Source organism: Thermomicrobium sp. 4228-Ro, from assembly GCF_026241205.1.
Classification (GTDB): Bacteria; Chloroflexota; Chloroflexia; order Thermomicrobiales; family Thermomicrobiaceae; genus Thermomicrobium.
The window spans coordinates 460,382-691,067 of the sequence record NZ_JAPFQM010000006.1 but is presented as its reverse complement, the minus strand read 5'-3'; the positions used below and the strand labels follow the sequence as shown (position 1 = coordinate 691,067).

The 230,686-nt window shown below is 66.9% G+C and carries 183 protein-coding genes and 2 pseudogenes (1 of these 185 only partly in view); 91 read left to right on the top strand and 94 right to left on the bottom strand.

All coding sequences use genetic code 11. The annotated features are described in order from the left end of the window. Positions 1-142: 142 nt before the first annotated feature. From OO015_RS12590 to OO015_RS12580, 3 genes are all read left to right on the top strand, one after another. On the top strand, positions 143-1,075 hold the full coding sequence (locus OO015_RS12590) for an ABC transporter permease (RefSeq protein WP_265941647.1): 933 nt from the start codon (positions 143-145) through the stop codon (positions 1,073-1,075). A gap of 23 nt (positions 1,076-1,098) precedes the next feature. Next, positions 1,099-2,025, top strand: coding sequence for an ABC transporter permease (locus OO015_RS12585; protein ID WP_265941645.1), 927 nt, complete (start codon positions 1,099-1,101; stop codon positions 2,023-2,025). Positions 2,026-2,112: 87 nt separating this feature from the next. Beyond that, positions 2,113-3,957, top strand: a complete 1,845-nt coding sequence (locus OO015_RS12580) for a peptide ABC transporter substrate-binding protein (protein WP_265941643.1) — start codon at positions 2,113-2,115, stop codon at positions 3,955-3,957. A gap of 74 nt (positions 3,958-4,031) precedes the next feature. Here OO015_RS12580 and OO015_RS12575 read toward each other — a convergent pair whose 3' ends face one another. Together OO015_RS12575 and OO015_RS12570 are read right to left on the bottom strand one after the other, a co-directional pair. Continuing rightward, positions 4,032-4,763, bottom strand: coding sequence for an anti-sigma factor domain-containing protein (locus OO015_RS12575; RefSeq protein WP_265941641.1), 732 nt, complete (start codon positions 4,761-4,763; stop codon positions 4,032-4,034). Continuing rightward, positions 4,760-5,344: an RNA polymerase sigma factor gene (locus OO015_RS12570; RefSeq protein WP_265941639.1), complete on the bottom strand. Its 585-nt coding sequence runs from the start codon at positions 5,342-5,344 to the stop codon at positions 4,760-4,762. Before OO015_RS12570 ends, OO015_RS12575 begins: the two co-directional genes overlap by 4 nt. A 114-nt stretch (positions 5,345-5,458) precedes the next feature. Here OO015_RS12570 and OO015_RS12565 point away from each other — a divergent pair, with 114 nt between their 5' ends. From OO015_RS12565 to OO015_RS12545, 5 genes are all read left to right on the top strand, one after another. Continuing rightward, positions 5,459-6,613 carry a S1C family serine protease gene (locus tag OO015_RS12565; protein ID WP_265941637.1) on the top strand — a complete coding sequence of 385 codons (1,155 nt, stop codon included), beginning with the start codon at positions 5,459-5,461 and terminating at the stop codon, positions 6,611-6,613. A 12-nt stretch (positions 6,614-6,625) separates the two neighbouring features. Beyond that, the gene (locus tag OO015_RS12560; RefSeq protein WP_265941635.1) at positions 6,626-7,417 is read left to right on the top strand and encodes a class I SAM-dependent methyltransferase; all 792 of its coding nucleotides are present in this window, start codon (positions 6,626-6,628) and stop codon (positions 7,415-7,417) included. Then, positions 7,414-8,262, top strand: a complete 849-nt coding sequence (locus OO015_RS12555) for an oxygenase MpaB family protein (RefSeq protein WP_265941633.1) — start codon at positions 7,414-7,416, stop codon at positions 8,260-8,262. Before OO015_RS12560 ends, OO015_RS12555 begins: the two co-directional genes overlap by 4 nt. Positions 8,263-8,264: 2 nt before the next feature. Beyond that, entirely contained in the window at positions 8,265-9,236 is a 972-nt protein-coding gene (locus OO015_RS12550; RefSeq protein ID WP_265941631.1) for a D-alanyl-D-alanine carboxypeptidase family protein, read from the top strand. Between the two features lie 351 nt (positions 9,237-9,587). Further along, a complete protein-coding gene (locus OO015_RS12545; protein WP_265941629.1) occupies positions 9,588-10,856 on the top strand; it encodes an MFS transporter in 1,269 nt (422 codons plus the stop codon). Here the strand turns inward: OO015_RS12545 and OO015_RS12540 are convergent. Continuing rightward, positions 10,853-11,893 (bottom strand): S1C family serine protease, encoded by a 1,041-nt coding sequence (locus OO015_RS12540; RefSeq protein ID WP_265941627.1) that lies wholly within the window; start codon positions 11,891-11,893, stop codon positions 10,853-10,855. The genes OO015_RS12545 and OO015_RS12540 overlap by 4 nt on opposite strands. Positions 11,894-11,957: 64 nt before the next feature. Further along, positions 11,958-12,482 carry a hypothetical protein gene (locus OO015_RS12535; RefSeq protein ID WP_265941625.1) on the bottom strand — a complete coding sequence of 175 codons (525 nt, stop codon included), beginning with the start codon at positions 12,480-12,482 and terminating at the stop codon, positions 11,958-11,960. Positions 12,483-12,667: 185 nt separating this feature from the next. Here OO015_RS12535 and OO015_RS12530 point away from each other — a divergent pair, with 185 nt between their 5' ends. Together OO015_RS12530 and OO015_RS12525 are read left to right on the top strand one after the other, a co-directional pair. Further along, on the top strand, positions 12,668-14,038 hold the full coding sequence (locus tag OO015_RS12530; RefSeq protein ID WP_265941623.1) for a universal stress protein: 1,371 nt from the start codon (positions 12,668-12,670) through the stop codon (positions 14,036-14,038). A 15-nt stretch (positions 14,039-14,053) separates the two neighbouring features. Beyond that, positions 14,054-16,834: a cation-translocating P-type ATPase gene (locus OO015_RS12525; RefSeq protein ID WP_265941621.1), complete on the top strand. Its 2,781-nt coding sequence runs from the start codon at positions 14,054-14,056 to the stop codon at positions 16,832-16,834. Here the strand turns inward: OO015_RS12525 and OO015_RS12520 are convergent. The 8 genes and pseudogenes from OO015_RS12520 to menB form a co-directional block, all read right to left on the bottom strand. After that, a complete protein-coding gene (locus tag OO015_RS12520) occupies positions 16,827-17,813 on the bottom strand; it encodes a sodium:calcium antiporter (RefSeq protein WP_265941619.1) in 987 nt (328 codons plus the stop codon). The two genes, OO015_RS12525 and OO015_RS12520, sit on opposite strands and share 8 nt — an antisense overlap. 60 nt (positions 17,814-17,873) lie before the next feature. Beyond that, positions 17,874-19,163, bottom strand: coding sequence for an NAD(P)-dependent malic enzyme (locus OO015_RS14265; protein ID WP_265942082.1), 1,290 nt, complete (start codon positions 19,161-19,163; stop codon positions 17,874-17,876). Positions 19,164-19,241: 78 nt separating this feature from the next. Further along, positions 19,242-20,387: pseudogene (locus OO015_RS14260) on the bottom strand (NAD(P)-dependent malic enzyme); the annotation flags it as partial. Positions 20,388-20,485: 98 nt separating this feature from the next. Continuing rightward, positions 20,486-21,991: an o-succinylbenzoate--CoA ligase gene (locus OO015_RS12505; protein ID WP_265941617.1), complete on the bottom strand. Its 1,506-nt coding sequence runs from the start codon at positions 21,989-21,991 to the stop codon at positions 20,486-20,488. 11 nt (positions 21,992-22,002) lie between these two features. Beyond that, positions 22,003-22,401 carry a hypothetical protein gene (locus OO015_RS12500; protein ID WP_265941616.1) on the bottom strand — a complete coding sequence of 133 codons (399 nt, stop codon included), beginning with the start codon at positions 22,399-22,401 and terminating at the stop codon, positions 22,003-22,005. Then, complete coding sequence (locus tag OO015_RS12495) at positions 22,398-23,471, bottom strand: mandelate racemase/muconate lactonizing enzyme family protein (RefSeq protein WP_265941614.1); 1,074 nt, start codon at positions 23,469-23,471, stop codon at positions 22,398-22,400. The genes OO015_RS12500 and OO015_RS12495 overlap by 4 nt, the downstream gene beginning before the upstream one ends. Beyond that, a complete protein-coding gene (locus tag OO015_RS12490; protein WP_265941611.1) occupies positions 23,468-24,391 on the bottom strand; it encodes a 1,4-dihydroxy-2-naphthoate polyprenyltransferase in 924 nt (307 codons plus the stop codon). The genes OO015_RS12495 and OO015_RS12490 overlap by 4 nt, the downstream gene beginning before the upstream one ends. A 14-nt stretch (positions 24,392-24,405) precedes the next feature. Then, on the bottom strand, positions 24,406-25,233 hold the full coding sequence (gene menB / locus OO015_RS12485) for a 1,4-dihydroxy-2-naphthoyl-CoA synthase (protein WP_265941609.1): 828 nt from the start codon (positions 25,231-25,233) through the stop codon (positions 24,406-24,408). A gap of 527 nt (positions 25,234-25,760) precedes the next feature. Between menB and OO015_RS12480 the strand changes: the two genes are divergently transcribed. The 3 genes from OO015_RS12480 to OO015_RS12470 all read left to right on the top strand — a co-directional run bounded on the left by OO015_RS12480 (position 25,761) and on the right by OO015_RS12470 (position 27,241). After that, positions 25,761-26,666, top strand: coding sequence for a cation diffusion facilitator family transporter (locus OO015_RS12480; RefSeq protein ID WP_265941607.1), 906 nt, complete (start codon positions 25,761-25,763; stop codon positions 26,664-26,666). 158 nt (positions 26,667-26,824) lie between these two features. Beyond that, on the top strand, positions 26,825-26,998 hold the full coding sequence (locus tag OO015_RS12475; protein ID WP_265941605.1) for a hypothetical protein: 174 nt from the start codon (positions 26,825-26,827) through the stop codon (positions 26,996-26,998). Between the two features lie 21 nt (positions 26,999-27,019). Next, positions 27,020-27,241, top strand: coding sequence for a hypothetical protein (locus OO015_RS12470; RefSeq protein ID WP_265941603.1), 222 nt, complete (start codon positions 27,020-27,022; stop codon positions 27,239-27,241). A gap of 4 nt (positions 27,242-27,245) precedes the next feature. Here the strand turns inward: OO015_RS12470 and OO015_RS12465 are convergent, their stop codons facing one another. Together OO015_RS12465 and OO015_RS12460 are read right to left on the bottom strand one after the other, a co-directional pair. Continuing rightward, positions 27,246-28,697, bottom strand: coding sequence for an NCS2 family permease (locus OO015_RS12465; protein WP_265941601.1), 1,452 nt, complete (start codon positions 28,695-28,697; stop codon positions 27,246-27,248). Between the two features lie 223 nt (positions 28,698-28,920). Next, on the bottom strand, positions 28,921-29,637 hold the full coding sequence (locus OO015_RS12460) for a GntR family transcriptional regulator (protein ID WP_265941599.1): 717 nt from the start codon (positions 29,635-29,637) through the stop codon (positions 28,921-28,923). A gap of 202 nt (positions 29,638-29,839) precedes the next feature. Here OO015_RS12460 and OO015_RS12455 point away from each other — a divergent pair, with 202 nt between their 5' ends. The 7 genes from OO015_RS12455 to OO015_RS12425 all read left to right on the top strand — a co-directional run bounded on the left by OO015_RS12455 (position 29,840) and on the right by OO015_RS12425 (position 37,389). Further along, positions 29,840-31,168 carry an amino acid ABC transporter substrate-binding protein gene (locus tag OO015_RS12455; protein WP_265941597.1) on the top strand — a complete coding sequence of 443 codons (1,329 nt, stop codon included), beginning with the start codon at positions 29,840-29,842 and terminating at the stop codon, positions 31,166-31,168. Positions 31,169-31,403: 235 nt separating this feature from the next. Further along, the gene (locus OO015_RS12450) at positions 31,404-32,411 is read left to right on the top strand and encodes a VOC family protein (RefSeq protein WP_265941595.1); all 1,008 of its coding nucleotides are present in this window, start codon (positions 31,404-31,406) and stop codon (positions 32,409-32,411) included. 27 nt (positions 32,412-32,438) lie between these two features. Next, positions 32,439-33,200: a cyclase family protein gene (locus OO015_RS12445; protein WP_265941593.1), complete on the top strand. Its 762-nt coding sequence runs from the start codon at positions 32,439-32,441 to the stop codon at positions 33,198-33,200. A gap of 3 nt (positions 33,201-33,203) precedes the next feature. Continuing rightward, positions 33,204-34,136 carry an amidohydrolase family protein gene (locus tag OO015_RS12440; RefSeq protein WP_265941591.1) on the top strand — a complete coding sequence of 311 codons (933 nt, stop codon included), beginning with the start codon at positions 33,204-33,206 and terminating at the stop codon, positions 34,134-34,136. After that, positions 34,133-35,143: a fumarylacetoacetate hydrolase family protein gene (locus OO015_RS12435; protein ID WP_265941590.1), complete on the top strand. Its 1,011-nt coding sequence runs from the start codon at positions 34,133-34,135 to the stop codon at positions 35,141-35,143. The genes OO015_RS12440 and OO015_RS12435 overlap by 4 nt, the downstream gene beginning before the upstream one ends. 22 nt (positions 35,144-35,165) lie before the next feature. Then, positions 35,166-36,242, top strand: a complete 1,077-nt coding sequence (locus tag OO015_RS12430; RefSeq protein ID WP_265941589.1) for a fumarylacetoacetate hydrolase family protein — start codon at positions 35,166-35,168, stop codon at positions 36,240-36,242. Between the two features lie 4 nt (positions 36,243-36,246). Next, positions 36,247-37,389, top strand: coding sequence for an FAD-dependent monooxygenase (locus OO015_RS12425; RefSeq protein WP_265941588.1), 1,143 nt, complete (start codon positions 36,247-36,249; stop codon positions 37,387-37,389). A 58-nt stretch (positions 37,390-37,447) separates the two neighbouring features. On the opposite strand, the gene OO015_RS12420 is transcribed toward OO015_RS12425, so the two are convergent. Both OO015_RS12420 and OO015_RS12415 read right to left on the bottom strand, forming a co-directional pair. Beyond that, a complete protein-coding gene (locus OO015_RS12420; RefSeq protein ID WP_265941587.1) occupies positions 37,448-38,875 on the bottom strand; it encodes a methyl-accepting chemotaxis protein in 1,428 nt (475 codons plus the stop codon). 87 nt (positions 38,876-38,962) lie between these two features. After that, the gene (locus OO015_RS12415) at positions 38,963-40,687 is read right to left on the bottom strand and encodes a methyl-accepting chemotaxis protein (protein ID WP_265941586.1); all 1,725 of its coding nucleotides are present in this window, start codon (positions 40,685-40,687) and stop codon (positions 38,963-38,965) included. A gap of 249 nt (positions 40,688-40,936) precedes the next feature. On the opposite strand from OO015_RS12415, the gene OO015_RS12410 reads away from it, so the two are divergent. From OO015_RS12410 to OO015_RS12375, 8 genes are all read left to right on the top strand, one after another. Then, positions 40,937-42,577 carry a S1C family serine protease gene (locus tag OO015_RS12410; protein WP_265941585.1) on the top strand — a complete coding sequence of 547 codons (1,641 nt, stop codon included), beginning with the start codon at positions 40,937-40,939 and terminating at the stop codon, positions 42,575-42,577. A 98-nt stretch (positions 42,578-42,675) separates the two neighbouring features. Next, positions 42,676-43,497: a YihY/virulence factor BrkB family protein gene (locus OO015_RS12405; RefSeq protein ID WP_265941584.1), complete on the top strand. Its 822-nt coding sequence runs from the start codon at positions 42,676-42,678 to the stop codon at positions 43,495-43,497. Between the two features lie 156 nt (positions 43,498-43,653). Next, complete coding sequence (locus OO015_RS12400) at positions 43,654-44,229, top strand: Uma2 family endonuclease (protein ID WP_265941583.1); 576 nt, start codon at positions 43,654-43,656, stop codon at positions 44,227-44,229. Positions 44,230-44,277: 48 nt separating this feature from the next. Beyond that, the gene (locus OO015_RS12395; RefSeq protein ID WP_265941582.1) at positions 44,278-44,853 is read left to right on the top strand and encodes a Uma2 family endonuclease; all 576 of its coding nucleotides are present in this window, start codon (positions 44,278-44,280) and stop codon (positions 44,851-44,853) included. A 102-nt stretch (positions 44,854-44,955) separates the two neighbouring features. Further along, on the top strand, positions 44,956-45,087 hold the full coding sequence (locus tag OO015_RS12390; RefSeq protein WP_265941581.1) for a hypothetical protein: 132 nt from the start codon (positions 44,956-44,958) through the stop codon (positions 45,085-45,087). 45 nt (positions 45,088-45,132) lie between these two features. Then, positions 45,133-45,465 carry a hypothetical protein gene (locus tag OO015_RS12385; protein WP_265941580.1) on the top strand — a complete coding sequence of 111 codons (333 nt, stop codon included), beginning with the start codon at positions 45,133-45,135 and terminating at the stop codon, positions 45,463-45,465. 24 nt (positions 45,466-45,489) lie between these two features. Continuing rightward, positions 45,490-46,368, top strand: a complete 879-nt coding sequence (locus tag OO015_RS12380) for a hypothetical protein (protein WP_265941579.1) — start codon at positions 45,490-45,492, stop codon at positions 46,366-46,368. 2 nt (positions 46,369-46,370) lie between these two features. Then, positions 46,371-46,808 (top strand): hypothetical protein, encoded by a 438-nt coding sequence (locus OO015_RS12375; RefSeq protein WP_265941578.1) that lies wholly within the window; start codon positions 46,371-46,373, stop codon positions 46,806-46,808. 389 nt (positions 46,809-47,197) lie between these two features. Here OO015_RS12375 and OO015_RS12370 read toward each other — a convergent pair whose 3' ends face one another. The 10 genes from OO015_RS12370 to OO015_RS12325 form a co-directional block, all read right to left on the bottom strand. Continuing rightward, positions 47,198-47,665 carry a helicase-related protein gene (locus OO015_RS12370; RefSeq protein ID WP_265941577.1) on the bottom strand — a complete coding sequence of 156 codons (468 nt, stop codon included), beginning with the start codon at positions 47,663-47,665 and terminating at the stop codon, positions 47,198-47,200. Beyond that, positions 47,562-49,925, bottom strand: a complete 2,364-nt coding sequence (locus OO015_RS12365) for an SNF2-related protein (protein ID WP_265941576.1) — start codon at positions 49,923-49,925, stop codon at positions 47,562-47,564. Before OO015_RS12365 ends, OO015_RS12370 begins: the two co-directional genes overlap by 104 nt. A gap of 12 nt (positions 49,926-49,937) precedes the next feature. Continuing rightward, positions 49,938-50,855 carry a hypothetical protein gene (locus tag OO015_RS12360; RefSeq protein ID WP_265941575.1) on the bottom strand — a complete coding sequence of 306 codons (918 nt, stop codon included), beginning with the start codon at positions 50,853-50,855 and terminating at the stop codon, positions 49,938-49,940. Then, positions 50,786-52,876, bottom strand: coding sequence for a DUF1156 domain-containing protein (locus OO015_RS12355; protein ID WP_265941574.1), 2,091 nt, complete (start codon positions 52,874-52,876; stop codon positions 50,786-50,788). Before OO015_RS12355 ends, OO015_RS12360 begins: the two co-directional genes overlap by 70 nt. A gap of 18 nt (positions 52,877-52,894) precedes the next feature. Next, positions 52,895-53,518, bottom strand: coding sequence for a DUF3780 domain-containing protein (locus tag OO015_RS12350; RefSeq protein ID WP_265941573.1), 624 nt, complete (start codon positions 53,516-53,518; stop codon positions 52,895-52,897). Then, complete coding sequence (locus tag OO015_RS12345; protein ID WP_265941572.1) at positions 53,515-53,754, bottom strand: hypothetical protein; 240 nt, start codon at positions 53,752-53,754, stop codon at positions 53,515-53,517. Before OO015_RS12345 ends, OO015_RS12350 begins: the two co-directional genes overlap by 4 nt. Next, complete coding sequence (locus OO015_RS12340; protein WP_265941571.1) at positions 53,703-54,116, bottom strand: FN3 associated domain-containing protein; 414 nt, start codon at positions 54,114-54,116, stop codon at positions 53,703-53,705. The genes OO015_RS12345 and OO015_RS12340 overlap by 52 nt, the downstream gene beginning before the upstream one ends. A 120-nt stretch (positions 54,117-54,236) precedes the next feature. After that, positions 54,237-55,559: a hypothetical protein gene (locus OO015_RS12335; RefSeq protein WP_265941570.1), complete on the bottom strand. Its 1,323-nt coding sequence runs from the start codon at positions 55,557-55,559 to the stop codon at positions 54,237-54,239. Between the two features lie 8 nt (positions 55,560-55,567). Further along, positions 55,568-56,158: a DUF499 domain-containing protein gene (locus OO015_RS12330; protein WP_265941569.1), complete on the bottom strand. Its 591-nt coding sequence runs from the start codon at positions 56,156-56,158 to the stop codon at positions 55,568-55,570. Positions 56,159-56,172: 14 nt separating this feature from the next. Continuing rightward, on the bottom strand, positions 56,173-56,583 hold the full coding sequence (locus OO015_RS12325) for a hypothetical protein (protein WP_265941568.1): 411 nt from the start codon (positions 56,581-56,583) through the stop codon (positions 56,173-56,175). A 452-nt stretch (positions 56,584-57,035) separates the two neighbouring features. On the opposite strand from OO015_RS12325, the gene OO015_RS12320 reads away from it, so the two are divergent. Beyond that, complete coding sequence (locus OO015_RS12320) at positions 57,036-57,458, top strand: hypothetical protein (protein ID WP_265941567.1); 423 nt, start codon at positions 57,036-57,038, stop codon at positions 57,456-57,458. 24 nt (positions 57,459-57,482) lie between these two features. Continuing rightward, positions 57,483-58,406: a hypothetical protein gene (locus OO015_RS12315; RefSeq protein WP_265941566.1), complete on the top strand. Its 924-nt coding sequence runs from the start codon at positions 57,483-57,485 to the stop codon at positions 58,404-58,406. 123 nt (positions 58,407-58,529) lie between these two features. On the opposite strand, the gene OO015_RS12310 is transcribed toward OO015_RS12315, so the two are convergent. Then, positions 58,530-60,203: an FAD-dependent thymidylate synthase gene (locus OO015_RS12310; protein ID WP_265941565.1), complete on the bottom strand. Its 1,674-nt coding sequence runs from the start codon at positions 60,201-60,203 to the stop codon at positions 58,530-58,532. A 1,045-nt stretch (positions 60,204-61,248) separates the two neighbouring features. On the opposite strand from OO015_RS12310, the gene OO015_RS12305 reads away from it, so the two are divergent. The 4 genes from OO015_RS12305 (at position 61,249) to OO015_RS12290 (ending at position 63,625) form a co-directional block, all read left to right on the top strand. Next, positions 61,249-62,148: a KaiC domain-containing protein gene (locus tag OO015_RS12305; RefSeq protein ID WP_265941564.1), complete on the top strand. Its 900-nt coding sequence runs from the start codon at positions 61,249-61,251 to the stop codon at positions 62,146-62,148. Then, the gene (locus tag OO015_RS12300) at positions 62,145-62,528 is read left to right on the top strand and encodes a regulator (protein WP_265941563.1); all 384 of its coding nucleotides are present in this window, start codon (positions 62,145-62,147) and stop codon (positions 62,526-62,528) included. Before OO015_RS12305 ends, OO015_RS12300 begins: the two co-directional genes overlap by 4 nt. 182 nt (positions 62,529-62,710) lie before the next feature. Continuing rightward, on the top strand, positions 62,711-63,106 hold the full coding sequence (locus OO015_RS12295; RefSeq protein ID WP_265941562.1) for a hypothetical protein: 396 nt from the start codon (positions 62,711-62,713) through the stop codon (positions 63,104-63,106). Positions 63,107-63,109: 3 nt separating this feature from the next. Continuing rightward, positions 63,110-63,625, top strand: a complete 516-nt coding sequence (locus tag OO015_RS12290) for an NUDIX domain-containing protein (RefSeq protein ID WP_265941561.1) — start codon at positions 63,110-63,112, stop codon at positions 63,623-63,625. A 276-nt stretch (positions 63,626-63,901) separates the two neighbouring features. On the opposite strand, the gene OO015_RS12285 is transcribed toward OO015_RS12290, so the two are convergent. From OO015_RS12285 to OO015_RS12275, 3 genes are read right to left on the bottom strand one after another with little or no spacing between them, the layout of a single operon-like run. Further along, positions 63,902-65,317: an extracellular solute-binding protein gene (locus tag OO015_RS12285; protein WP_265941560.1), complete on the bottom strand. Its 1,416-nt coding sequence runs from the start codon at positions 65,315-65,317 to the stop codon at positions 63,902-63,904. A gap of 42 nt (positions 65,318-65,359) precedes the next feature. After that, on the bottom strand, positions 65,360-66,202 hold the full coding sequence (locus tag OO015_RS12280; RefSeq protein ID WP_265941559.1) for a carbohydrate ABC transporter permease: 843 nt from the start codon (positions 66,200-66,202) through the stop codon (positions 65,360-65,362). Further along, positions 66,195-67,157, bottom strand: coding sequence for a carbohydrate ABC transporter permease (locus tag OO015_RS12275; RefSeq protein WP_265941558.1), 963 nt, complete (start codon positions 67,155-67,157; stop codon positions 66,195-66,197). Before OO015_RS12275 ends, OO015_RS12280 begins: the two co-directional genes overlap by 8 nt. A gap of 202 nt (positions 67,158-67,359) precedes the next feature. On the opposite strand from OO015_RS12275, the gene OO015_RS12270 reads away from it, so the two are divergent. From OO015_RS12270 to menH, 5 genes are all read left to right on the top strand, one after another. After that, positions 67,360-68,226, top strand: a complete 867-nt coding sequence (locus OO015_RS12270) for a glycerophosphodiester phosphodiesterase (protein ID WP_265941557.1) — start codon at positions 67,360-67,362, stop codon at positions 68,224-68,226. 175 nt (positions 68,227-68,401) lie between these two features. Beyond that, entirely contained in the window at positions 68,402-69,055 is a 654-nt protein-coding gene (locus OO015_RS12265) for a TetR/AcrR family transcriptional regulator (RefSeq protein WP_265941556.1), read from the top strand. Further along, on the top strand, positions 69,052-70,425 hold the full coding sequence (locus OO015_RS12260; RefSeq protein WP_265941555.1) for an isochorismate synthase: 1,374 nt from the start codon (positions 69,052-69,054) through the stop codon (positions 70,423-70,425). The genes OO015_RS12265 and OO015_RS12260 overlap by 4 nt, the downstream gene beginning before the upstream one ends. A gap of 4 nt (positions 70,426-70,429) precedes the next feature. Further along, on the top strand, positions 70,430-72,175 hold the full coding sequence (gene menD, locus OO015_RS12255) for a 2-succinyl-5-enolpyruvyl-6-hydroxy-3-cyclohexene-1-carboxylic-acid synthase (protein ID WP_265941554.1): 1,746 nt from the start codon (positions 70,430-70,432) through the stop codon (positions 72,173-72,175). 2 nt (positions 72,176-72,177) lie between these two features. Then, positions 72,178-73,011, top strand: coding sequence for a 2-succinyl-6-hydroxy-2,4-cyclohexadiene-1-carboxylate synthase (menH, locus tag OO015_RS12250; protein WP_265941553.1), 834 nt, complete (start codon positions 72,178-72,180; stop codon positions 73,009-73,011). Between the two features lie 404 nt (positions 73,012-73,415). Here the strand turns inward: menH and OO015_RS12245 are convergent, their stop codons facing one another. The 4 genes and pseudogenes from OO015_RS12245 to OO015_RS12230 form a co-directional block, all read right to left on the bottom strand. Further along, on the bottom strand, positions 73,416-74,261 hold the full coding sequence (locus tag OO015_RS12245) for an alpha/beta fold hydrolase (RefSeq protein WP_265941552.1): 846 nt from the start codon (positions 74,259-74,261) through the stop codon (positions 73,416-73,418). An 18-nt stretch (positions 74,262-74,279) separates the two neighbouring features. Further along, complete coding sequence (locus OO015_RS12240) at positions 74,280-75,206, bottom strand: GerMN domain-containing protein (protein WP_265941551.1); 927 nt, start codon at positions 75,204-75,206, stop codon at positions 74,280-74,282. A gap of 355 nt (positions 75,207-75,561) precedes the next feature. Next, positions 75,562-76,404: pseudogene (locus tag OO015_RS12235) on the bottom strand (LCP family protein); the annotation flags it as partial. 55 nt (positions 76,405-76,459) lie between these two features. Continuing rightward, on the bottom strand, positions 76,460-77,815 hold the full coding sequence (locus OO015_RS12230; protein WP_265941550.1) for a bifunctional folylpolyglutamate synthase/dihydrofolate synthase: 1,356 nt from the start codon (positions 77,813-77,815) through the stop codon (positions 76,460-76,462). A 192-nt stretch (positions 77,816-78,007) separates the two neighbouring features. On the opposite strand from OO015_RS12230, the gene OO015_RS12225 reads away from it, so the two are divergent. From OO015_RS12225 to OO015_RS12180, 10 genes are all read left to right on the top strand, one after another. Then, positions 78,008-78,646 (top strand): orotate phosphoribosyltransferase, encoded by a 639-nt coding sequence (locus OO015_RS12225; protein ID WP_265941549.1) that lies wholly within the window; start codon positions 78,008-78,010, stop codon positions 78,644-78,646. Between the two features lie 15 nt (positions 78,647-78,661). Further along, on the top strand, positions 78,662-79,477 hold the full coding sequence (locus OO015_RS12220; protein ID WP_265941548.1) for a cyclase family protein: 816 nt from the start codon (positions 78,662-78,664) through the stop codon (positions 79,475-79,477). Between the two features lie 1,084 nt (positions 79,478-80,561). Continuing rightward, positions 80,562-80,690: a hypothetical protein gene (locus OO015_RS12215; protein WP_265941547.1), complete on the top strand. Its 129-nt coding sequence runs from the start codon at positions 80,562-80,564 to the stop codon at positions 80,688-80,690. Between the two features lie 280 nt (positions 80,691-80,970). Next, complete coding sequence (locus OO015_RS12210; protein WP_265941546.1) at positions 80,971-83,277, top strand: glycosyltransferase; 2,307 nt, start codon at positions 80,971-80,973, stop codon at positions 83,275-83,277. Positions 83,278-83,426: 149 nt separating this feature from the next. Then, positions 83,427-84,935, top strand: coding sequence for an ArnT family glycosyltransferase (locus tag OO015_RS12205; protein WP_265941545.1), 1,509 nt, complete (start codon positions 83,427-83,429; stop codon positions 84,933-84,935). Beyond that, on the top strand, positions 84,932-86,311 hold the full coding sequence (locus tag OO015_RS12200) for an alkaline phosphatase family protein (protein WP_265941544.1): 1,380 nt from the start codon (positions 84,932-84,934) through the stop codon (positions 86,309-86,311). Before OO015_RS12205 ends, OO015_RS12200 begins: the two co-directional genes overlap by 4 nt. Next, positions 86,311-88,389 carry a hypothetical protein gene (locus OO015_RS12195; protein WP_265941543.1) on the top strand — a complete coding sequence of 693 codons (2,079 nt, stop codon included), beginning with the start codon at positions 86,311-86,313 and terminating at the stop codon, positions 88,387-88,389. Before OO015_RS12200 ends, OO015_RS12195 begins: the two co-directional genes overlap by 1 nt. Then, on the top strand, positions 88,386-89,522 hold the full coding sequence (locus OO015_RS12190) for an endo-1,3-alpha-glucanase family glycosylhydrolase (protein ID WP_265941542.1): 1,137 nt from the start codon (positions 88,386-88,388) through the stop codon (positions 89,520-89,522). The genes OO015_RS12195 and OO015_RS12190 overlap by 4 nt, the downstream gene beginning before the upstream one ends. Continuing rightward, positions 89,519-92,401 carry a fibronectin type III domain-containing protein gene (locus OO015_RS12185; RefSeq protein ID WP_265941541.1) on the top strand — a complete coding sequence of 961 codons (2,883 nt, stop codon included), beginning with the start codon at positions 89,519-89,521 and terminating at the stop codon, positions 92,399-92,401. The genes OO015_RS12190 and OO015_RS12185 overlap by 4 nt, the downstream gene beginning before the upstream one ends. After that, positions 92,388-93,347: a hypothetical protein gene (locus tag OO015_RS12180; RefSeq protein WP_265941540.1), complete on the top strand. Its 960-nt coding sequence runs from the start codon at positions 92,388-92,390 to the stop codon at positions 93,345-93,347. Before OO015_RS12185 ends, OO015_RS12180 begins: the two co-directional genes overlap by 14 nt. A 7-nt stretch (positions 93,348-93,354) precedes the next feature. On the opposite strand, the gene OO015_RS12175 is transcribed toward OO015_RS12180, so the two are convergent. From OO015_RS12175 to OO015_RS12155, 6 genes are read right to left on the bottom strand one after another with little or no spacing between them, the layout of a single operon-like run. Further along, positions 93,355-94,170 (bottom strand): ABC transporter permease, encoded by an 816-nt coding sequence (locus OO015_RS12175; RefSeq protein WP_265941539.1) that lies wholly within the window; start codon positions 94,168-94,170, stop codon positions 93,355-93,357. Further along, complete coding sequence (locus OO015_RS12170; protein WP_265941538.1) at positions 94,167-95,411, bottom strand: ABC transporter substrate-binding protein; 1,245 nt, start codon at positions 95,409-95,411, stop codon at positions 94,167-94,169. Before OO015_RS12170 ends, OO015_RS12175 begins: the two co-directional genes overlap by 4 nt. A gap of 3 nt (positions 95,412-95,414) precedes the next feature. Further along, complete coding sequence (locus OO015_RS12165; protein ID WP_265941537.1) at positions 95,415-96,182, bottom strand: ABC transporter ATP-binding protein; 768 nt, start codon at positions 96,180-96,182, stop codon at positions 95,415-95,417. After that, positions 96,149-97,249 carry an acyl-CoA dehydrogenase gene (locus OO015_RS12160; protein WP_265941536.1) on the bottom strand — a complete coding sequence of 367 codons (1,101 nt, stop codon included), beginning with the start codon at positions 97,247-97,249 and terminating at the stop codon, positions 96,149-96,151. Before OO015_RS12160 ends, OO015_RS12165 begins: the two co-directional genes overlap by 34 nt. Positions 97,250-97,259: 10 nt before the next feature. Continuing rightward, a complete protein-coding gene (locus tag OO015_RS14255; protein WP_416236598.1) occupies positions 97,260-97,367 on the bottom strand; it encodes a nickel-binding protein in 108 nt (35 codons plus the stop codon). 4 nt (positions 97,368-97,371) lie between these two features. Further along, entirely contained in the window at positions 97,372-97,770 is a 399-nt protein-coding gene (locus OO015_RS12155; RefSeq protein WP_265941535.1) for a hypothetical protein, read from the bottom strand. 1,479 nt (positions 97,771-99,249) lie between these two features. Between OO015_RS12155 and OO015_RS12150 the strand changes: the two genes are divergently transcribed. Next, positions 99,250-99,678: a TIGR03668 family PPOX class F420-dependent oxidoreductase gene (locus OO015_RS12150; protein WP_265941534.1), complete on the top strand. Its 429-nt coding sequence runs from the start codon at positions 99,250-99,252 to the stop codon at positions 99,676-99,678. Between the two features lie 7 nt (positions 99,679-99,685). On the opposite strand, the gene OO015_RS12145 is transcribed toward OO015_RS12150, so the two are convergent. Both OO015_RS12145 and OO015_RS12140 read right to left on the bottom strand, forming a co-directional pair. Further along, positions 99,686-99,973, bottom strand: a complete 288-nt coding sequence (locus OO015_RS12145; RefSeq protein WP_265941533.1) for a hypothetical protein — start codon at positions 99,971-99,973, stop codon at positions 99,686-99,688. A 59-nt stretch (positions 99,974-100,032) separates the two neighbouring features. Further along, the gene (locus OO015_RS12140; RefSeq protein ID WP_265941532.1) at positions 100,033-102,084 is read right to left on the bottom strand and encodes an ATP-binding protein; all 2,052 of its coding nucleotides are present in this window, start codon (positions 102,082-102,084) and stop codon (positions 100,033-100,035) included. A gap of 711 nt (positions 102,085-102,795) precedes the next feature. On the opposite strand from OO015_RS12140, the gene OO015_RS12135 reads away from it, so the two are divergent. Further along, positions 102,796-105,243, top strand: a complete 2,448-nt coding sequence (locus OO015_RS12135; protein ID WP_265941531.1) for a DNRLRE domain-containing protein — start codon at positions 102,796-102,798, stop codon at positions 105,241-105,243. Here the strand turns inward: OO015_RS12135 and OO015_RS12130 are convergent. Continuing rightward, positions 105,229-105,672: a nucleotidyltransferase domain-containing protein gene (locus tag OO015_RS12130; RefSeq protein WP_265941530.1), complete on the bottom strand. Its 444-nt coding sequence runs from the start codon at positions 105,670-105,672 to the stop codon at positions 105,229-105,231. The genes OO015_RS12135 and OO015_RS12130 overlap by 15 nt on opposite strands. Continuing rightward, complete coding sequence (locus OO015_RS12125; RefSeq protein ID WP_265941529.1) at positions 105,587-106,012, bottom strand: HEPN domain-containing protein; 426 nt, start codon at positions 106,010-106,012, stop codon at positions 105,587-105,589. Before OO015_RS12125 ends, OO015_RS12130 begins: the two co-directional genes overlap by 86 nt. Positions 106,013-106,166: 154 nt before the next feature. Here OO015_RS12125 and OO015_RS12120 point away from each other — a divergent pair, with 154 nt between their 5' ends. After that, on the top strand, positions 106,167-107,453 hold the full coding sequence (locus OO015_RS12120) for an Nramp family divalent metal transporter (RefSeq protein WP_265941528.1): 1,287 nt from the start codon (positions 106,167-106,169) through the stop codon (positions 107,451-107,453). Then, positions 107,450-108,382 carry a universal stress protein gene (locus tag OO015_RS12115; RefSeq protein ID WP_265941527.1) on the top strand — a complete coding sequence of 311 codons (933 nt, stop codon included), beginning with the start codon at positions 107,450-107,452 and terminating at the stop codon, positions 108,380-108,382. The genes OO015_RS12120 and OO015_RS12115 overlap by 4 nt, the downstream gene beginning before the upstream one ends. 86 nt (positions 108,383-108,468) lie before the next feature. Here the strand turns inward: OO015_RS12115 and OO015_RS12110 are convergent, their stop codons facing one another. Beyond that, on the bottom strand, positions 108,469-109,059 hold the full coding sequence (locus tag OO015_RS12110) for a Uma2 family endonuclease (RefSeq protein ID WP_265941526.1): 591 nt from the start codon (positions 109,057-109,059) through the stop codon (positions 108,469-108,471). 52 nt (positions 109,060-109,111) lie between these two features. Between OO015_RS12110 and OO015_RS12105 the strand changes: the two genes are divergently transcribed. Next, positions 109,112-109,723 (top strand): hypothetical protein, encoded by a 612-nt coding sequence (locus tag OO015_RS12105; RefSeq protein ID WP_265941525.1) that lies wholly within the window; start codon positions 109,112-109,114, stop codon positions 109,721-109,723. An 81-nt stretch (positions 109,724-109,804) separates the two neighbouring features. After that, positions 109,805-111,349, top strand: coding sequence for a multicopper oxidase family protein (locus tag OO015_RS12100; protein WP_265941524.1), 1,545 nt, complete (start codon positions 109,805-109,807; stop codon positions 111,347-111,349). A gap of 71 nt (positions 111,350-111,420) precedes the next feature. Here OO015_RS12100 and OO015_RS12095 read toward each other — a convergent pair whose 3' ends face one another. The 7 genes from OO015_RS12095 to OO015_RS12065 form a co-directional block, all read right to left on the bottom strand. Further along, positions 111,421-112,239: an SDR family NAD(P)-dependent oxidoreductase gene (locus OO015_RS12095; protein ID WP_265941523.1), complete on the bottom strand. Its 819-nt coding sequence runs from the start codon at positions 112,237-112,239 to the stop codon at positions 111,421-111,423. Between the two features lie 53 nt (positions 112,240-112,292). Further along, the gene (locus OO015_RS12090; protein WP_265941522.1) at positions 112,293-113,108 is read right to left on the bottom strand and encodes an SDR family NAD(P)-dependent oxidoreductase; all 816 of its coding nucleotides are present in this window, start codon (positions 113,106-113,108) and stop codon (positions 112,293-112,295) included. Between the two features lie 603 nt (positions 113,109-113,711). Then, a complete protein-coding gene (locus OO015_RS12085; RefSeq protein ID WP_265941521.1) occupies positions 113,712-114,440 on the bottom strand; it encodes a CPBP family intramembrane glutamic endopeptidase in 729 nt (242 codons plus the stop codon). 129 nt (positions 114,441-114,569) lie between these two features. After that, complete coding sequence (locus OO015_RS12080) at positions 114,570-115,385, bottom strand: hypothetical protein (protein ID WP_265941520.1); 816 nt, start codon at positions 115,383-115,385, stop codon at positions 114,570-114,572. Next, complete coding sequence (locus OO015_RS12075) at positions 115,385-116,245, bottom strand: ABC transporter permease (protein ID WP_265941519.1); 861 nt, start codon at positions 116,243-116,245, stop codon at positions 115,385-115,387. Before OO015_RS12075 ends, OO015_RS12080 begins: the two co-directional genes overlap by 1 nt. Continuing rightward, entirely contained in the window at positions 116,236-117,147 is a 912-nt protein-coding gene (gene modA, locus OO015_RS12070) for a molybdate ABC transporter substrate-binding protein (protein ID WP_265941518.1), read from the bottom strand. Before modA ends, OO015_RS12075 begins: the two co-directional genes overlap by 10 nt. A gap of 45 nt (positions 117,148-117,192) precedes the next feature. Next, the gene (locus tag OO015_RS12065) at positions 117,193-118,308 is read right to left on the bottom strand and encodes a substrate-binding domain-containing protein (RefSeq protein ID WP_265941517.1); all 1,116 of its coding nucleotides are present in this window, start codon (positions 118,306-118,308) and stop codon (positions 117,193-117,195) included. A gap of 406 nt (positions 118,309-118,714) precedes the next feature. Here OO015_RS12065 and OO015_RS12060 point away from each other — a divergent pair, with 406 nt between their 5' ends. Together OO015_RS12060 and OO015_RS12055 are read left to right on the top strand one after the other, a co-directional pair. After that, entirely contained in the window at positions 118,715-119,545 is an 831-nt protein-coding gene (locus OO015_RS12060) for a hypothetical protein (RefSeq protein ID WP_265941516.1), read from the top strand. Positions 119,546-119,562: 17 nt separating this feature from the next. Beyond that, the gene (locus OO015_RS12055; protein WP_265941515.1) at positions 119,563-120,348 is read left to right on the top strand and encodes a hypothetical protein; all 786 of its coding nucleotides are present in this window, start codon (positions 119,563-119,565) and stop codon (positions 120,346-120,348) included. A 69-nt stretch (positions 120,349-120,417) separates the two neighbouring features. Here OO015_RS12055 and OO015_RS12050 read toward each other — a convergent pair whose 3' ends face one another. From OO015_RS12050 to OO015_RS14105, 14 genes are all read right to left on the bottom strand, one after another. Beyond that, positions 120,418-121,092, bottom strand: coding sequence for a sortase (locus tag OO015_RS12050; RefSeq protein ID WP_265941514.1), 675 nt, complete (start codon positions 121,090-121,092; stop codon positions 120,418-120,420). 3 nt (positions 121,093-121,095) lie between these two features. After that, positions 121,096-121,461: a flagellar protein FliT gene (gene fliT / locus OO015_RS12045; protein WP_265941513.1), complete on the bottom strand. Its 366-nt coding sequence runs from the start codon at positions 121,459-121,461 to the stop codon at positions 121,096-121,098. 11 nt (positions 121,462-121,472) lie between these two features. After that, complete coding sequence (fliS, locus tag OO015_RS12040) at positions 121,473-121,877, bottom strand: flagellar export chaperone FliS (RefSeq protein WP_265942080.1); 405 nt, start codon at positions 121,875-121,877, stop codon at positions 121,473-121,475. A gap of 26 nt (positions 121,878-121,903) precedes the next feature. Beyond that, entirely contained in the window at positions 121,904-123,880 is a 1,977-nt protein-coding gene (gene fliD, locus OO015_RS12035; RefSeq protein WP_265941512.1) for a flagellar filament capping protein FliD, read from the bottom strand. 46 nt (positions 123,881-123,926) lie between these two features. Next, complete coding sequence (locus OO015_RS12030; protein ID WP_265941511.1) at positions 123,927-124,298, bottom strand: flagellar protein FlaG; 372 nt, start codon at positions 124,296-124,298, stop codon at positions 123,927-123,929. 816 nt (positions 124,299-125,114) lie between these two features. Continuing rightward, positions 125,115-127,214, bottom strand: coding sequence for a methyl-accepting chemotaxis protein (locus OO015_RS12025; protein WP_265941510.1), 2,100 nt, complete (start codon positions 127,212-127,214; stop codon positions 125,115-125,117). A gap of 386 nt (positions 127,215-127,600) precedes the next feature. Further along, positions 127,601-130,639, bottom strand: a complete 3,039-nt coding sequence (locus OO015_RS12020) for a chemotaxis protein CheW (protein WP_265941509.1) — start codon at positions 130,637-130,639, stop codon at positions 127,601-127,603. A 38-nt stretch (positions 130,640-130,677) separates the two neighbouring features. Then, entirely contained in the window at positions 130,678-132,783 is a 2,106-nt protein-coding gene (locus OO015_RS12015; protein ID WP_265941508.1) for a methyl-accepting chemotaxis protein, read from the bottom strand. Between the two features lie 1,247 nt (positions 132,784-134,030). Further along, positions 134,031-134,780, bottom strand: coding sequence for a hypothetical protein (locus OO015_RS12010; protein WP_265941507.1), 750 nt, complete (start codon positions 134,778-134,780; stop codon positions 134,031-134,033). A 19-nt stretch (positions 134,781-134,799) separates the two neighbouring features. Next, positions 134,800-135,312 carry a chemotaxis protein CheX gene (locus OO015_RS12005; RefSeq protein WP_265941506.1) on the bottom strand — a complete coding sequence of 171 codons (513 nt, stop codon included), beginning with the start codon at positions 135,310-135,312 and terminating at the stop codon, positions 134,800-134,802. Positions 135,313-135,344: 32 nt separating this feature from the next. Next, entirely contained in the window at positions 135,345-135,725 is a 381-nt protein-coding gene (locus OO015_RS12000) for a response regulator (RefSeq protein WP_265941505.1), read from the bottom strand. Between the two features lie 34 nt (positions 135,726-135,759). Next, positions 135,760-137,658, bottom strand: a complete 1,899-nt coding sequence (locus OO015_RS11995; RefSeq protein ID WP_265941504.1) for a chemotaxis protein CheB — start codon at positions 137,656-137,658, stop codon at positions 135,760-135,762. A 1,248-nt stretch (positions 137,659-138,906) separates the two neighbouring features. After that, complete coding sequence (locus tag OO015_RS11990) at positions 138,907-139,536, bottom strand: hypothetical protein (protein ID WP_265941503.1); 630 nt, start codon at positions 139,534-139,536, stop codon at positions 138,907-138,909. A 115-nt stretch (positions 139,537-139,651) separates the two neighbouring features. Then, a complete protein-coding gene (locus tag OO015_RS14105; RefSeq protein WP_323053867.1) occupies positions 139,652-141,202 on the bottom strand; it encodes a flagellin in 1,551 nt (516 codons plus the stop codon). A 1,308-nt stretch (positions 141,203-142,510) separates the two neighbouring features. Here OO015_RS14105 and OO015_RS11975 point away from each other — a divergent pair. Further along, complete coding sequence (locus OO015_RS11975) at positions 142,511-143,032, top strand: VIT1/CCC1 transporter family protein (RefSeq protein ID WP_265941502.1); 522 nt, start codon at positions 142,511-142,513, stop codon at positions 143,030-143,032. 115 nt (positions 143,033-143,147) lie between these two features. Further along, on the top strand, positions 143,148-143,840 hold the full coding sequence (locus OO015_RS11970; RefSeq protein ID WP_265941501.1) for a flagellar brake protein: 693 nt from the start codon (positions 143,148-143,150) through the stop codon (positions 143,838-143,840). 725 nt (positions 143,841-144,565) lie between these two features. Here OO015_RS11970 and OO015_RS11965 read toward each other — a convergent pair. Both OO015_RS11965 and OO015_RS11960 read right to left on the bottom strand, forming a co-directional pair. Continuing rightward, positions 144,566-145,282 (bottom strand): hypothetical protein, encoded by a 717-nt coding sequence (locus OO015_RS11965; protein WP_265941500.1) that lies wholly within the window; start codon positions 145,280-145,282, stop codon positions 144,566-144,568. A 70-nt stretch (positions 145,283-145,352) separates the two neighbouring features. Continuing rightward, positions 145,353-147,020, bottom strand: a complete 1,668-nt coding sequence (locus OO015_RS11960; RefSeq protein ID WP_265941499.1) for a PucR family transcriptional regulator — start codon at positions 147,018-147,020, stop codon at positions 145,353-145,355. An 861-nt stretch (positions 147,021-147,881) separates the two neighbouring features. Here OO015_RS11960 and OO015_RS11955 point away from each other — a divergent pair. The 5 genes from OO015_RS11955 to OO015_RS11935 all read left to right on the top strand — a co-directional run bounded on the left by OO015_RS11955 (position 147,882) and on the right by OO015_RS11935 (position 153,474). Next, entirely contained in the window at positions 147,882-150,137 is a 2,256-nt protein-coding gene (locus OO015_RS11955; protein WP_265941498.1) for an LUD domain-containing protein, read from the top strand. Next, positions 150,124-151,113: a cation diffusion facilitator family transporter gene (locus tag OO015_RS11950; RefSeq protein WP_265941497.1), complete on the top strand. Its 990-nt coding sequence runs from the start codon at positions 150,124-150,126 to the stop codon at positions 151,111-151,113. The genes OO015_RS11955 and OO015_RS11950 overlap by 14 nt, the downstream gene beginning before the upstream one ends. Before the next feature lie 280 nt (positions 151,114-151,393). Next, the gene (locus tag OO015_RS11945) at positions 151,394-152,761 is read left to right on the top strand and encodes a TrpB-like pyridoxal phosphate-dependent enzyme (RefSeq protein WP_265941496.1); all 1,368 of its coding nucleotides are present in this window, start codon (positions 151,394-151,396) and stop codon (positions 152,759-152,761) included. Between the two features lie 171 nt (positions 152,762-152,932). Next, entirely contained in the window at positions 152,933-153,340 is a 408-nt protein-coding gene (locus tag OO015_RS11940) for a hypothetical protein (protein ID WP_265941495.1), read from the top strand. Then, entirely contained in the window at positions 153,337-153,474 is a 138-nt protein-coding gene (locus OO015_RS11935; protein WP_265941494.1) for a hypothetical protein, read from the top strand. The genes OO015_RS11940 and OO015_RS11935 overlap by 4 nt, the downstream gene beginning before the upstream one ends. Here the strand turns inward: OO015_RS11935 and OO015_RS11930 are convergent. Continuing rightward, positions 153,462-154,205 carry a uracil-DNA glycosylase gene (locus OO015_RS11930; RefSeq protein WP_265941493.1) on the bottom strand — a complete coding sequence of 248 codons (744 nt, stop codon included), beginning with the start codon at positions 154,203-154,205 and terminating at the stop codon, positions 153,462-153,464. The genes OO015_RS11935 and OO015_RS11930 overlap by 13 nt on opposite strands. Positions 154,206-154,408: 203 nt before the next feature. Between OO015_RS11930 and nosZ the strand changes: the two genes are divergently transcribed. The 6 genes from nosZ to OO015_RS11900 all read left to right on the top strand — a co-directional run bounded on the left by nosZ (position 154,409) and on the right by OO015_RS11900 (position 161,487). Continuing rightward, entirely contained in the window at positions 154,409-156,430 is a 2,022-nt protein-coding gene (gene nosZ / locus OO015_RS11925) for a Sec-dependent nitrous-oxide reductase (protein ID WP_265941492.1), read from the top strand. Between the two features lie 90 nt (positions 156,431-156,520). Then, complete coding sequence (locus OO015_RS11920; RefSeq protein WP_265941491.1) at positions 156,521-157,156, top strand: cytochrome C; 636 nt, start codon at positions 156,521-156,523, stop codon at positions 157,154-157,156. A gap of 4 nt (positions 157,157-157,160) precedes the next feature. Then, the gene (gene nosD / locus OO015_RS11915) at positions 157,161-159,530 is read left to right on the top strand and encodes a nitrous oxide reductase family maturation protein NosD (RefSeq protein ID WP_265941490.1); all 2,370 of its coding nucleotides are present in this window, start codon (positions 157,161-157,163) and stop codon (positions 159,528-159,530) included. Further along, positions 159,520-160,347, top strand: a complete 828-nt coding sequence (locus tag OO015_RS11910) for an ABC transporter permease (protein WP_265941489.1) — start codon at positions 159,520-159,522, stop codon at positions 160,345-160,347. Before nosD ends, OO015_RS11910 begins: the two co-directional genes overlap by 11 nt. After that, the gene (locus OO015_RS11905) at positions 160,344-160,796 is read left to right on the top strand and encodes a nitrous oxide reductase accessory protein NosL (RefSeq protein ID WP_265941488.1); all 453 of its coding nucleotides are present in this window, start codon (positions 160,344-160,346) and stop codon (positions 160,794-160,796) included. The genes OO015_RS11910 and OO015_RS11905 overlap by 4 nt, the downstream gene beginning before the upstream one ends. Positions 160,797-161,091: 295 nt before the next feature. After that, on the top strand, positions 161,092-161,487 hold the full coding sequence (locus tag OO015_RS11900) for a DUF6069 family protein (protein ID WP_265941487.1): 396 nt from the start codon (positions 161,092-161,094) through the stop codon (positions 161,485-161,487). Between the two features lie 62 nt (positions 161,488-161,549). On the opposite strand, the gene OO015_RS11895 is transcribed toward OO015_RS11900, so the two are convergent. The 5 genes from OO015_RS11895 to OO015_RS11875 all read right to left on the bottom strand — a co-directional run bounded on the left by OO015_RS11895 (position 161,550) and on the right by OO015_RS11875 (position 165,370). After that, the gene (locus OO015_RS11895) at positions 161,550-161,954 is read right to left on the bottom strand and encodes a SaoD/DsrE family protein (RefSeq protein ID WP_265941486.1); all 405 of its coding nucleotides are present in this window, start codon (positions 161,952-161,954) and stop codon (positions 161,550-161,552) included. A 204-nt stretch (positions 161,955-162,158) separates the two neighbouring features. Further along, the gene (locus OO015_RS11890; protein WP_265941485.1) at positions 162,159-163,016 is read right to left on the bottom strand and encodes a metal ABC transporter permease; all 858 of its coding nucleotides are present in this window, start codon (positions 163,014-163,016) and stop codon (positions 162,159-162,161) included. Continuing rightward, a complete protein-coding gene (locus tag OO015_RS11885) occupies positions 163,000-163,821 on the bottom strand; it encodes a metal ABC transporter ATP-binding protein (protein ID WP_416236605.1) in 822 nt (273 codons plus the stop codon). The genes OO015_RS11890 and OO015_RS11885 overlap by 17 nt, the downstream gene beginning before the upstream one ends. Beyond that, complete coding sequence (locus OO015_RS11880) at positions 163,821-164,792, bottom strand: metal ABC transporter substrate-binding protein (protein ID WP_265941483.1); 972 nt, start codon at positions 164,790-164,792, stop codon at positions 163,821-163,823. The genes OO015_RS11885 and OO015_RS11880 overlap by 1 nt, the downstream gene beginning before the upstream one ends. A gap of 137 nt (positions 164,793-164,929) precedes the next feature. Further along, positions 164,930-165,370, bottom strand: coding sequence for a Fur family transcriptional regulator (locus tag OO015_RS11875; RefSeq protein ID WP_265941482.1), 441 nt, complete (start codon positions 165,368-165,370; stop codon positions 164,930-164,932). A gap of 133 nt (positions 165,371-165,503) precedes the next feature. Here OO015_RS11875 and OO015_RS11870 point away from each other — a divergent pair, with 133 nt between their 5' ends. Next, complete coding sequence (locus OO015_RS11870) at positions 165,504-166,199, top strand: PRC-barrel domain-containing protein (protein WP_265941481.1); 696 nt, start codon at positions 165,504-165,506, stop codon at positions 166,197-166,199. A gap of 556 nt (positions 166,200-166,755) precedes the next feature. On the opposite strand, the gene OO015_RS11865 is transcribed toward OO015_RS11870, so the two are convergent. The 6 genes from OO015_RS11865 to OO015_RS11840 all read right to left on the bottom strand — a co-directional run bounded on the left by OO015_RS11865 (position 166,756) and on the right by OO015_RS11840 (position 179,344). Continuing rightward, complete coding sequence (locus tag OO015_RS11865; protein WP_265941480.1) at positions 166,756-171,282, bottom strand: DEAD/DEAH box helicase; 4,527 nt, start codon at positions 171,280-171,282, stop codon at positions 166,756-166,758. A gap of 19 nt (positions 171,283-171,301) precedes the next feature. Further along, complete coding sequence (locus OO015_RS11860; protein WP_265941479.1) at positions 171,302-173,026, bottom strand: hypothetical protein; 1,725 nt, start codon at positions 173,024-173,026, stop codon at positions 171,302-171,304. Between the two features lie 1,226 nt (positions 173,027-174,252). Then, the gene (gene prpB, locus OO015_RS11855; protein WP_265941478.1) at positions 174,253-175,164 is read right to left on the bottom strand and encodes a methylisocitrate lyase; all 912 of its coding nucleotides are present in this window, start codon (positions 175,162-175,164) and stop codon (positions 174,253-174,255) included. Between the two features lie 3 nt (positions 175,165-175,167). Further along, positions 175,168-176,613, bottom strand: a complete 1,446-nt coding sequence (locus OO015_RS11850; RefSeq protein ID WP_265941477.1) for a bifunctional 2-methylcitrate dehydratase/aconitate hydratase — start codon at positions 176,611-176,613, stop codon at positions 175,168-175,170. A 30-nt stretch (positions 176,614-176,643) separates the two neighbouring features. Next, positions 176,644-177,765 (bottom strand): citrate synthase, encoded by a 1,122-nt coding sequence (mmgD, locus tag OO015_RS11845; protein ID WP_265941476.1) that lies wholly within the window; start codon positions 177,763-177,765, stop codon positions 176,644-176,646. Between the two features lie 463 nt (positions 177,766-178,228). Beyond that, positions 178,229-179,344, bottom strand: coding sequence for a hypothetical protein (locus tag OO015_RS11840; RefSeq protein ID WP_265941475.1), 1,116 nt, complete (start codon positions 179,342-179,344; stop codon positions 178,229-178,231). Positions 179,345-179,596: 252 nt separating this feature from the next. On the opposite strand from OO015_RS11840, the gene OO015_RS11835 reads away from it, so the two are divergent. From OO015_RS11835 to OO015_RS11815, 5 genes are all read left to right on the top strand, one after another. After that, complete coding sequence (locus OO015_RS11835; protein ID WP_265941474.1) at positions 179,597-180,163, top strand: hypothetical protein; 567 nt, start codon at positions 179,597-179,599, stop codon at positions 180,161-180,163. Then, the gene (locus tag OO015_RS11830; RefSeq protein WP_265941473.1) at positions 180,150-180,506 is read left to right on the top strand and encodes a winged helix-turn-helix domain-containing protein; all 357 of its coding nucleotides are present in this window, start codon (positions 180,150-180,152) and stop codon (positions 180,504-180,506) included. Before OO015_RS11835 ends, OO015_RS11830 begins: the two co-directional genes overlap by 14 nt. Beyond that, a complete protein-coding gene (locus tag OO015_RS11825; protein ID WP_265941472.1) occupies positions 180,503-181,423 on the top strand; it encodes an ABC transporter ATP-binding protein in 921 nt (306 codons plus the stop codon). The genes OO015_RS11830 and OO015_RS11825 overlap by 4 nt, the downstream gene beginning before the upstream one ends. Positions 181,424-181,426: 3 nt before the next feature. Then, complete coding sequence (locus OO015_RS11820) at positions 181,427-182,173, top strand: ABC transporter permease (RefSeq protein WP_265941471.1); 747 nt, start codon at positions 181,427-181,429, stop codon at positions 182,171-182,173. Positions 182,174-182,304: 131 nt separating this feature from the next. After that, positions 182,305-184,674, top strand: coding sequence for a hypothetical protein (locus OO015_RS11815; RefSeq protein WP_265941470.1), 2,370 nt, complete (start codon positions 182,305-182,307; stop codon positions 184,672-184,674). A 635-nt stretch (positions 184,675-185,309) separates the two neighbouring features. Here the strand turns inward: OO015_RS11815 and OO015_RS11810 are convergent. Then, a complete protein-coding gene (locus tag OO015_RS11810) occupies positions 185,310-186,131 on the bottom strand; it encodes a hypothetical protein (protein ID WP_265941469.1) in 822 nt (273 codons plus the stop codon). A gap of 296 nt (positions 186,132-186,427) precedes the next feature. Between OO015_RS11810 and OO015_RS11805 the strand changes: the two genes are divergently transcribed. The 4 genes from OO015_RS11805 to OO015_RS11790 all read left to right on the top strand — a co-directional run bounded on the left by OO015_RS11805 (position 186,428) and on the right by OO015_RS11790 (position 194,912). Further along, positions 186,428-189,325: a helicase-related protein gene (locus OO015_RS11805; protein ID WP_265941468.1), complete on the top strand. Its 2,898-nt coding sequence runs from the start codon at positions 186,428-186,430 to the stop codon at positions 189,323-189,325. Between the two features lie 689 nt (positions 189,326-190,014). After that, positions 190,015-194,076, top strand: coding sequence for an Eco57I restriction-modification methylase domain-containing protein (locus OO015_RS11800; protein ID WP_265941467.1), 4,062 nt, complete (start codon positions 190,015-190,017; stop codon positions 194,074-194,076). A gap of 111 nt (positions 194,077-194,187) precedes the next feature. After that, a complete protein-coding gene (locus OO015_RS11795; RefSeq protein ID WP_265941466.1) occupies positions 194,188-194,517 on the top strand; it encodes a beta-N-acetylhexosaminidase in 330 nt (109 codons plus the stop codon). Next, on the top strand, positions 194,508-194,912 hold the full coding sequence (locus OO015_RS11790) for a hypothetical protein (RefSeq protein ID WP_265941465.1): 405 nt from the start codon (positions 194,508-194,510) through the stop codon (positions 194,910-194,912). Before OO015_RS11795 ends, OO015_RS11790 begins: the two co-directional genes overlap by 10 nt. Before the next feature lie 100 nt (positions 194,913-195,012). On the opposite strand, the gene OO015_RS11785 is transcribed toward OO015_RS11790, so the two are convergent. Together OO015_RS11785 and OO015_RS11780 are read right to left on the bottom strand one after the other, a co-directional pair. After that, complete coding sequence (locus OO015_RS11785; RefSeq protein ID WP_265941464.1) at positions 195,013-195,366, bottom strand: hypothetical protein; 354 nt, start codon at positions 195,364-195,366, stop codon at positions 195,013-195,015. A 652-nt stretch (positions 195,367-196,018) separates the two neighbouring features. After that, entirely contained in the window at positions 196,019-196,309 is a 291-nt protein-coding gene (locus OO015_RS11780) for a hypothetical protein (protein ID WP_265941463.1), read from the bottom strand. Here OO015_RS11780 and OO015_RS11775 point away from each other — a divergent pair. Then, positions 196,308-196,616, top strand: coding sequence for a hypothetical protein (locus OO015_RS11775; RefSeq protein ID WP_265941462.1), 309 nt, complete (start codon positions 196,308-196,310; stop codon positions 196,614-196,616). The genes OO015_RS11780 and OO015_RS11775 overlap by 2 nt on opposite strands. A gap of 270 nt (positions 196,617-196,886) precedes the next feature. Beyond that, on the top strand, positions 196,887-198,068 hold the full coding sequence (locus OO015_RS11770) for an MBL fold metallo-hydrolase (protein WP_265941461.1): 1,182 nt from the start codon (positions 196,887-196,889) through the stop codon (positions 198,066-198,068). Positions 198,069-199,048: 980 nt separating this feature from the next. Here the strand turns inward: OO015_RS11770 and OO015_RS11765 are convergent. After that, the gene (locus OO015_RS11765; protein ID WP_265941460.1) at positions 199,049-199,396 is read right to left on the bottom strand and encodes a DUF5615 family PIN-like protein; all 348 of its coding nucleotides are present in this window, start codon (positions 199,394-199,396) and stop codon (positions 199,049-199,051) included. Further along, positions 199,393-199,641: a DUF433 domain-containing protein gene (locus OO015_RS11760; protein WP_265941459.1), complete on the bottom strand. Its 249-nt coding sequence runs from the start codon at positions 199,639-199,641 to the stop codon at positions 199,393-199,395. The genes OO015_RS11765 and OO015_RS11760 overlap by 4 nt, the downstream gene beginning before the upstream one ends. A gap of 1,305 nt (positions 199,642-200,946) precedes the next feature. On the opposite strand from OO015_RS11760, the gene OO015_RS11755 reads away from it, so the two are divergent. After that, positions 200,947-206,031 (top strand): DEAD/DEAH box helicase, encoded by a 5,085-nt coding sequence (locus tag OO015_RS11755; protein WP_265941458.1) that lies wholly within the window; start codon positions 200,947-200,949, stop codon positions 206,029-206,031. Positions 206,032-206,195: 164 nt separating this feature from the next. Here OO015_RS11755 and OO015_RS11750 read toward each other — a convergent pair whose 3' ends face one another. From OO015_RS11750 to OO015_RS11730, 5 genes are all read right to left on the bottom strand, one after another. After that, complete coding sequence (locus tag OO015_RS11750; protein ID WP_265941457.1) at positions 206,196-206,636, bottom strand: hypothetical protein; 441 nt, start codon at positions 206,634-206,636, stop codon at positions 206,196-206,198. 206 nt (positions 206,637-206,842) lie between these two features. Beyond that, the gene (gene lysX / locus OO015_RS11745) at positions 206,843-207,727 is read right to left on the bottom strand and encodes a lysine biosynthesis protein LysX (RefSeq protein ID WP_265941456.1); all 885 of its coding nucleotides are present in this window, start codon (positions 207,725-207,727) and stop codon (positions 206,843-206,845) included. Between the two features lie 70 nt (positions 207,728-207,797). Continuing rightward, complete coding sequence (locus tag OO015_RS11740) at positions 207,798-208,025, bottom strand: hypothetical protein (RefSeq protein WP_265941455.1); 228 nt, start codon at positions 208,023-208,025, stop codon at positions 207,798-207,800. A 572-nt stretch (positions 208,026-208,597) separates the two neighbouring features. Beyond that, complete coding sequence (locus tag OO015_RS11735) at positions 208,598-210,214, bottom strand: thiamine pyrophosphate-binding protein (RefSeq protein WP_265941454.1); 1,617 nt, start codon at positions 210,212-210,214, stop codon at positions 208,598-208,600. A gap of 103 nt (positions 210,215-210,317) precedes the next feature. Beyond that, positions 210,318-212,336, bottom strand: a complete 2,019-nt coding sequence (locus tag OO015_RS11730) for a chloride channel protein (RefSeq protein ID WP_265941453.1) — start codon at positions 212,334-212,336, stop codon at positions 210,318-210,320. 227 nt (positions 212,337-212,563) lie between these two features. Here OO015_RS11730 and OO015_RS11725 point away from each other — a divergent pair, with 227 nt between their 5' ends. Beyond that, positions 212,564-217,984, top strand: coding sequence for a DUF4011 domain-containing protein (locus tag OO015_RS11725; protein WP_265941452.1), 5,421 nt, complete (start codon positions 212,564-212,566; stop codon positions 217,982-217,984). 57 nt (positions 217,985-218,041) lie between these two features. Here OO015_RS11725 and OO015_RS11720 read toward each other — a convergent pair whose 3' ends face one another. Next, positions 218,042-218,479, bottom strand: a complete 438-nt coding sequence (locus OO015_RS11720) for a DUF6917 domain-containing protein (protein WP_265941451.1) — start codon at positions 218,477-218,479, stop codon at positions 218,042-218,044. A gap of 121 nt (positions 218,480-218,600) precedes the next feature. Between OO015_RS11720 and OO015_RS11715 the strand changes: the two genes are divergently transcribed. The 4 genes from OO015_RS11715 to OO015_RS11700 all read left to right on the top strand — a co-directional run bounded on the left by OO015_RS11715 (position 218,601) and on the right by OO015_RS11700 (position 224,527). Beyond that, positions 218,601-219,641, top strand: coding sequence for a proline racemase family protein (locus OO015_RS11715; RefSeq protein WP_265941450.1), 1,041 nt, complete (start codon positions 218,601-218,603; stop codon positions 219,639-219,641). A 163-nt stretch (positions 219,642-219,804) separates the two neighbouring features. Next, a complete protein-coding gene (gene alr / locus OO015_RS11710) occupies positions 219,805-221,076 on the top strand; it encodes an alanine racemase (RefSeq protein WP_265941449.1) in 1,272 nt (423 codons plus the stop codon). 88 nt (positions 221,077-221,164) lie between these two features. After that, positions 221,165-223,510 (top strand): response regulator, encoded by a 2,346-nt coding sequence (locus OO015_RS11705; RefSeq protein WP_265941448.1) that lies wholly within the window; start codon positions 221,165-221,167, stop codon positions 223,508-223,510. Positions 223,511-223,747: 237 nt separating this feature from the next. Further along, complete coding sequence (locus tag OO015_RS11700) at positions 223,748-224,527, top strand: FadR/GntR family transcriptional regulator (RefSeq protein WP_265941447.1); 780 nt, start codon at positions 223,748-223,750, stop codon at positions 224,525-224,527. A gap of 217 nt (positions 224,528-224,744) precedes the next feature. Here OO015_RS11700 and OO015_RS11695 read toward each other — a convergent pair whose 3' ends face one another. From OO015_RS11695 to OO015_RS11685, 3 genes are read right to left on the bottom strand one after another with little or no spacing between them, the layout of a single operon-like run. Beyond that, positions 224,745-225,224: a DinB family protein gene (locus OO015_RS11695; RefSeq protein ID WP_265941446.1), complete on the bottom strand. Its 480-nt coding sequence runs from the start codon at positions 225,222-225,224 to the stop codon at positions 224,745-224,747. Continuing rightward, positions 225,221-226,213: a ribosome small subunit-dependent GTPase A gene (gene rsgA, locus OO015_RS11690; RefSeq protein WP_265941445.1), complete on the bottom strand. Its 993-nt coding sequence runs from the start codon at positions 226,211-226,213 to the stop codon at positions 225,221-225,223. The genes OO015_RS11695 and rsgA overlap by 4 nt, the downstream gene beginning before the upstream one ends. Positions 226,214-226,240: 27 nt before the next feature. Beyond that, positions 226,241-227,218, bottom strand: coding sequence for a COX15/CtaA family protein (locus tag OO015_RS11685; protein WP_265941444.1), 978 nt, complete (start codon positions 227,216-227,218; stop codon positions 226,241-226,243). Between the two features lie 265 nt (positions 227,219-227,483). Here OO015_RS11685 and merA point away from each other — a divergent pair, with 265 nt between their 5' ends. From merA to OO015_RS11670, 3 genes are all read left to right on the top strand, one after another. Next, entirely contained in the window at positions 227,484-229,160 is a 1,677-nt protein-coding gene (merA, locus tag OO015_RS11680; protein WP_265941443.1) for a mercury(II) reductase, read from the top strand. 133 nt (positions 229,161-229,293) lie between these two features. After that, positions 229,294-229,497: a hypothetical protein gene (locus OO015_RS11675; RefSeq protein ID WP_265941442.1), complete on the top strand. Its 204-nt coding sequence runs from the start codon at positions 229,294-229,296 to the stop codon at positions 229,495-229,497. 719 nt (positions 229,498-230,216) lie between these two features. Further along, positions 230,217-230,686, top strand: partial view of a hypothetical protein gene (locus OO015_RS11670; RefSeq protein WP_265941441.1) — the start only. The gene runs 3,322 nt beyond the window's last position; only the first 470 of its 3,792 coding nucleotides appear in the window; its start codon is at positions 230,217-230,219; its stop codon lies off the right edge, out of view.

Here is a 230,686-nt window from a genome sequence, read left to right as displayed (position 1 = left end):
ACGCACAGAACGGACTTTACCCGCCGCTTCCGACATCATGATTGACACGGGTTTCGTCCGTGTGCTAGTGTGCATGTAGCGATCCTGCCCGATGACCACGTAGTGGCGAAAGCGAAGTCGATCGAAGCGGGGAGTCGCCTCGATGGCAGCGTATATCGCTCGGCGCTTACTGATGATCATTCCGACGCTCATTGCAATTTCTCTGATTACCTTCATCATCATGCATGCGACACCAGGGAGTCCCTTGCAACCGCGTGCTCCCAATGCCAACCCTCTTCCCCCAGCAGCACAGGAAGCGCTCGCCAAGAAGTACGGCCTGGACAAGCCGCTGTGGCAGCAGTACCTCAACTACCTCCGCCACATCTTTACGCTCGACTTCGGTTATTCGTATCAATATCAGACGCGTGAGGTGCGGGAGATCATGGCGAGCACGCTGCCCATTTCCTTGCACCTGGGTATCATGGCCATGGCACTCGCCATCCTGATCGGTATCCCGCTCGGGGTCATCGCGGCGATCAACCAGAACGGTCCGGTCGACTACCTCTGTAGTTTGATCGCGACATTGGGTGTAGCGGTGCCGAACTTCATCCTCGCCCTGTTCCTCATCGTGCTCTTAGTCCTCCTCATTCCGGTCGTACCACGTACCGGCGGATGGGACTCACCGATCGATTGGGTCCTGCCGACCATCGCACTCGCACTCGGCCCGATCGGAATCATCGCGCGCTACACCCGGGCGAGTATGGTCGAGGTACTCCGGCAAGACTTCGTCCGCACCGCGTACGCGAAGGGCCTCAATGACCGGCAGGTCATCGTGCGGCACGTGCTCAAGAACGGCCTCATCCCACCCATCACGATTCTCGGGCCGATGTTCGCTGCCATCGGAACCGGGTCGCCGTTCGTCGAAAAGATCTTTCGGGTTCCTGGTATGGGTCGTTTCTTCGTCGATAGCTTGATCGCCCGGGATTACCCGATGATCATGGCCGTCATCCTGATCTACGGTGCATTCTTGGCCGTCATGAACATCGTCGTCGACATTCTCTACGGTATCGTCGACCCGCGCATTCGGCTGGCCTGAGCCCGTAGAAGGGAGTCCCGTGCATGGCGACGACTGGCGCTGGAATGACAGGACGAGCGGAGCGGCTGGACGCACTGGTCTGGGCCGCGCGCCCGCACCGGACGCTCTGGCGCGACGCGCTCAGCCGCTTGCTGGCCAACCGCCTGGCCCTGTTCGGTCTCATCATGGTCAGCCTCTTTACCATCATGGCGATCTTCGCGCCGATCCTCGCACCGTACCCGTACGACAAGGCGGACTTCTCGGCTGTTTCGCAGTTCCCCACCTGGACCGGGAAGTACCCGCTCGGTACCGACCTCGTCGGCCGCGATATGCTCAGCCGCCTGATTTGGGGCGCACAGGTCTCGATGCTGGTCGGACTCGGCGCGCAGGTGATCGTTTTCTTGATCGGTGTGCCGATCGGCGCACTCGCCGGTTACCTCGGCGGGCGCGTTGACGCGATCCTCATGCGTTTCGTCGACGTGATGTACGCGTTTCCGCAACTGCTCTTCGTGATTCTGATCATGGCGGCGCTCGGACGTGGAATGCAGAACATCTTCATCGCGATCGGCGTCACGGGTTGGGTCACGCTGGCGCGGCTCACCCGCGCCGAGTTCCTGGCACTCCGCGAGCGCGATTTCGTGATCGCTGCACGGGCGGCCGGCGCGTCGCCCTGGCGGATCATCACGCGCCATATGCTCCCCAACGCGCTGTCGCCGATCATCGTCGCACTCACGTTCGGTATCCCGCAAGCGATCTTCACCGAGGCGGCGCTGAGCTTCATCGGCATCGGCATCCCGGAGCCACGACCGAGTTGGGGCAAGATGGCCGGCGAGACGCAGCAGTACATCACCTCCTACTGGTACATGCCGATCTTCCCGACTATCCTCATCGCGCTCCTGATGCTGAGCTTTACCTTCCTCGGTGATGGGCTTCGCGACGCGCTCGACCCGCGCACGCGCAAACGCGACTGAACGGAAGGAGGTGCACGGCCCGCTGGACGCGCGGTTCGTTGACTACCGTTCGGCTCACCGCATCGTCTGCTGAGAGGAGGAGGTTCGATGAGCGACAAACTCCGCTGGTGGGAAGACCCAGAACAAGTCGCACTACTCTGGAAACGCTTCCAGGCGATCGGCCTCGACCGGCGTGAGTTCATTCGCATCGTGGGAGCTGCCGGTGGTGCGACTGGTGCCGCACTCGCCGCTGCCGCTTGCCAGCGTGGTGAGGGAACCACACCGAGCCCGGCTGCTGGCGTGACCCCGCCACCCGTTCCGACTCCGACGCCACCACGAGCCGTCGGTCCCACGCCGACCGCAGCCCCCAGCCCGACCGCTGCAGCGGCTGAACTGGCCGCGGATCAGGTCTTCCGAACGAACTTCGAGCAGGATCCGCAAAGCTTCGACTTCAACCGCGACCTCTACTGTGGCGGCGATGAAGCATGCTTCGCCATGCTGGGCATGTTCACTCCAGACCTCGAGGTCGTGCCCGATATCGCCGAACGTTGGGAACCGAACCAGGATGCCTCCGTCTGGACCTTCTATCTCCGCAAAGATAGCTACTGGAGCAACGGCGATCCGGTCACCGCACATGACTACGAATGGTCCTGGAAGCGCCAGCTCGATCCCGCCACTGCCGCTCCCTACGCTGGTTTCCTCTACGACATCAAGAACGCGGAGGCCTTCAACACGCAGAAGCCGGGTGTCACGCGCGACGATGTCGGCGTCAAGGCGCTCGACGACTACACGCTCCAGGTCACGCTGGAAGGACCGCGCGGTTACTTCCCGATTCTCGCCGCCTATATCGCAGCCGCTCCGGCTCATCGCCCCTCGGTCGAGAAGTACGGCGACAAGTGGACCGAAGCCGAGAATATCGTCTGCAATGGCCCCTTCAAGCTCGTCCGGTGGGAGCACGACAAGATCGTGGTGCTCGAGAAGAACGAGAAGTACTGGAACGCCAAGAACATCACGCTCCAGCGGGTCGAACGGCCGATCATCCCGAGCGACGCCGCCTTACAGGCGTACGAGAATAACGAGATCGATTGGATGTACCGCGGCCCGCTCGGTCAGCTCGAGCGTGTCCGATCCGATCCGAAACTCAGCAAGGAATACCAGCAGTTCAACCTCTTCGGCACGTGGTATCTGGTCCCCGACCCGAACTTCGAGCCTTACAATCTCAAGGAAGTCCGCCGCGCGATGGCCCACGCCATCGACCGCGAGACGATCGTGAAGCAAGTACTGAAGGGTCTGGCGACCGTCGCCTATACCTTCACGCCGCCCGGCATGCCCTACTACATCGAGCCGGACGACAAGATCCGTGAACTCACCGAGTACAACCCGGACAAGGCACGCCAGTGGCTCAAGGGAACGCCCTATGAGGGCGGCAAGAACTGGCCGAAGGGCCTCACGCTCACCCACCGCGAAGAAGGCGACGCACCGAAGGCCGCCGCAGCGGCGATCATCCAGATGCTCAAAGAAGTGCTCGGTATGGAGATCGAGCACATTGTCGGCGAGCCTCGCGAGACCTACGAGCGCATGTGGAAGCACGAAATCCCGCTCATGTGGGTGCGCTGGTACGTCGACTATCCGGATCCGGCCAATACGCTGTTCCAGGTCTGGTACTCGAAGGCGCCCACTGGTCACCGCCACTCCTGGACGAACGATGAGTTCGACCGACTCGTCCTCCAGGCGAACGGCGAGCAGGATCCAAAGAAGCGCTACGAGTTGTACTACAAGGCGCAGCTCATCCAGCTAGAGGATGCAGCCGCGATCTATGTGTATAATCCGTGGAACTATGGACTCATGAAGCCCTGGGTCACGAACTTACCACGCAACCGCAACGGCGACTTTACGCCAGCATGGAATATCTTCCTCCGGCACTACGATTATTACAAGATCCTGAAGCACTGAGCGTTCCGACGAACGCAGACACACGACCGGTGGCACCCTCTCCAGCGGGTGCCACCGGTCTTCTGGCTCCTGCCTCAGCCCGAACGCCACGCTTCCCACTTCCAGCTGCAACCGGCCACGCGGCGCCCAGTCGGCTGTGGACTTCCTTCCGGCGCTGGCTCCATCGTGATGCCCATCCCCTGATAGGCGCTCCAGCTCGCCTGCGCTTCGACGACGAGCAAGACACGCCCAGCCGCATCAGGCACGAACACGCCCCCGTTCTCGCGTTGCCCATCGGATCGCACGAGCCAGAGTTGATAGACCGTTCCCCGCTCCGGCGGCGGCATCTTCTCCAGCGCGACGACAGCACGCTCTCCTTCGCGATCGAGATAGACACGCCCGACCACCGATGGGAGGCCAGGCGCTTCACCTCGCATCGCCGTCGACCAGTCCGCCTCAGCCAGCACCGCCGCGACGACCGCCTGCCGGCTCGCCAGTTCGTCGACCCGCCGATCCGCTCGGGTAACAGCGAGCACGAGCGCGATTACGAGGAGTCCCGCTGCCGCGGCCAGAAGGCCACGCGCCCATGCCGAGCGCCACCGGCGCCGATCGTCCCCGGCCGCTGCCGCCAGCACCCGCGCTCGCAGCCCCGCTGGTGGCTCGGTCTGCGGTACCACCGTTCCCAGCCAGCCGAGCGACGCCTCGATGTTCCGCAACGTCGTGCGGCATTCCGGACACGCTTCCAGATGCCTGGCGACCCGAGCTGCTTCGGCTGGACTCAGCTCGCCCAACGCATACCCAACGAGTTCCGGTTCGTGCTCGCTCACCGCGTCTCGCCCCATGGCTCCCGTTCTCCCGCCAGTGCATCGGCTAGTCGCTGCAATGCAGTGCGGATGCGCGTCTTCACCGTACCGAGCGGGATCCCCAGGTATTCGGCGATCTCCCGTTGCGTCAGGCCGCCGAAATACGCCAGTTCGATGACCTGCCGTTGCTCGTTCTCCAGATCAGCGAACGCTTGGCGGATCCGGGTTGCTTCGTCTCCCAATACTGTCAGCTCATCCGGGTCGTCCTGAACCTTCCGCCACTCGATCCCGCGGAGCCGCTCGTACAGGTACCGATCGCGCTGGCGACGCCGGAGGGCGTCGATCGCCCGATTCCGGGCCATGCGCAGGAACCACGGCGCGAAGGCTCCGCGTCCCGCATCGTAGAGTTCCGGGTATTGCCAGAGCTGCACGAACAGTTCCTGCACGATGTCCTCAGCAACGCTGCGGTCGTGCACGATGCTGAGCACCAGCGAATAGACCGTTCGCGCGTACCGATCGTAGAGCGCCGCGAGCGCCGACCGGTCGCGCTGTCGAATGCGCCCCACCAGCTCACTGTCGCTGACTCCGTGCAGGTCACCGTCCATACGCGCTCCGGCGGGCACACACCAGCTCCGATAGCTCCTATCATACGTCTCGTGCTGCCAGACGTAGGATTGAGCGCCGGGACAAGGTGCTCCGTCAGAGGGAGGAGCGCACGCATGCGACATCAGATACTCGGACTTACTGCCCTCATCGCCTTTTTCGTCGGCTGGATCGCCGGAAGCGGTTGTTTCAACGTCAGCGTCGCGCCGAGTTCACCGAGCCCGACTGGCGCGCTCACCCCAGTCCAGACGGCTGCAGCGCTTTCCCCCCTGGCACAGGCTGACCGCACGCCGGCCGGCACGACCGTCACTGCTCCTGCTCCCGCAGCCGAGACGAACTTCGCGACCGCGATCGAGACGGTGGCGCAGCAGGTGACGCCAGCTGTCGTCTACGTAGCCGTCCGCTCGATCGTGCCCAGTCTCTTCGGGTTCGGACAGATCCAGCAAGGCGTCGGTTCCGGTGTCATCTTCGATGCACGCGGCTATATCCTCACCAACGACCATGTCATCGCTGGCGCACAGGAAATCCAGGTCGTTCTCGGCGACGGACGCCAGTTCACCGGCCGGGTGGTCGGCCGCTCGCCAGCCAACGACATCGCTGTCGTCAAAATCGATGGAGAAAACCTTCCGGTCGCAACGCTCGGAGACAGCGACCAGCTCCGAGTCGGCCAGTGGGTCGTCGCCATCGGCAACGCGCTCGGGCTCGAGGGTGGGCCGACCGTGACCGCCGGTGTCGTCAGTGCATTGAACCGTACCATCACGCCCTCACCGGGCGAAGCAGCGTTCGGCCCGCTGATCCAGACCGATGCCGCGATCAATCCTGGCAATTCCGGTGGTCCTCTGGTGAACCTCCAGGGTGAAGTCGTCGGTATCAACACCGCGAAGATCCAAACGGCCGAAGGGATCGGCTTCGCGATACCGATCAACAAGGCCAAAGAGATCGTCCAACAACTCCTAGAAGCCCGGCCGCGTCCGTACCTGGGCATCACGTCCGTGTCGGTCACGCCCGCACTCGCGGCCGCCTACGGTCTGCCGGTGAGCCGCGGTGTTCTCGTCGTCGACGTGGAGTCCGGTGGACCGGCCGATCAGGCCGGAATCCAGCCGGGTGATATCATCGTCCGCTTGGACGATCGGGAGATCGCCAATGGAGACGACTTACAAGCCGCACTCGGTATCCATCAACCCGGAGACGAGGTGACACTCGTGGTGAACCGGAACGGACGGGAGATCAGTCTGCGCGTCACCCTAGGCACGGCACCAGTCATCCAGTGAAGGAAACCCACCATGGCGACGCAGAGCGAGCTCATCGTCCAGCAACTCGTACGCGAGTTCGGGCGACCAGCGCCGGCCGACCCAGCACGCCGCTACTTGCTCGACACGCTCGCTCAGCGCGGCCTTTTGCGAACCGGCAGCGATGTGCTGACGCTTCTGGCACCGGCTGAACTCGTCGCCGAACTCGCGGCGCGTGGTGCGCACGTGACGGCTGCCGAACCGCTTGAGGCACTCGTCGAACAGGCGCGACAGCGCATCGGCACGGGTTCGGCTGCGATCCACTGGGTACGCCGCGATCCGCACCGGCTCCCGTTCCGCCGTGCCTTCGATCTCGTTCTCGCTCCCGGTCTCGTCCTGGGAGCGACCGGCCAGGAACATGACGACGAGGAGTTCCTGCGCATCGCGGCGACCACACTCCGGCCGGGTGGCACCCTGGTGCTGGACCTGCCCAATCGGGAACTTTTGGCACGCGATTTCGTCGAGCGGCTCTGGGGCGAACTCAATGGGCTCCTCGTGCTCGTGCACGAGCGCTGGGACCTCCCCAGTGGGATACTCCGGGTCGAGTGGCAGCTCGTCTGGCCGAACGGTACACGAGACAGGCACGAGCGCGCGTTGCGCCTCTATACCGCGAGCGAGGTCACTCGGCTCTGCCGACAGCTCGGCTACGTTGCGACCGAGTGTTGGGGCGACGACGATGGAACACCGTACAACCTGTGGTCACCGCGGCTACTCGTGATCGCGCGGACCGAAAGCGGACCGGCTGAACCGCTCGTTGTGGGCGAAACGCGGAGCGAGAGGACATGACGGAACGAGTGAGCGAGCGACCGCTCGTGCAAGTCATCAACGCGGAACGGATCGTCGTGCTGGGCTGGGGGCGAGCGATCCTGGCGCAACTCGCCCACCCGCTCGTCGCTGCTGGCGTCGCCGATCATTCGCGTTTCGCCACCGACTGGCGCTCGGCCCTCTGCCGGTTCCGCGCGACCGTCGACGCTATGCGTGCGCTCACGTTCGGCCCACCAGCACGAGCGATCGCTGTTGCCGAACGGATCGCACGTACCCACGACCGTGTCCACGGTATCCTTCCGGAGCCCCTCGGTCCCTACCCAGCTGGAACACGCTATTCAGCACATGACCCGGAACTCCTCACCTGGGTTCACGTGACGACGATCGAAGCGACGCTCGTCGCGTACGAGCGGTTCGTCGCGCCGCTCGATGTCCGAGCCCGCGACCAGTACTGCGCAGAAGCGACTGCGATGGAGCGCTGGCTCGGTGCCCCACCGGGCACGTTCCCGCGCAGCTGGGCCGAGCTGGAGGACACGATCGCGCGAGTCCAGCGCTCCGGAGCCATCGTCGTCACGCCCCTGGCACGACGCCTGGCCGCAGCGGTCCTGAACCCGCCCCAGCCCTGGTGGCTCGGTCCGGCGGCCCGTGCCTGGCGCTGGCTGACGCTGGGACTCCTCCCTGCTTGGCTCCGCGAGGCCTATGCCCTCAGCTGGACGGAGCGCGACCAGCAACGCTTCGACCGCTGGTGCCGCATCTTTTGCACGGTGTGGCGGGCACTCCCGACGCGGGTGCGCCATTGGCCCGAAGCGCGAGCTGGTCTTCCGCTCCCGGTTCCCCCTGACCGAATCGTTCGCGTCGGAGCGTAACGGTGAGCGGACCGAGGAAACTGGGTCGGGAGTTCGGTCTTGCGCTCCTGCTCCTGGTGTCGAGTATCGCGATCGCCGGTATCACGCTCGCGCGCTTCGCTGCGTCCTCCGCTCCGACGCCGTCGGCCACACTGACGATGGAACCTCCTGCAACACCAACACCGACCCCTACCCCGCTACCGACACCGACGCCACCACCGCTCGGCGCACGGGCTATCCTCGTTGTCGACCTCTCCGAAGACCACGTCCTGCTCGAACGAGAGAGCCGAACACCACTGCCACCGGCGAGTACGCTGAAACTGCTGACCGCCCTGACCGTGAAGGACATCCTCTCCTCGGAGGAGATCGTGACAGTGGCCCGCGAGGATGTCGTCGATCCGGCTGTCGAATCGTCCATGGGGTTGGCAGCAGGAGATACGATCACGGTCCATGACCTTCTGATCGGTCTTTTACTGCCCTCCGGCAACGACGCGGCCCGGACTCTGGCCCGGGTCGCTGGCGAACGACTCGCCGAGCCAGCTGATCGGTCACCACAGGAACGTTTCCTCTCAGCCATGCAGGAAAAAGCTCGTGCGCTCGGGCTCGAGCAGACGGTCGTGCGGACACCGGACGGCGACGACGTACCAGAGCAGACGACCAGCGCAGCCGATCTCGTGCGTTTGGCACGGGCTGTCCTGGCTGATCCTGAGCTGTCAGCGATCGTCGCGCTGCGCCAGGCCTCAGTCCGCGTCGGCGGACCCAATGCCCGTGTCCTGGAACTCGAGAACACGAACGAACTGCTGGGCCAGCTGGGCATCATCGGTGTGAAGACGGGAACCACGCCAGCTGCGGGCCAGTGTCTCGTCGCCGCCTGGCGCACGGTCGACGAACGCCTCTTCGTCGCCGTGCTGCTCGGCAGCCAGGACCGCTACAGCGACCTGCGTACCGTCATCCAGTGGGTCGCTGCCGCAACTGGAAGCCAGCCGATTCCGTAGTGGACGAGCCTCCTCGGTCCCTCCACCTCGGAACGAGTCGAACCGCGAGCCGGTCGAGAACGGCACGGCACGCCTCGCGCTCTCCGCCCAAATCGGCTCCCGTCGCTGTCCACCACGCCATCGTCTCCCAACGGCTACGCGCCCCGCTCCAGTCTTCGGTCTCCAAGAGCGGTACGCCACGTAGCGGCATCGACGAACGACCGGCACGGGATGCCCGGCACGCCCCGACCGAACTCGCCGAACCGCTCCCCCGATGCTGGACTGCTGTTATGATTGCCGGCTGGCACGCGAGTCCGACTCTTTTCCAGCCTCGCTGTGACTCGCTCGCGGGCGGGAACCGGGAGACCGACTATGGCACGGCGACAGCCGGCTGTATCCGCTCAAGCCTCGTCCCTCTCAGCTCGCCTCCGCCTGGCGTTCGAGCGCAGCGCCTTGGCTGTCCCAGCCTACCGGCGCTTCTGGGCAAGCATGCTCGTCTCGAACGTCGGCAGCTGGCTGCAACTCGTCGCCCAGGGTTGGCTCATCCTGGCGCTCACTGACTCACCGGCCTATCTCGGGCTCTACGGCCTCTTGCGTTCGGTACCGACGCTGACCATCACACTGGTGGGTGGTGCTGTCGCTGACCGAGTCGACCGAAGACGCATTCTGCTCGTCACCCAGTCGGCAGCCGCTGTCCTCGCCATGCTTCTCGGCGTGCTCGACCTCACCGGGCTTGTCCGCCCGTGGCACATCCTTCTCATCGCGTTCGCCACCGCCACGGTCATGGCGTTCGACAATCCGGCTCGCCAGGCGATGGTCCCGGGACTCGTCGGGAGCGAGCGCGTCGCCTCGGCTGTCGGGCTCAACTCTGCCGCCTGGAACGCAGCCGCAGTCGTCGGCCCTTCCCTGGCCGGACTGCTGGTGGCCGCCGCCGGAACTGGCTGGGCCTTCGTCCTGAACGGGTTGAGTTATCTACCCGTGCTCTGGGCTGTCTGGACGCTCGAGCCTGCTCCGCCGAGGCACGACCGCGGTCAGGTTCCGATCGTGGCGCAGGTGCGGCTGGGCCTGCAGGCGGTGCGGCAGGATCGGCGACTCCTCGGCCTCCTGACGCTCCTCGCCGTTCCCACCTTTCTCGGCCGGCCCTATCTCCAGCTCATGCCGGTCTTCGCCCGTGATGTCCTGCACACCGGTGCCGCTGGCTATGGGTTGCTCATGGGGATCAACGGCGCCGGAGCGCTCAGCGGCGCCCTCCTCGTCGGCACGCTGAGCGAACGAGGACGACGGGGCAAGCTCCTGTTTTTCGTCAATATCGTCTTCGCGAGCACGCTCGTCGCCTTCGCGCTGTCGCAATGGGTTACGCTCTCGGCCGCCTTGCTCTTCCTCATCGGTGCGAGCCAGACCCTGCTCATGGCATTCACGAACACGCTCCTGCAGTTGATCGTGACGGACGAGTTCCGCGGTCGCGTCATGGCGCTCTACACCGTGATCCCGATGGGGTTCATGCCGCTCGGCACCATGGCCCTCGGTGGGATCGGTGACCTGGTCGGTGTGCCGCTCACCGTCGCAGTCGCCGCTGCGATCGCGCTCGGCTTCACGCTCGTCGGTCGCCGGCTGTTCCCCGAGGTCTATCGCCTGACTTAGCGGTTCGTGGCTGGCTCCGCTGCGAGTTCGGCTTCGAGCGTAAGTAACTTGCCCTGCCGCACCACTCCGAGCGTGACGGTACTCCCGACTGGGGTACGGCTCAGCACTCGCTGGAGGTCAGTTGGCGAGCGAAGCGGCACGCCGTCCAAGCTCACGATGATGTCACCCGCCCGCAATCCGGCGCGCGCCGCCGGGCTTCCCTCGACCACCTGAAGGACAGCCACGCCGGCGGCACGTGGCTCGCCGCGCTCAGGCACGTAGCGACCGGGCACCGAACGGAGCTCACCGACGATACCGAGCCAGGCCCGGCGGACACGCCCCTCCCGGAGCAGTTGCCCGACCACCCACTGGGCGGTGTTCGCTGGAACGGCGAAACTCAGCCCCTGTGCGCCGGCGACGATCGCGGTATTGACACCGATCACCTTGCCACGCGTGTCGACAAGTGGCCCGCCGGAATTCCCTGGGTTAAGCGGCGCATCGGTCTGGATCACGTTCTCGATCAGCCGCCCATCCGGACCACGCAAGGAGCGGCCGAGCGCCGAAACCACGCCGGTGACCACGCTGGCCTGGAGACCGAGCGGATTGCCGATCGCGATCACCAGCTGCCCGACCTGCAAGCGATCCGAGTCACCCAGCTCGGCAACCGGCAACCCGGAGGCCTGAACCCGCACGACCGCCAGATCGGTCGCCGGGTCCTCGCCGACCAGCTGGGCCGGCAACTCGGTCCCGTCGGCGAGCGACACGACGATACGGCGAGCCCGATGGACGACATGACTGTTCGTCAAAACATAGCCGTCCGGTGCGATGAGGAACCCAGAGCCAGCACCCGGCACCTCGGCCACCCGCTGGGGCAGGCCGAGCGAGCGCACGACTTGCAGGCCGACGACGGCCGGTGCCACTCGCTGAACGACCCGGACGACGGCCTGCGAGAACGCATCGAGCAGCGTCTCGGGCTCGACCGGAGTTACGGTGTCCTCAGTCCCGAATCGATCACCCTCATGCACGACCGGCTGAACGTCGTACAGCTTGCGCACCATCGAATCGTTCCCTCCCTCACTTGCCGTTTCTCGGAGCCTGGCCGGAGGATTCTGACCGTCCAGCTCAATCGACGTCCGGCCCGGCCTGCCGGAGTTCCTGCACCCGGACGAGCGCCTGCCGGAGCTCCTCGAGCCACTCCGCTTGATGACGACCGACCAGGCGCACGCACCAGGCGAGCGCCTCGCTCCGACTCCGCGCGATTCCCGCTTCCACGAGCGTGTCGAGCACTTGCCGTTCCGGAAGCCGCAGTCGCGTCATCACCGGCACGCTCAGGACGGTGAAGAGCTGGCGGACCGGACCACAGACTGCACCCCACGACACTTTTCGCCCGAACCGGTACTCGGCCTCGCTCGCGATCCGCATGCGCTGCCCGCGTGTTTCCTCGCGGAAGCGCTGGATCCGAGCCGTGCAGGCAGCCTGCTTCTGCTCCTCGGTTACCCCCTCCGGAAGCGCCGGTTCGGGCAACCGACCGACGACGAGAATCTCGTCCCGGTCGTAGCGCACCTCCGGCGGCTCGACGAACCAGCCTTCCGGCAACCGGCCGGTGAACCAGGCCTGGATCTCCGCCGCGAACGGATCCCGCTCCATGTCCCCCTCCTTCCGTCAATTGCGATGATTACAGTATTACAGAAAAACACGCGTGCGGCAAGCGGGACCGTGCGGAAGCCGTCGCCTACCGGCTGCACGGCGTCTTGCATCCCCTGCGACGGCTGGGCCGAAACGTGCTAGGCTACAGCGCAGAAGAGTCGACTGGGCAGGGGAGGGGCAAACTGATGGCTGGGCCTGTCGTCGTTCCGGTACTGCCGACTTATCTCGATCCCGAGCGCGTGACGCACTGCGCGATCCCCTACGGCCGGGCGATCGCCCAACGCCTCGGCACCGGCATCGTGTTGTTCTCCGTCGTGGAGATCACGGAATCCTTGCAGAGCTATCTCGAAGCGGAGGGCGAACAAGTCGACCAACTCGTCCAGCGTTGGCTGAGCCAGCGGCGGGAAGCGATCGAAAAACTGGCACAGACCATAACGGATGTTCCTTACCACGTCGAAGTACGGATCGGCGAGCCAGCGAAGGAAATCGTCGCATTCGCCGACGAACGCCAGGCCACCGCGCTGGTGATGAGCAGCCATGGTCGTACCGGCATTGCCAGGTTGCTCGTCGGGAGCATCACGTTCTCCGTCGCACAGCGGGCTCGCCAGCCACTCGTTGTCGTCCGCGGGCGCGTTCCGGTGCCAGCGCCGAACACGGTCGTGCAGCTGTCGCCGGTGCTGGTCCCGCTCGACGGTTCTTCGCTCGCCGAGGAAGCGATCGACACCGCCCTTCAGCTCCTCGGAGCCGGGACCGAACCGCTGGAGCTACACCTCTTGCACGTCCTCAGCGACGACGAGGAACCCGCGGAATGGGAGCGCTACTTAGAAAGCGTTGCCCAACGTGTCCGTTCTCGCGGTCTTCGCGTCGACTGGAGCCTCACCCGCGGCCCGGTAGCCGAGACGATCGCAGCCGAAGCGGTGCGCCGGCACGCCGGCCTCACCGCGATGGGCACGCACGGCCGGAGCGGGGTACGCCGCGTGCTCCTCGGATCCACAGCCGAGCATGTCCTCCACGCGAGCGCTGTGCCGTTGCTCCTGCACCGACCGCTGGCAGCCCGTCGGGTCGTAGAGGAAACGACAGAGACTCCTGGACCCTTGCGCGTTCGCGATATCATGACGCCCGACCCCGTCACGGTCGGTCCCGACGCGACGCTCGAACAGGTCGCCGGCCTCATGCTCGAGCACCAGATCGGCGCGATCCCCGTCGTTACCCCCGACGGCACGCTCCTCGGGCTGATTCGCGAGGAAGATTTCCTGATGGAGGAACGCCCGATCCCGTTTTCCGCCTTCCAGGCACCGCACCTGTTCGGGCGTTGGATCGACCCGGAGCGGCTCGAGCAGCTCTATGCTGAAGCGCGCACCCTGAAGGCTGGTGACATTGCTCGTGAACCGGTGATCACGGCCACGGAAGACACGCCGCTGAGCGAGCTCGCCGAACGGATGGTCGAGCATGACGTCCGGCACGTCCCGGTTGTCCGCGACGGTCGGCTGGTCGGTATCGTCACCAGGCATGACATATTGAAAGCAGTCGCCCGCTTCCGATCGTCACATGGCTGAGTGCACGGGAGTGCGATGAGACCGGTGAGCGCGCGCAGCAGCGATCACTCGGCAGCAGAGCTCCAGCTCGATCGCCCCTGGCACGCGCTCTCCGTCGATGCAGTCCTGCGTGCGCTCGCGACGACGCTGGACGGCCTTTCGGCAGCGGAGGCACGCCGCCGTCTGGCGCACTTCGGTCCCAATCGCCTGGCGGAGATTCCGCCTCCCAACCCGCTCCGGATCCTCGTGCACCAGTTCGCGAGCCCGCTCATCGTCGCGCTGGGGCTCGCCGCCGTCGTCGCAGCTCTCCTCGGCGAATGGATCGACGCCGGAGTCATTCTCGCCGCACTCGCCATCAATGCCCTCTTCGGCTTCGTCCAGGAATGGCGAGCCGAATCCGCGATCCGCTCGCTCCTGCGGTATCTCTCGCCCAAGGCCCGAGTGCTGCGAGATGGTGTCGAGCAGATCGTCGAAAGTGAGGAACTGGTTCCCGGCGACATCGTGCTCCTCGAATCGGGCATGCGGGTACCTGCCGACCTGCGCTTACTCACGACGATCGCCCTCATGGTCGACGAGTCGGTCCTCACCGGCGAGTCCGTGCCGGTCGCCAAGCGCACCGATCCAGTCCCCGTGGAGACGCCCCTCGCTGACCGGACGTGCATGGCGTATCTCGGCACCGTGGTGACGAGCGGGCGTGGCCGCGGTGTCGTGGTCGCCACTGGTGCACGCACCGAAGTAGGTCGTATCGCCACAGTCGCTCAGCGAGAAAGCGCACCCGTTACACCGCTCCAGCAACAGCTCGCACGCTTCGCGCGCACAGTCGCCCTCTTCGTTCTCACCGGCATCGTCGCGATCAGTGCAATCGGTCTCCTCCGCGGAGACGACCTCTCTCTGCTCCTCACGTTCGCAGTCGGTGCGGCGGTCGCCATCGTTCCGGAAGACCTCCCGGTCATTTTGACGATCGTGCTCGCGGTGAGCGTCCAGCGGATGGCACGCCGTAACGCGATCGTCCGCCACCTCCCGGCCGTCGAGACATTGGGGAGCACGACGGTCATCGGGTCGGACAAGACGGGTACGCTCACCGAAAACCGGATGACGGCCCGCCTCGTCTGGGCAGCGGGGCACGAACACGAACTCCCCGCTGTCTCGACCACCGCAGATCCCGTCGACAGTGCGGTAAAGATTCCGAAACGGGCTTCGCTCGCGACGCTCCTGGAGCAGCTGGCACCGCACGAACTCGTACTCCTGGGAGGCACGCTCGCCAACGAGGCGCAACTGGCCAGCGAGGGAACCGACCAGCCGGCCGGTATCGGCGATCCGACCGATGTCGCGCTCCTGGTCGCAGCGCAACAGGCGCTGGCTGACGTGGCAGCCCTGCGGCGCCGCTTCCCGATCCTGGCCATGCTGCCCTTCGAGCCCGAACGGCGCTTCGCGGCAGCACTCTGTGCGAGCGACGAGCGACCGATCCTGTTCGTCAAGGGGGCACCCGAACGGGTCCTGGAAATGTGCTCTCACTGGCTGAGCGAGCACGGCCTCGCACCGATCGACCGCCAGGTGATCGCGGACGCTGCGGCTGCTCTGGCCCAGCGAGGCTTCCGCGTACTCGGTGTCGCCGCCGGCGAGACTGAGCAGCAGGACGAGAGTGCGTTCGCGAATCTCGGGGGACTCGTCTTCCTCGGCCTCGTCGCGCTCTGGGACCCACCGCGTGCCGGGGTGAAGGAAGCGATCGCCCGCTGCCACGCCGCCGGGATCCGCGTCCTCATGATCACCGGCGACCATGCGGGGACGGCAGTGGCCATTGCAGCGGACCTCGGCATCGCGTCTCCGGACAGCCCGGTCCTGACCGGCCGCGATCTCGCTCGTCTCGACGACCAGACACTCCGTGAGCGTGTCCGCACAGTCAATGTCTATGCACGTGTCGAACCGGAGCAGAAGCTCCGCATCGTCCGAGCACTTCAGTCGCTCGGTGAGACAGTCGCCGTTACTGGTGACGGCGTGAACGATGCTCCCGCGCTTCGCGCCGCCGATGTCGGCGTCGCCATGGGACGGAGCGGCACTGACGTTGCCCGCGAGGCAGCGGATATCGTCCTCGCTGACGACAACTTCGTCACGATCGCGGCAGCGGTCGAAGAGGGACGGGCGGCAGCCGACAACCTGCGCAAGGCGACGTTCTTTCTCCTCTCGACCGGTGCGGCAACCGCTCTCATCCTTCCGACCGCGCTCTTCCTCGGGCTCCCGCTCCCCTTCTATCCGGCACAGCTCCTCTGGGTCAATCTCGTCACGAACGGCACCCAGGACATCGCGCTCGCGGTCGAGCCAAAGGAACGGGATCTCATGCAGCGCCGACCCCGTCCGCGTCGCGAGGGGATCCTCTCGACACTGTTGTGGGAGCGCATCGCGCTGAGTGGCATCGTTCTGGCGATCGGCACACTGTGGATCTTCGAACACACGCTCGCGGCGTTCGGCTCGCTCGACCTCGCCCGGACCGTCGCGCTCACGACGATGGTGCTCTATCAGACGTTCCAAGTCGGCAACGCCCGCTCGAGTACCCAGTCGCTCTTCCGGATCCCGCCACTCTCGAATCGCTTCCTCTTCCTCGCGACAGCCGCAGCGCTCGCCCTGCACATCGTGGCGTTGCACGTGCCCTTCTTTCAGTTCGTCCTCCGTGTTCAGCCGATCCCGTGGGAGCTCTGGCCACGGATGATCCTCGTCGCCACGACCATCGTCTTGGCAGTAGAACTGCATAAGGCCGTTCGCCGGCGTTGGCCGTATCCCTCATGGGAGCTTTCCAGCCAGGCACCACAGACGACTACATGAAGCGAAAGCTGAGGAGCAGGCCGAGTCCATACGCGAAGACGACAGGAATACCCCCCGGATCGAGAAACCGAAAACGTGGTTCCGCTTGCGTCAGCATCCCCAGAACGACCAATCCGGTCAGGACGATCGCGAAGAGATTGCCGACCAGAACACCAGGCTCAGCGAGCGCCAGGAGCGGGCCACCCCTGTCCGCCAGGTCGAGAACCAGCAGGATCACCATATTGAAAGCGTTGCTGCCGAGCAAATTGCCGACCACGAGATCGTAAGAACCGGCGCGGATACCGGCCAGCGAAACGACGATCTCGGGCAGCGACGTGACGATGGCGAGAACAGCCATACCGAAGAAGCCCTTCGTCACCCCCAACGATCCAACCAGCTGCTCAGCCGAGCTGATCAGGAACCAGGCCGCACCGACCAGGCCGAGCGTGGCCACTCCAAAACGTGCGACGCTCGGCACGAGACCAGCGAGCGGACGAGTCGGTGATTCGACCGGAACCGGCCATAGACGAGCCTGCCGCGTGACGTGCAGGAGCCAAGCACCCCACACATAGACAATCCCGATGAGGAGCGTCGCCCACCCGACTCCGCCGAATGCAAGGGAGGAACCGGTCACCACAACGAGCGCCGCGAGTGTCAACACAATGATCGCCAGGACACCGGCCAGCGCCTGGTCGATGACGACGCGTGTCAGGATTCGTACCTGTAGCGTCAGGATATCGGCGACCGCCAGGACGAGCATGTTGACCATGCACGAACCGAATAGGTCGCCGATCGCGAAGTTCGCATTATTCGTCCGGACAGCGACGAGATCGACCGAGAGTTCCGGAAGAGAGGTCGCTCCAGCGAGGACGATGGCACCGATCCAGGCATGTCCGAGCCCGGTACGTTCCGCCAGGTCTTCGGCTCGCCGTGTCAGCTCCCAGCCAGCCAGAACCACCAGGCTGGCGCTGAGCACGAACACAACGAGCGTCCCCCACATCGCACTCTCCCCTCTCGTTACCGGGTACAGACAAACAACTGGTGGTCGGCACGGGAGGCGCTAGCGCCGGGCACCTTCGTACAGCAGTTCCTGCGTCCGCGCAGCGACCTCTTCCGGATCGAGCTGCACGCGCGCCACACCCGTCTCGATCGCAGCTCGGGCGACTGCAGCCGCTACCGCTGGCGGCACCTTCAGATCGAGGCTGTCGGGGATGATGTACTGCGGTGAGAGCTGGCGGGCTGGCACCAGATCGGCGATCGCCTGGGCAGCAGCGAGCTTCATCGCATCGTTGATGTCGCGCGCCCGCACGTCGAGGGCGCCACGGAACACACCAGGAAACGCCAGCGAGTTGTTCACCTGGTTCGGGAAGTCGGAGCGCCCGGTCGCCACCACCAGTGCGCCCGCCTCCAGTGCCAGATCGGGGTGGATTTCCGGGTCGGGATTGGCCAATGCGAAGATGATCGGATCGGGTGCCATCGTCCGGATCATCTCCGGTGTCAGGATATTCGGGCTCGAGAGGCCGATGAACACATCAGCACCCACGAGCGCCTCGGCGAGCCCGCCGCGCACGCCAGCCTTGTTGGTCAGGCGCGCGATCTCCATCTTGTACCGGTTCATCCCTGCTTCACGTTCACGGTAGATCGCGCCGTGTCGATCGCAGAGGATAATGTCGCCCACACCGTACACCAGCAGCAGCTTGGCAGTCGCAATCCCTGCAGCCCCCGCCCCATTGATGACGATCCGCGCCTCGCTCAACGGCGTGCCCCGCAGCTTGAACGCGTTGATGAGCCCAGCCAGCACGACGATCGCCGTACCGTGCTGGTCGTCGTGGAAGACCGGCATATCGACCCGTTCCTTGAGCGCCGACTCGATCTCGAAGCAGCGGGGTGCCGAGATGTCCTCGAGGTTGATCCCCCCGAACGAGGGCGCGATCGCTGCGACGATGTCGACGATGCGTTCCGGGTCACGCTCGGCGATACAGATCGGGAAGGCCTCCACACCGCCGAGCGACTGGAACAGGACTGCCTTCCCCTCCATGACCGGTAATGCGGCCTGCGGGCCGATATCGCCTAACCCGAGCACCGCGCTCCCATCGGTCACGATCGCGACCAGGTTTCCCTTGACTGTCAGGTCGTAGACCGCTTCGCGGCGCTGTCGCACTTCCTCGACCGGTACCAGTGCTGCGGGCGGCAAGTAGAGGAGGTTCAGGATGTGGTGATCGCGTACCGGCAACTTGCTTCGGATCTCCAACACACCGCGATAGCGCCGCCGCAAGTCCAGCGCCTGCTCCGCCAGCGAACGCGGCCGGCGGTTGGTCGGTCGCGGTGGCTCGAAGGCCCCCTCGTAGATGTAACGACGGGTATTTTCGGCAACTTGCTGCGGATCGACCGGTCGTGTGGCTTCGCCCGTCTCGAGCGCCGCCTGCACCACCGCCGCTGCGATCGCTGGTGCGACGCGGAAGTCGAAGATCTGCGGAACGATGTGGTCAGGCCCGCGCTGCTCCGGCGGCACGAGGCTCGCCAACGCCTCCGCGGCGTAGATCAAAGTACGCAGGCGGATGTTCCGCGCGCCCGAATCCAACAGGCCGCGGAAGACCCCGGGGAAGACGAGCGAGACGTCCATCATGTTCGGGTAGTCGGAGCGCCCAGTCGCGACGACTGCAGCTCCAGCCTGACGCGCCAGAACCGGATCGATCTCCGGCGTCGGCAATGCGAGCGCAAAGACGATCGGATCGGGTGCCATCCTGGACACCATCTCCGGTGTCAGGATGTTGCCGCGGGCCAGTCCGATGAAAACGTCGGCTCCCTCCAGCACCTCGGCGAGCGAGCCTTGTCGTCGTTCCGGGTTCGTCTCCTTGGCCAGATAGGCCTTCGCCCAGTTCATGCGATAAGGCCGACCGAGATAGATGGCACCGGCGCGGTCGCAGACGATGAGATCCTTCACCCCGACGCGGGTCAACAGGCGAGCCACACCGATACCAGCCAGCCCCGCCCCCGCGATGACGACACGCACCTGATCCAGGCGCTTGCCGACCACTTCCAGCGCGTTCTTGAGGGCACCGAAAACCAGGATAGCCGTCCCGTGATGCTGGTTGGAAAACACCGGAATCGGCGCTGCCTTCTCGAGGTGGTCCTGGATCGTGAAACTGTGCGGCGCGCGGATATGGTCGAGGCAGATGGCACCGAAGGTCGGAATCAACGAGCGGGCCACTTCGACGATCGCGAGCGGATCGGCGAGATCGACGCCGATCGGCACGGCGTCGACGCCAGCGAACGTCTTGAACAGCACCGCCTTGGCTTCGAGGAGCGGCAAGGCTGCCTCGACCGGCGCCCTCGTCGGACCGAAAAGATCCGATGCATCGGTCAGGATGGCGACCGTGTTCCCCCGGCCAGTGAGATCGAACGAAGCGACCTCGTCCTGGCTGATCACCCGGCAGGCCTCAGCGACACCCGGCGTGTAGACGAGGCTGAGCATCGCTCGGTCACGCAACGGCACTTTGCTGGCGATGCCGATCAGCCCGCGATACTGTCGCCGGTACGCTAACGCCGCATCTGGCTGATCGAGCAGATACATGCCCCACCCCGTTCAGCATGCACGGACGCCACTGCCGTCTTCGCGCATTGTACACGGTCTCCGACGCCGCCGGGATACTCCGCCGTGACCGATCGGCCTCACGTCGTGCTGGGCTCCGTGGCCAGACCTTCGCCCGCTCGTTGCATCGCCGCCCACTGCTCACGCACCTGCCAGCGCTGGAGTTTGCCGCTCACCGTGCGGGGAAGCGTGCGAGCGAACCGAACTGCCCGCGGCACCTTGAACCCGGCCAGGCGCTGTCGGCACCAGTCGACGAGTTCCGCTTCGGTGACCGATCGTCCCGGCCGGAGCACGACCACCGCGGCGACCCGCTGTCCCCACTCGATGTCCGGTACACCGATCACCGCGGCTTCAGCGACTGCCGGATGAGCGAGGAGCACCGCTTCGACCTCGGCCGGGTACACGTTTTCTCCACCGGTGACGATCAGGTCATCGCGCCGGTCGAGCACGTAGAGGTACCCCTCGTCGTCCAGGTAACCGACATCACCGGTGCGGAACCAGCCGTCATGGAACGCCCGAGCGGTGCGCTCCGGCTGGCGCCAGTATCCCGGTGTCACGACCGGTCCCTGCACCTCTATCTCGCCGGGCTCACCGGGCGCAGCCAGCGCCCCATCCGACCGCACGATGCGCAACCGGTTCGGATAGAGCGGCTTGCCCGCTGAGCCGAGTCGCCGCAGCACGTCCTCGGGGGCGAGCGTCGCCAGCTGCGAGGCCGTTTCGGTTAGGCCATAGGTCTGCAGCACCGGCAGGCCGAGCGCGACGGCTCGCTCGAGCAACGGACGGGGGGCCGGCCCGCCCCCGAGCAGCACCGCACGGAGATGCACTGGATACGGCCGGTCTCCCCACTCGTCGAGCATCCGCCAGAGCATCGTCCCGACGACAGACACCAGCGTCACCCCTGCCTCGATCGCCCGATTCGCCGCGCCAGGGTCGAACCGCTCGTGCAGCTCGACGGCGAACCCACCGATCACGCTCCGGAACACGATAGACAGACCACCCACATGGAACAATGGAAGACAGAACAGCCAGCGATCGGTCGGCGCGACGCCGATGTTGAGCTGCGAGCCGAGCGCGCTCCACCAGTGGTTCCCGTAGGTGAGCACGACCCCCTTGGGCCGGTCGGTCGTCCCCGACGTGTAGACGAGCGTGTGGACATCGTCCAGGGTAACCTCCCGCCGGAGCGTGACCGGTGGTTCAGGGAGTCCCGAGAATTCCTCGTCGATATCGACGATCAACCCCGGCCATCCGGCGATCCGCTCCCGCGTCGGACGCTCGACCAGCACGAGACGCGGCTCCGCGTCAGTCAGCTGCCCAGCGAGTTCCTGGCTGGTCAAGCGCACGTTGAGCGGGACGAGCACCGCCCCGAGCCGGCTCACGGCATGGACGAGAACCACCAGCTCCGGCCGGTTCGTCAGACAGGCAGCTACTCGGTCGCCGGTGCGGACACCGAGCCCAGCGAGACGCCGCGCAACACCGTCCGCTTCAGCAGCGAGTTCGGCGAACGTCCACTGCCGGTCGTGCCACACCAGCGCGATGCGTTCCGGCGTCACCGCTGCCCGCCAGGCGAGCCATTCGGGTAACCGCATGGCCCTTCCCCCTACAGGCCTCCGAGGCCGAACCATCCGGCAGCGTAGGCGAGCGCATAGGGCCAGAGCAGCACCGAGTAGACGACGAAGCGCGCGAGATCGATGCGCCCGTAGTCCACGGCCCAGGGATCGAGCAGGACAAAGACTGCCGTCCAGATCGCACCGGCGACGCAATACGCGAGAAGGCCCAGGAGCGCACCCCGCCAGCGACGACCGACACCGACCAACCCCACCCCGGCGAGCGCCCATCCGGCAGCGACTATCGCCATACCAGCGACCACAGCGAGATTCGCCGCGACACGCGACAGCGGAGCGAGCCACGGGACCGTCATCGTGCCGAGCACGAACCCAACCAGTACGGTGGCGACGCCCGCAGCGAACACCCGTGGCGCACCGCGTCGTGTGCTCATGCTACCCCCTCACCACCTGCCAGCTGCACGGTCACCCCGAGTCCCTGCCCAGCCGGTACGGAAAGCGCGCCCTCGACCGGTTCCAGCGACTCGACGATCCCGAGCGATGCGAGGAGCTGTCCCGTGGCCAGACCGTGCGCCCGCGCCGCACCGAGCGCCGCGGCCGTGTGCACGGCTGCCGCCAGGCCGACTCCCGATTCCAGCATACTGGTCACCACGACGTCCACGCCCCGCTTACCGGCTCGCTCGGCTGCCGCGAGGACCGCGCGGGGACCACCCAGCAGCGGCAACTTCAGCACCAGGACATCGGCCGCCTCCAGCGCCAGCGCCCGCTCGACCGCATCCGCCCCCGTGAGCGCTTCGTCCGCTGCGACCGGAATCGGTGAGCACCGCCGCAGCACGGCCAGTTCCTCCAAGGTTGCAACTGGCTGCTCCAGATACTCGATGTCGAACCGGGCGACCACGCGCGCGAAAGCGAGCGCGCTTTCGGGATCGCCCCTCCCGTTCGCATCCAGACGGAGCGCGATTTCACGCCCGACCGTCGCCCGCACGGCAGCAACGAGTTCCGCATCAGCTGGCGAGAGCGTCACCTTGAGCTTGAGGGTACGAAAGCCCGCCGCCACCGCGGCCCGTGCCTGAGCGACCATCGCCTCCCACCCGGCGCGGCCGAGCAACGCATTGACCGGAAGGCGATCGGTCGCATCGGACCGCAACCAGCGGGCGAGCGGTACACCAGCCTGCCGTGCCTGCCAGTCGAGGAGCGCTGTCTCCAGGCCGGTCCGCGCAGCCAGCGCAGCTGGGGTGCGTGCGGTGAAGTTGGCGAGCACGCTTGCCGGGTGAGCGGCGATACGCAGCGCTGTCGCTGCCTGCTCCAGCCAAACGACTGCCTCTGGCAATCCAGTCTCCTCCGTACCTGGCCAGAAGGCAACATCACCGGAGCCGACGCAGCCATCCGCGCTCTCCAGAGCGACGAGCAGTCCGTGGCGCACGCGCACTGTTCCACCCGCTGTCTCGAGCGGCTCGCGCAGCAGGAGCTCGTACGGCCTCCACTGCAACCGCCACGCGCTCACCAGAGCAGCCCCACGGCGAACAGCGCTGCGAAGAGCAGCTGGAGCTGGCCAGTCCGCTTGAGCACCGGATTGAGCGCTGCCCCCTGCACGCCGCTCAGCACGACGCGAACGAGCCGCACCGCGAGCGGCAGCGTCAGCCAAGCCAGCAGCGGCGTCGGACCGGTCCAACCGGAGATCCATAACAGCAGCGGAACGAGATAGGCACCGAGCACCAGCACGGTATATTGCCAGCGCGTCGCTCGCTCGCCGATCCGCACTGCCAGCGTGCGCTTGCCGGCAGCGCGATCCGTTGGGATGTCCCGCAAGTTGTTCACGACCAGGATGGCCGTGATGAGCGCACCCACCGGTACGGCTGCAGCGAGCGCCAGCACCGACAACGATCCTGTCTGCAGGTACGCGCTCCCACCGACCGCGACGAGACCGAAGAAGACGAAGACGAACAAGTCGCCGAGGCCGATGTAGCCGAGCGGCCATGGACCGGCAGTGTACAGGATCCCAGCCGCGATCGAGGCCAGTCCGATCGCGAGGATCGGCCAGCCACCGACCCAAACGAGGTAGAGCCCGAGCAGGGCGGCGGCGCCGAAGGTCAGTCCCACTGCCCAGCGCATCTGACCGGCCGTGACCAGGCCGCGCGCTGTGATGCGGGCTGGCCCGACACGCTCCGGCCGATCCGCTCCCTTCAGGTAGTCGAAAAGGTCGTTGGCATAGTTCGTCCCGACCTGGATGAGGATCGCTGCCGCGAGTGCGGCCAGAAACGGGAGCCAGCGGACTGCGCCGGCCTCGCGCACCCCGACGGCGGTACCGACCAGCACCGGACCGACCGCAGCGACGAGTGTCGCCGGGCGTGTGCCCAGCCACCAGACACGCCAACCTGGATGCAGCACACCCTGACCAGTCGCACTGCGCGCTGCCTTCGCCATCGCCAGCTCCTCGATCACGGGAAGCGTGGAAACTTCGAGAAGTCCGGCTTCCGCTTCTCGAGAAACGCCCGGTGCCCCTCCTTCGCCTCGTCGGTCAGGTAGTAGAGGAGTGTCGCGTCACCCGCCAGCTGCTGCAGGCCAGCCAGGCCGTCGGTGTCGGCATTGAAAGCCGCCTTGAGGAAGCGGATCGCGGTCGGACTCTTCTCGAGGATTTCCCGCGCCCACTCCACTGCTGTCTCTTCCAGCTTCTCGTAGGGAACGACCGCGTTGACCAGCCCCATCTCGAGCGCTTCCTGCGCCGTGTACTGTCGGCAGAGGAACCAGATTTCCTTCGCCTTCTTGTGACCGACGATACGACCGAGCAAGGTCGCGCCGTACCCCGCGTCGAAGCTACCGACGCGCGGGCCGACCTGGCCGAACTTAGCGTGCTCGGCTGCGATCGTCAGGTCACAGACCACGTGGAGGACATGCCCGCCGCCGATGGCATAGCCGTTGACGACCGCGATGACCGGCTTGGGAAGATAGCGAATTTGCTTCTGCAGATCGAGTACGTTGAGGCGCGGAATTCCCTGGTCATCGACGTAGCCTCCGTGACCGCGCACCCGCTGGTCACCGCCCGAGCAGAACGCCTTGTCACCAGCGCCGGTCAGCAGGACGACTCCGATCGAGCCATCGTCACGCGCGTGCGCGAACGCGTCCATCATCTCCATCACCGTCAGCGGCCGGAAGGCGTTGCGCACCTCGGGCCGGTTGATCGTGATCTTCGCGATTCCTTCGCCCTCCAACCGCTCGTAGAGGATGTCCGTATACTGCTTGATCGGGATCCAGTTGAACTGGCTCATCGTGCCTCCTTCGGTTCCGGTCGCCTGCGCTCACGCAACTCACACGCTCGACAATCATAGCGAGCAGAGCGAGCGCGCACGTGGGGGCTTCCCCGTGACTCGAACGAGAAAGGCCCGCCCGCGTCCCGCGACCTCGCAGGTGCGACCTCGCGCCTCAGCTCGAACCAGCCCGATCCGAACCATATCCGGTACGCTCGATGGACGAACTCGTGTCACTCGTCACATCCGCGCGGGAGCGCGCTCAGCGAGCCGAGAAGAGCTGAAGAGGACGGCCGGACTCGCGGCGACTGTTCGCGCCACACTGCGTGCCGTCGAACGCCGAGGTACCCCACACCCCGCCGCTGGATCACACGTCCCTCCCCTCCGCCCGCTGCACCGCTCCGCGATGCCGGGCGGCCCTACTGTCACGATTCTGCTCTTCGCATTTTTGCTGCTGTGAACTCGTTTCTTGTCCTTCTCCGCACGGGCTCACGCAGCGTAGAGTTGGCTCGGGCACGGTCGCTCGTGCCAGGAGACATAGGGCGAACATGTCGTCACGCAGCCGCGCGATCCGGAACACGCTGCTGGTGGTACTGGCGCTCAACCTCACGGTTGCGGTCGCCAAGCTCGTCGTCGGCCTGCTCTCCGGCAGCCTGGCGATCCTCTCCGACGGGCTGAACTCGCTCCTCGACGCCTCAGCCAATGTCGTCGGTCTGATCGGCATGGCGGTCGCTACCCGGCCACCCGATCCGGAGCATCCCTACGGGCACCGGCGCTTCGAAGCGTTGACAGCGCTCGTCATCGCCGGCGCGATGGGACTGCTGGTCGTGCAGATCCTCCAGGAAGCCTGGCAGCGCCTGCAGCATGCAGTGCGACCAGAGGCAAGCGGCCTCTCGTTCGCCGTCATGACCGCAACCCTTCTGATCAACATCGGTGTGAGCGCCTGGGAACGGCGTCGCGGTCGCCAGCTGCGCAGCCCGATCTTGAGCGCCGACGCCAAGCACACCGCTGCCGACGCACTCGTCTCCATCGCGGTCATCGCCGGCCTGGTCGCTGTCCGCCTCGGGTACCCGCTCGTCGACCCGCTCCTGGCGATCGGCATCGCGGGGGTGATCGGGTGGGGTGCCTGGACGATCATCCGCGACGCCGCGCTCACATTGTCCGATACGGCCGCCGTTCCCGTCGAAGTGATCGAGCGTGCCGTGCTGGGGGTCACCGGTGTGCAGGGTGTCCATAACGTCCGCACGCGTGGCGGAGACGGGCTCGTCTGGGTCGACCTCCATATCCAGGTCGATCCTGACCTCAGTGTCCGAGCTGCGCACGACATCGCCAGCACCGTCGCGCGCGTCGTCGAAGAGGCGATCGGTCAGCCGGCCGACGTGACGGTCCATGTCGAGCCCGCGCTACCCGAACACCTGCGCGCGACGCGTGGTTACCGCGTCTGGATGGAATGACCCGCCACTGTCCTCACGAGAGCGTCAGAGGCACATGAGCCAGCCGGTGCCAGCCCACGGGCATGCGGCCATGCATGGTATGCTGGAGGTAGATCCCGAAAAAGCGGAGCAGCGGGACGGGCGGTCTCGTCGTCCGTCGCTGCGGAAGGAGTCCAGCCATGCCACGGCTGCAAGTCCTGATCTGGTTCCTCCTGCCGCTGTTCGCGCTGCTGGCGCTGCTCACCTTCGCTGGCTGGGTCAGCGGCGCGATCGCAGCGATCCTGTTCGTCGCGCTCGCCGCACTCGTCGTCATCGTGGCAGCGGTCGCGGCACGCCAGCGCGCGCAGAGCTAGCGAGGATCCAGGAGCATCGCGATGAGCGAGACACTGACGGTGCTCCTGGCGCTCACGGCTATCGTGCTCGTCCCACACTGGTTACAGCGCTGCCTGGGACTGGCCGAGCAGCACGAGGCCGCCGGCGACCCGCTCATGGCACTCGCCTGGACGCTCGCAGCGCTCCTGAGCGCCTACGCCGTCGGACTTGCCTTGCTCGCCCTCCTCATCGCGGTCACCCGGCCGACGCTGGCTGCCAGCTGAGCGCCTAGACGACCAGGCCGAGCGCATGCCGCAGGAAGTACACGATGAACGCCGCGCTGACCACGTAGAGTACCGGGTGCACCTCGCGGAACTTCCCGCGGAAGACCTTGATCAGCGTGTAGGTGATGAACCCCGCACCGATCCCGTCGGTGATGCTGTAGGTGAACGGCATCATCAGCATCGTCATCGTCACCGGAAGGCCGACCTCGATATTGGCGAAGTCGATTCCCCCGACGCGGATCCGTGACGGCCTGGCCTCCGCTTCCGCCTCCGCCTCACTGAGCACGCCCATCATCATCCACCCGACGATGATGAGTGCTGGCGCTGTCGCCTGCGCGGGAACGATCCCGACGACCGGCCAGAAGGGCATCGACAGGAGGAACAGGATACCGGTCACGACGGAGACCAGCCCGCTCCGGCCCCCCACGCTGATTCCAGCCGCCGACTCGATGTAGGTCGTCGCCGACGAGGCGCTGCAGACGCCACCCATCACGGCACCGAGCGAATCGACGAGGAGCGCACGCTGGGCCTGGGGGAACTCACCGCGCTCGTTGAGGTAGCCGGCCTGGCGACCGACTCCGATCAACGTCCCCATCGTGTCGAAAAAGTCGGCGAGCATGATCGAGAAGACGACCAGAAGAGCGGTCAACACACCGAGCTTGGTGATGAAGCCGAAACTGAAGTCGCCGATCCGGCTGAAGTCGGGTACTGCGATCCACTGGGTCGGGAGCTGCGCCACACCCGGTGGGAACGCCTCCGTCCCGGTGACCGCACGTGCGATGATGGCCACGACCGTCGTCAGCAAGATGCCCAAAAGCAACGCGCCGCGCACACCGCGTGCCAGGAGAAAGAGGGTGATCAGGAGCCCCACCCCGGTCACGAAGACGGGGACGCCGCGCAAGTCACCGAGCCGGACGAGCGTCGCCGGATCGGCTACCACGATCCCGCCGTTGACCAACCCGATGAAGAGAATGAAGAGACCGATACCGACCGAAATCGCCTGCTTGAGCTCGAGCGGGATCGCCTCCATCACGTAGCGACGGATGCCGAGCAGCACGAGGACCGTGATCACGATCCCCTCGGCGACGATCACCCCCATCGCTTCGGCGGCCGTCAGGCCCAGTGCGCCCATGAGCTGAAAGGCGACCACCGCGTTGAGCCCCATTCCAGGCGCCATCGCGTAGGCCCGGTTGGTGGCCAGGCCCATCGCGATGGTCATCACTCCAGCGACGAGTGCGGTCGCCGTCGTGACAGCCGAGATCGGGAGCTTGTCCGGGACATCGGGGGTGCTGAGAATCTGCGGGTTGACGAAGATGATGTACGCCATCACGATGAAGGTCGTGAAACCGGCGAGCACCTCCGTACGCACATTGGTACCCAGTTCGCGCAGGTGGAAGAACCGCTCGAGCCAGCTCTCACCGACCTGTGTCCCCGCGCCGACCGCCCGCTCGCTCACGCCCAACCTCCTTCCCCTTTTCCGAGCCGTACGCGGCGAACTGTACCGAGAGACCGAAATCCGCGCAAGCACGCTCCGGATGGTTGGCAAATGCGGGGAGTACAGCGCGTCGAGTGCCAGGAGTCGATGGCCTCGCAGCTCTGGCCACACACCTCACTCGCCCGACCCTCCACGCGCCCCGATGCCAGGGTAGCCGGTGAGAACCAGCACGCCCACGAGCCCTTCACTGGGCGATCCGCGCCTGGGGAGCCACCATGTCGAGGACAGCCGCCAGACGCGCCGAACGATACCCTGGCTGCAGTGAGGACAGCACGACGGTCGCCGTGTGCGCATAGTGCCGAGCCATACAGGTGACCGTGCGCTCGACGTCGCCAGCCAGCGCTGCATCGAGCATGGCGCGGTGCTCGGCCTGACGCGGCGCACCGCCATCTGGAGAGATCCGCACGAAACGGAGGCGATAGCGCTCTGCGTGATCGAACAGCTGACCGATCAAGTCCACCCAACGCTGTCCAGCGCCACGAACGAAACCGAGGTGGAAAGCTCGGTGCGGGGCGTTCAGCCGCTCGACGTCGTTGAGCCGGGTAAAATAGTCCATTTGCGCATACAGCCCCTCCAGCTCAGCGAAGTCTTCCGCGGTTAGGTTGGGGATCGTGAGTCGGATCGCGACCGCCTCGAGCGTGATCCGCATCGTGTAGATTTCCTCGGCATCAGCAACGGACAGTTGGGCGATCCGCACTCTCCGGTTGGGCTCGAGCGTCACCAGTCCCTCGCGCTGCAGCAACCGGAGCGCCTCGCGGAGCGGTGTGCGACCGACACCGAGCTCGCGGGCCAGCTGCAGCTGGCTCACGACCCGACCCGGTTCCAGCGCACCGCGCAGGATCGCTGACCGGATCGCGTCGTGTACGCTGAGAACGCTCGTCCCGTGATCGTTCGTCTCCATCGTCCACCCCGCACCCAATCCTAACTGCTTGACGCAGACACAGCAAGTGTATACAATATGACCATCAGTCGACGGACGTCGCTATCGCACACAAAAACGTGTCGTAGCAGCGCCAGAGACGCGGTCTGAGTGCGCGACAGGCGATCGGGACTCGGCAGGATAGCGCACTGTCGCTCGGCGACGAGACGAAAGGGGTCGAGTGATGGCTCTCCGGTTCAGCCGGCGCCGTTTTCTCGCGTTAACGGGAACGGGCTTCGTTTCCAGCCTCCTCGCTGCCTGCAGTACCAACCAACCGACACCGACCGTGCGCCCGACACCCACGACCGCGGGGCAAGCAGCGACCCCGACCGGTATGCGGGAAACGGGAACGCCGGCTACTGTCGTGACGAAACCCCACAAGACGCTGCGCGTCGGCTTCGCGATCTCGAAGACCGGCCCCTATGCCGCGGCCGCATCGATCATCGTCTACCCTAACTACCTGCTGTGGGCCAAGGACGTGAACGACGCCGGTGGGTTGGAACTCATCGACGGGATCTATACGATCGAGTTCGTCGAATACGACGACCAGAGCAACCCGGAAGAGGCGATCAAGGCCATCCAGCGTCTCGTCAACGAGGACAAGGTCGACCTCCTCCTCGCTCCGTACGGCACTGCGATCAACCTCGCGACTGCGCCGTTGTTCCACCAGTTCGGTTTCCCCCAGCTGGCGGTGACCGACGTGAGCGACAAGTCACCCGACCTGGCCAAGCAGTGGCCCGGCTATTTTACGTTCGGTACATCCAGCTGGGCCGCCGAGAACCTCACCAGCCTCTTGGATGGCCTCGCGAGCCAAGGATCGATCGACCGCCGTGTCGCCCTGATCGCGGTCGACGACGCCTTCGGTCTGGAGCTGTCGGCTGCCTTACGCCGCACTCTGGCCAAAAGCAACTTCGAGCTCGTTTACGACGAGAGCTATCCCGCCGGCACGACCGACTTTCAGCCGATCATCACGACGATCCAGCAGCGACAGCCCGCTATCTTCCTCGCCTGCAGCTACCCGAACGATGCCTTCGCCTTGGCCCAGGTCGCAATCCTGCTCGATTTCAATCCTCCCGTCTACATCAGCGCACTCGGCCCCGCGCTTCCTGTCTTCCGCGATCAGTTCGCTACCAACATCGAAGGAATCATCGGAATCGGCGGTGTCGACCCGCGTCAACCTGGCCTGGTGGACTACTACCGCCGCCATCAGGAACAGACCGGGCGGGAGCCGGATCGATCAGCCAGTCCGATCTGCTACGCCTCCCTGCAGGTCCTCCAGCAAGCCCTGCAACGGGTCGGCCGGATCGACCGACAAGCCCTGATCCGCGAGATCGCTTCCGGATCGTTCGATACGATCATCGGCACGGTCCGGTTCCAGGAGAACATCTTCTTCCACCGCTGGCAAGTCGGCCAATGGCAGCGGTACCGCGATGCGTTCGAATTCCTCGTCGTCTGGCCACCCGAGGTCGCTGCCGCCTCACCCCTCGTGCCCAAGCCGCACTGGAGCCGGTGATGATGTCACATGACCGTGGCTGGCCCTCGATGCGAGCGAGAGGAGCGATGAACGGCCGACCAGCCCAGGAACGCATAGTGCGCTGGCTCGGAATGATGCGCGATGAGGTCGGTACGGTAGGCGCCAGCCAGTCACCCCGATCAGTCGACCGTGCTCCGCCGGTGCGAGGGCCGATCGGTTCGACCGACGGAAGGGTTCGCAACAGAGCGCTATTTTCGATCGAAAGGAGCCGAACATGCCGCGCCCGCTGCTCGCACAACTGGTCCACGTCGAACTCCTGACGCCCGATTACCACGCCTCGCGGCGCTTCTTCACCGAGATCGTCGGGTTGTCGGTCGTCCACGAGACGAACGGCCGAGCCTACCTGCGCTGCTGGGGTGATCACTACACCTACAGCATCGTTCTCACTGCCGCCGACTACCCCGGCCTCGGGCACGCTGCCTGGCGAGCCTGGAGTCCAGAGGACCTCGAGCAGGCCGTCCGGAATATCGAGGCCAGCGGGATTCAGGGCGCATGGATCGACGGAGATTTCGGCCATGGCCGCGCCTACCGGTTTCGCGCTCCCGGTGGCCATACGATCGAGATCCTCTGGGAGATCGAGCGCTATACTGCTCCCCCCGAGCTGGCCTCGACCTTCCCAGAGCGACCCCAAAAATTCCGCGGTGGAGGACTCGAGCCGCGTCATCTCGACCATGTCACGGTCGCCACGAGCGACGTCCTGCGTGATGCCCACTGGTTCCGCGATACTCTCGGTTTCCGGTTCATGTGCTACAACGGTCTGGAGGAAGACCCCGACTTCATCGTCTTCGCCATGGTCACCACCAACGAGAAGGACCATGACCTGGCCTTCGTCAAGGACACGTCACCCATCCCCGGCCGGCTCAACCATGTGTCGTTCTACGTCGACACCCGCGAGGCACTCTTTCGCGCCGCGGACCTTCTCCTGGAGGCAGGCTACGCCATCGAGTTCGGTCCCGGTGTCCACGGGATGGGCGAGCAGAGTTACCTCTACTTCCGCGAGCCGAGCGGGCTCCGGTTAGAGCTCAACAGTGGTGGGACCCGGAATTACGTTCCCGACTGGGAGCCTGTTCGCTGGCGCCCATCGCAAGGTTCCAACATCTTCTTCCGGAACACGCCGATGCCCGACTCGATGCTCGAGTGTTTCCCACCCGCCACGCATCCCGCCTTCGCAGCCGACCTCGGCCTCGTCGCCGATACGCAGCAACCGAACCCGTATCGCTAACCCCGGCTCAGCCGAGAGGAGGAGGCGATGCCCCGCTTCGTCGATCTATCGGCACCGATCGTGAACACACCGCCGGACGTGCCACCCTTCCAACGGGTGACGATCACGTTCTCGGGTCACGAGGCCGGTGCACGCGAATTCGAGCAGCTTTTCGGCATCGATCGCAATCTACTCCGCAACGGCGAGGGGCCGGCTGGGGAGACGATCACCTTCATGGGCACCCACAGTACGACGCACGTGGACGCGCCATGGCACTACAACTCGGTCATCGCTGGCGAGCCGGCACCGACGATCGACCAGCTGCCGCTCGAGTGGTTCTTCGCTCCTGGAGTCAAGCTCGACTTCCACCGCAAGGCAGACGGGGATGCCATCACTGTCGAGGACATCGCGGCCGAACTCTCCCGCATCGGCCACACGCTCGCCCCTGGGGAGATCGTCCTGGTCGAGACAGGTCGGGATGCTTTCTACGGTCAACCCGACTACTGGCTCCGCGGCCCCGGAGTGACGCCCGAGGCGACACGCTGGCTCTACGAGCGCGGTATCCGCGTCATGGGAATCGACGCGTGGGGCTGGGATCGCCCCCTCCATCTCCAGGCACGCGAGGCGCTCGAGAAGCGACAGCCTGGCATCCTCTGGGCAGCGCACCAGGTCGATCTCCCGTATGCCCAGATCGAGCGACTGTGCAACCTCGCGGCACTGCCGTCGCGCGGCTTCACGGTTGCCTGCTTCCCGCTGCGCATCGTGGGCGGCAGCGCCGCACCAGCCCGTGTCGTCGCGATCCTGGAGTAGGGTATGGTGCGTATCGATCTTCACGGGCACATCGCACCGCCGCCCTACTGGGCAGCACTCGAGCGTGCCGGTATGCCGACGCCGGTACCACCATGGTCGGTCGAGCAACTGCTCGCTGTCATGGACCAGTACGGTATCACGGCCACAGTCGTCTCTCTTCCGCCACCCGGGGTGTTTTTCGGCGACGGAGCGCAAGCGCGCGCACTCGCACGGGTAGTGAACGAGTTCGCGGCTGAACTCGTGCAGCGCTACCCGGCACGCTTCGCCGCACTCGCGACGCTGCCCCTTCCCGATATCGAGGCTGCGCTCGTCGAGCTGGACTACGCGCTCGACCACTTGCAGCTCGATGGCGTCACACTCCTGACCAACACCGGCACCATGTACCTCGGTGATCCCCGACTCGAACCGCTCTTCGCTGTCCTCGACTCCCGGGGCTGCTACGTCTTCGTGCACCCGACGATGCCGGTCTATCCTGGCCCCCTACCAGGCGTCCCACCCTGGGTGCTCGAGTTTCCCTTCGAGACGACCCGTGCCATCGTTTCGCTGCTCTTCTCCGGTATCTTCGAGCGCTATGGCGCGATCCGCTGGCAGTTCGCCCACCTCGGCGGAACGGTACCCTTCCTCGCCTATCGCATCGCTTCGGTGCGGCAGCGCGAACCGTCCCTGGCCGGGCACCTTCGACGCGATCCTGTCGAAACGTTGCGGTCGCTCTTCTACGACACAGCACTGTCCAACTACACGGCCGTGCTCGAAGCCACGTTCCGGCTTTTACCCGCGGAACGCATTGTCTTCGGCACCGATTGGCCTTACGCGGCCCTTCCCGATGGCCCGGATCCTGCACCGGAACTCGATCGCTGGCCACATGCACGCCCCGCGATCGAGGGAGAAAACGCGCGCGTCCTCGTACCGCGGTTGTTCGAGAGGTTGGGACGATGAAGGTCGCTCGCTTCCGCTACGAGACCCCCGATGGCCCAGAAGTCCGCATCGCCGTGGCCTCGACGCTCGTACCCGAACGCTGGATCGACGTGCGCCGGTTCGCGCGCCTGCAGGCCGAGCGGCGCGGTGCCACCCGGGACGCCGCCCAGCGTCTCGCCAGGCTCCTCGTCCCGGAGAGCCTCAGCCAGGCATTCGAGTACGGCGAGGCGTTCCTCGACATCTTGCGCGAAGCCAGCCGGGACACGAGCGGCGACGCGCTGCTTCCACCGGGAGGACAGCTGGTGGCGCCACTCGATCCGACAATGTACCGGGACTTCGTCTCCTTCGAGCGGCACTTCGTGAATATGGCACGGGTGACCGGCAAGCCGGTCGCACCAGTGCTCTACGAGCTCCCCGTGCACTACATCGGTAACCACCATACCGTCGTGGGACCTGACGCGGAAGTCCCCTGGCCACCGTATGCGCACTCCGGGATGGATTACGAACTCGAGCTCGGCCTGGTCATCGGGAAGACCGGGCGTGATGTCGATCCAGAGCATGCACTCGACCTCGTGTTCGGCCTCACGATTCTCAACGACTTCACTGCCCGCGACATCCAGGCACGCGAGATGGAATCCCGGCTCGGCCCACCGAAGGCGAAGAGTTTCTGTACGGCCATCGGGCCAGTCATCGTCACCCTCGACGAGTTACCCTCGCTCGACCTCCGGATGATCGCGCGCGTCAACGGCGTGGTCTGGTCGGAAGGACAGAGCGGCACCATGCTGTGGAGCATCGCCGAACTCGTTGCCTGGGCCTCGACGGGCGAACTCCTCCCTGCCGGTGCCTTGCTCGGGTCGGGAACCGTCGGCTTCGGCAGTGGTGCCGAACTCGGGCGTGAACTCCAGCCGGGCGATACGGTCGAGTTGGAGGTCGAGGGTATCGGCACTCTGCGCAACCGGATCGGTCACCCAACCCGTGCAGGATGGCTTCCTACGCCCAAGAAGCGTCGCGACCACGACATGGAATGACCGATCGAGGGAGTTGAGAGGTATGACGGAACCGTCTTTTCGACTCGGAACCTTTCGGGCCGCTGGTAGCCCGCCGTTCGCTGGGCTGGTTCTGGACGACAAGGTGATCGCGGTCACTGCACTCGAGCCATTGTGTGCGTCGCTCGGTCAGCCCCTGCGGGAACCGCACAGTGTACTGGGGCTGCTCGATCACTGGCCGCAAAATCTGGAAGCGCTCCTCGCAGCCGTCGAGGTCATCCGAGCGGGGAAAGACGCTGACCTTCCGTTCTTACCGGTCTCAGCGCTCCAGGTCTTACCGCCCGTGTATCTTCCACGTCAGATCTTCTGCTCCGGTGCGAACTACAAGCGACACGTCGTCGAGCTGGTCGTCGCGCAGTCCGGACCACACGTCGCGCACCTGAAACCGGAAGAGCGGTACGAATGGGCCTGGCGGATGATGGACGAGCGTGCAGAGCATGGAAAGCCGTTCGTCTTCCTGAAAGCACCCTCCACCGTCATCGGCCCCTACGAAACGCTGTTCCTGCCGCCCGAATCGACGCAAGTGGACTGGGAACTCGAACTGGGTGTGATCATCGGCCGACCGGCCCGGCGTGTCCCGCGCGAACGTGCCCTCGAGTACGTTGCGGGATACGTCATCGTGAACGACATCACGGCACGCGATCTCGTGTACCGTCCAGATATCCCGGAAATGGGTATGGACTGGCTCGCTGCCAAGTGCGCACCTGGTTTCCTCCCGATGGGCCCTTACCTGACGCCAGCACCGTTCGTCCCTGACCCCCAGAAGCTCACGCTCACCCTCACCCTCAACGGTGAGGTCATGCAACACGAATCGACCAGCGACATGATCTTCGACGTCGCACGCCTCATCGAATACATCTCGCGTCATGTCCAGCTCCTCCCGGGCGACCTGATCTGCACCGGCTCACCAGCTGGCAATGGTGCGCACTACAACCGGTACCTCCGTCCGGGCGACGTCCTCGAAGGGACGGTCACCGGGCTCGGCACGCAGCGGATCACGTGCGCTGCCGAACGAGACCTCGATCCGGTCGATCTCGATCGCTCGGCCAACCGTCCAGCCGTGCAACGCGGAAAGGAGTGAAGTCATGCGACTCGGGCGCGTGTTGATCGTCGGTGGTGGTATCGCTGGTATGTGTACGGCACTGGCGCTCCGCGAGCGCGGCATCGCGATGGAAATCGACATCGCCGAGATCAATCCGAAGTGGGATGTCTATGGGGCTGGCATCCTCCTCGCTGCCAACGCGCTCCGCGCCCTGGACACTATCGGACTCGCCGACCGGGTGATTGCGGGAGGGTACCCATCACCGTCCACGATTCTCTTCGCCCCCAACGGTGCACGGATCGGTGAACTCGTTACCCCGCCGATCGCCGGAACCTCTTATCCCTCGATCCTCGGTATCGCGCGCCCAGTCCTCCACCGGATCTTGCAAGCCGCGATCCGCGAAGCTGCTGTCAGCGTCACCCTCGGTATCACGGTCGATAGGATCGAGCAGGCGGGTGACCACGTCGTCGTGCAGTTCAGCGACGGCCGCCAGGCGACGTACGATCTCGTCGTCGGGGCCGACGGTCTCCGCTCGCGGGTGAGACACCTCGCTTTCCCCGAAGTACCACCACCGCGCTACGAAGACCAGATGGTCTGGCGGTACGCGTTTCCCTTCCGAGCCGAGGGACTCGATGCGAGCTGGATCTACTTGGGCGACCCGAAGGTCGGTGTCGCACCGATGGCGCAGGACGCCATGTACATATTCATCACCGAAGGGGCGCCCGGCAAACCACTCCGCTATCCGGAGGAGCAGCTGGCCGAGGAGATGCGGAAGCGTCTCGACGGGTATCGCCATGTCCCAGCACTGGCCGCGCTCGCTGAAGCGATGACGGATCCAGCCAGAGTGGTCTTGCGACCCTTCGAGACGATCCTCGTTCCCAAGCCGTGGCACCGTGGCCAGATCGTCCTCGTCGGCGATGCAGCGCATACACTCACCGCACACACCGCACAGGGCGGTGCCATGGCGATCGAGGATGCTGTCGTACTGGCTGAGGAACTCGACCGCCACAGCGACCTGGAGGCGGCTCTCACGGCCTACGTCGAGCGCCGTTTCGATCGGGTACGGCGAATGTGGGAATACTCGCTCGAACTCTGCCTGCTCGAGCGGACGCACGACCCACGAGCCCCGATCGAGTCGCCGAAGCTCATGGCAGCAGCGACCGAACTCGCGGCACAGCCAACCTGACCGGGTATTTCGTCCTTCGGCACCGTACGAGCGAGCGATGCGCTCGCGGATCACTCCCTCAAGCCGTGCGCAACGCCTCCAGGAGCGAGACTATGTCCTTCGAGATGCGCCGGACCTCTTCGACCAACTCGCGGGCCCGCTCCCGATCACCGCGATTCCAGGCCCGCACGGCTTCAGCAGCCGTCTGGTGCAAGCGCTGGTGCGGTTGCTCGAGTTGCCGGTACACGCTGGAGTGTCCGTAGCGCTCGCGCCCGCGTCCGTAGTACCAGCGCCCCAAGCGGCACGCCGTCCAATCGGCCACCTGCTCGGGCTGGAGCTGTTCCTTGCCGTGCAGCATCGCCAGCAACCGCTGTACCCAGAGGAGATGGTCCGCTTTGGCGACCTGGACCAGCTGCGCATCGGAAAGCGTCAGCGTTGTCTGCGCGATCAGCTCGCGCATCGCACGGAGCCGCTGCATCTGCTCGATGACCCCGACTGTCAGCTCGTCCGCTCGCTTCCCGACCGACTCAGCGAGTTCCGCCACCGATTCGACGTTCCGGGCAAGCTGACTGACCGACTGGGCCTGCTCTTCTGCCGCCGAGGCGATATCGTGCAGCGGGGCAACGATTGCATCGATACTCTTCCGAATGGACGCGAGCGCTTCCTGACCGCCGGCTGCGACGAGCGCGCCGTTCTCGACCTGTTCGGCAACGACGCCCATCGCCTCGCCGACACGCTGCATCCCCTCGGACAAGGCCTGTACTTGTTCCCGGATACCTGCCACTGCCTCTTGCGTCGAGACCGCGAGCCGCCGCACCTCCTCGGCAACGACGGCGAAACCCCGTCCGTGTTCACCGGCTCGCGCCGCCTCGATCGCAGCGTTCAACGCCAGGAGGTTCGTCTGCTTGGCGATGGTCGCGATCGTTCCCAGGACCTGCGTGATCGGGTTAACTGCCTTGGAGAGTTCCTCGATCCGGTTCTGCAATTCACTGACCGAGCGTGCGACGTCCGCGAGCGCGCGCAACGCCTCGTCCACTCGCCCGATACCTGCTTCGGCGCGCTCCGCCGCCCCACGCGCCGCGTCGGAGACCTGACCGACGCTTCCGAACACGAGCTCGACCGCCCGGGCGAGTTCCCGCGCCACGCTCGCAGCCTGGCTCAGTTGCTCCTTCTGCTCGCGGAACGCCCGCGAGAACTCGTCGGCGGCCCGCACTGGACGCAGCCCTTCCGCCACGGCGCCGGACGCGGCGACCAGGAGTTCGGCGATCCGATCCCGCCAGGCCGCCACCACACCGCTCCACTGCGTCTGCATCGCTGGTGGCAGGTGCATCACCGCCTGTTCCGCTGCAAGGAGGTCGCCACGGGCGAGCGCCACCGCGAGTTCATCGAGAGCCGCCACCCAGTTCGCCTCGTCCACTCCGTTCCCGTCGAGCATGCCCACCCGCTCTCGCGTACGCATCGAGTGCATGGTTCCCAAATTCCCGTTCCCGATCGATCCCGCACTCATCGGCCACGCTCCCACCGATCGATACCGCTCAGCGCGCACTCGATCTCTTTCTTCGGCAAGAGAGTGCGCGTCCTTGAGCACAGGATCTCAGTCCTCTTCCTTCCATCCGACCAGTGCGGCACCCCAGCGTTGCCCTTTGACGAAAATCGGCACCGTGATCACGGTCATCACCTCGCCAGTATCGCGGGCATAGGTCTGCACGAGGAACGCTTCCCGCTGCTGCGGCGATTCACGCAGATCGCACCCGGCGCGCAGGAAGTCGGCGCGTGTCGCCATGTTCGGCAAGCGTTCCGCTGCCTCGCCCAGGCCGACCCGTGCACCGCGCACCAGCACACGTTGATCCCAGAAGAAGCGCTTCACCCGGTTACCCGCAAGGTCTCGTTCCGGAATCCCGGTCCAGTCCTTGCAGAAGGCCCGGTTGTGCATCGGCGCATAGGTGTTGAGATCGATCGGCAGCGCGAAGACCAGTTTCGGTTCCCGGCGGATGATGTCTTCCATCTCCTCGGACAGCTCGAGGTCGACGACAGCATCGTAGGCCGTGCTGTACTTCGGTGGCTGGAACCCCTCCGGTGGGACACGACTCACGTCGAAGAGGCGCGCCAGCGAACGGATCGCTGGACCCTTGATCTCGCTGTACCGGAGTTCCAGCACGTCCTCGAGGCGGACCCGCCGCTCGTCGATCGCCCGCTCGAAGACCCGTTGACACCGTTCGGCGAGTTCGCGGCAGGCAACGAGTGCCCGGTGGAACGTGGTGCCGGTATCGACCTTGGCCAGCTGGCCATAGGCATCCGAGGCCAGCTGCGCGAGTGCGAACGTCTCCTGCGCGACCTTCTGGGCCTGCTGTTCGACCGCGCCGATACTCGCGACGATGTCCCCGAGCGAACTCGTCGCTCGTTCCAGTGCCGCGGTCTGTTGCTGCACCGCTGTCGCGATCGCCTCAGCAGCCTCGGCAGCGGTCGCGGCCAGCTGACTGGTCGCCTGCCAGACCTGCTGGAGGTCCGCTGTGGCAGTCGCCGCGGCTTCCGCGGACGCGACGCTCTCCAGCAACGCCTCGCGGGCCGGTGCTAGCTGGGCAGCAACGGCATCGGTCAGCGCGCGGATCTCCCGCGTCTGGGTCGCTGCGTGTTCGGCCAGCTTGCGCACCTCCTCGGCGACCACGGCAAAGCCACGGCCATGCTCACCTGCTCGCGCTGCCTCGATCGCCGCGTTCAGCGCCAGCAGATTGGTCTGTTTCGCGATCCCGGCGATGAGCTCGCTCACCCGGGTGATCGCCGCCACATCGCCGAGCAAAGCGTGCAGGCGCTCGGCGACCTCCTGCACCTGCGCCCGGAGGGCAGCGACCTCGCTCGCGGCTCGCGCGCTCGTCTCGCGGCCTCGAGCAGCGTGCTCGTCGACTGCCCGTGCCGCCGCTGCAGCACTCGCTGTCGCCTGGGCCACTTCCTCCACGCCGGCCTGCACCTCGCGCAAGGCCCGCGTCACGGCCTCGGCCCGCTGGCGCGTCCGATCGATCTCCGTCGTTACCGCCTGGATGCGCAGCGCGCTCCGCGCGACTCCGATTGCCGAGCGCCGCACCGCTGTCTCGAGCGCCCGCATCGTCGCCAAGAGGTCATCTCGGAAGCGCTCGAGCGCGCGAGCCAGAGCTCGGGCCGCCGACTCATCGCACTCTAACCTGATCGGTCGGCTGAACCAGGACACGCCCTGCCCGAATCCATCGCGCAAGAACTCCCAAAGCGAGCGCGCGGTCAGGCCCCGAGACTCGGGCGGCAGATCGATCCCCGTCATTCGCTGGCCGGCACTTTCCTCGCGCACCATCACAGCACCTCGCCTTCGTCGCTGGGAACACGTTCACTCAGTCCTCCTCCGAGATATCGGCAAGGTGTCTGCTGCTCCATAGGAGCACGAGGTCACATTGTGACCATCTCGGTGCGGGTAGCCGACCAAAGAGCCCCCGGAGTGCGCGTCTTGCGCATTTTCTGTGGCTGCACTACACTGGGCTGCGAAACGGAACCGGCTGAGACGATGGTGCGAACCCCAGACCAGACGAGTCGCAGACGGTGGTTGGTGGCGTCGCTCCCTACGCTCGTGCTCGCGCTCGTCTTCCTGTCTGCAGCATGCCGGGGCATGCCCTTCCGCAACCAGCCGACTCCGACGCCGACTGTGCCGCAGGCGAGCGATCAGCCGCTCGCCTGGCCCGAGGTGGAGGAGCGCTTGCGGCCAGCGACCGTCCTCGTCCAGTACCTGATGGGGGACGGCGAGCCGTTCGCGACGACCGGCGTCGCCTACGCTCCGGGCCTCATCCTGACCAGCGCCCCGCCGATCGACGAGCGCCCCCCGAGCGGCGTGCAGGTTCGCCTGCCCGAGGGCAGCGATCCGCAACCAGCGGAACTCCTCGGTGCCAGTCTCTGCGACGGTGTCGCCGTCGTCCGCGTCACACCCCCCGAGCGACTCGCGTTGGCCCCGCTGGCGGTCGACAAGGTTCCCGATATCGGCGAGGATGTCATCGTCTATGGCTTTTCGGCAGCCGCACCGGAGAAACCACCCGTCAGCCTACCGGCGGCTGCGACCGGAGCCGTACCGGACCGCAGCCGCGAGCGGGACGTCGTGAGCGTCAACGTCGCGGTCGGCGACCTCGCCCCGGGTGCCCTCATGGCCGATCGTTTCGGGGCGGTCATCGGGATCTTGCTCCCCACTGGCAGCTTTCTCCCAGCGGGGGCGGCTTTGGAGATCGCCCAGTCGCTCGCTGAAGGACGTGGGCTCCTCTGGCTCGGCCTCGGATTGAGCGAGCACCGGAATCCCGCCCGCTTCGGCACTCCCTCCGGCCTAGTCGTCATCGAAGCAACCTCGAGTGGGCCAGCAGCGACCGCCGGGATTCGCCCAGGGATGCTGCTCACCCGGCTGGACGAGCAGGAGGTCTCCCGTTTCGCGCAAGTCTGTGCGCTTCTCCGGCAACACCGGCAAGGAGACGATCTCACGGCCGAACTCCGCGATCCTCGGCCGGAGGGGACCGTCGTCCTGCGCACGCAGGTGCGGGTCGGCGAGCCGAGTCAGAGTCAGCCCACGGTTCTCCGCGTCGAGCCGCGTCCTGCCCGCCCCGTCCCCACACCGCAGCACGAGCGGTGGACATTCGACGACGCAGCGAGCGCCGACTGGCCGACCGGCGCTGACGAACGGGCCAGCCGGGCGATTTCCGAAGGCTCCTACCAGTACACGTTGAACCGACCCCAGGGCTGGGAGATCGTCTGGCCGTCTTCCGTTCCCCCTGGGACGGACCAGCGGATCCGCGCCCTGGTGCGCCTGCCGGAGGAGTCGGAAGCCGGACTGGTCGTCCGCTTCAGCCAGGAGGACGACGGGACGGCGAGCTTCTATCTCTGCTCGGTCGTCCGCACCGGAGGGCAACTGCTCGCGCGCTGCGCACTCGCACTGGCTGGCGAAGGCATCGACCTCGTGCCTGCAACACCGCTCTCGGCCGGTGTCTCGGCCTCCGATCCGCTCGAACTCGACCTGACCGTTCAGGACACGCATCTCACCTTCCGCGTTGCCGGGCAGACGGTTGCCGACCTGGAAGACCCGCTCATCGGCGAGGGAAGGGTCGGGCTGCTGGCGCACCGGCTCGACACGACACCCGTGACGATCCGCTTCGACGAGGTGGAGGTCGAGATCGTACCGGCCAGCGGGGAGACCGGTGCGCAGGCAACCGGTTGAACGTCCCGCCTTCTCAGGGCCGACGCCTACCTGGCAGGCGACCGCGAACGCGCCTGCGACCTGCGGGGCGGAGCCAGGCGTCCGATCGGAGAGGGACGATGTCAGGCCGCTGGTTCCTGCGTGCAGCCTACCGATCTGTCCGACAGACGGTTTTCTGGCGTGCCTTCCTGCGTTTCCGTTCGCACGACGGGGCTCTCCACGCGGCAGCCATCGCCTACAACGCGATGCTCGCACTCGGACCGCTCCTGCTCCTCCTCGCCACCGTGACGAGCACGCTCTTGCGCAGGACGATCCCGCCCGACCTCGTTCTCCGGTTCCTCCTGACCGAGGTGCCGCAAGCCGCACCACTGGAGCCGGAACTCCGCGGTATCCTCACCAGACACGCAGACACCGCGAGCGGGCCGCTGGCACTGGTGAGCATACTGCTCTGCCTTTGGTCAGCGAGTGCACTCGGTGCAGCGCTGCGACGCGGGCTCCGTGCCGTAGCGGCGCCGGAACGACCAGCCTCGTTCGTCCGCGAGCGCCTCTACGGCATCGGTGCGACTGTCGGAGCGGTCGGGCTGGCGCTCATCTGGTTCACGGCTGGTGGCATCGTGAGTGGCCTCGTCCTGGCCTTACCGGCTGCGCTCCGCTTCGGGAGCGGTCTGCTCACCTCCTTCGTACTGTTCGCGCTCCTCTACCGTTTTCTCCTGCCTGCGCCGTCACCCTCTTGGCGTCTCGTCAGCAGCAGCGCTCTCGCCACCGCACTCGCTTGGGAAGCCACGAAGTTCGCGATCATCGCAGCAGTCCAGTGGCTCGGCAACGGGAGCGCGGTGTACGGCCTACTCGGCGCGGTCACCGGAATACTCGTCGCCGCGAACCTCGCCGCCGTACTGACGCTCTACGGCGCAGCGCTCATCGCGACCATGACGGAACGGTGATGCGCCCCAGTCGCTGAGTAGGCTGGAGCCGTGCAGGGCATCTCGGGGCGAGCGGCGTGCGCCCCGCAGGAGAGCCCACCTGTCCCGCCGAGCGACGATCGCGCTGGCATGCTACGCTTGCCACGACCAGACGACGCCAGCGGGGAGGGCGGTACCATGCAGCAGACAGTCCCACAGGTACCGACGCGGCACCGCTTCACGGTCGACGACCTCGAGCGCATGGTGCGCTCCGGCATCCTGCGCGAAGACGCGCGGGTCGAACTCATCGAAGGAGAACTCTACGACATGAACCCGATCGGCTGGGCGCACCAGGCCTGTGTCGACTGGCTCACGGCGTTCTTCGTGCGGCAACTCGGCGACCGCGCGATCGTCCGGGCCCAGGGTCCCATCCGCGTGGGTGACCGCTCGCTTCCACAGCCCGATCTGACGCTGCTCAGACCGCGACCGGACTACTACCGGCACGAGGGGCCGGCAGCCAGCGACGTGCTCTTGCTCGTCGAGGTCGCCGACACCTCCCTCGCCTACGACCGGGACATCAAAGTCCCCCTGTACGCCCGGGCAGGGATTCCGGAAGTCTGGCTCGTCGACCTCGCGGGCGGACAGGTGCTCGTGTTCCGAGCGCCGGATGCAGGCAAATACCGCGCGAGCGTAGTGGTGCGCCCCGGCGAGCTGGTGAGCCCGCTCGCATTTCCGGATCTCTTGATCGACGTCGCGGCTTTGCTGGGCACGTGATCGACGCATCTCCGACCGCGCCGCACGGCGTACTCGCTAGGACGAGCGATGGCACAGGCAACCGGCCGGCTCCCCACTACCCACCGCTTCACCGTCGACGACCTGGAACGAATGGTCCGGGCGGGCATCCTGCGCGAAGACGCGCGAGTCGAGCTCATCGAAGGAGAACTCTACGACATGAACCCGATCGGCTGGGCGCACCAGGCCTGCGTGAACCGGCTGACGGAGCTGTTCGTCCGTGCCCTGCACGGTCGAGCGATCGTCCAGCCACAGGGACCGGTCCGGCTGAGCGACCGCTCGCTACCGCAGCCCGACCTCGCCCTCTTGCGCCCTCGCGCCGACTTCTACGCCCGCTCCGGACCAGGCCCTGCCGACGTCCTGCTCCTCGTCGAAGTGAGCGACACGACACTCGCCTACGACCGGGACATCAAAGTCCCCCTGTACGCCCGGGCTGGGATCCCGGAAGTCTGGCTCGTCGACCTCGCGGGCGAGCAAGTGCTCGCGTTCCGCTTACCGGATGCGGGCGGATACCGGTACTCATCAGTCCATCGCCCCGGTGAGCTGGTCAGCCCCCAGGCGTTCCCGGACATGTCGCTGGCGGTCGACGATCTCGTCGGGGCGTAACGCCGTTGCCCGTACCGTACGATCTTCGGCTTTAAGGTAACCGCAACTTCTACCTGAGCAACGGCTACGCGACGATCGTCGTCCTACCCTGAGGGGGTGCTCATGCCGACGGAACGCACCGGTGCCGTGCCTGGCTTGCCAACGTGCCACCCCATCCCCGAGTCCCTGCGCAAGGGTGTCGCACTCGGGCTCGCGCTCCTGGGAGCACTGTTCTACGGAGCGACGCTCTTTTAGCTCTGGCGCTCCTTCCGCGAAGACTACCCGGAACTGCGGTTCGACTTGCGCGTCCTGGCCATCCTGCTCTTCGGTTACGGCTCGCTCTTCGCGGTCTCGGCGTGGGCGCTCTCGCGCGGCCGTGTCCGGCTCTGGCTCCCGCTGGTATCATGCGTCGGGTTCCTGCTGCCTTCCCTCTACTTCATACTCCAGTCCCTGTTTAATTGGGTACACACCGGGGAATCCCATCCGGAGAGTCTCTTCCGCGATCTCCGATTGTTCTACGGTCCGCCCTTCTTCGTCCACCACGCGGTGCTCTACGGCTGTCTCGTCCTGGCACTCTTCACCTTCTGGGTGTACCGCAGCCAGCGCCAGGTTCCAGGCAGCGAGGACCGTTGAGTGATGACCGGCGGGAGGAGCACCGTGGCAGACCGGTTGACGACCGTGTTCCTCCCCCTCCTGCTCGCCGCGCTGCTCGTGCCCCTCGTCTCCTTCACCCGGTTCGGTCCGGCGGCAGCGGTGGGGTTCCGCTCCTTCGCCGACTACGGACTGCGGACGGTCCAGCTGAGCGACCCGTTGCCGAGCCAGCTCGAGCTCTTCCCGCTCGACTTGCCGCCGACGCCCGGTCCGGTCGTCACGCTCTTCCTCCACCTCCGCGTCGAACTCGATCCAGCTGGCCCACCCGGCACGCTCTCGGTGTGGGACCAGCGCGCCGGCGGCAGCGCGCTCTTGTTGCGGGTCCGCTGGTCACCCGAGCCGACCGGCGGCATCCTCGAGTGGGACACGCTCGACCTCTTCGCTGGCCCACGACAGGGTTTCGTCCTCGGTCCTGCGGTCGAACTCGTCCTGGCCAACATCGTCCCGGACGGTTGGCGCCAACCCGGGACTGCTCCTTTGACGCTGCACTTCGAGCGTGAAGGACCGGTCCGCGTCCGCAGCGTGCTCGTCTACCCCGACTCGGGCATCGAGATCGCCCGGCGCGGTCTCCCCTCCCTCTGGGTGTCGGTCGCCGCACCACGGGACCCGCCTCCGGTCGGCGCGCCGTTCGAGCTGCGCGTGCACCTGGCACCGCGCGGGCGCACACCACCGCGCCGGGCCCGGCTCGAACTCCTCCCGTCACCGTGCGTGCGGAGCGCCAGCGGTGCGTCGTCGCTCGCCTGGTCGGATCTCACCCAGGCGACCACCGTGCGGCTGCAGCTCGAGCGGCTCACGGCGGAACCCTGCTCGTTCCAACTCGGCTGGGGCACGGAAAGCAGTAGCGGGACCATCACCGTCCAACTCGGCCGTGCCGAGGAGTCCTGACGATGCGGAAGGTGTCCGCTGCGTCGCTCCGCTTCCTCGTCCTGTATCTCCTCGTCCTGCTGCTCCTCCTCTGGGCGGCCAGCCAGCTGGTCTGGTTCGGCTACCTGCTGGCCGACCCACCCATGGCCTATCTCCCCGACACACCGCTCGGGCGCCTGGAATGCGCGACGTGGCTGCTCGCGAGTGCCCTGGCGACGCTCGCGGTCGCCATCCTCCTCGCGACCGCCACCTCCGTCCCCTGGCATCTCGTGAGCCTGATCGCCGTCGCGGCGTGGCTGGCGCTCCCGCTCCGCTCGGCCTGGGGCGCCTGGCCGGCGATCGGCACGTTCACCTTCGAGCCGTTCACCGACCCGCTCGCCCTCCCCATACCGGTCGTGCGCGGCTGGTTCGCCCTCGCGCTGCTCGCACTCGGGGCGGGACTGGTCGGACGCGGTCGGTAGGAGACGCCGAGGGGCTGGGCGATCGGCAGGCTTCCCGCCCCGCCCGCTGCCTCGGCAGCGCCCGTCGCCTGGCGTCGTTCGCGAGGACAGCGAGGCGACCGCGCCTCTTTGGCTACAGCACCCGCCGCTCCCGGAGCGTAGCGGGGCTCTTCATCGAGCAGCGTGGTCGCCGCCGCACCAGCATCGCCCCACCCGTCGCTCCCCAGGGGTGCGCTGCCTGAGACGAGCGTCTGCGGCATGGTACGAAGGGAGGTTTGGATCCGCGACGCTGACGCCACTCTGCTGTAGCGCTTGCGTTTGCGGCGCGATACGGGGCGGGAGTTCTCCGTGGTGGCGCCCCTGCGCTCCACCCCACAGTGCAGGGAGATACCTCGAACGATGCAGAAGCCTCAGCGCGTCGCTTGTTCGACGCGCTCTTCACTGCCAGCCCTGACGCAGCAACTCCAGCTGGCTCTCTCGCTCCAGCACGGCTGCACAAGTCTCCCACGAAACGGGCGTGATCTGATGGTAGCGAAGCGCGAAGGGATGCTTCCGGGGTACGGCATCGATGAGGTGCCGAGCCTTCTCTTCCTCGTGCAGGGCGACCGCGATCCATACATCTTCCAGTGTCTCGGGAGCTGACCGAACATATCGTGAATCGCACGGAACCGGTCCGAGAGAAGCTGGTGCACCCGATCCTCCACCGATCCCCGATAGCGCAGGTTGGCGAGAAAAACGACCGCCCGAGGCTGACCGATCCGCTGGATTCGCCCCTTACGCTGCTCGAGACGGGTCGGATTCCACGGCAGATCCACATTGATGAGTGTCCCGAGTCGCTGCAGATTGAGCCCTTCCGAGGCAGCGTCCGTCCCGACCAAAATGCGCAATTCCCCCGCTGCACACGCTCCTTGAGTACATCCCGGCCAACGCGCGTCGCAGTTCCCCTTGGAAGAGCTGCGACTTGCCCGAGCCAGCATACAGGCCGATCTCCTCCTCGGGAAGCTGCTCGGAGAGGCGTCGCGCTAGCCACTGCGCCGAGTCATAATATTGACTGAAGACGATACAGCCGAGAGACCGCCACGGTCCGGTATCGTCGACACCGTGGCAGAGCAAATCGGTGACCGCTTGCAACTTTGGGTCTTCCTCCCTCGCCGCTTCCAGCAACCGGAGAAAGCGCTCGAGCAAGTCCCGCTCCCGTTCGGTGAGGGGATAGAGGAGCGAGGGGCGTTCCTCCTCCTCATCTTCATCGGCCTGCTCACCTCCTTCGAGGAGTCGCAGTGCGGTCAACCTCCCCGCCTCGATCGTGCTCCCCACCCGGCGCAGGAGGAGCGTCTTGAGAAAACCCGAATTGAGCCCAGGGCGCGATGCCACTTCCTGACAAAATTCTTCAGCAGTCTTGTAGGCATCCTTGAGAATCGGCGGCAACAAGAGCGCATCGTGCTCGCCTTCACCGAACAGGCGGACCCGTACCGGCGTGAGATAGGGCTCACCCGTCTCGGGGTCGATGGTCTGCTCCAAGAACTCGCGCGTTCGCCGGACAATATGTCGAACGAAGGGATTGTGGTTCCGGAAGAACTCGCGGCCGAGACGCTCGAGCTGGTGCTGCGCTGGTGGAGCGAGACGATCGAACGCTTCCGGCGGTGCCCAGCTTTCCGTCTCGTTCATCCCGAGTGACCGGCGGAGGATAGCGAAGACTGGTCCCTCGCTCGCCGGCGGCAACGGATCGCGGACCCACTCCCAGACTTCCCGCACGTCGTCCGGCGGACTCGCCCGGTCGAGCACGTAGTCCAGCCCCTCACGCGGGCGAGTGAGCCATCGACTGTACCGGCTTCCGAGGACGGTCTCGTTACCGCGATTGAGTGCTTCCAGCAAATCCCAGGCCTCGATCGGGTCGAGTTGCACGGGTGTCGCCGTCGCGAGGAGCAGGCTCCGCGTCCGCTCGGCCACACGCTGCAGGAAGCGGAGCAAGTTATTCGGATCGGCCTTCTCGTTGCGATGCGATGGACCGAGGTTTCGGCGTCGCGCCCGGTGTGCCTCGTCGAGGATCACACACTCGTAGCGGAGGCTAGCCAGGATCTCGGCAGCCTCATCGGACTGCGTGATGAGCCCAGCCGAGACGATTCCCACCTTTCGTGGGCAGCGGCGCAGTCCCTCTAGCCCATTCGCCGGATAGTCCACGCCGTTCTCGTCGGTCCAACCCCGGCCTGTCCACACCGCCGAGGGCACCGCGAGCAAGTCCCACAGTTCGTCTTGCCACTGCCAGAGGAGGGGCTTGGGGACGAGCACCAGGACATTCCCACCACCCCAGAGGGCCATCAATTTGGCCGCGAGCCCGAGCTGGACCGTCTTGCCGAGCCCAACCTCGTCCGCCAGGAGGAGCCGGGCCCCACGCTGGCGATGCAGGTCGAACGCGAGCTTGACGAAGTACTTCTGGTGCGCCCACAAGCCGGTTCCCTGGCGAGCGACCGGCAGCTCCACCACTGCAGCAGCCGGCTCCGCTCGGTACTGCTCACGCCACTCGGCGATACTCGGTACCACGATCCGGCGCGTCAGGCGCTCGATATCCCGAACCACGGCATCAGCCAGATCGACGGCACCAGCGTGGTGCCAGAGCGCCTCGAACTCCTCTATCGTCCAGGAGACACCGGCTTCCGAGTCGTCAGCCCAGAGGAGTTCGTAGTTGACCTCCCACGCTTCCCGTGACTCGTTGACGCTTCCCAGAAACGCGATCCGCGAGCCATCGGCTCGCGTGATCACGCCGGCCTTCCCGTGGATGAGACCGAAATAGGCATCGGGCAAGACGCGCACCTGGAGTTGACCGCTCGCCAGAAACGTGTAGAGGCGACGGAGCCGCTCCTTCAACCGGGGTGGGAGGTACTCCGGAAGCGACCGGCACCACTCGGCGTACATCGCGGCCTTCGCCGCCCGTGCCGTCGCGACGTCCAGCGGCTGCAACGCGGAGTTGGCGACGACACGCACCCGCGCACCGGGTGCCATCCGCTCCAGCGGCTCTCCAGCGACCTCGAGGATCGAGGAACTGAAGAAACCAGCGATCCGATCGTATGCCAGTGCACCGTCCAGGGCCTCGGTGAGAAAGGCACGGAGCGGTGCGCGTCGGGAGGAATAGCGCAACAGCACCGGCAGCCTCCGTTAGAGGGTATCCGCTTCCACGACAGCCCGTAGCCGTCGCGCCGCCTGCACGTCGGGCTGCCAGTGCGCCAGGCCCATCGGTTTGGTACCGAGATACTGCAGGAGCGCGACGATCGTCTGCCGCGCCTGCCAGTAGTCGGGCACCTCCTGCCGGAGGTACTGGCGCGCTGGACGCGGGTCCTGTTCGGGGTCGCTCGCCGTCCGGTAGATCGCGAACAGCACATGGCGGAGGAGCGTCCCACCGAACCCGCTCTGCCCGATCGGGCGCAGCTCACGGTTGGCGAACTCCGACGGTGTCTTGAGACGCGCGCGGTTGGCAGACCGGCTCGCGAGCAGCGAACGGAACTCCCGCGCGCCGTAGGTCCGGGCGAACTCCTGGTAGACCCCTTCGCGTGCCTCGCCGTGGGCTTCGATCTCGATCCCCTTGAGGTACAGCCTCTCCTCCGGGCCGAGTTGCCGCCAGACGGTCCGCTCGAGTCCATCGGGCACCAGGTAGTCGGTCGCGATCCGTACGGCCTGCTCGATGATCCGGCCGATCGGTGTGACCTCGCCCGGGCTCCGGGGACGCCGCAACTCGCGCTCGACGTCGATATCAGCGATCGCGCTGTAGCTCGTCAGGACGCGCAGGGCAGCCGCGTAGGCGGCGAGCTGGTAGTCGGCGTCGCCGAAGTTCGGGTCCTCCTTCGGGTCGAGCGCGAGCATCGTCTCCAGCTGGCGCTCGACCTCGGCTCGAATCTCCGGGTACAGGTCGACCAGTTCCCCACGGCGGTCGCCCTGACGCTTCCGCAGGACGAGGAGCACCGTCCCCTGGACGTAGTTGCCGGAGCGGATCCCGCTCGTGGTCTCGGTCAGCACCGTCCAGGCGGCAGTGACCTGGAGGCCCGCTGCCCACAGCACGAGGGTGAGGTCGACCCACATCTCCGGATCCTGGTGGACGAACAGGACCACCTGGTAGCCGTCGTCCGGCATGCGGCGCGCCAGGTTCCGGTAGCACTCCGCGAGCGCCAGGCGGAACGTCTCCCCTCGCCCTTCACCGCGAGCGCTCGCTTGCTCTCGGCGTACCAGCCGGGGAAGAGCTGGGGAAGCCGCTTCTCGTACCAGGCCAGGAAGAACTCGGAGAGTTCGTGGTAGTTTACGTTGTCGCCATACCCGGGATCGGTGATCCAGAGATCGGCCTCCCAGTCCACGGCGCGCGCATCGATAGGCTCAACTTTCCAGCTTCCTTGCACCGTTGATGCATTGATGTTTATACAGAATGTTGTAGATAATGATGACAGTGCCCGTGTCCCATAATTGACGGGAACATTTAGAGCTTGATTATAAAAGGTATTTTTGACGCCCTCTTGACTTGGTTCCCATAGAGATAAACGACTATTCCAGTCTGCTACCCTTCCGAGCATCAAGAGGAGCGCTGCCGCCTCCAGCCCGGCTTCCTGGGCCGCGCGCTCGGCCAAGAGGCCGTGCAGCAAGAGCTGCCGGGGGTTGAACAGGTGGTGCCAGTGCGTCCAGCCACGCGTCCGGATCGGTTCCTCGGTCTTGTCTCCTGGTTCGATTCGGGCGCTCGGCAGGTAGCCCTTGTCCTGCCACTCGGCGAAGCGCGCGCGCAAGAGTTCCAGCACCCGCTGCTCCCGGGCCAGGTCGGCCGCGGTCGGCGCCCGGTAGAACCGTTCGCCCGTCTCGGGATCGATCCAGCGGATGCAGTAGAGTCGCTCCTGGAAGACGTCGTCCGGACGCGGTACCAGGTCGTCGTTCTCCCACGGCCGCAGGCCGGTCCGGCCGCGGAGTTGCTCGGCGCTCGTCACCTGCCGCTGGGCCGGCGGCAGCCAGTTCCCGTCACGGTCGACCGGACAGCGCACGCCGCTGGCCCAGGTTCCGTCCTCCTCGGCCCGGCGGAGTTCGGCCTCGCTCACTCCTTCGTGGATCTCGATGGCGAACCGCTTGGTTGCCGGATCGGGCACCAGTTTCGCCACCACCCGCCGCTTCTTCGAGATCACCCAGGTCGGCGCCAGCGGTACCCACCAGCCGGTCAGCGGGTCGCGCACCTCATGGCAGTACAGGTAGGCATCGGCGACCCAGCCCTCCTCGTTCCGCTCGATCCCCCAGGCCTCGACCTGCCGCCGCACGTCCTCGAAGACGCGGCGCTGGGCCGCCGTGACGCGCTCGACGACCTCCGGCCCGCCGCCGGTGAGCGCCAGCGCGCCCCAGGTGAGCAGCACCGCGACCGGGTTCAAGTCCGAGGCGTAGGCCTCGCAGCCGAGCCGGGCCGCCTCGAACGGGATGCTGCCGCCACCGCAGAAGGCATCACCGACCCGCGGCACGTGCCCGAAGCGTCGTGCACCCAGCTGGCGGACGAGGTCGGGCAGGCTCCGCGCGGTCGTGCCCAGGTGCCGGTTGATCCGCTCCCAGGCTGCCTCGCTCGGCCCATCGATCTCCTCCGGCCGGAGACAGAAGCGCAGGCGGTCGTCGTAGCCCATGCGGAGGAAGGCCCGCCGCTTGAGGTGCTGGCGGTCGGCCGCCGAGAGCCCGGGCCGCCAGCTCAGCTTCCCGTTCTCGCTCACGAAGTACTCGGCGCGCTCGCGCGGGGTACAGAACGGAGCGAGGTCGGCAGGGCTCGCTTGACCGGTGAACCGGCGGAGCATCCCGTCGTCGTCCATCGTCAGTGCGGCGAGGAAGGCCTCGCGGTCAGCGGCTGGATCGTCCGTGGCCGGCATCAGCAGTCCGAGCAGGATGGCCCGCACCAGGACGAGCGGCTTGCGCCCCCACCACTTGCCGAGTGCCGTAAGCGTCTGGCCAACAACAGCCTTGCGCTCCTTGTAACACTCCTTGGAGAGCTTGCTGACCGGAAACTGCACTTCGATGAACGCAGGCGCATCGCCCTGGGCTCGCACCGTCTCGGTTGCCGGGTGTGGAGCAGCGTTCGGTCCTTCCCTTGCTTGCATCCGTCCCCTCCTCAGCCGTCACGATTCACCGAGCGGCAGGCGCGGCTGTTCGGGGCGCCGCCGCTCCCGGCGACTCCGGCGCTCCTGCGCCTCGAGCAGCGGTGCCAGCTCGCGCAGCGCCGAGGACGGCGTCCCCTCGGTCGGGTTTTCGGCGAGTGCGATCCGGATCGCCTTGCGCCAGCCGCGGTCTTTCCCGTGCTCCGGGTGCCCGGCCGTCGCGTTGATCGTCGTGTAGAGCCACCAGCGCTCCTCCGGGGCGAAGCCCCGCCAGTTCACGATGACATTGGGGATGAGCGACGGGTCGACGTCCTCGACCGCCCACATCAACAGGGCCAGCTCTTTCCCGAAGTGCGGTGCGAGCAGCGTCCGCGCCTTCCAGGTAGCCGGGCGCAGTCCAGCTCGCCGGAGACGAGCATTGAACTCATCGGCCACCGCAGCCGCGATCCGCGACCAGCGATAGCGGTCCAGATGCACCTTCGGTTCCGGAGCAGGGAGCAACTTCTCGTCGTCCCCCGGTTCCGTGCCGTTCCAGGCAAACCATTCGACGAGGGTCACGAACTGGCCATCGTCGCTCAGCTCGAAGTGATGACCGCCCTGGCTCGGATCGAAGCCGAAATCGTAGATCTGTCGTCGGCGCGTCACTGCTGGACCTCCTCCGGCCGGAGCTCGGTCCGTAAGTCGGCGACGAGATCGAGCAGCTGTTGTCCCGTCTCGGTCCAGACCTGCTCGGCATCCAGCGTGACCAGCCCGCTCGGGACATACTGGCGCAACGCTTCCAACATCTCCCGTATCTGGGACGCGGTGAACTCGGTCTGCGGGTCAGCGCTCAGCTGGACCCAGCGCTGTTCCCGGGCAACGATCGCAGTGATACCGCGCAAGCGCGCCCCGTGCCGCTCGATCGACTCGAGGAAGCGATAGGTGTCCCCGTGTCGTCCAGCTTGTGACGACGCCGCCAGAGCGCTGGCTTGCGCGGATCGACGGTCGGTCCAATCGGGTCGATCGGCACATCGATCTGGAGGACAGGAGACCGCAGCCCGTCGGCGACGGCTTGCGCCAGGATCGTCCGTGTCTTCGACGGGACCGGAAACGGCCCCTCATAGCGGATCCCACTGCGTTCAGGGCTGGAACCGTCGAGCGTGTACCGGATCTCCCCTTCGGGGATAGCGCGGAGTTCGCACATCCGCTGCTCACCCTGCTGGTAGAAGCGATACTTGACCTCCAGGTCGTTCGTCCAGCACACCGGCTCGCCGGTCTCGTGCTCCCTCGCGAGTCGACGGCGAGGAACCAGATGCGCAACGCTCGGGTCGTGAGCTGGTTACCCTCGAGCTTCGCCGATTGCGTGGTGGGAGGGCCGTCGAAACTATAGTAGATCGTGTCTCCGTGCAAGGGTTGGATGCGGAGGTTGGCTTCGCCGGTGTTGTGGTCGCGGAAGAGACGTTGGACCTGTACCGACGTTTTCGGCTTCGGGAATGGCCCGCGCTGGATGTACCCCCGCCGATATCGCGCCAGATGTCTCGCTGGACGAGCGCGTCCTTGAGGTGGTCGAGCGCCCGCGGGTGATGGAGCACCCAGCCGGCGTCAGTTGCCGCTCGCCGCTTGATTTCCGACCAGAGCACTTCCTTTGCCCCTCCGGCCACAGGCGGCTCTCGAGGAGCTGCCGGAACCCCACCGAGTCCGGGCCAGTGTCCTCACGGAACTTTCCGACCGCCTTGAGGGCTTCCACGATTTGCTGTTCTCCCTCGTAACGGTTCGCGACGTACCGCGGGTCGAGCTCGACCTGAACGAGCCCGGTCCGGTACGGGTAGTAGAGGATCTGAAAGGTTTCGCGGCAAGCCAGGTAGAACGCGCTCTCCTCGCGCTCGGCGATCTTGCGCGCCTCGATGAACTGCGGATCGGTCTCCGGAAGGTTCTGCTGCTTGAACTCCTGCAGGATCTGCCGGATGGCGCGGAGATAAGCCGCGCGCTCGATCACGCGCTCGTAACCGGAGGGCGTTCCCGTGAGGAAGAGGACGCGGTTCTTGTATTGCTGGTTTTCCCACCAGCGTCGTACCTCGTCCAGAGCTGTCGGCAGTGGTCGGAAGACGATCAACGTCACCCGTTCCGGGCTCAGCTGAATCTGATCGAGCGCTGGCAACGGTTCCACGACCTGATAACAGTTGCCGACCTTCGGCGCGAACATCTCGCGGAGGCGGTCCCGGAGCTCGAGTTCGCGTTCGTCGCGTAGCCCGCTCGCGTAACTTTCGAGTTTCGCGTTCAGGTTCTCGACGTTCTTGAAGAGCAGCTTCCCAGCTGCCGTCGGGTGGAGATACCAGGCACGCTGCTGGAGACGATCCAGAGCCTCTCGCACCTGCGTAAGGTCACGGCCCGGTTCGGCCAGATAGCCGAAGATCTCCGACCGATCTAACCCGAGGACTGGATTGACCGCCAGCGACAACGAGGAGAGGAAGATCAACGTTGCCGCATCGCGAGCACTGCTCCCACCGAGTTCAGCGTCGATCTGTTGGGCAACCGCGCCACCCCGCTCATCGACAATGTCGTGGGCGATCGCGTTCTCGAGTGCGGCATTGATCTGCCGGATCTCACTGATCATGTCCGAGCGGCTGAGGTCGACGTCATGAGCCCCGATCAGAAACTTGTACCGCGCGGCGCCCGCCGACCACAACTGCGCGACGACAATCCGCATGATGCGAATCAGCGCGCGTGTTTGCTGAAAGCCCGGGTTCTCGCGAAAGCGGGCGAAAGGTCGCGGATCCCCGGATGGAAGGGGTACGAAGACAGGATCTCGCTCCGCACGGCGTGTGGCGGGAACGCCGTCAAGTCGAGCACGCGCGCCTGCTCCAGTGCCTGGGCGTAGGCGTCTGCCACCTCGCTGATCTCCGCATCCGCGGGAAGTGCCTTGAAGAGTCGTTGCCTCAGGATCGCGTACAACTCGGCCGTGTTCAAGCGAACGGGATCGATCCGCGTTGCGGTGCGGTTCGCTTCCAGCTCCAGATTGCGGAGCGCCTCCGAGATTGCCGTGCTCCCCGCCTCGTAGGCCTGGGCACGCAGGTCGGTCAGGACGACACAGACGTTCGGGAGTTTCCCGCTCGCGACGGCGACCAGGAGATTGGCGAGAGCGACGGTAGTCAGGTGGTCGAGCGTCGTTTGCCCGACTTGAATCGCTCGCGCAGCCTGGAAATAGGGCGGCAACTCGTCGAGGAGCAGGAGAACCGGATCACCCCGCAAGAGTTCGACCCAGTTTTCCACACCCGGTGCCCGGAGCGGGCTGTAGAAGTCGCGCAACACCTCCCGCCGGTTCAGTCGTTCAGCGATCTCGCCCCAGATACCGTAGGGGTATTCGTCTTCCGTCCGCTGAAGGCAACCACCCGGACCGACCCCAGCGGTCCTGGTCGATAGAAGGAGCCCATGACCGGCTCGCGCCACTTGGGATACTTGGCGAGGAGCCCGAGTGCCAGCAGGTTATGCGTCTTGCCACCACCCATGGACTGCGAGAGCAGGAAGATACCGGAGGCGTTCTCGGTCCGCCCCTCCAGACGCTTGAAGGCCTCGCTGAGCAGTTGCCGCATCCCCTCAGTCACATAGTTCTCAGCGAAGAAGCGCTCCGGGTCGAGTTGGTCCAGCTCGTCGATGTCATGGACCGTGTCACGAACGCTCGGATCGAACACCCATTCACGCGGGATACACAGTTCAGCGAGCGTCTTGGCCATCGTCCGCCCTACCCCACCATCGCTGCAGCCTTGTAGGACACCACAGAACAGGACCTATCGGTAGTAGAGATAGGATAAACCGGATCCGGCACGGGCGCGAGGTCGGAAGGAACCCTGTCCACGCAGCGGGTTTCTGCCGTTCCAGCAGCGCACGTGACTGATCGTTGGCCATTCGGAGCACTACATCCGCACGCAATGTGCCGCCTCAGCTCGTTTCCGATCGAAGCTAGCCCTTCCGTACTAGACACAACAGTGAAGCGGGTTCCCGCTACACAGCTTGCTCGAGCGCGGGGTAGGCGCGCGTGTGGAGCACACGGCAGCAGATCAGCAGCGCACATGTTGGGCGTCTTGTTGACAGTGGCACAGATTATCCGGTAGACTCGGGGAGGGAGTGTACGTACACATTGCAAGGCAACCGGCCATCGCAGACGGTCTCAACGAGGAGGTACCGCATGAACGTTTTCGAATTGGTCGCTGCGTTCATGACTGCCGCCGCGACAACGATCACGGCATTGCGCTACCGGCACGAACGCGCCCTGCAGCGACGGGCATTCGTGCAGGCGAAGCTCGTCGAGTATCCGGAAGTTTCCGGGTTGTCCCGGCGAGGCGACCCCTATCGCATCGAGCTGCACAACGCTGGCAAGGCGAAGGCCGAGAACCTGCGCCTACTCCTGGACGGTCAGGATGTCAAGCCCCTGCAGGTTGTCGGGTCAATGATGATAACTTCGCGTATTCCTGGCGAGCTGGAACCGGGGGCGGAAACGCTCTTGCGATTTTACCTCTTCATGGGAGCCGAGCCACCACGCAGACTTACTGTCCTGTGGGACGACCTTGCAGGCCGAGATCATTCCTTCGACTTGGACCTGCCATTCTGATGATGGGGCGAGGGGCATCCCTTCATGCATTCATCGCTGACGAGCACTACGCACCTAGCCTTCGCCGATAAGGCGCATTGCAATACCGGCCGTTACCGGGCAATCGGGCTCGTCACACTGGGAGCGCAGCACCAGCCAAATATAGAGCGAATGATCCAGAACATTCTCACGAAACACGGGGTTACTAGTGAACTGAAGTCGTCACAAATCGATCGTGGCCAGGATCGCGATGAAGCTCGCGACCTCCTCCGCACGGCTCTCCGCCTGATCGCTCAGGACCAGCTTCGTGTCGATGTGCTGATCTGGGATATCGAGGATTCCCGCCACAAAGTGCCACGACGCGACGATCTCAACAACCTGCAGCGACTGCTGTACCATATCTGCAAGGTCGTCCTGACCCAACGCTGGCCGGCCGAAGCGTGCTGGGCGATCTATCCGGACCAGCAGGACGGGATCGACTGGCAAGCCCTTCACCGCATGCTTCGCCTCGGTATCGCTGGCTGGCATCGGCAGCGGCCAGGGCAACTGCTCGAGCCAGTAACCCTCCTGCGTATCGCCGAGCTCAGACCTGTCTCGTCGGCTGACACGCCGATCTCGATGCTCGCCGACCTCCTCGCTGGACTGGCAACGTTCGCGTACGAGCAGTGGTCGACCTTTCGAGACTGGCGGCAGGAACAGCGGGGGCAGATCAGGCTGCCCTTGGCAACCGAGAGCGATCCAGCCTCACAGATATCGAAGCGAACACTCCTGCGCTTCGCCATTCTGGATGCCGTGCTCGCGGCATGTTCCAGGCACGGCCTGGACGCCGCGCTGGATACCAGCCGAGGACTGCGCACGAAGGATCCGGCATGTCGACTGAACTTCTGGCGCTACACACCCCAAGGTGCCTACGACAGAGCACCGGTGAAACCGAAGCGACAGACAGGAGACGGATCGCATCTGCCCTGAGCTGGACAGCGAACTCCCGTTACTCCACCCCTCACCGATCGCGAGCCAACCGAACCGGAACAGCCGTTGCACACGCGGACACACGATCCGCAACCGTTGGTGTCGGTTTCCCCTCTCGGTTCGCTACAGCACCCGCCGCTCCCGGAGCGTCGCCGGGTCGTAACCGCGCCAGACCGGCACGCCGCAGTAGCGTTCCCCTTCCGGACAGGGCGGGTGCAGTCCAGCCTGGTCGCGCAGGACGCAAGGCGGTTGCGCCACGTAGCGGCCGATCCGCGGCAACACCGCTCGCACCTGCTCGGTCTCCTGCCGGGCCGTCTCCCAGATCTCCCGCTGCGCGTCGAAGCAGAGTCGCTTGACCCACTTCCAGAAGTAGGTGAGGAGCGTGCCCGACTCGTAGAACCGGACGTGGTGCGCATTCGGGAGGAGATAGAGCGCAGACTCCGGCGCCACACCTGCGTCGAGCAACCGGTTCTTCGTCTCCCACAGCACCCGGATCGTCGCCCAGTACTCGTCCAGCGCTGCCGGGACGCGCGCGATGTCCTCCGGCACGATCACGTCCGGCTCCTCGCGCAAGTGGGCCAGGAGGACCGGCCCGGAACTCAACGTGCCGCGATGCCGCTGGTTCTGCGCATCCTCCGCCCCGCTGATCCGCTTCTGGAACGTGAAGGAGACGTGGTTGAGCGTCTGCATCAGCTTGGAGTGCATCGCCAGGTACAGCGGGTGCCCCAGGTAGTGGTTGCGTGCCGGGTCGAGCACCAGCGCGATCGCCGTGTCGTCGTCGAGCTCGCTGCGCGCGCGCCCGAGCACGGTGCGCACCGCGTCAGCCAGCACCCGCTCGGCATCGGGCGTGTAGGCTACGAGTCGCGAATGGTAGGGCCCGAGCGCCGCGTCGAACTCGCGGAAGAACGCCTCGCTGGCCGCGCGCTCCACCGCCTCGCTGAATGCCCGCAACGCCCGGTACTCGAGCGTGTCCTCGAGCGCCAGCACCTGCGGGTCGAGCGGATGCCCCGGCGCACCGAGAAAGTTGGGATCGACCGCCAGCACCTCTTCGACCATCCGGTTGACGACGTAGCGCACCTCGCGCGGGACGTCGAGCTGGTTGGCGAGCGCGTAATAGCGGAGCAGCGTGAGCGCGTTGACGGTGTGGTAGAGGTGCGCTGGGGTGGCCAGCGGCAGGACGTAGCGAGCCACCTCCTGGGCCCGGCGCTGGACCGCCGTCTGGACGCGTTGCTGCACGTCGGGCCGCTGGCTCCGCGCCCGCCCGGGGAAGACGGCCGCGTACCGCGCGGCGATATCGGGGGTCAGGAGTTCCACCAACCGGCGATAGCCGGCCAATGCCCGCTCCACCGCTGCCCGGTACAGTGCAGCCAGCGGTTCGGGAAGGTCCGGCGTCACCATCGTCGCACCGGTCACCTCACGGTAGCGCTGGGAGACTTGTTCCGAGTTGTAGAACGGGTGATGGTGGAAGAACGACCAGATCGCTAGGCGCGAGACGCCGTCGAGCACGAAGACGAAGTGCGCGTGCTGGAAGGTCGTGTGATGCCCGGCCGCGAAGAGGTCCGGGTAGAGCGCTGCCGCCCGCTCTCGGCGGGCAGCACGAGCGGCGTCGCCGTTGCCAGCGAACAGGTCCAGCACCCGCTCGACCGAGGCGGGCCGAGCCCCGTAACACGACCAGGCAGCGGCGATGGTGAGCGCGAAGGGATGTTCCGCCGATTCGCTCCGCACCAGTCGCACCGTCGGTGGCGGTGACCGGAACGGAAACTCGACTGCCAGCGACTCCGCCCACCGCGTCGCCATCGCCGCCCTCCTCCCGCGCTGCTGCTCCGAGTGTACGTCCAGGCTCAGCGTAGCACAGTGTACGTACACCTGCAAGGCGAACGAACGGGACGGACGAGCCGGGCGGTGGCTGGGGAGACACGCCTGGACCTCCACTGTCGAACGGACACCCACGACGACCCAGTGGACGGGGCCGGTTCGGCCGCTGCAGGTGCACGACCGCTGGAGGGGTCGCGCGTGCGTGACCTGGCGGGGCTGAGCGGCACGGGCATCGCTACCGTTCCCCGCGCCTCCGGCGCGGTCGGGCGACGCACGCCTCGCCCCTACCAGGAAACCGCGGTCGAGGCACGCCTCGCCCCTACGAAACCGGGGCGCGTGGCCGTCGGTCGCCCACCGGCCCGCATCGCCCACCGCCACCCCTGTAGGGGTCACGCGTGCGTGACCCAGCCGTTCCACTAGCCTCGGGAAACCGCACCCGTTCCCACACAATCCTGCGTAGACGGACGCGGCACGCGTGTGACTCCTCACCCCCGTCCCCCTCTCCCGCTCGGTTCGGGAGAGGGGGTGCCGCATCAGCGGCGGGGGTGAGGGGTGTCCCACGGGCGACGCACGCCTCGCCCCTACAGGGGAGACGCCGACAGATTGCCGAGCGCCAGCGAGGCGGGGGTGAGGGGTACCCCACGGGCGCGGCACGCTGCGCCCCGACAGGGCCATGCGCGGGCCCTCCACACCACGGCCTCACGACCATCACGCGTGACGGTCTGTCAACGGCCGACCGTACGCCACCCACCCGACACCGCCTGACAGGCGTCGTCCCTGTAGGGGTCAGGCGTGCCTGACCCGCCGGCCCGGAGGGCCGGCAACCGCCCCCGTTCCCGCGCCGTTCGGCGCGGACGGGCGCAGCAGGCCTCGTCCCTGCAGGGAAACGCGGGCAACGCACGCGTCGCCCTTCTCCTCGATTCCCGTCCTCGTCGCTGGCGTTTGCCTGCCCGTGCCGGCCGGATACAATGAGCGCTACTGAGGGAAAACCCGCTACCTGGCAGCGGTACCGGTACAGGGAGGAGCCATGCGCGAGCACGAGCCGCTCGTCGAGGCCGTCGCACCGCTCGCCGAACTCGCCGAGAAGACACCGAAGCTGGAAGGCGTTCCGACCGGTGTACCGGGGCTCGACGAGCTCTTCTTCGTGACCGAGTGGCGGGACGGCAAGCCCGTTCGCCGCTCGCTCGGGGGTATCCCGCGCTACGCCGTCCTGCAGGTCACCGGCGTCTCCGACACCGGCAAGAGCCTCATGGTCGAACAGTTCGCCGTCGAGCGCGCCCGCCACGGCGAACCGTGCGTCTTCGTCACGACCGAAGCACCGGGCCCCTTCGTCGCGCTCAGCCTGCAGCTGCGCGCTCGGGCGATGGGGGTGCCGCTGGATGCCGTCGATCGCGCGGTTATCTTGGTCGACGCAGCCACCCACACCACCCTCGCCCACGACCTGGGAACGCTGCTCAGCACGCTCGCCTACGCCATCCGCACCTACCGGGCACGCGCGGTCGTCATCGACTCGCTGACCGGCTTCTACGAGGCGCGCGAGATGCAGGCACGCGAGATCGTCCGCCCGCTCTATTCGTTCCTCAAGAAGTGGCACCAGACGGCACTCGCCGTCTCCCAGAAGCGGTCCGGGCACGAACTCCTGACCGCGGAGGCGGCCGGCGGCTTCGCGGTCGGGCACATCCTGGACGGCTCGCTCGTCCTGGCCAAGCAACCGGTGCTCACAGCCCAGCAGGCCCGCCTCTACCGGATACCGATCGGCGAGACGGTGCGACTGTTCCGGATCGACGGCTGCCGGATGAGCGGGCACGATACCGCGACCCACCTGCTCGACATCACTCCCGAAGGGCTGGTGCGGATCGGGCCGCGACTCAGCGACCTCGCACGCGGGAAATCATCGACAACGGCCGGAGAGGAGGAAGCGGAATGACACCGATCGAGGTGACACCGCAGCCACCCGATATCGACCAGCGAGCGCTCCGCGTCTTCCTCAAGGCGATCGAGCTCGTGGGAGGTCCCCGCCAGCTCGTCGAGCTGAAGCGCCTCACTTGGCTTCCCAGTCTCATGGAAGCGTCCTACGCTGTCGTCCTCTCGGAGGAGCACCACTGGTCGGCCGACGAGATCGCGCGCTTTCTCGGCGTGTCGACCGCTGCCGTCCGGCACCTGCTCCGCGCGCCGGAGGCTGCGGTGCTCGAGCGCCTGCGCGGTGAGGAGCCGAGCGAGCACAACGTCCATATCGCTGGCGGGCTCGCCAAGCTGGCGCTCGACGCGCTCCGGCGCGAGGAAGAGCGCACCCAACCGGAAGGGTGACGGGAGTCCGCTCGCCGGTACCGTCCTGACCAGCCGGGCGATCGCGGCTCCTGGCCAGCCCAGTGGTGCTGCCCAGGATTCCTATCCGATGAGTACGACTTTCCCCCTTCCCGAGCACCGGTCTGGGTGATATGCTCCGGGCACGAGGCGTGAGCAGCCCGTCGGGTGTCTGGACGGGGAGTATGGCTGGAGAGATCGAGACTTGGGACGGGACCCCGGAGCACGAGGATCTGGCATGGCTCACCGAGCCACCGCTGTACTGGATCGTCACCCATAGCGAGCCCTTGCCACCGATCCCTGGCCTAGCCTATCTCGCGACGAACTCGTACGCGGACTCGGCGTGCGACGAGACGCTCGTTGCCACACCGGACGAACCAGGGCTGATCGACTTGCTGCGACTGGCTCCGGGTGTCCGGGCGGTCGTGCCAGGCTATCTCCGGTACTTCTTCCAGGACGATGCCGTGATCGCGGTCGTGAACGGCACGGCGATCACCTGGTTCGATTCGGTCGACGAGGCGCTGCGCTGGGATCCCTTCGCCGAGCCGGATACGACCCTGCCGCCCGGACCGACTTCCTAGGCGATGTCCGCCCCGTATGCACTGGCAGCTTTCACGGTGACCTTTCTCTTCGCCGGCGACTCCTGCCTCCTGCTCGAGCGGAGTCGCGACCGGACCCGGTTTCCCGGGCAGTGGACCGGTATCGGCGGCCGGGTCGAGCCGCACGAGCTGGCTGGCCTGGCCGCTGCGGCTCGTCGCGAAGCCGGCGAGGAAACAGGTCTCCCGGACGATGCCTTGCCACCGCTCGTCCTCCGCCGAGTCGTCCTCCAGCACCGTCCGGGAAGCTCGGAGCTCACGCTGCTCCTCTACTTCACCGGGGAACTCCCGCAGCCAGTGGTGCCACCGCCGGGTCGCGAAGGCACCTTCCACTGGGTCACGACCGCCGAGCTGTCCCGGCTCCCCTTGATCGACAACGCTCGGATCGTCCTGCCACTGCTCGTGGCCGACCGGAGGCATGACCCAGCCGGACACGGACCGGTCCGGCTCGGTGTGGCTCGCTGCGCCCCCGACGGGACGGTCGTCGAGATCGTCTGGAGCTGAGTTCCGAGAGCGGCAGGCTGCGCCCACCCGGTGCCTGCCAGGCTCGTCGGGCCTGGCCAGACAGGCGAGCGAGACGACGACCGCTGTGCCACCCGACCGCGCTGCGCGGCGATCGACGTCCCGCCGAGCGGTGCGCTCGTTCGGGGCATCGATCAGCGCGCGGGCCACCTCGCTACACCGCTGTCGTGCTGGTGCGGAACGAAGCAGCCAGCCCCTGCAGCGGAGCAGGAGCCGGCGCTCCATTCGGGCGGTCTCCGGCACGGTTCGGGGCGCCGCTCAGCCCTCGCGGCGCTCGAGCTGCTCGACGACCGGCCGCGCTTCGCGCTCGAGTGTTCGCGCAACCTCGGCGAAGACGGCCGCCGGGTCTTCCTGCTGAACCGTCACCCGTTCCAGCCCCTTGCCGATGATCTGGTCGCCGTTCGGGATCCAGACGCGCGCGGCGTCCTGCTGCCGCGTCTTCGGCAGCTGATCGACCGCGGTCTTGAAGTTGGGATTCTGCTGGTAGAACTGCTGCATCTCCTGGCTGGCGATCGCCGACTTGCGGACCGGCATGTAGCCGGTGTTCTGCGACCACCACATCGTGTTCTCGGGTGACGTCGCGAACGCCAGGTACCTGAAGGCCGCTTCCTGGACTTCCTTCGGCTTGTTCTTGAGAATGGCGAGCCCTGCGCCCCCGGTGCAGCAGCCGAAGCCGTTCGGGCCTTCGGGCAGGAACGCTGTTCCCACTGGGAAACTCGCTGAGTTGGTGATGCCACGGAGCGACGCGGTCGACGCCATCATCGCCGCTGCAGCCCCATTGACGAAGTCCGCGACGATATCCTTCGAACTGACCGCCCAGCCGTCACGCACCGACGACAGGTAGAACCGTCCAGCCTCGACCGCTGGTTCCTCATGAATCCGGATCGTGAAGTCCGGATCCGAGTACCGTCCACCCCACTGCCAGACGACGGGTTGGAAGAGCCAGGCGATGTACGAGGCCGCACCCGGGTGGGCAAAGCTATAGCGCGTCGTGTTGCCACTCTCTTTCTTGACGAGCTTGGCAGTCCACTCGACGAACTCGTCCCACGTCGCCGGGCCGCGGTCCGGGAGTCCAGCCTCTTGCCAGACCTGCTTGTTGTAGTAGAAGAGCGGTGTCGACCGGGCGAACGGCACCCAGTAGATGACCCCCTTGCGGGTCCCTTCTTCGATCAGCGGATCGACGTAGTCACTCGTGTCGATCTGGTGCGTGGCGAAGAGCTCGTTCAAGGGAAGCAAGACGTCGTTGAGGTAGAACTTGAACCACCAGACGTCCGAGAGCAGCACGATGTCCGGTGTCGTGCCTGCGGCGAGAGCCTGAGTCAGTTTCTGTGCTGTCTCCTCGTAGTTTCCTTGGTACTGGTACTCGACTTCGACGTCGTTCTGGGACTCGTTGAACCGCTTGACCATCCCTTGTTCAGCCTCGCCCAGATTCCCGCTGAACGAACCCCAGTAGACCACTTTGACCTTGGAGCCGGGGTTCTGGACGACTGCTGGGGCCGTCGGGCTCGCGGTCGACCCGCTCACCGGCGCAGCAGTCGGGCTGGCCGCCGAACTCCCGGTCGCTGGGGCTGCCGTCGGCGTCGGCTCGCTCTGCCCACAGGCCGCGAGGAGCGCCATGCCCGAGAGTCCACCGAGCGCGAGGACCAGTTGCCGCCGTGTCAGACTGCGTGTCATCCGATCCCTCCTCCATGCACCGACCAGCCTCGATACCGTCGTTCATCCCTTCAGCGCGCCACCTCCGATCCCCTTGACGATCCACCGCTGGGCGACCACGTAGACGAGCAACATGGGAGCGAGCGCCATCACCGTGCCCGCCAGGATCGGGCCCCAGTTCTGGACACCTTCGACCTGGTAGAGGTAGGCCACGCCGATGGGGACAGTGCGCCACTCCAACCGGTTGGTGGCCACGAGGGGCCAGAGAAAGTCGTTCCAGTGCGAGACGAGGTAGATCACCAGGAAGGTCACGATCACCGGTCGCGACAGCGGCACGACCACATGGCGTAAGAGCCCGAGGTGCCCGCACCCGTCGAGCCGTGCCGCGTCGAGGAGGTCACGCGGGAGCGTCAGGAAGTGCTGCCGGAACAGGAAGACGCCGAACGCCACTGCCGCCACGGGGACGATCAGTCCCTGGTAGGTATCGATCCAGCCCAGGCGGGCGATCGTGAGATAGTTCGGCAACAGCGTCACCGTTTGCGGAACGAGCAGCGCTGCCACCGTGACTGCGAAGACGATGCCCTTCCCGCGCGCCTTCACGAACACCAGCGCGTAGGCCGAGAAGAGCGCGAAGACGAGTTCGATCGTGACGGCACCGAGCGTCGTGACGATACTGTTCAGGAAAAAGCGCCCGAACGGCACTGCCTCCCACGCTGCCACGAAGTTGCTCCACTGCGGATCGCGTGGGATCCAGACCGGCGGGAAGGTGTAGATCTCCCGGTTCGTCTTGAGGGCGCCGGTCGCCACCCAGTACAGCGGCAGTGCCATGACGACCACCACGAGCCACACCAGCGCTGCCAGCCCGAGCCGCGCCAGCGCCCGGCGCCAACCGCGTCGCCTAGTCATAGGAGACCCTCCGTTCCCCGAGACGCACCTGGAGGAGGCTGATGACAGCGAGGAGCGCGAAGAGCAGCACCGAGGCCGCCGCTGCGCGCCCCGCATCGAAGGCCACGAACCCCTGCTCCCAGATGGAGAAGAGCAGCGTCGTGGTCGCGTTCACTGGGCCACCGTCGGTCAGTACTTTGATGAGGTCGAAAGCCTGGAAAGAGGCGATCGTCGAGACCACGACGAGAAAGAGCGTGATCGGCCCGAGCTGCGGCAGCGTCACCGCCCGGAACCGGGCGAGCGCGCCAGCGCCGTCGACCGTCGCCGCTTCGTAGAGTTCCTGCGGGATCCGCTGCAGTCCGGCCAGGTAGACGATCGTCGCGAAACCGACGTTCTTCCAGATGGAGACGAGGATCACCGCCACCATCGCCAGCTGCGGATGGTTCAGCCAGTCCGGTGAGACGGTCCCGAGCCAGCTCGCGACCTGCCCGACGACACCGAAGCGCGGGTTGAGCATGTTGACCCAGAAGACCGCGACCGCCGCACCGCTCAGCACGTAGGGCACGAAGACGAAGCCACGCGCCACCGCGATACCGCGCAGCGGCTGGTCAAGGAGCAGCGCGAACACCAGCCCGAGCGCCATCGTGCCGCCGACGGTACCGACCGTGAACACGACGGTATTGCGCAGGACTTCGTGGAACTCGCGATCGGTCAGGAGAAATCGATAGTTCTCGAGTCCGACGAAGACCTTCACCGGACTGATCAGGTCCCACTGCATGAAGCTCAGGTAGCCGCTGTAGACGAGCGGCCAGTAGGTGAAGACGGCGAGCAAGAGCAAGTTGGGTGCGACGAACAGGACGAAGAGCGGCCAGTCGCCGAACGCTCGCCGGAGGAACGCGACACGCGCCAGGGTACCTAGCCGGGCGCGCGTACTCGCCCGCCGCTCGCTCTCGAGAACGTCGACCGTCCGCACCATCGTCCTCTCCCTCACGGCACCTCGACCACCGTCCGCTTCCGTCATACCCGCCTGCACCGAGCGACGTGTTGCGAGGCTGTTGCATTCGACACGACCACACCCCAGCCGCAACCGCGCTGTAACGGATCGGCAACGAACGACCAGCTTCTGCGAACGAAACTCATGGAGAGGAACGCGCCGCACGCAGGAAGGGAGCCGATCGATGAACAGAGTTGTCCACCACCCGTTCTTCCGCCGCTGGCCGCGCAGACCGTGGATCATCGCCCACCGCGGTGCTTCCGGGCTGGTACCGGAGAACACGCTGACCGCCTTCGTCCTCGCCGCCGAACAGGGCGCCGATTTCGTCGAGCTCGATCTCCGGATCACCCGCGACGGACACCTGGTCGTCTGCCACGACGCGACGCTCGAGCGGACGACCGATGGCCGCGGCTTCGTCCACGAGCACACGCTCGCCGAGCTCCAGCGACTGGACGCTGGCTACGCCTTCACCCTCGACCGTGGTGTCACCTATCCGTTCCGCGGCTTGGGACTGCGCATCCCGTCTTTCGAGGAAGTCATCGCCGCCCTACCCAGTCACATCGGCATCGACGCTGAGGTGAAGTCGGCCCCCTGGGATCCAGCCGACCGGCGACGTGGGCAAGCTATCGCGGAGCGACTGGTCGCGCTCGTCCGCGCACGCCCCGAACTCCGCGAGCGTCTCCTGATCTCCTCGTTCGACACCGCCGTCCTGGATACGGTCCGGGCACGTGACCCGGAACTTCCCGTCGGGCTGTGCACGATCCCGCTCGCACCCCTGCCCGAACAGCTCCGGTCGACGATCGAGTGCGGCTATGACGCCTTCCACCCGATGGACGTGGGATTCGACGAGCACGGCGCGGCGGTCGTCGCTTCGGCCTATCTGGCTGGGCTGGTCGTCAACGTGTGGACCGTCGATGCACCGGATCGGGCCGTGGAACTGGCTGCACTCGGCGTCGACGGTATCATCACCGACTACCCGGAAGCGACGCGCCAGGCGATCGAGCGCGCGCTCAATAGACAGCGCCCGACCGGCCTCGCAACGACGCGGTGAAGCGACCGCACAACCCGTCCGCCAGGAACTCGCCGCGTGGCTCACCGCGTCCGAGCCCAGCGGTAGCGCCCAGGCCTCACCAGCCGGTAGCTTCCCAGTCAGCCGCCTCCACGCGCGGTCAGTTCGTGCTACACTGCAATCCGACTGACGCGTCGGTCGGATTCGGGAGGGCCAGATGCCCGAGGCGACCAACCGAGTGGCAGAGGAGCCGGTCCTGCAGGCACGCGCTCGCGAGCGTCGCGAGCGGATCCTCGACGCAGCGCTCGAGGTCTTCACCCGGCGCGGCTATCGCGAGGCGACGATGGACGAGGTCGCTGAAGCGGCAGCCACCTCTAAAGGCGGCGTCTACTTCCACTTCCCCGGCAAGGAGCAGCTCTTCCTGGCGCTCCTCGAGCGGAGCGCCGACCTCTTGCTCCAACGCACCGCCGACGCGCTCGCCCAGGCAGCCGATCCTGCTGCCAAGCTGGATACCGCGCTCGCGGTCGTGCTCAGGCTCTTCAGTACACACCGGGCCCTCGCGCGGCTCTTCCTGGTCGAGGCGCTCGCCGCGGGCCCCGCTATCCAGCGTGCGCTCGTCGATATCCGCCGTCGCTTCGCCGCGCTCATCGCGCGCGAGCTCGCCGCGGCGCGCGACGCAGGCGTCATCGGACCGCACGATCCCGACCTGGCAGCGACCGCCTGCTTCGGTGCGCTCTACGAGGTGGTCACCCAGTGGGTGCTGAGTGGACACCCATCGGACCTCGAACAGGCAGCGCCGGAACTTCGCCGGCTCCTCCGGCGCATGCTCGATCTGCCGGTTCCCGAGCGAGAGGGCGACACACCGCGATGAGCCGTCACGTCCTCCGTACCGCGTTCGCAGACCTCTGGGCCGTCGCCGAACGTCGCGCCGCAGCAGCTGGCCAGCCGATCCTGCTGAGCTGGTCGGAGCCGCGCGAGCTGCTCGACCCGATCGCGCTGTTCGCCCGGTCCGACGAGACGATCCGCCTGCTCTGCTACGTCCCGCAGGACGACACGGCGATCGTGGGGCTCGGCGGTTGCCGTTTGCCGATCGCGGTCGACTCCGCAGCCGGAACGATGCCGGAGCGGCTTGCCCGCGTCTGGCGTACCGCGGCAGCGGAAGCCCTCCAGGAAGGACCGCTGGCCCCGCTCGTCTTCGCTGGTTGGGCTTTCGACCCCCACCAACACGATGACGCTGCCGACTGGGCATCGTTCGGTGCCGCCCAGCTCCTCGTGCCACGCTTCGTGTACCGGCAACAGGGGACGCTCGCCTTCCAAGCGATGCAGGCGGTCGTCCGTCCGGGCGAGACAGCGCCACCGTCTCTGCCAGCCTGTCCCCCGCTCGAACCGCCGGTTTCGCGGGCCGAGCGACCCCGCCGTGTCACGCGGCGTGACCTCGTTACCCCGGACGACTGGCAACGGATGCTCCGATCGGCACTCCGCGCGATCGACCACGGCACGCTCCAGAAAGTCGTCCTGGCGCGCGCGGTCGAACTCGTTGCCGACCGCCCCTTCGACCCAGAGGGCGCTCTCCGGTCACTCGCCGAGCGCTACCCGACCTGTACGCTGTTCGCAGTCGCTGTGGGGCCGTCTATCTTCCTCGGGGCGACTCCGGAACGGCTGGCGCGCGTGACCGCTGGCACAGTGACGACGGTCGCCCTGGCCGGATCCATCCCACGCGGAGTGGATGCGGCGAGCGATCGGGCGACAGTCGCTGCCCTGCGCGCGAGCGCGAAGGACCGGTCGGAGCACGAGCTCGTCGTGCAGGCGATCGAGCAGGCACTCGCACCGCTCTGCACCCGCCTCTCCGTGCCCGAGACGCCGACAGTGCTTTCCATGGCGAACGTCCATCATCTGGCCACGCCGATCGTCGGGGTGCTCCGTGACGGGCTCGGTGTCCTCGACGTCGCAGCGCGCCTGCATCCGACCCCGGCCGTCGGCGGGACACCTCGGGAAGCAGCGCTCGCCTTCATCCGTGGGCACGAACCGGTACCGCGCGGCTGGTACGCCGGAGCACTCGGCTGGGTCGCGGCATCGGGCGACGGTGAACTGGTCGTGGCACTCCGCTCCGGACTGCTCCGTGGGACGACCGCTCGGCTCTACGCCGGCTGTGGGATCGTGGCTGGATCCGACCCGCTCACCGAATGGGCCGAAGCCGAGGCAAAGCTCCGGCCGATGCTCGAGGCACTCACGGGAAGCTGAGACCATGGAGTACCACGAAGCACTCGGCGTCGCTGTGACCGCCTTCGTGCAGGCGCTGGCCAGTGCCGGGATCCGCCACGCGTGCTTCGCTCCTGGATCGCGCTCGACCCCGATCGTTCTGGCCCTCGCTCGCGAGCCACGTATTCGACTCTGGGATCATCTCGACGAGCGCGCGATGGGTTACTTCGCCCTGGGGCTCGCCCGCGCACTCAACGAGCCGGTCGCGGTGGTAACGACGTCGGGCACCGCGGCAGCCAACCTGCTGCCAGCGGTCGTCGAGGCCAATCTCAGCCAGGTACCGCTCGTCGTCCTCACGGCCGACCGGCCGCCGGAACTCCGCGACGTCGGCGCACCGCAGACGATCGACCAGCTGCGGCTCTACGGCACGCACGTCAAGTGGTTCAGCGACGTCCCCCTGCCCGATGGGACACCGCTCGTCCAGCGTGCTGCCAGGACATCGGCCCTCCGGGCTGTCGCGCTCGCCCGCGCCTTCCCGCCTGGGCCGGTGCACCTCAACCTACCTTATCGGGAGCCGCTCGTCCCGCGCTTTTCGGACGACCCGGTCGATGCCGCGGGCATGGTCGTGCTCGGCACGGTCGAGCCCGACGAGCGGGACCTCCGCCCGCTGGCAGCGCTCCTGGCCAGCCATCGGCGCGGGGTCATCGTCGCCGGGCCACAGTCCGATCCCAAGCTGGGTGCACCGCTCGTCGATCTGGCCACCCACCTCGGTTACCCGACCCTGGCTGACCCGCTCTCGCAGGTGCGAGCTGGCCCGCACCGGCGCGAACTCGTCCTCGATGCCTACGACGCTGTCCTGCGCGAGCCAGCAGCTGTCGCTGCGCTGCGGCCGGAACTCGTCCTGCGCGTCGGTGCGCTCCCGACCTCGAAGTCGCTCCAGCTCGCTCTCGAAGCCTGGGCCGATGCCGTCCACGTCCTCCTGGCACCGGGCAACTGGCCGGATCCGAGCCACCAGGCTCGCTGGATCGTGCAGGGGCAGACCGTACCGATCGTCCAGCGACTCCTCTCGCTCATCAGGACCGAGCCGGTGCAGCCTGAGCCGGAATGGGCTGCCTACTGGCGGCAGCTCGACCGCATCGCCCGCACGTCGCTCGCTGCCGCTCTCGCGCAGCTCACCGAACCGTTCGAAGGGCGTGTCTTCGCCGAACTGGCCGATCTGCTTCCCGACGGGACGGCGCTCATCGCCGGTAACAGCATGCCGGTCCGTGACTTGGACAGCTTCTTCCCCAGTACCGATCGCCGGATCCGGTTCTTCGCCAACCGCGGTGCCAACGGGATCGACGGCGTGACCTCGACCGCTTTCGGCATCGCAGCCGGACACGCTGGCCCGACCGTGCTCGTCACTGGTGACCTTTCCTTTTATCACGACCTGACTGGCTTGCTGGCAGCACGCCGCCACCGGCTCCGCGCCACGATCGTGCTCGTGAACAACGATGGCGGTGGGATCTTCTCGTTCCTACCCCAGGCACGGGAGGTACCGGAGCTGTTCGAGTTCCTCTTTGGCACCCCGCACGGACTCGACTTCCGGCACGCCAGCGCCCTCTTCGGTCTCACCCATACGCAACCGGCCGATTGGCCGGCTTTCCGCTCGACGCTCGCGGCGGCACTCGCAGCACACGGCGTGACCGTCATCGAACTCCGCACGGATAGGCAGCACAATGCCGAGCTGCACCAGCGTCTCTGGGAAGAAGCCCGCGCTGCCGTGCGGGCCGCCCTCCGGGAGGGACGCTGACGGTGCGTGGTACCTGGACGAAGCAGCGACTGCCCGACGTCCGCGGCGTCCGGTATCGGGTGCGGCTGGCCGGGCAGGGTCGACCCCTCCTGCTCCTGCACGGCTTCGCCGGTTCCAGCCTCCTCTGGACGCCGCTCGTCCCCGCGCTGCTCGCGCGCGGCTGGCAAGTCATCGCACCGGACCTCCTGGGACACGGCGGGAGCGAAGCGCCGGCCGACCCTGCCCGCTACACCGCGAGCGAACAGGTCGCCGATCTCGCTACGCTGCTCGATGCGCTGGACGTGACGACCTGCACCGTCGCTGGCTACTCGATGGGCGGTCGACTCGCTCTCCAGTTCGCCGTCCGGCATCCCGCACGCGTCACCGCGCTCGTCCTCGAGAGCGCATCGCCTGGCCTGCTCGATCTCGCCGAACGAACGGCCCGTCGGCAGGCTGACGAGACACTCGCTCAGGCGATCGAGCAGCGTGGAATCGACTGGTTCGCCGACTACTGGGACAACCTGCCGCTCTTCGCCAGCCGCCGCGCGCTCCCGGACGACCGTCTGGCTCTCCTGCGTTCACAGTGGCTCGCCCAGCGCCCCCACGGGCTCGCTGCCGCGCTCCGCGGTTTCGGGACCGGCACCATGCCACCGCTCTGGGATCAGCTTCACGAGCTTGACCAGCCGACACTCGTCATCGTGGGAGCGCTCGATGCCAAGTACGTGGCGATCGGTCGCGCGATGACGGAGCGGATACCGCGAAGCCGCCTTGTCGTCGTGCCGGACACCGGGCACACCGTGCACCTCGAACGTCCGGACGCCTGGCTCGCAGCCCTCGATACGCTCCCGGTCCTTTGACCGCTCACTGGCTACCAACAGCGAATGACCTCACCCTGCATCGGCAGGATTACCAGCCCCGCACCCTGCCACCCAATAGGTCACGAGACACGAGCGCGAACGCGCGCTGGCGCCCGAGAGGGGCGGCGTCCAGTGACCCGGTCGCCCAATTCGCTGGGCTCGCCTGGACGAAGACTGTCTCGCCCGCTCCTGCCAGGCACGATACGGAAGGCCGCACCTGCCGGGAGCACTGCGATGCGACAGCCGTACCAGCAGGGGACGGCCCGACCCTCCGACGGACCGTTCGCGATCGGCAAGCAGATCCGTGCTGCGGGCTCCCAGGTCCTCGCCCTGTGCCGGACTACGCCGATGCGACTGGACGGTTCTTCGAGGGAACGATCGCCACGCTGCGTCTCGTCCTCCGCTCAGCCGCCTGGCTGTTCCAGTCCGAGATTCTCGCCAGCGACCGGGCGCTCGAGCCGATTGAGGAAATCGAGCACGACTGCGACGAACGCTTCGGGGCAATCCCGGTGGATCGCATGGCCGCAACCGGGAAATCGGACACGAAAACCCTGCTGGAGCTGGGCGAGTGCCCGCTCCGCTGTCTCGTCGTCCAGCACCCCACCGGCAGCGAGGTCGGCCTGTACGATGAGCGTCGGCTGGGTGATACGTGCGAGGAGTTCGAGCGGCTCCGGTTGTCGGCCCTCGTCGAGCAGCGCCAGAATCGGCCCGTCCGCAGTGCTGCACAGCCAGAGCGCGCTCCGTTGCCACTCCTCGGGCGACCCATCCGGATCGAGTTCGCGCGCGAGCTCGTAGGCCGCTTCGATCCCAGCCCGCTTGGCCACGAGCAGCGCCTCCAGCCAGAGGCGCGTTCCTTCGTTCGGCGGCGCGAGCGGCGGGTCTTCCAGGACCAGCGCGCGGACGAGTTCTGGTCGCTCGGCAGCCAGCACCACGGCAACCAGCGCTCCCAGGGAAAAACCGATCGCGACGACCGGTTCGGTCAGTCGCAGGCGCGCGAGCAAACGCACCGCATCGTCGGCATAGTCGCGCAGGGCATAACTACCGGCTGGCTGCGAACTTCGTCCGTGCCCACGCAGATCGAAGGCGATCACTCGGAAACGCTCGGCGAGCGCGGGAACGACCGGTTGCCAGGTTTCCCAGCGATCGTAGAGACCGTGGATCAACAGCACGGGCGGCGCCTCTGCTGGCCCTGCCTCGGCGACCCAGAGCCAGAGGTCACCCAGCGCTTCCACGTGCTCGCGGATCTCCATGCCCGTCGTTCCTCCCCCTCATGGCTCGAGCCGCAACGGAATCTCGACCACGTTGATCTCGGAGCCGTCCCGCGCCGAGTACTCCCACAGGCGGAGCGTCCCGTCGACCGGCTCGGCCACGTCGAATGCGATCGTCAGATCGAACGTCCCGCGCGTCCCACTGCCGGACGTCGCCATCGCTGGTTGCTCGTACAAGACCCTACCGCCCGCCGTGCTCAGCCGAACCATGAACATCGCCTCGAAGGTGTTGGCGCTCCCGGTCACGCGGAGCGGGCTTCGCACTGTTTCACCCGGCCCCGGTGCTTCCACCAAGATGAGCGGGAGTAAGTCTTCGAACGCAGCGCGCCCCGGCGGCGGGTCGACGACGACCCCTTCGCCCCCGATCGCCTCGACCGGCTGCCCATCGATCAGGAAGCGCACCGCCTCGACCGAGGAAAACTGCGTCAGCGTGAAGACGACTTGCGCGACCCGGGCCCGCATCGAGAAGGCTCCACCCCCGCTGGTGAAGTCCGAGGAGAGATCGACCGTGGCGACGCCGTCAGCGATCGCGAGATCGCGAAGCTGCGTACCGGCTGGAATCTCGGTCACGAAACCCCACCCCGCTTCTTGTGAGGTCGGGCCCGCCAGGAGCGCTTCGAGCGCCGCCCTCCCGACCCGCGGCGTCCGGGCGATCGGGCGACGCACGACAGCGAGACGCCCGTCCCGCAGAAAGTACAGCGAGACGAGCAGCTCCGGAACCGGCGGGACAGTCGCTGTCGACGCCACCGTTGGCTCGACCAGTGTTTCCGTCGGCACGACCGTCGGTGTCGGGGACACGGCCGGTTGGGTGGCTGGCACGGCCGGCGTCTGCCCCGCGCCGGGTGTCGGTGTCACCTCGCCCCGGCAGGCGAGAATGACGCTCCCTGCACCAGCCGCGAGCCAGACCAGACATGCGCGACGTCGCATCTCGGCGCCTCCTCCCGGGCCACCGGGCCGCTCCGGCGGGGAGCTGCTCCGGTCCCCCCAAGCCTACCGCACCGGGCTCGCTCTCGGGTGAGCCGGTGGTACCGAACAGCCGAGCGACCTCGCTCCGAATCGCCGGCCAGTTCCCGACAAGCACCGCCGCGCCGCTCGGGAGCGTCGCATCGGAGACGAAACCAGCGAGCGAGGCCGATTCGATCGCGTCCGGCGAGAGCTCGAGTCCCAACCGGGCCAGCGCCAGTGCCTGCCGGGGTGCGAGGTCGGTTCGGATCGCATTGCCCAGGGCGGTGAGCAGTTCCGGCGCACGGCGCAGCGCATCGACCCGGATCGCCTGAGCACGAAGCGCCCGCAGCACCTGCTGCTGTCGCAAGCCACGCGCGAGATCGTTGTCGTCATGCCGCGTCCGCACATAGGCCAGCGCCCGTTCCCCGTCGAGCCGTTGCAGTCCCGGGCTGAAATAGACCCGCTGGTAGGTGAAGGCCGGGCCGGGGAACTCGTCGTCCTTGATCGGTGCCGGTATGTCGATCACCACACCACCGAGGAGATCGATGACCCGAACGAAGCCAGCGAAGTCGACCTGCGCGAACGCGTCGACGTGCACCCCGAAATTCTGCTCGATCGTCGCCATGAGCAGGGCCGGCCCGCTCGTACCGTTCGCCTCACCGTAGGCATAGGCAGCGTTGATGCGATCCCACCCCACCCCGGGAATCTCGACGAGGAGGTCGCGCGGGATCGACAGCAAGACCGCCTTCTGCACAACCGGATCGGCCCGCGCCAGGACGATCGCATCGGCCAATGGCAGCGCACCCTCGCCAGCTCGCTCCGGCGTCGTATCGACACCGATCAAGAGCACCGTCAGCGGCTCGTTCCCCTCCCAGCGCGGGAGCTCCGTCGGCGTCGGCGAGGGCGTGGCGAGGCGGATCGTCGTCGGCGCCACGCTCGGCCGTACCGTGACGGTCGCGCCGACAGCTGGTCGTGGAGCCGGGGTGACGAAGATCTCGTGCAGTGCCTCGTTCGCCGCACGCCCGATCCGGACGAGATACCAGCCGACCCACCCACCGATCACGAGGACGCACGCGAGCACCAGAAGCAACGCGATCCGTCGAGCCCGCCACCTCCGCTGCACTGTACCGGGCGTCAGCGAGTCCGGTGCTCGTTCTTCCTCCGCAGGTCGCTCGGTCATCGTGCCACCTCAGGCTGGATCGGCCCGAGTCTACCAGATCTCCATCCTGGTTCGATCAACCGAGCAGGATCTCGTGTTCGCGCGGATCGCTGACTGCGAGCCCGAATGCTTCGCGCGCCCCAGCAGCCATCGCGAGCGAACCGGTCACCAGGACGAGGTCGTCCGGCCCCGCCTGGGCAAGCGCCGCTTCGAGCGCGGCCGCGACGGACTGAAACGCCCACACTGGCTTGCCGGGAGCGATCGCTTCCCAGGCTGCGCGCAGGCGCTCGACCGGTGCTGCGCGCGGCGCGAAACGCTCGACCACGAAGAGCCCATCGGCGAACGGCGCGAGCGCTGCGACGATCCGCTCGATCTCCTTGTCGCGCATGACGCCGAGCACTAGCCACAAGCGAACCCATCGGAAGCAGGCAGGTATCGCTTCGGCGAGGCGTTCGGCCGACTCCCGGTTGTGCGCTCCGTCCGCCACGACGAGCGGACGCTCGCGGAGCACCTCCAGGCGCCCGGGCCAGTGGGCCGTCGCGAGTCCCTGGCGGATCGCTGATTCGGGCACGGGAACACCTCGCTCGGCTAACCACGGTAGCGTCGCCAGCGCGACCCCAGCATTCTCCACTTGATGGTTGCCGCGGAGGCTCGTGCGCAAGCCAGCCAGTTCCGAGCCTGGCGCGCGGAACGCGAAACGCTCCCAGTTCCCCTCGACCTGCCAGTCGCGTCCACCGAGCCACAGGGGCGCACCATGCTCACGGGCCACCGCTTCGATGACCACAGCAGCTTCCGGTTCCTGCGGTGCCGAGACGACCGGACGCCCCGGCTTGATGATCCCGGCCTTCTCGCGAGCGATCGCAGCGAGCGTCGAGCCCAAGATCGCCATGTGGTCGTAGCCGATGCGCGTGATCGCAGCAACATCGGGTAGGATGACATTCGTCGCATCGAGCCGTCCACCGAGCCCCACCTCGATCACGCCGACATCGACACCGGCACGTGCGAAGGCGACAAAGGCGAGAACCGTGACGAGTTCGAACGCCGTCGCTGCGCCCCACTCCGGATGCGTACGCTGAAGCAACGCATCGACCTCGGCAAGCTCGGCCATGAGCTCCCCGAACGTCTCCGGTGCGATCGGCTGGCCATCGATCTGCACGCGCTCGCGGAGCGTGTGCAGGTGCGGCGACGTGTAGAGGCCGACCCGATAGCCGGCAGCGCGGAGCATCGCGGTGAGGAACGCTGCCGTCGATCCCTTGCCCTTGGTCCCGGCGATATGCACGCTCCGATACTGTTGCTGCGGATCACCCAGAGCAGCGCACAGCCACGCCGTGCGCGCCAGACCGATACCTTCGTCAGCGAACGGGTTAGCGACGAAACCGCGGTCGTAGCCTGCCCGATCACGAAGAAACCGGAGCGCTGCCAAGTAGTCCACCCATCGACCCTTTCCGGCTCGGCTATACTACGAACCACGTATCAGGTGTGTCGGGTGAGCCAGTGCAGATGCACCCGCTTGCGACCAGAATGAGCTGCCCATCGTGACCGGTGACTGGTCGCACGCATCCGGCTGTGTTCCGCACACCCAAAAAATGGCTGACACACCCGACTCGACGGAGGTGGGAGAACCGTGCTGTTCGGTGCAGAAACCAATCTCGACATCGCTCGTGCGCTTTTCGAGCTCGGTGGCGTTCTCTTCGGTGAGTTCGACCTCGGCCCGACCGCTGGGCGTTCTCCGGTGTACATCAACCCCCGCGTCCTCATCAGCGAACCAGCGCTTCTGCGACGGATCGCGAACTTGATTCACCATGAAATTCAAGCTGACCAGGCACGTCGCCGTCCACGGCTCGCCTCGTTCGCTGCTGTCGCTGGCGTGCCGATGGGTGGACTGCACCTGGCGACGGCGTACGCGCTGGTGAGCGATACACCGCTCATCTACGTGCGTCCCGATGCCCAGGAGCCAGCGATCGAGGGACGCATCGTCCCCGGCCAGACTGTCCTCGTCATCGACGATCTCATGACGGGCGGTACCAGCCTGCTCCGCACCGCTCGGATCCTCGAAGAAGCTGGACTGACCGTCCGCGATTTCATCGTCCTGATCGACCGCGAGCAAGGTGGAGCCGAGCGCCTCCAGGCCCACGGCTACCACGTCCTGCCGATTCTCCGACTCCGCACCATGCTCACCTACTACTACGAGAGCGGGATGATCGACAGCCAGCGCTACCGCACCGCGATGGAGTACCTCGAGCGGACCAACCGGCGAGGGTGAGGAAGCGGAGGCGCCATGCCGCAACGCGGTTCGTTCGCTGGACAACCGGTACTCGTCTTCGACCTGGAACAGCCACGGACACCGGAGATGCCGGTCTATCCAGCCCATCGCCCTGGCTACTACTACGCGCTCCATCGTCGGCACAGCGACCCACCGCATGCCGCCACCGCAGGGAACCGCTCGTCCGCGTCCGGAATGCTCGTGCTGATGGAGCATACCGGTACCCATATCGACGCTCCCTGTCACCAGGCGCTCCACGGCAAGCTGTACGGGGACGTGGATGCGATCGCCACTGCGACGCCGCGTGGATTCACGCAGCTCGGTGCCGAAACGCTCGTGCCGCTCGTCGTGTCTGGCGTGCTCTTCGATATCCCCGCGCTCCGCGGCACGGATGCCCTACGACCCGGTGACCTGGTGACGGCCGCTGACCTCGAGGCGTGGTGCGCACGTCAGGAGTTGACGCTCCAACCCGGGATGGCGCTCCTGGTCCGTACCGGGAACGGCCGTTTTTGGCACGATCCGGAACGCTACCTCGATGCCCCAGGCATCGGTCCCGACGCCTCACGCTGGCTCGCCGCCCGCCAGCCGAGCGTCGTCGGCTGCGATACCATGACCTGGGACCTCCCTGGCCTCGTCGACGATGAACTCGGCTGCGATCTCCCTGGACACGTCGTCTTTCTGGTCCAGCACGGTATCCCGATCATCGAAAATCTCCAGCTCGAGGAGCTCGCCGCGTACGGTACGTACCAGTTCACGTTCATCTGCACCCCGCTCCAACTCACCGGGGCGACCGGTTCGCCCGTGCGCCCACTCGCCATCGTCCCAGCCTGAAAGCGCGTTCACGTCGTATCCGGAAACCACCCCCGGTCCCGCGCCATCCGGCGCGGACGGGCGACGCACGCGTCGCCCCGACGCGGGTGCTGTGGGTTGCCGACGGTCGCCTGCCCATCGACCACCGGTACCCTGCCCCGACCACCGCCGCCCTCTGTAGGCGTCACGCGTGCGTGACCCGTCCGGCCCGAGAGGGCCGGCAACCGAACCACGCCCCTGCAGTGCGCACACCCGGGCGAGGTTCACAGCCGAGCCCCCTCACTCCCTGGCCCCCTCTCCCACGATCGCGTGGGAGAGGGGGCGGCGAGCACGAGCGAGCCGGGGGTGAGGGGTGTCCAGCCTGGCGTCGTGGCACCGCGGTTCGCTTGCCGCGGCTTGCGGCGCGGGCGACGCACGCGTCGCCCCTACACGGGAAACGCGCATGCCCAGTTGGCCACGGTCGCCTCTCGATCGCCCACCGCCGCCCCGTTGGCTACCATCGTCCCTATAGGGGTCAGGCGTGCCTGACCCGCCCGGCCCGAGAGGGCCGGAACCGTACCCCGCGGTGCATGCCCGTGCCTCCCGGCGCGGACGGGCGACGCACGCGTCGCCACTACAGGGGGAAACGACGGCACCCTTTGCCGACGGTCGGCTGCCTATCGCCCACCGGGGCCGCACAGACGACCGCCATCCCGGTAGGGGTCAGGCGTGCCTGACCCGGCCGGCCCGCAAGGGCCGGGAAATGACATCCTTCCCACGCCATCCGGCGCGGCACGCCGCGCCCCTACACGGGAATGCGGGCGACGCACGCGTCGCCCCTACCAGGGAAAACGGAGAACGTCCTGACACCGTGCTCGGCAGCGTGCGGCTCGCGCACCAGTCAGCGACCCGAGGGCGCGTTGCTGAACACCGCGCAGTGATCGTCTCATGTCATGCGAGACGCGGCCGTTCAACCGACGATGCGGAGCATCCCGACCGTCTGCAACCAACTGTTCGGGCACGATTCACACGACGCTCTGCTCGCTCACCGGTCACGCACGCTTTCGATACGGAACCCGTGCTAGGATCAGACGAACGTGCGGTCGACTGCGAACGGAACGACCCGATGCGAACCGGTGACGACTTCGATCGAGCGGTACTCCTGGCAGTGGCCCTCCTTCTCGGCTTCCTGATCCTCGCCTGCGCGGGTATCGCTGTGCTTCTCTGGCTCACGTTCCGCCCCTCAGCGAGCTGATCCCAAGTCACCGCTGAGTAACAGGTGAGCACCCAACGAGCACGTCCCGAGAAACCAATGAGCTGGTAGTTCGCCACCGTTTCCGTCATCCTCAGTTGTGTCGATCGTGTGAACGAGCCGACACGGAGAAGGGAAGGGCTGCGGCCCAACGCGTCCACTGCACGATCATCCCCGTTCCGGATGCTCCGCGACACGCAGCTCCACCGTACAGCAGAGAACGGTCGATCCGTGCCCGGCTCCGACGGTCTGACCAACACCTACCCAGAGGGAGGGTTTGTCCATGATGAAGACACACCAGCAGGGCTCGGCGACCGCCACCGAACCAGCAGCAGTCCTCGAGGCCCCGCCCGCAGCACTTCCCCCAGTCAGCGTGATCGTTCCCACGCGGAACGAGGCTGACAACATCGAGCCGCTGTTGGCGCGCCTGTTGCCCCAGCTTCCACCCGGCTCGGAGGTCATCTTCGTCGACGACAGCGACGACGACACGCCGCAACACGTCACCGCACAGGCTGCCCGCGACGGACGGATCCGGCTCATCCATCGCCCACCTGGCACCCGCGACGGGGGTCTGGGCGGTGCTGTCCTGGCCGGGCTCCGCACCGCGCAGTGCGAGTGGGTCGGCGTGATGGATGCCGACCTGCAGCATCCGCCGGAGCTTGTCCCACGTTTCCTGGCTGCCGCGCAGCTCTACGGGGTCGATCTCGTCGTCGGCTCACGTTACCGCGACGACGGTCAAGCACGAGGGCTGCACGTGTTCCGTCTGGCTCTCTCGCGTGCCTCCACGACCATCGCTCGCTTGACTTTCCCCCTCCGACTGCGGAGCGTCACCGATCCGATGAGTGGCTTCTTCGTCGTCCGCCGCGAACGGCTTCAGATCGAGACGTTACGTCCACGCGGGTTCAAGATCTTGCTCGAGATCCTCGTGCGCCATCCTCAGCTGCGCGTGAGCGAGGTGAGCTACATCTTCGGTCACCGTCATGCCGGACAGAGCAAGGCGAACCTCCGTGAAGGCTTTCGCTATCTCGGACATCTAGCGACTCTGCGACTCGGCGAGGAACGCGCTCGCTTCGCTGGTTTCGCGGCTGTCGGCGCGACGGGTCTCGTCGTGAACACCTTGGCACTCCTGGGTTTGGTCGAACTCGGCCAGCTCCACTATCTGATCGGTGCAGCCGGTGCTACCCTCGTCTCGAGCTTCTGGAACTACGCGCTCACCGACCGGTTCGTCTTTCCCGACCGGCGCTCCGGACGACGCTGGGCGACACGGCTCTCGCTCTTCACGGCAGCCAACATCGTTGGACTCCTCGTGCGCGGGCCACTGCTCGTCCTCCTCACTTCGTACGTCGGTATCTACTACCTCTTGTCGAACATCATCTCGCTCGGCGCGCTCGCGATCCTGCGCTTCGGTATGGCAACAGCCTGGATCTGGCCGACGCAACGGCGCACGTACGCGTACGATCTGCACAGCCTTCTCCGCGTCCAGTCCCCCGTCCGGCTACCGGAACTCGAGCGCTTCCGCGTCGAGACCGTGGAGCAGCCGGACATCACGATCGAGGTCGGTGGTCGCCGTTCGCCTGGGCCGATCGGTCGCTTCGGTTGGGTCGATGTTGCGCCGAGTACTGAGCAGCCACGGAGGATTCGGTACGACGATGGGCTCGGTCCCTTCGGCTTCTGGTTCGAAGCCGATCTCGCCGAGCCGATCCGCATCACCGTCTCGCCTGCCTTGCGGCACTCTCCGCACGTGCTCTACACGAACGTGCTCGAGCCGATCTTGCGCTGGACGTCCGCCCGGCATGGTTATGCTCTGGTCCACGCTGCCTGCATCAGCAAGGGTGACCGCGCCACACTGGTAACGGCCCGAACCGACACCGGTAAAACGACGACGATCCTGCGCTTGCTCCAGCGGCAGCGCCGGTCGAGCGATCAAGGCGCGTTCCTCGCCGACGACCTCACGCTCGTGCGCGCTGACGGGCTGGTACTCTCCTATCCGAAGCCGCTCACGATCAGCCGACACACGGTGGCTGCAGTACGGACTGCTCAGCTGACACTCGGACAGCGGCTGGCGCTCTTCGTCCAGAGCCGCATCCACTCCCGCTCCGGTCGTCGCTTCGCCATGCTCCTAGCCTCGACGCGCCTTCCAGTCGCGACGATCAATCTGTACATGCAGTGGCTCGTTCCGCCACCCAAGTACCATATCGAACAACTGATCCCGCACGTGCAGCGACGAGCCAGTGCACGTCTTGCCCACGTCATCGTCATCGAGCGAGGGCCGGATGAAGCAGCCCGTCCGCTCGACCTGGACGAGGCGCTGGAGATCCTCCTGGCGAATGGGGACGATGCCTACGGCTTCCCGCCGTATCCAGCTCTCCGAGACTATCTCTCGCGACCACTCGGGAAAGATCTCAGCAGTGTCGAACGCCAGACGCTCGCCAGCGCGCTGCAGGGGACGACCTGCCAGCTCTTCCGACGCCCACAGCTCGATTGGTGGCGAACGATCGCATCTTGGGTCGGATTCGAAGCGTTCCGAACCGAGCCCGAGGTACTGATCCCATTCACTGTCTCGCCGACCGAGCAGCGGATTGCCCGATGAACATCCTCCGCACACTGACCATGACCAACGTCCAGCGCGAGACTGGGTCAGCCCGTCTGCACTCACGCGCGAAGAGTCCTCGCTCGGCACTCCGATCTCACGCTCCCCGGACATCTCGTTCGCTGTTCGACCGTCTGGGTCCTGCCGCCTTGTTCGCTGTAGCGCTCATCGTCGGCGCGCTCCTCCGCCTCTGGCAGCTGAATCTCCACGGGGTCAACAGCGACGAAGCGGTCTATCTCGGACAAGCAGCGGCATTGGCGGACGAACCGATGCTCAGTCGCTTCTTCCCGCTTTTCCGGGCCCACCCGCTGCTCTTTCCGTTCGTCACGTCGCTCACTATCCCGTTCGTCGGCTACCAGGGCCTCGACCTCGTGGGTCGCCTGCTGGTCGTCGCGTTCGGGCTCGCCACCGTCGCCGTGACGTTCGGCACTGGACGCGTGCTCTTCGGTCGCTGGGTCGGCGCTACTGCGGCCCTCTTCCTCGCCCTGATGCCGTATCACGTCGTCGTGACGCGGCAGGCACTCCTCGACGGCCCGCTGGCCTTTTTCGTCACGCTCAGCCTGTTCGCGCTCGTTCACTACGGTGCCACACGCCGGTCGAGCTGGCTGCTCGCCAGTGGCGTCGCACTCGGCCTCGCGGTGCTGACCAAGGAAACCGCAGTCATCTTCTTGGGTGCGATGATCGTGACGCTCGCACTGCACGCCGAACTGTCCAGCCACTCCCGTCACCTGGTGGGAGCGCTCGCTGCGTTCGCCTGCGTCGTCGTTCTGCACCCGCTCACGGCTCTCCTTGCCGGTGGCAGCGGTACAGAGCGAACCACTCAGTATCTCGTCTGGCAGCTCTTCCGCCGGCCGAACCACGAATGGTGGTTCTACCTGTGGACGATTCCACCGGCCCTCGGTTTGGCGATCGTCGGCCTGGCAGTCATCGGTCTGTTCGCGGTACGACGCGTCTGGAGCTGGCGCGAGACGCTGCTCGTGACCTGGATCGTCGTACCCTTCGCCTTCTTCCAGGTCTGGCCCACGAAGGGCTTCCCGTATCTGGTCGCCACCGCGCCCGCTGTCGCGATCCTCGCTGCCCGCACGCTCGGCCGCCTTTTCGCACTGGGCTCGACGCAACCCGGGGCGACACTGCACAGCCGACCCCGCTGGCGCCGGGTGGCTGGGGTTGCCACCACGCTGCTCGTCGCTGCCTCGCTCGCTTTCACGACGACAACACAACTCCGGGCAGCGACGAACGGGACCTTCCTGGCGGGCTCGGGGGGAGTCCCGGGCGGTCGTGAGGCCGGAGCATGGGTCGGCACACACACGCCTGAGGGAGCGCAGTTGCTCACCATCGGCCCGTCGATGGCGAACATCCTCCAGTTTTACGGGCATCGTAAAGCGTACGGGCTTTCGGTGAGTCCAAACCCGCTGCATCGAAATCCGACCTATGAACCCGTCGTCAATCCTGATCTCCGACTGCGCAATGGAGAGATCCAATACATCGTTTGGGATGCCTATTCGGCCAACCGTTCGACGTTCTTCTCCGAGAAACTCCTCACCTATGCCCGACGGTATCACGGCCGTGTCGTCCATACCGAAAGCATCCGGACAGTCGATGCGGAGGGCCAGCCGATCGACTTACCCGTTATGGTGATCTACGAGGTGCGCCCATGACTGGACTCCGCATCGCGCTCCTGCTCGCAGCGCTGTGCTCGATTACACTCGCATCGGCATCAGCTTCCGCTGCGCGACGTGAACCCAATACACCGATCCGCCACTTCATCGTGCTCATGCAGGAAAACCACACGTTCGATAATTACTTCGGGACGTATCCCGGCGCCGACGGGCTTCCGCCCGAGACCTGCATGCCGCTCGATCCGACGGATCCTGCAAGCGAGTGCGTCGAACCCTTCCATATCGGTAGTCTCCCGATCGAGGATCTCGACCACAGCAGCATCACGTTCCGTCGCCAGCACAACGGTGGGCGCATGGATGGCTTCATCTGGGCGCTCCGCCTACGCAATCAGGACGGGCGCATCGCGATGGGGTACTACGACGGACGCGATCTCCCGTACTACTGGAACCTCGCCAGCGAATACGTCCTCTTCGATCGCTTCTTCAGTTCAGCCCACGGCGGGAGTGTTTGGAACCACATGTATTGGATCGCCGGCGTTCCGGGCAGCGACAAAAACAGCATCCCGGCCGATGGCTTTCCGAACGACATCGTGACGATCTTCGATCGTCTCGAGGAAGCCGGGATCACCTGGAAGTTCTACATCCAGAACTACGATCCTTCGATCACCTACCGGACACGCACCGAAATCGCCGGCCCACGCGCTGCCCAGGTCGTCTGGTGTCCACTGCTCGCGATGCCACGCTATCTGGACGATCCCGACCTCTTCCGTCATATCGTGCCCCTGGACGAGTATTTCACCGACCTCCAGAACGGGACGCTCCCCGAAGTCGCCTATATCGTCCCCTCCGGTGCGAGCGAGCACCCACCGGGCAGCATCCAGGCCGGGCAGCGCTTCGTTCGATCGCTCATCCAGGCCCTCATGCGCAGCCCCTCTTGGCACCAGTCGGCCTTCATGGTGACGTACGACGACTGGGGCGGCTGGTACGATCACGTGCCGCCTCCCCAGGTGGATGACTACGGCTACGGCTTCCGTGTCCCTGCCTTCCTCGTGAGTCCCTACGCGAAGCGCGGCTTCATCGACTCGACGACCTATGACTTCACGTCGATCCTCAAGTTCATCGAGGAGAACTGGAACCTCGAGCCGCTCGCCGCACGCGATGCTGCGGCGACGAGTCTCGCGAACGCCTTCGATTTCGAGAGCCCGCCCCGAGCGCCGGTGTTCATCCCGTGGGATTGGCCAACCCCACCGCCGGCCCCAGAACCGCGCCGGAGCGCTGTGTACGGGGTCTACAGTCTCGTCACAGGTATCGGTATCGTCGCGTTCCTCGTCCCGACCGGACGGCTCCGTTTTGTGAGCAACTGGCTCCCGAGGCGGTTCCGCTCATCGCGATACGACACGAAAGGACCTCGTTGATGACTCGGGCTTCGCTGCTGCTCGCCTGTACGCTCGCGCTGTTCACGGCACTCTGGCCAGTCTCGCTGCGGGCCGAAGAAGCAGTCCGTCCCACGGCGATCCTGATCGACGCTCCAGCCAGCGTACCGGTCGGCGAGCAGTTTCGAGTGATCGCGCGCCTCACCGGGCCGAACGGTGAACTCTATGGTGCGGTCGCGAACGATGTCCTCCAGCTCCTCGTCGACGGCGTGCATACCCGCCGGGCGCGAACCAACTTCGCTGGCGCCGTGCAATTTCTCCTGACCGACACCCTACCGGTGGGTCGCCACACGCTGACCGTGGTCTATTCCGGCTCGCGTTCGCTGGCGCCGGCAGCTGCCTCGACCACGATCACGATCGCGCCCGCTGTGCTCGAGATCCAGACGGTACCGGCACTACCTGGAGTTCTCGTCGAGGCTTCTGGCGAGCAGTATTACACCGGAGCCAACGGCACTGTGACCATCCCGTTCGATGAGCCAGGAAGTTACCAGATCACGGTCAGCCGCTCGGTCGTCACCCCGAGTCTCCACGCGGCCTTCGCACGCTGGAACGATGACTCATTCGCAGCAACCCGCACCATCCTCGTCCCCAAGCATCGGATCCTCCAAGCCGGCTACGACACCGAGACAACGATCCACTACCGGTTCGTCGACCTCGACGGTCGACCAGTCGATCCAGGCCGTATCGAGCGGATCGTCCTCAAGAGTAGTATCGGTGAAGTCCGCGAGCTGCCCGTCGCTGGAAACACGGACACGTCTCAGCTGGTCCAAGCCAGCCGAGCGATTCCGACACATGCTGGACTCGCGGTCAGCCCGGTGCAGTGGTCGATCGAAGCAGTCACCATGCACGGTATGAACGTCGTCAATCGGAGGCAACAACGTTTCTACCCTTTGGAAGCACAGGACTGGACGATCACGCTGCTCCTCTACAGCGCCGAATTCACCGTTCGGGATACGTTTCTCGGCCGTCCAGTCGGCCGGGCTGTCCGCTTGATCTATCCGGACGGGACCAGCGAAGTTGTCCCGCTCACTGCGGGACGCGGGATTGCCAAATCACTGCCGCGCGGCGATTACCGGATCGAGGCCATCGGCATATTCGGTTGGAGCCCACGAGCGCCGCTCGCGCTCTCACGCAATCAGTCAGTTGACCTCACGGTCATCAGCGGAGTCGACATCCTGCTCGTGCTCGTGCTCGTCCTGAGTTCAGTGGTCGCACTAGTCTTGGCTGGACGACCCCAGCTTGGGTACCTGCGTCACCGGCTCGCGCCCGCACGGCAAAGTAGCGACGCTACTCCTGCCCGAGAACACCGCGTCCGGCGCATCGCATTGCTCGTGGCACTCACCTTGACCCTGTCGGGGACGATCCTCCTCACGCAGGGACTCACCCGGAGCGAGCGGCCACGACCGGCTGCACCCACCGCATCGCAGCCGGTTCTCACGACGCCCCCACCACCAGCCAGCGTACCCGCCGCGACGGTCCGTCCTGAGACCACACCGTCCCCGACGCCGATCATGCTCGATCCCGCTCCGGAATTTGCTGATTTCTGGGAACGCAACGGTGGCCTGGCGACCTTCGGCGCGCCGATCGGCCCTGCCAGGTGGGCACACGCGGAAGACGGCACCACCGTCCTCGTACAGGACTTCGCTCTCGCTCGGCTGGAATATCGGCCCGATGCTACCCCAGGTCCATTCGTGATCCAACTCGCCCGCCTCGGCGCCTACGAGGCCCACGCACTCGGGCTCGACACCACGCCCCCCTTCCAGCCTCGCTCCGCTGACGCCCCGCCAGCCGCTGACTGCACCTACTTCACACAGACCGGCCACTGGCTCTGCGGCAAGTTCCGCGCTTTCTGGCGTTCCGTCGGTCTCGATCTCGGCGATCCGGACATCTCGGTCCGCGAATCGCTCGCCCTCCTCGGCTATCCGATCAGTGAAGCGTTCGTCGATGACTCGGGTCGCACTGTCCAGTATTTCGAGCGGGCCAAGCTCGTCTCCTATCCAGAGTTCCACGGAACGCCGAACGAAGTGATCCGCGACCCGTTCGTCCGGAGGCCCTCATGAAGTCCATCCTCCTGCACGCGGTGCGCCTTCTCTGCGTCTCGAGCTGGCTTCTGACCCTGGTTTTGCCGCACGTGGCCCGGGCAGCGCCACCGGTACCCGTCTTCGCCTATTACTACATCTGGTTCGACCCGACTTCCTGGAATCGCGCCAAGAGCGACTACCCTGTGCTGGGCCGCTACTCCAGTGACGACCGGGCAGTCATGCAACAACACATCCGCTGGGCGAAAGAAGTCGGAATCACTGGGTTCATCGTGAGCTGGAAGAGCACACCAACGTTGAACCGGCGGCTCGAACAACTCGCCGATCTCGCGGCGACCGAAGGGTTCCACCTCGCTGTCATCTATCAGGGGCTCGACTTCCAGCGCGACCCACTTCCTGCCGAACGAGTTGCCAGTGATCTGGTCGGGTTCTGCCAGCGCTGGAGTGGCCGGAACGTGTTCAACGACCTGTATGGGAAACCCCTGGTGATCCTCTCGGGCAGCTGGGAATTCACGACCGACGAGATCGCGCTCATCCGCCGGGCGGTCGGATCGTGTCTCTTGCTGCTGGCTTCCGAGCGCAATGTGGACGGTTACGAGCGGCTCGCTCACCACGTCGACGGCAACGCGTATTACTGGTCATCGGTCGACCCGGACAGCTATCCGAGCTACGAGGAGAAGCTGCAGGCGCTCAGCACAGCCGTCCATACCCACCACGGGCTGTGGATCGCCCCAGCAGCTCCCGGATTCGATGCCCGGCTGATCGGCGGCACTCGGGTCGTCGAGCGCAAGGGTGGCGAGACGCTTCGCCGTCAGCTGGCCGCCGCATTCGCCTCGGCACCCGACATCGTCGGGCTCATCAGCTGGAACGAGTTCAGCGAGAATACCCACATCGAGCCGAGCATCAACTACGGTAACCAGTCGCTTCGCGTGCTCGCTCGCGTCTTCGCCACCCGTGCACCGGAGGTGCAGCTCGGCTCGGAGGCCAGTCCACCGACCGGTCCGTCGTACGGGCTGCCGGTGCTCGGCCTGGCCGGCACGCTGTTCCTCGCATCGTCGACTTTCCTGATCGTCCGATCGCGGAAACGGGGGCCGCGAGAGAGCACGGCGAGCGCGCAGGCACAACGCGAACAGGAAATCCTCGGTGAACCGTGAAGCGGTGCGCACTCACCTTGGCCCTGCTGCTCATCCTCCTCACGATGGTGCCCCAACCACTGGCGATGCCACGCCGCGCTGCTGCCGAGGCTGATGCGAACCTGTCGCATCGTCGGCTCAAGATCGAGACCCATGTCCACTCCGCGTTCAGCGCTGACGCCGTCGCCGACGTCGGCGTACTCGCGGCGGCCGCTCGTCGGCTCGGTTACGATGCGGTCTTCCTCACCGATCACAACGAGGGCAGCGCGTACCAGATCGACGGCCACACCGCGAACCGTCGTACCCTCGACGAGGACGATCGTGGCTGGAAAGTCTTCCGACGCGGTGTGGTATCGACCTCCGCCGCAACCATGGAAAACGACACGGCCTACCAGGGTGTTCGCGCTTTTCGTCTCGCACTCTCCTCACCATCGGCCGGGACCATCGGGCTGTGGGCACGGCGCGGCCCGCTCGTGACCGCAGGGCCGGTCATCCTTTCCTTCGCTGTTCTCGTCCGCCATTTCGACCCCGAAACCGGGTTCGCTGCCACGGTGTCGCTCGGCGGTGACCCGGAAATCGGATCGACGATCGGCTATACGACAGCGTCGGGTGAGGTGCTGCTCGATCGGGGCGTGACCTTCGCTTGGACCCTCGGAAACCCCGTTCTCCCCGCATCGGAACCAGCGCAGCGCGTGATCGTCTTCCCGCTACCGGAACCACGAGCGAACGAGTGGACAGTGTACACCATCGACGTCACCGCGGCGCTCGCCCAGCTCCCAGCGAACGAGCGACCACACCCGTTCGCTGCTTTCCTCTATCCGACGCTGCGACTCTCGGCCCACGCCGGTTCGGCTGACCTCTCGGTCGATGCCGTTGTCCTCGAGGCACAGCGACCGCTCCCCCCAGCGGATGAATTCGTCGCTCGCAGCCAGCTCTGCCACACCTTCAGCAGCGACTCGTTCCGCGTGTTCTGCGCACAGGAGATGGGCCAGCAACGACACACGATCCGCTTCGACTTCGCCATCGAGCACCCAGAGGAATTCACCAGCTTTCGCTTCGGCACGGACGGCATCCCGCTCGTCCACAACGCGGGCTACCCTGCTCAGCTCAATCACCCGGGCTCGACGGTCCGTCTCTCCGAGATTCGCGAAGAACGCGCGTATGGCGCGGACTTTATCGAAGTGCGGAAGCCAGAATGGGCAGCCCTCTGGGACGAACTCCTCCTCCGTGAAGTACCGCTCCTCGGGTCCTGGGGCACGGACAGCCACGAACTGATCGATCCAGGGAACCCGGCGACGTTCGTCTTCGCGAGGACGAACAGCTTGGACGCGATCGTCAGCGCGCTGTACGAGGGGCGGAGCTTCCTCGCTCGCAATACGTTCACCGGCACGATCTTGCTCAGCCCATTCGCCGCACCACAGGCCCCATATCCGGCACGTTACCCGATCTTCGTCTCAGACCAGCGTGCAACGACGGCGATCTTCCTCCGCATCACTGACCGGATCCCCTCAGCCGCTCGGCTTCGCTGGATTCGGAACGGCACCCTTTGGCGAGAGGAGACACTGAGCGGCCACGGCGCCGATCTGGCCATCGACCTTCCGCTCGACGGCCCGTTAACCGTGCTCCGCGCCGAACTCCTCGACAGGAGCGGGACGATCGTCGCCATGACACAGCCGCTCGTCTTCCGCGACGTTCCTGGACTGCCCTCGTCCTACCGACTCCATACCGAGAGCATCGAGATTCCCGGTGGGCATGGCTTCACAGTCGCGACAACACGTGGGATCGTCGCCGCCGAGTGGGACCCGCTCGTCGAGGCCCTGCTCGTAACCCTCTCGGCGCCAGCAGCCGCACGGGTATCCCTCGCATTCGAGACCGATCGACCCGCCGAACTCGACTTCGCTGGCGTTCGACTTCCACCACCCCTACACGACCCACCGTACGCCCTCGCTCTCGTGCAGCCGGCCTCGACTGCCGATCTCGTGCTCGTGTTCGCCCCCCGACCGGTATCCCTGGTACGACCGACGCCTCACCCGCCCGCCGCACTCGCCGTCACCGCAGTCGAGCGCACCGCTGTGACGCTCAGCTGGCAAGCACCGACCGCGCGCGATCGCCCCCTCCGCTACGTGGTCGAGCGGAACGGGAAACCACTCGCTTTCGTCGGTGCAGCAACGAGCTACAGCGACCGCTCCATGCGACCTGGGAGCCGGTACGCGTACACGGTCCGCGCGATCGACCTCGCGGGCGCTCGTTCGCCCGCGAGTACACCGGTCACTGTCTCCGTCCCACCGGCGATCCAGCTCGCCGATGATTTCGAGACGGGCACGCTGGTCAACTGGGACACGGTGGGGGGTGTCTCGATCCAGTCCCACAGCGGCGCGATCAGCAACCGTGTACTCCGCTTGGAACTGCGGAACGCTGCTGCGGCTGTCCTGCGCTCCCTCCCGACCCCCCGAAGTGACTTCACCGTCCGCTTCCGGTTCCAACTGCTCGATCAGGGGCCAGCACCGGTGCGACTCCTCGCACTCGCCACTGCTTCCGGTGACACGCCTATCGCGCTCGGCCTCACCTCCTCTGGCCGGCTCGCGTTTCGGGCTGGCTCCGTCGTCGTGTCGAGTCAGCAGATCATCGCAATCGGCACGTGGTATGACTGTCTCCTCGACATCCGCCCGAACCAGGTCTGGGCGGTCACCTGTCACGACGAAGCAACGCTCGACGAGGGAATCGAGCTTCTCACGATCCCACTTACAGAGACGGACTACGTGACCATCGTCATCGGCCAGACCGACGGCACACCTCGTGCGGTGGTGCTCGTCGATGATCTGATCGTCCGTTCAGCCGAGAGCGGTACTGACACAGGAAACCGCACCTGGGCTTGGGGGATTTCACGTGGACGCTCGTAGAACATTCGCGCTCGTGATCTTCGTCACGAGTACAGCATTCCTCGTGGCCTGCAGCTCGGCTCGACCGGCTGGGACCGGTCCGGCATACGCGAGCGAGGCGGGCCTGCTCGCCCGCGACACCTGCTTCGGCATCGAGCATCTGCCGCCCCACTTCGAAGTTCTCGCCAGGCAGATCATCGACAACCGGTCGGCAAGCCAACATCCCGCACCATCGATCGCGCTGGAGGACAGCCAGGCCTGGCAGCGGCTGAACGGCGCCTGGCTGCAGTACGCGTACGAGCCACCCAGCATGCCAGCAGAGGATGCCGACGGCTTTCTCACCCAGGACGAACTCGAGCAGGCGCTGGCTCGGGCGCACGCCGAACGGCAACAGGCACCCTTCAGTGCAGCCAGCTGCCGACTCGATCTCTTCGCGAGCCAGGCCGGCGCGCACGCCGCCTTCCAGGCTCTCACGAGCGCGTCGCCAGGCCAGCGCCTTCCCCATCGTGGACGTGGGGACGAGAGCGTACTTCTGCTCGCTCCGGCAGTGATTCCCAGCTTCGCTCGCCTGACCCTCTGGTTCCGACGCGATACCGTCGTCGCTGCCGTCTCCATCACCGCTGCCTGCGATCCGACCGATCCAGCCAGTTGCGCTGGCGCTCGCGAACGGACCGAGTCGCTCGCGGCACTCCTGCTCCGCCGTATCGACGCGCGCGTGCCTGCTCTCGCACCCCCTCCACCGACTGCAGCCGACACCCGCAGCACCATCGAAGCACACTGCCCGGAACGCGACTATACGAGCTGCGTGGCCGAAGCGCTGGCGGTTCTCGCTACAGGAGAGCCAACCACGCTCTGCATCTCACCGTACGGGGAATGGCGCTTCGTTCCCCCGAAACCGGACGCGCGAGCGGGATCCTGCCCTGAGGAGTGGGACGCTGTAGCATCGTTCCCGCTCGCTTCCCGCTGAACCACCGTCAACTTCGCTGTTCGACCACCGCCATCTCCGGTATGGGCCGCAGCACACGCCGCGCTCGCGGGCGCGCTTCACGGAAGAGGAAACGTGCCACCCCATCGAGCACGATCCCGCACATCGCGATGACGAGGAGCATCGCCATCAACTCTCCGTAATCCAGGCGGTCACGTGCGTCGAGGATAGCGTACCCGAGCCCCGAGTCGACACCGAGCATCTCAGCCGGTACCAACACGATCCAGGCGACTCCGACGGCCAGGCGGAGTCCGGCGAGCACGCGCGGTCGCACCCCCGGCCAGACGACATGCCGCACGAGTTCCCAGCGCGAGGCACCCAAACTCCGCCCGACTTGCGACCAGCGTGGATCGAGCCGCGCCACACCGTCGACCGTACTGAGCAAGATCGGCCAGGTCGCCGCCATGACCAGGAGGAAGACGACCGAGCGCGTCCCCGTACCGAAAACGAGCAAGGCGAGCGGCATCCAAGCGAGCGGCGACACCATCCGGAGCACCTGGATCACCGGACCGAGCATCCGGCCGACCCAGCGGATACTGCCGATCGCGACTCCCAACGGAATACCGAGCGCCGCCGACACGAGCAAGCCCAGAGCGACACGCTCTGCGCTGGCGAGGACGTGCGGCCACAGCGCCCCGCTGGTCACGAGTTCGCCGAGCGCCCGAAAGGCTGGACCAGGCGCGAACCGGCTCGTGAACGAACCGGGAGCAGCAGCGACATCGGTCAGGAACCACCAGAGAACTCCGACGACGGTGAGTCCGACGAACGGGAGCATCGCATCACGAAGAAGCCGTACCTGCTTCATGGCTCGATCCGTTCGCTCCGCGTCAACGTTTCCGGGAGATCGAAGACGGCTGGCCCTCCTTCAGCCTCGAGCGCCTGACGGACGAACCGGTCGTCGACGAGTTCAGCATGCGCCGAGGCCGGATCGAGCGTCGCCAGGAACCCTGCATTCCCCTCGACGCGCGTCCGCCGCAGATGCTCGATGAGCGCCTCTGTGTAGGACTGGAACGGGTAGGGGCGGAAATCGATGCGCTGCGCACCCCACTCCGGGTGGCGGATCACGCCTTCTTGGACGTACCGGTCGTGCTCGTGATCCGAGAGCACCCGCTCGATCGCCTCCAGCGGCTGCGGCAGGTAGCCTCGATCGCCCTCCTTCACCAAGAGTCGAGCAGCCTCCGCTCGGTTCTCGCGCGCGAACCGTTGCGCCCGCACGATAGCGGTGACCACCGCCTGCGCCCATTCCGGCCGTGTCGCCACGTCCTCTTCGTGCATCACGACGACACAGCATGCATGGTCGAGCCAGACATCGCCGCTGAAGCGGAGGATTTTCCCCGCTCCCTGAACCTCGGCGAGGGCATTGAACGGCTCCGCGACGATATACCCGGCGATCGATCCATTGGCCAGAGCTGGTGCCATATCGGGCGGGGGCATCACGACGAGCTTCACCGTCCGCTCGTCGGCTGAAGGATCGCCGCGCAGGATCGGCTGCAGGCCGGCACGCTCGAGGAGCATCTGGATGAGGACGTTGTGAATCGAATACCAGAACGGTACGGCAAGCGTCTTCCCAGCCAGATCCTCGACCCGCTCGATCTGCTCGGCGACGGTCAGGGCCGAGCCGTTCACGTGATCCCAGGCCACGAGCTTCACCGGTACCTGCTGGCCGAACCGCATCCAGATACTGATCGGCATGAGCAGATGGACGACGTCCACCTGGCGCGCCTGCAATGCTTCCGAAATCTGCGACCAGCTCCGGAACATCGTCGGCTGATCGGCCTCCAACCCCTGCTGCTGGTAATACCCCTTGGCGTGCGCGAGAAGCAGCGGTGCAGCATCGGTGATCGGCAAGTAGCCGATCCGCACCCGACCGCTCGCAGCCGCCGGCGTGGAGCGGGATACCGTCGCGATCACGGTGGGGCCGGGCGAACCTGCCGGAGCAGCCGTCGCGGGTATGTCCGAGCTGCTCCCACAGGCGGCAAGGAGCGGCCCCGCGATCAGGCTTCCCACGACACTCCGCAAGAACGTCCGCCGCGTTGCACGCGCCATCGATCACCTCTTCCCCACGAAAACGGGCCGAGCTGGCACGGTCGGTTGCTGTCCGACCGCGTACCCCTCGAGGGCCAGCTGTCGGAGCGTATCCAGCGCATGCTCAGCCACCCACCACTGGCCGATGACTTTCGCCGGCCGTCCACCGAGCAGGACGAGCTGGTCACCGAGCGAGAGCGCCTCGTCCAGGTCATGCGTCACCAGCACCGCCGTGAGCGCGAGGTCACGCACCAGCTCGCGGAGCCACTGCTGAGCGCCCTGGCGAGCCAGCGGATCGAGGGCAGCGAACGGTTCGTCGAGCAGGAGCAGCCGCGGCAGCGTCGCCAATGCCCGCGCCAAGTTCACCCGCTGTGCCTGGCCACCGGAGAGCGCATCCGGATACGCGTCGGCCAGCTCGCTCAGTCCTGTCCGTTCCAAGAGCTGGTCGACGATGTCCGCATCGACGCGTCCACGGTTCGCTGCAAAGCGCAGCCCGAGCCGGATGTTTTCGGCGACCGTCAGCCACGGCAGGAGGCTCGGCTCCTGGAAGACGAGACGGACATCACGACGGGGATCCAGGTCTTCCCGGTACCGCACGGTGCCCTGCGTCGGCGACTCGAGCCCGGCGAGGATCCGGAGCACGGTCGACTTGCCGACACCGCTCGGGCCGAGCACGACCGTCACTGCACCGGCTGGCACTGCGAACGAAACGCCCTCCAGGACAGCGCGGGCTCGCCGGCCGTGCCCGTAGACCTTGGTCACGCCGACGAGTTCAACAGCTGGAGTTCCCATAGTAGTTGTCCTTCCGTCGGTGTCTGGATCGGGAGAAACGCCGCCTCGCGCTGGCGACGTGCGGTGGGGCTCTCGGCCCGATAGGCCTGGCCACCCTTCACCTTGGCTTCGAGTGCCACAGCCGAGCAGGCGAGCCGCATCGCTGCCAGTCGCAGTTCGAGGACAGCGCGCCGCTGTATCTCGTCGACCGGCTGCAACGCCGTCGCGAGTGACTCGCGGAGCGCACCAGCCAGCCGTTCGGCCTCTCGCCACGCTGCCTCGAGTTCCTTCCGGAACACCTCGTTCACACCGCGGAGCGCAGCATGTGCCTCGCTCAAGGCACGCGCTGCCAGTCCCCAGCAGAAGCTCGCCTGGAGAGCGAGAAACGCCGGCTGGACCACACGGAGGAAGGCACGGACGTCGCGAGCCAGTACCCAGGTCACTGGCAGGTCGACCGATGCGAAACGGAGCGAGCTACTCGCGGTCGCCTGCAGTGCGAGCAGGCGAGGATACGGCTCGACCGTGACACCAGCTGCCTCGCCCGGCACCGCCACGACGAGCGTCCCGTGCGCAGCCTGGGCCGGCGTCACGACGAGAAATCGTCCGGTCAGGTTCGAGGCCCAGGGAACGAAACCGTCCAGCGTCAGCGCTCCGTTCCGCTGACGCGCGGTCACCGGAAGCGGCCGTCCTGTCTGCACATGACCGAGCGCGGTCGCGAGTGCCGTGCTGCCGTACCGTCTGGCACTGATGAGTTCCGGCAACACGCCCTCGCGGAGCGGCGAACCAGGCTCGCTGAACGCGAGATAGACGAGCGTGACCACGTGGCACCACAAGGAGAAGGCGCTCGCCAGGTCGAACCAGGCCACAGTGGCCAGGAGTTCCCCAGCCTGAACCAGCTCGACCGGTGCAGGCACAACCGGCGCGGTGTGATCGACCGCAGGGAGAAGCCCTTCGGCCACGAGCAGATCGATCGACGACTGCGCCGGGACGTCACCCGCGTCGACGCGGGGCGCTCGCTCTTCGAGCACCGGCGCGAGTCGCTCCTGCAGAGTCGGATCGATGAGATGGCGAGCGAGCGTCCCCACCATCGCCCCCTCCTCACGAGCACAGACGTGTCAGCCGGTCGACCGGTGCACTCACCACCTCGCGAGCACGGCGGACGGCAGACTCGTCCGGCGCTGCGTAGAGGCAGACACACTTGGCCATGTCTTCACGAACGTAGGTGCGGAGGAAACGGACTTCCGGCACCTGTGCATAGAGCGGCCTTCCGCTGCAGGTACGCCTCCATCGTCAGCCCTGCTGGCAGGTCCCATTCGACGAGGTAGTTCGCGGCACCACGCTGGGCCTTGACCTCGTCGAGCGATTGACCCACCAGGCGAACCGGCGCGAAGTCCTGGGGTGCGATGCCAGTCTGCTCGAGTGCACTGCGCAGCGCAGTGCCATCCTCGTGCTCCAGGACGGCATAGAGTACCGCGAGATCCTGGCCGACCTGGAACTCGATCACCTCGCCACCAGCTGCTCGGGTCGCCGCATCGATCGCCCCGAATACTGGCTCCAACTGCTCCCGATCGATGACCTCGACGCGATATTCAGCGAGGAACAATGGCATACCTTTACCCTCCCGTCTTCGACAGGCATGACCGACCGATCGTTTCCACAGTTACGGCACCTGGAAACGCGCTCTGCACGCCGGAGCGGCACGGCCTATGCCAGCCCGCATGCAGGCTCTCCGACGTGCAATGGCTCGAGCAGATCAGGCTCGCTCAGGGGCGACAGTCACAAATACGGGGCCAATAGGAGTACACCCCGATCATCGTCGGGCAGGGTGGAACGACAGCCCGGCATCGGCGATGCCGGCACACGTACCGTCCGCGTTGTTCGCCTCGCGGCTCCATCCGGCTCGCTCCTGCCCTCGTCACCCACTAGACCGATCGGAGCGCTGCGCGGCTCCCTCACGTATCGCCAGAGAGTCTACCGAGCGCTTCCGCAACCGTCAAGGGTTGAAATGACCCGGAAGCAGGGAGGCAGCAGTCGAACGGGAGTACGGTGATGGGCGACGCGTGCTGCACCCTCAGCGGACAATGACGAGCGAGCGGTCAGCAACAGGGCTACTCGGCTGCAACCATTCCTGGTAAGGGTCGGGCGCGCGTCATCCGGGCAGCCCGCCAGAGCCGGGGGCACCAACATGCCCGCGTCATCCGGTGCGAATGGGCGCGGCACGCCGCGCCCCTACACCGGAAATGCGGGCGACGCGTGCGTCGCCCCTACGCGGGTGCTGTGGGTTGCCGACGGTCGCCTGCCCATCGACCACCGGTACCCTGCCCCGACCACCGCCGCCCTCTGTAGGGGTCACGCGTGCGTGACCCGTCCGACCCGAGAGGGCCGGGAACCGAACCACGCCCCTGCAGTGCGCACACCCGGGCGAGGTTCACGGCCGAGCCCCCTCACTCCCTGGCCCCCTCTCCCACGATCGCGTGGGAGAGGGGGCGGCGAGCGCGAGCGAGCCGGGGGTGAGGGGTGTCCAGCCTCGCGTCGTGGCACCGCGGTTCGCTTGCCGCGGCTTGCGGCGCGGGCGAAGCGTGCGTCGCCCCTACAGGGAGAGCGTGGACGGGGTGCCGCGGTAGCGGCGGGGGTGAGGGCTGTTCGACCGGGAGACACGCATTGCCGACGGCCGCCTGCATGCCGCCGACCTGCACTCCACCGGCCACAGCCCTTCCTGTAGGGGTCGGGCGTGCCCGACCCGCGTGTAACCCTCACCCCCGGCCCCCTCTCCCGCACGGTGCGGGAGAGGGGGTGCCGAGCGGAGCGAGGCGGGGGTGAGGGGTGTCCCACGGGCGACGCACGCGTTGCCCCGACACGGGAATGCGGGCGACGCACACCTCGACCCTACGGGATACTGCGCGCGACGGACGCATTGCCCCGTCGAGGGAAACATGGGGATGCCGCGCTGGCGCGCGGCAGAGGGCGAGGGCACTTCTCGGGCAACTACCTCATGTCGTCCCCCTACCCAGGTTCCATCCTGCGCCCACCTGTTCCGTCCGCTATGCTGGTCGATCGGAAACACTGGTCATTTCCGGGAGCCACGCCGATGCGTGAACTCACCCCGACGATCCGAGCCTTCCTCGCCCGCCAGCGAGTCGGCCATCTGGCGACCGTCGACCGGGCGGGCGATCCGCACGTCGTGCCGGTGTGCTATGCGCTCGGCGAGCGGACGCTCTACATCCCGATCGACGAGAAGCCGAAGCGCACCGATCGCCCGCTCAAGCGCGTGCGGAACGTCCTCGAAACCGGCCGGGCCGCCATGGTCGTCGATCGCTACGACGAGGACTGGACACGTCTCGGTTGGGTGCTCCTCCGTGGCCCCGCCGAATTCGTCCACCCCGGATCTCCCGAGCAGCGCGAAGCGATCGCCCTGCTCCGGCAGCGGTACCCGCAGTACGCGACGATGGTCCTCGAGGAGCGCCCGGTGATCGCCTTGCGGATCGAGCGCGTGACCGCATGGGGAGCGCTGGACTGACACCCGCTCAGCGCAGGACGTGGACGAGCGTGTAGATGCCCATGAGGATCATGAGGGCGCCAGCGATCACGCCGGACCAGCCGCGACGGGCTGCTGCCGTCCGCGCGCCTTGCAGCGTGATGATCGCCGCCGCAGCACTGGACAGCCCGACCATGAACGGCCGAGCCTCGTCCGCCCAGGCGCTTCGCCGGAACAGCGTGGCGACGACGAAAAGAAACGCGAGGACGAACGCGCTCACCAGTGGACCGAGCCAGACGCTCCGGATCGTGCGTGCAGGTGATGCTATCGACGGCACGTCAGAATGCCTCCCGAACGCGTTACGCTCCTCAGGTTGTACCACGTCGCCAGCTCCGGCTACGAGGCGGTCTGGAGAGGCTCGGCAACCAGCAGCGCACTGTCGGACTGACCGATCTCGAGTTGCCACAGGAAATCGGTGATCCAGTCCGTCGCTGACTTGAGATAACGCCGGTACGTACTGAAGGGAATGCCCAGGCGCTCCGCCATCCGTTCTTGAGACTCGACCGGGTGGAGATAGGCCGTCTCAGCCACAGCCTGCCAGCGCCGATACTGCGGCCGGAGACCCAGCTCGCGGATCGCGCGTTCGAGCAGAGCTCGGAGCACCTGGATGCGCTGCCCCTCGCTCGCCCCTGGACCGACCTTCCGTTCGATGAATCCTGCAGTCAGAAGCGGATTACCGCGCAGGCGCTCGGGACGGCTGAAATCGCGCAGCGCACGAGCGACGGCTTGGGCGAAACGGTCCCGATCGAGCACCGGCTCAGCGAGTTCGTTATCCGCACACGGAACCGGATGCGCAAGCCAGTCGAGCACGGGTTGCCGATTCCACGCTCGACACCGAATATCGAGCGCTGCTCCTTCATCGAAGCACACGATCGGTCGCAGGCCGAACAGCTCCCAGTAAGGGGGAGGCGACGACGCTTCCGGAAGGTTCGTAAGGAAGCAACTGCGCCTGACCGCCGACACGGCGATGACACGCTCCAGATGGACCGCCAGCGCCAAGGCGAGCACGCGGTGCACGGAGCCCGGGGCTGCCGGCGCGATCCAGGTCGCATGAGCGAGCGTGTAATCACCCGGGCGGAAATGCAGGGCTCGAGCCAGCGCGTCGTACAGGCTCGCGTGATCGATCGTCGTCTCCCACACGGAGTGCTCGAGTGGGACGCTGGTCGTCCAGGCGAGCAAGGCACCCGTGGACGTGCGGATCCCGCGCGACAGTCCCCATCGGTGCACGAGCCAGGACCGGAAGAGCTCGCGGAGCGACTCCGGCACGAACGCGAGCGCAGGCTCCAGCTCGTCGCGATGGAGCACGCCGACTTCGAGCCCGTCCGTCAAGGCGAGCACGAGTGCGCGCCGGTATGCTCCCGTCTCGTCAGCCAGCGCGAGGAGCCGGAGCAGGTGCGGGAAGCGCACCGTGCCCGTGCCGTGCCGGAGAGCCTCGATACTGGAAGCGCGCAACCGCTCGCGCAGTTCGAGGAGCATCTCGGCATTCCGCCAGGCCAGCGACTCGACGAGGAAGGTCGCGAACGGCTCGCACACGGCGAGGCCGTACTGCGTGACCCGGGTGATCGGATGAGACAAGAGGGTCCGGAAGAGCGGCCCCGTGTCGCTCTTCGCGAGCGCCGTGCGGAGCGTCGGCTCACTGGCCACTCCGACCAGCGCGACAGCCGTCAAGGCTGTCAAGGCCTCCGGATCCGATGACCCGGGTACCGCGTGCAGCAGCATTTCAGCAACGTCCAGCACAGCCGCCGCCGACAGCACCCCCTGTTCTGCGCGGACCCGCTGGGCGAGAAGACCGAGCGTCAACGGATGCCCGCACGCCACTTCGACGATCTCCTGCACGTGACGCTCCGCGAGTCCGAACTTCCGGAGGTAGCTGGCTGCAGCCTCGTCCGCTAACGGTCCGAGCCGGATCGTCCGCTGCAGGAGACTCCATTCCGCATCCTGGAGCCACTCGAGCGGTAGCGCCTCGCGCATCGCCACGACGAGCAAGAGATCACCGCTGCCGTTCAGGTGCGCGGCCCGAAGTGCCGCGTCCAGCGGCCCGCCCGGGCGATACCCGTCGAGAAGCAGCACCCGCCGTCCGCTCTCCGCGAACAGGTCCTCGAGCGTGCGAGCAGTCGAGCCGAACTGCCGGGCAGCCTGCTGCACGAGCGTCTCCGCCGTTGCCGTCTCGGTCCAGTGAATCGTCGCACACGGGACGGCGAGTTCGTCACAGCAACGCGCGAAGGCGTGCAAGAGCGCGCTCTTGCCCGATCCAGGCGGCCCACTGACGACACAAAGCCCTTTGAAGCCTGGCGCGAGCAGCGCTCCGACGAGCTCACCCAACTGTGCTTCGCGGCCGACGAACCGTTCCTGAAGATAGGCCTCGATCTGGTCGTGAAGTGCTGCCATGGCGTAGACCTTCCCTTTCCGGGGGGGTTACACCATCCATCCTGTGCCGCCCCCGTCGACACCCCCGCTACCGACGCCATGCCGGATTGGGAAATGTTTCCTAGCCATACGGTACCAGAAAGATGTCTTCGGTGCAAGAACAGTCGTTCGCTTTTCGTCAGGTCGAGTATTCGGACGATCCCACAATGGGCCACGCATTACGGCTACTGGAAAGCAAATCACTGCCAAAACCTTTCTGCTCATTTTCTGATCGGAGACTGATCGAATGTTACCCAAGGTCTATTCGCATCGTGAACTGAACCTTTGCCATGTTGTCACTGGGTATTCGCCCTGCTACCCTCCGACGCCGTCGGAAGGGGTGGTCGCGCACCCCGCCGAGAAGTGGGAAGGGAGTACGGGAAAGGGGTGCTGATGGCCTGGCAGTCGCTCGTTCGGAGACGGCACGCACCTACGCTGCGCACGCTGAACCACGCTTGCCTTGCACATCGAGTGCCTTGCGCGATCCCCCCTCGCAGCCCACCAATCATCTCGTATCAAAACTGAAAGATTTCTCGTTCACTCTCCTCCGTCCGTCCTGATCTGACCTAGTCATGAATGGTCATGGACTTTGGGAGTCCTGTGTCTCTTCTGGCACACGCTCCATCCCGTAGTCACAAGAGCGTGGAGTGGCTCGGCCGGCGCTCTTGCGACGATCAGCAAGGAGGTCATGACGTGCAGCACTGGAAGACCCTGCGCGACCGACTCGGCGCCGCGAGCGCCATCATCCTCGTCATCGCGACGCTCTCTGCAGCCTGGATCAGCCGCAGCAGCGGTGCTCCCCAGACGCTGACCCTGACCCCTGAGGCAGATGCCTACGTCTATCAGAGCAAGCCCTCGCAGAACTACGGCACGAACACGTCCCTCCGCGCCGACGGCTCGCCCATCATGCGCAGTTACCTTCGCTTCGACTTGACGAACGTCTCGGGCACGATCACGCGTGCGGCGCTCCGCCTCTACGCCCAGAGCTCGCACCGCACTGGCTATGAACTCCGCCCCGTCGCCGACACTACCTGGGGCGAACGCACCATCACGTACCAGAACGCACCCGCGATCGGTGACGCAGTCATCGGACGTTCTGGCCGCTTCGCTTCCGGCCAATGGACGAGTGTGGATGTGACGTCAGCCGTTCGCCCCGGCACGAAGGTGAGCTTCGCCATCGTCACCAGCGACGCGACCCAGATGAACTTGGCCAGCCGCGAAACCGGGTCGACCGCGCCCCAGCTCGTCCTCGAGTTCGCCGACACGAATTCCGCCACCCCGACTCCGACGACTGCATCACCGACCCCGACAGCGCCTGCGCCGACCCCGACCCCAGCGCCCTCGCCTAGCCCGACGCCCACCGCAGGCACACCGCCGCCGGGTGGGAGTCTCACCTTCCCGATCCGGGCAGTCTTCTACTACCCATGGTTCCCAGAAGCTTGGAAGCAGAGCGGCATCTTCCCGGTCACCCACTACCATCCGACGCTCGGCTACTACGACACCGGTGACGCCACGGTGATCCGCCAGCACATCGCCGCCATACAGTACGGCGGGATCCAGGCCGCCATCGCCTCCTGGTGGGGCCAGGGGCATCACACCGACGTCGACTTCGCCAAGATCCTCCAGGCCACCGACGGCACCGGCTTCAAGTGGGCCATCTACCACGAGCAGGAAGGCCAACGCGACCTCACGCCCGACGAGATCCGCAGCGACCTCACCTATATCCGCGACCGTTACGCCAGCGACCCAGACTATCTCCGCGTCAATGGCAAGTTCGTCGTTTTCGTTTACAACGCCGACGATACCACCTGTGAAGTCGCCGACCGCTGGGTTCCGGTTGCCCGTGAGGTCGGCGCCTATCTCGTCCTCAAGGTCTTCAGCGGTTATCGGACCTGCGCCAACCAGCCCGACTCCTGGTACCAATACGGACCGGCTGTCGCGGCTGACCAGCAGCGTGGCTACTCCTACACCATCTCGCCCGGCTTCTGGCTAGCGACCGAAAGTCAGCCTCGGCTGGCTCGTGACCCCAACCGCTGGGCCCAGAACGTGCGTGACATGGTCGCCAGTGGCGAGCCGTGGCAGCTGATCACGACCTTCAATGAGTGGGGCGAGGGTACGGCCGTCGAGTCCGCTGACGAATGGGCGAGCCCCTCCGGTTTCGGTGTCTACCTCGACATCCTGCACGCCAACGGGCAGAGCTCCGCACCGGCACCGACTCCCACAGCCACCCCATCTCCTGCGCCCACACCGACACCGACCGCGACACCGACCACACCACCCTCCACCAGTGAGCCGGTGACGGTCGTCGCGGTCGGTGACGTGGCCTGCGATCCGAGCTCGTCCAGCTGGAACAACAACAACGGCACCACCACGGCCTGCCGGCACAAGTACACCGCCGAACTGGCCAAGCGCCTCGCGCCCGCTTACGTGCTGGCACTCGGTGACCTCCAGTACGAAGACGGTGCACTCGCCAAGTTCCAGCAGAGCTACGATCCGACCTGGGGCCAGCTCAAGGCCATCACCAAGCCGGTGCCCGGGAACCACGAGTACCTGACATCCGGAGCGAGCGGATACTACGACTACTTCGGTGCGCTCGCCGGCGACCGCAGCAAGGGCTACTACGCCTTCGACCTCGGTAACAACTGGATCGCGATCGCCATCAACTCCAACTGTTCCAAGGTCGGTGGCTGTGGTGTCGGTTCACCACAATACCAGTTCGTCCAGAGCGTGCTCGAAGCCAACCGCAGCAAGAACGTGCTCGTCTTCCTCCACCACCCGTACTGGACAACCGGGAATTATTACGGCCAGTACAAATCCAGTCTGCGTGACCTCTATCGCCTCTTCGACCAGTACGGCGTCGATCTCTCCCTGGCTGGGCACGACCACAACTACCAGCGGTATGCGCTCCAGAACGCCGACTCGGTCTGCAACACCGGTACTGTCCGCCATTTCGTCGTCGGTACCGGCGGCAAGAACGTCTACGATGCCGATGTCCATGCCGCTGACGAGCCGTGCGACGAGGTGCGCATCGATAATGCCTACGGCGTCCTCGAGCTGGCTCTCTACCCGGATCACTACGAGTGGGCATTCGTCCGCGAGGACGGCACGGTACTCGACCAGGGCAGCTCACCGGTCCGTTAAGGGCGGGCTCGCAGGCTCGGGCTCGGAGCGGTCGCGCGATCGCTCCGAGCCTGCTCGTTCCTCGGCCAGCTCCGGTTTCCCGTACACCCAGACGACCTCGCGCGCCAGGACCGACGCGAAATGGGGATTCACCTGCGGTAACTGCTCCCATTCCGCGCGCGTGTAGACGAGCGCCTCGGCCGGTACCGGCAGCTTCTCGAGCGGGAGGTCGATCGGCCGCTCGACCGGCGGGCGGTCGGACTGCTCGACGATCACGACGAGATCGACATCGCTCCCGACCCCCCAGTCACCCCGCGCATAGGAGCCGAAGACACCGACAGCGACGAGCCCGGGAATACGAAGCTCACGCGCCCACGTCGCGACCGCTCTCAGGACCGCTTCGCGATTCGGCCATCTGAGTACGGACGAACTCGAGGATCGCACGGGCATAGCCGATCGCCTCCTCGCTCTGCCGGGGCCCGAAGTAGCGGGACGGCGGCCCTTCGACGAATGCATCGGGATAGCGGGGCGCGATGTAATAGGCGTCCAGACGGCGCGCCCCGTCGCGCAAGGCTTCGGGGACCGCGAGCGGCAGCTCTTCGAGGAGACGCGTCACCGCATGCCCCCACACGACCTGCCCGAGATGGAGGTGGAGCGCCTTGACCGCTTTCTCGGCAGCCTGCTGTGCAGCGAAGCACGCCCACTCATGCCGCCCCGCCGCTGCCGCGATTTCAGCGAGTTCCAAATCGTGCTCGGCTTGAACCAACCAATCCGCTGCCCGGCGTGCCACCGCTCTCGCTCGTCCCTCGGCAGCTGATCCGTCTCCTCGCCCGATCGCACCCGAGCATACCACCCCCTTCCGCTGCCACGCTGCTCTCCCCGTATGAGCAGCTCGACGTTCGCTGCCGTATGATTAGCTCTGACTAAATTCGGAAGGAGGCCGAGTGAACGAGCCACCCACCGAGGTACCAGCTACCACACCAGTGCCCCCGCGTGTCCGCCTGTTGCGCGCGCGGATCGCTGGTATGCTCCCCTATCTCGGCCCCGCCTTCGTCGCCAGCGTCGCCTACATCGATCCCGGTAACTACGCGACCAACATCGAGAGCGGTGCCCGCTTCGGCTACACCCTACTCTGGGTCATCTTCGCTGCCAACCTCGCCGCGATGCTCATCCAGTCCCTCTCCGCCAAGCTCGGCATCGCTACTGGCCGCAACCTGGCTGAGGTCTGTCGCGAGCGCTTTCCCCGTCCGATCGTGTGGGCCATGTGGGTGGTCGCTGAACTCGTCGCTATGGCGACCGACCTCGCCGAGTTCCTCGGTGCTGCGCTCGGCTTCGCCTTGCTCTTCCATTTCCCGCTTCTCATCGGCGGCCTCCTGACCGGTGTCGCGACGTTCGCTATCCTGGCCCTCGAGCGGTACGGACACCGGCCGATCGAAGCAGTCATCACGGCCTTCGTCGGGATCATCGCCGGTTGTTACGTCGTCGAAACCGTCCTCGAGCAGCCCGATTGGGGAGCCATCGCCAGCCATGCCGTGATCCCACGGTTCGCCGGACCGGAGAGCGTGCTGCTCGCCACCGGTATCCTGGGCGCGACCGTCATGCCGCACGTGATCTACCTGCACTCGGCCCTCACCCAGCACCGGATCGTGCCGCGCACCAGCGAGGAGGCCCGCCGGATCTTCCGCTTCGAGGTCCTCGATGTCGTCATCGCCATGGGTGTCGCCGGGCTCGTGAACGCGGCCATGCTGGTGATGGCAGCCTCGACCTTCCATAGCCGTGGGCTCGCTCACGTCGGCACGATCGAAGAAGCGCACCGGACACTCGAGCCCCTGCTCGGTCCGCTGGCGAGTGCAGCGTTCGCCGTCTCGCTCCTCGCCTCCGGCCTGTCCTCCTCGACCGTCGGGACGATGGCGGGACAGGTCGTGATGCAAGGCTTTCTCCATCGCACGATCCCGGTCTGGCTCCGCCGCGGCATCACCATGCTCCCGGCACTTCTCGTCATCGCGCTCGGGCTCGACCCGACCCGGACACTGGTGATCAGTCAGGTCGTTCTGAGCTTCGGCATCCCCTTCGCACTCATTCCCTTGATCCGTTTTACGGCCGACCGTAGGCTCATGGGGGCGCTCGCCAACCACCGGCTGACGACGTTGGTCGCGAGCGTGCTCGCCGCCCTCATCGTGGCGCTCAACCTGTTCCTGCTCTGGACGACGTTCGCCGGCGGTGTGGTATGACGACGAAACCGTTCAACCGACTGCTCGTCGCACTGGACGGCTCCCGCCTCGCTGAGGAGATCCTGCCGACCGCGGCTGGGATCGCACACCGTTGTGGCGGAGAGCTCGTGCTGCTCCACGTCCTCGAAGCCGCGCCACCGGAAGCGATACACGGCGAACCGCATCTCACGACTGCAGAAGCCGCTGCACGGTACCTGGAAGCGGTCGCTACCGACCTCCGGCAAGCGGGAATCGTGTGCCGCGTCGCCGTGATCGCGGCTGACCATGCCGCTGTCGCGTCCTGCATCGCGCGCCAGGCCTGCGCCTTCGAGGCCGATGTCATCGCACTCACGACGCATGGAAGCGGTGGCCTCCGTGGTTTCCTCTTCGGTCGGATCGCACAGCAGGTGCTTCAGGAGGCCGAACGTCCGACGCTGGTCGCCCGCGCTGGACAACGCCGATCTGCATCGCTTCGCGTCCCCGTGCCGCCACAACGCCTCCTCGTGCCGCTCGGCGGAGAACCAGCCAGCGAGCAGGTCTTCCCGCTCGCCTGGGAACTTGCCCGGTGCCTGGCAGCCCAGGTTACGCTCGCCCGCGTCGTCCCCACGCTCGAGCGCCTCAGTCTCACCGAGAGCACGCCAGCGGTGTTCTTACCCACTGCGACCGCCGCGCTCCTCGACCTCGAGCGGCAGCACGCTGCGGAAGACCTGCAACGCCTGGCAGCTTCCGCACCGGCTGATCTCGCTGTCACGACGGTCGTGCGTCAGGGCGACGTGATCGAGGAACTCGCTCGCCTGGCGCAGCGGGCCGACCTCGTCGTCATGACGACGCACGGCCGAGCTGGCCTTTCGGGCTGGCTCGCTGGGAGCGTAGCTGCCCGCCTCCTCGAGCGCGTCACGATCCCACTCCTGCTCGTCCCGGTCGGTGAGCGGGACGAATCCGCGAGTTGACGAAGGCAGGAGGGCTTGTCGCGTCCTTCAGCGAGCACGCGCTGTCGGTGACTGCCTCGCAGCCAAGAGCGAGCACCTCGGTGTGGTCACTTGCCGGGAGACTCTTCAGCGGGGACGAGGAAGAGTTCGCTGACGGAGACTTCGAAACCTGGCAGCACATCTCCGCCGGTCAGCTTCTCGTCCGGGCCGAGCTCGCGCGCCGTCCCGTCCGGCCAGTACACCGTCACCGTCCGGCTCTTCGGCCACAGCACCCACACCAGCCGCGTCCCCGCCCCGAGATAGTCCCGCACCCGCTCGTGCACCTCCTCCGCCCGGTCGTGCGGCGAGACGATGTCCACCGCCAGATCCGGCGCCCCCGGCCAGAACCCCTCCGGTATCCCCCCAGCCGGTACCCGCTCCCGCCGTACCACCGACACGTCCGGAATCCGCACCGTGTCCGGATTGCGACGCAGGATGTAGCCGAGGCCGTCCCCGAACACGAAACCGAGCCGCCGGCTCGTGACGAACTGGTGGAGCAGCAGGACGAGCCGCACGACGATCGCCGCGTGAATCCCTCCAGCCCCCGGCATCTCCACCAGCTTCCCTTCGTGCAACTCGTAGCGGATCCCTGGTCGCTCCGGGAGCGCGACCAGGTCGTCGACCGTCAGGAGGTGTTCTTGCTGTCCGATGGCCTGCATGACGCGTTCTCTCCACGGTGACGATGCCAGAAGGCGCGGAGTGTGCTGACCGATGCCTGTCGCAAGTGAACGCGAGGCACACGTTCCGCGCAAGTCCTCCCATGTCATGGACGATCTTCGTGCGCGGTCGAAGCGGGCCGCGACCGCGAGCGACACCGGTGGAGCGGAGTCAGCTGTGGCTATACTTCCACAACGGGCCGGGAGGCAAGCCCTCCCGGCTGCACGAGCGATGACCGAGGCGGCGGACTCGCCCGTGGTCTTGGCGCACAGTCGACGCATGCTCGCACGTCTCACCGCTCTCCTCATCGTCCCAGCAGCGCTGGTCATGCTGCTGGGTTGCCTCGAGGTCGCGCACCCATTCGAGCCCAGCGGCGTTGCGATCTCGACGCTCCACCGGCACGTCACGACGGCTCCGCTGCGTTCCGTGGAACAGCCGGCCACAGTCGGGCAGGCGCTTCCGGCTGCACAGCCGCATCCGATCCTCCTCTTGCTCGCCTGTCAGCTGGTTGCCGTTGTCGCCAGCGCGCTTCTCGCTGCCGCCCGAACCCTCCCTGCCCCGGCAAGGGTCTCGGTACGCGACACGCTGCCGCGAGTCCCAGCGAGCGAGTACACCCTGTCCAGCTCGAGGCGTCTCTGCGCGCTCCTCGGAAGCTTCCGGAATTGATCGCTCCTCTTCCATCCCTCTGACACCAGTGTCTCTGACGAGTCGGTAGCACTCCTGGACGGAGAAGAGGAGCGACAACGTATGGGCGAACGAATCGCGCATCGTCGACTGACGCGACGGTGCTTCCTGGCGAGCCTGGCCGCTGGCACCCTGCTGACCGCAGCCTGTACCCGCCAGCCAATCACACCGGCTGCACCTCCCACTCCGACACCGCGGGGAGTCGCCTCGACCGTGGTAACGGCACCCGGCTCACCAGCTGGCCCGGTGCGGGCGTATACCCTGGAGACACAGGAGTCCGAACTCGCCCTCGGCGCCTCCCGGGTGAAGACGTTCACGTACGACGGGCAGCTCCCCGGGCCGGAGCTGCGTGTCCGCGAGGGCGACACGCTCCGCGTCACGTTCACCAACCTTCTGCCTGAGCCGACGACGATCCACTGGCATGGGATTCCTGTCCCGAACGCGATGGACGGTGTCCCCGACGTCACCCAGCCAGCGATCGCGCCAGGAGCGACCTTCACCTACGAGTTCGCGGTACCCGTGGCGGGAACCTACTTCTACCACACGCACGTGGGACTGCAACTCGACCGCGGCCTCTACGGCCCGCTGATCGTCGAACCCCGGCAGGAGACCCTGAGCTACGACCGCGAGGTGACCCTCGTCCTGGACGACTGGCTCGACGGCATCGACGGGACACCGGAGGAGGCGCTCCGACGGCTCGTCGGTGGAGGCCACGGGGCGCACGGCGCGATGCCGATGCAACCCGGGATGGGTACCATGCCGGGTATGCCCGGTATGAGCGGGATGCCCGGTATGACAGGTGGGGGTGAACCGGCCGAAAGCGAGCCTGACCTCGTCTACCCGCTCTACCTCGTCAACGGCCGGCCCCCGGAAGCACCCTTCGAATTCGCCGGTAAGCGCGGCGAGGTGCTGCGCCTGCGACTGATCAACGCCGCCTCAGCGACGATCTTCCGGGTCGCGCTCCTCGGACACCGTCTCCAGGTCGTCCAGGCTGACGGGCAACCGGTCGCACCGCTCGAGGGGGACGTCCTCCGCATCGGCATGGGCGAGCGCTACGACGTCCTCGTCAGTCTCGACAACCCGGGTGTCTGGCCGCTCGTGGCTTGGGTAGCAGGCACCAGCCATGCCGCTCGCGCCATCCTCCGCTACGAGGGGAGCACCGGTCGACCATCGGAAACGATCGCCCGACCACGGGAACTTGACGGTGAACTCCTCCACGCCCTCCGTTTCCGTGCTGCCGTTCCCGGCACGGCGGCGGCACCGGACATCGAGCGGACGGTCGTCCTCGCTGGAGGCATGGGAAGCTACGTCTGGACGATCGACGGCCAGGCCTATCCGGACGCCGAGCCGATTCGGATCGGCCTCGGCCGCCGTGTCCGGTTCCGCCTGCACAACATGACGATGATGCCGCACCCGATGCATCTCCACGGCCACTTCTTCCGCGTCGGCGATCCGAGCTCTGGAGCCGTGCGCGACACCATTCTCGTCGAGCCGATGCAGGAGGTCACCATCGACTGGCTCGCCGATAACCCCGGTCGCTGGGCCTTCCACTGCCATCACCAGTACCACCAAGAGGCCGGGATGATGCGGATCGTCGAGATCGCCTAGGGCACGGAACGGGGCGGGTAGGGAAGCCCATCCTACCCGCCCCGCCGCGTGGTGTACATCGGGTTACCGGATCAGACCCAGCAGTTCTCCGGATCCATTCGGCCGCCCGGGACGATCGACACGGCCCCGTCGATCGGGATCGCCGCACCGGTCAGATAGCCCGCCTCCGGGCTAGCCAAATAGACGACGAGACTCGCCACTTCTTCCGGTGTCCCGGCTCGCAGGGCTGGAATCGTCGGGCCGAGCTTCTGGATCCGTTCCTCCGGCCAGTGCGCTGCCAGCTTCGGCGTGACGATGAACCCGGGGAGGAGCGCGTTGACCGTAATGCCATGCTGCGCGACTTCGGTCGCCAGGTGGCGGGTAAACCCGTAGAGCGCCTCCTTGGTCGCCACGTAGGGTACCCCGTGCAGCACGCTGGTCCGGATCGCCGCGATACTCGAGACAAAGATGATCCGACCATACTTCCGCTTGCGCATGTCGCGCACTGCAGCACGGCTCAAATAGAACGGCGCGTGCACGTTCACCGCCACGCTCCGCTTCCACTCCTCGGTCGGAATCTGATCGGGCCGGTACGCCCGCGAGTGGTACTCCGCTTTGTGCACGAGAATGTCGATCTTGCCGAAGCGGTCGATCACTCGCGCGACGAGCTGGTCAGCCTGCTGCGAGTCAGCGACATCGGCCGGGAACGCCTCGACGGCTCCCCCTTGCGCACGGATTTCCTCAGCAGTCGCTTCGGCAGCGGCAGCGTCGAGATCGTTCACTGCCACCTGCGCTCCGGCCTGTGCCAGCACGCGCGCGATCTGCGCTCCCAGACCACCCTGGGCGCCACCGCCGGCTCCCGTCACGAGCGCGACCAGGCCGCTCACATCACACAGTTGCCTTTCGAGCATCGGATCGTTCCTTCCTTTCGTGCACCGTTCCACCGCGCCATCGGCCGACAGGTTCAGTCACCGGTATCCTTGCCGCTCCGCCGCTTGAGTTCAGCGAAGTCACCGATCCCGCTGGACATGCCCCGGTCGACCGGGATCGCCGCACCCGAGATCGCCGTCATCGCTGGGTGACTGAGATAGGCGACGATCCAACCCAGCTCCTCTTCGGGATGGATCGCCCGGTGCGGCCCCTCCCCTTGTACCCAGTCCGGCCGGAGCCGCAACACCCGCGGGTTGAGGAGCCCGGTCGGCATGAGCGCATTCACGGTAACGCCGTACTGACCGACCTCGTAGGCGAGCTGCCGGGTGAGGCCCAGGAGGCCAGTCTTGGCCGTCGTATAGGTCACGCCGCCGACGAAGCCGGTACGGACAGCAGCGAAGGAGGAGATGTTGACGATCCGGCCGAAACCCTGCGGGATCATGTACCGGAGTGCCGCCCGGCTCATGTAGAACGGGCCATCGAGGTCGACCGCCAGCTGGTGGTACCAGATCTCGTCCGGGAGGCGTTCCACCGCGGGGATCAAGCCGGAGATGGCGGCATTATTGACCAGGATGTCGATGCGGCCGAAGCACCGGACGACCTCGTCGACCATCCGGTCGGCATCGTCCGGGTTGGACACATCGCCGACCACGGCGATCGCCTCGCCGCCCCGTTGGCGGATCTGCGCGACCGTCGCCATGGCGAACTCTTCGGTGATATCGTTGACGGCGATCTTGGCACCGCGACGGGCAAGGTGTCGCGCGATTCCGGCTCCGCCCCCACCATCCTCGCCGCGGCCAGCGCCGGTGACCAGTGACACCATTCCCTCCAGCCAGCGCTCTTCTGCCATCGTGTTCCTCGCTTCCTGTCTCAGAACCTGTCTCCCGGAATTCGCCTGACGATCGCTGATTCGTCATCGCTCTAAAGTACGACACCGTCCGGCCTTGCCCTCACCTCCTTCTCCATGCCTCTCTCTGGCATCACGGTGCGGGTGACCGTGGGAACCACTCACGTATGCCGCGGACACGATCCAGTCGAACCACGCTCAGTCGCACTGGTCTCGCATCACTGTGCTGCACGCCCGTCTCGCATCCGACACCATCATTGTCTGCACTGAAGGGAAGGAGACTGGGTTTCGGGCTGAAGTGTAACGGCGAGATGGCCAGGTGTTCAAGACCTGGTACGGAATCGAACTGGCTGAACCCGCCTGTTCCCGACTCGACGCAGAGCGCTTCCCAGCTGGCATCCAGCCGGTGCGCTCTCTCCTCTCCCCGATCCCCAGCGCCTCCCGCCGCCGCGGTGACCACGAACCGGACAGGCGGCGCCATGCAGTGCGCTGGCGAGCGCTCACCAGCCAAAGCAACTGTCCCAGTGAAAAGGACCGGCGCGCTCGGCGACCGGTGGTCGCGAGCGACGTGCAGGAGAGCAACACCGAGCCGACAGTCCGCCCGCGCTACCCGAACAACACGGGCACCAAAAGGTCAGCCCACACATTGTTGAGCGCGTGGAACAGGAGGCAGGGCCAGAGACTCCGCCAACGCCAGGCGATCAGGCCAGGCACGATCGCCCAGAGGAACGTGTAGAGCATCATTCCGGGACCGACGAAGAGGTGATAGAGGCCGAACAGTGCAGCCTGGCCCAGGATTGCGAGTTGCCACTGCCACCGCTCGGCCAGCGCCCGAAGGACGAAGCCGCGGAACAGCGGCTCTTCCACGAGCGGCACGATCACGACGCCCACCAGCGCCGCCACCGCGAACTCCCATGCCGCGCTCGGTCCCACGAACGCCAGTCGTTCCTGCCAGAACATCGGTATACCGGTGACGGCAGCCAAGGCAGCGACCGGCAGCCAGAGCACGATGACCAGTGCGACCCCAACGAGTGCTGCCCCGTATGCCTGAGCGCTCTCGGGCGCTCGCCAGCCGAGTGCACGGAGCGTCCAGCCACGCTGCTTGAGCGCACGCAGGAGTACCAGGGCAACGATCGCACCGCAGAACGCGTAGACCGTCACGCTCCACAGCGAACGGTCGGCGATACCGAGTGCACGACCGGCGCCGTACGGATCGACTCCCGCCTGCTCCGCTACCCAGAACAAGGTGCTCCGCAACACGGGCCCGGCGAAGACCAGCGGTACCCAGCTGACCGGGAGCGACCGGTGCTGTCCGACCGCGAGACGCTCCTGCATCACGGTTCGCCTCCAGGGACCATGTGACGAGACCTGCTTCTCATCGAGAAGAACGAACCGAATGCGGCACCGGTTTCAGCACCAGCCGGCTAGTCACAGCGGGGCTCATTTCGAACCGGTCAGGAAACGCTACCGGGATCCACCAGCTCGCCACTGCTGGACAGCAGCGAGCACTCCGTCCGCAATCCGCCGCGGCCGCTCACCGATTCCACGCCATTGTCCACTCGCACCACGGGGATCGACTTCCAGCACCTTGGTTCCCGCAGCCACCGGGACACCGTCGCGGATGAGCCCGCGCAACACCCCGCTGACGGGTGCCGCGATCGTGCACTGCTCCCCCGCAGCACCTTCGATCCAGGCAACGGGCTCTCCCGCTTCGACCAGCTCGCCGATCGCTCGCTCGGTGCGCCAGAGCCCGGAGAACGGCGCATAGACGTACCGCTCGCGCCGCAGCCCCTCGATCGCTCGCGGCTCACCCGCGAGCGGCAAGTTCGCGCCCTCCCAACGCACCCGGCCCAACTCCTCCCAGCTCGTCTCGATCGCTACGTCGACCTGCTCACCCGCCACGAAACCAGGCCCCAGGCCGATCGTGAGCGGTGCCAGCCCCCGCAACCGCTCCGGCTGCGCTCGTTTGCGCATCCGGGCATCGACCAGCACATTCGGTAGCAAGTGCGCCAGTAGTATCGGAAGTTCCCAGCCGACGATGAGCGGGATCGCCTCGCGCGTGCGGAGGAGCGCCTCAGCTCCAGCAGGATCCGCGACACGCCGCGCCAGTACCCCTTCGAGTTCAGCTTCTCCGTCGAACACGGCATCAGCGAACGCCATTCCTCGCCGAGTCACACTCGGCGCCGGCTCGCTCGCGAGCACGACGGCGACCTCTGCGCACCACAGGCGATGCGCAACCGCGGACGCGACATCGTTCACACCGAGCACCAGGCAGCGCATCAGGTGACCTCCCGCGCACCCTGCAGGCGCTCAGCGACGATGAACACAGCGAGGCTGACCACGAGCAGCATCGCTGCCATCGCGACCGCTTCCCAAAGATCGGCTTCCATCGCGGTCCAGATCGCGAGCGATATGGTCTGCGTCCGCCCCTGGAAGTTCCCGGCGAAGAGGAGAGTCGCCCCGAATTCGGAGACCGCCTTCGCCCAGCACAGCGTGGCCCCGCTGACCAGAGCAGGAAGCGCTAGCGGAAGCGTGACACGACGGAAGGCATCCTGGGCGCTACAGCCATCCACTTGCGCTGCCTCCTCCAGCTCCACCGGGACGCTCGCAAATCCCTCCAGTGCGGTGCGGATATAGAACGGCGTGGCCGTGAAGACCTGCGCGATCACCACTGCAGTCGTCGTAAACGGGATTTGAATGCCGAAGGCAGTGAGGTACTGGCCGAGCAGCCCCATACGACCGAACAGCATGAGCAGCGCGACACCAGCAACAATCGGGGGAAGAACCACCGGAAGCCCAACGGCGAGCTCGACGAGCCGCCGTCCTGGAAAGTCCCAACGGGCCAAGATCCAGGCAACCGGAGTCCCGAAGAGCAGAGCGAGCCCGACGGTGATCGAGCTCGTCAGCACGGTCAAGCGGAGCGCATCGAGAAAGAAGGGGTCGCGCGCGTACCGCTGGATACCTTCGATACCTGCAGCCCGGATGAGCAAGGCGATGAGCGGCAGCAGCAAGAGCGCCAGCAAGGCGATGACTGGCACGAACAGGGCCAGCCGGCCAGTTCGTACTCCCCCACCTGGCCGCCTTCGGGCAGTGTGGCCCCGCACAGTCACTTGCGGTTGCACCGCACCCGTCACGAGCATCCCTCCGTTCCGTCTTGCCCCGATGCGACCGGCAAGAAACCAGAGCGCTCGAGGACTGCCCGACCGGCCTCGGAGCGGACGAAATCGACGAAGCGTGCAGCCTGCTCGGGCACCCGGCTCCCTGCCCCGATAGCGATCGGATAGCAGGCCACCACATTGAGCTCGTCCGGAATCGTCACCGTACGCACCTCGCTGGCCGCTGCCTTGACGTCGGTTGCGTACACGATACCGGCGTCTGCTTCACCGAGCGCGACCTTGGCCAGCACCTGCTTGACGTTCACCTCCTGCGAGACCACATTCCCCAAGACACGCTCGGAAAAGTCAGCGCCGTATCCTGGCTGCTGGCTCGCCCGCGCGAGCATCTCCCGAGCGTACTTGCCCACCGGCACGTTCTCGTGTGCCAGGACCACTTTCACGCCTGGCCGAGCCAAGTCGGCTACCTGTTCGATCCCAGCCGGATTCTCTTTCGGCACAACGATGACCAATCGATTGCGAGCGAACAGGACGGGGGCACCCCGCACGAGCCCGAGGTCCTGTGCCTTGTGCATGTTCTGTAGGTCAGCGAGAGCGATCACGTCGGCCAGTGCTCCCTGCTGCAATTGCGCGACGAGCTGTGCCGAACCAGCGAAGTTGAACTCCACAGTAGTTCCTGTCTGTCGCTGGAACTCCTGCCCGATCTCCTGGAACGGCTCGAGGAGCGACGATGCTGCGAAAACGACGAGCTTGGAACCCGGGGCAGAACCATCGCGCACCTCATGCGCGGGCGTGCTTTCGCTGGACGACGCGCCCGCTCCTTCCCTTGCTGGGGAACTCGTCGAGCTGCTGCAGGACGCGAGGACGAGAAGAACGGCCGAAAGCAGAAGAATACCCCGCAACCCACGAAGCTGGGAACCTCGAGACATCTCCTCGTTTCCTTTTTTCTTCTCGCTCGATCCGACCGGGATGAGTCAGGCACCGATCCGTGCGACGAGCACGCCGCTCTCGTGGACGTCATACCCACTCGCCTCCAGCTCCCGCCGAACCGGTCGCGAGGCGAGCAGCTCGAGGAGGTCTCGAACCGGCGGCCAATCCAGGTACTCCAACGGGACAACCAGGTCGTAGCGCTCCTCGAGCAGCGGCAGGAAGGAGAGTCCATAGGACCGGGCGACCGGAAACGCCAGCGGCCCAGCATCTGCCAGGCGGCTCGCGATCGCTTCGGCGACGGCGCGATGCCCGGGCAGCTCGCGGTCGTATCCGGGGAGCGAGCTGGGAGCGAGACCGGCATTCTGCATGGCGGTATCCAGCAGCAGCCGACTCCCCGAACCGGGCTCGCGGTTCACGAGCATCACATCGGGTCGCGCGAGATCCGCCACCGAGCGAATCTGCTTCGGGTTGCCGGGTGCGAGTCCCAACCCTTCCACCCAGCGGGACAGCGTGACGACCGCAACTGGCCGACCAGCGAGCTGGCGCCGTACCTCGGGGAGATTGAACTCGCCTGCCTCCGGATCCCAGAGGTGCGTCCCCGCGACATGCACCCATCCCTCCGCCAGAGCACGCAACGCCCCCCGGCTCCCCAGCGGCACCCAGAGGACCCGGAGGCCCCGATGCCAGCGCCGGAGGTGCGCAGCGAGCATCGCCAGCGCCGGGTCACAACCGGCCAGGACGAGACTCCGCTCCAGCGTCGCTGGATCGACGAGTAGCTCCACCGTCACGCGATCACCGGTTCGCTCGCGGATCACCCCCTCTGCTTCACCGCCCTCGTCTCGAACCGGCCAGGCGACGATCGTCTCGCCGACCCGGGCGAGGTGCGCGCGCGAGGGAACCGGTACGGACCACCGTTCGCCCAGCGCCAGCTGCGCCTCGAGCAGCGGCGGTTCTGCCAGGGCGAAGAGGTCGTCGACCGTACAGCCGAGGGCTCGGGCGAGGCGCAGCGCCACCGTCACGCTCGGTGTCAGCCGACCCGCTTCGATCGCGACCAGCGTCTGGCGGCTGATCCCCGCCCGCTCGGCCAGCTGCTGCTGGGTGAGACCCAGCGCCTGGCGGCGGGCTCGCACGTTGACGACCAGTTCCGGCTGCTCCTGCACTGTCACGCTCTCCGTGTTTTCTCGGAGAGAGTAAATGATCCGCGACACCATGTCAAGCGCAAACGACGTGTCGAACGGGTATCAGGAGACACCGAGCGCCTGCCCGGTCGTCACGTTGCTCGAGAGGGGGGCTGTCTCCCGCCGCCACTGACGGAGACACGGCGACAGCGCTCCTCGCACTGCTCGCCCCCTCGTCACACCACCGACGGCACCGCACGGCTCAGCTCCCTCGGTATCCGCTACATCGCCGCTCGGCGTGACATGCTTTCCCGACCGTCGGCAGCACTTGACGGTGTGCCGCTTCCTGCGGACAATCCAGGTGACCCCCGATACGCTGCGGCTGGGCACGACGTCGCTCGGGGCCCACATCGGGAGGTCGTGCGTGTCGAGCGGATCGGAGGGGTCGATGGAGTTCCAACCGCCTACGACACCAGGCGAGCGCACCGAACGACCGCTCGTCTACCCGGTCGATCGCCCCACGGAGAGCGGTCGTTCCAGGTGGCAGTGGCTGCTCATCGGATGTGGGAGCTTGCTCGTCCTCACTTGCGTCTGTCTGGCTGCCGCGGCTGGAACCTATCTCTACCTGAACCGCGGTCAGGGGACGCCCACGCCGCAGCTCGCTGCCTCGACGCCGTCACGGAGCGGTGCGACCGTCGCGACGCCAACCCGGACCACCCGTGCGACGACACCGCCACCGGGTACGCCGTCCGGCTCACGTCCCGCACCGATCGCGGGCACTGGCACCGCACTACCGGAGGGTTGGCAGTGGTTCGAAGATCCCTCCGGAGCAGTGCGGCTCGCGCACCCAGCGACCTGGAAGGTCTATTACGAGAGCGAGACGTGTTGCAACGTGAGGCTCGTCTCCTTCGACCCGGGCACACTACCGTCCGGTCGCATCGCTTGGGCACCGCCGGGCACCGGTGCCGAGCACGAGGTGCCGCCGGGTCAGCTCGTCATCGACCTCTTCCTGGTCGCTCCACCCTTCGCCGATCAGCCTCCTGATTTCGGCAGGCCGCCCGACGGTGAGGACATCGTCGGTGGCACGTATGACGCCACCCTGTACTTCTCGGCACCGTATACCGATTGGCCAACCGGCCAGGTCATCACCTATCTCTACACTGACGGCCACGGTCGTCAGTGGTGTCTAGTCGCTTACTTCGGGACACCGTTCGAGCAGGATATCGAGCACCTCGCCATGCTCGGCCAAGTCCTGGCGACGATCGACCATCCGCGCTAGCGGACGAGGAGACGATGATGGAACGACGCTGGTCGACGCTGCAGCTCCTAGGTTTCGGATGTCTGGGTCTTTTCGCCCTCCTCGTCGCGCTCGTCACCGGAGGCGCGCTCGGCTACCTGGCCTATCGGGGGGCGCACGTCGAGGGCGATACGACGCCACCAGTGACTGGAGACCGATCCGCCGTTATGACGCCGACACGCCCCGCTGTCGATACTGGCGAATCGACCCGAGCGACGCGCCAGTCCGACAATGGTAAGGTGGCTACACCAACCGAGCCTACCCCGACGCCAGTACCCACGATGGGACCAGCCAGCTATCCCGGCTGGACCGAGTACCGCGACCCGGGCTTCATCCGGTTCCAGCATCCACCAGCCTGGCTCGTGGTCACGACACCGGAGTCACCGCAGGACAACCTCCGGTCCTGCCACTGCTACTGGATCGTCATGAGCGAGCTGATGCTCCAGAACGGGCCGAGTCCAGAAGTCGTGAAAGACTGGTTCAATCGGCGCGATGTCAACGACCTTCCCCCCGGCTCGGTCTACATGGAGATCCTGCGGCTCGACTCGGAGTACGCTCCACCCGTCTCGTTCGAGGGGAGCCCGAGGGGTTCGACCTTCATCGGCAACCAGTACGAGGCCGAAGTCTATCTGCTCGATCCGATGGGCCGGATCCGCGCTTACCGCTACACTGACCAGCAGGGGCGTCCCTGGGTCATCGTCGTCCGTGCACCGGACGGGTTCGACCGAACGAACCCGCAAGTGCAGCGGCTGATCGGCATCCTCGCCACTATCGACCACCAGTGACGCGCATAGCACAGTTGCCCCGGTCGAGTCGCGAGCCTTCTGGCTTCTCCAGCCGGAATCGAGCCATAGCTACCGCGCCGCGACCGCCGGGCGCACTGGCTCGGCCCGCACGACGAGCCGCCGGTCATAGCGACCGTCCGGAACGCAGGTGAGGAGCGTCAAGACTTCGCGGTCACCCTGGCGCAGCACGGTCCGGTCAGTTTCCGGCACGACCTTGACTTCGGTCACCCGGTAGACGAAGCTCCCGGCTGCGCTCCAGACCGTGACTTCGTCGCCGGGCCGGATATCGAGCAGCCGCCAGAAGGCACCAGGGCCGTGTGTCGTATCGACATGGCCCGTGATCGCGATATTCCCCGGCTCGCCAGGATTGGCGGTTCCCGCCAGGTGGGCAGCAGCTTCGTCCGGTACCGGCCAGTACCAGCCCTTTCCGTCCTTCACCGAGGCAACCTCGACTATTGGCACGTCGATACCAAGCCGCTGGATCTGGAGTGCCGTGGCTGGTGGCATCCGGTAGCGGAAGAGCGCGCGCAGGAGTCGGGTAGGCTGGTGGCTCTCGCTATCGCCGTGCACCACGACCGCCGGTTGGGGCGTCTCCGACGCGTGCTCGATCGGGCGCGGTGTCGCGGTGGGGGCCATTGGTGGAGCCGGTTCACTGGTGCTCACTCGCTGCACCTCGACCCGCACGCAAGCGAGGAGAAACACGACTGAACAGAGCAGCACGACACGCAGCCAGCCGCCATGCATCGGTCACACCTCGCGATCGACGATCTCGGCAACCCCACTCGCACCGAGTGCCCGCCGGTAGCCGCGTGCTGCTGCATCGTTGCGCTCGATCGCGCGCTGTTCCTCGCGCACCGCCTCGAGCGCCGTCTCCACCAGCGTGACCAGCTCACGGTCGAGCGCCCGGACCTCGTCCAGCAAGGCAGCAATCGCGGCGCGGCATCGTTCGTCGAGTCGCTCCGGATCGATCGCCTGCAACCGCTGCAGGACCATATCCCGTTGCCGGAGGTATTCGGTCGCTGTCTCCCACTGACTCGCCCGCGCAGCCTCGAGCTGGGCGAGCGTCAGGTCACGCAGGCGCGTCGCGAGATCGAGCGCGTCCGCCCCTTCCACCTCAACCCCCGTCAGGCGTTCGCAGCGAGCGGGGCTGGTTGGTTCGCGCGCTCCTGCACCGCCACTTGCTCCCAGGCCTCGAGCAAGCTGGCCAGGAGCCCCCGCACCTCGGCCACGATCGCTGCATCTTTCCGCACGTTCGCCTCGATCAGCCGCCGCTGAGCATAGTCGTAGATCGCCCACAGCTGGTGGGCCAGTTGGCCAGCCTCCAGGTTGACGCTGGCCATGAGTTCGCTCACGATCTCCTGGGCATACACCAGCCGGGCATGGGCACGCGGGATATCGCGCTCCCGGATCGCCTCTTCCGCCTCAGCCAGCACTTGTACCGCGCGCCGGTAGAGCAGCACCATGAGCTCTGCGACCGACGCCGTCTCGACCGTGACCTGCCGGTATCGCAGGTAGGGATTGGCGACCATCACGCACCTGTCCTTCCCGACTTCGTTCAGGCACCGAGCATCTTGATGATCTGCCCCTGGAGCTGGGTTCCCTGCGCCTGGATCTCGGCCAGCATCCGTTCGAGCGTCGCGAACTGCCGCACCAGCTGTGCCTTGCGGTCGTCCAGCCGCTGCTGGAAGCGGTCGATCTGCTGGTCGATGCCACGCAGCTGCTGCTCGAAGGCATTACCGCGTGCCCGCACCAGTCCGTCCCAGCCCAGGATGCCGTCGAGATAGCGGTCGAGTTGTGTGAGGATTCCTTCTTGCTGGACGACCGTGATCTCGCTGGTCGCACCGGTGAGCGAACTCGCCGCGGTGAGCGTCAACCCTGGGATCAGCGTGTTATTCGTCCCCCCGGCAGCGATCGTCCCGCTGGCGCTCCAGAGGAGCTGGTTCGCCGTATCGTAGAACGATGCGGTGAGGTTTCCGGCCCCGTCCGAGCTGACGACGTACCGACCGCTCGCCGGCGGTCGCGGGGTTCCGGCGACCCTCGCGATATCTCCCGGTGTCGTGAGCGTCGCCCGGCTAGTCGCACCGAACAACTCGAAAACGGCGTTCGGGTTCTCGCGCAAGGCAGCACGCAGTTTGTCCTCGTCCAGTTGCAGCTGGTTGGTCGTCCCGACAGGCGAGCCGACGCGACCGAAGCTGATGCCGATATCGGCCAGCGTGCGGTAACCACCCCCAGCGTTGATCGCCGGGCTGGTCACCAGGCGCCGCAAGGTCGCCTCGATGGTGCGCACCGCGCTGTCGCCCATCAGCGTGCCAGCCGTCTTGGTCGCCGCGTCGTAGGCAGTCTTGTCGGCGATGAAGCTGAGCACACTGTTGAACTGATCGACGAACTTGCGCACTGCGGCGACCGCGCTGTCGGTGTTCGGCTCGACCGTGAAGGCGTAGGGCGAACTCGTCGTGCGCGTGAACGTCATCGTCACACCGGGAATCGCGTCCGTCACCGTATTGCTGGTGCTGTACTGCCAGGTCGACCCGCCGTCCAGGCTGTAGACGGCATTCTGGCCGAGTTGGAGTTGGCCACTCACCAACCCCAAGGCCGTCGCGAGGTTCCCGGTGTCACTGACCGTGATGGCAAGGCTACCGGTCGTCTTGGCTGTCAGGACGATCCGATCGGTCACGCTGTCGTAACTCGCTGTGACACCAGCGTTCGATGCGTTGATGCGATTGAGGATCGTCGCGAGCGAATCGACCGAGGGATCGTAGCTGATGGCGACGCCGTTGATCGTCAAGGTCCCCGAGCCGCTCACCGGGGTCGCCAGCATCGCCTGCGCAAGCGGTACGGTCGTCTTCACCGCAGTGAGACTGCGCGTCCCGACCACCGTATCGCCTGTCCGCGGCGCACCGAGCAGCGAGGTCACCGAGAGGAAGTTCGACGTGTCGCCGATCGCACCGATCTGGAGCGGCCCGCCGGGCGTCGCGGCCTGCAGCTGGAGCCGTGTCCGCCCGTCGACCGTCACCACGCTAGCGATAACCCCAGCGCCACTCGTATTGATGCGCGTAATGACGTCGAGCAGACTGTCCTGTGCCGCATCCACGCTGATCGCGACGCCATTGATCGAGAAAGTCCCACTGGTCAGGGGGCTCCGAAAGTTCGCGTCCTTCAAGGGAGCCAAGAGGTCGATGTCGAGTCCGATCGCACTGCCGCCACGCAGCGTCGTCGCCGTCGCCAGCTGTTGGATCTGGATCGAGTACGTTCCAGCGACCGCCTGCGGGCCAGCGCTGGCCGTGAACGGCGCGTTGCTGTCGCTCGGTCGCACGGTGAAGCCGACCACCGTCGAGCGCTGGAGGAGTGCGGACAGCGCGCTGGAAAGGTTCTGCAGGCGTGTCCCGAGATCCTTCCACGCATCGCGTTCCTTCTGGATATCCAGCTTGCGCTGGTTGAGCCGGTTGATGGGTGCCTGCTCGACCTGCAGGAGCTTGGAGATGATGTCTTGGGTATTGAGCCCCGACGCCAGGCCGTCGAACGTGATGCTCATCGCTGACCCCTTTCCAGCGCGCCGCTGCGTTCTGGCAGTCGCCCGTTCACTCCTGCCCCCGTTGCTCGGCCAGCTGCTGCAGGAACTCCTTGAGACCACCGGGCGGGATCTCGCGGATCACTTCCTGCGTCTCCCGGTCGATCAGCTGGACGACCCAGTTCCCGATCCCGGGGCGGACGTAGTACCGGAGATAGACGTCGCGCGGGATCTTCCGCACCAGCTGGGGGTCGAGACTCAGGTCGACCCGATGCGCAGGAATGACGTCGCGCTTCCCGGCTGATTCCGCTCCACGATTCGCCGTACCAGACGACGGCACGTTCGGTTCCACCGGCTTGACCGGCTGGAGTGGCGCTGCCTCTTCGACTGGACCCGGTTCGTTCGGGCCGATCGGTGGAACTGGTGTGATCGGCGGGTTCATCGCGCTCCCTCGCGCTCGGACTGCTTCCCTGCGACCGTTCACCCCTACTCGGGAATATTCGGCGAGAAGGAGGAATCGCTTGAGAGGGAGCTGAGGGGTCGAAGTCGCACCGTTTTCCTCTCGCCCACCGGCGTTCCGGCACGGGTCAGTGCTCCTTACCCCACGAACCACAAAACCTGTGGCCCGGATCTCCCACACCCACGAGAGAGGGAGCAACCAGCGGCCCGGCGCAGAGGGATCTGGCAGTACGGTGCGGGCCGGCCGGGATAACCCCGCACGGGGCGGTGCGGACGGGCGCAGCAGGCCGCGCCCCGACGAGAGAAATGGGTGTGGCCGCTCAGGGGAGGTTCCCGATACATCGTCCACCTGCAACCGTCGATTCCCGTCGTCGCCGTAGGGGTCAGGCGTGCCTGACCCGCCGGGCCGTGAGGCCCGGGAAACGAATCCATTCCCGCGCCTGTCGGCGCGGCCGAGCAAGGCAGGCGATCGAGCCCCCTCACCCCCTGGCCCCCCTCTCCCGCACGGCGCGGGAGAGGGGGTAGCGAGCACGAGCGAGCCGGGGGTGACGGGTGTCCCACGGGCGACGCACGCGTCGCCCCGACACAGGGAAACCGGCGTGGCCGGTTGCCAGCGGCCGCCTGCCGGTCGCCCACCCGCGTTCGATCGACCACCGTCGATCCCTGGAGGGGTCGGACGTGCCCGACCCTTCGGGTCAGGCGTACCTGACTCGCCCGGCCCGCGAGGGCCGGGAACCATCCCCGTGCCGCGCCCTGAGGAGGGACGGTGTGATGACCGTCGCGCGAGACTCCATCGCGCTCAGTCGCCGACCGCAACCAGCGTACCGTTACGGTGCCCATTCGTCGCGCCCGCAATAGGCCCACCCGAACCTGTCACGGGTGCGTCCCCGTTGGGCACTCCGTCCAGCTCGAACCAAGCCAGCGCACGACGCAAATCGTGTGCGACCCCGTCCAGTCCGCTGGCTGCACCGCTGACCTCGCTCGCCTGCGCCGCCAGTTCCTCGACCGCTGCCGAAACCTCTTCCACCGCCGAAGTGTTCCCCTCGACGAGCGTGACGACGTGCTGGACATCCTGCCGCATGCGGCCGACCGTCGCCGCGAGTTGTGCTGCCGCAGCGCTATTCTCCTCGGCGATCGCCGCGGTCTCCTCCATCAACGTCTTGAGTTCCCGGCTCTCGCGCCCGATCGCCTCAGCGGCCTCCAACGTCTGCCGGCTCTGCTGCTCGACCTCGCGGGCCGAGCTGGCGAACACCTCGAAGGCGTGTCGCAACGTCTCAGCTCGCTCGCTCACTGCCTCCACCTGCTGGGCACTGGCAGCCATCGTCTCGACTGCTCGTTCGACGAGCTCCTGCACACCACCGATCAACTCGGCGATCTGCCGTGCTGCGACTGCCGAGCGCTCAGCCAGCTTGCGCACCTCCTCGGCGACGACCGCGAACCCCTTACCCGCTTCGCCGGCTCGGGCCGCCTCGATCGCGGCATTGAGCGCCAGGAGGTTCGTCTGCTCGGCGAGCCCCTCGATCGCCTCGACGATCTGCCCGATCTGCCGCGAGCGTTCGCCGAGATCGCTCACCGTGCGCGATGCCTGACTGACCCGCTCGCTGGCTCCCAGCACGTCCTTCAGCGTCCGCTCGACCGTTTCCCTGCCCCTTTCGGCCCGGCCAGCGTTGTCCTGTGCTGTCGCCAAGCCGGCCCGCGCGAGCTGTTCCACACCCGCGACGCGCTCGCTCATTCGCTGGGCTACCTCGACCGCTCGCTGCAACGCGCTTCCCTGCTCCTGCGCTGCCTTGGCGACCGCTGCTACTGTCTCGGCGATCTCGTCGAGCGCCCGGGCAAGCTGTGTCACCCGTGTCGACTGCTCGCCCGATCCGCTCGCCACCGCGCGGACCGCGTCGGCCGCTTGCCCACTCGCTCGTTCGATCCGGTGGGCCTGCTCGCGCAGCAGGGTGGCAGCGGATGCAACGCGTTCACCCAGAGCCTGCACCTCACTGAGCGTCGTACGCAGGGACATCACGAGTTGGCTGAAGGCACCGCCGAGCGCGTCACCCTCACGCACCACTTCGATCTGCGTCGTGAGTTGCCCGGCTCCGACTCGCACTGCTTGGTCGGCAACCTGACGAATCCGTTGAGCCATCGCTCCGAACTGCGCCACGAGCCGGCCTAGATCGTCCCGCGCCGTGTAGCGTGGAAGGTGCAATCGGTCCACCATCCCGGCCGCGATCGCTTCCGCCGCGTCCGCCAAGAGTCGCATCGGTCGCGCGATCTGCCGGCCCACCAGCCAGGAGAGCGCTGTACCGACAACGACCGCGAGAGCGAGGAGTCCCCACATCAGGAGCGACCGCTGTTCGCTCAGCCTGACCACCGCCTCACCGTGCGCAGCGATCGCCGGACTGTAGACCTCGTCCTGCAAGGTATTCAACGCCTCGCGCATCGGCCCGAAGTGCGCCCGCGCCTCGGGTAGGAGCGTCAGGGCCTGCTCAACGTTGCCAGCGGCACTCGCCTGGGCCACCTGCTCGGCGGCTGCCAACCAGGCCGCGCGCTCGGTCTCGTAGACCTCCCACTGTGCCCGTTCTGCGTCGCTTCCCAGCACCAGCGCCTTATACTGCTCCCAACGGTCACCAGTCTGTTGGGCATTCTCGCGGAAATCGGCCAGCTGCTCCTCCCGTTCCTGCGGATCGGTCGCCAGCAGGCTGCGCTCGAGCGCGTACTGGGCCTGATACGCATCGCGGTCGATGTTGAGCAACAGCTCGATCGCCGGTACCTCGTGCTGGACCACCCTGCGCGACTCCCGCACGACCGAGGAGAGACTCACCGACCCGATCAGGATTCCTACCGCGCCGACCGCCAGCACCGCTGCGACCAACAACCGCAACCGCCAGAACAGACCGATCCGCCCCATCGTTCCTCCTTCCTGACCGACCGTTTTGCCTACCTGCTGACTAGCCCAATGCGGCTAGTCGTCCACTGCAGTGATCGGCAGTTCTCGCGATTTCCTAAAGGGTGAAGCCACGAGAAGGAGTTTCCAGCACGGACGGATCGGGGATTCCGTTCTTTTTGTGCGACACAAAGAGGCGGTTGGGGCCATTCCGGCCAGACGTTGACCGAGCGAGAACAGTGCACAGCGTTCTCATACAGCGCACCTTCGGCCGTTTGCCGAGTCCGCGTTGATCGATGCCACACGAGCAAGAGGGGGAGGGTACGACCGCTCCGCCACGGCGGTCGCTCCTGGCAGGGCCAGCACGGTGGGCACTGGCCCTGCCGGCGCGATGGCGACGAGTAGCGGCATCAGCTGCGGCGGCCGAGGCAGACGCTCGCCAACTTCTCGAGCTCGACGACCTGCAGGAGGCAGTCCGGCAGCGTCGCGACCGACGGTACCAGCTCGGCGAGCGGGCCGAGGTTTCCGGTCGGTTCGCGGAGCTCCTTCACCGGCACACGGATGGTGCCGCGGATGCTCTCGCCGCGCAGTACCATCGGCCCCAGGCTGGTCAGCGTCACCACGTCGACCGCCTCGCCGTTCGTCTGGATCGGCCGGCGGAGCACCCCACCGAGGTCGAACACCGGTACGATCTCGCCGCGGATGTTAGCCAGGCCGAGGAACCCGGCATCGTCGAGCGGTGTCGGGGTCACGCCGTCGAGCGTCGTGATCTCCCGCACGCGGTCGATCGGTACACCGTACACTTCCGGGCCGAGGTTCACCGCCAGGACATGCACTGTCTCGTCCTCTGCAGCATGCTGCTGCTCGGTTCGCTCGTCCTCCGCCGTATCGTGCACCACCAGGTGCCGGAACTGCTCGAGGAGTTCGCTCTGCTCCAGCTCGTCGAACTTCGCGTAGACCGCGTTGGCACCGGCTGCCCGCAACCGCTGGGCCACTTCCGGCCCTGCCTGCGAGTCGCTCAGGTACTGCGAGAGGACGACGATCGGTACGTCCGTACGAACTGCGGTCTCACCGTTCCGCACGGCCTGGATCAGGTCGAGACCGCTCTTGCCGGGCAGCATGTAGTCGGTGATGACGAGCGCCACGTCCGGGACACGCGCCAGGAACACCAGCGCCTCCTCGACGCTCCCCACCGCGCTCACAGCGTAACCGGCCCGTTTGAGCACCGCCTCGAGCGCGTCGCGATAGAACACGCTGTCCTCGACGATGAGCGCCTTCTTGCCCCGCACCGAGCGGCTCTCCTGCCGCGACTCGTAGAGCCGCCGCAGCTCGTGGTGCACGACAGTCGGCACATCGACCATGAGGTACACGCCGTCCGGGAGGTTGAGCAGTCCAGCAACGCCATGCCGATCCGACGCCTCCGGTTCCACACCGACGCGACCGATCCGGACGACCTGCGCCGCGACGAACCCGCACTCGAGGTTGTCCGCCCGCAACAGCACCGCGATGCCACCGCTCTCGACACCACCTGAGCCGAGGCGTAATGCCCGATCGAGATCGACGAGGGGGATGAGTGCTTCCTCGGTCCGGTAGTAGACTCGCTCACCGAAGACCGCCAGCACCTCCGGGGTAAAGCGCACGATCCGCGAGACGAGCCGTACCGGCAACGCATAGCGGTGCTCGCCGTAGCCCTTGAGCAACACCAGCCGCTCAGCGAGGTCATCTTCGGCCGTGTGGTGCTCGTGGACGAGTCCCAGCTGTACCTGCTCCGTCTGGATCTTGGCCATCGCCAGTCCCGCTTCGGCCAGGATCTTCTCCGGCTCGAGGATCAAGACGATTTCGCCGGTGCCGAGCGTCGCGAGACCACTGACGCTCTCGACTCCCCGCAGCAGGTTCCCGACCGGTTTGACGATGAGCTCCTCGAAGCGCGCGATCCCGTCGCAGAGGAGACCGGCCAGTGTCCCTTCGCCACGCAGGACGAGTACGTAGTGCTTACCGGTCTGCCGCTCGGTGCCCTCGCCCCGTTCCGGCCAGCTCGCGAGCGTGAAGAGCGGCACCAGTTGATCACGGAGGCGGAAGACGTCCTGCTCGCCGTAGTGCTCGATGTCGCGGTCAGTGATGAGCACGATCTCTTGGACGACGTTATACGGGATACCGAGGAGGTACCCGCGCGCAGTGAAGACGAGCGTATTCATCACCGAGACCGAGGTCGGTACGACCAGCCGGATCGTCGTTCCCTGCCCGAGCACTGACGAGATGGTCAGGTTCCCGCCCAGTTCCTGCATCCGCACCGCCACGACGTCCAGCCCGACACCGCGACCGGAGAGCTCGGTCGCCTGGTCACGTGTCGAGAAACCGGGCCGGAGCAGGAGCGCATTGAGTTCCGCCTCGGTCAGCGTGGCCGCTTCGCGCGCGCTGACGAACCCACGCTCGACCGCCTTCTGGCGGACTGCCTCGTAGTCGATCCCTTTCCCATCGTCGCTCACCTCGATGACCAGGTTCGACCCCTCGCGCATCGCCCGCAAGGTGATGCGACCACGCGACGGTTTGCCGTAGGCGATGCGCCGTTCCGGTGACTCGATCCCGTGATCGACCGCGTTGCGCAACAGGTGCACCAGCGGATCGCGCAGTTCCTGCAGGATGCGCCGGTCGACTTCCAAGCGACCGCCGTCGATGACGAGGTCGACCTCCTTCCCGGTCGCCCGGGCTGCATCGCGCACGACGCGCGGCATCTGCGAAAAGAGCGACGAGATCGGCTGCAGGCGCGTGAGCGCCGCGATGTCCTGCAACTCGGACACCATCACCGAGAGCTTCTTCGAGGCTCCCACCAGCTCGCCGTCCTGGAGGTTCGCGGCCAACGCGGTGATGCGATTGCGCGTAACCAGCATCTCCTCAGCCAGGCGCCCGAGCCGGTCGAGCACGTGCACCGGCACCCGGACAGTAGAACTCGTCAGTTCGGTCTCGCTTGCCTTGAGCTCTTCACTGCGCGCCTCCGACTCGGACGGCGCCTCGCTCGGCGGTACCGCGGGAGCTTCTGCGGTCGACACCGAGCGCTGGGACGCTGCCGCTGCGGCCTCCTGCAGGCGCTGCGTCAACACCGCGAGCCCCTCCGGCACGTCGCCCTGCCCGGCGAGGAACGCGAGATACGCCCGCACCTGCGAGACGGTCTGCAAGAGGAGATCGACGTGCTCGGGTCGCACCGGCGCGCCCTTCCTCAGTACGTCGGCCAGCTGCTCGGCTGCATGGACGAGCGCCACCAGGTCGGTCAGGTTCAAGTACCCCGCGCTCCCCTTGGTCGAGTGGAGGTGCCGGAAGACGTCGTTGAGCAGGCGCTCCTTCTCAGCAGCCGATTCAGCACGCTCCAACTCGACGAGGGCCGGCTCGATCGCCTCGAGTCGCTCGCGTGTCTCTTCGATGAACATCTCGATCAGTTCGCGATCCTCGCCCACGGCTCACACCCTCCTCTGCCACATCCCTGCGTGCGCGCTCACCAGGATCCCCGGCCGTTCCCGACGGGGTAGGGAGCCGCTGCCACTGGCCACCGCTCCTCCTCGGCTGCGCGATGCCCGCTCGAGCGGCCAGCGCTCCCGAGCACCAGCTCGCTCGACGGTTCCTCGCTGGCCACCCGGAACCGCGCCACCAGCGCGGCCAGTTGCCCAGCCAGGGCAACCAAGTGCTCGGCGGCTGCCGCGATCTCGCCAACCTGCGTCGCCATCTGCTCGGTCGCAGCCGAGACCTCCTCGGCCGCAGCCGCGTTCTGCTCGGCGACCGCTGTCACCTGGCGGATCGAGCCGCGCACGTGGTCGGCTGTCGCGGACAATTCGCTCGCCGACGCCGCGTTCTCCTCAGCGATCGCTGCCGTGTCCTCCATCGTCGCCCGCAGCTCGGCGCTCCGCTGCGCGATCTCCTCGAGCGACTGGAGCAGTTCCTGGTTCCGCTGCGCGACTTCCTCAGCCGCCTGGCGGATGGCCGCGAAAACCTCCGCTACCTCCCGTGCCTCACCGCTCACCTGTGCGACAGAGCCAGCACTCTCGGACATCGCCGCCACCGCCTGCTCGACGGTGCGCTGGATCCCCTGGACCATCTGGGCGATCTCCTGGGTCGAGGCTGCCGAGCGCTCGGCTAGCTTGCGTACCTCCTCGGCCACGACCGCGAACCCCTTGCCGGCCTCCCCAGCCCGCGCTGCCTCGATCGCCGCATTGAGCGCGAGAAGGTTCGTCTGTTCGGTCAGGTCGGTGATCACCTCGACGATCTGGCCGATCTGCTTCGAGCGCTCGCCGAGCTCTCGAACCGCACGAGCCGTCTCCTCGACCTGCTTCCGTACCTTCTCCATGGCCCCGAGTGTCCGTTGCACGACCTGGCCGCCGTTCTCGGCCTGCGCCCGGTTACGGCCAGCCCGTTCCGTCACCTCGCGGGCCAGCTCGCCCACCCGCTGGTTCCGGTCCGCCATGTGCTGCACGAGCTCGGTCGCGCGCTGGAGCGCCCGGCCCTGCTCCTGCGCCGCCTTGGCAACAGCCTGAATTGTCTGCGTCATCTCGTCGATCGCCGTCGAAGCGCTCGTCACCTGCTCGGCCTGGGTCGAAGAACCTTGCGCCACGTCCTGGATAGTCCGGGCGACCGCGTTGGTCGCGTCAGCGATCTGGGCCGAGAGCGTCCGGGTCTGGCCGCCCGCCTCGTTCACCTGGCTCACGGCGCGCCGTACCTGCTGCACCAGCTCAGCCAGCTCCTCCAGCGCCTGCCCGAAGGTGCTCCCGACCGAGCTCAGGCGCTCGAGCATCCGGTTGAACGACTCCGCCATACGGCCGAGCTCGTCGCGCCCGCGCACCGCGAGGGGTTCCATCGTCACGTCGAAGCGCGCGCTCAGATCGCCCGCTGCCAGCTTGCCGAGCGCCGCTTCCAGCGCTGCCAGTTCCTGCTCGGCCAGGCGCTCGCTCGCTCGCGCCACCTCCCTCACCGTGCGCAGCGCTGGTCGCAGGACGAGGAACCCCGCGAGGAAGGCAACGACGGCGAGGCCTGCAGCACCCATCATGGCGAACTGGATCTGCATGAGCCGCGCGTCGGCCTGGACGGTGGCCGCCTGCGCATCGGCCTGCAAGGCCTCCTCCAGGCTGCGGATCGCCTCGAGGAGCGCAGCGAACTTCTGAGCCGCATCACCCGTCATGTTCTGCTGCGCCGCGACGAGGTCGTACTTGCGGGAGAGCTGCAGGGTGCGCTCGGCCGACGCCCGGTACGCCGTCCAGGCATCGCGGAGGCCCTGCACCGCCTGCTTCTCCCGATCCGTGTGGGCCGTCCCGGCGAGAGTGTCGAGATCGGCGGCGATCTCCTGGTCGAGCCGAGCGATCCGCTCGTCGAGCTGCTTGCGGTAATCACTGTTGGTCGTCGCGCCGACGTGGGCGACGACGTCGGCACGCACTTCCGTCATGCGACGGGAAACTTGGCCGACGGTCGCCATGGCAGTGCTCGTCTCTCGCACCTGGTCGAGGTCGCTCCGGCTGCTCCCGAGCCAGAACCAGCCGACCGCACCGAGCAGGACGAAGACGGCCGCCATCGCGGCGATGATGCCGAGGACCTTTTCACGGAATCCGAACGTCATGCTGGTACCCCCTTCGCCCGCTGCTTTCACGCCTCATTCCGAGGTTTCGGAAGGAACGGCCCAGCACTTGAGTGGCACAGGCCGGTTCGGGACTTCTTGGTCAGGCTGCCTCTGAGCGCCTTCCTGGGGCGAGTGACCGGGCGCGCTGCGAGCACAGCGGGGCGCGGCACGTCGTGCCCAGCATCCGTTGTCGGGGCGACGCGTGCGTCGCCCGCTATTCCCTTGTAGGGGCGAGGCGTGCCGCGCCCAGCCGCGCCGGAGGCGCGGGTACGTGGTTCGTTCCCGGCCCTACCGGCCGGGTGGGTCACGCACGCGTGACCCCTACAGGATCGACTGGTTTCCGAATGACTGGGATAGGTGGTACCGCATCGACCGCCGGGCCATCGCCCGCTATTCCTTTGTCGGGGCGACGCGTGCGTCGCCCAGCCGCGCCGGAGGCGCGGGAATCGATCGGTGGTGCCACGGCACCCGTCCTGGACACCCCTCACCCCCGCCGCTGTCGCAGCACCCCTCTCCCGCACCGCGCGGGAGAGGGGGCCAGGGGGTGAGGGGTGCCGCCCGGCTGCCGCCTCCGTCGACGCTGGATCGTGTGGGAACGGGAACGCTTCCCGGCCCTCCCGGGCCGGACGGGTCACGCACGCGTGACCCCTACAGGGGCAACGGTGGTGTGCGCGGTGCAGGTACACGATGGACAGGCGACCGTCGGGTACCAGCCGAAATCTGGAGGGGCGAGGCGTGCGTCGTCCGGCCGCGCCGGAGGCGCGGGTACGTGGTCTGTTCCCGGCCCTGGCGGACCGGACGGGTCACGCACGCGTGACCCGTCGGGTCAGGCACGCCTGACCCCTACGCCGATCGACCGTGATCGGGAGGGCGCGGATCGGTGGTGTGCAGGCGCCCGTCGGCACTGCGTGTCGCCCGGTCGAACACCCCTCATCCCCGGCTCGCTCGCGCTCGGCACCCCGTCCGCGTTCTCCCGGGAGGGGCGCGGCACGCCGCGCCGAACGGTGCGGGAACAGGGTTGATCCCCGGGCCTGACGGCCCGGCTGGGTCAGGCACGCGTGACCCCTACCGGGGACGACGGTGGCCTATCGGGTGGCGGTCCGCGCTCGGTGGGCGAGCGCCCCCGGCCGGGTCCGTTTTCTTCGTAGGGGCGCGGCGTGCCGCGCCCGGCCGCGCCGGAGGCGCGGGATCGCGGCAAGTTTCCCGACCTGCCTGACCCCCTCCGGCGCCTCGTGATCGGTCAGCGGTCACTTCCACTGCCCGGTCGAAACCAGCCAGGCGGTCTTGTCCTTCTCCTTGCCGTCCGGCGCACCCCACAACGCTTTCAGAGCGAGCGCCTCCGGTACCACGAAGAGCCAGACCGTCTGCTTCTCGTACTGTGGCGGCTGCCCTTTGACCGGTTTCATCGGCCGTTCGCTGTAGCCGAAGCTCGCTTGCAGGACGAGCCACTTGCCTTGGGTGAGCTCGGGCGGGAACTGCGCCGGCACGACTGCCGCGACGCCGTCGAGCAGGATGGAGAGCGGCCGCTCCAGCTTGGTGCGCCAGGCCCGCGCCAGCACCCCGCAGGTGACGACGTTGCACACCTCGTGATAGGCCGCGAGGTCCATCTCCTGCGCCTCGCTGAGCTGCACGCCCTCCTTGCTGACAACCGGTGCCTCCCGAGTCGCCGGTGGACGACGCATCCCGATCGCACCCCAGTCCAAGGCTTCGGCGAGCGGTTGCAGGAGAAACGCCGGCACCTGCTCGCCCTGCAGGTGGATGTGGAACCGCGCCAGGGCCCAGCCCGACTGCGCCGGGAACTTGCCCGGATCGAAGACCGCTCCCACGATCGACTCCGGCAGGAAGCCGACCGAAATCCCGAGCAGCGTCGACAGGTTCTCCGCCACCGTCGGCAAGAGGTGCTGTTCCCAGAGCACCGGGCGGTATTTTTGCGGCACCTTCGGGTTGCGGGTCAGCGGTGCCGAGGGTGGGAAGACCGGCGCGACTTTGACCGACATCGTGTGCTCCTCGCTGCTCTCAGCTCTCCTTCGCCGCGAAACCGACGTTCAGCACCGGCTGATCGGGCAACCCGACGCACACGTGGACTGCTGCGCCGCTCGAGAGGCTCGCACCGACATTCAGCGCTCTGGCTCCGCCAACGTAGACCGGAAGCCCCAAGCCCATCTGCAAGCCAGCACTCGCCAGGTGTCGCTGCATCTGGCCAGCGAGGATATTCGTGAGTTCCCGTACGGCGTCCTGGAGCATCTCGTCCTCGCCATCGGGTCGCTCGCCGAGCAACACCTCGGCGAGGGAAGCGAGCGCTTCGAGCGCTCCACCCAGCCAGACCACTGCCTGGAAGCCGGTGCCGCTGGTATCCACCACGGTCACGAGCGCGATCCCGACCGGGGGATGTGCCCAGGGAAGCTCCGCTTCACCGAGAACCTCGACCGGTACGCCACAGAGCGGTTCGAGTGCCTCCTGCGCTGCCTTGCCGATGAACTCGACCAAGCGCCCGCTCGTCGTCAGCTCCTGCAAGATCGCCTGACTCACGACACCGCTTCTCCTTCCTCCTGCTCCGCCCGTCACGCCCGTGCCAGCAGCATCTCGAGTGCCGCACCGAGCGCCTCGGGCGTCACCGGTTTCGTGAGCAGGTTATCGACCCCCGCGTCCTTCGCCTTGAGCATCTGCTCCTCCGTGCTCTGGCTGGTGATCATCAGGATCGGTGTGTGCGTCCCTGTCCCTTGCTCCTTCTCGCGGGCCGCCCGCACGAATTCCACGCCGTCCATGCCCGGCATGTTCCAGTCGACGATCACCAGGTCGAACTTCCCGGGCTCGAACACTGCCAGCGCTTCCTCGCCGTTGTTCGCCTCGGTCGCCTCCACCTCGTACCCCACCTGGCGCAACGACCGCACATGCATCACCCGCATCATCTTCGAGTCGTCAGCGATGAGGACTTTCAGCATCGTCGACCCCCTCCGCTCGCTTCTTCGCTCCGCTTCAGCCGCGGACTGCTGCCCCGCGCTGCGCCCACTGCACGACCTCACTGGGGATATCGGCAGTCGGCAGCACCTTCTGCACCCCACCGCGAGCCAGTGCCGCCTCGATCATTCCTGCTACCACCGCCTCCTCCGGTCGTTGCACGACGGTGTAGGCGCCGGCGGCCGCCAGTTCCGCCATCCCGATCGCCCCGTCGTCACCCATTCCGGTCAAGACGACCGCCATCACTCGCTGGCCGAGCCCGGCCCGCGCCGCCGACACGAAGGCACGGTTGACGTTGGGGACATAGATATCGCCCGGCTCGGGGGGCACGACCTGCACCCGGCCCGCTCGGGTGAGCAGCAGGTTGTGTCCACCTGGTGCTACGAGCAGCGTATCGGCGCAGAGCAGCTCGCCGTCCACCGCCTCGCGCGCTGCGTACTGGCCGATCCGCGCCAGCCGCTCGGCGAAACTGCGCGTGAAGTTCGGCGGCATGTGCTGCACGACGAGGATGCCGAGCCCGAGCCCGGCCGGGAGCGCCGCGACCAGGTCGGTGACGACCGCCGGCCCACCGGTCGAGGAGCCGATCAGGAGGAACCGTTCGGCTGGTCGCCGCAGCGGCTCGCCCCGCGGCAGCGCACCCTGCCGGCCGTTGGCAGCGAGCGCACCGGTCGGCACCGTCGTCTGTCGACCGAAAAACCCGGTTCCCGGCCGTGCTGGCGTTGCAGCGCGCGAACGGGACGAGAAGCGCTGGCGGGCGACCTGCACAGCCTCACCGATTTCCGGCGCCACGCGCCGCAACGCTCCCGGCACGAGCTCCGGTACCACGACGACCGGCACGCCACGCAGGTGCGGGTGGCCCGGTCGGGTCACGATGACCACCGGCCGCTCCTCCAGGACAGCCAATCGCTCGATGACAGCCTGGTCTTCGAGTGCGTCCAGGAGCACGACCGCAGTACCGTTCTCTTCGAGCCGCCCCCGCACCTCTTCGATCGAGCGGACTTCACCGATCAGTTCGATGGCGGGGAGCAGGCGCAGTGCCTGCCGGATGGCGACGCGGCTCACCGGCGTGCGACTGACGAGGAGCACCCGCGTCCGCTCGGCGGGATCGGCTGCCCTGGACACGACCGGCTCCCTCTTGCGGTACAGGTACGCTCCAGCGACCGACACGCGCTCGAGTTCGGCCGGAGGCTTCTCGAGCGTTTCCGCCGATCCGATAACCAGGATTCCGCCCGGCAGCAGCGTCTCGGTGAACTGGCGGACGATCGCCGCGCGGTGCTCGCTGGTGAAGTACATGAGCGTGTTCCGGCAGAAGATCACCGCGAACGGGCCGGGCGGGACACGCTCGATGAGGTTGACCTGCTCGAAGCGCACCCGCTGGCGGATCGCTTCGCGCACGCACCAGAGCTCGCCACGCTGTTCCACGTGTGACCGTGCCCGCTCCATCCCCTGGTCACGGAACGACCACTGCCGGTAGCAGCCTCTGCGGGCCCGCTCGAGTGCCTGGCTGTCGATGTCGATCCCGAGCACCTCGAACGCCAGGCCGCGTGGCCCGAGCACGTCCTGCGCGGTCATCGCCAGCGAGTACGGCTCCTCCCCGCTCGAGCAACCGGCGGAGAGGATGCGGAGCGGCTGTTGCAGCTGGGCCAGTTCGGGGAGGAGCTGGCCCAGCGCATCGAAATGCTTGGGTTCCCGGAAGAAGTAGGTCTCGTTGATCGTCAATCCCTGGCAGATCGCCTCGAGGACAGCCTGCTCGCCGCGCAGCGCACGCTGGAGGAACTCCTCCACGCTGGCAGCTCCAGCCCGGCCCGCTTCCTGCTGCACGACGCGGGCCAGGCGCTGCCAGAGGAGTTCGGTCGGGCTGAAGCCCAGGCACGGAAAGATCTTGTCGCCGACCCGCTTGAGAAGTTCCTCGTTCATCCCCGCCCTCCTCATGCGAGAGCAACGGCTGAACGCAGGACGATCTTGAGGCTACCTGGTACCGGCGTCGGTAGCCGGTTCGTCCTGCATCCCGGTTGCGACCGTTCCTATGGCGGCAGGACCAGCGGTTCCCGGTTCGCGGAGGAGAGAAGAGCCGGGCACCGTGCTGCCACGGCGAGTTCCCGCGCCTCTGGCGCGGCCGGGCGACGCACGCGTCGCCCCTGCGAAGAAAACGGAGCCGGCCGGGGGCGCTCGCCCACCGACCGCGGACCGCCACCCGATAGGCCACCGTCGTCCCCTGTCGGGGTCACGCGTGCCTGACCCAGCCGGGCCGCGAGGCCTGGGGATCAACCCTGTTCCCGCACCGTTCGGCGCGGCGTGCCGCGCCCCTCCCGGGAGAACGCGGACGGGGTGCCGAGCGGAAGCGAGTCGGGGGTGAGGGGTGTTCGACCGGGCGACACGCAGTGCCGACGGGCGCCTGCACACCACCGATCCGCGCCCTCCCGATCACGGTCGATCGGTGTAGGGGGCAGGCGTGCCTGCCCCAGCCGGCCCGGCAGGCCCGGGAACCACACCCCGTTGCCGTGCCGCCAGGCGCGGCTGGGCGACGCACGCGTCGCCCCTACAAGGGAATAGCGGGCGATGGCCCGGCGGTCGATGCGGTACCACCTATCCCAGTCATTCGGAAACCAGTCGATCCTGTAGGGGTCACGCGTGCGTGACCCGGCCGGCCCGCCAGGGCCGGGAACGAACCACGTACCCGCGCTTCCGGCATGGCCGGGCGACGCACGCGTCGCCCCGACAGGGTTCGCCTGGTACCTGACGGTCGCCTGTGCATCGTGTACCTCCACCGCGCACACCACCGTTGCCCCTGTAGGGGTCAGGCGTGCGTGACCCAGCCGGGCCGTCAGGCCCGGAAAACCGAACCCGTTCCCACACAGTCCAGCGTCGACGGAGGCGGCAGCCGGGCGGCACCCCTCACCCCCCGACCCCCTCTCCCGCGCGGTGCGGGAGAGGGGGTGCTGCGACAGCGGCGGGGGTGAGGGGTGTCCAGGACGGGTGCCGTGGCACCACCGATCGATTCCCGCGCCTCCGGCGCGGCCGGGCAACGCACGCGTCGCCCCTACAGGAGAAATGCGGTGGGGTGCTGCGACAGCGGCGGGGGTGAGGGGTGTCCAGGACGGGTGCCGTGGCACCACCGATCGATTCCCGCGCCTCCGGCGCGGCCGGACAACGCACGGGTCGCCCCTACCGGGGGTCGGACAGCCGGGAGACACCGGCGACTGATGTCGCGACCAGGCGAGTCAGCGCGTCTTCGACCCGCTGACCCTGCAGGAAAGAGAGTGCCAGGAACTGCCAGTCCAGCGCGAGGCGCGTCGCGCGGATCCGCGCGAGGAGCTCGCTGTCGTCGACGCGCAGGACGAGTTCGGTCCGCTCGCCCTGGTCGGCGAGCGCCCGCGCGGCGGCCAGGCGCACGCCGCCGCGCTCGACGACGGCCCGCTCGATCGTGGGCGTCTCGTCTCGCGGCTGCCCGGTTCCGACGTATCGAGCTGCCAGTGCCCGGAACGCTTCGGGAGCGTGCGCGAGCTGGCCTTCCCAGCTGCCGCCACGCGCATCGCGGACAGTGACGCGCTGGCTGGCGAGGTCGAGCACGAACCAGGTCGTCACACCGTGGATCGCCAGCGCACCGCACACCCGCACAGGCCGGCCATCGGGCGCGCGGTCGACCGCCACCTCGGCGCTGGCGACGACCGGGGCCGGGGCTGGCCCGGCGACCCGCGCCGCGAGACGGTACCGGGCCGCTGCGGCATCGAACTGCCTGGCCAGCGTCGCGTTCCGCGTCATCCCCACTGTTCGGTTGCCATCGCTCGCCACCATGCTCATCCCTCGTCGGCGAGGTCGGCCCGTTCAGCCGAGCGTGCCGCCGTGCGCCGCTCCGGAAACGGGGACGCCCCGGCCGGAAACCCGGCCGGGGCGTGCTGCGCGCGCTCGACTAGCGCAGGAGCTGCAGGACCGACTGCGGCATCGCGTTGGCCTGGGCCAGGACGGCCACGCCCGCCTGCTGGAGGATCTGGTTGCGGGTGAAGGTGACCATCTCCGCCGCCATGTCGACGTCGCGGATCCGGCTCTCCGAGGCGGTCAGGTTCTCGTGCTGGACGCCCAGGTTGGCGATCGTGTGCTCGAGCCGGTTCTGCGCCGCACCGAGTTGCGACCGGACGTCGTTGATGTAGCTGATCGCTCCGTCGATCGCCGTGATGAGGTCCTGGGCTGCCTGGACCTGCTGGGCATTCGTGCCCGGCGAGCTGTCGACCTGGTCCGCGAAGTCCTGGAGTTTATTATACAGGTTCTGCAGTTCCGCTGGAGTGGTGCTGTTGTTGTCCACCAGGACGCGGTTGAAGGCGACCAGGTAGGAGTGCCCGCTGTTCGGACCGACCTGGAAGTGAGCCGAGCCATTACCCGAGGTCGACAAGACATACCGGTCGAGCCCGTAACCGATATCGTCCTTGGTCGCAAAGCCGGTGGTGGTCTCGATGGTTACCTTGACGCCCAGGGCTTCGAAGTCGAGAGTGAACCGCCCACCAGCAGCGACTGAGGCCGGTACGGCGAGCGTCTGGCCAGCCCCGTCCGAACCACGCGTGAGTGTGAGCTCTTGCGTCGTCCCGTTGTAGCTGAACGTGTAGGTGTCGGATGCCAGCGCCCCGCTCACGTCGATCGCACTCACGTGACCGAGTGCAGTCTGGATCGTCGTGACTGGCGTACCGCGAAGGTCGGACGTCGCATCGACGGCACCGCTCGACACCGTGATGCTCCGCCCTTCGAGCGCTCGCCCGAGCAAGTCTGCAGTGCGGAAACCGCCGCTCAAGTTCAGGGTGAAGCCGTTTCCCGATCCATCGTCGAAAGTGATGCTCGTCGGGCCAGGAGGCGTGTAGGCGTTATCCGCCGGCAGCGAAGCGTAATAAGTTGTCGATCCGTCGGTCGCCACCAGCTGGTTAGTGGTCTCGTCGTAGCTGATGGTATAGGTACCGTCGCCCACTGTCCCGTTGATCGTGATATTCGTCACCGAGCCTTGATCACCGATCTGGCTCCCGACCGTGAAAGCCGAGGTGCCCGCCACGCTGGTCGCCAGCGAACCGGTGAGGAGGAGTTTCCCGTTGAACGTCGTGCGGTTGGCGATCGCGTTGATCTCCTGCTGCAGGTTCTGCAGCTCGCTGTTGATCGCTGCCCGGTCCTCGGTCGTCAGCGTGTCGTTCGCGGCCTGGACGGCCAGCTCGCGCATGCGCTGGAGCATCGAGTGCACTTCGTTGAGCGCACCTTCGGCCGTCTGGATCATCGAGACGCCGTCCTGGGCGTTGCGCATCGCCTGCTGGACACCGCGGATCTGCGCCCGCAGCTTCTCGGAGATCGAGAGCCCAGCCGCGTCGTCGGCCGCCCGGTTGATGCGCAAGCCGCTCGAGAGCTTCTCGATCGACTTGGCCAGGGCGAACCCGGTGATCGAGAGGTTGCGCTGCGCGTTGACCGCGTTGACGTTGTTGTAGATCCGCATCTCCGGCCTCCCTTGCCGTTCCGTCGTTCCGCCGGCACGTCCCTGCGCCGGCCTACTGTTCCCGAAACCCTCGCGACCGTCTCGCCGTCGCCCGCGGTCGACCTCGCTTCGTACCGCCTGACCCGGCGGCGGGGCCTCCTCTCTGCTCTGGTGTTTCGGCAGGCTCGCTGCCCGGCACGATAGGGAAGGAAGTACCGGTTCCTGCCCGGCGTGCGCTGCCGCCGGTGAGGCGGAACCGATCGACCGGCACTGGACGCCGCGCGTGTCGTCTCCGTCGGGGCGACGCGTGGGTCGCCCGCATTCGTAGGGGCGCGGCGTGCCGCGCCCGCCGTCCCGAATGGCGCGGGGATCGACGGGCCATGACACCGCAGCCGGTCGACACCCCTCACCCCCGCCGCTGTCGCGGCCCCCCCACCGCATTTCTCCTGTAGGGGCGACGCGTGCGTCGCCCAGCCGCGCCGACAGGCGCGGGTACGTGGTCCGTTCCCGGCCCTGGCGGGCCGGCCGGGTCAGGCACGCCTGACCCCTACAGGGGACGACGGTTGTGTGCGCGGTGCAGGTACGCAATACACATGCGACCGTCGGGTACCAGCCGAACCCTGTAGGGGCGACGCGTGCGTCGCCCGGCCGCGCCGGAGGCGCGGGTACGTGGTCCGTTCCCGGCCCTACCGGGCTGGCCGGGTCACGCACGCGTGACCCCTACAGCGATGGCGGTGGTCGATGGGGACGGTGAACGACCGGCTGGCGACCGTCGTTGTTGCGTGCCGGCACGGCACCCCTCACCCCCGTGTTCGCAGCACCCCACCGTATTTCTCCGGTAGGGGCGACCCGTGCACCGCCCAGCCGCGCCAGCGGCGCGGGATCGCGATGGGTTTCCCGGCCCTCCGGGCCGGGTGGGTCGGGCACGCCCGACCCCTACGGCGGTCGACGTGGGCTGCAGGAGCGCCGGTAGACGATGCCGCAGGCGGCTGTCGGCAACCGGCCACGCCCGTTTCCCGGTAGGGGCGACGCGCGCATCGCCCGACTGCCCCAAAGGCGCGGGAACAGGTCCATATCCCCGCCCCGACGGGAACGAACACGGCCGCGTGGTCAACGCTGGGCGACCGGCAGGTACCCGCTGCCGGCCATGCACCGCCTCGACCCCCTGGAAGGAGCGACCGGTCTCACGCGTCTGCGACTCGCCAGCGTGCACCGCTCGGCCGGGGTGTTTGACCCGGAACCGCTTCCTGTACTCTGCTGTTCCGGTTGTTGCGAATGAGTCTCATTCTCGCTTCACGGGCAGAGGACGTGAACGGGAGGGAGGCGACGATGACACGCGAGCGACCGTGGTGGGGCCAGCTCCCGATCCTGCGCAACCGCTTCGACGAGCGCAGTTTCGTCCTGCAGGTGGTCCAACCGTTCCTCCTCGGCCTCATGGACGGCTCGGTCTCGACCCTGGCGCCGATCTTCACCAGCGCCTTCGCGACGAACGAGTCCCGCGTCGCGTTCCTCGTCGGGCTCTCCGCCTCGATCGGTGCGGCCATCAGCATGGGATTCGCCGAAGCGCTCTCCGATACCGGCGAACTGACCGGCCGCGGCGGGCCGGTCCAGCGTGGACTCATCACCGCTGTTTCTACCTTCCTCGGTGGGATCCTGCACTCCTTACCGTTCCTCATCCCGCACGTCCAGGCTGCACTCGTGCTGGCGTATGTGGTCGTCGGTATCGAGCTGGTCACCATCGCCTGGATCCGCTTCCGTTTCTTCCGGATGTCGCTCGTGCGGTCGATCGTCCAGGTCATTCTCGGTGGCTCGTTGGTCTTTGCAACCGGTGTGGCGCTCGGCCATGCCTGAGAGACGTGGGAGTCGCCAGCCACTGCGCCGGTTCGCTCGCGCGGTACACTGAGTACGGCTTCAGCCAGTGCGACCGGCGACCGATTCTTTTCGACAGACCGAGAGGAAGCGTCCGGTGGTGCAACGATCGGTCACGCAACCGCCGAAGGGATTCACCGTCTGGCAAGCAGCCGAACTGGGCGTCCCGCACCGCCACGACCGGCTCACCTGGCACCGCACGCGGGTCGAGGACTTCAGCCCGGACGGCCAGCGGGTCGTCGTCGGCTGGCCGATGGTCCAGCTAGCCTACGTTTCGGTACATCGCGGTGACCTCGTCTACCTCGGCACCACCGTACCCGACGACGCGCTCTACGTGGTCCCCTGCGAGGTCGTGGCGACGGTCCTCGAGCCGCAGGCCCGGCTCGTCCTGACACCGGCTGGCCCCTGGGAGCGGATGCAGCGTCGCGAGCACTGTCGCGTTTCGGTGACCCTGGTGCCCGAGGAACTCTTGCTGCTTTCCACCGACAGTGACCCGCAACCGCTCCGCGGCACGATCGTCGACCTCAGTGCCGGTGGGATCCGGCTCCGGCTGCCGCAGCAACTCCGGCCCGGCGATCGCCTGGCTGTCCGGTTCGCGCTCCCCGGCACGACACAACCGGTCGGTGCCGTCGCCGCGGTGCGTCGCGTTGTACCGGTGGAGCGAGCCGATCCACCGCGCTGGGATCACGGCTGCCAGTTCGAGCGGCTCGACCGGCGGACCGAGGACGCGATCGTCCGGTTCGTCTTCCAGCGCCAGCGCGAGCTGGCCAAGCACATCCGCGAGGGGTGAGAGCTGCCCACGTTGTGCCGCAGCAGTGGCTGGCGTGAGGGATGGAACGTCGTGGAGGGGTCAGGCGTACCCGGCCCGCTGGCACGACAGTGCCGGCAAGTATCGCCACCGTGTCGCGCCTCCGGCGCAGCCGGGCGAGGCACGCCTCGCCCCTACAGGACGGGTGGACGATGCACCGACGGGGATCGCTCGTCGGTCACGGTCGCCGCAGAGCCCCGCCGCTGCACCCTGTAGGGGTCACGCGTGCGTGCCCCTTCGGGTCAGGTGTGCCTGACCCTTCCGGCCCGGTAGGACCGGCAACCGTGGTCACCGTGCCGTACCTGGCGGTGCGGCTGGGCGAGGCACGCCTCGCCCCGACGGAAAACCCGGCCATCGTCCTACCGACGTCCCCACCCTCATGGCCCGCTGACCCCCATCGACCACCGCGTAGGGGTCACGCGTGCGTGACCCGTCCGACCCGGTAGGGCCGGGAAACCGCCCACGTTCCCACACATCCCGGCGTGGATAGCCGAGGTAGGCGATGGAGCACCCCTCACCCCCCGGCCCCCTCTCCCGCGCGATGCGGGAGAGGGGGTGCCGAGCGGAGCGAGGCGGGGGTGAGGGGTGTTCGACCGCGTGCGAAGACCTGGGCGGTCGACTCCCGCGCCTCCGGCGCGGCTGGGCGAGGCACGCCTCGCCCCTACAGGACGGGTGGACGAGGGGCGCCGTTACAGGGCGTGCTGGCCCTACGGCCAGTCACGCCCGCTCGAGGACCCGCCGTCGCCAGCAGAACCGGGTACGGGAAACAGCGAACGCTGCTCCTCGCGGCTCGGCGGCTGCGCGCGCGGGAACCACCCATCGTCACCCGTGTCGCGCTTCCACGGATCAGCGCTCGGATACGGCCCCGAGGAGCCGAACCGCGGCTCGCCTTCGTCCTGGCGCTGCCAGGGCCATCGGGTGTCGTCCGTCTCGTCGCTGCTGAACAACGGCCCGCTTCCGGGTCCCAGGTCGTCCTTCTCGCAGCTCGATGGTCCCCAGGGAGTATCGCACCAATCGACTCCCGATGTCGCGATCGATGCCTCCCAAGGGTCAGCTGGTCGACACGATCCGAACAGCCCGTCGCAGATTTCCGTCCCCGACTCACCCCAGGGGAGACGCTCGCGACAAACCCATCGTCCCCAGTCGTCGCGTCCGAGTTCACCGAGACAGGAGGACGGCCGACCGTTCGTGATCGTGATCCGCCAGGCCGGACGCGACTCCTGCGCGGGTTCGGTCCAGCCCACGCGGCCGGACGACTGCTCCCAACCAGCCGACGTCGACCACCCGGAGGACGTGATCGACGTGCCGCGCGTGGATCTGGCGCCGCCCTGCGCACGTTCCGCCAGTCCGTTGACGAGATGCCCATACGCGTACCAAGCGACCACCAGTCCGATCGCCGTCCAGAGCCACCAGCGCCTGCGCATGTCCCCTCCCGAGACAGACGAGACCATCCTGCCCTACAGAATGATATCTCGGCAGAGGAGCGCTCGGCGTTCAGTGCGGTACGCGCTGCTGTGCACCGGCCGTACCGGTCGGCTGTCCCGATCCGTCCGCCGTTGTGAGCGCGGCCCCGGCCCTGGCTTCCGGGGCGAGCAGACGCACCAGGAGCTGCAACTCGAACTGGGTGTCGGGGTCAGTGAGGTCGCGCCCGAGCAGCGCGCCGGCCTGCTCGAGCCGATAGCGCACGGTGTTGGGGTGCACGGCCAGTTGCTCGGCCACCGCGTTGACCGAAAAGCGCGCCCGCACCCAGCCGAGCAGCGTCTCGATGAGCCGGTCGCCGTGCCGGGCCTGCTCGAGCGGACCCAGCCAGAGCGCGACGAACGCCTGGCGCGCCTCGCTGTCGCCAGCGAGGACCCGCTCGAGCACGAGGTCCTCGTAGCGGTAGAGCCCCGGCCGATCGACGTACTCCAGGAGCGTACGGGCCTCGCTGTAGCTCCGGCGCACTCCTTCCGGCCCGGCGTAGGCGCGCCCGGCGACGGCCGTGAGTCCGCACGGTGCGAGTTCGTGCCAGAGCGCCGCCAGGTGTTCGTCTCGTTCCACCAGCGCGATGACCTGGTCGTGCAGCGTCGCAACCAGCGGTGCGCTGCCGAGCTGGCGGAGCGTCCGGCGCACCCGCAGTGCCACCTGCTCGCGCCGCTGGAACGACTCGACGGTCAGCGGCGGTTCGCCCAGCGCGATCACGGCGACGCGGTAGCCGCGTGCTGGATCGTACCCGAGAGCGCGTGCCCGCTCCAGTTCCTGCGGCGAGCCACTGAAGCGACCCTCGAGCAACGTGGTCAGGAACGCGTAGCCGAGCCGGGCTTCCAGTTGCGCCAGCTCACGCTGCTGGGCGAAGAGGAGCGCGAAGACGAGCGCGGCATGCTCGGCTGCCCGCAGATCGAGTCCGCTCAGCGGCTCGTCTCCCTCGATGATCCAGACCAGGCCGACCAGTTCACCGTGCAGCCAGATCGGGCAGACCACGCGCTCGCGCAAGCCCAGCTCGGGAATGGACGGGACACGGTACGGTTGCGTCCCCTGGGGCGGCAGGTAGCCGCGTGCAGCGAGCCCCTCCTGGAGCCAGTCGGGGGCTCGCCCCGATTCGATCGTCGCCTGGCGGGCAGCGTCCTCGTAGGGGCCACGCTGGTAGTAGGCGAGCAGCGTACCGTCGGGCTCCTCGACCGTGATCGAGCGGCCGAGGAGTTCGCCGAGCGTACGCACCAGCCGGTCCAAGCTGCGCGTGCGTGCAGCTGCCCGCATGAGTTCCCGGTGCAGTTGCTCGGCACGCTCGAGTTCTTGCCACTGCTCGCGCAGGATGGCCTGGTGCACCGTCTCGGTGATCCGGACGAACGGGATCTCCCACGGGATTTCGATCAACGGGAGTCCGACCTCGTCGGCCGCCACCCGCATCGCATCGGGAAAGCGAGAGAAGTAGTGCGGCACAGCGAGCCCGAGCGCCGCGACCCCATGCTCGGCGAGCCGGCGCACCAGCTCGGCCAGCTCCTCGTCGCGGCGCGGCCAGGCGATGCCGGTACTCAGCATCAGCATCCCGCGGTCGATCCAGGGAAGCGGGTCAGGCAGGTCGACCACGTGCACCCAGCGGATGCGCGCATCGAGACCGCGCGCTCCGGCGACGACACGCGACCCATGGAGAACCGGGAGTTCCAGGAGCTCGGCGACGCGCACGCAGGTGCTCCGTTCCTGACTCCAAGACGACATCGTAAGAAGTGTAGCGCGCTCCAACGAAGGGGGAGACCACGCGTTTTCCGCGCAACCGAGCCCGTGGCGCGCTCCAGCACCGGTTCCCGGCCCTACGGGCCGGCCGGGTCACGCACGCCTGACCCCTACAGGGGACGACGGTGGTGTGCGCGGTGCAGGTACGCGATACACGGGCGACCGTCGGGTACCAGCCGAACCCTGTAGGGGCGCGGCGTGCCGCGCCCACCCGCGCCGGAGGCGCGGGTACGTGGTCCGTTCCCGGCCCTACGGGCCGGCCGGGTCAGGCACGCCTGACCCCTACAGGGGTGACGGTGGTGTGCGCGGTGCAGGTACACGATGCACAGGCGACCGTCGGGTACCAGCCGAACCCTGTAGGGGCGCGGCGTGCCGCGCCCACCCGCGCCGACAGGCGCGGGTACGTGGTCCGTTCCCGGCCCTGGCGGGCCGGACGGGTCAGGCACGCCTGACCCCTACCGGGGGCAGTGGTCGGCAGGGTGCCGGTGAACGACCGGCTGGCGACCGTCGTTGTTGCGTGTCGGCACGACACCCCTCACCCCCGCCGCGTTCGCAGCACCCCCCACCGCATTTCTCCGGTAGGGGCGACACGTGCGTCGCCCACAATTCGGTGTAGGGGCGAGGCGTGCCTCGCCCCGCCGCGCCGACAGGCACGGGGATCGAGTTCGGTTCCCGGCTCTCGCGGACAGGCTCGGTCACGCAGCCTGCTCCCGACAGGGATAGCCCGACGCTGGATTCCGTGCTCCCCGCTGTCCGAAACAGCGTTACACTTGACAGGCGAGCGGACGGGTTCGGGGGAGAGAGGAGCGGACGATGCCGGCGCGGAGCGAGGCTTTCCAGCGGGCACTCGAGGCGGCACTCGCCAACCACGCGCAGCGCGAAGCACTCGAGCGGACGCTCACGCGCTACCGCCAGCGGCGCGCCGAGGCGTTCGCTGGGCTCGACTTCGCGGCCCTGCGCAGCGACTTGCGCCGTCGCAAGGAGGCGGCCATCGCGCGTCTCCCCGAACTCGTCGAGCAGTTCCGGCGCGAGGCGGAAGCGGTCGGCGCGACCGTCTACCTCGCCCGGACGGCCGAGGACGCCCGCCGGTACGTCGCTGACCTCGTCCAGCAGCGCGGTGCCCGGCTGGTCGTGAAGTCGAAATCGATGGCGACCGAGGAGATCCAGCTCAACGAAGCGCTCGAGCATGCCGGTGCGCGCGTCGTGGAGACCGACCTCGGCGAGTGGATCGTCCAGCTGGCCGGGGAGCGTCCCTCGCACCTGATCGGCCCGGCCATCCACAAGTCGCGCGAGCAGATCGCGGAACTCTTTTCCCGCGTGCTCGGGCGTCCCGTCCCGCCCGACCCGCCGCAACTGGTCGAGGTCGCACGACAGGAACTGCGACGCGCTTTCATCGAGGCCGACGTCGGGATCACCGGAGCCAACGCCGCGATCGCCGAGACGGGCACGCTGGTCATCGTGACCAACGAGGGCAACGCCGAACTGGTCGCGACGCTCCCGCCGATCCACGTGGCGATCGTCGGGATCGACAAGATCGTCCCCTCGCTCGACGATATCCCGCCGCTCGTGCGCGCTTTGCCACGCGCCGGGGCTGGACAGAAGATGACGGTGCGCGTGCTGTTCCTCACCGGGCCGACGCGGACGGCCGATATCGAGATCCAGCTCGTCCGCGGCGCGCACGGCCCGCGCGAGCAGCATATCGTCCTGCTCGACAACGGCCGGCTGGCAGCGCGCGAGGATCCCGAGCTGATCGACGCGCTCTACTGTATCCGCTGCGGTGCCTGCTCCAACGTCTGTCCACCGTACCAGGTCGTGAGCGGGCACCTGTTCGGCTCTATCTACACCGGCCCGATCGGCCTGCCGCTGACCGCGATCCACCACGGTCTGGAGGCAGTCGCTGACCCGCAGAGCCTGTGCGTGTCCTGCAATGCCTGCGAGACCGTCTGCCCGGTCGCGATTCCGATCCCGCGGCTCATCCTGGACGTGCGCGCCCGTGTCGCCGAGAAGCTGGGGCTCCCGTTCCTCAAGCGCGCGGCACTCGAGCGCTGGAGCGACCCCCGCAGTGGCGACCGCTGGGCACGGCTGGCTGCACTGGCCGCTGCTCCCCTGGCCGACCGGGACGGTTTCCTCCGCTCGTTGCCGTTCGTCGATGGCGCGACCAGCGAGCGGCACCTCGTGGCACCGGCCCGCCGTCCGCTGCGCGACCGCCTGCGTCACCTCGCGCTGCCCGCCGCGCTCGACCGGCCAGCACCCGAGCCGCTCCTGGCCGGGAGCCAGGTCGCTGGGAAGACGGTCGCCTTCTTCCCGGGTTGTCTCATCGATCGCCTGCTCCCCGAGATGGGTGAGGCGACCGTGCGTGTCCTGGAAGCCTGCGGCTGCCGCGTCGTCTTCCCGCTGGAGCAGCACTGCTGCGGGCTGGTCGCCAGCAACGCCGGTGACCGGCCGCACGCCTTGGAACTGGCCCGGCAGACGATCGCAGTGCTCGAGCGGGTCGAAGCCGACTGGATCGTGACTCCCTCGACGAGCTGCTACGCGGCGATCGCCCAGGACTACCAGCACCTCTTCCGGAACGAGCCGGCCTGGCAGGAGCGAGCCGCCCGGGTCGCCGAGCGCCTGGTCGACCTCGTCACCTTCCTCGATCGGGTCGCGCGCCTCGGCCCACAGGACTGGACACGGCCCGGCCCGACCGTGACCTACCACGACAGCTGCCAGTCGGCCAACGCGCTCGGCCTGCGCGAGCAACCGCGCCGCCTGCTCACCGAGGTGCTGGGTTGCACGATCGCCGAGATGCAGGAATCCAGCTTCTGCTGCGGGTTCGGTGGGACGTTCAGCCTCGACTACCCGCACCTCTCGGCTGCGATTCTGGAGCGCAAGCTGCGGACAGCCAGCGAAACGGGTGCACCGGTGATCGTCGCCGACAATCCTGGCTGCCTCATGCAGATCCGCGGCGGGTTACATGCTCACGGGAACCCGCAGCGAGCCGTGCACCTGGCCGAACTCTTCGCCGAGCGGCTCGCCGACCTCGCTGGCGTGCCTGCGGGAGAGCGGACGGCCCATGCACGAGCATGAGCACACGCACGCACCGGCCAGCTTGCGTGCCGAGTACAAGCAGCGGGCACTCGCCTGGGCGCTCGCGATCACGCTCACCTTCATGCTGGCCGAGGCGATCGGCGGTTGGCTCGCCGGTTCGCTCGCGCTCCTGGCCGACGCTGCGCACATGGCGACCGATGCGGCCGCGCTCGGGCTGGCCCTCTTCGCCAGCTGGCTGGCGCGCCGTCCAGCGACACCAGCCCGTTCCTATGGGTTCTACCGGGCGGAAGTCCTGGCCGCACTGGCCAACGCTGCCTTCCTCGTCCTGGTCTGCGCAGGCATCTTCTGGGAAGCGTTCCAGCGGCTCCTCGCGCCGCGTCCGGTCGACGCCCCGCTGATGCTGGCGGTCGCCGTCGCCGGACTCGCTGCCAATGGCGCCTCGGCCTGGGTACTCACGCGGGGCGCCCTGCACCGCCACGACGTCAACCTGCGCAGCGCCTTCCTGCACGTCGTGGGTGACCTGCTCGGTTCGGTCGCCGCGATCGCGGCAGGATTGGTGATCTGGTTCACCGGCTGGACACCGGTCGACCCGATCCTCTCGGCTGCCATCGGCCTCCTGGTGCTCCGCTCCGCCTGGCACGTGCTGTGGGACTCGGTCGAGGTGTTGCTCGAAGCCACCCCGGCTCACATCGACCCGGAGGCGGTGCGCCACGCCATGCTGGGCGTCCCCGGTGTCGTCGGCGTCCACGACCTGCACGTCTGGACGGTGACGAGCGGCTTCGTCGCGCTGAGCGGGCATGTCGAGGTGGACGAGACGCGGGCCTGGCCGGACGTGCTGCTCGATCTGGCTCGAGTGCTCCGCGACCGCTTCGGTATCCTGCACGTCACGTTGCAGCCCGAACAGCCGGTGGCCCTGCCGGAAGCCTTCCGCGGCTGCTCGCTCGAGTCGCCCGAAGGGCTGCGCAGCTGCCTCTTGCCGCTCGACGACGTCCCGCTCTCGGCGCACCGGCACTGAGCGGTGGGGCGACCCGAGCCCGCACGGCGACCAGCGACGGGGACACCGAGCGCGTGGTACGCGTGGCGGTGCTGGGATACCGGAGGCGACGGCACGAAGCGCAGGTGCTGCGGACGGGCACTCCGGCCGCGATCGGGCGCGCGAGACCAGCGTGGTGCGCGGGAGCAGCAGGCACGCCTGGGGCGACCTGGCTGGGTGAGCGCTCCGGCTTGCGCTCTCCAGCCGTTCCTTTACAATCCCTGCAGCGACGAACGGAACCGACACGGAGCGGAGGACGAGCGTGACTGCTGGAGAAACCGTGAAGTTCGTGCTGACCGAGGCCGACCTTCCGACCCACTGGTACAACCTGACTGCCGACTTGTCGAGTGCGCCCCCGCCACCCATCCATCCCGCGACCGGTGAGCCGGTCGGGCCGGGCGACCTCGAGCCGCTGTTCCCGATGGAGCTGATCCTCCAGGAGGTCACGCAGGAGCGGTGGGTGGAGATTCCCGGGCCGGTGCTCGACGTCTACCGGCTCTGGCGTCCCACGCCGCTGTTCCGGGCGCGGCGGCTCGAGCGGGTGCTCGGTACACCAGCGCGCATCTACTACAAGTACGAGGGCGTGAGCCCAGCGGGCAGCCACAAGCCGAATACCGCGGTCGCTCAGGCCTACTACAACAAGCAGGCCGGGGTGAAGCGCCTCACCACCGAGACCGGAGCAGGGCAGTGGGGAAGCTCGCTGGCGATGGCCTGTGCCTTCTTCGACCTCGAACTCAAGGTGTACATGGTGCGGGCCAGTTACCTCCAAAAGCCGTACCGGCGGATCCTGATGGAGACCTGGGGCGCCCAGTGCGTGCCGAGCCCCAGCCCGGATACCGCGTCCGGTCGCCGCTTCTACGAGCAGGACCCGAACCATCCGGGCAGCCTGGGTATCGCCATCTCGGAAGCGGTCGAGGACGCCGCCTCGCGGGCCGACACCAAGTACTCGCTGGGCAGCGTGCTCAACCACGTGCTGCTGCACCAGACGGTGATCGGCCTGGAAGCCCAGCGGCAGTTCGAGCTGGCCGGTGACTATCCCGACGTCATCTTCGGCTGTGTCGGGGGCGGCTCGAACTTCGCCGGGCTCACCTTCCCGTTCGTCCGCGACAAGCTCCAGGGCAAGGACGTGCGCATCGTCGCGGTCGAACCGACGGCCTGCCCCTCGCTGACGCGGGGCGTCTACACCTACGACTTCGGCGACACGGCGCGCACGACGCCGCTCCTCAAGATGCACACGCTCGGCCACACCTTCATTCCCGCCAGCATCCACGCCGGTGGGCTGCGCTACCACGGGATGGCACCGCTGGTCAGTCACCTCTACGAGCAGGGGCTGATCGAGGCGATCGCGCTCCCGCAGACCAAGGTGTTCGAAGGGGCGGTGCTCTTCGCACGGGCCGAGGGGATCGTCCCGGCACCGGAGTCGGCCCACGCCGTGCGGGCAGCGATCGACGAGGCACGGCGCTGCGCCGAGACCGGCGAGGAGAAGGCGATCCTGATCGGCTTGAGCGGGCACGGACACTTCGACCTCGCCGCCTACGAGGCGTACCTAGCAGGGAAGCTCGAGGACTACGAGTATCCCGAGGAGGCCGTCCAGGCCGCGCTGGCCGATCTCCCGCCGGTCGCACGGTAACGGCTCGGAGAACGATCCTGGCGGCGGGCGGCCGGTGCGCCCACCAGACCGCCGGCCGCCCGTCGCGCGTCTCGTGCGCGTGTCGGTCTGGCGCCTCCGACCGCGCGACGATCGATTTCTCGTTCCACGGCGACCCCGGTATACTGAAGCAGTGCGACGGAGGTGCTCGCAGTGGCAGCGAGTATCGAAGCGTTCCGGCAGGCCGAGCAGGCGATCGCCGAACTCCGGCAAGTCGTCCAGCGACTGAGCGAGGCGGTCGAACAGCTGGTGCGCGAGTCGCCGGAGCATGACCGGGCATTCGACGAACTCGTGCTGCTCCTCAGTACGGAAGCAGGAGCAGAGGCTGCTCGAGGACTCATCGCCCTCCATACGGCAGCCGGTTGGCGGGTCATCACGCGCCCGCGCTTCGTCGCGCTGAACGGCGAGTTCGACGTCATCGTGCAGCTCGAGCATCCCGAGCACGGGGCACGCTGGCTCCTCGTCGAGGCGAAGGGCCGCCTCCACCCCGTGATGTCGTCGAGTTCGCCGGCCGGTTGCAGCGTGAGAAGATCCGCCAGGCACTCCGGAAGCACGGCGTGAGCGGAACGGTGGCACCGTACCTCTTCGGCCGAGCGATCGACAGCCGCACCGACGCGGTCGCCGAGTCGCTCGGTATCGGCCTGGCTGACCAGTGGGGCGAGGCGGTCGCACCGCAACTCGTTCAACTGGACTGACGACCGTCATCACCGAGGAGTTCCCGCGCTCGCGCGAAGACCGCATCGAACATGGCTTCGCTGAGGAGCCCGGTCTGCGTATTGCGGCGGCTCGGGTGGTAGCTGGCGACGAGCCAGAAACCATGCTCGCGCGCTGGCACCGTCTCCCAGCGGTAGACCGCACCGTGCCGGAAACGCGGCGGCCTGGTCGCAGTCTCGTCGACCGGTACCGGTGCTCCGGCACCCAGGTTCCGCAGCGCGGCCAGTGCCGCCGCGAACGCGATCTGGCCGAGGCAGACGAGCACGCGTGCGCGCTCGAGGAGTTGCAGCTCCCGCACGAGATACGGCTGGCAGGCAGCGAGCTCCTGGCGCGTCGGACGGTTGTCCGGTGGCGCACAGCGGCACGCGGCAGTGACGTAGGCATCGCGGAGTTCCAGCCCGTCGTCGCGGGAACGGCTGACCGGCTGGCTGGCGAACCCAGCGCGATAGAGCGCGCGGTAGAGCCAGTCCCCCGAGCTGTCGCCGGTGAACATCCGCCCGGTGCGGTTGCCACCGTGCGCTGCCGGCGCGAGGCCGATCACAACGAGACGCGCCTGCGGATCGCCGAAGCCAGGCACCGGCCGCCCCCAGTACTCCTCGTCGCGGTAGGCACGGCGCTTGTGGCGTGCGATCGCCTCGCGATAGGCCACCAACCGGGGGCAGCGCTGGCAAGCAACGACCTCCTGGGCCAAGACATCGAGTGCGCTCGGCATCGCTCCCTCCGCTCCTCCTCTCCAGTTTGCCTGGTATCTTCGGTTGCCTCCGACCCGATCGCCCCTACCCGAACGGATAGGCCAGAAAACCATCCCGCCAGATAGGCACGGACTACCCGGCCGGGTGTGTTCGTCTATCCGGAACACGACGACACTGGAAGCAGCGAATGGGAGTGGCGGGCTTGGACGAGGAGGGACGGACGATGAGCGAGCAGAGCAACCGACCACCGATCGCCCAGCGCAAGGTGAGCCGCCGCGGCCTTCTCGGTGCAGCAGCCGGGGTTTCGGCCGGTGCCTTGCTGGCCAGCTGCAATCTGCTCCAGCGGGGCCAGGAGGCACCGAAACTCGGAGCGACAGCCGATGAGATCATCAAGCAGCGACAGCTGACCCCGGAGGACGTGACGGCCGCGCTCATGACCTACGTGCCCTCGGGGAAGTACGACGAGTACCTCATGTTCTCCTCGACCGGCCACGGTGGGCAGGTTCTGGTGCACGGCTTGCCCTCGATGCGCCTGCTCAAGGTGATCGCCGTCTTCGCCCCCGAACCCTGGCAGGGCTACGGCTACGGTGGCTCCACCAACGAGGTGCTGGAAGGCGGCTATTTCCACGGCAAGCCGATCCTCTGGGGCGATACGCACCACCCGGCCCTGAGCGAGACCAACGGCGAGTACGACGGGCAGTTCCTCTTCATCAACGACAAAGCGAATGGGCGCATCGCCGTCGTCGACCTGCGCGACTTCGAGACGAAGCAGATCGTCAAGAACCCGCTGCTCGTCAACGAGCACGGTGGCTGCTTCGTGACACCCAACACCGAGTACGTGCTGGAAGCCGACCAGTATTCGGTACCGCTCGGTGGCGTGTACGCGCCGATCACGGAATACAAGGAAAAGTATCGCGGTGTGCTGACATTCTGGAAGTTCGACCGCGCGAAGGGTCGTATCGTCCCCGAGCAGTCGTTCGCGATCGAGACACCGCCCTATTGGCACGACCTCGCCGATGCCGGGAAGGGGCCGTCGCACGGCTGGGCCTTCTGGAACTCGATCAACACCGAGCTGGCGTTCCCCGGCATCCGCGAAGGCCGACCGGCCATGGAGATCGCCGCCTCGCAGCGCGATATGGACTATCTCCATGTCGTCAACTGGAAGAAGGCCGAAGAACTCGTCGCAGCCGGGAAGTACGAGGAGATCAACGGCTTCAAGGTGATCCGCATGGACGTCGCCGCCAAGGAAGGCGTCCTCTTCCTGATTCCGGAGCCGAAGAGCCCGCACGGTGTGGACGTGACGCCAGGTGGGGACTATATCGTCGTGGCAGGGAAGCTCGACCCGCACGTGACGGTCTACAGCTTCGCCAAGATCCAGCAGGCGATTCAGGCCGGCAAGTGGGACACTGACGAGTACGGCATCCCGGTGCTTCCCTTCGAGCAGTGCCTCGAAGCCCAGGTCGAACTCGGCCTCGGCCCGCTCCACACCCAGTTCGACGATCAGGGTTACGCCTATACGAGCTTGTTCCTGGACAGTGCCGTCGCCAAGTGGGCACTCGGGAAGCCGTACCGGGAGGACGGCTGGAAGCTGGTCGAGAAGTTGCCTGTCCAGTACAACATCGGGCACCTCGCTGCAGCCGAGGGCGATACCGCTAAGCCGGCTGGCCGCTTCCTCGTCGCGCACAACAAGTGGTCGGTCGACCGCTACGCCAGCATCGGCCCGCTCCTGCCGCAGAACGCCCAGCTCATCTCGATCGCGCCCGATCAGCCGATGCGCGTCCTCTACGACTGCCCGATCGGGATCGGCGAGCCGCACTACGCCCAGATCATCAAGCGGGAGCGGATCAAGGCCTGGGAGATCTATCCAGAGGTCGGCTGGAACCCGCATACCCAGAGCGTCGATCCCAACGCCGTCCTCAAGGTCGGTGACGAGCGGATCGAGCGGCGCGGCAAGACGGTCGAGATCTGGGGCGTGCTCCTGCGCAGCCAGATCCGGCCCGACCTCATCGAAGTCGAGCAGGGCGACGAGGTGATCTGGCACCTCACCAATATCGAGCGGGCCAAGGACGCGACGCACGGCTTCGCGCTCGGCGGCTACAACATCAACCTGAGCCTCGAGCCGGGCGAGACGCAGACGATCCGCTTCGTCGCTGACATGCCGGGTACCTTCCCCTTCTACTGCACCGAGTTCTGCTCGGCTCTGCACCTCGAGATGATGGGCTACTTCCTGGTGAAGCCGACCTGACCCCGCAACGCCTAGGCTGGGGAGCAGCTGCTCCCCAGCCTAGGTCACTCGGTCGAAAGCGCTCTTTGGATGACGAAAGGATCGCAGACGATGACCGTTTCGACGACGCAGGTCATACCCCGAACCGGAATCCGCCAGGCACTCGTCACCGCGATCTCCCGCATCGACGATCGAGTGCCGTTCCTCGTGGCAGCTGTCGCGCTCGCCGCCTCGCTGGCACTCCCGTATTGGCACATGACGCTCCTGGCGCCGCAGTATCCCGGCGGGCTACGGGTGTGGATCTACCTCACGAAGCTCGCCGGTGACGTCCAGGAGGTCAACGGGCTCAACCACTACATCGGCATGATGAAGCTCGAAGAGGCCGCCACCTTCGAGCGGGCCATCGCACCCTACGGTGTCGCTGCCCTGGCAGCGCTGGCGCTGCTGGCTGCCGTCGTGCGACGCCGCTGGACGGCCTGGCTCTCCCTGCTGGTCGTCGTGTTCCCGCTCATCTTCATCGCCGACTTGCAGTACTGGCTGTGGTACTTCGGCCACCATCTCGACCCGCACGCCGCACTCTCCAGCGCGATCAAACCGTTCACGCCACCGGTGCTGGGTACCGGCCGCGTCGGTCAGTTCGTCGTCGAGACCCGCTTCGGCAGTGGCCTCTACCTCGCTGTGCTCGCTGCACTGAGCACGATCGTCGGTGTCTTCGCTCGCCTGCGCGGGCCAGTGCAACGGGGGTGACACGATGCGCCGGCTCGTCCTCGCGGCCGTGTTGGTGCTGACCGCAGTGTTCAGCCGCTCGACGACACCGGACGCTCGGGCTGATGAACTCGTCGTCTGTCCCACCTGCCCGCTGCACGACCTTTCGGCCACGATCGCGACCATACCGCCCGGTTCGACGATCCGGGTACGTGGCGGGAACTACCTCGGGCCGATCGTCCTCGACCGACCATTGACCCTGATCGGCGAAGACTGGCCGGTCATCGATGGCAAGGGAACCGGTACGGTCGTCCGTATCACCGCGCCGGATGTTCACCTCCAAGGGTTCGTCATCCGCGGGAGCGGCACGAGCCACGACCATGAGGATAGCGGCATCCTCGTCCAGGCACCGCGTGTGGCGATCGTCGGCAATCACGTGCTCGATAGTCTTTTCGGTATTCAGCTCCTCGATGCACCGGATGGTCTCGTCCAGGACAACCTGGTCATCGGCAAGCCACTGCCCGAACCGCAGCGCGGTGACGGCATCAAGCTGTGGTACAGCCCGCGAGCTCGCGTCCTCGAGAATCACGTCCAGGACAGTCGCGACGTCCTCGTCTGGTACTCCGACGGCACGCTCGTGCAGGGCAATCGCATCGAACGCGGCCGGTACGGGGTACACGTTATGTACTCGAACGAGAGCACAGTGGAACGGAACATCCTGCGCGACAACTCGGTCGGAATCTACTTCATGTACGGCGCACGTCAGACCGTCCGCTACAATGCCTTCCTCCACAACCGCGGACCCTCTGGCTACGGTCTGGCACTCAAAGAGACCGACGGCGCGACCATCGAGGGGAACCTGATGCTGCACAACCGTGTCGGTCTCTACCTCGACAACTCACCGCTCTCCGACAACACGTCGAATCGGATCAGCGGGAACTGGATCGCCTACAACGACATCGGGCTTCTGGTGACGCCAGCGACACGACGCAACCTCATCACTGCCAACGTCTTCCTCGAGAACCTCGAACAAGCGGCTCCCCAAGGTGGTGGCACCCTTGCGCAGATCGCTTGGGCGGAAAACGGACGCGGCAACTTCTGGAGCGACTACGTCGGATACGATACCGATCGCGACGGCATCGGCGATCTTCCCTACACCAGCCGGGCACTGTCCAGCGTGCTCACCGACCGCGAGCCACTCCTCGCGTTCTTCCGGTTCAGCCTGGCGATGACCGCGCTCGACCTCGCCGTCCGCACGGTCCCTGTCTTCCAACCACCACCCCGGTTCGCCGATCCCGCTCCGCTCGTACAGCCGATGGACTGGCCACCGGTACCGTGGCAGGCGGGGTCACCAAGCCGATCAGGGGCGCTCCTCCCACTCAGCGTCGTCACTGTGCTCCTCCTCTTCTTCGCCCTCGGGCTGCGCCGACCGTGGCCGGCGGCAGTTGCAGCGACGCATACCCGCATGCGCACAGGGATGCCGGTATCGACGATCGATAAGCAGACCGCGATCTCGACGACCGTCGCGAGTGGTGAGCTCGCCGGAGCAGCGCCGATCATCGACGTACACGATCTCACCAAGCGCTTCGCTGACCGGGTCGTGCTGGACCGGGTGAGCTTCAGCGTGTTCCCCGGTGAAGCCATCGCCCTTTGGGGGCCGAACGGTGCTGGGAAGACGACGATCCTCCGCTGCCTCCTCGGACGGACGACGTTCGAGGGCGTGGTGAACGTCTTCGGGCGCTCGCCGTTGCGCGAGGGACCGGCAGTGCGAGCGCGTATCGGTTACGTCCCGCAGCAGCTACCGCTTCTCGATCTCTCGGTCAGCGAACTCGTGCTGACCATCGCCCAACTCCGCGGTGAGCCTCTTGAACAGGCTTGGCAGCGGCTCGAGCGCTTCGGCCTCCAGCAGGTCTGGTGGCAACCGGTGCGGACGCTCTCCGGCGGCATGCAACAGCGTCTCGCGCTCGCCTTGGCGACGATCGGTGACCCGCCGTTGCTCTTACTCGACGAGCCGACAGCCAATCTGGACACCGCAGCACGGGAAGACCTCCTGACCATCCTCGAGCAACTGCGCGACAGCGGACGCACGATCGTGTTCGCCTCGCACCGGCCGGACGACATCTGGCGACTGGCGACGCGGGTGTTGCGCATCGAGGCCGGTCGCGTGGTCGCTGAGGTACCAGTGACCCGGCGGCTGCAGCAGGACGGGCAGGTCCTGCTCGTACTCAATCTGGAACCGGACACCCTGCAGCCCGCCTGGCACCTCCTCACTGCGCACGGATTCACCGTGTACCGGGATGGCCAGCAGTTGCGCCTCGTCGTCCCAGCGAGCCGCAAGGGCGAACCGTTCTTCGTCCTCGCACGAGTCGGTATCGCCGTACAGGATTTCCATCTGGAGGAGTCCGATGGGTGGTAACACGCTCACCGTACTCACACGCAAGGAACTGCGCGATGCGCTCCGCAACCGCTGGTTACTCGCCGACGCTGCGGCGTTACTCCTCCTGAGCACGGCACTCTCGCTGCTCGTCTATCTCACCGGTGCGGCCAGTCCAGTGAGCGGTTTCGGCCGCACCGCAGCAAGCCTCGTCAACGTCATGCTTCTCCTGGTTCCCCTGATGGGGCTCACCCTCGGTGGTCTGGCACTGGCGGGGGACCGCGAGCGGGGCGCGCTCGAATTCTGGCTCACGCAGCCGATCGGGACCGGCACCTACTTCGCAGCGAAAGCGATCGGGCTCGGTGGCGCACTGGCAGCAGCAGTCATGATCGGCTTCGGTGCAAGTGCAGTGCTCCTCTTGCTGGTCGGTGCAACTGATCCATTCGCTTACCTCCTCCTTGCCGGGCTGACGGTCCTGCTCGCCTGGGCCTCCCTCACGCTGGGACTGTTCCTCTCCAGCCACTGTGCCCGGACGAGCACTGCTGTCAGCCTGGCACTCAGCCTGTGGCTCGTCATGGTTTTTCTCGGTGACCTCGGGCTGATGGGCACGGCGCTGGCTGTTCGCCTACCACCGAGCTGGTTGCTGGCTCTCGCGCTCGCGAACCCCGTCGAGGCGTACCGTATCGCTGCGCTTCGCTCGCTGGCTGGTTCGCTGGAGCTGCTCGGCCCGGCCGGACTCTATGCTGACGAGCGGCTCGGCGGCACCCTGCTGCTCGTTCTGTCCGGTGTCCTGTTCGCCTGGATCATCGCGAGCGCGGTCGCGGCCTACATGATGCTCCGCCGGGAGGTGCTGCGATGACCCGCCGCGCGTTTCTCGCTCTCGCGCTCGCCCATCTCGCAGCAGCTGCCTGTCGAAAGCGGGGCGAGCTCACCCCGCCCGACATCCGCTACGGGCGAGATACCTGTGCCGAGTGCGGGATGATCATTTCCGACCCTCGCTTCGCCGCGGCTGCCGCAGCAGCCAAAGGAGACGCTGTCTTGTTCGACGACATCGGCTGCCTCTTGCGCTACCGGGAGAAGCAGCCGCCCCAGTGGGTCGCGGTGTGGGTCCACGATTACGAGACCGAAGCCTGGTTGAACGCTGAACGTGCCTGGTATCTGGTCAGCCCGGCGCTCCGCTCGCCGATGGGCTACGGGATCGCTGCCTTTTCGTCAGTGGACGCTGCCCGGAGCCGCGAGGCAGCGCTCAACGGTGCACTTCTCAGCTGGAATGACCTCTCGCAACACCCGATCGAGCGGCCGCGCTGAGCGAAGCCACCGCACGCCCCGAGCCCCAGACGACGCACCGTACGGAGCTGCAGCCGCCCGGTATTCCCGAACCACGAAGGCCCACCCTGCTCATCGGTGCAAGGACCGACGAGACGGCGATCGGATGCCTCTCTTTTGCTCACGACACTCAACAGAATACTGAATCGAGATCCGTATTCCCGTAGACATCGCAGACACCCGGTGTACCATGAGATACTCTGTATATCGAAGGAGCTTCGGGCATGTCTACAGGTACGGTAGCCACTGTGAAGTGGGAGAGCGAAGGGGTCGAGGTATGCTCATCTGGCGCTCCGGTGTGCTCGCTGCAGTCATCGCAGCCATCATCAACGCGTTCCTCTGGCTCATCGCTCGTGCGGTGGGTGTCTCGCTGCGCGTCCAGCCGCCGGGCCAGACGGAAAGCGAGGTAGGGCTCCCCCAAGTAGTCGTCCTGACTGTGGTGCCGATCCTGGTCGGGACGGCTTTCTACAGCTTCCTACGACGCCGGACACAACGCCCTTTCCTGCTCTTTCTCATTCTGGCAGCGCTCGTCTTTGTCGTTCTCCTCGTCCCACCGTTCGCTGCCACCGAGCGTCCCGGAACCCGTTTTCTCCTCATCCTCATGCACGTCGTGGCCACCCTCGCTGTGCTGGCCGGTGTCTACCGGTTCGAACAGCAGCGCTCGCGGTTGTAGCACACGAGCACAGACGTTTTCGCAAGGAAGCGCACGACAGCGAGGAGTGCGCCCCGGCACTCTCACAGCGTGATCACCTGATCCGGCGGATGCTGCGCCAGTGCCGCAGAGAGATCGGGAAAGCAACCGACCTGCACCCCCTCGACCGTATCGACCGGCCGGCAGTCGGCCGGCTCGGCCCGGCCCTGGCCCGTCACCGGGTCGCACCAGCGTGGCTGTCCCTCCGCCAGGTGTCGCTCCAGCGCGCACATGTCGCACATCATGAGCACGATGCCGCGCTCCTTGGCTACCCGCGCCAGTCGCTCGCCGATCGGATCCCCACGACGGAGGACGAAGACGTTGTCATCGAAGAAGAACATCCCGACCACCTCGACACCGTGCGTTCCCGCCTCCAACTGGGGCAGGATCATCTGACCGAGTTTGTAGCTCGCCGCTCGTGGCGTCGCGAAGACATAGGCGACTCGCATGCTGCTTCCCCTCCTTCCTCGACCGCACTGCCTCGAAGGCTCACCGAATCACCGCTCGCGCGAAGCGTCGGTGAGCGCCCACGTCGCCGCAACAGCTCGTCAACCTGTTCCGGTACCTCCGACAACCGTCGACCATGCGATATCGATACGAGGTATCACTGAGTACGCTACGCACCCTCTTTTCGGCATGACCGGCCGCCCCATTCAGCTCCGCGCGGCCATCAACCGCCGCCAGGCACCGCGCCCGCGCACCATCGCTGCGACCAGGAGGAAGAGCATGGTCGCGACCAGGACGATCGCACCGCCGGAGGGAACGCTCAGGTAGTAGCTCAGGTAGAACCCCACCAGCGCCGCGACAGCACCGAACAGCACCGCCAGCGTCATCATGCTCGGCATGCGCCGCGCGACCAGTGCAGCCGTCGCAGCGGGCGTCACGAGCATCGCCAGTACCAGCACCACACCGACCGCTTGCACGGAGACGACGACAGTGATCGAGAGCAGCAGCAAGAGGAGCAGTTGCAGGGCGCCCACCGGCAGCCCCGCCGCCTCAGCCACGACCGGATCGAAGTGGGCGAACAGGAGTTCCTTATAAAACACGACCATGACGGTGAGCACCAACGCCCCTGCTGTCCCGATCATCCACAGATCGCGCGCCCGCACCGCCAGGATGTCGCCGAAGACATAGCTGAAGAGGTCGACCGTGTAGGTGCGGATACCGATCGCCATGAGGACGACGCCCAGGGCGAATACCCCACTGAAGACGATCCCGATCGCCGTATCGGTACTCAGTCCGATCCGCCGCGTCACCCAACCGATGCCGAGCCCGGCTGCGACCGCTGCTGCCAGCGCCCCGACGTAGAAGCTGAACCCAGCCAGAAAGGCGACGACGATACCGGTGAAGGCCACATGAGCCAGCGCATCGCCGATGAAGGCGAGACCTTTGAGGACCACGTAGCTCCCGACTAGCGCACAGATCGCGCCGACCAGGAGTGCTGCTACCAACGCGCGGAGCAGGAAGCCGTAGCGCAGCGGCTCGAGCAGGAGATCAACAACTCCGCTCATCCCCGTCCTCGCTCTCGACCACGATCACCCGGTCTCCGTAGCGCAGGAGCAAGAGGTGCGACTGGAACGTCCGGTTGAGGAGCGTTTCGGTGAACACCTCCTGCGGTGGTCCGTACGCGATCACCTCCCGATTGAGGAGGAGCACCCGGTCGAATCGCTGCGCCACGCACGAGAGGTCGTGAGTCGCGACCAGTGCCGTCTTCCCCTGCCGGCAGAGCCGCTCCAGGAGCTCGAACACGAAGTGCTGCGTCGGTGCATCGACCCCGCTCACCGGTTCGTCGAGCAAAAACAGGTCGGGCTCTTGAGCCAGCGCGCGAGCCAGGAAGACACGCTGGCGCTGACCACCGGAAAGCTCGGCGATCAGCCGGTCACGGAAATCGACCATCCCCACCTGTTCGAGCGCCCACAGTGCCAGCTCCCGATCGAGCTTTCCAGGCCAACGCAAGAACCCCAGGCGCGGATACCGGCCCATCAGCGTCACGTCGAGTACCGTGACGGGGAAGTCCCAGTCGATCGTCTCGCGTTGCGGGATGTAGGCGACGTCTGGGTTCGGCCGGGCCGGTCGGCCATCGATCAAGACGCGCCCCTGCCAGGGCGGCAGGAGACCGAGCAGCGAACGGAAGAGTGTCGATTTCCCGCTCCCGTTCGGGCCGAGTACGCCCACCAGCGCACCACGCTCCACCTGAAACGTGACGTCGCGCAGGACCGGCTCGCCGCGCCGGTATCCGGTAGTGAGGTTCTCCACGTGAATCACCGGCGTCGTGGTCACCCGCGCTGCCGCGTCCAGCGTGACCGTTCCACCCATCATCCACGCAACCCTTCGACCACGTTGGTCACGTTCTGGCGCATCAACCCCACATAGTCCATCCCCGGTGGCGCCGCATCGCTGTACAGCTCGAGGACGCGGACCCCCGCCTCCCGTGCGATCGTCTGTGCCAGCTTGGGATTGAACTGCGGCTCGACGAAGATGGCCGGTACCCCCTCCCGACGGATCCGCTCCACGAGCTGGGCGATCTCCTGCGGGGAAGGCTCGCGCCCCGGACTCAGGACGACCACACCGACCAGCTCCAAGCCATAGTGTGCGGCGAAGTGGGGAAATGCGTCGTGAAATGTCACCAGCTTGCGGCGCTCCGGTGGGATCGTCGCGATCTGCTCCTTGGCCCAGGCGTCGAAGGTACGGATCTCGCTCGTGTAGCGCTCGGCATTGGCACGGTACGTCACCGCGTGCGCCGGATCGACCTGCGCGAGCCCATCGGCGATCCGCTGGACGTACACGATGCCGAAATCCGGGTCCAGCCAGAAGTGCGGATTCACACCGTGCTCGTGCTCCGCGGTCGGCGCTTCGCCGACGTGCTCCTCTTCCTCGACCACACCAGGCGGGGGTTCCAACCCCTCCGACAGGACGACCACCCGCGCACGACTCCCGACCGCTTCCAGCTGCCGTTCCATCCAGGGATCCAGCTCACCGCCATTGTAGACGACGAGATCAGCTTCCGCGAGCTTGGCCACATCGCGTGGAGTCGGTTGGTAGGTATGCGGGTCAGTCCCTGGTGGCAGCACAGCACTCACCTCGACCAGGTCACCACCGACTGCTTCGACCATGGTAGCGAAGATCGGGAGGCTCGCGACCACGACGACACGCCGCGCACTCGACGGAGCCGGCGTGCCAGCCGGCGCGACCGAGCTTTCCGGTGATGCAGTCGGCATCCCCGCGCCGCGACAGGCCGCGAGCGCACCGACGAGGAACCCCACCAGGAGCAGTCGACGAACCGGCATCATCTACCCTCCACCCTCATGATACGTCGTCTCACCGGCAAGGCAGGCCGACGCACGCCACGCAGCACATGATACAGCGTATCAATTACACGCACAAGACCCCCGTGCGGAGTGCCAGTCCGCAGCCAGGGAACGCATCAGGAGGCAGCGCGCGCGTCTCGTTGGCAGGTCTGGCAGAGGCCACTCAGCTCGAGCCAGTGGTCGAGAATCCGGAAGCGCGTCTGGTCGGCGACATGGGTCAACAGCGGCTCTAGGTTGCAGCCCGCGAACTCGGCCACCGCACCGCAGCGGATACAGACCACGTGATGCCGGTGCCCGTCGCCGCTGACCACGTAGCGATGCACACCGGAGGGATGGTGGACTCGCTCGACGACGCCGAGCTCGGCCAAGAGGTCGAGGGTACGGAAAACCGTCGCGCGCCCGATGGTCGGCTGCCGGCGCCGCAGCGTCCGGTAGATTTCCTCCGCCGAGAACGGCTCGCGCTGCGTCAGGATACATTCCACGATCACCCGGCGCGGTCCGGTCACCCGCCAGCCTCGCTCGTGCATCGCTTCGAGGATCGTCTCGAGCCTCCGCATGCGCACCCTCGCTCGCCCCAGTATAGCGCCTGTCAGCGTCCGACGCGTCCGCCGCTCGCTCTTTTCGTCGTGTCTTGCACCGGTTATCCTCTCAAGGACGAGAACATCCGATGAGCTCGAGGGAGGAGTCGCGATGCATATCGAACTCGGCCGCCCGGTGATGAGCCGTGACGGGAAGCGGATCGGCACGGTCGACCAGCTCGTCCTCGATCCAGAAACGCGGGAGGTACAAGCGATCATCGTCCACCGCGGATTCCTCCTGACCGAGGACCGGATCGTCGATCGGGCCTTGATCGAAGCCGTCGCACCGGACGGGACGGTCTGGCTCTCCCTCGACGCCGAGCAGGCTGACGAGCTCCCGCAGTTCGTCGAGGCCGAGTTCGTCCGTCTCACCGCCGAAGAAGCCGCAACGGTTCCCTACGTCTGGCCGAGCGGAGGCGGGCTCGGCACCGTGCCGTTCGTCTGGGGTGTACCGACCAGCGGCCCGACGATCCCCGAACCGCGGATCGCGCCCTTCGATCCGACCGGTGGCACCTTGCCGAGTTCACCACCGCCGGTGGCCGAACCGGTCGAAACAGCGAGCAACCTCCCGCCGGAAGCGGTCCGGATCGACCGTGGGACGGTGGTCGTCGCGAGCGACGGCACGCGGCTCGGCAAGGTCGAGCACGTGCACCTCAACGAGGACGGCGAGATCGTCAGCCTGGCCGTCGACCCTGGGCTCTTCGGTGGCGAGCACCTGCACATCCCGGCAGCCTGGATCGCCAGCGTCACCGAAGACGAGGTGCGCCTCTCGGTCGACGCCGCTACGGCGCGGCGGGGTCGGCACTGACAAGCGTCATTTTCACGGCCGCTTTTGTCGTCTGTCGACCGAACCAGCGGGACTGCAGCCGTCATCTCCATCTGAATCCGCGGAGTCAGCTTCTTGCCGAAACGCAACGATCGGTAGACCGAGTCTTTCGCTTTGCAGCTCGCCAACGATCATGCGCGGACTCGCCATCGCCGCGAGCACGTACGCTAGCATCCCACTGTCGGGCCCACTCGTTGCACGATACAGTCCCCCACAACGGAACGCCATTCATCCTGCTCGCTTCCGGCCATACTGTCGACAACAGGGACACCAACAGGGCCCATTGCACTCCTACTCAATACCGGCCTCGTAGCGGTGTCGACATGATTCGCTCACACTCGAGACGGATACCGCCACAATCTCCTCATGAATGATCGCGCACGCGTTGAGAGGCTGTATGTGCCTTGTCACCAGACGCGCCTCAGTCGATCACTGTCAGGTCACGATAGCACACCGGTAGTGCCAGCCCAGAGCCCAACGACGCACGTCATCACAACGAGCCGCAACAAACCATCCCAACATGACGCTCACATGCTAGCTAGACCAACCCCTTACGAACCTGTTCGAGATATACAAACACCAGCCCTCTTCGTAGCAAAGCGTGAACCGCTTGATTGGCAAACGTCCGAAGACAGGAATAGCAACTACCATGAGGACCACAGCCACACCGGCCATCAACTTGTTCGTATGCATAGCGGAGGACTTGTTCAAGAACTGTCTTCTCTTTAAGGCGGGCAACGAGCCCACCACCAGCCGGAACGTCGTCGAACAAGACGACCGAAGGATAACCCGAAGCGAAAACTGGTACTCCGCCGAGTTCTGCCACAGGCACTTCCAAGGCCCTACTGAGCCCAGCCACAAGCACCGCAACCAAGCCATGGTTCAAGGCAACGAGATCACTTTCGGAGGAAGGAATGAGGAAATCGACACGTACAACGTCGGTGAGAAACGAATGTCCGAGCATCACGCGTTCGAATTGTCCGTCGCACTCCTTACCATCGCGACGGAGGTGCTGCTTCGAGCGTGCATCCCTTGCAGTTCCGCATTGTAGACAAATCTTGAATCCTTGCGCCCGAACTCCTTGACTCAGGACAACAACGGGTCTCCGCTCGACTGCTGCAACACGAATCACCGCGGGAGCACCATACTCGTCATAGTGGCTCGGCTTGGACTCTCCGAGGTCGACGAAGAACGCTAAGGGCAACGTTTGCCTCGGTCGTGCACGTGCTTGCTCCGCGCTGCCCCGCGGAACAAAAAAGCCAAAGATGGGTTGTACGTACTGCCCCTTGTGCCCAGTGCAACCACATGGCAACGGCGGGAGTTCAGCCTCGTCGCTGTAGTCGCGCTCAATGTAGCTCCGGTGCTGTTCACAATAGCGGAAACGACGTCGTGGTAATGCGCGAGCTGGGAGTATCTTCACTCCGCCCGACTCCCACTTCCACTTGTTAGCGATGACCGATTGCCCGGGCGCGTACTCGCTGATCGCGAAGCGGAGATCACGCGTCAATTCGACTCCCTTCGAACTATCTGGAACTGTTAGCTCGACGACATCGACAGGAAATCCGTACTTCGGTATCACTGCCTTGCGGGAGAGGAAGGACAAGACATCTTCTCGCGCGATAGTCTCAGCACGTCGATGAGCCCAATCTGCATCTTTGTACCGCCGCTCGTTCCGCGCCTGTTCCTCCAGCCCACGCACTGCACGGTAATCCTCACAGATCTCTGCCAGCGCACGATCGAGCACACCACCTGACTCGTTGACACCAGCGAGGAGTTGCTCCGCATTCACCACTTCAGGCGAGTCCTGGTCAAGGCAATCCCGCAGCACGGCCTGTATCTCATCAAGCAGATCGCGAAAGTGGGCCGTGATGAAGGCTCCAAGCTGGCCGCACAGCTCGCCAGGATCCCATCGCTCACCGACCATCGCCTCGACGTTACGGAAGCGTTCAGGGAAAGCTCGGAAGAAACGGGAAAAGACGACGGCATTCACATGCCGTTGGATCACCCGCCGACTCCAGTGACGAGGAACCATGGTGTGGCTTTCACCCTGCAAGAGACGCTCAGGGAACCGAAAGTGATAGAGATCGTGGGGACGCCGCCGACAGAATGTGACTACGAGACCAAGCTGCTGCCGTCGACCAGTGCGGCCAGCTCGCTGGGTGTAGTTGAACGGTTCCGGAGGGACGTTGCGCAGAAAGACAACATCGATGTCACCCAGATCAACGCCGAGTTCAAAGGTAGTCGAGCAGCTCAGGACATGAAGGTCACCACGACTAAAGCGGAGCTGATATTCTTGAGCCTTTTGTGTAGTTAGCTGAGCGGTGTGCTCTTCGACGAGAAACCGACGCGACTCCCCAGAGAACGATTCATATAACTCGCGATAAAACCGGGATTCCCCCTTTGAGGGAGAAGCCGGCTGCAGAGTACCGGGGCAACCGTAGCGTGGACACGGCCCCGCTCCAAGAAGAGCACTGGGACGCCCACAGCAATCGCATCGGTAGAAGCTTTGTTCATCACGCCGTGCAAGACGGAGCCAGAGCGGATTGAGCTGAAAGCCCTTTCCAGGATCGCGAATGAGGATTTTATCTTGCTCACGCAGCCCTTCTTCCTCACGACGCATCCATTCCCAGAACGATTGCAAGACTTCACCCGCTTTTGCCCGTGCCTCCTGTACCGAGAGCGATGGATTCTGTCGCCGCAAAAAGCGGACAAGGTAATCCACTCGCCGATTCGGGGATCCTCGCTCTACGCCATCCCAACTGACGACAGTCTTGTCTGCATCCGGAGAACCGATACGCACATAACGGCGATTCATCGGGAGATCATTTGCAAGTCTGGTATTGGGATCGAGAAGCTCAATCGCGAGAGAATCACTACGAATCAGCGAGAGCAGCAGAAACTCCGCAACCTCGACAGCTCGCTGATACTCGAGTTGCAAGAGCTTAGCCAGTATACTTTCAGGCAATCCCCTGAACCAAGGCCAGCCAAGGCGCCAAAATGCAATCGCAGCTGATTCGAGGGAACCGTTTTCCTCAGAAGACCGCAACTCTTGCAACAAGAGCTTCCAGAGCTCCTTCCTCCGCTCTCGGTGTGTACGATGGGCTGGATCGTCGAAGAGCTGCGGCAACAGCGCCAAGAGATCCTCGTGAAGTTCACGCAGTGAAAGGCCGTCTCGATCCTCTCCGTTCGTTAGTGACTTCAGAGCTTGAACGATTCCACGCCGGAGCGCGAGTTGCGACGCCCATTCGTCCAGCCGCACGGCAAAATACGCGGCGTCCTGTCGACCGTCCGCGAACGCGAGCATCTTTCGTCGCCCCTTCGGGAGCAGATCGAGAATCGTTGTGGCGATGACAGCCTGAACCCACTCACCACCGTAGACCAGCTCACGGACGGGATCAGAAGCAGCAACATTACAGACCAGACAGTACTTCAGTTCACCGGAATCCCGATCATGAGCTTCTTCCTCAAAGTACACAGGTATTGTCTCACCTTCACAACCTCGTGAGCACCGAGCTGACTTGCTGAGCGCCCCGCAAACAGGACACAGCCAGATATTCGGCTTACGATCCACCTCATCACTGTCAAGCGGCAGTAGATAGTCGATGCGATAACCGACACTTGAATAGTCTCGATTCGCCGCAATAAAACGATCGCCACTCACTTGCCCAACGAGATAGTGCTGACCGCAAAATCGGCAGAGCGCGAGCTCGAAGCATTTGGCCGATTCATCACTTTGATCTGATAGCGTCACTTGTAATCCTGGAACGTAGCGCACAAACGCTCCTTCCAACCCCCGCACGAAGATATGGAGACGAAGTGTCGATAGGAGCGACTGGCCGTCTCTTCCCGGCCGCTCTCCCAAACGACTCAAGAGCCTGAGCAGCTGTGCCTCGGCCCGCTGCCTTTCGACTTCTTCCGGAAATACCTCGTGCGCAACAGTGTCGAGCGGCCGCGGACCACCTTGCAGCGCGCTTGTAAGGCGAGATACATGCTCACCCAGCTCCCCCAAGTCCTCCCGGGGAAAGATCTCGCTCAAGTCGGCCCGCTGCCCCAGGATGATATCGTCCGGGCTGAACGGCTCCCCAAAGAGCCGCTCCGCAAACTGAGCTGCCTGCTGCTTCGCCTCTTGGCCAGTAAAAAGCGTAGCGCTGGTAGCGATACAGAACAGGCGATTGCGATTCCCCGCCTGGCGAAGCCGTACCTTCAACCGTCGTAATAGGAGCGCAAGTTCCTGACCACGGACGCCCGAGTACGTATGCACTTCATCGACAACAAGGAAGCGCCAGTGCCGTGCCGCCTCTCCGTCGAAGAGGGGACTATCCGTGGGACGTATGAGCAGATATTCGAGCATTGAATAATTCGTAATGAGGATATGCGGGGGTGTCGCGCGCATCTCCCTCCGAAAGACGAGCTCCCCATGGACAACGCGGCCATTTTCTAGGATTGTATGTGGTGTGCGTTCCTCCTCCCAATCCATTGCGGCTCGCCCTTTATCACGTTCGTCCTCCGGTGTATGACCGGTATACTGACCGAAGGTGAAATGGAACGGTGATTCCTCCTCTTTGAGGACACGCGCGATCTCTGCAAGTCTCGCCCGTTGATCGAACGCCAGTGCGTTCATCGGATAGAGGATCAGAGCACGCACGCCCGGACCGAGCGTTCCTCGGCACCACTCCTCATAGAGCGACAAAAGAATCGGTAGGAGGAACGCCTCAGTCTTCCCACTCCCTGTACCAGTTGCCACGACCACATTGTTGCCAGACCACACGCGGCGGAGTGCCTGCTCTTGATGGGAATACAGCGGCCGCTCACCATGCAACGCTGTCAAAAGAGCGGACAAGACATCTTGGCCCAATAACTCTCTAAAGAGAGCACGTGGCGGATTGCTCCTGTGATAACGCGGTGACAGCTCGACATACGGTTCACGAACCAGCTCGAGGCCCCGCAACGCGTCGGCAAACGAGCGACGAAGGACCGGATCTCGGAACGAAAACGCTGTCTCCAGAAAGGATTGATACTGATCACGTAGTCGATCGGCCAAATACCAGAGAGCGCCCGAATGCATAGTTCCTCACACCCTCCGTTCAGCAAAGCTCGACGAGTTGAGGAGCATGATTGCATAAATGACTCGGGGCGTCTTGGATATCAATCTCGAGTGCACAATACCGACAACGCCTTTTGTCACCAACCAGCGCCTTGATCATTCCCTCGTCGTCCTGTCCTCGCTCAAGAACGCGAATTTTCACCGTAACAGGCTCCACATTCGTTCCTTGGCGAGCCCGTGGGCACTCGTACAACTGGTGCGCACTCACAGCAGTATTGCCATTCTCAGCCCCGTATTCCGGAAACCCCTTCCCACAGTATCCGCAGACATACACTCGGTCAGGAAGCAGCTTCCCCTCGCGTTCCCAGATCTCGATTGCCGATATTTCGTTGAAACATTCTGAAAGGTGTCGGACAGCGGCATGATGGAGAATCGCTTTTTGCTCTCGGGCACGAAAACCACACAACCGGCATTGGTAGCGCAGATCGAAGCGACCAATTTCCAGCGTGCCTTTGGCATGCTGGAGAATGACTGCGTACTCACCAGTTTGTTCGGGAATCAAATGCTCAAGCTCTCGTAACGGCAGACGATAGAAATGCCCATCTTTTACAACCATTCGCTCAGGAAGAGCCATGCCTTGATTATTTCGGTTACATTGCGCTATGCACACCGCAACCTTGTTACCCCTCAAGGACCACGGAACCCAGATCCAGACAACTTTCTTCGAAGTGGCAGCGAAGTCCGACCGCTGAAGCTGGAGCACCTCGACACCCCACTCATCTCCAACTGGAGGTTGCTCACCCTCCCCGAGTGCCCAGACTGCTCGCCCCAGATCCACGCCGAGAAGAACAGAGTTCCCAGAAGGCGCATGCACCCTCCACTCGAAGAGATCCCACCATTCTGGGCGTGCTTGACGCTGGTGCGGACGGATGACAAAGGCGAAGGGTTCGGCACAGGATAATTCGACACTGCCGTCGACTGCTTCGACACGGAAATTGGGATCGAGGTCGAACTCGACCCGAACGGAACCATCGCTGAGCGAGGTTCGTGATACCTTTTTGAGCCCAACAGCAAGACGGAAATCCCTGCTCACCACCAGCCGCTGGTTTCCATCGTAGCATCGGACAGCAAAGCGCCCCGCACCGATACCCCTCAGCTCAGCCCGGATATCGTCCGGGATCTCAGTTTCGTCACCGGATACTTCCCAGGAACAGGAGAATGCTCGAGAGCCCCGCTCAAGTCGTATGACGACCGCGCGAACATCCGCGAGCAATTTGCCCCAGCCGATTTTGGACACATCGAAAAAGGCGTGGTAGCGTTCGTCCACCCCATCCACCGGATGACCCACAATCCAGAGCCCTCGTTCGGATGGCCGGCGGAGGGGCATCACTCGCGCGCCGATGTTCAATTTCTCAGTCGCATGAGCGCCCGCGAAATAGTAGGCCGACCAACCAGGAAGCGCAATCGTCTCTTCTTCCATGCCATACGCAGTCTCTAATCTTCCCTGCACTATTATGAGATATGCTTGTCCTGCTTCCAACTCGTCGTCTTCGACAAGACTTCCTTCTGTGGGACTTTCGAGGCGAAAGAAGTAGCAAGAGTCGCTCAGGGGAGCGTAAGACAGCTCCCACCCTTGATTACCTGACACAACCACCTTGGAATCACTACGCAGTGGAAGGAAGGTCTCAACAATACGCTCAGGCTCGAGCGGCTGCCCGTCCTGGAGGAAGATGAGATTATCGTCGAGTGGCTCGAACCCAACCACCCACCCCCGCTCCTCACGGCGACATCGAACGAGGAACGGTCGCTCATCAACACGTTGAGCAGATGGGCGCCGTGGTCGCTGCCTCGGTTCCTCCACAATCTCGCGTCGCGGTCGCCCACCCCGTCGCTCTGGCGGTCGGCGCCCCCGGTGGGAATCCTGTTGTTCAGTAGTCTCTTGCCACAGGTCGTTCACGTCGGACACTTGGCTCTCGGGCACATTTTCCACTGGCTGCTGCGGGACAGGAAGAGTAGGCACAGACTCAATGACTATGTCTCCACCACGATCTTCACTATCACTGCGCTCTGCGAGTACGTATTCACAATTATCATCACTATGTTGTGTATACAAGAAACTTTCATCACTTTGCTCTTGGACGGGAACTGCTCCGGCATCTCCCTCTTGCCACACGCCTCGGCATGCAGCAGAGGTCGCCGGAGACGCGTCTGAGTCTCGGTCGGGCAACACGGTCAACAAAGCACCGTCACTGAGACCTTTCGTGGAATCCGCGATCACCGCGGATCTCTCAGCTCCTTGGACCGCATGATGCGCCTCGGAACCGGGGACCATCTCTCGTACAGGTGTTGCCTTCCTCTGGCGCTTGCGCTTCCCACGAATGACCTTCGCCAGAAGCACAGCCCCGATCCCCATGGCGAACGCTGCGGCAACTTGCCCGAAGGATAGCCATGCTCTCGCTCTCCGCATCATGGGCCTCCGGTGCTGTCACACGCTCTCCTGTCAGAGAGCCTGCGCTGAAACTTGACCTACCCCTGGGTATAATCGGCCATAGTATTCCACAGGTTCACCATGACAACACAGCCGCACACCCGCTCTGGTGACACCTGCGACGCTCACGAGAGCGCGTCAAGCGGCCAATCGACACTCGATGCGAAGGAACGGGACTCCCGAGCGAGGCCAGCCCGGCACTGTCAGTCGGCACGCAAAAAAAACACGAGGCGCTCCAGAATTCGAGTTACAGATAGATTTGAGTAATTTCCACGAAGCGACGCGATGATATGCTTCACTAACAGTGCTCAATTCTGGCGCAAGAAACCATCGGTGAGCTATAATGAAAATACTATATTCCTATCATGCGATATCTGTTGAGCAGACCAATCATCTACACCGAACCGATCAATTCTCAGACCCAAAATCTGGCAAGATTGTGCCGTTCGTTCCTCACAACAACCGCGGAGACAGAGGACGAGTCGGTCGACATACCTGCCCGCTCACCCCTCCCACTCCGGCAGCGTCGAGCGCGCGAGCGTGGCGTCGAACTCCTCGTAGGCGAAGTAGCCGAGGAGTTCGTAGAGCTCCGCCCGCGACTGCATCGCATCGACGAACCGCCGTGTCGTCCCCTCCACAGCCAGTGTCCGGTAGAGCTGCTCCATCGCCTTCGCGGCGACTCGCAACGCCGAGACCGGAAAGAGCGCGATCCGGTACCCCCACTCCGCCACTTGTGCTGCGGTAAAGGCTGGCGTCCGGCCGAACTCGGTCAGGTTGGCGAGGAGGGTGACACCAGGCAGCGCTGCTGCCACCTCCCGGAACGCTGCCTCGTCCGGCAGCGCCTCGGGAAAGATGGCGTCGGCACCGGCTGCCAGATACCGTCGCGCCCGCCCCACCACCCCCTCCACCCCTTCCTGCTCGTAGGCATCGGTGCGGGCGATAACGTAAAGATCCGGCGCGACTTCCTTCATCGCCCGCACCTTGTGCTCCAGCTCCTCCGGCGGCGCGAGCAGCTTGGCCGTGAGATGCCCACACTTCTTCGGCTGCTGTTGATCCTCGATCTGTACCCCAGCCACCCGCGCCTCGGCGAGCTCCCGCGCGGCCCGCGCCGCGTTGAGCACCCCGCCGTACCCGGTATCGATGTCGACGATCAGCGGGAGCTCGGTCGCTCGCACGATCTCGCGTGCCCGCTCGACGACTTCCGCCAGCCCCACCAGACCGAGGTCGGGCAGGCCTCGACTGGCCGTGAACGCGGCCCCGGAGAGATAGAGCGCCGGGAATCCCGCAGCACGAGCCAAAAGCGCTGAGAGTCCGTCATAGACGCCCGGCAGGACGACCAGCCCCGCAGCGACCGCATCGCGGAACGCCTGTGCCAGCTCCTGCTGGGGACGCGGCTGCTGGCGGATCCAGCTCATCGCTCACCCCCGGTGCAACGCGTCCAGGAAACGATCGACCGGCCAGTCGGGGAACGCCGGATCGTCGAGAAGGAGCGTTTCCAGCGCTCGCGCCCGGTACTCGGGAAAGACGAGCCGCAGCGCGCGCGCCAGCTTCTGGCGCAAGAGCGGCAGCCCCTCGGCCCGGCGGCGCGGGTGCCCGATCGGATACTCGACTACCACCCGCTCGCTACGGCTTCCGTCGCGGAAGACGACCTGGACGGCATTGGCGATCGAGCGCTTGTCGGGATCGAGATAGTCGCGACTGAACTCCGGGTTCTCGACCACGCGCATCTTGGCGATCAGTTCCGGAATGCGCGGGTCGGACGCGATCGGCTCGAGGTAGTGCTCGTAGCGCAGCTCCCCATACAGCAGCGCGACCGCCGTCATGTACTGGATCGAGTGGTCGCGGTCGGCCGGGTTGGCGAAGGGCCCCGGCTTGTCGATGATCCGCTTGGCCGACTCCTGCGTCTCGATCACGATCTCAGCGATCTCGTCGAGCCGCTGGCGCACCAGCGGGTGCAGCCGCAGGGCTGCCTCGACGGCCGTCTGACCGTGGAACTCGGCCGGGAAGGCGATCTTGAAGAGCACGTTCTCCATCACGTAGCTCCCCAGCGGCCGTGCCAGCACGACCGGTTGCCCCCGGAGCACCACGTCCTGGAACCCCCACTGCGGCGCACTGAGCGCGGTCGGATAACCCGGCTCACCGCGCAGCGCCAGCCAGGCCAGCCGCACCGCCCGGCTGGTCGCATCGGCTGCCGCCCACGACTTGCGCGGCCCGGTGTTCGGGTAATGCCGGTAGGTCCGGAGCGCTGGGCCGTCGACCCAGGCATTGGAGAGTGCGCTCACCACCTCGTCGAACCCGCCACCGAACAGTGCCGCGGCGACGGCCGCCGAGGCGACCTTGACGAACTGCACGTGGTCGAACCCGACGCGGTTCAGGCTGTTTTCCAGCGCCAGCACGCCCTGGATCTCGTACGCCTTGATCGCCGCCGTGAGGACGTCACGCACCCGGTAGGATAGCTCGCCCCGCTCCCGCCGCTGCCGGCTCACGAAGTCGGCGACCGCCAGGATGGCACCGAAGTTATCGGACGGATGCCCCCACTCCTTGGCCAGCCAGGTGTCGTTGTAGTCGAGCCAGCGCACGAGCGCACTGATAGCGAACGCCGCCTGCACCGGATCGAGCACGAGCGCAGTTCCCGGCACCTTGACGCCATGGGGCACGATGGTACCTGGCGCGACCGGACCGATCAGCTCGGTACAGTCCGGGTGGAGGAGCGCCTCGCAGGCGCAGGCCAGCGAGTCGGCCAGCGCCAGCCGTGCCGTCTCGTAGGCGACCGGACTCGCGATCTCGGTCTCCAGGACGTACCGCGCGATCTCCACCAGGACCGCATCGGGCGCTGGCCGCGCCCCACTTCCCGCCTCCCCCACGGTCTGTCGCTCCCTTCACTCGCTCGTCACTCACGGCTTGAGGCCACGCGGGCCGGTGTAGAGCACCCGCGGCCGGAAGAGCCGGTTGTGCGCGTGCTGCTCGACCACGTGCGCGACCAATCCGGCCGTGCGCGCGGCGAAGAAGATCGGCGTATAGAGGTCGATCGGAATACCGAGCACCCAGTAAACCGGCGCCGCATAGTAGTCGAGGTTCGGGAAGAGTCCTCTCTCCTCGCGCATCACGTCCTCGCCACGCTGGCACATCCGCACCAGCTTCTCCCCTTCCGGGTCGCCTTTCTCGGCGACCAGCTGGGCCAGCGTCTCCTTGAGGAGCTGAGCGCGCGGGTCCATCCGCCGCATGTAGACGCGGTGGCCGAAGCCCATGATCCGCTCCTTGCGGGCGAGCTTCTCGCGGATCAGCCGCTCGAGACCGTCCTCGTCACCAGCCTCGAGCAGCATCTCCATAACCGCCTCGTTGGCACCACCGTGGAGCCGCCCTTTCAGCGAGGCGACCGCACCCGTCAGTGCGCCATAGAGGTCGGCCAGGGTCGAGGCGATGACGCGAGCCGCGAAGGTCGAGTTCGGCAGCTCGTGTTCGGCATAGGCGATCAAGGTCTGGTCGAAGGCCCGCACCTCGGCCGGGCTCGGCTGGCGCCCGGTGATCATCCAGAGGAAGTTCTCGGGATAGGAGCGGCGCGGATCGGGCAAGTTCGGCTCGCCCCCCTCGGCGACGCGGAGCAGGTTGGCGACGATCGTCGCCGACTGCGCGATAACCCGGAAGCCACTCTGCCGGTCCTGCTCGGGGTCAGCCGAGTTGGCCGCCGGGTCCCAGCCGCCGAGCGCCGAGACCGCCGTCCGCAGGCGGTCCATCGCGTCCATCCCGGGCGGGAGCAGCCGCAGGATCTGCCAGATCTCCGCCGGAACGCTGGCGACCGCGAGCAGCTGCCGCTCGAGGTCAGCCCGCTCGACCGCATCGGGCAGGTGACCGTTTACCAGAAGGCCGACAACGTCCACGTAGGTCCGCTGGCGCGCCAGGTCGAGGAGGTTGTACCCGCGGACGACGATCTCCTCGTGCTCGACGTCGAGGTAGGAGATCGCGGTCTCGGTGGCGATGACCCCCTCCAGCCCTGGCCGGTACTCCACAGCACCCATGGTGCGCCTCCTCGCAACGCACGAACACCGGTCTCTTGGCTCCATTCTAACGCCACGGTAGGTACCGGCGCGCGGTCACCCGACGAGCAGCGCGGTACTCACGTCCATCGCGGCCTCTCGGGACTCCGTCAGCATCCGGGTCTGTCCACGGGGGTACAGATGTCGACGCACGCGCACCAGCAGGGACGGGCCGGCTGTCGCGCCGGTGAAAGCGGTGCGGCACCCATGCTCCCGCTCTCTGGAGCGGCCACATGGGGGTGCGTGACGGTAGGCAGGCGACTCTGCAGCACGCAGAAGAGCCGGGTACGCGAAAAGACCCCGCGAGACGCACGTAGCCCCTTCCCGCGTGCGCTCCTGTGTACCGGATGGAGGACTGGCGAGAAGCGAACCAGGCGAAACGCTTCCCCGGCTCCCACAGCGCTCGTCGCCAGGAACGACTGGGCGAGCGGGGATCAGCCCGCCCTCAGGCGACCCAGCGCTCCTGCACGCGCTCCCACCCCTCGCTGCGGACCGACTGCTCGTCGGCCTCGACGACCAGCACGCCGTCACGCTGGGCCAGAAGGCGAGCCTCGTCGGTCAGCCGCGACCCTAGGACGACCGGTACCGCCGTCAACCCGGCGGCGCGGAGCAGCGTGGCCCACTCGAGGACACGGTCGACATCCCGCAGGTCGATCACCCAGGAAACCTCGACGACCAGCCAGACCTCGCGTGCATCGTCGGTGCGGAGCCTCCCCCGGACGAGGAGATCGGCATCCAGAAGCCGATCGAACGCCTCGTCCCCGAGGCGTCCTCGGAACTCTTGCTCCCATTCCCCCGGCGGCCTGACGCGCATACCGCGGACCAAACGACCGAGCCACGAGCTCAACCGTTGCTGGGCACGCAACTCGAACACCTGCCCGAGGGCCGCGTCGACCCGTTGCGACAGCCGGTCGAGCCGCTCCTCCAGGACGCGGACTGCCTCGCGGAGCTCACCGACTTCGCGCGTCAACGCGAGCAGCTGCCGCGTGTGCTCCTCGACGATCCGCCGGAGTTCTTGCAATTCCTTCGTGTGCTCCTGGAGTTGCCGCGTGTGCTCCTCGGCGGTGCGCCGCAGTTCGCGCAGCTGTTGGCTATGCTCCTGGAGTTGCCGCGTGTGCTCCTCGGCAATGCGCCGCAGTTCCCGCAGCTCCTGCGTATGCTCCTGGAGTTGCCGCGTGTGCTCCTCGGCAATGCGCCGCAGTTCCCGCAGCTCCTGCGTATGCTCCTGGAGTTGCCGCGTGTGCTCCTCGGCAATGCGCCGCAGTTCCCGCAGCTCCTGCGTATGCTCCTGGAGTTGCCGCGTGTGCTCCTCGGCAATGCGCCGCAGTTCCCGCAGCTCCTGCGTATGCTCCTGGAGCTGCCGCGTGTGCTCCTCGGCAATGCGCCGCAGTTCCCGCAGCTGCTCTCCTTGCTCGACCAGGAGCTGCTCCACGCGTGCCAGCCGCTCCGGCACCGTCAAGAGTTCCTCGGTCAAGAGCAGGCGTCGCAGCTGCGCCCGCCACTCCGGATGCAGCTCCAGCAACCGAACCAGATCCTCGAAGTCCTGGACCGTGAAGGCCACAAACCCCTCCTCGACGTGCACAGCATACCACAGCGACGCGCCTGTGCCTACCGTATCCTCAGGTCGAATGCACCGTCTCCTGCACTCCCGCCCGCTCCCCGTAACACGCAGACCCGAACCGGCGAGCCTGTAAGCGGCCAGCCGGGCGTGTCACGACCAGCGCCTGCCGACCCACTTGACGCAGCAGTGAAGACAAGGTACTCTATAGTGCAAAGTACTCTATTCTTCTGTCTCTACGGAGGAGCACGCACGATGCAACCGGAAGACATCCGAGCGGCCCTCGCCACGATCGCCCGCACCGAGCAGATCGTCCGCCGCACGGTCCTCCGCTGGACCGTCGCTCCGACGCTCGTCACCTGGGGCATCGTCTGGCTGGTGGGCTATCTCGGCACCCTCTTTCTCGCTCGCACCGCGCTCACCTACCTCTGGGCCGGACTCGTCACGCTCGGATTCGCCGTGACGTTCGGCTTGCAGGTGTTCTACGAGCGGCGCGTCCGCTCACCGCTCGGGCGCCGCATCGACCTGTCCTGGCTGGTCGCGAGCGGTTACCTCGCTCTCTGGTCCTCGCTCCTCTTCCCGCGCGATCCGCATGTCGCCAGCTTCGTACTCGTGACCGGTATCATGGCGGGATACGTCCTCATCGGCATCTGGCTGACGCGCCTCATGCTGGTCCTCGGGCTCTTCGTCACCGCTGTCGCGACGATCGGCTTTCTCCTCGGCCCAGCTGCGTTCGCACTCCTGGTCGGCCTTCTCGGAGGCGGCGCACTGCTCGCCGGCGGTCTCTGGCTCTGGTGGAGCGGGCACGATGACGCTCGATGAACTGATCCACCAGCCGACACGCCTGCGCATCATGGCTGCCCTCGCGGCCCTCGCTCCAAACAGCGAGGTCGAGTTCACCTACCTGCGCGACCTCCTGGAACTCACCGACGGCAACCTCTCGGCCCATCTCCTTCGGTTGGAGGAAGCGGGCTACGTGCGCAGCCGCAAGACCTTCGTCGGACGGAAGCCGCGTACCTACGTCGCGCTCACGCCGCGGGGCCGGGCGGCCTTCGAGAGCCACCGTGCAGCCCTGCTCGCCCTGCTCTCCGGCCAAGCGCCCCAACCCGACGGCACACCCGGCACCACCGACCGGTCGACCGAACAGACAGGAGGGACGGCGTGAACGTCATCGAAGTCGAAGGGTTGCGGAAGGTCTACGGTTCGACCGTAGCGGTCGATGGTGTGAGCTTCCGGGTCGAGGACGGCGAGATCTTCGGTATCGTCGGGCCCAACGGTGCCGGCAAGACGACGACCATCGAGTGTCTCGAGGGCCTGCGACGTCCGGATGCCGGTGTCGTGCGCGTCCTCGGTCGCGACCCGGCCCGCGAGCGTCGGCAGCTCGCCGCGCACATCGGCGTCCAGCTCCAGGAGAGCGCGCTCCCCGACCGCCTCCGCGTCGGTGAAGCCCTGGCGCTCTTCGCCGCTCTCTACCCGCGCTCCCGGGACGGCCGCGAACTCCTCGCCCAGCTCGGTCTGGCCGAGCAACGCCGTACGCCCTTCGGCAAACTGAGCGGCGGGCAGAAACAGCGCCTCTTTCTCGCCCTCGCACTCGTCCATGACCCGGCTATCCTCTTTCTCGACGAACTCACGACCGGCCTCGACCCCCACGGTCGGCGTACCGTCTGGGAACTCATCCGCTCGCTCCGTGCGCGCGGCAAGACGATCCTCCTGAGCACCCACCTCATGGAGGAGGCCGAGGCGCTCTGCGACCGCGTCGCGGTCTTCCACCGGGGCCGCATCGTCGCGCTCGACTCACCCTCGCGCCTCATCGCACGCACGGTCGGGAACCTGCTCGTCACGCTCCGGATTCCGGACGGCAGTGCAGTTCCCCGGCTGTCCGCCATTCCGGGCGTCCGCGGTACGGAGTACCGCGACGAGACCCTTACCGTGTATGCCGAAGACGACCGCGCGGTCGCTGCCGTCGTGCAGCAGCTCGTCGAGCAGGGAGTCCCCCTCCGCGAGCTTCGAGTCTCGAGTGGCCGCCTGGAGGACGCCTATCTCACCCTGACGGGTACGCCGCTGGTGCGAGAGGAGTCGTGAGCCATGCGTGGTCTCGTTCGCCTGATATGGCTCGAGTTTCTCCTGCAGCTCCGCGAACCCTTCGCCGCCTTCTTCCCGCTCGCCTTCCCACCCCTGCTTATCCTCCTGTTCGGCAGTATCTACGGTAACGAGCCAAAACCTGAGTTGGGTGGGCTGGGCACCATCGACGTGACTGTCCCAGGCTACATCGCGCTGGTGCTGGCGACCGTCGGGATCTTCAACTTGCCCATCTCGCTGGCCAGCTATCGCGAGCGCGGCTTCCTGCGCCGCCTCGCGGTCACCCCGCTGTCCCCGTTCGCCATCTTCCTCGCGCACCTCGTCTCACTCGCGCTCCTCACGGTCTGCGGCATCCTGCTCCTCGTCCTGGTCGCGAAGGCCGGCTATCATCTCCGATTCCCTGGTTCGCTGCCGAGCGCGATCGCCGCAGGGATGGTCGGTGGTCTCGCCCTGTACGCCTTCGGCTTCGCCCTGGCTGCTCTCGCACCGACGGCACGCACGGCCCAGGTCGCCTCGATGCTGCTCTTCTACCCGATGCTCTTCCTCTCCGGCATGGCTCTCCCGCGCGAGATCCTGCCCGAGCGCGTCCAGCAGGTCGCGACCGTCTTCCCCGCCACGCCGGTGGTGACCGTGCTCCGCGCTGCCTGGGAGAACACCGCTTGGTGGCAGCACGAGTCGCAGGCGCTCCTCGTGCTCGCACTCTGGACGATCGCCTCGCTCGCCGTCGCGGCCTGGCGCTTCCGCTGGGAGTGACGGACGCCGCGCGTCCACAACCACGACCGCTTGACAGCCTGGTTCCCTGCCGGTACCTTGGTCCTGTCGGCATTGCAACCGGGCGCGCGGCAGAGCGTACGCGCCCGTTCGTCCAGGGAGGGTGGTGCGCGATGCCAGCGCGACGGTGGCTTTCGGTCCTCGGTCGTCTCTTCCTGCTGCTCAACCTCACTTTGCCCTTTTTCACCGCCCACGCCGCGACACCGCAGCAACTGCCGACGACGCTCGTCGTCCCGTTCCTGCCCAACGGCGAGCACTACGGCGACACCGGCCCCTGGTACGGCACGATCGCCCTCCAGAATCCGGAAAGCGTGCCGCTCGACCTTACCCTCCGCACGACCAGCGGCGCCGAACTGAAGACCGTCCGCGTCGAGCCACACGCGCACGCCACCGTCACCGCGAGCGAACTCTTCGGCACCTGCCGGCGATACCCTGCGACCGTCCGGCAACACACGACCGACGGGCTCGACCGGGTCGACCTGCCGACCGCAGCCCTGCACGTCGACCGGGTCGAGATCGCGGGCTACCAGCCCGGCATCGACTACACCTGGGGCGCGCTCGCCGGTGAAGTCTGGATCGACTGGTCACCGCCCGGCTGGGAACCGGAGGGCCCGTACACGGCGATCATCGTCGATTGCCCCGACGGACAACCCGTCGTCATCACGGCGACGGCGCCCGTCGACGCCCTGGCCTCCGATACCACCGCCTGTGTCGCTCGCACGGAACCGGTGGAACTCGCTGCCGTCAAGGGTGCACCCGACACCGCCGATGCCGTCCTGCTTCCCAAAGGGATCGGTCCGGTCACGGTGGTGGAAGTGCGCTACGGTACCCGCTATGCCGGGAGCCTCGGCCTGGCCGATCCGACCGCCCTGGACACCAGCGGACGCTGGCTGGCGACGGTGAGCGGCGACGCGATCACGATCGACTGGGGCGCTGCCCCCTCGGACGACGACGGCACCATCCCCACCGGCGCCCGTTACACGGTGATCGCGCACGTCCGCGAGACGATCTGCCGCGAACCCCGTTTCGCTGCCCAGCTCTTGCTGACGGCCGGCCAGCCAGCCGGTGCCGACGGCGTCACCGACGGAGCGACGCTCGTCTCCAGCCTCCCGGTCGCTCCCGCTCCTGATCCGGCGAGCCTGCTCACTGTCCCGCTCGTCCAGTGGCACAACGGGTGGACGACGGTGCTGCACGTCGCCCACCGCGGGCTCCAGAGCTGCGGGGTGACAGTCACCATCCGCGACGGCGCTGGCCTCGAGAAGTGGTCGGGAAGCCGGACGCTCGAAGCGGGGCAGGTCTGGCACCTGGACCTCCGGGAGGCCTCGCTCGCCAGCGGCTTCCTGGGCAGCGCCTGGATCCGGAGCTCCTGCGGGGCCCTCGCCAGCGCCGATCGGATCAAACCGAGCCACCAGCTCGCCCTGAGCGCGCTGGCCGTCGAGGCACGGACCGGGCCGACCGACCTCCTCGTGCCCATCATCTACGCCGCCCACAGCGGCTGGAACACCGGCCTCGCCTTCACCAACCTCGCCCAGGCTCCGGTCACCGTCGACCTCGTCTTTGTCGATCCGACGGGTGCGCCGGTCCGGACCGAGCGCCGGACGCTCGCCCCACTCTCCCAGGAGATCCTCTACCGGCCCGACCTCCCACCGACCGTGGGGATCATCGGCAATCCCACCGCACCGATCCCGGCGCTCGCCACGCTGCATATCCGGGCGACCGGTCCTATCGGCGTGCTGGCCGACACCGTCAAGTACACACCGACCGGTGGCCGCGCCTTCACCTTACCAGCTGTCGCACCGGTCGCTGCCGGCACCAGCCTCCTCTTCCCGCTCGCCCTCGCTTCCGCTCCCGGTGACGTCACTGGTCTCGCGGTCGCGAACGCCAGCACCGTGCAGGCGCCGACGACCGTCGAGCTCTGGCCGCTCGATACACCGACCCCGCTGCGCCTCTCGTTCGTCCTTCCCGGGAGAGGGCTCGGTATCGTCTACCTTCCCGAGCAGCTCCGCACGCTCACCCGCTTCGCTGGCACCGCCATCGCCTGGAGCGATGCCGGGACGCTCGCCGCCGCCGGGATGCAGGTGAACGAGACGATTCCCGGTGACGGCGCAGCCGGTACCCCGCTCGCACCGGGCTGGGTTCCACCTGTCCTCGGTGTGCAGCTGCTACCGACCTGGGACGGGCTCGGTCTGACCGGCCAACCGGACGTCGCGCTGGGCGCAACCGGGCTCCCCGGCACGCCGCTCGTCATCGAGGTGGTGAGCGGCACGGCGACGCTGGGAACGGACGCCGGTTGCGCTACGACGACGCCGCTCCAGTTCGCCGGTACCGGCACGCTCGAGCGGACACTCTGGCTCTGTAGCGTCAGCTGGGGCGACGAACCGACGTTCACGGTCCGCCTCTGGTGGGACCGCGGGACGACGCCAGGAGCAGTCGACGCCGCTGACACGCTCGTCGGCGAGGAGCTGGTGCGCCTGCCGCAGTGAGCCTGGCGCACCGGCGCGATGGATCGGCGGCCGCCGACCTGCTCGGCCCACCGGACCAGCGAGACCGCGGCGCGCACGGGTCATGCCTCGGTGGCGTGTCCGGGTAGGGTAGATCGAGACGCCACAGGGACGACCGGCTGGCACGCTGTCGACGGTACACGACGGCACCCGATCCGGAGACCACCGCTGTTCGCGTCCAGCTCGGGCACGCCCGGCCACGAACGCGTCAGACAGGTGTGACGCCCCCGGCGGACCGGAAACCGGCCACGTCCCTGCACTCCCGGCGCAGCTAGGCGAGGCAGTCCGCGCCCACCGGGAACGCGTTTCGTGTCCCAGCACCCGCGGTGGCCGGCAGACCGGCCCCTCCCCACCACCAGTCCACCGGCATCCCTGGGGTCGCACCGAAGCGACGCGACGGTTCGGGCGTGCCCGCCTCACCCGTCCGGGAGCACCGGGAACCACCACCATCCCGGCGCAGCCGGTACGACCCACGGGTGGACACGCGACGCTGGAACCAGCGTCGCGCGCGACGTTTCCCGCACCATCGGATCTGCTGTCCAGCGATCCGCTACGACGCACGGACTGCCGCCGCACACGAGCGCTCCGCGCCTCACCCGGAACCTGGCGGATAGCGGTCAGTCGTCCGCCCCGCCCGCTGACTTTTTCCCGGCACCCTTGCCGTGCTGCTCGGCCGCCTCCCGCACCTGCGCCCCGTGGTTGTCCCGCGCCGTCTCGGAGACGCCAGGTACTCCGTCGTCCGCAGGCTTCGCTTTCGCCGCTTCGGAGACAGCTCGCCCGTGGTTGTCCCGCGCGACCGTACGCACCTGCTCGCCGTGGTTCCCCTCACCGTCGTGCGACTTGGCGACCTCCGACACGGCCGCGCCGTGGTTCTCCCGGGCGACCTCGCGCACCGGCGACTCGGTGGGTTCGGGTTCTGCCGTCGGCGACGGCTCGACGGTTTCCGTCGGCTCGACGGTTTCCGTCGGCTCGACGGTTTCCGTCGGTTCGACCGCCTCGGTCGGCTCGACGGTTTCCGTGGGCTCCACCGTTGCGGTCGGCTCGGTCACCGGCGAGGGTTCCACGGTCTCGGTCGGTTCGGCAGGCACCGTCGGGGTCGGCTCCACCGTCGGCTCTCCCGTCGCTGTGGGCTCGGCCGTTGCGCTCGGCCCGACGGTTGCCTCCATGAGCATCTGCTCGCCGGGCGCGGCAGCCTGTTGCACCGTCCCGGTCACGAGCGGCTGTGCCACCTGCCGGACGCGCTCGAACGCGCCGAAGGAACCTGGCCCCGCCAAGGCCGGCACGCCGGCGAGCACGAAGGCCAGGAGAGCCGCCAGCACCGCGAGCCTGCGGCCCGGCCAGCCCAGCTGCACCCGGGCCGACCGCTCCGGCTCGCCTGCGCTGGGTACCCCGTGAGCGCGTGCAGCCTGCTCCGACACCCGTCTCGCTGGCTCACCCATACGCCGCCCTCCCGCCTGGCATCCGTTCCGCAGTGACGAGAATAGCAGGCGTCCAGCAGGCACACCAGAGTCGAGAACTCCTAGCCCAGACGGGCCAGCGAGCGGGACAGGCGTGCGACACGCAAGCAGACCCTGTGGCATCCGCTGAACCCACCTCACGTACCGTCAGCTGTTCCACCGTACCGCGCACTCGCGGGCTGGCGACGGCTCCGATCCACACCGCCCGCCCCCTTGACACACAGCCCCACCTGCCGCCATCCTGCCGAGCGGTCGCTCGCACAGGGGAGGAGCCGCGCATGTCCGTCCAGCCCGGTTCGGTCGTCCGCTACCGCTACCGCGAGTGGGTCGTCCTGCCCGGTGACGATCCCGCGGTCGTCCTGCTCCGACCGCTCACCGGGACGACCGAGGACGCACTCCCTGTCCACCGCCAGCTGGCCGACCTGCTCGCCTACACGCTCCCCAGCGAGCGGCTCGAACCCGCTCGCTTCCCGCTCCCCGATCCCACTGCGCTCGCCGACGCCGAGGCAGTGCGCCTGCTCGGGCTGGCTACCCGCTTGCTCCTGCGCGAGGGTGCTGCCCCCTTCCGTTCGCTCGGACGCATCTCCGTCCGTCCGCGCCCCTACCAGCTCGTCCCCCTCCTCATGGCGCTGCGACTCGACCCCGTACGCCTCCTCATCGCCGACGACGTCGGTGTCGGCAAGACGATCGAAGCGGGACTCATCGCCCGCGAGCTCTGGGACAACGGCGAGATCCGCCGTCTGACCGTCCTCTGTCCGCCGCCGCTCACCGACCAGTGGGCGAGCGAGCTGCGCGACAAGTTCAATCTCGAACCGGTCGTCGTCGCGCCAGCCACGCTCGCTGCGCTCGAGCGGACGCTCCCCACCGGCCGTTCGCTGTACCGCCACTACCCGGTCGTCGTCGCCTCGATCGACTTCCTCAAGCTGCCCCGCAACCGCGAGCCCTTCCTCGCCGAGGCACCCGACCTGGTCATCGTCGACGAGGCCCACGGTGTCGTCCCAGCCAGCGCGGCCGAGCGCGACCCGCGCCACCTCCGCTACGAGCTCGTCCGCGCACTCGCCCGCGACCCTCGTCGCCATCTCCTGCTGCTCACTGCCACACCGCACTCCGGCATCCAGCGCGCCTTCCAGCGCCTGCTCGGCCTCCTCGACCCCACCTTCGAGCAGTGGGAGCTCGACCGACTCGACGAGGAGCAGCGCCGGCAGCTGGCCCGCCATTTCGTCCAGCGGACTCGGGCCGATATCCGTTCGCAGTGGCCAGAAGCTGAACACCACTACCCACAGCGCCAGGCTGTCGAACGCACCTACCGTCTCTCGCCAGCCTACCGAGAGCTCTTCGACGAGGTGTTCACCTTCTGCCGCCAGCTCGTCGAGCGGAGCCGCCAGCTCCCCGACCGCGAGCGCCGCTTCCAGTGGTGGGCCGCCCTCACCCTCCTGCGCTGCGTCATGTCCAGCCCGCGGGCCGGTGCCGAAGCGCTCGAGCGGCGCGAGCCCCCCAGCGAAGACGAGGCGGAGGCCACGCCGCTCGCCGAACTCCCCAGCGCGAACGGCGCCGAACCGGCCGCACTCTTCGGACTCGAACCGACCGAGCAGCCAGCGCTCGACGAGGTGCCCAGCCACCGGCTGGAGCTGGCGAGCGACCGCCGTACCGCGCTGAGCGACAGCGAGCGCCGGCGCCTCCGCGACCTCGCCCGCCGCGCTCGGACGCTCGCGGCGGATCCAGCCCAGGACACCAAACTCCAGGAATGCCTCGCCGCTGTGCGCGAGCTGCTCGCGCGCGGCTCGGCACCCGTCGTCTGGTGCGTCTTCGTCGATACCGCCGAGTACGTCGCCGAGCAGCTGCGCGCGGCGCTCGAAGCGGAGTTCCCCGACCTCGTCGTCGAGTGCCTGACCGGCCGCATCGGCGACGAGGAACGCCGCGAGCGTGTCCAGGCGCTCCAGCAGGCACCGCAGCGCGTCCTCGTCGCGACCGACTGCCTGAGCGAAGGCGTCAACCTCCAAGACGCCTTCGATGCCGTCCTCCACTACGACCTCCCCTGGAACCCGAACCGGCTGGAGCAGCGCGAAGGCCGGGTCGACCGCTTCGGCCAGTCCCGACCGCACGTCACCGCCGTGCGCCTCTACGGCCTCGATAACCCGGTCGACGCCGAGGTGGTCGACATCCTGATCCGCAAGGCCGACCAGATCCGCAAGCATCTCGGCATTTACGTCCCCGTCCCCGAGGACGAGGGCTGGCTCGCCGAACTCCTCGTCCACCGGCTCTTCGAGCGCCCGCGCCAGACCCAGCTCGCGCTGCCGCTCGGCCCCGATCCCAGCGACGCGCTGCTCCGTCGCTGGGACGAGGACACCGAGCGCGAGCGCGTCCGCCGCACCCGCTTCGCCCAGCACGCGCTCGACCCCCGAGCCGTCCTGCGCGAACTGGAAGCGTGCGATGCCGTGCTCGGTGACGAGCACGCCGTCCGCGACTTCGTGGCCGCTGCAGCCCAGCGGCTCGGTGCCCACGTCCGCCTCGACGACGACGGGACGCTCACGCTCAGCGGGCTCGCCACGCTCCCGGACGCGGTGCAGCTCGCCCTTCCGCGGCAGGTGCGGGAGCCCTGGCGCATCGCCTTCACCTTCCCGCACCCCTCCGGTACACCCTGGGTCGGCCGCAACCACCCGTTCACCGCCGCGCTCGCCCGCTACCTCGTCGAGCTCGCCTTCGAGCGGCCGACCGCGGCGTCGGTCGTAGCCCGAGCCGGCGTCGTCCGCACCGGTCTCGTCCCGCGCGTGACCACGCTCGCCCTGCTGCGTGCCCGCTTCCTGCTCCGCCGGCCGGAGCGGCCGGACGCCGTGCTCGAGGACGTCCTCGTCACCGGCTGCGACCTCCTGGCCGAGCAGTGGCTCGACCCCGGCGAGGCTCGTCGCTTGCTCGATGCGGCGCGTCCCGAGGCCGAGATCCCGCTCGCTGAACGCCGCGAGCTGGCGGCGCTCGCGCTGGAGCCGCTCGCCGAGCTGCTCGGGCAGCCCGAGCCGGCCGGCCCGCTCGCTGGGCAACTCGAAGCCCGCGCGACCGCACTGCGCGAGGCGCACCGGCGTGTCCGCGAGGCGGCTGGTGCCCGCCTGCGCGGGCTGGCGGTCGAGCCGCTCTGGCCACCTGACCTGGTCGCCCTGCTCGTCTTGCAGCCGAAGCGGTGAGCGCGGCGTTCCCCGTGTCGAGGTGGAGCGCCGCTGGCCCGGCCTGTCCCCTCACCCCCGCCGCACTCAGGCCCGGCGTCCCACCACGTCTCCCTTGTCGGGGCGACGCACGCGTCGCCCGTCTACGCACACCCCACCCCCACCTCGCTCCGCTCGCCACCCCCTCTCCCGCGCGGTGCGGGAGAGGGGGTCGGGGGGTGAGGGGGGGCTACCGGCGTGGCGCGCCGCAGGCGCGGGAACCGGGCCACGTTCCCCGGCCCTCCGGGCCGGACGGGTCACGCACGCGCGACCCCTACAGCGGTCGGTCGTTGTCTGGGGCCCGTAGACGAACGGCGGGCGACCGTCACGATCCACCCACGCGTTTCCCGTGTAGGGGCGACGCGTGCGTCGCCCGTTTTTCCCTGTAGGGACGCGGCGTGCCGCGCCCGGACGTGCGTCCGTTCCCGGCCCTCTCGGGCCGGCCGGGTCACGCACGCCCGACCCCTCCGGGACGTTCGGGCACCCCTCTCCCGCACCGCGCAGGAGAGGAGGCCGGGAGATGAGGGGGCTACCGGCGTGCCGCGCCCCGGCAGCGCGTGCAGCATCCCGTACCGATTACCCCTTCCCAGCCACCCTGCGCCTCTGCTACAGTGCGCGCCAGACAGCACGACGACCGGTCGGCTCGTCCCACCTCCGGAGAGGACGTACCCATGGCCCTGGCCGCTCCCCGCGAACTCGCCACCGGCCTGAGCCACACCGGCACCACCGCCATTCGCCTGGTCGGGAGCCTCTTCTCCCCCGACTTCCTGGAAACGCTCCGCACCGATCCCGCCAGCCTCCCGGGCCAGCGCCCGCGCGACTTCGGCTTCCCCGACGAGCGCTCGTTCCGCGACGCCCTGGCGCAGGCCTACCGCGACGCGCTCGACCTCTTCCGCATCTTCCAGAGCCGCCTGGCGCAGCTCCCCGAGTCCGACCGCGCCACCAGCCTCACCCGCAACGTCTGGGTCGTCCCCCTCCTCTCCCTGCTCGGCTACGACCTGGAGCGCAACGAACGGGCCTACCAGCTCGGCGAGGAGACCTACTGGATCTCCCACCGGGCCGGGAGCCCGGGCGACGCCCCACCCGTCCACATCGCTGGCGCCCGCCAGGAACTCGGCCGCGTCGACCCCTCCGGCCGGCCGCGCCGCTCGCCGCACGCGCTCGTCCAGGAGTTCCTCAACCGCGGCGGGCAACTGTGGGGACTCGTCACCAATGGCCGCATCCTGCGCCTGCAGCGCACCTCCCCCGCGCTGCGCACCGAGTCCTACCTCGAGTTCGACCTCGAGGCGATCATGGCCGGCGAGCGCTTCGTCGACTTCACCGTCCTCTACCGGCTGCTCCACCGCTCGCGCCTGCCCAGCGGGCTGGCCGACGCGCCCCAGTGCTGGCTCGAGCAGTACCACCAGCTGGCGCGCGAGCACGGTGCGCGAGCCCGCGACCGCTTGCGTGATGGCGTCGAGCAGGCGATCCGCATCCTCGGCAACGGCTTCCTGCGCCACCCGGCCAACGCGGCGCTGCGCGATGCGGTCGCCCGAGGAGCGCTCACGCCGGCCCGCTTCTACGAGCTCCTGCTGCGCCTCGTCTACCGGCTCCTCTTCCTCCTGGTGGTCGAGGAGCGTGGGCTCCTCGGCGGGAACGACCTCTACCGTCAGGGCTACTGCCTCGAACGCCTGCGCCGCCTGGCCGAGGAACGCTCCTCGACCGACGAGCACGACGACCAGTGGGCCGGGCTCTGCGTCCTCTTCGCCCTCCTCCGCGGCACCGGCCAGCTCCCGGACGGTCGCCCGCTCGCTGCCCTCCTCGACCTCCCCGTCCTCGACGGCGAGCTCTTCCGTCCCGATCCGTTCGAGGGGTGGCGGCTGCGGAACCACGACCTCCTGGCTGCGGTCGACGCCCTCTCGCGCATCCGCGACGAGCGGGGGACGCTGCGGCGCGTCAACTACGCCGCGCTCGACGTCGAGGAGCTGGGCTCGGTCTACGAGAGCCTGCTCGACCACGCGCCGCTCCTCGACCTCGACGCTCCCGAGCCGTTCCGCTTCGCGCCCGGTACCGAGCGCCGCTCGACCGGCTCCTACTACACCCCGCCGGAACTGGTGCGCGAGCTGGTGACCAGCGCGCTCGAGCCGGTGCTCGGGGCCCGCCTGCGCGACAAGAAGACCCGGGAGGAGCGCGAGCAGGCCGTCCTCTCCCTCAACGTCTGCGACCCGGCAGCCGGTTCCGGCCACTTCCTGCTGGCCGCCGCCCGGCGGCTGGCCCGCGAGCTGGCGCGCGCCCGCACCGGCGAGGAGGAGCCCGCGCCCGAGGCGCTCCGCGCGGCCCTGCGCGACGTGGTGGCCCACTGCCTGTACGGCGTCGACAAGAACCCACTGGCCGTCGAGCTGTGCAAGGTCGCGCTCTGGATCGAGGCGCACGTCCCGGGGCAACCGCTCACCTTCCTCGACCACCGCATCCGCTGCGGCGACTCGCTCGTCGGCGTCTTCGACCTCGCTGCGCTGAAAGAGGGGATCCCCGACGCCGCCTACGAGCGCGACGAGCGCGACGAGCGGGCGCGAGCGCGCGGGATCCGCCAGCGGAACCAGCGCGAGCGCCAGCAACTGCCGCTCACCGAAGGCGCCGTCGACGTCGACGAGACGCTCTTCGACCTGGGTCTCCTCACCGAGGGGGTCGAGCGGATGCCCGAGCGGACGGTCGAGGAGCGGCTGGCCAAGGAACAGGCCTACCGGCAGCTGGCCAACGACCCGCGCTTCCAGCGGTTGCGAGCGGCCTGCGACCTCTGGACGGCCGCCTTCTTCGTCGACCTCACGAGCAGCGAGCGCGTGCCGACGACCGGGCACGTCCGGCAGGCGCTGGCCGGCAAGCCGGTCGACCCCATGGTCGCCGCGACGGCCGAAGCGCTCGCCAGCGAGCTGCGCTTCTTCCACTGGCCGCTCGAGTTCCCCGACGTCTTCGCCGGCGGCGGCTTCGACGTCGTCCTCGGCAACCCGCCGTGGGAACAGCTGCAGCCTGAGGAAGTAAAGTTTTTCGCGTCGCGCGGTGCCCTTCGGATCGCCACCCTGTCGGGTGAGGATCGGAAGCGCGCGATAGCCAAGCTCGCCAGCGGGACAGAGCAGGAGTGCCAGCTGTACGCTGAATGGCAGCGATACCACAAGGCAGTTCATCGTATTGCGGATTTCGTCAAGCGATCGTTCCGCTTTCCTCTCGTGGGTGAGGGCAAGGTCAACACCTACGCCGTCTTCACCGAGCTGGCCTGGCAACTCCTCGGCCCGCGCGGCCGCGCCGGGCTGGTCGTCCCCACGAACCTGGCCACCGACCACACCACCCGGCACCTCTTCGCTCGACTCGTCGACCACCGGGCGCTCGTCTCGCTCTTCGACTTCGAGAACCGGCGTGGTATCTTCGCCGGTGTGCACCGCAGTTACCGCTTCGCGCTGGTGACGCTGGCGCAGGGGAACCATCCGGAGCCGCCGCGCTTCGCCTTCCTCCTGCAGGAACTCGCTGACCTCGACGATCCCGAGCGGGTCTACACGCTGGCACCGGAGGACTTCGCCCGCATCAACCCCAACACGCGCACGGCGCCGGTCTTCGTCCGCCGCCGCGATGCCGACCTCGTCCGCGCCATCTACCAGCGCGTCCCGGTGCTCGTGCGCGAGGACGACCCGGACGGGAACCCGTGGGGCGTACAGTTCTGCCAAGGTCTGTTCAACATGACTTCGGATTCCCACCTCTTCCGCACGCGCGAGCCGCTCGAGCACGCTGGGTTCGCCCTGCGCGGGAACGTGTTCGCGCGCGGGGAGGAGCGGTACCTGCCGCTCTACGAGGCCAAGCTCCTGCACCAGTTCGACCACCGCTGGGCGAGCTACGGTGGGCCGGGCCGCTGGGAGGACGAGCCGGAGGCCGGCGGGCCCTCCCTCGAGCGGCCGCCGCGCCAGCCGGACGAGGCGGTCGCGCTCACCCTGGCGGCCAAGCAGGATCCAGCGCTGGTCGTCCTGCCGCGCTACTGGGTGCCGGAAAGCGAGGTCACAGCGCGGCTGGCGCGGCGGGGCTGGCCGCACCGCTGGCTCCTCGGCTGGCGGGATATCGCCCGCTCGACGGACGAGCGCACCGTCATCGCCAGCGTCCTCCCGGCCGTGGGGGTGGGAGATACTTTCCTTTTACTTCTTCCTGGCAAGGTGCACGCCGATGTCGCCTGGGCGCTCCTCGCCAACCTCGACGCCCTCGTGCTCGACTATGTGGCTCGTTGCAAGGCGAGTGGAACGCACCTGAAGTTCCACGTGATGCAGCAGCTCCCCATCCTCCCGCCCAGCGTCTACCAGCGCCCCTGCGCCTGGTCGCCCGGCGAGACGTTGGCCGGGTGGCTGCGCCCGCGCGTGCTCGAGCTGGTGTACACCGCCTGGGACCTCGCGCCCTTCGCCCGCGACCTCGGGGACCAGGGGCCACCGTTCCGCTGGGATCCGGCGCGGCGGGCGCAGCTGCGGGCCGAACTGGACGCGGCCTACTTCCTGCTCTACGGGCTGGAGCGGAGCGACGTCGAGTACGTCCTGGGCACTTTCCCGGTGCTGCGGCAGAACGAGGAGCGGGAGTACGGCGACTATCGGACGGCTCGGCTGGTGCTGGCCGCCTACGACGCGCTGGTCGCCGCCCAGACGCTCGGCGAGCCCTACCGCTCCCCGCTCGACCCACCGCCGGGGGACGAGCGGGTGCGGCATGGGAGGGAGGAGGACGCGACCGGATGAGGGCGAGAGCGCGAGACAGCAAGGCGGCGCGCAGGCAGTACCTGCCCGCGTAGGATCACGCGTCCTCTCGCGTCATAGGAACAGTTGGCCGATAGAGCGAAAGAGACGCCCATGGCTCCAGGTTTTCCCGACAGGGCGCGTGACCGGCTCGGCAACACGGTCGAGTTGCGCGAGGAAGCGTGGTACCAGATCGTCACGGAGCGCGGCCGGAGGTCGCTCACCGTCGATGCGGTTCTCGCTGTTGTCCAGGACCCACTCGTGATCACCCAGGACAAGCTGCATCCGACCAGACGCTGCTTCTACCAGATGGCGAGTGCACTCTCGTTTCGAACCGCGGCCTATCTGAAAGTGGTGGTGGACTATTCCAGCAACCCGGCGGTGATCGTGACCGCCTACCTGACCGATCGGGTTCATCCCAAGGAGACAGCGCTATGGCCCTGAGCGAACTCCCAGTCTACAACTACCGGCCCCGCATCCCTCCTCCGGACGAACTGACAGCACGCCTCCGCGAGTCGGAGGTCTCGGTTCAGTACAACCCGCTGGCAGACGAACTCTTGCTCCTCTGGTGTGTTCCGCAGGAGTTCGCGGTGAGCGTCTTCCTCGATGACCCAGACTGGCTCGCCGTGCGCATCGATCCCGAGACGAGCGAACTCGTCGGGTTTCACATCACGGACTTTCTCTCCCGCGCCGTGCGCGAGCGACCGGAGCTGATCCCGCTCGCACGACTGGCAGGGATCTCCGAACACGTCCTCGCAAGCCTCGAACGCGAGATTCCGGCAGAGGAACGAGCACGATCGGCCGTACGCGTCCTCGTCTGTCTCGCCGAGTCACGGTAGACCCTGCACCACGACGATCGAACTGGCACGAGTCCGCTCGGCCGCGACCGTGCTCGACCGGCGCCGGGTGAGGTCGGATGGTGAACAGCGGACATTCAGGTCACGTGCGTCCAACCCAGGTACAGGTCGGGGTGAGAGTGGACTGGGTTATCGGAGAAGATGCAGCTTGTTCGGAAGACTCGTCCGCGAACCGGCTCGTCCCGCGAGCGCCGCACTCCTCAGCGTCCTCGACCTCGTCCCGCTGGACAGGTTGCCGACGGGGCGGGGCGAACCGGTCGCGCTGCTGCTCGACGAGCCGCTCCGGGTCGCCGACCGCTTCGGCTTCCGCTGCTTCGCGAGCGTGGAAGACGTTCAGGAATACGTGCGGAACGACATTCTGGGCGAGGCGCTCGTAGCCAGCCGCACCGCTCCTGATCCGCGATACGCCACCCCTCGTCTTTCCGCCGGGGTTCACCGTCGGGACCGCACGTCCGCACGCGCAGGCTCGAGAACAGGGCACCACCGACCGGCAAGCGTCCAGCCCGAGTGGTCCGGGCTCCGCTGGCTCACCCCCGGCGCGCGAACGATGCCGGAGCCCCTCGCCGGTGCGCTCGCTGGTCACCACCGCCTCGACCGGAACCGATCGAGGCGACTGGACACGAGCTGCCGGAACACGGGCCCGGCCGGGCAGACCGGGCCGCGCGGGAGGACAGTATCACCGAGGTCACTGGCGACGTGCACCCCGAGCGCAGCACGGGAGCCAGAGACGGGGCCCGATGCAGCTCACCAGCAGCCAGCCCAGCCGGAGCGTACCGTCGCTCAACCGATCGCGCTCCCGGGCGATCCGTCCCCGTTCGTGAAGGACAGTCGAGCGTCTTTAGGACTGACGCGCCGGAGCCAGCGTCCGAGGCGCCCGCGACGCTCGCTGGGCACCGATGGCGAGCCTCTCGGGGCAGCTCGCCACGAGCGAGACATTGCCGCGTACGGACGCGTATGTGAACATTTTCGCAGAGACGGAACCGCCTGCAGCGGGAGACGGACAGGTGACTGCAGCAGTCGGCGGACTGCGAACGCGACACCGGAGCGAGAGGACACGCGATGCCATGCGGCCCCGGACCGTCGCCGGCTCACGCTTCGACCTCGGTCGACGACAGCGCAGCCCCGGCATCGAGCCACGCGCGGATGCGTTGCAGGGACTCCTGCAGCGCGGTGCGCACCGCCTCCTCGTCCAGGACACCCGCGCTCCGCCAGACCAGCACCGCCTCCAGATCCGCGACGACCTCGTCCGCCCGCGGGCCGATCCGGTGCGCGTCCCAGCCCGACAGGACTGCCGCTCCCAGCTCCTCCCAGGAGCGTTCACCGGCGAGGAATGCAGCGAGCGCCCGGGCAAGCTGCTCGAGAAAGGATCGCTCGTCCATGGAAGACGCTCCTCTCGGACGTCGTGTCGAGCCACGCGAACTGCGCCGCCTCTTCCGGGAGAGCGGACTGCAGGAACGGTACGAGCGCGGTGAGCTGACCGAACTGGTGAAGCGCAGCCGCCACGTCGCTGACCCGACGCACCTATTCTCCTGCAGCCACGCCGAGGTCGTGCGGCTCTTCGACGGTGACCGGAAAGTGGCTGTCATCCACCGCTACCGCCGGAGCGACGGCTCGCTCGCGGCGAGCGGTCTCCCCGATCCGAAGTTTCTCCGGATCGACGACGTCGTCTACAACGCGACCGAGTGACCGGCGCCAGCCAGTTGGTCGGAAACAGCCGCCCCCTCACCACCTGCTGCGCAGGGCAGCGGAGTGTGGCCACGACGACTGCGGGCACAACGAGGCAGTGCGACGAGGAGATCCGCTCTCACCGCGATTAGCCCGAGCAGCCGAACCATCATGCGCTTCCGAGAGAGCGATCGCCGATGAGCGTTTCGGCCCACTGGCGCGCAAGCATGATTATTTGGAATTATTATGGTCGGCAATACTCTCAGACACAACGACAAGGTGCGGTGACACATGAGCAAGTCGCGCTTCATCGCGCTTCCGGTTGGGCAGGGCGATGCCTTCTACCTGGAAACGGACGCTGGTTCGGTACTCGTCGATGGAGGACGAAGCGCACAGCAACTGCCTGATCTCTTCTGTCGCTATGTCAGGCGAACCTACGTCGACATCTTGATCGTCACCCACAACGATAGCGATCACGTCAACGGTATTCTCGGTTTCCTCGAGAGTAAATTCGAGGCCGGCGAAATCTGGCTGCCAGGCCGATTCGTTCAGGTGTTACCTCACCTCGTGCAAGAGTCCGCGGAGAGCATCGTCCTGAGTTTGCTCGAACAGGCCTCGCTGACATCACCTGAATACCTCCAGCAACTTGCCTCGGAGGAGACGGATGGTTTCACACTCCTCGAGCGATATGGCGCCATCGTTGCCCAGCGCAACCCCGATGAGTTACTCGAAAACAGCGAATCCATCGTAGCTGAAGACTCCGGTTGGCCGCCCGAGCTCCTGGATTGGATAACTGAACGCTCTGACCTACCGGAGTTTGTCGAACCATCCGTGTACACGTTACTCCTCAGAGAACTCTTTTCCACCTTCTGGTACCACCAACTTTTGCCGGTGCACCGGTTACTGGCGTACACAGCGCTGCGGGCCGCAGAGCGTATCCGCCGCATCGCCCTCGCGGCCTTCGATCGCGGTATACCGATTCGCTGGTTCCAGTACGATCCGAAGAACCCGTCGGGTGGAGAACCGTGGCTGCAACCTGTCTCAGCACGCGAGATCAGCCGGTTCCGGCCGGTGAAAAAGCAGCACCTGTTTGAGTTTTTAGCATTGACGCAGGCGAATCGAGAGTCACTCGTCTTCTGGGTACCGCCAGACGGTCAACACGGCGGTGTTCTGTTCACCGGCGACTCCAGGCTCGATTGCGTGACCGTCCCAGCTGTGAAGTCCGCGATCGCCACAGCACCGCATCACGGCTCGAAAGCGAACGAAGTCGTCTACGAGAAACTTTTTCCTGCCTGGTGGGTACGGAGCGACGGGCGCTTTCGTTCACGACCGTGCCAGGCATACCGCTCCGCACCAACCGCCAAGGCTTGTACGGTCTGCCGCGCAGTGCGGTTCCCGAAGCAACCTGTCATCTTTCAGGGTTCGAACGGCGCCTGGTTGCTCGGTCGTTCGGTGCGTCGCTGCTCGTGTTGACGCGCTGCTGCTCGCACCTTCCGGAGGGTCCGTATCCGTAGCTTTGCTCTCGACCGGTCCTCCTGTTCCTTGAGCGTTTTTCCCTCCGTGAGCGTGCTCCGCCCGCGCGAAAAGACTCGTTGCTGACGGCAGGCTGGTCGATGGAGCAGCTGTTCCACACGTTTCCGGACTCACTCAAGCGGACAGCCGAGCCTGTCCGGTCTCCGTCGCCGAAGTTCTGCGCAGCGAGCGCGTGGATGCGGCATCCCGCTGAACCTGCTGGCTAACGAGACGTTCCCGCGCTTCATCATCCAGACGCTCGTAACGGCCGGGCACGATGTACGTACCTTCCACGCCGTCGTTCTAAGCCCGGCGCGGCCGAGCGACGCCCGCGTCGCCCTCGAACGGAAACGCGGGCGAAGTACGCCCCACCCCTACGGGACTGTGGCGGACGGCGCGGTGCTGCGGTCGGTCGCACACCGCCGGCTGTCGACCCTCGGTCCACCGCCGCCCCGGTCGGGGTCGGGCGTGCCCGGCCCGAAGGGCCGGGAACCGAACCCCGCTCCAGCGGCAGGTGTGAGAGGTGTACCGGCTGGGCGAGGCACGCCTCGCCCCTACGAGGAGGACGTGGAGGGGGTGCCGAGCCCGAGCGGGGCGGGGGCGAGAGGTGTGCGACAGCACCAGAAGAGATGACCGGGGTGTCCCTCGTCGAGTCTCGGCCGGTCGCTGCCACAGCTCGTCAACGGTCGTCTGCCTCTCGCCGACCCCCGACCCACCGGCCACGGTCGACTGCGGTAGGGGTCGGGCACGCCCGACCCGACGGGCCGGGAACCGGAATACGGACCCAGCGTCTCCCGCGTGGGAGGGAGCACGACCGCGTGCCGCACCCTGCCAGGTAACCCTGAGCGCGACTCCCGTGCAACCGTGCACACGCCGGCGGCCAGAACCGACTGCAGCCCCCTCCCACCTCGAGCACGTCCCTTTGTCGCAGGCTCCATCCGTTACCAGCGCCGCACCCGAATGCGACCCGGTTCGACCACGACGAGCACGCCGCTCTCGCGATCCACACAGGCGAGCGCTTTCCGTATGCACTCGGCGACGTGCTGAGGACTCGCTACGCTAGTCAAGCGTGCGAGCACGATCGAGGGGCAACCGGGGAGACGTACAGCGAGTTCCGCGAAGTTTTTATCGGCGGTGACGATGACCCGGCCCTCGCGAACGGCAAGCCCCACGACCTCGGCATCGGTCGCACCCCGGGCGACGGTGCCGACGGCGCGCACGTCGTGGCCAGCGTCGACCAGTATCTGGATGACCGACCGGGGAATGTTCTCGTCGACGAGCAGTTTCATCGAGGTACCGGGTAGCCCCGCTCGCTGCGCAGGACTTCGGCAGCATAGGACAAGCAGGCTCGGATATCGGCTTCGGTGAGGACAGGAAACTCGTCGAGGAGCTGCTCGATCGTCCAGCCCGCTGCCAGCAGGTCGAGCACCTGCTCGACCGCGATCCGGGTGCCGCGGATGACCGGCTTTCCCGCGAGGACGGCTTCGTCGATCGTGATCCGCTCGTGCCACCGGCTTTCGCCTGCTTCGGTCATCGCCCGACTCCTCGTCAACCCGGCTGTCCAGCACGACGATGATAACGCACACGAGGAGCGGAAGGCGCGGCTCCCAGCCGCGGAAATCGGGTGCCATCGCCACTCCTTTCTGGACGGACGGTAGCTCGTGCAGCTGTGCCGACCGAATCCTAGCACGTCGCGTACGTACGTTATCAAGCGACAACATGGGTCCGGTACAGCGGCAGGCGATGACCAGCCGGAAGCGGACCGTCCGGGGGCGAAGTACGCCCCACCCCTACGGGACTGTGGCGGACGGCGCGGTGCTGCGGTCGATCGCACGCCGCCGGCTGTCGACCCTCGGTCCACCGCCGCCCCGGTCGGGGTCGGGCGTGCCCGGCCCGACGGGTCTCGCGTGCGGAGCCCGCGCAGCCCCCGACCCTCTCTCCGACGCGGTATGCGAGAAGGGAGAGAAGGGGTAGCGAGCGCCAGCGAGTCGGGGGCGAGGGGTGTCGTCCCGGGTGCTGGAGCCTGGCCGACCGATTTCCGCGCCTCGCGGCGCGGCTGGGCGAGGCACGCCTCGCCCCTCCAGCAACGACGGCGTGATCTCTCGGCGACGGTCGGTCCCGATCGCCCAACGGCGGTCACGTCGCCCACCGCCGTTCCGGTAAGGGTCAGGCGTGCCTGACCCGTCAGGCCCATCTGAGCCGGGAACCGACCGCTTTCCCGCGCCTTGCGGCGCGGACGGGCGACGCACGCGTCGCCCCGTCAACGACGACGGACCGATCGACCAGCGAGGGTCGCCCAGGCATCACCCAGCAGTCCGCACTGACCGCCGCCTTTGTCGGGGCGAGGCGTGCCCGAACCAGCCGGCCCGTCGGGCCCGAGGAACCACAACCCGATTGCCGCCTGGTGGCGCGGTCGGGCGAGGCACGCCGCGCCCCCACACGACGTGACCGGTGAGGGACGGTGGCCTGCCCATCGCCCACCGGTGCCGGATCGACCACCCTCGTTCCGTGTAGGGGTCGGGCGTGCCCGACCCGACGGGTCAGGCGTTGCTGACCCGTACGGCCCTGGAAGGGCCGGTGACAGGCCCGTGATCCTGCTCCTGTGACACACCGCGTCACGAGGCAGGTTCGCACCTGCCGCGACGCTTCGAGTGAGCTGAGCGTACGGCGCACGGATCAGCGCCGCCCGCACCTCGCCCGGATCGTCTCTTGCGTGCCCGCCGAGTGCAGCCGGTATACTCGCTCGACGAGCGCGTCCCGCACCGGTGGGAAGACCAGTGTTCCCGTCGCTCCACGATCCTCGCGATGGAACGGGAACGCAGCGGAGGGGAGGCAACCGATGTCGTCCGTCTTCGCGCTGCACCGCAGCGTCCTCCAGGACTACCAGGACTTCATCCGCGCCTTCGTCATCGCCCGCGACCCGCGTATCCAGGCCGAGATCCACCGCCTCCTCCTCGACGAGCAGCACCTCTGGCCGGAACCGCTCGTCCAGCTCTCCCCCGCCTACCGCCGCGACGCGACCGTCGACGACCTCGCTGCCGAGGGCGTGCTCCACCCGACGACCGCCCAGGTCTTCCGGCGACCCGACGGCCAGCCGATCCGCCTCTACACCCACCAGGTGCAGGCGATCCGCGCCGTCCAGCGAGCCCGCAGCGTGGTGGTCACCTCCGGCACCGGTTCCGGGAAGAGCTTCTGCTACTTCGTCCCGATCGTCGACCTCGCCGCCCGCTGCCCTGACGAGCCTGGGCCCTTCGCCCTCGTCGTCTACCCGATGAACGCGCTCGTCAACTCGCAGTTCCACGCCCTCACCGAACTCGCGCGCCGCTACCAGGAACGGACCGGCCGACCCTTCCCCCTCCGCTTCGCGCGTTACACCGGCGAGACACCGAACGAAGAGCGCGAGGCGATCCGTCGCGACCCACCGCACCTCCTCCTCACCAACTACGTGATGGCCGAACTCCTGCTCGACCGGCCCGAGGACGCACCGCTCGTCGCCCCACGACCGGACGCCCGCCTCCCCTTCTTCCTCGTCTTCGACGAGCTCCACACCTACCGCGGCCGCCAGGGCGCCGATGTCGCGCTCCTCGTCCGCCGCCTGCGCGCCCGCTTGGAGCGCCCCCAGGTCGTCCATGTCGGCACCAGTGCGACGCTGGTCGCCCACCGCGACGCGACCGCAGCCGAACGGCGCCAGGTCGTGGCCGATTTCGCCTCCCGCTTCTTCGGCCACCCGATCGCGCCCGATGACGTGATCGAAGAGACGCTGGAGCCTGTGACGCAGGGCGACCTCCCCACCCCCGCCGAGCTGGCGGCAGCCCTCGCCGGAGCGCTCCCGACCGACGCCGAGGCGCTCCGCGCCCACCCGCTGGCCCGCTGGCTGGAGCGCGCGCTCGGGGTCGAGCCGCAGCCGGACGGCTCGCTGCGCCGCCGCACGCCCCGCCCGCTGAGCACCGTCGCCCGCGAGCTCGCCGACCTCACCGGTCAACCGCACGACCGCTGCGAGGTCCGCCTGCAGGAGCTCCTCGAGACGGCGAGCAGCGTCCGTCGCGCCGACGGTCAGCCGCTCTTCGCCTTCAAGCTCCACCAGTTCATCTCGCAGAGCCACGCGCTCTACGCCACGCTCGAGCCCGCCGCCGAGCGCCGCTTCGCGACCGAACTGCGGGCCAGCGGCGAGCAGCTACGCCTGCCGCTCGCCTTCTGTCGCGCCTGCGGGCAGGAGTACTACCGCGTCCTCGTCCGGGAGGATCGGCTGGAGCCCTACCCTCCCGGTCTCCCGCTCGACGATGCCGAGGCCCTCCCGGGATACCTCATGCTCGCGGAAGCCGTTCCGGACTGGTCGGAGGAGCGTCTTCCCGACGACTGGCGCGATGCACGCGGCCGGCTGCGCTCCACCTGGCGGAACCGCGTGCCGCGGGCCGTGTGGGTCTTCCCCAACGGGCAGCTCGCGGGAGGTGAGGCCGAGGGCGCGCTGCCCGCCTGGCTGCAGACCGAACGGTTCTGGCTGTGCCTCTCATGTGGCACCTGGTACGAAGCACGCGAGAGCGAGTACCAGCGGCTGACCTACCTGGCCAGCGAGGGGCGCAGCTCGGCGACGACGGTGCTGGCAGTCTCGCTCCTGCGCCACGCCCGCGCGCTGGGCGGTCGCGACAAGCTGCTGACCTTCACCGATAGCCGCCAGGACGCCTCGCTCCAGGCCGGGCATTTCAACGATTTCGTCCACGTAGCGGTGCTGCGCTCGGCACTCTACAGCGCGCTCCGCGAACGCTCGCCCCTCGCCTTCGACACGGTCGCCGATGCGGTGGTCCGCCACATGGGGCTCACCCTCGCCGACTACGCGCGCGAGCGCCAGCTCAGCGAGGCTTCGCCGATCGCGCGCGAGGTGCGGGACTGTTTCCGCGACCTGACCGAGTACCGGCTCTACGAGGACCTCAAGCGCGGCTGGCGCGTCGCGCTGCCCAACCTGGAGGACGTCGGCCTGCTCCGCATCGACTACCTGGGACTGCCCGAACTCGCCGCCGACGAGGATTCCTGGCGTGACGTTCCCGTCTTCTCAGCGCTCGACCCGGCCCGCCGCGAGTGGCTCCTGCGTGCCGTGCTCGACCACTTCCGCCGGGAGCTGGCGGTCGATGCACCGTTCCTGGTCGACGAGGAGCGCCAGCGCCGCTTGCGCCAGCGAGCCGAAGCGCATCTCGACGAGTTCTGGGGCATCGATCCCAGCGCGGGCAGCCTCCGCCGCGCTCCAGCGTTCGTCTGGCCAGCACCGAGCGAGGGCGACGAGGACCCCCGCAGCCTCGCGCAACGCACTGCCATCGGGCGCTTCCTGACCCGAGCGCTCGGACTGGACGGCGAGACCTACGCGGTCGTGGTCCCGTCACTGCTCGAGCGGTTGGCCGCCTACGGACTCGTCACGCGGGAGGAGCGCAGCGACGGCTCGCTCGCCGTGCGCCTCCGGCACACGGCGCTCCTCTGGTGCCGCGGCGACGGTACGCCGGTCGTCGACCTGGTGCGCGAGCGGGCGCAGTTGAGCGAGGACGAGCGCCGGGCCAACGCCTTCTTCCAGCGCTTCTACCAGGAAGCGGCGCGCGAACTCGCCGCCCTGGAAGCACGCGAGCACACGGCCCAGGTGGTCGCACCCGGCGAACGGATCCGCCGCGAGCGGCGCTTCCGTTGGACGGAGGAGGACCAGCGCGACCCCTCGCTCGGCCGCCGACTCCCCTACCTCGTCTGCTCGCCGACGATGGAGCTGGGAATCGATATCGCCGACCTCGACCTGGTTCACCTGCGCAACGTCCCGCCGACGCCCGCCAACTACGCCCAGCGGAGCGGCCGGGCCGGTCGGCAGGGCCAGCCAGGGCTCATCCTCACCTTCTGCGGTGCGCTCCACGGGCACGACCAGTACTTCTTCCGCCACCGCGAGGAGATGGTCGCCGGCGCTGTCCGCGCCCCCCGCCTGGACCTGGCGAACGAGACGTTGCTCCGCACCCACATCCTCGCCGAGTGGCTCTACGAGACCGGCATCGCCCTGCACGATTCGGTCGAGTCGGTGCTCGACATCGAGCGCGAGCCCGAGTACCCGCTGCGGGACACGGTCCGCGAGCAGCTCCAGCTGGCGCCCGCCAAGCGGCAGGAGCTGCGGCGGCGTCTCGAACGCGTCCTCACACCGCTCGACCGACAGGAGCTGGCCCGGACCGGCTGGTTCTCCGACCGCTGGCTCGAGCAGCTCATCGACTCGGCGCCCGAGCGGTTCGACCGGGCGTTCGACCGCTGGCGCGAGCTCTTCCGGGCCGCGACCGAGCAGCTCGATGCGGCACAGAAGCTTCTCCGCACCGCCCGTGACCGGACCGCACAGGACGAAGCGAACCGTCGGCAGAACGAGGCGGTGCGGCAACGGAACCTTCTCCTCCAGCTCGGTGTCGAGCGCGAAGAGAGCGACTTCTACCCCTACCGATACCTGGCGACCGAGGAGTTCCTGCCCGGCTACAACTTCCCGTCGCTCCCGGTCCGCGCCTGGGTACCGCGGCGCGAGGGCGAGTTCATCGCCCGTCCACGCCACCTCGCGGTCACCGAGTTCGCTCCCGGCACGATCGTCTACCACGAAGGGGCGAAATGGCAGTTCGCACGGTTCTTCATCCCGATCGGAGCCGGGTCGCTCGAGCAACGGGTGGTGATGCGCAAGCTCTGCCGCCGCTGCGCCGCCTGGACCGAGCAGCACGCGGACCGCTGCCCCAACTGCGGGGTGGAACTGGCCGGAGCGAACGCTGAGATCGTCAAGTTCCTCGAGATGCCGAACGTGCACCTCGAGCGGCGCGAGCGGATTACCTGCAACGAAGAAGAGCGCCAGCTGCGTGGCTATGCCCGCCAGGTGGCTTTCCGCTTCGCGCCGGCCGAGAGCGGTGTCCGCTGGCTCGCTGCCGACGTGCGGACGCCAGAAGGCCAGCCGCTCCTGGCACTCCGCTACGCACCAGCTGCGACGCTCCTCACCCTGAACCGTGGCTGGCGAGCCAGCCAGTCGCCCGATTTCCTCGTCGACCTCGCGACCGGCGAGGTGGTGAGCAACGAGGAGCAGCGAAGCCGTGCACGACGCTCCCGCACGACACAGGCGCGCGAACTCGCCCGGCTCGCGCTCGCCGTGCAGGAGACACGGAACCTCCTGCTCGTCCAGCTGCTCGACCCGGAAGTCCGCGACGATCCGGTCCGTCGCACGACGCTCAGCGTGGCGCTCCACCGCGGGCTCGGGAAGGTGTTCCAGCTCGAGGAGACCGAGATCAGTGTCACGGAAGTCGGAAGCGGTGAGCACCTCGCGCTCCTGTTCCTCGAGGAAGCTGAGGGCGGGCTCGGCGTGCTGCGCCGGCTGGTCGAGGAACCGGAGGCGCTGGCGCAAGTCGCGCAGGAAGCGCTCCGCTTGTGCCACTTCGCGCCCGATACCGAGCGGCCGGACTGTGACGGTGCCTGCTCGGAGTGCTTGCTCACCTACAGCTCGGCGCGCCTGGTGCGGTACCTCGACCGTTTCGCGGTCCGACCGGTGCTCGAGGCGCTCGCTGCCAGCCGCGTCGAGCCGCGGGTGGGAGACCGCTCGCGCGACGAGCAGTTCGCCTGGCTCTCCCAGCGTTGCGAGTCGTCGCTCGAACGGGAGGTGCTGGAATACCTCTTCGACCACGGCCTGCGACTGCCCGACGACGCGCAAAAGGTGATCGAGGAACCGCGTTGCCGCTCCGACTTCTTCTATGCCCCGAACGTCCTCGTCTTCGTCGACGGGCCGCCCCACGACCGGCCTGACCAGCAGCGGCTCGACGAGCGGACGCGCCGCAACCTGATCGCGCGGGGCTACCGGGTGATCGTGCTGCGCTACGACGAGCGGCTGGCCGAGCAGGTCGCGGCCTATCCCGAGGTGTTCGGTGCGAGCGGCTCGTCCGACACTGTTCGGTAGCGGCGCGGCGCGCGTCGCCCGGCCGCGCCGCAGGGGCGGGTACGTGGTTCGTTCCCGGGCCTGACGGCCCGGCTGGATCGGGCACGCCTGACCCCGACACGACCAGCCGGCTGTTGCATAGCCATGGTGTGCGATCGACCGCCGGGCGTGCTGCCGGCACCACGTCATCCGCTCCCGGCACTGAGCAGCGCGCCGAGCACCCCGAAGACCGACGCCAGCAGACAGGCAGCTGTGAGGATAACGAGACACCCCGCACCACCCAAGCCGAGCACCGCGCCCCAGCTCCCGGTGCGCCCTTCGGTCAGTACCGTCCGCCGTGCCAGGAGGCCCGAGACGACCGGCACGACGATCCAGACCGGCACCGCGATGCAGCCGAGCACACCGAGCGTCACCGTGCTCACGAACCCGAGAAAGCCCAGCACCAGCCACCAGCCGACCAGCAGGCCGATCGCCCGCCACAGCCGCCCCGCGTAGGCATGCCCCACCCCGAGGATGAAGAACCAGCCGAAGACCGTCTCCAGCGCCAGCGCGATCCACCCGGCCGTCTCCACGTCCACTGCCTGCGCCCGCTGTTGCCACCCGGCCAGACCTCGTGGTTCCTCCATGGCCACCCTCCGTTCGTGTGCCGCGTCGGAGCCAGCATGACATGGACTGACCGAAAAGGCAACCGATTCACCGAGCGGAAAACGCGCAGCTGCTCGGCGTCAGCGCTGCGCCACGGGGAGCCAGCTGTGCGCCGAGGAACCCCCAGTACGACGCGTCGCACCGGCCAGCCGAACCGGACAAGCGGGCGCCTGCGGTGCTGGCACGACTAGTGCGAGGCAGCCAGGAGCGTCGCCGGGCGCTGTGCCCGGGCCACCGCGAGCACGTAATCGGCGACGCGACCGGGAATGTCCACGCCGGTCGGTGCGATCGAGTTGCGGAACTCCATCGTCGCGTTGACCTCGTTCACCAGGTAGCCGCGCTCCGGGTGTTCCAGCACGTCGACGGCCAGCACACCGCCGCCGACCGCCCGCGCGACACGGCTGCACAGTTCGGCGAGTTCCGGTGTCACCGGACAGTTCGAGGCACGGCCGCCACGCGCGGTATTCGTCACCCAATGCTGCGCGCTCCGGTAGATGGCGCAGATCGTCTCCTCACCGACGACGAAGGCCCGGATGTCGCGTCCCGGCTTGGGCACCCACTCCTGGATATAGAGCGTCCCGTGGTGGAATCCGCCGAGCAGGCGCTTGTGCCGCACGAGCTCCTCGAGCGCCCGCCGACTGTTGACACGGGCCAGGAGTCGCCCCCAGGACCCCAGCGGCGGCTTGACGACGACCGGATAGCCGAGCTCGTCGGCTGCCACCAGCGCCTCCTCGGGGCTGAAGGCGACGATGACGCGCGGCTGAGGGATACCGGCTCCGGCCAGGAGCGCGGTCGTGCGGAGCTTGTCGTTGCAGACCTCGAGGACCCGCGTCGGGTTGACGACGGGGATCCCCCAGGCCTCGAAGATGCTCGCCACGTGCAGACCGCGCTGCTGGCTCACCGAGCGACCGACCACGACGTCGTACTGCGGCGGCGGCGCAGTGGCCTCCAGCCGCACCTGCCGGTCGAGCAGGCGCTCGACCACGGCGCCGCGAGCTTCGAGCGCCGCGATCAACAACCGTTCTTCCGTTCGCAAGAGACCGTAGACCAGGCCGACCCGTACGCGCTCCACGACGTTCCTCCGACTGCTGACGACACCTGAACCAACCGCACACCGACCGGCTGACGGATTCCGCTGGCCCTCAGGCCAGGCGTTTCGTCCCGCGTTTGTGCGGCTGGGCACCGTGCGTCGCCTGCTGCCGGAGTTCGCGCGTCACCTCCCAGGCAGGCTGGAGGGGTATACCGGGCTGGCTCGAGGAACGGAACAGCGAGAGGGAGCGAGCAGCACCAACCGACCGCGCCACCGCGCCACCGGCGCGTGCCGCAGTCGTTCGTCCACCGATCGCCAGTCGTCGTGCCGTCTGCTTCACCAGTCGCTCGCTCCACGAAGCAAAAACCGCTCGCCCCGGCGGGGGCGAGCGGTGCTGTCTCGCGGTACCACCCCGCTTCGCCGTGCCCTCGCGGGACACGGCCTCGACCACTCGGCCAGGCAACCGAGTGCGGCCCGATAACGGGGGCCACCGTCGTCGCCTACCCCGCGCATCGCGCGGATCGGGACGCAGCTCCGAGGCCTTCTTCCCCAACGGTAACGGGCCGCCTTCCCACCACCCGCGGCTCGCTGGACCGATCCCGCTGGGTACTCTCCTCTTCGCCGCCTTTGCGGCGCTCGCTTGTTCACCCCTTTAGCCTACACGAGGATGCGCCGCCTGTCCAGCGTCCGAACAGCTGCCGAGCAGGATCGACCCGGCCCACCACGCACATCGGATCCGCTCACGCGGCGCTCCATGCTCGGCCCTCGGCCATTCGGGTCCGGCCGACCCGATACCGGTTGCACCACAGAAAGGTGCACCCGGGCGACCGGGCACGGCACACCGGCGAGCCGGTGTGGCGGAGGTTCCGCGTGGTCACGAGCCAGGGGCGCGCGTATCCACCGGCACGCGGCTCACACGATCGGCCGGTAAGCCTCCGGGTCGAGCGGCACCTCGATGACGAACGGGATCCCTCGCTGGGTCGCTGCCAGCGCCTCCCTGGCTGCCGCAGCCAGTTCCTCGATCGTCCGGGCTACCGTTCCTGCGCACCCGCACGCTCGTGCGACCAGCACGCTGTCGATCGGCTCGAAGTCGACCCCGTAGCGCGGGAGCCCCCGGTTCTCCTGCCCGATCCGGATGAGCGAGTACGAGCGGTCGGCGATCACCAGCATCATCACCGGCGCACCCACCCGCTGCGCTGTCTCGAGTTCCTGGCAGACCATCGAGAACCCACCGTCCCCCAGCACCGCCAGCACCGGTGCGTCCGGCCGCGCCAGCTTCGCCCCGATCGCCGCCGCCAACCCGTATCCCATACCGGAAAGTCCGTTCGACACCCAGAAGGTCTCCGGATGCCGGCTCGGCCAGAACTGGCCGAAGAGGTACTTGTGCGATCCGACATCGGTCGTCACGATCGTCTCGGGCGGCAGCACCCGAGCCAGCGCCTCGACGATCCCGACCGGTGCCAGCCCGCGTACCGGCGCCCGACTCCGCCCGGCAGCGATCGCTGCGCGCTCTTCCTGGATCTCCCGGAACGGTCGCTCCCAGTTGCGCGGCGGTGCGAGTTCGTCGAGCGCTGCCAGAAGCGCACCGTGCTCGACCAGGAGGACCTCGCGTCGCGGGAGCACGCCGGCCGCCTGCGCCGACTCCAGGACCCAGAGGATCGGTCGGTGCGCATGCCAGGTCTTGTCGACTTCGACCGGGTCGAAGCCGAAGCCGACGATGAGGTCGGCACGCTGCACCGCCTCCACCATGAGGTCGTCGATCGCCATCCCACCGACCACACCGACGAAATCGGTCGCTGGATCGCGCTCGTCGACCAGCCCCTTCGCCTTCGGCGTCACCGCGACCGGCACGCGCCAGGCTGCCAGCCAGCGCCGCAGCGCTGGTGCAAGGTCCGGGCGAACGCCGAGACCGAGGACGACCAACGGACGCTCCGCCTCGCTCAGGCGTCGCGCCAGTTCCTCGGCCGCCACCCGCGCTTCCACCGGCGAGCTGATCGGCTGCACCGACCGTGCCTCGTCGCTCACCAGCCGGGCAGGTTGCGCGGCATCCTCGGCCGAGAGCGTGAGGTAGGCCGGCCCAGCGGGCTCGCTCGTCGCCGCCGCCAGTGCCCGCCGGACGACCAGGTGCGGATCGAGCGGCGTCACCGCTTCGACGTGCTTGACGAGAGGCCGGTACACCTCGTGGAGCGGTAACCGCTGGTGCGTGTGGCTCGGCGGCCAGCTCGCGGGAAGGTCAGCCGTGATGGCCAGGAGCGGCTCGCGATCGAGACAGGCATTGGCGAGCGCCAGCATCAGGTTGGCCGCACCGGGGCCCAACGTTGCCACTGCCAAGCCGGCAGTCCGCCGGAGCTTCCCGTAGACCCCAGCCGCGATGCCAGCGACAGCCTCATGCCGACAGAGCGTGAACGGAATCTCTGCCCGGCGCAGTGCATCGATGAGCAGCAGCACCTCGCCGCCAGGGAGACCGAACGCACGGTCGATCCCCGCGGCGCGCAACTCTTGCGCCACCACCTCCGCCACCGTCGCCACGGGTCACCCTCCTCTCTGCACTGTTCCGGTGCGTTCCCCGCCCAGCATACCCGACACTGGCGAGCCCCGAGACAGCATCCGCCAGAAGGCGAACGGAAGGGTCTTACGAGGGCTCGTCCACGACCTGGTGATCACCGAAGAACTCGCGAACCCGTTCTGCACTCGCGACTTTGACCAGGATGGTCAGCCGGTCACCCGCTTCGATCCGCGTGTCCCCCCGCGGGACCAACGTTGTACCACCACGCCGGATCGCGATGACGAGCGCATCGGACGGCAGCCGAAGATCCTTGAGCGCTCGCCCGACAGATGGTGACGACGAGGGAACCGAAACATCGAGCAGAACCTGCTCCGTCGTGACCCACTCGAGGTGCCGGACCGCATCGCGACTCGCCCGGCGGTAAGCAGCGAGGATACCGCGTGGCGTGACGATCCCCTGGAGCGTACCGTCCTCACCTACGACGGGAAGCCATTGGGAGGGTTGTTCGATGACCCGCTGGAACACGTCGTCCAGCTGTTCCGTCTCGTGGGCTGTGGGACCTCGCTCCACCGACCGCTCGTCGAGCCGCACCCCCTCACGCAGCCGCTCGCGGAACACGATACCGACGAGCCGATCCTGGGCATCGACGACCGGTGCTGCCGAGAGTCCGGCCGACTCGACTTGGCGGAGCGCTTCGGCCGTCGGCATACCGAGCCGCAACACGAGCGGCGGCGCTTCTTTGGCATCGCGCACCTGCAGCCCACGCAGCAACGGGAAGCTGTACTGGAGCCGGAAGGCTGGGGAATCCGCACGGCGCGGGACCTGATTCCGGTAGATCGTCTGGTTTCCTACGACGAGACTCGCGATACCCACGGCGAGCATCGCCGGAGCGAGGAGCGAAAGATTGCCGGTCATCTCGGCGACCATCAGCATCGTCGCCAACGAAGCATGAGCGATGCTGCCGAAGAGCGCCATCATCCCGATGATCACCAACGGCGCGACTCCAGGCGTCCCGGGTACTCCGAGATCGGTCAGGATGCGCCACCACGCCACACCGACGAACGCCCCGATCACGACGCCTGGGCCGAAGATGCCGCCCGAGCCTCCCGAACCGATGCTGCATGCCGTCGCCAGGATCTTGACGAACGGAAGCAGGAGCAAGATGCCGAGCGAGATCGCAGCGGCATTCGCCGGATCCATCAGCCACTGTACCCAACCGTAGCCAGTACCGAGCGCCTGTGGAAACGCGAGACCCAGGAGCCCCGTCAGGAGGCCCCCGAGTGCTGGCCGTAGCCAGGCCGGCAAGGGTAGGCGACGGAAGCCGCGCTCGACGCCGTAGAACGTCTTCGCGTAGACGATGCCGACGAGGCCACAGAGAAGACCGAGGCCGGCATAAGCCGGCAACTCCACCGCCGAAGCGAACCGGAGATCCGGTCGCGAGCCGAAGATCGGCTCCCAACCGAACCAGCTCCCATAGATCGCGAACGCGACGATGGAAGCGAGGAACGCTGGGAAGAGCACCGCCGCCTCGAAGTCGTGCACGTAGAGGATCTCGGCTGCCAGAACTGCGCCACCCAGTGGTGCTCGGAAGATTGCCCCGATGCCAGCTCCCATTCCTGCAGCGAGCAGGATCCGCCGATCCGCTGGACGCAGGCGCACGATCTCGGCTAGAAAGGAACCGAGCCCAGCGGCGATCTGGGCAGTCGGCCCCTCACGGCCACCCGACCCTCCCGAGCCGATCGTGATCGCCGAGGCGAGAACCTTGACCGGAACAATCTGCAGCCGCACGCGCCCCTCGCGATAGTGGAAAGCTTCGATCGCCGCATCGGTACCATGTCCAGCCGCCTCCGGAGCGGACCGCTGGACGAGGATGCCGCTCACGAGACCGCCGGCTGCCACGACGAGCGGCACGATCCACGACGGGAGCGAATCGCTCGGCGACCGATTCCCTTCGGCATAAGGAGCTGGTGGTTCATAGCCACCGATGCCAGCGAGCAACCAGTGGGTACTCTGTTCGAGAAGCCAGTAGAAGAGGATGGCTCCGAAACCAACGATGATCCCGACGATCAGAGCGAGGAGACCCCAGCGGGCGAGACTCGAACTCGAGCGCAGCCAGATCAGGAAGCGGATCGTCAGCCTCCGCACGCGACCTCCTTTCCGCCTCAGCGGCGTACGTGCACTACCGCTATCGTCCACCCTACTCCCGATCGCTTGGGCAGAGCAAGCCTATCGCTCCGGCTCTCTCACGGGTCATGGGTACAGCAACGGCTGGAGATAGGCGGTACGTTACGCCCCCTTGAGAACGAACATCCAGTGAGCATAAGATAAAATAGTACGACTCTGCTGAATTTCCTGGTGACAGAGGGGTCGATATGCAACAGCGCGACACGACGCTCCGTCGATGGCTCGACGAACGTGCCAAGCGCTTGCTCGATTTGACGTCCCGCAATCCGCTCATCCATGCACGGCATCGGCTCGAACCGCTCGCCCCTACCCCGCAAGAGATCTGGCAACTCCTCGTGCAGGACGGGGAGCAGCTCCGCGCGATCGGGATGGCAACGAGCGAGGAGGAAGACGACGAAGCTGGTGGCAGACCACAGGATTCGTGGGCTGCGGGAAGGCAGCCCACCATGGCTAGTCGAACAGGACCAGTGCTCGTGTTCGAGCAGCCTCAAAAGGAGCTCGAGCGCCGACTGACCGAGATGACACGGCGGGCCAAGCTGACGTACGACGACGCCGGCTTCTGGACGTTGTATCTCGCCTTCGGAGCTCTCGAGTGGTCACCGAGCGTGACTGTATCGGGCAGCCGATCGCAGTCGACCTGGATTTCGCCGCTGGTTCTCGTGCCGATCGCAGTCGAACGGGAAGCTCCCGGCCAACCATTCTTCGTGTCGATAGCGGAAGAGGAAGATATTCAGCTCAATCAAGCACTGTCTGTATATCTCACTGAACTCGAGAAGATTCCGCTCGAAGACCTCGAAGTCTCAGGAGAGGAATCGGTCGAGAGCATTTTATCGCAGTTCGAGGAACGCGTTCGGATTCGCGGCTGGTCCGTCCGATACAGGTGCTGGATCGGACGCTTCGCCTTTCAGAAGACTGCCATCTATCGAGACCTGCAGCGCAATGCTGACCGTATCGTCCAGCATCCGGTTATCCAGACACTGGCTGGCACGAAGACTCCCGAGACGTTCCCGCTCGAGGATCCCAGGCAGCTGGATACCCAGTATTCACCCGAGGACGTTGCTACAGTGTTGCCAGCTGACAGTAGCCAACTGCAAGCGGTCCTCGCCGCTCGTCGAGGCCACACGTTCGTCATTCAAGGGCCACCCGGTACCGGGAAGAGCCAGACGATCGTCAACATCATTGCCGACCAGCTGGCTCAGGGGAAAACGGTACTCTTCGTCAGCGAGAAGCGTGCCGCACTCGATGTCGTCGAGCGGCGCTTGGAGCAGGTCGGTCTCGCTCCGTTTTGTCTCAATCTTCACAGCCACCAAGCGCAGCGCCGTGCTGTGCTCCAATCGATTACCGACGAGCTCGACAAGCACTGGATTCTTCAAGGCCAGACTTCTTCGGATATGCCACAACGAGTGCGCCACCGCCGTGATCAGCTGCGTGACTATGTCCATGCCCTTCACACACCAGAGGAGCCTCTCGGGCAAACACCGTTCGAGGTAATCGCTCGACTGGCAGCGCTTCCACAACCGACGCTCTTCGGGAAGATCAAGCTGAAGCCTCAGCAGCTCACGCGCCAAGACCTCGTCGAACTCCGCGACGAGGCGGCTGCCTTCGCCGAGGGCATCGACCTCCTGCGTGAAGGGAGCACCTTCCCGTGGTACGGCGTCCAACTGGATTACCCAGAGGCGATGCTCGAGACCGCCGTCCTGAACGCCTCAGCAGCGCTCGATGATCTGGTCAACCGTGTACGAGAGAGCAGTACGCAGCTCGGCCTCGTCGCTCCGAACGATTTTGTGGAACTCCGGAGATTTCTCGAGGTGCTTCTGGCATTCGAGGCTTGCCCACCGTTTCCGCAGAGTTGGCTACAACAAGCTGAGGTAACGCAGTGGGCCGACTGGGCAAAGACCGCAACAGCGTGCCTGCAAAGGCTTCACGAAATCGAGCGAGAACACTTGCCCGAACTCGACCCCATGATACTGTCGCAGCAGAACGTTTTCGCTCCTTCGTGGAACCTGCGAAGGCTGGCTAGTCAAGCGGAGCAGCTCGTCGAACTCCTGTCCCGCCAGGGCCCTTCCCTGAATCGGGATGACCTGATACGCATCGCTGAGCACGTCTCAGTCATTCGATCTCTCGTCCAGGAGGTCGGGCGAGCTGCTCATGATCTTTCCCGAGCACTCGAACTTCGTCCGCCGCAGACTGTACGAGACCTCGAGAGCCTGATCCGTGTTGCGGAATGCCTCGACGGCGATCTCGTTCTTCCGGTCGATTGGTGTCGAAAGGCCGCGCAGCCAATACTCACGAAGGTACGGGAGCTTGCCCGGGCACTGCGCGACGAGCAGCGGCTCCGCGAGGCCATTCGGGGCGAATGGAACGAAGACTTGCTGCCGCTCGCCATGAATGGCGCAGTTCTCGAGTGGCAGCGGCTCTGGTCCGCTCGCTTCCGTTGGGCCCGCCCAGCCTATTGGCAGTGCCGCAAGCTGCTCAAGAAGCACTATCGCGGCACACAGAGCTTCGAGGAGGCGACCCCAGTGCTGTTGGAACAGCTCGGTCAACTCCTGGAACTCCGGCGACAGATCGAGCGCCTGTCGTCGCCGGACGAAGCGGGATCGCTCCTCCAGCTTGTCGCACCTGGTGTGCGGAACGACCCGGAGGCGCTCGCACGACTCCTCGCAGCAACCGAGATTGTGCTCTCCAACACAGTAGAAATTGGCTTGCTGCGCATCCTTTCACGACAACAGCAGGCACCAGACGAGGCCATCCAATACGCCAAAGAACTTCTCGAGCAGTGGGAACCTTTGCATTTCCTCCTTGAGCAACTCTCGCTGATTTTGCCGAGCTCTGCACGGATCGACGAAGCCTCTGCAGAAACGCTGCAGGATCTCCTCGAGGCAGCACGACGATTCGCCGACTGGTGGAAGGAGGCAGAGCCATTCGTCGCGAACCCGCTTCCGCTCGATCGGCTCCCCGCACTCCTGCGCCAAGTTGCGGAGATGGACGAACTGTATAACCAGTTGCGTGACATCGAGCACAAGGTGTCGCAATCCTGGGCGTTCGTCCCGGAGCGCTCGGTCACGACTTGGCACACGCTCAGTGAACAGTTAAACGTTTGGCGCGCACTCTGCGCCCGCCTCCCTCGGCGAACCATCCCTCAGGCTCTGCGAGCCGCAGCTCTCGATCCAACCCTACGGCCAGCCGCAGACCAACTCGACGGCGCTGTGAAGGAATGCGGCCAGCGACTCGCACAACTCGCTGAGCTGTTCACCGAGGATCCGCTGCGCGTCAAGCACCGTGTGTCGCTCGCAGAAGTAGCCTGTTTCCTCACTTCCGGTGACGATCGTGAGTTCCAGCGTCCCGTCACGTTCGAGATGCTCACAGATCTCCTCGGCCAGCTGCGCGAGCGCCTGCCCGATGTCCGACGATTCCGGCGCGCGTGTGGCGCTCGCGACGAACTCGCCCGAGAGCTCTCTCTGGAAATCGTTCAGTCATTGGTAACGGAGAAAACTCTCGATGCTCGCAGTATCCCCGACATCGTCGAGTCGATCGTTCTGCGACACTGGTTGACCTGGGTCATGCAGGAACGGCGCCCCCTCAGCGATTTCGATAAGAACCGCCACGAGGAGCGGCGCCGCGAGTTTCAGTCTCTCGATGAATCGCTCGAACGGTGGAGAGTGGAGCAGCTCGTCGCGAGCCTCAACGATCGACGAACGGACGTATTTGCGACGCACCCGGCCTTCGCGTTGCTGAAACGAGAGGCAAATAAGCGCCGTCGTCAGCGCTCGCTCCGCAGCATCTTCAAGGAAGCGTTTCCGCTCATCCTGCGCGTCAAACCATGCTGGTTGATGAGCCCACTCTCCGTCAGCCATTTCTTGCAGTCAGAGCACGAGTTCGATGTGGTGATCATCGACGAAGCATCGCAAGTTCGGCCCGAGGAGGCGATTCCTGCCCTCTACCGAGCGAGGCAAACCATCGTTTGCGGTGACTCCAAGCAGCTCCCACCGACGCGCTTCTTCGAATCGGCAGTGCTCGACATGGTCGAGGGGAACCAAAAAGACGAAGAGGAGTGGACACTCGATCTCGGCGAGAGCGTGCTCGAGGCGCTGGAAGGACGCTACCCGACGATCCGCTTGCTCTGGCATTACCGCAGCAAGGACGAGCGCCTGATCGCATTCTCGAATGTGGTCTTCTATGGGTCGAGCCTCATCACTGTACCGAGCCCTCGCGATCCGGAACGTCCGACAGGCATCGAATACCGCTTGGTCAACGGAACGTACCGGCGTGGCGGGACCCGTCCCGTCAAGCCGAACGGCGGAAGACGTGCCCGTCGCTTCCACGGTGACCGCATCAATGAGGAAGAAATCGACGAGGTTTGCCGACTTGTCGAGGAGCACCTCCAGCGCTGGGGTACCAAGCGCTCTCTGGGAGTCGTTACCATCAACGAGCCACAGATGAACGTGCTGCTCGACGAACTCGAGCGGCGTACGGCAGAACGCCCAGCACTCCGAGACCTTTGGGACACCACGAAGTGGCCGGCGGGCGAGGAATTCTTCGTCAAAAACCTCGAAGCAGTCCAAGGAGACGAGCGTGACGTCATCATCGTATCGACAGTGTACGGTCGCGACGAGGAGGGTCGGTTTACCCTTCAACTCGGCCCACTCACGCAGGCAGGTGGCGAACGCCGACTCAACGTGCTCGTCACGCGAGCGCGGGAACAGTTGATTCTCGTAACGTCGCTGCGGCCAGAAGACTTTCGACTCGAGGACGAAGAACGGCAGATCAGCCTCCGCATCGTTCGGGATTACCTGCGCTTCGCTCGTGACAGCATCCTACCCGCTCCAGATCCCGCTCAACGTCATAACCTCTATGAGTCGGAGTTCGAGCGTATCGTCGCGGACGTTATCCGTTCGTGGGGCTACCACGTCCTCCCGCAGTACGGAGTCGGACCGTACCGCATCGATCTCGCCATCCCTGACCCTGAGAATCCAGAACGTGTCTGTATCGCAGTCGAGTGCGATGGTGCGACCTACCATAGTCTGCCGACCGTCCGCGAGCGAGATCGGCTGCGGCAACAATGGCTCGAGCGGAACGGTTGGACCGTCATCCGTGTCTGGTCCTCCGACTGGTGGTACCACCGCCAGCGGGCTCAGGAGGAACTCCGTCGCCAACTCGAAGAAGCGGTCGCCCGGCTGCACGAAAGGACCGCTCTCGCCCCTTTTCCCTCGACCAAATCACGACTGATCGAGATCACTCCACAACGCTTCCACCCGGCTGAAGACTTGCGAGAAATCCTGCTCCAGCGTGGAGTCGTGGCGGTCTACGGTGATTCGTCGCATTCCTCTCGACGAATCCCTCGTATCGCGCACCCGGACTATCCTCGTTCTAAACGCAGTATCAATGAGATCGACGAGCGCGAACTCCGTGACCTGATCCTGGTCGTGGTAGAAACGCTCGAAACCGTCACACGCGAGCAACTCGTCAGCGAAATCGCGAGACTTCTCGGATTCCAACGGACCGGTTCGCGCATCCGCGAACGGATCGAAGCAGCTCTCACCTCGCTCCTCAGGCGAAAGTCGCTTCAACAGGATGACGGAGGACGACTCCGGCGCACGCGTACCAGCTGAGCACGACCAGCCATCCGCTGGCTCACGAGCGAGTCATCGCACGTGAACGGAACTCGATCACTCTAACCCGAATTCGACCGCCTGTCCGAGACTCAACCCCCGCTCGGCGCCGTTGGCGAACCGGTCGCTCCGCACCACGATGTTCCAGTGGTTCGGCGCATGCACCCCGTCGAAGCCGACCACTTCCCCGATGATCTCTTCGCCGACCCGGCACGTCATGCCGACCGTCACGACGCCGCCCTCGGCGAAGCGGACGAACCCCAGATACGCCGCCCGGGGAACCCGGCGGCCCGGCTTCGCCTCGGTGTCGTCGGTCACGCAGACCTCGGCGATCGAACCGTCCGGAAATGCCCGCGAGCCGAACGGCTCGAGCTCCAGGTTCCGGTCGGGAAAACTCACACCGAGCACGGCAACGACCTCGCCGTGCAGCGGCCGCACCGCGACGAACGGTCGCTCCGGTACGATCCCCCGCGCGTACGGCTCCTGTCCGCTCACGGTCCGCTCCTTCCAGCTCACGCGTGGCTGCATCGCTCCGCCGTCGTATCATGACGCAGGCTCGGCCCTACCCGAGCTCCTAGCGTACGGTACCGTACGGAACGAGCGAGGAGTGCGCTCGATGTTCGGCAATGCTCGACATGTCCTCCAGGTCTGGGACTATCACCACGGCCAAGCAACCCGGATCGTCGTGAGCGGTTGTCCGCCGCTCCGCGGTCGCACGATCCGCGAAAAGCAGGACGACCTCGCCAGCCGCTTCGACCACCTCCGCGCGCTCATCTGTCGCGAACCGCGTGGGCACCGCAATCTGCTCGGTGCCTTCCTCACCGAGCCGGAACGCCCCACGAGCCACGCTGGTGTCATCTTCGTCCATCCCGATGGCTATTTCGACGCCTGCGGCGACTCGACCTTCAGCGTCGCCGTCGCCCTCGTCGAGAGCGGCCTCGTCCCCCGAACGACCGACGACGGCGAGCAGGAACTCGTCCTCGATACGGTCCTCGGTCCCCTCCCGGTACGCGTCACGCTCCGCGCCGGACGCGTCGTCGCGGTCACCATGGCGAGCGGCCCCACCTACGCGCTCGGCGACGCCCAGCTGGAGACCGCACTCGGCACAGTCCCCGTGACGCTCGCCTGGGGCGGACTGCTCTACGCCTTCGCCGATGCCACGGCCCTCGATCTCGAGCTCGGTGCGCACCTGTCAGCAGCTGCCCGCGAGCGCGTGCTGGAGGTCGGAACGATCCTCTGGCAGGCGGCCCGGAACCAGCTGCGGGCCGACGTGCCAGGCATCGCGACCGCGCGTCCGGTCGATCTGGTCACGCTCCTCCAGGAACTCGATGCGGACGGGACACCGCTCCCACCCGGCTCCACCACCCAGCCAGCCGGCGCCCGCGTCGCGAACTTCTACGCACCGCGCACCATGGGTCGAACGCCGTCGGGTACCGGCACCGCGGCGCGCGTGGCTGCGCTGGTCGCAGCCGGACGGTTGCCCCTCGGTGCACCGTACTTCCACGAAAGTCCAGTCGGCCTCCGCTTCACCGCTCGACCGCTGCGCCGCGATGGCGAGGCGGTCCACAGCGAGATCAGTACGATGTCCTACTGCATGGGCATCGCCACGCTGGTCCTACGCGACGACGACCCGTTCCCGGCCGGCTTCACGCTCTGAGCGCCACCGGGACGAGCTGGCTGCGTGGGAGTCCTGGGGGATGGCCAGCTCGCTTCCGGTTCGCCAGGGACGCAGACCGGAAGCACGGTCCCTGTCCGTTCACCCCCTGCACGGCAGCGGTGCCGCTGGGGCATACTCGTCCCGGGACACTCCGGGGGAAGGGATGGGGATCGCGGACCGGACCGCTCCCGACAGGTCACCGGCGTGCTCGAGCGGTTGGTGCGACCGTCTCCGCGCCGCCTACTCGGCACTGCACGCCGCAGTCGACCTCGACCAGCTCGCGGCGAATGCCCGTGCACTGCTCCGGACGCTCCCACCGGACGTCGAACTCCTGGCTGTCCTCAAGGCGAACGCGTACGGTCACGGGCTGGTACCGACAGCACGCGCTGCCCTCGCCGGTGGTGCCCGCTGGCTCGGCGTCGCCCGGATCGAGGAGGGGCTGGTACTCCGCCAGGCCGGGATCACCGCGCCCGTCGTCGTGCTCGGCCCACCCAACGCCGGTCGGCTCCGCGAGGCGATCGCCGCCGATATCACGCTGGCAGTCGGTTCGCTGGCTGACCTCCTCGCCGTGCGTCGTGCCGCCAGCGCGCTCGGCCGTCGCGCCCGCGTCCACCTCGAGGTCGATACCGGTATGCACCGCTTCGGCGCCGACCCAGCGGAAGCGATCGCGCTGGCCCGGGCTCTCCGCAGCGATCCCGCACTGGAGTTCGAGGGGATCTACACCCATTTCGCTACGGCTGATGCGCCCGATTGCCGCACGCTCCGCCTCCAGCTCGCGCGCTTTCGCGCCGTCCGCGAACGGCTGGTCGCCGAGGGATTGCACCCACCGGTCGTCCACCAGGCCAACAGCGCGGCGACGCTCCGCGGCGCGATCGGCGACCCGGATCTACCCGGTCGTCGGGTCGTCCGGGCCGGAATCGCCTTCTACGGACTGACGCCCGACCCGGCCATGTCGCTCCCGGCAGGCGTCCGGCCAGCTCTGCAGCTCCGTGCGCGGCTCACGCGCTGCTTCACCGTCGATGCCGGCGAAGGGATCTCCTACGGCCATACCTACGTTACCGACCGCCCCACCCGTTGTGGGCTCGTCCCAGTCGGCTACGCCGACGGTCTCCCCCGTGCACTCTCCAACCGAGGGTGGTTCCTCGTCCACGGGATCCGCTGTCCCATCCGCGGCCGGGTCTGCATGGACCAGACGATCATCTCCCTCGAGGATGTGCCCCAGGCCCAGCTCGGTGACCCGGTCATCGTGCTCGGCGACCCAGCGAGCGGCGCGATGACCGCCTGGGAGGCAGCTGAACTCAGCGGGACGATCGCGTACGAGATCCTCACCAGTCTGGCGGCACGCATTCCCCGCGTCTACGTCCGCGGTGGCGAGCCGGTCGCCCTCGCGGACTCCTTCGGTCTGCTCGAGCGCGACGTCGCCGTTACCGAGTAGCAGCGGACTGCCCGGACATGGGAAGATTGTCCCGAGAGAACGCTGCCGCAGTCACGGCGACCTGCCGGCAGCCGCAGGGACGGCAGGCATGGCCGAGCGACCGATCCGCATTCTGCTCGTCGATGATCACGCGCTCTTCCGGCAAGGGCTGCGTCAACTCCTGGCAACGACTGAGGATCTGGTCGTTGTCGGCGAAGCGGCATCCGGCAACGAGGCACTCGAACTCGCTCGAACCCTCGCTCCCGATGTCGTCCTGATGGACATCGCGATGCCCGACCTCGACGGGATCGCTGCAACAGCTGCGCTCCACGAGCGGTTCCCCAACATCCGGATCGTCATGCTCACCATGTACGACGCGACGACACACGGTGAGGCCGCTCGGGCAGCAGGAGCGTGTACCTATGTGAGCAAGAACAGCCGCGCCGAGGAGCTCTTGCAGGCGATACGTGTTGCAGCGAACAACGCAAAAACCGTGACTGTCCTGTTGCGTCCTCTGGCACAGGCGAGGCTGGATCGCGACGTCGGAACACAGGAAGGACGGTCGAATCAGCTCGAACGAGGGCCCGTCCAGAGCGGACCGGACCGACTTACCGATCCAGGAGAGGCGAGCGACGTCCAGGCAGGGCGAACCAGTAGCCAAGCGAGCCAAGCGGCGCAGTCCCGTTCCGAACACGCGACGCCCGACGAGGCCGCTCGGCATCACGCCACCCCACGGCACGACCTGCGCCGTCCAGAGCCTCCCTCGACGGTCGTGAAGCAGGCGGACCACCCGATCGCTCTGGCGTCGAAGCGAGGACGGCGCTCCCCGCTCCCAACGCGAGCGCTCGCTACTCTCGATACGAGACATGTCGGGATATGGGCACTGATAGGGTTGCTCGTGACCGGGGAGGCTCTCGCCCTAGCAAGCGTTCTGGGCTTCGTACCCTTGCCCGGCGGAGATCGATGGGTCACGCTGTTCGCCGGGAACCTCGCGAGCCTCGCACTCGTCGGGCTCGTCGCGGCAACACCGCACCTCCGCCAAGAGGCTCAGCTCCTGCTCGCGATCGCGGTGAGCGCGGCTACCGCCTGGAGCAGACTCGCTGCCCTGCATGCGCCGATCCCGCTCCAGCTCAACGCCTTGGTCAGCGCCAGCCTCGTCGCACTCGCAGCGGCAACGCTCGCCTGGCGACGTGCCGATGTACTCGCCACCGGCTTTGCTCTCGCTGTCCTCGGAATCACGCCTTTAGTTTGGTCGTTCTTCCCGGTTCTGCTTCTGGCGGTGTGGGGCACCGGTATCGTCCTGCTCGCGGCTGGACTCGCCTGGTCCGGCCTGCAGCGCTCCGACCACTCGGTCGCGTGGGAATGGCTGCCGCTCGCCCCGCTGGTACCCACGCTACTCGCGCTGGCAAGCAGTCCGGCGGTGCTTCCACGCACCATACTGCCGTGGTTGGCGTACGCACCGCTTCTCGTTCGGGCACAGTGGGAAGGACGCCGGGGACTGCCCACTCTCGTCGCGCTCACCGCAGGACTCGTCTTCGGTGCGACCAGCTGGTCACTCCGGTCGGCCTCGGCGACGACCCAAGCGATCGGCCTGACTGCCTTCGCTCTGGGGAGCGCTGTCCTCGCGCTGCTGCTTCGGTGTGCTGCGCAGAACAGGGGCACGAGTCTCCAGCCGGCCACGATCGTTGGCGGGTTCGCAGTGGCAGCCTTCGCACTGGCCGTCGGCCGGCATCCGGAGTCGACTCTGGCGCCGCTCGCTTGGTCAGCGCTGGCTGTCGCGCTCCTGGCGATCGACTCCCGGAGCATCTGGCGCTGGACCGCGGTGGGACTCCTCGTCGCTGCGAGTATCGCCGCGGCGGTAACCCTCCACCAGCCCACGACACCGGTCCGTTTCGGAATCCTTCTGGCAGCGCTCACCGCCTCGACCGCGGGCGGCTTCCTGCTCGTTCACCGACCATGGTGGTACCCGCTCGCGTGGTTGAGCACCGGCACGATCGCGCTCAGCGCGATCCTCGTCGAGCGTCTGAGCGGTAACAGCGAGATCGCAGCGGTGAGCCTCCTCGCGCTGGGCGCATTGGGCCTGGCCCGCCTCCGCAGCACACGGGCCGGAACAGCCGGCCAGCCCTGGTTCTGGCTACCGGCAGCCGTTGCCGGACTGCTCGCGCTCGCGCGCGCCTTGACCGGACCGCTCTCGCCCGCGCGCCTCGGCCTCGCGCTCGAGCCAGCTATCCCCGCGACGAGCGAACCGGTCGTCACCGCGAGCATCCTCGTTGCAGCCGCGCTGGCCATCGGCCGTCTGCTCGGCCGGCAGTGGCGCTGGGCGGCGATCGCCACAGCTCTGCTCCTCGTCGCCTATATCCTCCCTGCCGTGATTCCCGACGCCGCACTGGTCGTGAGCTGGCTCGCGCTCGCCATCGCGCTCGTCTCTGTCGTCGGTGGCCGCCCCTGGCGCTAGCGCGGACTCCGCACCGGCCGGGAAAGCCGCTGCCCGTCGTTCGTCCCCGGTAAACGCGCTTTAGCCTTTGTCCCAGCTGCACCGAAGAGGTCAGGATATCCCTGGCACACTGCACGGCAGAACATTGGCAAACTCTTCGGGGTGGCGAAACGATGCGTTCACGTTCGCCACGCGGAACGCGATACACTTTAGGAGCGAAACGAAAGACCTGTGATGAGCAGGATTGAGGAGTGTGCGATGATGAGAGCAACACCGGTCACTGCAAAGCCGATCACCCAGGCGCGACTGCACCAGCGGGTGGTGGAAGAGCTGCTCAAGCAGATCGTCAGCGGGGCGCTTCCGCCGGGCACGGCGCTGCCCTCGGAGCCGGAGCTGGCCCGGCAGTTCGGGGTGAGCCGCATCGTCATCCGCGAGGCGATCCGCATCCTCGCTGAGAAAGGGCTGGTCGCGGTCCGCCACGGGAGCGGGATGTGGATCCAACCACCGGAGCAGTGGGATCATCTCGACCCGCAGATCCTCTTCGAACGGCTGCGCTCCAACCGCGATCCGAGCTGGCTCGAGGAGATCCTGGAGCTGCGCAAGATCCTGGAACTGGCAGCAGCGGAGCTGGCAGCGCAACGCCGCACGCCGGAGCAGCTGGCGCAGCTCAGCGAGATCCTGGAACGGATGCGCGCGGCCCTTTCCGATCCCTCCAACTACGTCAATCTGGACATCGCCTTCCACGAGGCGATCATGGACGCAGCCGGTAACCGCCTGCTCCGCGAAGCTCGGCGGCCGCTCAGCGAGGTGCTCTTCAGCAGCTGGCTCATGACGACGCGCTCCGCGGAGCGACTGGCGCGCACGCACGAGGGCCACGAGGAGATCTACGCAGCGATCGCGGCAGGCGACCCGGTCGCCGCCCGCGAAGCGATGCGCCGCCATATCGAGCACTTCGAGGACAACATTCGCGCCGACCTCGAGCTACCGAGCCACCAGGCCGTCACCGTGGGGAGCAACGGCCACCAGTCGGCTAGGTGATCAGCTATCCCCACACAGGCAACCGGGGCAGGCTCACCCGCCTGCCCCGGCTCTCTTGCGCGCCAACACCAGGATAGGCAACCGGCAGTCCAGCCCCGCGTGTCCTCAGCGCATGCCCGCTTTGAGGAAAGCCAGCGCGAAGAGCCCGGCGACGATGGCGAGAGCGAGTACGACACCGAGGAGCCGCAACAGCCAGGGCGACATCGCGCCCTCCGCCTCAGCCGATCCCACGCAGCTCAGCCAGCTGGCGCGTCAGCAGCGCCTGCCCGATATGTTCGCGGTTGTGCTGGATCGCATGCAGTAGCCAGCGGATACCAGTAAAGCGGCGCCCCAGGCGATCGTTCGGTGGTGAGAACTCCTGGACGAGCGTCTCGTCCGTCAGACGCTCGAGGCGCTCGAGCGTCTCCCTCTCCACCTGATCGATCAGGTCGAGGAGCGCTGTATCGCTCGGTGCCTCGTAACGAAACCAGCGCTCGCGATCCCGCTCGACCGTCTCGCCGAGCGACGCCGCCACGAGATAGCGCTCGGAATCCAGCAGATGCCCGACGAGAACCGCGATCGAGTTCATCTCCGGTCCCGGCGACCAGTTCAGGACAGCTGGCGCGAGGCCACGCACGAGATCGCGCAAGACGTCATGCTGCTCGCGCAGCGTCGACTCGACCGCTGCCCGCACCGCTGTGAGGAAGTCCGCGCTCACCGTGCCCCCCTTCCACGCCGTAGCCGCTCGATCTCCCAGCGCCCGTATCGCTCCGCTTCCTCCTCGAGCTCGCGGTAGATCGCCCGGTAGCGCTCGTAGCGCCCCGCGTCGATCTCGCCCGCCTCGACAGCAGCCCGGACTGCGCAGTCGGGTTCGTCCAGATGCCGGCAATCGCGGTACGCACAGGCACCGAGATACCGGCGAAATTCCCGGAAACAGCGCCCCAGTTCCTCCGGAAGGATCGCCCACAGGTGCAGCACACCGATACCCGGCGTATCGACCAGAAAGGTTCGCTCGTCCAGCTGGATCAGCTCGCTCGCCGTCGTCGTGTGACGCCCCCGACCGGTCGCCTCGCTCACCGCCCCGATTCGGAGATCGAGTTCCGGCCGGAACGCTTTGACCAGACTCGTCTTCCCGACACCGGACGGCCCGGCGAGTGCCGAAAGCTTCCCTTCCAGTATCTGCCACAGTGCGCTGAGCCCCTCGCCCGTCACGACGCTCGTTTCCACCACCTGATACCCGATCGCCCGGTACGGCTCCAGCGCAGCCCGAGCGCAGCCTTCCGGATCCAGGTCGACCTTGTTCAAGCAGATCACCGTCGGCAGATCCTGCGACTCGGCAACGACCAGGAAGCGATCGAGCATGCCGAGGCTCAGCTCCGGCTGCGACGCCGCCATGACGACCACCAGCTGGTCCGGATTGGCGACGATCACCTGCGCAGCCTCGCGGTCACGGGCACGCCGGACCAGCGCCCGCCGACGCGGTGCGACTGCCTCGATCACGCCCTCACCAGGCGCGACGACCCGGACCTCGACGCGATCGCCGACGACAACGAGGTCCTCGCGTCGCCGCTCCTTCTTCAAGGCTCCACGCACGACACAGCGGATCACGCCCTGCGGCGTCAGGACGTCGTAGAACGGCCCACGCACGCGAATCACGATATTGTCTGACCATGCTGCGCTCGTGTGGTCCGCTTCCTCCGTCACCATCCCCTCCCGCGAGGCATACCCGTTCGCTCAGCGCGACACCTGCACTGGCTCCGCGACCGCTGCCGAGCGGCGCACCGTACCCACCCGTACCGGCAACGCCTGATACGCGAGGACCGCAAGCGCCCCGAACAGCAGCGTCACCACCGCCGCGTGCGCCAGGATGCTGTCGAGACTCAGCCGACTGAACACGACCCAGGCACCGGTCGCCGACTGGGCGAGCAGGAGCAGGAGCGCGAGCGTACCGCTCCGCACGATATCGGGCCGCGCGCGGCGGAGTGCACCGTCTCGCCAGAGACGCACGACGAGACCCGTCAGCGCCAGCGTCAGGAGCAGCGCGCTCGACCGGTGCAGGAAGACGATTCCCGTTGGGCCAGCGAGGTCCGGCACCAGCTTCCCCTGGCAGAGCGGCCAGTCGAGACAGGCCAGGCTGGCGTTGGCGTGCCGGACGTACGCACCGAGATAGACCACTGCGTAGGTACCGACCAAGAGCCCCCAGCTCGCCCAGCTGACCGACCCGGGGGGCGCCACGCGCCGCCGTTCCCGCAGCGACTCACCGCGCGTCAGGATGAGCGCCAAGAGGAGCGCGCTCGCGAACACCGTCAGCGAGACCCCGAAGTGGACAGCCATCACCGGCGGGTAGCGCGGTGCCAGCACCGCCAAGGCGCCGAGTGCCGACTGGATCAGGAGCGTCCCGACGAGAAGACCGGCGACGATGCGGGTCTCCCAGCGCGCGAAGACCTGCCGGCGTTCCAACGCAACCAGGAGCAGGAGCGCCACGAGCACCAGGCCACTCACCAGCGTCGCGAGCCGGTGACTGTACTCGATGACCCCTTCCAAGGTCAGCGGCGGGAGCAACCGCCCGTGGCAGAGCGGCCACGACTCGCCACACCCGAAGCCCGAGCCGGTCGCCGTGACGGTCGTGCCGAGCAAGAGCACCAGTCCCATCGCTACGGCGTTCGCCCAGGCCAACCAGCCGATCCACCGCGCTCGCTGTCCCCGTCTCATCGCACGCCTCCCGCCGTGCCGACTCGACAACGCTGCCGGAAGGATAACCGAGACCACACCTAGCGACACCTCCATTCCTGACCGAGCACCCCGTTCGTCGGCGAAGCGGGACGACACCTTGCTTCCGAATTTCCGTATGTGTTACAGTGAGCATCGGCGAGCGTTGGTGCGTTTAAAGCGAACAGATAGACGATCATGAAGCCGAAAAAGCATGCGATAGTGCGTATATACTGGCGGCAGTGTGTCGCCGGAAGGGAAATACCCCATGACGGAATCGAACCGCCTACGCGTCACGCTGACGGTCGCGGGAATGACGTGCCGGGACTGCGAGCAGCGGGTCGAGCAGGCACTCGCCCAGGCGGGAGCACGCGATCCGCAAGCCGACTGGCAGCGCGGGCTCGTCACCTTCTTCATCGAGCCAGGAGCCGACCTCGAGCGGTTCCGCGCAGCAGTCCGCGCCGCTGGCTCGCCCAGCCACCGGTACGTCCCCGGTGATTTCACGGTCTCGCCAGGTTCCCTGCCCCGCGAGGCAGCAGGTTCATCCGACCGCTTCGACACCGACCTCCTGATCATCGGCGGTGGGAGCGCTGGCTTCGCTGCCGCCATCGAGGCGCGCCAGCTCGGTGCCCGCGTCGTCATGGTCGAACAGGGTACCCTCGGCGGCACCTGCGTGAATATCGGCTGTGTCCCTAGCAAGTTCTTCCTGCGCGCTGCCGAGGTCGCCCACCTCGCGGCCACTGCCCCGTACCAGGGGATCCGGACGCGTCTCGAGGGAATCGACCTCCCGGCGCTCCGCGAGCAGCAACGGTCGCTCATCGCCACGCTCCGCCGCGAGAAGTACGAGGAACTCGTCGACTTTTACGGCTGGGAACTCCTGCGTGGCACCGCTCGGTTCCTCGATCCCGAGACGGTTGCGGTCGGAGAGCGGCGCATTCGCCCCCGCGCCGTCCTGCTCGCGACCGGCGCCCGTCCCGCCGTTCCAGCGATTCCCGGTCTGACCGATGTTCCCTACCTCACCAGCACCACCGCACTCGAACTCGAGCATCTCCCTGACTCGCTCATCGTCCTGGGCGCTGGGTACGTCGCGCTCGAACTCGGCCAGGCCTTCCTGCGACTCGGCACCGCCGTGACGTTGCTCCAGCGACGTCCACGTCTCCTGCCCGACCTCGACGAGCGGCTCGCGACCAGCCTCCAGGAACGGCTCGCCGCCGAGGGAATGCGTCTTGCACTCGGCATGACCGTCCAGCGCGTCGAGCGCGTAGCGGGTGGCGTGCGGGTCGTCGCCCTCCGGGCCGGCCACGAGGAGGTCGTCGAAGCGGAAGCGCTCCTGGTCGCCACTGGTCGCACGCCGAACACCGAGTCGCTCGACCTAGCGGCTGCCGGCATCGCGACCGACGAGCGCAGCGCGCCCCTCGTCGATCCCACCCTGCGCACGACCAACCCGCGCGTCTACGCGGCAGGTGACGTGACGCTTCTCCCGCAGTTCGTCTCCGTCGCGGCAGCAGCCGGTCGCCTCGCCGCCCGGAACGCCCTTCTCGGCGAGGACCGCCCATTGGACCTGCGTGCTGTCCCGGCTGTCGTCTTCACCGACCCGCAAGTCGCGACAGTCGGGCTCTCGGTCGCCGAGGCGGAGGCCGAGGGGTTCTCGGTCGTCACCGGCTTCGCACCGGCTGCTGCGATCGCTCGCGAGCGCGTGAACCTGCAGGACGCTGGCGGCGTGCTGGTCGTCGCCGATGCCGCGACGGACCGGCTCCTGGGCGTCCAGGCTGTCGCCAGCGCAGCTGGTGAACTGATCGATGCTGCGACGCTCGCGGTCGCCAGCCGGCTGACGCTGAGCGATCTCCGCGAGCATCTCGCCCCCTATCTCACCAGCGCCGAGGGGCTGCGCCTCGCCGCGCTCGCCGTGACGCAGGACGTCAGCCATCTCTCCTGTTGCGCCTGAAAACGGACGCATCGTCGAGGGTCCACCCGGCCACCGCGATCGTTCCCGCCGCCAGCACGGGATGACCGAGCGCATGACCGGCGAGCGACGCGCCGAGCGAGGGCAACGCCGTGGACGATACCGGAGAAAAGGTGTGGGCGACGAGCTGCATCCGGTCGTCTGCCGTGCCGCGCAGGGGAACGCGATCGGCGCGATGACTGAGCGGTTCGTGATCCGGCGGACGGAGCGGTCGGTCGTCACAGCGCCGACCAGCGACGAGGTGCGTTGTTCCAACGGCGCGGAAAAGGCAAGCGGCCCATCGCTCGGCTCGCTCCCGGAAAGCTGTCCAGCGAGCTGACCACTCGCTGGCAGCGGCTCCACCACAGCGCCGCCAGAGCGCTCTCCGATTCTCTGGCCTGTGACCGGAGGCACGCACCGGTCCGCGACATTCCATCCGTCGACCGATGCACCGACCGGCGGCTGCTCCAGCTCTACGGCGTACGCCGCACGGAGATCGAAGAGCCGCTGCGGGACGGGCCTTCGCGAGCGACCCGGCACGCCTGGCTGGGCTCCGTCCTGCCTCTCGCGGACCGCCGCGATCAGCACAGTCGCCGCATCGACACCAGCCTCACCCGCCAGGTGCTCGCCGGCCCGCCGGCCCCGACGGGGAAACTCGCGCGGTGGTCGAGCACCTCCGAGGCCGGCGACTGGTCGCGCCGGGCGCAGGCGTGTCCCGTTCCTCGCCCTCCGATCGTGCGAGCGCCTCGCGCGGCACGACCGGTAACCGGGACGAGCCCTTGCCAGCACTGCGACTGTGAACCGGCGGGTGAGCGGCCACCACCTCCACCGGCAGTATGGGCCGCCTCGCCCCCTCGTCCGGTCGACACCCGTCGGTACCCCGCGCGCAGGGCTCACCCCAACCGAACGTACCGCTCAGCCCTAGGAAGAATTCTCTATCACGTCCTGCAGCCCCATCCCTTCCGGCGACTGACGATTCGGCGGTAGGATATCGACTGAGTGTTCGGGCATCGGAAGCGGGGTAGACACACGGCATCGCGCAGGCAACGTGGTCACCGGTTGCTCGTGTTTCTCGTCCTCTTGACGACGGTCGCGACGAGCACCTTCTCCATGGTCCCCGTGCTGGCCGACCAGCCGGGTACGCCATCCGACGAACCGGCCCAGGAGCAGCCGCTCGGGAAGTCCACTCCCGACGTGCAGGCGACACGCGAGGCGTTGCCCGCCGATCCCGCCCAGCCTGTCGGCTCGGATCCGGCTGCCCCGGACGCGTGTGGCCCGGACAGCAAGGTCCCCTGCGCGACCCCGACACCGGCGACGAACCCCAAGCCATCGAGCGGACCCATCGACCCCAGCCTGACGGCCCGCGACGGTGCGCGAACCGTCACCATCACTGTCTGGAAGGCGTGGCCGGACCGGCTCCGCCCCGCTCCCGCGAGCGGCGCGACCGTCACCATCACCGTCAACCCGGGATCGCCCGACGAGCAGGTGGCCACGCTGACCTGTGGGGGACCGAACGACCCCCACATCTG

Bases quoted from the DNA above. Each gene is read 5' to 3' on its own strand.
- mmgD (WP_265941476.1), bottom strand. From the start codon at position 177,765: ATGGGTGCTGTGGAGTACCGGCCAGGGCTGGAGGGGGTCATCGCCACC.
- OO015_RS11895 (WP_265941486.1), bottom strand. From the start codon at position 161,954: ATGCGAGTCGCCTATGTCTTCGCGACGCCACGAGCGGCGAGCTACAAA.
- OO015_RS11755 (WP_265941458.1), top strand. From the start codon at position 200,947: ATGTCGTCCGTCTTCGCGCTGCACCGCAGCGTCCTCCAGGACTACCAG.
- OO015_RS12055 (WP_265941515.1), top strand. From the start codon at position 119,563: ATGGAACGACGCTGGTCGACGCTGCAGCTCCTAGGTTTCGGATGTCTG.
- OO015_RS11715 (WP_265941450.1), top strand. From the start codon at position 218,601: ATGTTCGGCAATGCTCGACATGTCCTCCAGGTCTGGGACTATCACCAC.
- OO015_RS11750 (WP_265941457.1), bottom strand. From the start codon at position 206,636: ATGGAGGAACCACGAGGTCTGGCCGGGTGGCAACAGCGGGCGCAGGCA.
- OO015_RS11885 (WP_416236605.1), bottom strand. From the start codon at position 163,821: ATGGGTGGAACGGTCACGCTGGACGCGGCAGCGCGGGTGACCACGACG.
- OO015_RS12455 (WP_265941597.1), top strand. From the start codon at position 29,840: ATGGCTCTCCGGTTCAGCCGGCGCCGTTTTCTCGCGTTAACGGGAACG.
- alr (WP_265941449.1), top strand. From the start codon at position 219,805: ATGGGGATCGCGGACCGGACCGCTCCCGACAGGTCACCGGCGTGCTCG.
- OO015_RS11930 (WP_265941493.1), bottom strand. From the start codon at position 154,205: ATGCCGAGCGCACTCGATGTCTTGGCCCAGGAGGTCGTTGCTTGCCAG.
- OO015_RS12470 (WP_265941603.1), top strand. From the start codon at position 27,020: ATGAGCGAGACACTGACGGTGCTCCTGGCGCTCACGGCTATCGTGCTC.
- OO015_RS11725 (WP_265941452.1), top strand. From the start codon at position 212,564: ATGCAACAGCGCGACACGACGCTCCGTCGATGGCTCGACGAACGTGCC.
- OO015_RS12030 (WP_265941511.1), bottom strand. From the start codon at position 124,298: ATGAACCCGCCGATCACACCAGTTCCACCGATCGGCCCGAACGAACCG.
- OO015_RS12050 (WP_265941514.1), bottom strand. From the start codon at position 121,092: ATGCATGGCGGCTGGCTGCGTGTCGTGCTGCTCTGTTCAGTCGTGTTT.
- OO015_RS11900 (WP_265941487.1), top strand. From the start codon at position 161,092: ATGCTCATCTGGCGCTCCGGTGTGCTCGCTGCAGTCATCGCAGCCATC.
- OO015_RS12085 (WP_265941521.1), bottom strand. From the start codon at position 114,440: ATGCAGGAGCGTCTCGCGGTCGGACAGCACCGGTCGCTCCCGGTCAGC.
- OO015_RS12535 (WP_265941625.1), bottom strand. From the start codon at position 12,482: ATGGAGCGGGATCCGTTCGCGGCGGAGATCCAGGCCTGGTTCACCGGC.
- OO015_RS12305 (WP_265941564.1), top strand. From the start codon at position 61,249: ATGCGCGAGCACGAGCCGCTCGTCGAGGCCGTCGCACCGCTCGCCGAA.
- OO015_RS12000 (WP_265941505.1), bottom strand. From the start codon at position 135,725: ATGCTGAAAGTCCTCATCGCTGACGACTCGAAGATGATGCGGGTGATG.
- OO015_RS11870 (WP_265941481.1), top strand. From the start codon at position 165,504: ATGCATATCGAACTCGGCCGCCCGGTGATGAGCCGTGACGGGAAGCGG.
- nosZ (WP_265941492.1), top strand. From the start codon at position 154,409: ATGAGCGAGCAGAGCAACCGACCACCGATCGCCCAGCGCAAGGTGAGC.
- OO015_RS12325 (WP_265941568.1), bottom strand. From the start codon at position 56,583: ATGGCCAAGACGCTCGCTGAACTGTGTATCCCGCGTGAATGGGTGTTC.
- OO015_RS12080 (WP_265941520.1), bottom strand. From the start codon at position 115,385: ATGCGCTGCCTGGTGCTCGGTGTGAACGATGTCGCGTCCGCGGTTGCG.
- OO015_RS12210 (WP_265941546.1), top strand. From the start codon at position 80,971: ATGATGAAGACACACCAGCAGGGCTCGGCGACCGCCACCGAACCAGCA.
- OO015_RS11865 (WP_265941480.1), bottom strand. From the start codon at position 171,282: ATGCATTCGGGCGCTCTCTGGTATTTGGCCGATCGACTACGTGATCAG.
- OO015_RS12110 (WP_265941526.1), bottom strand. From the start codon at position 109,059: ATGCAGGCCATCGGACAGCAAGAACACCTCCTGACGGTCGACGACCTG.
- OO015_RS12285 (WP_265941560.1), bottom strand. From the start codon at position 65,317: ATGACACGCAGTCTGACACGGCGGCAACTGGTCCTCGCGCTCGGTGGA.
- OO015_RS11800 (WP_265941467.1), top strand. From the start codon at position 190,015: ATGGCCCTGGCCGCTCCCCGCGAACTCGCCACCGGCCTGAGCCACACC.
- OO015_RS12290 (WP_265941561.1), top strand. From the start codon at position 63,110: ATGTCCGCCCCGTATGCACTGGCAGCTTTCACGGTGACCTTTCTCTTC.
- OO015_RS12530 (WP_265941623.1), top strand. From the start codon at position 12,668: ATGGCTGGGCCTGTCGTCGTTCCGGTACTGCCGACTTATCTCGATCCC.
- OO015_RS12525 (WP_265941621.1), top strand. From the start codon at position 14,054: ATGAGACCGGTGAGCGCGCGCAGCAGCGATCACTCGGCAGCAGAGCTC.
- OO015_RS11775 (WP_265941462.1), top strand. From the start codon at position 196,308: ATGGAAGACGCTCCTCTCGGACGTCGTGTCGAGCCACGCGAACTGCGC.
- OO015_RS12310 (WP_265941565.1), bottom strand. From the start codon at position 60,203: ATGGCGACGCGGTGGGCGGAGTCGCTGGCAGTCGAGTTTCCGTTCCGG.
- OO015_RS12015 (WP_265941508.1), bottom strand. From the start codon at position 132,783: ATGACGTTCGGATTCCGTGAAAAGGTCCTCGGCATCATCGCCGCGATG.
- OO015_RS11770 (WP_265941461.1), top strand. From the start codon at position 196,887: ATGAGCAAGTCGCGCTTCATCGCGCTTCCGGTTGGGCAGGGCGATGCC.
- OO015_RS12060 (WP_265941516.1), top strand. From the start codon at position 118,715: ATGGAGTTCCAACCGCCTACGACACCAGGCGAGCGCACCGAACGACCG.
- OO015_RS12405 (WP_265941584.1), top strand. From the start codon at position 42,676: ATGTCAGGCCGCTGGTTCCTGCGTGCAGCCTACCGATCTGTCCGACAG.
- OO015_RS12565 (WP_265941637.1), top strand. From the start codon at position 5,459: ATGCGACATCAGATACTCGGACTTACTGCCCTCATCGCCTTTTTCGTC.
- OO015_RS11795 (WP_265941466.1), top strand. From the start codon at position 194,188: ATGGCTCCAGGTTTTCCCGACAGGGCGCGTGACCGGCTCGGCAACACG.
- OO015_RS12315 (WP_265941566.1), top strand. From the start codon at position 57,483: ATGCATTCATCGCTGACGAGCACTACGCACCTAGCCTTCGCCGATAAG.
- OO015_RS12580 (WP_265941643.1), top strand. From the start codon at position 2,113: ATGAGCGACAAACTCCGCTGGTGGGAAGACCCAGAACAAGTCGCACTA.
- OO015_RS12200 (WP_265941544.1), top strand. From the start codon at position 84,932: ATGACTGGACTCCGCATCGCGCTCCTGCTCGCAGCGCTGTGCTCGATT.
- OO015_RS12275 (WP_265941558.1), bottom strand. From the start codon at position 67,157: ATGGTGCGGACGGTCGACGTTCTCGAGAGCGAGCGGCGGGCGAGTACG.
- menB (WP_265941609.1), bottom strand. From the start codon at position 25,233: ATGAGCCAGTTCAACTGGATCCCGATCAAGCAGTATACGGACATCCTC.
- OO015_RS12280 (WP_265941559.1), bottom strand. From the start codon at position 66,202: ATGACTAGGCGACGCGGTTGGCGCCGGGCGCTGGCGCGGCTCGGGCTG.
- OO015_RS12335 (WP_265941570.1), bottom strand. From the start codon at position 55,559: ATGCGGATTGTCGTCGCGCAGTTGTGGTCGGCGGGCGCCGCGCGGTAC.
- OO015_RS12105 (WP_265941525.1), top strand. From the start codon at position 109,112: ATGCCTGTCGCAAGTGAACGCGAGGCACACGTTCCGCGCAAGTCCTCC.
- OO015_RS11955 (WP_265941498.1), top strand. From the start codon at position 147,882: ATGCCGGCGCGGAGCGAGGCTTTCCAGCGGGCACTCGAGGCGGCACTC.
- modA (WP_265941518.1), bottom strand. From the start codon at position 117,147: ATGTCTCGAGGTTCCCAGCTTCGTGGGTTGCGGGGTATTCTTCTGCTT.
- OO015_RS11890 (WP_265941485.1), bottom strand. From the start codon at position 163,016: ATGAGCGGAGTTGTTGATCTCCTGCTCGAGCCGCTGCGCTACGGCTTC.
- OO015_RS12075 (WP_265941519.1), bottom strand. From the start codon at position 116,245: ATGCTCGTGACGGGTGCGGTGCAACCGCAAGTGACTGTGCGGGGCCAC.
- OO015_RS12195 (WP_265941543.1), top strand. From the start codon at position 86,311: ATGACTCGGGCTTCGCTGCTGCTCGCCTGTACGCTCGCGCTGTTCACG.
- OO015_RS12585 (WP_265941645.1), top strand. From the start codon at position 1,099: ATGGCGACGACTGGCGCTGGAATGACAGGACGAGCGGAGCGGCTGGAC.
- OO015_RS11805 (WP_265941468.1), top strand. From the start codon at position 186,428: ATGTCCGTCCAGCCCGGTTCGGTCGTCCGCTACCGCTACCGCGAGTGG.
- OO015_RS12425 (WP_265941588.1), top strand. From the start codon at position 36,247: ATGCGACTCGGGCGCGTGTTGATCGTCGGTGGTGGTATCGCTGGTATG.
- OO015_RS12375 (WP_265941578.1), top strand. From the start codon at position 46,371: ATGCGGAAGGTGTCCGCTGCGTCGCTCCGCTTCCTCGTCCTGTATCTC.
- OO015_RS12270 (WP_265941557.1), top strand. From the start codon at position 67,360: ATGAACAGAGTTGTCCACCACCCGTTCTTCCGCCGCTGGCCGCGCAGA.
- OO015_RS12160 (WP_265941536.1), bottom strand. From the start codon at position 97,249: ATGGTGGGGACGCTCGCTCGCCATCTCATCGATCCGACTCTGCAGGAG.
- prpB (WP_265941478.1), bottom strand. From the start codon at position 175,164: ATGAGCTGGATCCGCCAGCAGCCGCGTCCCCAGCAGGAGCTGGCACAG.
- OO015_RS12440 (WP_265941591.1), top strand. From the start codon at position 33,204: ATGGTGCGTATCGATCTTCACGGGCACATCGCACCGCCGCCCTACTGG.
- OO015_RS11990 (WP_265941503.1), bottom strand. From the start codon at position 139,536: ATGGTGGCGAGCGATGGCAACCGAACAGTGGGGATGACGCGGAACGCG.
- OO015_RS12555 (WP_265941633.1), top strand. From the start codon at position 7,414: ATGACGGAACGAGTGAGCGAGCGACCGCTCGTGCAAGTCATCAACGCG.
- OO015_RS12545 (WP_265941629.1), top strand. From the start codon at position 9,588: ATGGCACGGCGACAGCCGGCTGTATCCGCTCAAGCCTCGTCCCTCTCA.
- OO015_RS11760 (WP_265941459.1), bottom strand. From the start codon at position 199,641: ATGACCGAAGCAGGCGAAAGCCGGTGGCACGAGCGGATCACGATCGAC.
- OO015_RS11830 (WP_265941473.1), top strand. From the start codon at position 180,150: ATGACGCTCGATGAACTGATCCACCAGCCGACACGCCTGCGCATCATG.
- OO015_RS12430 (WP_265941589.1), top strand. From the start codon at position 35,166: ATGACGGAACCGTCTTTTCGACTCGGAACCTTTCGGGCCGCTGGTAGC.
- OO015_RS12095 (WP_265941523.1), bottom strand. From the start codon at position 112,239: ATGCTCGAAAGGCAACTGTGTGATGTGAGCGGCCTGGTCGCGCTCGTG.
- OO015_RS12490 (WP_265941611.1), bottom strand. From the start codon at position 24,391: ATGGCGAAGGCAGCGCGCAGTGCGACTGGTCAGGGTGTGCTGCATCCA.
- OO015_RS12435 (WP_265941590.1), top strand. From the start codon at position 34,133: ATGAAGGTCGCTCGCTTCCGCTACGAGACCCCCGATGGCCCAGAAGTC.
- OO015_RS11810 (WP_265941469.1), bottom strand. From the start codon at position 186,131: ATGGGTGAGCCAGCGAGACGGGTGTCGGAGCAGGCTGCACGCGCTCAC.
- OO015_RS11950 (WP_265941497.1), top strand. From the start codon at position 150,124: ATGCACGAGCATGAGCACACGCACGCACCGGCCAGCTTGCGTGCCGAG.
- OO015_RS12300 (WP_265941563.1), top strand. From the start codon at position 62,145: ATGACACCGATCGAGGTGACACCGCAGCCACCCGATATCGACCAGCGA.
- OO015_RS12010 (WP_265941507.1), bottom strand. From the start codon at position 134,780: ATGTCGGTCAAAGTCGCGCCGGTCTTCCCACCCTCGGCACCGCTGACC.
- OO015_RS12155 (WP_265941535.1), bottom strand. From the start codon at position 97,770: ATGCCATTGTTCCTCGCTGAATATCGCGTCGAGGTCATCGATCGGGAG.
- OO015_RS12590 (WP_265941647.1), top strand. From the start codon at position 143: ATGGCAGCGTATATCGCTCGGCGCTTACTGATGATCATTCCGACGCTC.
- OO015_RS12415 (WP_265941586.1), bottom strand. From the start codon at position 40,687: ATGGTGCGCGAGGAAAGTGCCGGCCAGCGAATGACGGGGATCGATCTG.
- OO015_RS12115 (WP_265941527.1), top strand. From the start codon at position 107,450: ATGACGACGAAACCGTTCAACCGACTGCTCGTCGCACTGGACGGCTCC.
- rsgA (WP_265941445.1), bottom strand. From the start codon at position 226,213: ATGGTGACGGAGGAAGCGGACCACACGAGCGCAGCATGGTCAGACAAT.
- OO015_RS12100 (WP_265941524.1), top strand. From the start codon at position 109,805: ATGGGCGAACGAATCGCGCATCGTCGACTGACGCGACGGTGCTTCCTG.
- OO015_RS11880 (WP_265941483.1), bottom strand. From the start codon at position 164,792: ATGCCGGTTCGTCGACTGCTCCTGGTGGGGTTCCTCGTCGGTGCGCTC.
- fliD (WP_265941512.1), bottom strand. From the start codon at position 123,880: ATGAGCATCACGTTCGACGGCCTGGCGTCGGGGCTCAATACCCAAGAC.
- OO015_RS12220 (WP_265941548.1), top strand. From the start codon at position 78,662: ATGCCGCAACGCGGTTCGTTCGCTGGACAACCGGTACTCGTCTTCGAC.
- OO015_RS14105 (WP_323053867.1), bottom strand. From the start codon at position 141,202: ATGCGGATCTACAACAACGTCAACGCGGTCAACGCGCAGCGCAACCTC.
- OO015_RS12480 (WP_265941607.1), top strand. From the start codon at position 25,761: ATGTCGTCACGCAGCCGCGCGATCCGGAACACGCTGCTGGTGGTACTG.
- OO015_RS12355 (WP_265941574.1), bottom strand. From the start codon at position 52,876: ATGCAAGCAAGGGAAGGACCGAACGCTGCTCCACACCCGGCAACCGAG.
- OO015_RS12395 (WP_265941582.1), top strand. From the start codon at position 44,278: ATGGCACAGGCAACCGGCCGGCTCCCCACTACCCACCGCTTCACCGTC.
- OO015_RS12460 (WP_265941599.1), bottom strand. From the start codon at position 29,637: ATGGAGACGAACGATCACGGGACGAGCGTTCTCAGCGTACACGACGCG.
- OO015_RS12540 (WP_265941627.1), bottom strand. From the start codon at position 11,893: ATGGTGCGCAAGCTGTACGACGTTCAGCCGGTCGTGCATGAGGGTGAT.
- OO015_RS12140 (WP_265941532.1), bottom strand. From the start codon at position 102,084: ATGGCAGCACTTCACGACCAGATCGAGGCCTATCTTCAGGAACGGTTC.
- OO015_RS12245 (WP_265941552.1), bottom strand. From the start codon at position 74,261: ATGGAGATCCGCGAGCACGTGGAAGCGCTGGGTGACCTCTGGCTCTGG.
- OO015_RS12295 (WP_265941562.1), top strand. From the start codon at position 62,711: ATGGCTGGAGAGATCGAGACTTGGGACGGGACCCCGGAGCACGAGGAT.
- OO015_RS12360 (WP_265941575.1), bottom strand. From the start codon at position 50,855: ATGTGGGTCGACCTCACCCTCGTGCTGTGGGCAGCGGGCCTCCAGGTC.
- OO015_RS11815 (WP_265941470.1), top strand. From the start codon at position 182,305: ATGCCAGCGCGACGGTGGCTTTCGGTCCTCGGTCGTCTCTTCCTGCTG.
- OO015_RS11820 (WP_265941471.1), top strand. From the start codon at position 181,427: ATGCGTGGTCTCGTTCGCCTGATATGGCTCGAGTTTCTCCTGCAGCTC.
- OO015_RS14255 (WP_416236598.1), bottom strand. From the start codon at position 97,367: ATGGCCAAGTGTGTCTGCCTCTACGCAGCGCCGGACGAGTCTGCCGTC.
- OO015_RS12570 (WP_265941639.1), bottom strand. From the start codon at position 5,344: ATGGACGGTGACCTGCACGGAGTCAGCGACAGTGAGCTGGTGGGGCGC.
- OO015_RS11685 (WP_265941444.1), bottom strand. From the start codon at position 227,218: ATGAGACGGGGACAGCGAGCGCGGTGGATCGGCTGGTTGGCCTGGGCG.
- OO015_RS11780 (WP_265941463.1), bottom strand. From the start codon at position 196,309: ATGGACGAGCGATCCTTTCTCGAGCAGCTTGCCCGGGCGCTCGCTGCA.
- fliS (WP_265942080.1), bottom strand. From the start codon at position 121,877: ATGGTCGCCAATCCCTACCTGCGATACCGGCAGGTCACGGTCGAGACG.
- nosD (WP_265941490.1), top strand. From the start codon at position 157,161: ATGCGCCGGCTCGTCCTCGCGGCCGTGTTGGTGCTGACCGCAGTGTTC.
- OO015_RS12500 (WP_265941616.1), bottom strand. From the start codon at position 22,401: ATGAGCACACGACGCGGTGCGCCACGGGTGTTCGCTGCGGGCGTCGCC.
- OO015_RS11920 (WP_265941491.1), top strand. From the start codon at position 156,521: ATGACCGTTTCGACGACGCAGGTCATACCCCGAACCGGAATCCGCCAG.
- OO015_RS11790 (WP_265941465.1), top strand. From the start codon at position 194,508: ATGGCCCTGAGCGAACTCCCAGTCTACAACTACCGGCCCCGCATCCCT.
- OO015_RS12170 (WP_265941538.1), bottom strand. From the start codon at position 95,411: ATGGCGCGTGCAACGCGGCGGACGTTCTTGCGGAGTGTCGTGGGAAGC.
- OO015_RS12175 (WP_265941539.1), bottom strand. From the start codon at position 94,170: ATGAAGCAGGTACGGCTTCTTCGTGATGCGATGCTCCCGTTCGTCGGA.
- OO015_RS12130 (WP_265941530.1), bottom strand. From the start codon at position 105,672: ATGCCCGTGCGATCCTCGAGTTCGTCCGTACTCAGATGGCCGAATCGC.
- OO015_RS12445 (WP_265941593.1), top strand. From the start codon at position 32,439: ATGCCCCGCTTCGTCGATCTATCGGCACCGATCGTGAACACACCGCCG.
- OO015_RS11910 (WP_265941489.1), top strand. From the start codon at position 159,520: ATGGGTGGTAACACGCTCACCGTACTCACACGCAAGGAACTGCGCGAT.
- OO015_RS12390 (WP_265941581.1), top strand. From the start codon at position 44,956: ATGCCGACGGAACGCACCGGTGCCGTGCCTGGCTTGCCAACGTGCCAC.
- OO015_RS12090 (WP_265941522.1), bottom strand. From the start codon at position 113,108: ATGGCAGAAGAGCGCTGGCTGGAGGGAATGGTGTCACTGGTCACCGGC.
- OO015_RS11875 (WP_265941482.1), bottom strand. From the start codon at position 165,370: ATGCGGAGGCTCGAGACGATCCTCGAAGCGATGCACGAGCGAGGCTGG.
- OO015_RS12475 (WP_265941605.1), top strand. From the start codon at position 26,825: ATGCCACGGCTGCAAGTCCTGATCTGGTTCCTCCTGCCGCTGTTCGCG.
- OO015_RS11835 (WP_265941474.1), top strand. From the start codon at position 179,597: ATGCAACCGGAAGACATCCGAGCGGCCCTCGCCACGATCGCCCGCACC.
- OO015_RS12165 (WP_265941537.1), bottom strand. From the start codon at position 96,182: ATGGGAACTCCAGCTGTTGAACTCGTCGGCGTGACCAAGGTCTACGGG.
- OO015_RS12265 (WP_265941556.1), top strand. From the start codon at position 68,402: ATGCCCGAGGCGACCAACCGAGTGGCAGAGGAGCCGGTCCTGCAGGCA.
- OO015_RS12190 (WP_265941542.1), top strand. From the start codon at position 88,386: ATGAAGTCCATCCTCCTGCACGCGGTGCGCCTTCTCTGCGTCTCGAGC.
- OO015_RS12260 (WP_265941555.1), top strand. From the start codon at position 69,052: ATGAGCCGTCACGTCCTCCGTACCGCGTTCGCAGACCTCTGGGCCGTC.
- OO015_RS12240 (WP_265941551.1), bottom strand. From the start codon at position 75,206: ATGCGACGTCGCGCATGTCTGGTCTGGCTCGCGGCTGGTGCAGGGAGC.
- OO015_RS11765 (WP_265941460.1), bottom strand. From the start codon at position 199,396: ATGAAACTGCTCGTCGACGAGAACATTCCCCGGTCGGTCATCCAGATA.
- OO015_RS12560 (WP_265941635.1), top strand. From the start codon at position 6,626: ATGGCGACGCAGAGCGAGCTCATCGTCCAGCAACTCGTACGCGAGTTC.
- OO015_RS11965 (WP_265941500.1), bottom strand. From the start codon at position 145,282: ATGCGCAGGCGCTGGTGGCTCTGGACGGCGATCGGACTGGTGGTCGCT.
- menD (WP_265941554.1), top strand. From the start codon at position 70,430: ATGGAGTACCACGAAGCACTCGGCGTCGCTGTGACCGCCTTCGTGCAG.
- OO015_RS11995 (WP_265941504.1), bottom strand. From the start codon at position 137,658: ATGAACGAGGAACTTCTCAAGCGGGTCGGCGACAAGATCTTTCCGTGC.
- OO015_RS12400 (WP_265941583.1), top strand. From the start codon at position 43,654: ATGCAGCAGACAGTCCCACAGGTACCGACGCGGCACCGCTTCACGGTC.
- OO015_RS12215 (WP_265941547.1), top strand. From the start codon at position 80,562: ATGCGAACCGGTGACGACTTCGATCGAGCGGTACTCCTGGCAGTGGCC.
- OO015_RS12505 (WP_265941617.1), bottom strand. From the start codon at position 21,991: ATGCGGTTACCCGAATGGCTCGCCTGGCGGGCAGCGGTGACGCCGGAA.
- OO015_RS12450 (WP_265941595.1), top strand. From the start codon at position 31,404: ATGCCGCGCCCGCTGCTCGCACAACTGGTCCACGTCGAACTCCTGACG.
- OO015_RS12025 (WP_265941510.1), bottom strand. From the start codon at position 127,214: ATGGGGCGGATCGGTCTGTTCTGGCGGTTGCGGTTGTTGGTCGCAGCG.
- merA (WP_265941443.1), top strand. From the start codon at position 227,484: ATGACGGAATCGAACCGCCTACGCGTCACGCTGACGGTCGCGGGAATG.
- OO015_RS12520 (WP_265941619.1), bottom strand. From the start codon at position 17,813: ATGTGGGGGACGCTCGTTGTGTTCGTGCTCAGCGCCAGCCTGGTGGTT.
- OO015_RS11905 (WP_265941488.1), top strand. From the start codon at position 160,344: ATGACCCGCCGCGCGTTTCTCGCTCTCGCGCTCGCCCATCTCGCAGCA.
- OO015_RS11700 (WP_265941447.1), top strand. From the start codon at position 223,748: ATGATGAGAGCAACACCGGTCACTGCAAAGCCGATCACCCAGGCGCGA.
- OO015_RS12420 (WP_265941587.1), bottom strand. From the start codon at position 38,875: ATGAGTGCGGGATCGATCGGGAACGGGAATTTGGGAACCATGCACTCG.
- OO015_RS11705 (WP_265941448.1), top strand. From the start codon at position 221,165: ATGGCCGAGCGACCGATCCGCATTCTGCTCGTCGATGATCACGCGCTC.
- OO015_RS12320 (WP_265941567.1), top strand. From the start codon at position 57,036: ATGAACGTTTTCGAATTGGTCGCTGCGTTCATGACTGCCGCCGCGACA.
- OO015_RS11975 (WP_265941502.1), top strand. From the start codon at position 142,511: ATGACACGCGAGCGACCGTGGTGGGGCCAGCTCCCGATCCTGCGCAAC.
- OO015_RS12150 (WP_265941534.1), top strand. From the start codon at position 99,250: ATGCGTGAACTCACCCCGACGATCCGAGCCTTCCTCGCCCGCCAGCGA.